The following is a 230,686-nucleotide window of genomic DNA, read 5'->3' on the forward strand; positions in this document are numbered from 1 at the left end:
CGAACAGAGCAGTTAAGCCCGCCAGCGCCGATGGTACTACGCAAGTGGGAGAGTAGGTCGCCGCCTTCTTTGAAACCCTCATCATGAAAATGATGGGGGTTTTTTGTTTTAAGACCCCTCCGTTCTGGCGCTCTCGCGCCAGAACACCTCCCCTTGAAAAGGGGAGGGTATTTCAAGGGCTTAGTTGGCAGTAGGCAGAAACTCTACGAAATGATTATTTGAATTCCTTGATACGCTCCCCTTTCCAAGGGGAGCTGGCCGAAGGCCTGAGGGGTTATGCTATGGCAGTAACTAAATTTTACTTAAGGGGAGCTGGCCAGCGCAAGCTGGACTGAGGGGTTGAGCCTAAGGGAGTACATACATTTCATGTTAAGGAGTAGGGTAAGTGAAGGCTTTAATGAATGTGCGATGTTGCTTTCTACTGGAGTTATTGCTATAACAAGCATAACCCCTCCGTTCTGTCGCTCTCGCGACAGAACACCTCCCCTTAAAAAGGGGAGGGTATTTCCTGTTTTAATTAGCATTCTGCATACCTCCTTGGAAATGATCCTAAGAAATCCCCGATACGCTCCCCTTACCAAGGGGAGCTGGCCAGCGTCAGCTGGACTGAGGGGTTTATTGTGAAATTTTAGTAGAATGCTTATTCTTCACCACCTGACCACCTGACCACCTGACCACCTGACCATCTGACCATTGATTTTATCCAACAATACCTAAGTCGCACTTCGACAAGCTCAGTGTGACATAGGATTTCGTTTCACTACCTCACTACCTCACTACCTCACTACCTCACTACCTGCCTACCTACCTGCCTACCTGCCTACCTGCCTACCTGACCACCTCACCAAAAAAACACTATCTTTAAAAAGACCAACCTGTAAGAAGTGAAACCTAAAATCCTGTTATTACCCGATAAATTCAAAGATGCGCTTTTAGCGACCGAAGTTATTGCAGCCCTGGAAGAAGGTATCTTACAGGTTTATCCTGAAGCAGAGATACACTCAGCCATACTCTCCGATGGGGGAGACGGCTTTCTGCAGGCTGTGTCAGGTACCCTGCCTCATGCTGAAAAAAGAGAGACCCTGGTTCAGGATCCCCTGGGGCGTTCCATAAATGCCGGTTATCTTTACGATTCTTCAACCGACACGGCTTATATAGAAATGGCCATGGCGTCAGGAATACAGCTTTTACAACCGAATGAAAGAGATGGCGCAAGAACCACCACTTATGGTACCGGCGAATTGATACTGCATGCAGAACGTTCGGGTGCCCGTAAGATCTATGTGGGGCTGGGAGGAAGTGCTACGAATGACGGGGGTATCGGACTGGCCGAGGCCATCGGTTATACTTTTATAGGGCAGGATGAGAAGCCGTTAAGAGCCGGAGGCAGAAACCTGAAAGAGCTTACCCGTATAATTCCACCAAAAAATAAGTTACAGGCAAAGGTTTATGCGGTACATGACGTTATGAATCCGCTGTTCGGACCTGATGGAGCGACCCGTGTTTACGGACCCCAAAAGGGATTGAAAAAGACGGATCTTGATCAGATCGATAACGGCATGAAACATTTGCATCAACAGGTCAAAAGCACCCTGGGTTATGATGAAGCCACCACACCCGGAAGTGGTGCTGCCGGAGGAACCGCATACGGTCTGAAGGTATTTGCCGATGCCTCGTTTCTTTCAGGCACGGCATTTATTCTGAATATAACCGGGATCAAAAGCTTACTTGAGACCCATGATTTTGATTTGATCATTACAGGAGAAGGTAGAATCGATTCTCAAACGATCTATGGGAAAATGATCTCCGGGGTATCACAGATCGGGAAGAAACATGCTATTCCCGTGGTTGTATTCTGCGGGGTATCCGATATATCGCAAAAAGACAGCGAAACATTAGGGCTCAAAGCGGTAATACCGGTTTCTGATCCGGATATGCCCCTGGCTCATAACCTTAACAACGCTTACAGATTGCTGCGGGAGAATGCACTCGAATACTTTAAAGCGAATCCTCTTTGAACATAATGCCATTATTTAATTTCTGACCTTGTTCCTTATAAATCGATTAAATCCTGTTATATGACCTCTCTGCTACTGATTTTTATAATTATCGTACTGATCATAGTTGCCACTGTAAAATTCAAAGTACATCCTGTTTTCTCGCTGATCATTGCCGCTCTCATCAGTGGACTTGCCACCGGCTTAGGTGGAAATGAAGTTATGGAACTGGTTACACGCGGTTTTGGAAATACTTTGTCAGGAATCGGACTGGTCATAGCTTTCGGAACCATTATTGGAATTTTTCTGGAAAAAAGCGGGGGAACAACGGTTCTTGCACAAAGGGTACTGCGGCTATTTTCCGCCGATAAATCTCCGGCTGCCATGAACCTTATCGGCTTTATCATTTCGATTCCTGTTTTCTGTGATTCGGGATTCATCATTCTGTCTTCCCTGAATAAAGCACTGAGCCGAAAAACAGGTATAGCTCTGGTCGCATTCGCTGTTTGTCTTTCCACCGGACTCTATGCAACCCATGTGTTTGTTCCTCCGACCCCGGGTCCGCTGGCTGCTGCATCCATCCTGGGAGCTGACCTGGGAAGGGTGATACTGTTGGGTATTTGTGTAGCTATTCCTGTAACGATAGCAGGAATGTTATGGGGTATGTTCCTGGGCCGCCGTCATGATAAGTTACCCGGAAAATCTTTGGAAGAACAGGAAAATTCCTTTCTCGGAACAGCAAATGCCGAGGGTAATATTTATTTGATACTGAGTCCGGTGCTGTTACCAATATTTTTGATAGCTCTGAGGTCTGTGGCTACTTACCCTTCTTTTCCATTAGGACAGGGCTGGTTCTATGAAATAATAACAGTGTTGGGAGAACCGGTACTGGCTTTGTTAACCGGTGTGGGAGCGGCCGTTGTGGTGACCTGGAAGGAAGCCTCGGGCAAGCGTGGTGAATGGACCGTAAAGGCCCTGAAAGAAGCCGGACTGATTATTCTGATAACTGGCGCCGGCGGGGCATTCGGGGAAGTCTTGCGTTCTGTGGGCATTGAGAAACTTTTTGATGTAGAGAGTATGAGCCCGACAGCGCTGCTCCTTTCAGCATTCGCGATCTCGGCCATTCTCAAAAGTGCTCAGGGATCTTCTACGGTGGCTATTATCACTGCAGCAGCCATCATGGCTCCGATCATTAACGTTACGGTTCAGCAGGAGCTGATGAGTGTATTGACAGTACTCAGCATAGGTGCCGGTGCCCTTACCGTATCACATATCAATGACAGTTATTTCTGGGTGGTATCACAGTTTTCAGACCTTAGCGTAAAAGAGGCACTGCGCTCTCATACCGTGGGAACCCTGATTCAGGGAGTAAGTGGAATACTAGTGATCGTATTCCTGTCATTTATTCTGCTTTAGTCCTTTCCGAAAAAAGAACGAATGATCAATTTAAGACTGTAAAAGCCCATTACGATGGCAGCAACCGCCAGTATTAATCCTATGATGAGCACGGGCCAGAAAAAGGGATGGCCCTGGTTTTTGAATGCCTGGTAGATTACGGCTGGTGCTGTAAACATGAGCACTACAGTGTAAGCGAAGAATTTTAAACTTTTAAAGAACAGATCTTTGTCGGTACCCATAATATTCATTGAAATGCTGAGTCACAAAAGTATCCAGAATTTCTCATCCCGTAAAACCCAGGCGTTTTATTTCTCCTGAACGATCAGTGAATCGCTAAATGTTTCTGAGACGATAAAATATCCAAACGCAAAATCTTCGGTGGTGTCCTGCTCACTCTGAATATTTCCTCTGAGGGCAGATACCGGGGTTGCGAAAGGGGTAAATCCATCACCTCCGCTTTGTTCGATCACCTGGTTCATATAGTTATAAAAAGCCTGGTCGATACCTAAAAGGTTCACCCTAATTACCTCACCGGGCTGCAGTTCCTCATAGAAATAGGAAAATTCAAATTGCTGCCCCTGGTAGAAATCATCCCGGGAGGTGAGATATTCTCCAAAGTCGAAATCGAAAAGGTAGAAATCATCTGTGGTACCATCATCGGTGAACCGCACCTTGACTTCAATATCTGTCTCTTCGAACAGGATATCATTACCCTGTTCAAGATTATCGATAGGTACAGAAGGGAAAAATGATGACGTAGCTGTATACGTTCTTCCTTTGTGTTCAGCCTGTAAAAGAAAATTTCCGTTTGTAATGAAATCTTTTGGCACGACCGCTTCATAAGCCGATGAACTTTCACCGCTTCGCTCGAGGCTGATTGCAGTACCCGAGTTCAGATTGGTGATGCTGATCGTGTTCAGCCGGGCGGGTTGCAATTCTTCAAAAAAAGATGCTGTCTCCAGGGCATTGACCCGGATCAGATTGTCCGGCTGAGATGTGTCAACCCGTATCAGGGCATCGATAACCAGCCTGCTTTCTGTTTTAGGTAAATCCACATCAACCACTTCTTCACAGGATTGAAAAAGCAGCCATACACCTAACAGGGAAAAGAAGATTTTTTTCATGATCCTTAAAATTTAAAATTATAGGTGACCGAGGGTACGATTCCGAAAATGGAAGTTTTTACGGCTTCATTGACCCCTGTATCCTGGTTCCTCCTGAAATTGATGGAGGCAGCATTCATACGGTTATAGGCATTATAAATACTGAATACCCACTCTGATTTCCATTTTTTGTTGCGGCTTTCAGCAGGCTTCAGAACCGCAGCTATATCAAGTCTGTGGTAGGAAGGCAGCCGCTGACTGTTTCTTGCACCGAAATAAGGAACGGTGACTCCCTGAAATTCGAACTGTCCTTCGGGATAATTGGTGGGTTGTCCCGTCTGAAAGATGAAGTTAGCGTTGAAACTCCATCGCTTGTTCAGTTCATAATTACCGTAGACCGCAATATCATGAGTTTTATCAAATGGGGTTAAATACCATTCTCCGTTATTTATTCCCGTCTCTTGGCGGAGGGTACCTGACTCGTCGGTAAAACTTCTTCCGGGTGTCCGTTGTTCCGAACGGGAAAGGGTGTAGGATAGCCAGCCGTTCAACCGACCGCTTTCCTTTCTCAAAAGAACCTCCAGGCCGTATGCCCGGGCTCTTCCGTTAAGAATAACCCTTTCAACTGCTTCATTCGCGATCAGATCGGCACCGTCGACATAATCGATGCGATTGCTGATATTTTTATAAAACACCTCTGTCTCCAGGCTGAAGTCATCAAAAATTCTTTTGAAATACCCCATCGCATATTGCGTTCCCAGCTGCGGTTTGATATAAGGCCCGCTTGGCGTCCATACATCAAGCGGAGTGGGGGAGTTGGTGTTTGATAACAAGTGCAGATACTGTGCCACCCGGGTTACGCTGGCCTTCACTGAGGTGTTGTCATCGAGTATATAAGAAAGTGAAAATCGTGGCTCGATATTCATAAACGACTTGAGGGACTCGCTTCTGGAGAGATTCAAGGTATCAACGGGCTCTGCTTCCCTGTAGATCTGCAGGTCTGCATCATAGATCAGCGGATTATCATTCTCATAAACGAAGAACTCTTCCTGTCCCAGTCGTGTAAAATGAGAGATCCTTATCCCGTACTGAAGGCTTAGCTTGTCGTTTATATCGTGCTCTGCTCCGATATAGGCGGCAAATTCGTTAGCATATTTTCTCGCGATCTGATCTTCGATGATACCTGAATCAGGGCGGTTCGGTTCGATCTTTCCAGGGTTAAAGGCATAATAGATATTGTTTACCCCATAGTTCAGCTGAAACCTGTCTGAAATGTAGTGTTTCAGGTCATACTTTATATTGGCATTTCGAATGCCTGAATCCCATTGAAATCCTACAAAATCCAGGATCAGGCCGTAATAATAATCTGAGTAGATCAGGGAGAGGTTGGAAAACAGCTTATTGGAGAAAAGATGATTCCATCGAAGATTGAAAACAGAATTACCATAGGTATTTACAAACCTTTCGTCTAAGCTGAATTTGTCCCTTCCGAAATACCCGGAAATAAACAGGCTGTTATTATTGTCTATCCTGTAGTTGAGCTTTGTATTAAGGTCGTAGAAATAGGCCGCATTATCGATATCCAGCAGCGGTAGAAAAAGATGGGCATATGAAGCCCTTCCTCCCAATAAAAAGGCACCCTTCTCTTTGACGATGGGCCCTTCAGCCAGTAATCTGCTCGCCACGGCACCTATCCCTCCGTTCATTTGAAACCTGTTGCTGTTCCCCTCTTTTTGGTAGATCTCCAGTACCGAAGATAGTCGACCTCCGTACCTGGCGGGGATACTTCCTTTATATAACCTGATGTCTTTAATAGCATCAGGATTAAACACTGAAAAGAAGCCGAACAAGTGTGACGAATTAAAGATGATGGCTTCGTCAAGCAATATAAGATTCTGATCTGCAGCCCCTCCTCTTACATTGAAGCCGGAGGCCGCCTCCCCACCACTTGATACTCCGGGAAGCAGCAGCAGTGATTTGATCACATCTGATTCTCCCAACACGACCGGGACTTCCTTGATCGTCTGAGATGACAGGGCGTTTACACTCATCTGCGGTGCCCTGAGATTGATTTTTTCAACATTTTCTGTCAGTACCACCTCTTCAAGCTCTTCGGTCATTTCTTCCAGCTTGAAATCGACCCTTCTGTCCTGATCGAGCACGACTTCACGTGTCTGTTGTCCCAGACCGATAGCGCTCACGGTTACCTCATAAGTTCCTTCGGGTAAGGTAAGGGAATAAAAACCATATTGATTGGTGGCTGTACCTCTGTTGAGAGAGGTAACTATGATCGAAACCCCGATCAGAGTCTCGTTGGTGTTGGCTTCGGTAACTGTACCGCTCAAAGTGTACCGTTCCTGAGCCCTGACCGTAGAAACAAAAAAAAGAATCACCATGATACCCATCACGGATCTGCAGAAATCCATAGCAAATTTTTCAGTAAAAGTAGGGGAATAGATACTTGTTTAAAACATTTTATGAAAATTTAAACAAAAAACCCTGTCTATTTCAGACAGGGTTTTACCAGAATTTATTCCGTACAGCGGCTTACAAAGCCTTAAGAATATTGTTGAAAATACCACTGGGTCTCATGGCCTTTTGAGTGAGCTCTTCATCAGGGAAGTAGTAACCTCCGATAGAGACCTCATGGCCCTGGGCATTGATAAGTTCTTCAAGAATAAGGGCTGATTTATCGTTTAATTCCCTTGCGATAGGGGTGAACTGTGCTTTCAGCTCTGTATCATCTTCTTGTTCGGCGAGAGCTTCTGCCCAGTAGAGAGCCATGTAGAAATGGCTACCCCGGGTATCAAGCTCATTAACCTTTCTGGAAGGAGAACGATCGTTTTCAAGGAATTTTTCGGTAGCTGTGTCAAGGGTCTTTCCGAGAACAACTGCTTTTTTGTTGTCGGTACTTTTCCCGAGGTGGTCCAGCGATACAGCGAGGGCCAGAAATTCACCCAGGGAATCCCATCTCAGGTGGCCTTCTTCCAGAAACTGCTGTACGTGTTTCGGAGCAGAACCTCCGGCGCCGGTTTCAAATAAACCTCCTCCGTTCATTAGGGGAACGATCGACAGCATTTTTGCACTGGTACCTACTTCCAGTATTGGGAACAGGTCGGTAAGGTAATCGCGAAGCACATTTCCTGTGACGGAGATCGTATCCTCTCCGGCGCGCATTCTCTTCAGGGTGAAAAGTGTCGCTTCTTCCGGTGACATGATATAAATCTCCAATCCTTCTGTATCGTGGTCTTCGAGATATTCGTTAACTTTTTTGATCAGTTCGGCGTCATGGGCACGATCTTCATCCAGCCAGAAAACAGCCGGGGTTTTGGTTTCGCTGGCGCGGTTTACAGCCAGTTTCACCCAATCCTGCACAGGCTCATCTTTCACCTGGCACATTCTCCAGATATCACCAGCTTCAACCTCATGCTCCAACAGTACGGTACCTTTACTGTCTGTGACACGAACGGTACCTGCCTCTTTCATCTCGAAGGTCTTGTCATGAGAGCCGTATTCTTCGGCCTTTTTCGCCATAAGACCTACATTAGGTACGGTTCCCATGGTTTTAGGATCGAAAGCTCCGTGTTTTTTACAGAAATCAATAGTGGTCTGATAAACGGCAGAATAACTGCTGTCAGGTATTACTGCTTTGGTATCCTGTGCCTCTCCTTTGGCATTCCACATTTTTCCGGAATTTCTGATCATGGCAGGCATGGAGGCATCTATGATCACATCGCTGGGAACATGAAGATTCGTGATGTCTTTATCTGAATTTACCATGGCCAGATCAGCCTGCTTATCTCTGATCGCCTGAATGCTGTCTTTGATCTCTTCACGTTTGTTCTGATCGAGCTCATCCAGTTTTTCCATCAGGTCACCAAGTCCGTTATTCGGATTGATACCCAGTTTGTCAAAGGTTTCGCCATAGGTATCAAAAAGCTCACTGAAATACGCTCTCACCGTGTGCCCGAAGATAATCGGGTCTGACACCTTCATCATGGTGGCTTTCAGGTGAACTGAGAATAAGACTCCTTTATCATGGGCATCTTTTACCTGCTTTTCCAAAAATTCGACCAGTGCCTTTTTACTCATGACAGTAGCGTCGATAATCTCTCCGTCTAATACAGGCAGATCTTTCTTAAGGAGGCTCTCTTCACCTTTTTCGTTGATGAATTTTATTTGTAAAAGATCACCTTTATACATGGTCATCGATTTCTCGTTGTGACGAAAATCCCCTTGTTCCATGGTGGCGACATGAGACTTGGAGTCTGAGCTCCATTCTCCCATGCTATGCGGATGCTTTTTTGCGTAATTTTTTACGGCCTGAGGTGCTCTCCTGTCTGAATTACCTTCTCGCAGAACCGGGTTTACAGCACTTCCTTTTACAGAATCGTATGTAGCCTTAATCTTTTTCTCTTCATCATCTTTAGGATCATGCGGGTAATCGGGCAGTTTATAACCTTGATTTTGCAGTTCCTGAATGGCATCTTCAAGTTGTGGTATGGAAGCACTGATATTGGGAAGTTTAATGATGTTGGCTTCTGGTTGTTTAGCCAGTTCTCCAAGGTATGCCAGGTCATTTTCGACTCGTTGTGATTCTGTAAGGTATTCAGGGAATACCGCCAGGATGCGTGCGGCCAGTGAAATATCTCGTGTTTCCATCTCGATATTCGAGGAGGCAGTGAATGCCCGAACTACCGGTAACCATGAATAGGTTGCCAATGCAGGTGCTTCATCTGTTTTCGTATAACGAATTTTTGAATATTGTGCCATATGGTAAAAGAACTGTTTTTTGAATTAAACTGCGCAAATATACAATTTTAAGAGGGTTTTCGATAATTTTCATCATCCTCCCCTTAAGAGGCTGGAAGCCAAATAAAAAAAGCCATATCATCACAAAATGAAATGATATGGCTTTCAGGAAAGGGGCCATACAACAAAAACCGTATGAATCCTTTCACTAATTTGAAACATCATCAAAATTCTGTGAAGAATTGTTATTTGATGCTTCGGAGAATTGCGTTGTCAATTTCCTACTTTGAATCCGTTCTTCCGATCAGATTCGATTCGGCACTGGACAATAGCAGAACTATTGACTCAAACTTTCTGTGGAATCCTTCACTACTTAACGTAGCAGAAATTCTTCGAGACTTAACTAACAAGCAATATACTTTTTTAAGAACGTTTACAATAGCTAATATAGTAACTATAAGCCTGAAAACCAAATATTTAGAGACTTAGTTATTCACCGGTTATCAAATTCAGGTATCCACAATTGTTCATAAAAAAAGCCCCGATAACGGGGCTTACAAATATTTCTTATGCTATGGTTAAGAACGCACTTCTTTGATACGTGCTTTCTTACCGGTAAGTCCTCTGAAGTAGAAAATTCTCGCTCTACGAACCTTACCTCTTTTGTTGATCTCAACTTTTTGAAGAGCGGGCATGTTGACAGGGAAAATTCTTTCCACACCTACAGTACCTGACATCTTGCGAATAGTAAAGGTTTCTGAAGCACCGGTACCTCTTCTTTGAATAACAACTCCTCTGAAGAACTGGGTACGGGTTTTTTCACCTTCTTTGATCTCATAATAAACGGTAATAGTGTCACCGGCTGAGAATTCAGGAAAGTCTTTTCTGGTTACAAACTCATCCTGAACAAATTTTACTAAAGCTTCCATTTTGTGATAACTGTTTACGTTCGTTCAAAACAACATACACGGACCTCGCCAGAGGTTGATCTGAAATCGGATGCAAAAATAATTATTAAAGAGGAATAATCAAGCAAATACAGCTTAATTTTTGATTTAGTCGTCAGAGAGCAGGTCAGGGCGTAATTCCTGAGTGCGTTCCAGCGCCTTCTGCTCCCTCCATTTTTCGATTTTCGGGAAGTTGCCGCTCAGCAGAATCTCCGGAACCTTGTGGCCCTTATATTCAGCCGGACGGGTGTATACCGGGGGAGCCAGAAGATTGTCCTGAAAGGTGTCGGTCAGGGCAGAGGTTTCATCATTGAGTACGCCGGGGATCAGCCGTATTACCGCATCACACAATACAGCGGCCCCGAGCTCTCCACCTGAAAGCACATAATCACCGATAGAGATCTCGCGGGTGATGAACAGATCCCGTACCCTTTGATCCACTCCCTTGTAATGTCCGCACAGGATGATCAGGTTCTCCTTCAGCGACAGTTCATTGGCGATCCCCTGATTCAGCCGTTCTCCGTCGGGTGTCATATAGATCACCTCATCATACTTCCGTTCGCTTTGCAGGGCAGTAATGCATTTATCAATGGGTTCGATCATCATAACCATTCCTGCCCCGCCCCCGAACTGGTAATCGTCTACGGTGCGATACTTGTTGGTGGTGTAATCTCGCAGGTTGTGAAAATGAACCTCAACCAGCCCCTTATTTATAGCTCTTTGCATAATGGAACCTTCAAAAGGACTTTTTATAAGGTCAGGCAATACGGTAATGATATCGATTCGCATCTTTCTTGGATTTTCGACGGACAAATTTACTTATAGTTCAGGGAATCTCAGCTCCCCTTAAAATAAAAAACTCCCTATATTATAAAGGGAGTCTTTCGGGTATCGTTTTTATGGCCTTACCTATTTGCTTTTAGCCATTTTCTGTTTGTTGATCTCATCCTGAAGTGCTCTTCTGGCTTTCTGTTCCCGTTCAAGAGCCTTTCTCCTGTGTTCCTCGTATTCAGATTCAAGTTCTGCCAGGTTCTGACGTGCCTCCCGTGTAATGGTATTGGCATTTTTAAACTTATAGATGAATAACAATAATACAAGAGTCAGCAGGGCAATCAGACCCCACATGATCGCTTTATAGGTGGGTTTATTGATCAGGGCTCCAAAAAACGAAATACTGTCTTTTTCGTTGGTTACCTGTGCCAGCTGATCGTTACTGCTGGCCAGATCCCTTTTCAACCCGTCAATCTCAGCATCCTGCTTGGCTGTTATAGCCGCCTCGGAAGCTAATTCCTTTTCAAGCCTGGCTACCGTATCGAGCACGTTTCGGCGCAACAGGTTTAAACTCTCGGTTTTAATAACCTTATAATTCTTGTACCGGTTCGATTTGTTGATAACGAATTCAAATTGATCGTCTATGTCTCCGGTCTGAAGCGTATTTTCATCGTCGGCTTCAGATTGAGCAAAAAGGCTTCCGGATGCCAATAACAACATCGTAAGTACAGTAAAAAGGTTCTTGATCGTCATCTTCATGTCCTAAAAATTTACTTGGGGTGCAAAGTTAAGTTTTTAGTTGGTAACGGCCACATTTATAAGTTATTGTTTTTCGACGGTAAAAATATGCCATTAATAGTAAGTAAAGCGTCTTACCTTCGAAATGTACTTGGCCAGACGTACTACCTGATGACTGTAACCGAACTCATTATCGTACCAGATATATAATACGGTGTTCTTTCCGTCTTCTGATACTATGGTGGCCTTGCTGTCGAATATGGCAGGAGCCGATGTGCCGACTATGTCAGACGAAACCAGCTCGTTATTCATCGAATACTTGATCTGTTCCACCAGGTCACCTTCCAGGGCTGCCTTGCGAAGCAGGCTGTTGATCGTATCCTTGTCAGCGCCCTTTTCGAGTTCCAGGTTCAGTACAACCAGTGAACCGTTTGGAACCGGAACCCTGATGGCGTTTGAAGTTAATTTACCCTCCAGGTCAGGCAGGGCCTTGGCAACAGCTTTTCCTGCTCCGGTCTCGGTGATCACCATATTCAGGGCAGCAGCTCTTCCACGACGATATTTTTTGTGCATGTTATCAACGAGGTTCTGATCGTTGGTATAGGCGTGTATGGTTTCCAGGTGGCCTTTTACGATTCCTATTCCATCATTAACCACTTTCAGAATAGGGGTGATGGCATTGGTGGTGCAGGAGGCCGCCGAAAATATATCGATCTTGTCAGGATTATAGGCTTTGTGATTTACCCCGTGTACAATGTTCGGAACGCCTTTACCCGGAGCAGTAAGCAATACCTTTGCCGCTCCTTTGGCTTTCAGGTGTCTTCCGAGTGCTTCATGATCACGAAAGGCACCGGTGTTGTCTATGATGAGCGCATTATCGATACCGTAAATAGTATAATCGATATCTTCAGGACGATCGGCGCTGATCATTTTAACCGTACTGCCGTTGATGATCAGGGACTGTGAGGAAGCATCGATGTCGACTGTTCCCGGAAAGTCGCCGTGAACCGAATCGTTTTCCAGCAGGGAGGCTCTTTTGAGCAGTACCTCTTCGTTGATCTCTCCACGGGTTACGATAGCTCTCAATCGCAATTGAGAGCCGCTTCCGGTTTTAAGCATCAATTCCCGGGCCAGCAACCTGCCGATTCTCCCGAAACCATAAAGTACCACATCTTTGGGTTCGATGTCTTTTGCATTCTTTGCGTCTCTGAGTTTGTGCATCACAAAGGCATTGGCATCTTCGTACCGGTTGTCGTCCATGTGAAATTCATAGGTCAGCTTACCGATATCGATCTTTGCCGGTGGCAGTTTCATGTCCTGAATAGCCTGGGCGATCTGAACCGAATCATAAATGGAGATCGGTTTACTCACGAAATCACCTGCGTATTTATGTAAATTCATAACCTCACTGATGCTCTTGTCGATCAGCTGATTCCTGAAAAGTACCAATTCGATGGAGCGGTCATACCAGAGATCACTTACGATTTTGATGAATTCGACGGTGGCCTTGCGGCGGTCTGACTGCAAAGCGAGTTCTCGATCATAGGAAGTAATAGAAGCCATTGCGTATGATATTGTTTAGAAATTTCGGGCAAAAGTATATATTTCAAACGTTTTCGTAAAATAAAATACAGGAAATAAAAAGGCCGCCTTTTGGCGACCCTTGATTCGATTATTCGATAAGTTGCAGCTGCTAATCCCGAAAGATCAGTCGTTCGCGTTCCCCGCTCTCATCCATGGTTACAATACTTACCACCCCATAACGCCGGGCTTCTTCCATAGCTTCTTTTACGTCATCAACGTCTTTAATAGCAGTATCATTGATCTGTATAAGCAGCTTGCCTGTAAAGGCCTGGTTTCTCAGATTCCAGCCTGCATCGACTATCTTTACACCATCCTGGCCTCCGAATCGCTTACGGTCGTTACGACTTTGTTCCTTAACAGAAAGATCGATGGCCTCTATTTTATAAGTGGTATCCTTTAAAAGTGTCACCGGCACTTCTAAGGTTTCATCGTCCCGCAGTATGGTAACCACCACTTCATCGTCAGGTCGTTTACTGCGCAGGTAGCCGGCAAGGTCAGAGAATTTTCTGATCTTCACCTGGTCGATCTCCTTGATAATATCACCTGATTGCAGTCCGGCACGGTCTGCCCCTGAGTCTTCGACCACGTCGGCAATATAGATACCCTGTGATTCAGTTACTCCAAGATTCTCCGGATTTACCACGCCGAGGTCAGATCCGTTGATCCCGAGTATTCCGGTCTGAACATTTCCGTATTCCATCAGATCTTCCACCACTTTCTTGGCAATGTTGCTGGGAACCGCGAAAGAATATCCCACGTAAGAGCCTGTAGAGGAGGTGATGGCCGTGTTGATCCCGATCAGCTCTCCGTTGATGTTAACCAGGGCTCCGCCACTGTTCCCGGGGTTTACCGCCGCATCGGTCTGTATGAAAGACTGAAATTTTGTGTCGTATTCATTCAGATCCCTCGCCTTGGCACTGATGATCCCTGCCGTTACGGTTGAAGTGAGGTTGAACGGATTTCCTACCGCCAGTACCCATTCTCCTATCTGGGTGTAGTTGGAATCTCCGAATACCAGGAAAGGAAGTTCTTCTTCCGCTTCCACCTTTAACAGGGCGATGTCGGTTTCAGCATCAGCTCCTATCAATTCGGCCTTATAGGTTTTGTTGTTATTAAGTGTGATCTGTAATTCGCTCGAGTTGGCGATTACATGATTATTGGTTACGATATAACCATCGGGAGATATAATCACCCCCGATCCTGTTCCCACCTGAGCTCTGCCACTTCCGCCATATCCGTAGATAAAGTCGCGAATACTGGAAGGACCTCTGTTTATGGTCAGGTTTTTAACGTGAACTACAGCGTTCACTGTTTCTTTTGCAGCCTCTGTAAAATTGATGTTATCAGGTGCCTTCAGGCTGTTGGGGTCGTATGATGCCGTTACAAATTTCGCTTCAGGTTCTTCTCTTTCGAGTATCACATCTTGCTTTCCGAAGAAGAAGATATAAGCGCCAAGAGTAAGCGCACCACTAAATAAAGACACCAAAAACAAACTTGAAATTCTTTTCATAGATTCTTCTTTATTTTTAGCAGTTCTACTTTAAAATTACTTTAATATTGGGGTCCGGGACCGTTTTTAACCGGACTTTAACAATGGCAAAACACTGAACATTATTGTATATTTGCCGCATTATGCCAATGGAAATAAAATTTTATAAATATCAGGGTACCGGTAATGATTTTGTCGTTATCGATAACCGACGTAACAACTTTCCCAAAAATAATACCAAACTCATTTCGGGGCTTTGCAATCGTCGCTTCGGAATCGGGGCAGACGGGTTGATCCTGCTCGAGGAATCGTCGCAGGCTGACTTTTGCATGGTCTATTACAATGCCGATGGCAGGCAGAGTAGTATGTGTGGTAACGGGGGGCGCTGTATCGTAGCTTTCGCAGCTGATCTCGGGCTTGTTGGTAAGAGCTGTAGTTTTATGGCGGTCGATGGGCTTCATGAGGCAAAAATAGCAGCAGATGGAACGGTTTCTCTGAAAATGATCGATGTAGATACGGTCGATGTTTTTGAGCATTATTCCTTTCTGGATACCGGATCGCCGCACCATGTTCAGGAAGTCAATGACCTGCATACCTTCGATGTGAATAAAGAGGGGAGCCGTTTGCGCTATGGTAAGTATGGCAAGAAAGGCAGCAATATCAATTTTGTATCTGAAGTCGATACTGACATTTTTGCAGTGAGAACCTATGAAAGGGGTGTTGAGAATGAAACCTATTCCTGCGGGACCGGTGTGACCGCCGTGGCACTGGCGATGCACAGAAAAGGAAAGACTTCATCTGAGCGTATCATTCTGAGAACCGAGGGAGGAGAGTTGGCGGTAAGTTTTATGCCACAGGATGATACATATACCGATATCTGGCTCAGCGGCCCGGCTGTTCAGGTTTTCGAAGGACGAATGACAATTGAAGGATGATCACTCTAAAGGGAAATACCATTTATTTAAGGGCGCTGGAGCCTGAAGACATCGATTTTCTCTATTACCTGGAGAATGATGAAAACGTCTGGGAAGTCAGTGAGACGGTGGCTCCCTATTCCAAATATGTGCTAAAGGAATATTTGGCCAACAGTCATCGCGATATCTACGAGGTAAAGCAGCTGAGACTGGCCATCGTTACCCTCGAACAAGAATTGGTGGGTTTTATCGATCTGTATGATTTTGATCCGCGTAACCGCAGGGCGGGAGTGGGGATCGTGGTATTGCGGGAAGGACACCGTAATAAGGGGATAGGAGGAGAGGCCCTTTCCCTCATTATAGATTATGCCTTTCAACACCTGAATCTTCATCAGTTATTCGCAAATATTGGTGAAGCGAACCAGGCCAGTATTCATCTCTTCTCGAAAATGGGTTTTGAGAAGGTAGGAGTCAAAAAAGACTGGAACCTGAATGCCGGAAAATTTACCAATGAATTGCTCTATCAAAAAATAAACCATGTACATTAGAAAGATCTTAGTTGCGGTAGCCCTGTTGGGGTTGGTGGCCGGAGGGGTATTCGTTTATCATATCTATACCTCCATTTTCACACCCAATACCGCTTTTCAGAATGAAGAGGCCTACATCTATGTGGGTACCGGGGATTCGTTTACCGACGTAAAAACACAACTGGCTCCTTTGCTTAAAAACCTGAGCTCATTCGAACAGATCGCCCGGAAAAAAGGATATGTGAGCAATATAAAGGCGGGGCGATTCGGTATCAGGAAAGGAATGAATAACAATGAGATCGTTAACTCAATACGCAGCAGAAATATTCCTCTTACGCTTACCTTCAACAACCAGGACCGGCTTGCTGATCTGGCAGGACGCATCAGTAATCAGATCGAGGCAGATAGTCTTGAACTGATTAAATCTTTTACAGATGGGGAGTTCCTGAAGGCCAATAATTTTGACGAGCATACCGCGCTTTCGATGTACATACCCAACAGTTACGAGTTTTTCTGGAATACTTCAGCTGATGAATTCAGAGATCGCATGCTCAAGGAATACAAGCGTTTCTGGAATGAAGAGCGTACAGAAAAGGCCCGATCCCTTGGTCTCAAGCCGAAGGAGGTGATCACCCTTGCCTCGATTGTTCAGAAGGAAACAGCCATGCCTGATGAAAGACCCCGTGTTGCAGGCGTTTATCTCAACCGGCTTAAAAAAGGAATGCCGCTGCAGGCCGACCCTACCGTCATTTATGCGGTAAAAAGACAGTCTGGTGATTTCGATCAGGTGATCAAAAGGGTGCTTAACCGGGACCTTGTGGTTGATTCACCTTACAATACTTACAGGTATTCAGGTCTGCCACCCGGACCTATCAGTATGCCGGATATTTCTTCCATTGATGGTGTTTTGAATGCCGAGAATCATGATTTTTACTACTTTGTTGCAGATGTGAACAATTACGGGTATCATAAGTTTGCCAAGACCCTGTCCCAGCATAATCGCAACGCCAATGAGTACCGTGATTGGATTAACAAGCAAGGAATTAACAGGTAGGTATTTACAGCTTACCGAAGGGTTTTTGCAGGTTAAATAATTTATAGTACTTTTGCGGGCTCAATTTCAGAATCTTGACTTTTAGGGAGTTGATATTCTGAAGAATTGTAAATATATGAGAAAACTCAGGTTAAAATTAAAGACAGGAATTGTCTTTTTAGTTTTAATTGCAAGTGTAGGATTTACTTTCGACAACGATTACTCCCCCGAATTGATTTTTAGCGCAACCGATGATCTGCTGGATTACACTGTGACCAGAGAGAACGACATGGCCATGGATTTGAAGAAACCTCCTTTCCTTGGTAAATCGTTCAACGGATTTAAGGAAGCACTTGCATACAATGAATCAAGAGGAAATTACTTTGTGGTAAATTCTCTGGGTTACATGGGGAAATATCAGTTTGGATCAGCAACTTTGAGAACCCTTGGGGTCGAAGACAGGATCGCATTTCTGAATGACCCGAGCTTGCAGGAAAAGGTATTTATTGCGAATCTGCAACGAAATAAATGGGTACTGCGTAAATATATCGACCTGTATGTAGGGAAAACCATAAGCGGAGTTCCTGTTACCGAATCCGGTATCCTGGCAGCAGCCCACCTGGCGGGCCCCGGAAACGTCAAGCGTTTTCTCAGAACCTGGGGATCCAACGGTTTTGAGGATGCTAACGGAACATCTATCAGGTATTATATGAAGCGTTTCGCCGGCTATGATGTGTCACATATTCAGGCAGATCGGGCAGCCAGGCTGTAACTAATCCCTGGCATACTAAAAATATACAAGCCTCTGAGAGATCAGGGGCTTTTTTTATCAGGCATGAATGATGAATATCGCAGGTCTCTTATGAAGACTCACCTCCTGCTTCTCCCACTCGGCTATCGTTTTGGTTTTGATGTATTGAGTGGAAAGCGTGATGTCTGCAGCAATGCATAATCGTGTGGTGGGTTTCAGATTCTTTACCAGGTCATACATGAGTTTATCATTCCGGTAGGGAGTCTCGATAAAGATTTGCGACTGCTCTGATTCTGCTGATCGCCTCTCGAGTTGTTTTATGCTATTGCGCCTTTCGTTTTTGTCGATGGGCAAATAACCATTGAAAGCAAAGTTTTGTCCGTTCATACCACTGGCCATCATAGCAAGCAAGATCGAAGAGGGACCAACCAAGGGTACAACCTCTATCTTTTTCTGATGAGCCAGGTCCACAACAGAGGCTCCCGGATCTGCCACGCCCGGACAGCCGGCTTCTGAAATAACCCCCATATCTTCACCTTGCAGGCAGGGATCCAGATAGGTAGGGATCTCAGTCGGATCGGTGAACTTGTTCAGCGGATATAGCTTTAATGAGGGCTGGGACTTTCTGGGGCTGACGTGTTTGATGAAATGGCGTGCCGTTTTTTCGTTTTCCACGATGTAGTGGTCTACCTGCTCGATGACTCGTTTTACAGAAATGGGTAATACTTCGAGGGGTTCTACCGCTCCCATGGTGGATGGAATAAGGTAAAGTTTTCCGGTTTTTCTGTCGTTTGACATCTGAATATTGCTTTGTTTAGCTCTGCCTTCCGGCCTCAGGATAGTGATTCCTCAGAAAGCCGTCGCATGCCCGGGTTAAAAGGTCATATACTTTCTCGAAGCCGTCTTTTCCACCGTAATAGGGATCAGGAACTTCCCTCGTCGAGGTGTCAGGGGCATATTCCAGTATCATTCGAACTTTTTTGCGGTCTTCTTCATCTCGGGCTTTAGCAATGACATCGTTGAAATTGCTTTGGTCCATGACCAGAATATGATCGAATTCGTCAAAATCTGATGTTTTGAATTGTCTGCCCCGCTGTGAGGTGATGTCGATCCCGTATTTGCGGGCTGTTTCTACCGAGCGTTTATCGGGAGATTCTCCAATGTGATAATCAGAGGTGCCTGCAGAATCAATGATGAAATCCTCGGGTGCGATACTGCTCATGATACCTTCTGCCAGGGGAGATCGGCAAATATTTCCCAGACAGACCATGAGTATCTTCTTTTTCATTACTGTGCGAATTTCTTGTTCAGGTCTTCGATATATTTTCTGAACTGCTTATCGGTTTCAGCCAGGTTGTCTACCGTTTTACAGGCGTGTAAAACTGTAGCGTGGTCACGTTTCCCTATTTGTGAACCAATGCTGGCCAGAGAGGCCTTGGTATATTTTTTTGCAAAGAACATGGCGAGTTGACGGGCCTGTACTATATGACGCTTACGGGTCTTTGATTGCAGGGTGGCAACATCCATTTGAAAATAATCAGAGATAACCTTCTGTATATAATCGATGGAAACCTCGCGTTTGGTATTCTTGACAAATTTCTCAACGATCTGACTTGCCAGGTCGAGTGTCACTTCTTTTTTGTTGAATGAAGACTGAGCGATCAGGGAGATTACCGCACCTTCCAGTTCCCTGACATTGGTCTTTATATTCTGAGCCACGTATTCGATGATTTCTTCAGGCATTTCAACTCCGTCACGATAGAGTCGGTTCTTCAGAATGGAAATACGGGTTTCGTAATCAGGACTCTGAAGTTCAGCCGAAAGACCCCATTTGAAACGGGAAAGCAGTCGTTGTTCAATATCCTGCATATCTACAGGAGCTTTGTCGGAGGTCAGTATTACCTGCTTGCCGTTCTGGTGGAGGTGATTGAAGATGTGAAAGAACACATCCTGGGTGCCTGATTTTCCCGAAAAGAACTGTACATCGTCGATGATCAGAACATCGATCAATTGATAGAAATGTATAAAGTCATTACGGGTGTTCTTTTTGACCGATTCGATATACTGCTGGGTGAATTTCTCAGCACTGATATATAATACGGTCTTCTCCGGATATTTATCTTTTATCTCAACCCCAATAGCGTGAGCGAGGTGTGTTTTTCCAAGCCCCACACCACCGAAAATCAACAGCGGATTGAAAGAGGTGCCTCCGGGTTTGTTGGCAACCGCCATTCCTGCCGACCGGGCCAAACGATTGGAGTCTCCTTCCAGGTAATTGTCGAAACTGTAATTCGGATTTAACTGAGATTCGATCTTTATATTTCGAATGCCGGGAATTACAAACGGATTCTTTAATTCAGGATTTTTATGTTTAACGGGAACATCGAGTTCCTGCGGCTGCATATTCGCTCGATTCGAACTGGGAATGCTTTCAGTAAACGGTTTTTTGTTTCCGTAGGTGTTCTCCATCCGGATCACATATACCAGCTTGGCATTTTCACCAAGCTCCCGGGTGAGCGCTACTTTAAGAAGTTTAACATAGTGCTCTTCCAGCCATTCGTAAAAAAATTTACTGGGTACCTGAATGCTCAATGCGTTATCAGTAAGCTTCACCGATTTGATCGGTTCGAACCAGGTTTTGTAAGCCTGGGGTTGGATATTATCTTTTATGAATTCCAGACAATTATTCCATACTGATTCGGCAGTCAAGTTCATTACCAGTTAAAATTTTTTATCAGTTAGTTTAGGATTGAAAGCTATGAGGAGATAGCTTTGTCTCACCGTTTAGGTTGAAACAAATATGTGAACAAAAAATTGAAAAAAAAAATACAAATCGGGTTGACTTACTGGTTTTTTTTTCGCATACCTGTTAACGCTAACTTAACACTTTTTTAAACTACGAAAATTTGCTCTTAATATGAAGAAATCAGACGAAATTAACATACGGGTGCGTTATGGAGAGACCGATCAGATGGGGGTGGTGTACCATGGTAATTATCCTGAATATCTGGAAGTTGGAAGAGTCGAATGGCTTCGAAAACTGGGGGTTTCATATAAGTCGATGGAAGAGAGTGGTATCATGTTGCCGGTCATCTCACTTTCCTTGAAATATCGTAGATCTGCGCGATATGACGACCTGATAAAAGTGGTTACCACCCTGGTGAAAACCCCCTCTGTCAAGATCGAATTTGATTATGTTATTTTAGACGAAAAGGGTGAAATTTTAGTTGAAGCGAATACCCAGTTGGCCTTCATAAATAAGGCCAGCGGACGCCCTGTGAAATGCCCGGATTATATACTGGAAAAATTGTAGTTATTAACAATCTGTCAGTCAGGTTGTTCGTTGTTGATGTAAGGTAATCCTGCATATATTGTAATCGCCTTCTTCTTTTTCTCCTGCCCGGCAAACAAGACTATCTCCATATTTCAAAGTGCTTTTAAAAACCTGTATAATCCTACAAATTCTGTTTATTTAGATGACTTTTCTTTAGAAGCGTAAGCAATGGTAGGATGAATGCAGAATGATTTCTCCTAATACTTACTTTAGTAAGCCAAAACCCTACATTCAATGAATCGTTCTCTGCAATTTTTCATCTTCTTTTTTTTGCTTATCAATCTTTGTACTGCTCAAACCGAATCGGCCATTCGGGTGAACCAGGTGGGTTACCGCCCGCATGATATAAAATCAGCCCTCCTCATCGCCTCTGCAACTTTTGATAAAGACAGCCTCGGGTTGTATGATCAACTTACCGATGCGCTCATCAGGAAGATCGCAGTTTCAGACGCCCCGGAGGCTTATTATGAGCTCGAGAGTGTTTACCAGGCAGATTTCAGTGATTTCAAGGAGCCGGGTGCGTACTACCTGGGAGCCGGGTCTCTGCGTAGTCCGGCCTTTTACATATCTGAAAATGTGTATGCGGGTACGGCAGATTACCTGTTGCATTATCTGCGCTCAAGAAGATGCGGGTATAATCCCTATTTCAAAAAGAGTTGCCACGTCGACGATGGTATAATTATCTACCATCCGGATCGGGAAGGGGAAAAGATCGACGTGAGTGGCGGCTGGCACGATGCTTCAGATTATCTGCAATATGTGACGACTTCGGCCAATGCGGTCTTTCAGTTGCTGTTCGCCTATGAGCAGAATCCGCATGCTTTTGACGACCGCTATCAGGCGTCGGGTTTGCCGGGGGCTAACGGTATTCCGGATATACTCGATGAAGCGAAGTGGGGGCTTGACTGGCTGGTGAAGATGAATCCCGAGCCCGGGCTGATGTTTCATCAGATAGCAGACGACCGGGATCACCGCAGTTTTGATCTCCCTTATAAAGACACTCTCGATTACGGGTATGGAAAAGGAAAGGAGAGGCCCGTTTATTATGTGACCGGTAAACCTCAGGGTTTGATGGAATACCAGAATAATTCTAACGGAAAAGCCAATATTGCCGGTAAGTTTGCTTCAAGCTTCGCCCTGGGATCAGAGCTGCTCAAGCCTTTTTACCCTGAATTTTCACAGCTGCTAATCGAGAAGGCCCGTTCAGCATATGTCACGGGAAAAGAATATCCCGGAGTTTGCCAGACGGCTCCCTGTCGTGCTCCTTATTTTTACGAGGAAGAGAATTGGGAAGATGATATGGAGCTGGCAGCCATGCAGCTCTATCAGCGAACCAAAGAGGTGAATTATCTGTCTGATGCCTTGAAGTTTGCTGCTCAGGAGCCGGTAACACCCTGGATGAAGCAAGACAGTGTCAGGCATTATCAGTATTATCCCTTTGTTAACCTCGGGCATTATTATATGAGTAGTGCAGGGGCGAAGGATGAAGGTCTTAAATATTACCGCCAGGGAATCGATCATTATAAAAAAAGATCGTCCAAAAATATCTTTCTTAACGGGTTGCCATTCGTTTGGTGCTCCAACAATCTGGCAGCAGCCATGCTGACCCAATTAAGTCTATCAGCCCGACTTCAGCCTGAAACTTCTTCAGTTGAAACGGAATCGGCTCTCAGAGACTGGCTTTTCGGAAGAAATCCCTGGGGAACCTCCATGGTGGTGGGCTTGCCTCAACATGGGGATTATCCCGAAGATACACATGCGGCCATTTCTCATTATACAGATGAAGAGCCCTGGGGCGGACTGGTCGACGGTCCTGTTTACGGTAGTATCTTTAAGAGCCTGAAGGGAGTGAAGCTGGCCGAGGAAGATGAGTATGCTGCCTTTCAGACCTCAAGGGTGGTGTATCACGACGATTGGGCAGATTATTCAACCAATGAGCCTACCATGGATGGAACGGCCAGCCTGACCTATTACCTGTCTTCGCTGGTGCCTGAAAACCGTACCGATAATAATACCTATTACAAAGATGCCCTGATCAGGGGTGATTCTACCAAAAAACAAATAGCCCTGATCTTTACGGGCCATGACCGGGCAGAAGGATTTGACAAAGTGAATAAAGCCCTGAAAAAACATAATGTGAAGGCCTCCTTTTTCCTTACGGGTGATTTTTACAGAAACCCGAAATTTAAGAATATCATCAGTACCCTAATCGATGAGGATCATTACCTGGGGGCCCATTCAGACAAGCACCTGTTGTATTGCAGCTGGGAAGATCGCGATTCACTACTTGTAGACAAAGCCCTCTTCCGTAAAGACCTGAAGGCTAATTATGCCGCTATGGCGAGTCATGGCATCAACAAGAGCGATGCTTTTTTTTATCTGCCACCCTACGAATGGTATAATGAGAAAATTTCCCTGTGGACGCGTGAAAACGGACTTAGGCTCATAAATCATTCACCCGGAACGAACAGCAATCAGGATTGGACCACCCCCGACCTGGGTGACAGGTACTATTCAAATGAAAGACTATGGAAGGGTATAACGGGATATGAAACCGAAAAGGGACTCGAAGGGTTCCATCTCCTGCTGCATTTCGGTACAGATGAAAAACGTCAGGAGAAATTCTATGATCGACTTGACCAACTGATAGAGGAATTAAAGAAGAGGGGTTACAGCTTTGTGCGTATCGACCAGATGCATGAAAAAAATCTTCAGCCTGTTTTTGTACCGGGCGGGGATGACCTATAGAAGTGTTACTTTAACTTCGTAAAAGGGCTTGAAAGCTTCCACGAGCTGATCAGCATCTTTTTTTCTTATGCTGACCTCTATCTGGCATGTCAGATGCATGTTCTGTTCAATGATGTTCAGGTTTTTTTCTTTGATCACACGCATCACATTGTTCATGTCTGCATATTTAAAGCTTAGTAAGAAATGCTGATCTATGGTCTTTTCGATAATGGTGCTGTTTTCGATGGCCGCCTGGGCTGCCGTTCGGTAGGCATTGATCAATCCGCCAACACCCAGTTTCACCCCTCCAAAGTAACGCACCACCACGATGAGTACATCAGTGAGGTTGAATGATTGGATTTGTCCGTAGATCGGCATACCGGCAGAATTTGCCGGCTCCCCGTCATCGTTGGCCCTGTATCTTTCACCATCTGCTCCCAGGCTCCATGCATAGCACCAGTGACGTGCAGAAGAATGAGCTGCTTTCACTTCTTCCAGTCGCTCTTTGATGTCGTCTTCGTCTGAGACGGGAAAAGCATAGCCGAAAAATTTACTGCCCCGGTCTTTAAACAATGATTCTGTACCCGCTTCCTTTAATGTGAGATAAGCATCGGTTTCCATGTCTGAGTCAAACTTTAGCGTAGGTTATTAATATAATGCTGATAATGGCCAGTACAACACCGATCCAGTTTTTTAATAACAGGCGTTCCCTGAAGAGCAGGATACCGAACAGGGTGGTAAGCATCACTATGGCAACATTGTTAATAGTGAATATAGAGGAGCTGTCGAGAACTGAATGGCGAAGCGCCTGTAGAATAAAGTAAATAGAAAAATAGTTCGGAATGCCAAGTACGAAGCCGGCGACGATATTTCTGGGTTTGATCGTCAGTGTTTTACTACTCACTGAACGATAAGTCATTACCAGGGTACCGATCCATGCAGCATTGAAAAAAATGGCAGAGGAGTAGAGGGGTATGTCCTGGTCATTCACAAAGTTCACCTCGAGGTATTTTAAAAGGGTGTCGATAATTCCGGAGCCCAGGAACAGCAGGCCCGGGTATAAAAGATTGTCTTTTGCCGTGAGCATGCCCTTTTGTCTGGCTGAAGCCAGGTAGACAGCCAGGAGTGCGAAAACAATTCCGAGAATCTTCATCCAGCCCGCTGATTCGCGGTAAACGATAAAGGCAAAGATCACCGGTATGACTACCGACATCTTCCCGGCAATGGAAGCCACCGATAAACCGTTTTTCTGTGCTGTGCGTGCCATGACCAGAAAAATTGAAATAAAGAGCACTCCCAGGATGATGGTACCCACAAACCACGGTTTAAAGAAGGTATCCATCAGTTTTCCCTCCGGTGGGAATAGCAGCAATCCGGAGATAAAGGCAACGAAATAATTAAAAACGATCGCCTGGAAATTATCTACCCGATACCGTTCAAATAGCTTGAAGATGACAAATAAAGAGCTGCTTACCAGTACGCTTAGGAAGAGATAGATCAAAACCGGTAATTCTTTTCGAACAGTTGTACAATATCTTCTTTCCCGGGTATGAGGTTCCAGGTTTGTAAGCCCGTTAGTGCTGCAGCCTCTGTATTTTCGGGGGTGTCATCGATGAACAGGGTGTTTGCCGCCTCGAGCTGGTTAGTATCGATAACGAATTCAAAGATCTCCTTGTCTGGTTTTCTCATGCCCATTTCGTGTGACAGGTAAAACACCTCAAAAAAAGACCTGAATTTCATGAACTGATCTTCTCCCATGCTTTTTCTGACCCATTCGATATGCATTTCATTGGTGTTACTTAGCAGAAAAAGCCTGTATTTCTCGCTTTTAGCGATCGATTCAAGAAATTCCATCCGGTAATCCGGAAAGTCTTTCAAAATGGCATTCCAGCAAAACCTTAAGTCTTTTTCGCTGAGTTCTCCGGTGTGAGTGCGGTAAAATGCTATAAATTCAGAGGTGGTTACCCTGCCTTTTTCATAGCGCTCATTCATGTCTGCCACCTCCGGGCTAAGGTTAAAATCAGGTAGCAGTTTGCAAATTTCTCTCAGGGAAGCCGGTTTATCCAGATTGATGAAGATGTCACCAAAATCAAAAATGATATTTTTTATTATGTTCATATTACCGGGGGGGTGTTATTCTTATTGAGGTATAACTGGTAAAGATCTCTGTCATAATGCTTTTCTTCCTTTAACTCACCATGAATTACAGGAGCCTTTACCCCATCTTTTATAATCGTTTCAGATCTGAAAATACGGGCTTCGTCCCAAAGGTTTTGATCGGAAAAGCGCTGAAGGGTTTTGGAGCCTCCCTCGACGATCAGACTTTGTATCGATTCTTGGTAGAGGAGGTCCATGATGGTTTCGAGTATATCTTTATCTCCCGGAACCTTTAAAACCGACAATTCATGATTTGCGATTCGCTGATTCATTTCCTGTTCCCTGACCACCCAAATTGTTTTGACCTGGTCGTGAAATATCTTCGAAGACAGGGGTATTCTCGCATTAGGATCGATAATTACCCGCATTGGGTTACTGCCATTCCAGTCTCTTGTGGTAAGGCCCGGATCGTCATCAATAACTGTTTGCGCTCCCACCAGTATGGCCTGTTCTTCGCTTCTCCATTTATGAACCAATTGCCTTGATGCAGGGCTGCTAAGCCAAACTGGCTTTTTTTCCTCTCTTATTAAAGGAGCAAGAAAACCATCCTGGCTTTGTGCCCATTTGAGTATCACATAGGGGCGTCTCTTTCGATGGAATGTGAAGAAACGTCGGTGTGACCAGTCACACACATTTTCGAGTATTCCGGTCATGACCTCACACCCGGCAGCTCTGAGTCTGGCGATACCTTTTCCAGAAACCAACTCATTGCTGTCAGTGCTGCCGATGACCACCCTGGGTATGCCATAGCGAATGATCAGGTCTGAACAGGGCGGTGTTTTGCCAAAGTGGGAGCAGGGTTCAAGACTCACATAAAGGGTGGATTCCTTAAGCAAGGATTTATCACTAACCGACTCTATAGCGTTTACCTCTGCATGATTACCTCCGGCAGGACTGGTGTACCCTTCTCCGATCACCTTATCATCGTGTACGATAATACAACCGACAAAGGGATTCGGATAAGTGTTCCCAAGACCATTTTTGGCAAGCTGAATACAGCGGTTTATGTAGAATTCGTGTATATTCACCTTGGCAAAAATACTATTTTAATTCAGCTCATTATAAAAATGACCATCAGAGAGATTAGACCTGAAGACGATCCCTTGTTAGCCAGGGCAATACGCGATGTATTGATAGAAATGAACGTTCCCAAGAAGGGGACTGCCTATGAAGATGCAGCCCTTGATCAGATGTATGAGACTTACCAAAGTCCGAAAAGCGTGTACTACGTGGTCAGTGATGAATCGGGAAGTATTTACGGCGGGGCTGGTATTGCTCCCCTGATGAATTATGAAGGGAATGTTTGTGAATTGCAAAAGATGTACTTTCTTCCGCAGGTTCGCGGAAAGGGAATAGGTCGTAAAATGATTGAAACCTGTCTGCAGGCTGCCCGTGAGTTCGGTTTTGATCAATGTTATATAGAAACCATGCCTAACATGAAAACCGCTCAGCAATTGTATCTGAACAATGGATTTCATTATATAGATCAACCGATGGGAGATACAGGTCACAGTTCCTGTCCGGTCTGGTTATTAAAAGATCTTTGAGATGACTCTTGGCGATCTAAGAAAGGAATTCGTTGACCTCCTCGAGCCGGTCTATGGCCAATCAGAAGCAATTAGTCTTTTTCGTATTACAGCCGGATACCTGTTGCATCTTAAGCCCTATCAGCTGAGTTTGGAGCATCAGCGCATGCTTACGCAAGAGCAGCAGAATCAGTTTCTGGATATCCTGGATCGCTTACGCGATGAAGAACCGGTTCAATACATCTTCGGAAAACAGGAATTTTTGGGAATGGAGCTTCAGGTCACGCCCGACACGCTTATTCCAAGGCCTGAAACAGAGGAGTTGGTGTATTGGGTCATCGATCAGGTGAAAGGAACGGGCACAGGAAGCATACTCGATATAGGAACCGGCAGCGGATGTATCGCTATTGGACTGAAAAAGCAACTTCCCGGCTTCGGTGTGACGGCAATTGACCGGTCTTCGAAGGCCCTGGATATAGCCCGGATGAACGCGAGGAATCAGGATGTGGACGTAATTTTTGTACAGGCCGATATACTGGAGGCAACAGAAACAGACCGCGAACTTGAAAAATTGTCTGTGCAGGGCTTCGATGTGATCGTATCGAATCCGCCATATGTAAGAGATCTGGAAAAGCAGGAAATCCGAAAGAATGTTTTGGAATTTGAACCCGACATCGCCTTATTTGTGCCTGATAATGACCCTTTGGTTTTTTACAGAAGAATTCTGGTAATGGCAGATAAGTGGCTGAGATCAGGAGGAAGTATCTATTTTGAGATCAACCAGTACCTGGGGGCAGAAATGACCGATTTATTGCATTCATTCGGGTATCAGGAGATCAGCTTACGGCAGGACCTGAATGCAAATGACCGTATGATCAGGGGAACTAAGCCCTGACAGGTCTGATTCTGAAGCCCTTGTTGTATATCGTCTGTCAGGGGAGGTCATTTGTTCTGCAAGCCTTACAGGAGTTTTTACCAGTGTTGTTGGTTTTGCTTACGGTATTTGATACTTTAGACCGGCCATTTTAACCGGCCCCGTAAGTAGCTGAAATCGCTACAGCTTTTTCTGCATTAAAGAATGAAAACATATGACCACAGCTGAAAAGATCAAAAACCTGAGGGAAGAATTAAGGGAGCATAATTACCGTTATTACGTATTGGATAAGCCGGTGATTTCAGATTACGACTTCGATATGAAGCTCAAGGAACTGGAGAAGCTGGAAAGGGAGCATCCTGAATTCGACGATCCGAATTCTCCGACTCGCAGGGTTGGGGGAGCGGTTACCAAGAATTTCGAAACGGTCAAACACGATCTTCCCATGTATTCTCTTGATAATTCTTATTCCAAGGAAGAATTGAGCGAATGGGAAAAGAGGGTGGAACGACTGTTGGGAAGCGATGATCTTTCATTTACCTGTGAGTTGAAATACGATGGCGCTTCGGTGAGTATTACCTACCAGGAAGGAAACCTGCTGAGGGCGGTAACCAGGGGTGACGGAATACAGGGTGATGACATTACCAATAATGTGCGAACCATACGTTCTGTGCCTTTAAAGTTACAGGGAGAATATCCGCCTTATTTTCATATAAGGGGAGAGATCATACTTCCTCTGGATGGTTTTGCCAAAATGAATCAGGAGCGAATAGAGAACGGGGAGGAGCCATATATGAATCCCAGGAATACTGCCAGCGGAAGTCTGAAGTTACAGGATAGCGCTGAGGTGGCCAGAAGGCCTCTTGATTGTTTTCTTTACAGTCTTGCCGGGGAGCGGCTTGGGGTTGAGACCCAGTACGAGAGTTTGCAGAAGGCAAACCAATGGGGCTTCAAAGTGCCTGAAACAGCCAGGCTATGCCAGTCACTGGATGAGGTGATGGCGTATGTGCAATACTGGGAAGAACACAGACACGATCTTCCCTATGAGATCGATGGGGTTGTGGTGAAGGTTAACTCCCTCTACCACCAGGAAGAGCTGGGCTTTACCTCCAAATCGCCCAGATGGGCCATCGCTTATAAGTTCAAAGCTGAACAGGCCAGAACCCGGCTCAATAACATCACGTATCAGGTGGGGAGAACAGGAGCCATTACCCCGGTGGCTAACCTCGAGCCCGTGCTTCTTGCCGGTACCACGGTGAAAAGAGCCTCATTGCATAATGCCGACCAGATAGCAAAACTGGATATCAGGGAAGGCGATATGGTCATGGTTGAAAAAGGTGGTGAGATTATACCAAAAATCACAGCGGTTGATTTTACGGCACGTGACCCGGAGTCTGAACCCACACGCTATATTACCGAATGTCCGGAATGCGGTACTGCGCTTGAGAGAAAAGAGGGCGAGGCACAGCATTATTGCCCCAATGTTTACGGTTGTCCGCCGCAGATCACCGGAAGAATTCAGCATTTCATTTCAAGAAAGGCCATGGATATCGAAGGTCTCGGTTCAGAGACGGTGGAGTTGCTTTTTAAGGAAGGACTTATCGATGACTATGCTGATCTTTATGAATTGAAAAAGGAAGATGTGCTTCCCCTGGAGCGCATGGCCGAAAAATCTGCAGAGAACCTGGTAAGGGGAATCGAAAAATCAAAGGAAATACCTTTTGAAAGAGTGCTGTTTGCATTAGGAATACGCTATGTAGGTGAGACAGTGGCCAAAAAACTTGCCCGTGAGTTTCAGTCAATCGATAAACTCAGAGCTGCCGGTAAAGAAGATCTCACGGCCGTGGATGAAATAGGCGAGCGTATCGCTGAGAGTGTCTCAGAATTTTTCGAAAACGAGAAAAATCAGGTCATTATTGAGCGTTTGAAAAATTACGGGCTTCAACTGGAAATTTCGGCAAAACAACTGGAAAATACTTCAGAGAAGTTGAAAGGATTTACTTTCGTTGTGTCAGGAATTTTTGAACAGCTGAGTCGTAACGAGATCAAAAAACTGATCGAAGACAATGGGGGGAAGGTTTCTTCCTCTATCTCAGGAAAGACTTCTTATGTGGTAGCCGGTGAGAATATGGGGCCCAGCAAGAAGGAGAAAGCTGATAAGCTGGGAGTTCCTGTTATTTCAGAATCAGACCTGCTCGATATGGTATGAGAGACAAACCCGTTTTATATGCATATTTGATTGCTTCTGCGATTTTCCTGGCAGGGGTGATATCAGGTATGCCCTGGGTTGAACATACCGGCAGGTTGTTATTAGTGCCTATAGCTTATTTGTATTACAGCCGGGCTGTGATTAAACGTCATTACCTTCCTTTGGTAATCATGGTTCTGTGCTGGCTTGGACTGTTCTTCGGTTATGTGCTGAGTCAAAAATGGCAGGTGGTTTCTTTTATCAGCTATTCGTTGGCCTATATAATACTAACGGTTATCTGTTTCAAGTCTATCAGGCTCCTTCGGGTCAAACGCCTCCTTTATTCGGCCCTTCCGGTAATTATCTTATGGTTCGTTTATTTTATCTATAGCATAAAAGATATCTTCGGAAACCAGATGGGCAAACTCTACCCTTACGTGATGGGATACAGCATCATACTCAGTCTGTTTATGATCGTAACCCTGGTAAGCTTTTTTAATAAGGAGACCAAGATTAAGCTGTTTGCTGTTATCATCGCTTTGTCATTTGTAGTGGGCGATATCATGATCGGTTTCTATAATTACCTGGAGGCAGATTTCCTTTTTAAGTTTGTCAACGCCGTGGCCACTGTGGCAGCTTATTTCTTCCTGGCGAGATTCATCACCGCCTTTAATTTCAGAAGGCTGGAAATAGCCTGACAGATTTGTTATATACGTAACAATTAGTTTTATTTTGTACACTCATACTTCTTTACCTTTGAATCGTTGAAGCTTTTAAAATCTTACCTTTGCGGGCAATAACAGTTATGGTATGATTTTTAACAGCCTCAGGGAGAAATCCATTAAAAAGATCATTGACAGGCATTTGGGTGAGCGCGAAACCCTGGTAAAACAGGGAAAAGAGGGTATTCGTTCCCTCGCAGTGATCATCAATTATGACGAGCTTGTAGATTACCGGCCTTTGATGAACCTGGCCGCAGCACTCGGAGTGAACAACGAAGAGGTTTACATACTTGGGTATGTGGACAAGGTGCACAGGGGAGTGAACTATATGATACCGGTGTTCTCCAGGGGAGATATCGGTCAGCGTGGAAAGTTGAAAAGCTTTGTTCTGAACGATTTTCTACAGCGGGAATATGACCTTCAGATCAATTATTTCACCGACCAGGCTGCTGTCGAAATGTTGCTTGTCGCAGCGCTCTGCAAAGCCGACTTTAAGGCAGGTATCAGCGGAGAGGTGGAAGAGCTTAACGATCTGGTGCTGCATTTGCCTGAAGGTGATTTCAGCGGATTTCAAAACGAATTGATCAGATATTTGAAAATTTTAAAAAAGATCTAATGACACAGTTTGTCGGAACCGGAGTAGCCCTGGTAACACCGTTTAAAAATGATTTAAGCGTCGATGTAAACGCATTGGAGCGATTGGTAAACCGCGTGATAGAAAAAGGGGTAGAGTATCTGGTGGTTCTCGGAACCACGGCAGAATCGGCTACCCTCGAACATGAAGAGAAGCAGTTGGTCATCGATACTGTTAAAAGGGTGAACCAAAACAGGCTACCCCTTGTTCTGGGTGTGGGAGGAAACAATACAGCTGCTGTAGTAAGAGAATTGCAATCGGGTATTACGGAAGGCTTTGATGCCATACTTTCTGTATCTCCTTATTATAACAAACCAACCCAGGAGGGTATTTACAGGCACTTTGGTGAAATTGCCAGGCATGCTGAGGTCCCTGTTATATTGTATAACGTTCCTGGGCGTACCGCCTCGAATATGCAGGCGGCCACCGTTTTAAGACTGGCTAAAGAGTTCGATAACATCATAGGGATAAAGGAAGCCTCAGGCGACCTTATGCAGGCCATGCATATTCTGAAAGACAAGCCTAAAGATTTTCTGGTGATATCAGGAGATGATGCTCTTACCCTGCCAATGGTACTTGCAGGGGGTGCAGGTGTTATTTCTGTGATCGCTCAGGGAGTGCCTGACAGATTTTCTTTTATGGTCAGGGAAGGTCTTCGTGGAAATCTTGATGTCGCTAATCACTGGCATTATCAGCTGCTTAATCTGATGGAGCTGATATTCGAAGAGGGTAACCCGGCCGGGATCAAGGCGGTGCTGGCCCAGCAGGGTATTTGCGAACCAGTGGTCAGATTGCCTCTTGTTGAAGCTTCGGAGGCGCTGCATCTCAAACTGGCAGACGCCCTTTCTCTGTTGACTCCTGAGAATAGTCAGCCATTATAACCCAATAGCATCTCAGTATTTCAGGTTCTGCCCGACAGGTTTTAAAAGGGCGGAACTTTTTCGTATTATGGCTTCCTGAAATCCGGGGTCTAAATTGTTTTTTTAAATCCCGGATAATTACCTAATTTTGCCCGATGATTATGAAATTCAGCAATTTTTTCGCGATTCTCATTTCAGCCCTGATCCTTACCTCCTGCAGCGAGTATCAAAAGGTGCTGAAAGAAAGTGATGTAAAAAAGAAATATGAATACGCAGAGAATCTGTACAATGAGGGGGAATACAAAAAAGCCATTCGCCTTTTTGAACAGATCGTACCGAGCTACATAGGTAAGCCTCAGGGTGAGCGTATCATTTATTTCTATGCAGATGCCTACTATCAAACGGGTCAGTATTATCTTTCTTCCTACCAGTTTGAAAGATTCTATAAGTCATATCCCCGAAGTGAGAAGGCTGAAGAAGCGGCCTTTTTAGGAGCCAAAAGCGAATATCTTACTTCTCCGCGCTACAGTCTCGATCAGACCGCGACCATGAGTGCATTGAACAAACTGCAGGTTTTTATCAATATGTATCCTGAATCTCAGTATGTTGATGAGGCTAACGCAATGATAGAAGACCTGAGGAGTAAAATAGAGAAGAAGGCTTTTGAGATCGCAAAACAGTATAATCGTATTTCAGACTATTTTGCTTCCATCAAAGCTTTTGAGCTCTTTCTGAAAGAATATCCGGGATCGGTCTATCGTGAAGATGCTTTGTATTACCAGTTTCTGGCATCTTATAACCTTGCGGTCAATAGCGTGTACTCCCGCAGGGAGGAGCGTCTTGAAACAGCTAAGGAAAATTATCTTACCTTAGTAGAGAATTATCCTGAATCAGAGTATCGTAAAGAAGCCGATGCCCTGGCCAGTGATATTGAATATCAATTAGAAAATTACAGTAAATAATAAGTTTAATATGAGCGATTTGAGAAACTCTAATGCCCCTGTTTCAACCGTTACCTATAACAGGAATGAAATAGATACTCCTACCGAAAATATCTATGAGGCGATCTCAGTTGTAGCCAAAAGAGCTAACCAGATTAATGCTGAGGTAAAAAAGGAGCTGATTGAAAAGTTAGAGGAATTTGCCACTTACACAGACAGTCTTGAAGAGATCTTCGAGAACAAGGAGCAGATCGAAGTTTCGAAGTTTTATGAAAAACTTCCAAAGCCTCATGCCATGGCTATTCAGGAGTGGCTTGAAGATAAAATCTATTACAGAAATACCGAAAAACAGCCCTAAGCTATGTCGGTACTGAGCGGCAAGAATATACTTTTAGGGGTCTCCGGAGGTATTGCCGCCTATAAAACCGCATTTTTGGTGCGGTTGCTCGTAAAAGCAAAAGCCAGCGTTAAAGTTGTAATGACTGAATCTGCTAAAGATTTCATTACTCCTTTAACCCTTTCTACGTTATCTAAAAATCCCGTTCTTTCTTCCTTCACCGATGATGAAGATGAAAATGCGGTCTGGAATAACCATGTGGAACTCGGGCTGTGGGCAGATCTGATGATCATAGCTCCTGCGACGGCCAATACGCTTTCAAAAATGTGTCATGGTACGGCCGATAACCTGCTGCTGGCTACCTATCTTTCTGCTAAATGTCCGGTTTTTTTTGCTCCTGCCATGGATCTGGATATGTATAAACATCCCAGCAGTCAGGAAAGTTTCAGAAAGCTGCAGGAATTTGGGAATATCATGATCCCTGCCGGCTCAGGAGAGTTGGCGAGTGGTTTGAGCGGACCGGGCCGTATGGCTGAACCCGAAGACATCGTTTCCTTTGTTTCTGAACATCTGCTCACGGGAATGCCGCTTTATGGAAAGCGCGTTCTGATCACGGCAGGTCCAACATATGAAGCGATCGATCCGGTTCGTTTCATAGGGAATCATTCCTCTGGCCGCATGGGTTTTGCCCTGGCCGGAGAAGCCGCAAAACTTGGAGCTCATGTGGTGCTGATCACGGGGCCCACTCATCTTCAGCTCGATCACGATCAGGTAAATATCATCAGGGTGGTTTCTGCAGCCGATATGTACGATGCTGTACATGATAATTTTGAATCGTCAGATATCGCGATCCTTTCAGCCGCCGTTTCAGATTACCGGCCTAAGCATGCGGCAGACAAGAAAATAAAGAAGAAGGCAGATGCTCTTCATATCGAACTGGAGCCAACAAAAGACATACTTGTATCGCTGGGAGAAGCCAAAAAGAACCAGTTCCTGGCGGGATTTGCCCTGGAAACAGATAATGCCCTGGAGAATGCGAAATCAAAACTCCGCCGGAAGAACCTCGATGCCATTGTTCTTAATACGCTGGAAGATGAGGGCGCGGGTTTTGGAAAATTGACAAATAAGATTACATTTATAGACAGGGAGATGCGGGAAAAGGCATTTGCCCTGAAGGCCAAGGAGGCCGTTGCTCAAGACATCTTCCATGAGATCAATCAACGTTTACTTTCAAAATAGCATTATCTGGTTTTTACTGCTTTCGGTAAGCTCGTTACTGTATGCACAAGAGCTGAATTGCACCATCATCGTCAACTCAGAACAGGTCGAACAAACCAATCAGCAGGTATTCAAAACCCTTGAGCGTTCCCTGAATGATTTTGTGAACAAATCGAAGTGGACCAACAGGAACCTGGAGCCTGACGAACGAATAGACTGCAGTATGCAGCTGACCATTACATCTTTTGATGCCAATACTTTTACGGCTAATTTGCAGATACAGTCAAACCGGCCGGTTTATAACTCGACCTATCAGAGTCCGGTGTTCAATTATCAGGACCGGCAATTTACCTTTAACTATCTCGAGTTTGAACCCTTATTCTTTAATCCGAATGTTTTTGAATCAAACCTGACGGCTGTTATCACCTATTACATCTATATTATTCTGGGGGTAGATGCAGATACGTTTGAAAGAGAAGGAGGAACTCCCTTTTTTAAAAGAGCCCAAAGCATTGTGAACCTGGCCCAGGGAAGTGGTTACAGCGGATGGCAGCAGACAGACGGGAACAGAACCCGGTGGGAGCTGGTCGATAACCTTTTGTCAAATACCTTTCGGGAATACCGTCTCGCTCTGTATAACTATCACCGCCTGGGGATGGATAATATGACTGATAATGCCATGCTGGCGAAGCAATCAATTGCAGGGTCTATGAAGCTGTTCGAGCGACTCAACAATACCAGGCCGAACTCCTTTGTATTGCAGACCTTTTTCGACGCCAAGGCTGAAGAAATAGCCGGGATTTTTTCCGGTGGTCCGAAAATGGATATCGTCAACCTGGTCAATACCCTGAACAAGGTGGCGCCACTTTACGGCGAGACCTGGTCGCGTATAGAATATTAAAGCCTTTGCAGGCATTTTCCATTAAATCTTATATTTGGACCCTAAAAATTCGTGAACATTGCTGAAGGTACTTTCCATTAAAAATTATGCCCTGATCGATCAACTGCATGTTGATTTTCATGATGGTTTTACCACTATCACCGGTGAAACAGGTGCGGGTAAATCCATATTGCTTGGAGGACTCTCGCTGGTGCTGGGAAACAGGGCCGACTTAAGTGTGCTCAGGGATGCCGAACGCAAGGCTGTCATAGAAGCTTCATTTGATATAAGTGCGTATGAACTGGAGCCGCTTTTTGACACGGAAGATCTCGATTACGAACCTGTGAGTATTCTGAGACGCGAAATACTTCCGGGGGGAAAATCAAGAGCTTTCATAAACGATACGCCGGTGACCCTGAACGTGCTGAAAACCCTGGGTGATCGCCTTATAGATATTCATTCGCAACATCAGACACTGAGACTTACCGATAATGACTTTCAATTTAAAGTGCTCGATGGCTATGCAGGAAATCAAACCCTTTTGACTGCATACCGAAAGGATCTGAAAGAATTTCAGCAACTGGGCAGGCGACTTGAGGCGCTCAGGAATAAACGTGATGAGATGCTTAAGGAGCAGGATTATCATGCGTTTCTTTTGAATGAATTACAGGAAGCAGATCTGCAGGCAGGTATGCAGGAAGAGCTGGAAGCCGACTATGAGAGATTGAGCAATATCGAATCGCTAAAGGAGGGTATGGGGCAGGCAGCTCAATACCTGGGTGAAGAACAGTACGGAGTCGTGCAGACTCTTGCCCAGCTCAAGGCTTTGCTCAATCGCAGCCGTGGTTACGGTGATGATTACTTGCAGATATATAACCGGGTGGAGGCTTCGTTTATCGAACTGGAAGATACCTACCAGGAGATCGTTCGCCTTGAGGAAGGCCTGGAAGCCGACCCTGCTGAACTGGAAAGGGTAAATGCCCGCTTGCAAAAGCTCTATGACCTCCAGAAAAAACACCAGGCAGTTGATGTGGAGGAGTTATTGGCGATAAAGGCAGACCTGGAACATAAAACCGGGATGAGTGAGGATCTTGAAAAGGAGATCAATCAATTGTCATCCAGGCTAACCGAACTGGAAAAGAAACTGAAGGAAGCCTCTGAAGAGCTCCGAGCCAAAAGACAACAAGCGATACCTGAACTTTGTTCGCAATTGGAAAACGTGATGGCCGAACTTGGAATGCCCAATGCCAGATTGCACTTAAACCTCGATGAGAGCAAGGAATTTCACGCTTATGGTATGGATGAACTTTCATTTGGTTTTTCGGCCAACAAGGGTTCAGATTTCAAAGACCTCAAAAAGGTGGCCTCAGGAGGGGAGCTGTCTCGTATCATGCTGGCGATCAAATCGATTATGGCAGGGTATACCAAACTTCCGACCATTATGTTCGATGAAATTGATACCGGTGTTTCAGGGGAGATCTCCAACAGAATGGGATTGATTATGAAGCGTATGGCCGGTAATATGCAGGTCTTTGCCATTACCCATTTACCTCAGATAGCCTCATTGGGCGATGCCCAGTTTAAAGTTTTTAAAGAAGACGCAGACGGAATCACCGTTTCCAGCATGCGGAAACTTTCTGAAGAAGAACGTATAAGTGAAATAGCGGAAATGCTGGGTGGAAAAGACCTTAGTGATTCGGCTCTTTCTCACGCCCGTGAGCTTCTCAGCCGACAGGAAGACTTACATTTGTAAGGAAAATGAAAGCCGTTCTGGATAAAATCAATATTTTTGAACTACGAATTCAAACCGACAATAAACTAACATTTCAAACATGTCATATAACTTATTAAAAGGAAAAAGAGGGATTATATTCGGTGCTTTGGATGAGAACTCCATCGCATGGAAAACTGCAGAAAGAGTTCATGAAGAAGGAGGAACCTTCGTGCTGACCAATGCACCCATTGCAATGAGAATGGGACAAATCAAGACCCTGGCTGAAAAGACCGGTTCAGAGATCATTCCCGCAGACGCCACCAATATCGATGATCTGAACAATCTCGTAGAAAAGTCTATGGAGATCCTGGGAGGAAAGATCGATTTTGTTCTTCACTCCATAGGGATGTCTGTAAACGTTCGTAAGGGACGTCATTATACAGACGAGAATTATGATTTTACCCAGAAGGGGTGGGATGTGTCAGCGCTTTCTTTTCATAAGGTGTGCCAGACCCTTTACAAGCAGGACGCTATGAATGAATGGGGCAGTATCGTTGCCCTTACCTACATGGCAGCCCAACGAGCATTTCCTGATTATAACGATATGGCAGACAATAAGGCTTACCTGGAGTCTATAGCACGTAGTTTCGGTTATTTCTACGGAAAGGAAAAGAAAGTTCGTGTAAACACTATATCGCAATCTCCTACACCTACAACGGCCGGTACCGGGGTGAAAGGTTTCGACGGATTTATCAATTATGCTGAACAGATGTCTCCTTTGGGGAATGCCAGTGCTCAGGACTGTGCAGATTATACGATCTCGCTTTTTTCAGATCTTACCCGAAAAGTGACCATGCAGAACCTGTTTCACGATGGCGGTTTCTCCAACACAGGGGTAAGTCAGGAAGTGATGGAAAAATTCATGCCCTGATAATATATAAAACTGAAGAAAAGCCACCTAAGGGGTGGCTTTTTTGATGGATTCAAAAGCAATATAAAATCCATGACAGATCTTGACTTTTCCTTTATCGTGCCCGTTTACAACAGACCTGAAGAGATCAGGGAACTGCTGCAGAGTCTGGCACTAATGCGGTATGATAAGCCCTTTGAAGTGGTCATCATCGAAGACGGTTCTGAAATAAGCAGTGCAGAGGTGATTTCAGCTTATCGGTCACAGCTTACTATAAGTTACCTTACTAAACCGAATACAGGCCCCGGAGACAGCCGGAATTTCGGCATGCTTCGCGCTAAAGGGAATTATTTTTTAATTCTGGATTCCGATTGTCTGCTGCCGCCCCATTATCTGGAAGAAGTGGAGCGGGAATTACAGGAGGCGTATGTCGATTGTTTTGGCGGTCCCGATGCAGCACATGCCGGTTTCACCGACCTGCAAAAGGCTATCAATTATGCCATGACTTCTGTGCTGACCACCGGAGGAATTCGCGGCGGAAAAAGGCAGGTAGGTAAATTTCAGCCCCGGAGTTTTAATATGGGGATCTCAAGGCAGGCGTTTGAACGCACAGGAGGTTTCGGCCGGATACATCCCGGAGAAGATCCCGACCTGACCATCAGAATCTGGAAGTCCGGATTTGATACCCGGCTTTTTCCTGAAGCCTATGTATATCACAAGCGGCGAATCGACTGGAAAAGCTTTAAATGGCAGGTGACTAAATTTGGTTTGACCCGGCCCATACTCAATCAATGGCATCCCGAGACTGCTAAGATCACCTACTGGTTTCCCACCTTGTTTACAGCAGGTCTTTGTTTAAGTATCGTTCTGGCTGTTTGGCGAATGCCTTTCTTTCTTCTGCTGTATGTCGTATATTTTACGGTGTTATGGTTGGATTCGTGGATAAAAACAGGAAAGCTTACCATCGCATTTAAAGCGCTGTATGCGGTACTTGTACAATTTTTTGGTTATGGGTGGGGATTTGCAAAATCTACCTTTTTTGTTACCTTTTTAAAGAGAAAGCCTGAGGAGGTCTTTCCGCAGTTATTTTTTAAAGATTAATGATCTGATACCGAATGAGTAATATTTTGAAACGATATATCAAGAAACCAAAAGCAGTGATCTTTTTGCTGTTTCTGATTATCTCTGCCTTTATTTGGGTGGTCATTACCCTCTCTGACCGGTATGATTCACGTATTGCTATGGACCTGGATTACATCAATATTCCGGAAGAAAAACTGCTTATAGGAAATCCCCCCGAACAGATCAATGTCAACATAGAGAGTTCCGGTTTTGGTATTTTGTACTATCGCCTCTTTCGTCAGACCCTGTTTTTGAATGCAGCCGATTTCAAGCCTGACAACAATGCTTATTACCTGCTGGGGGAAGAGGTGCAGGAGGTGATATCTGAACAATATAAATCTCTTGAGATCAACAGGGTGGTGAACGACTCTATAAAGATTCGCTTCGGTGAAAACCAGACCAGAGCGGTGCCGGTGAAAGCACGCATCGATCTGTCATTTGTCGAAGACTATGAACTGGTCGATAGTCTGGTGGTGGAGCCTGATTCAGTATGGATTCATGGTCCGGAAGACATCGTGAATTCGATCGATACCATACCTACTGAAATACTCAGTCTCAAAAATGTTCAGGCTGATTTTGAGCACAGAATGACACTTTCCATACCCGATACCATCCAAAAACTTTCATATGAACCAAGAGCCGTAACGGTGAGCGGGAAGGTGGAACGTTTTTCTGAAAAGATCGTAACCGTACCCGTGCAGGTGATCAATGCTCCTGAAGATGTGACTGTCAAAACCTTTCCCGGAGAGATCAGGGTATTGTGTAAAGCTGCCATATCTGACCTCAAGCGGGTAAATCCTGCTTCTTTCAAGGTGGTGTGCGATTTCAATGATACCAGAGAGAATGCTTCTTTTCTGATACCGAGAATTGCAGAGAAACCCTCGTTTATTATTTCGGCAAACCTGTTGGAAACGAAGGTTGAATATCTTATCAAACGCTTATGAAAACAGTGGGCCTGACCGGTGGAATAGGCAGCGGGAAATCGACGGTGGCGCGGATGTTCGAAGAACTGGGTGTGCCGGTGTATATAGCCGATACCGCAGGCAAACGCCTCATGGCTAAATCTTCTGATATTCGCAAAAAGGTGATCGATTTGCTGGGAGCGGAGGCTTATGAGGGAGAGCTTCCCGACAGGAAGCATATCGCATCTAAGGTTTTCGAAGACCGGGACCTTCTTCGGTCACTGAACGCGATCATTCATCCTGCAGTGGCAAAGGATTTTTCCAGGTGGAAGTCTGAGCAGGACGCTCCTTATGTGATCAAGGAAGCAGCCATTCTTTTTGAAACGGGAGGCGACAAAAATTGTGATTATGTAATTACAGTGACAACGCCGGAAAATATTCGTATCGAACGTGTAAGAAAGCGCGACAATGTTGCTTCTGAGGATGTTAAAGCACGGATGCAGCACCAGTGGGACGAAGATGAAAAAGTAAAAAGAGCAGACTTTGTTATAGAAAATACAGAAATCGATCAAACTTCCTTATTTGTTGAAAACATTCATGAAATTTTGCTTAATAAATGTAAGTAAAATTGGAATTTTAACATTTTTGTTAATGTAAGGTTAAATGGTTAACGTTCCTGATATCAATGCCTTAATTTTGAAAAAATGAGTAGACGCTTATTTGTTCTTCTGGTTATCCTGATGAGCTTATCCTTGATGGGTATCATTTTCGTTCAGGGTTACTGGATAAAAACAGCCGTAGAAGATAAGGAAGAGGTTTTTTCGAATACCATCTCGCAGGTTTTGCAGGATGTTTCAGAAACCATAGAGCAGAGGGAGATCAGATATTATCTGGATAAATCTCTGAACCTGATCGATAGCGTGGGAGACTTCAAAGGCGCAAACCTGAGCGAATACTTTTTTGTAGAGCGAAATCTTAATAATAATGAAACCTTTATATACCGGCATGGTATTCTGGAGGAAGATTACGGGATTCCCTCTTCGTTCTTTGATAGCAATTCTGACACCATTGTTAAAAATTTCAGCAGTCGGCGAACGACACAGATTTTTAAGGAGGAGGTCGGAATAGACGGTAAAGTGTATTCACCGGTAGAACGGTATGAGAAAATAGGCGGGTTCTCTCAATTGGAAAGAGCGGTGTTTGAAGATATGTTGCGGGAAAGGGCTAACAGGGTCCCCATCCATAAGCGTATTAGTCCGCAGGAGATCTCCCTGGCCTTACAGGAAGAATTACAAGACCGGAACATCGACCTGAGCTATGAGTTCGGGGTGTTCAGTAACGGTTTGCCTACCAGGGTGCGTTCAGGTGATTTTGAGCAGCTGGAAAGCGCGATGTACAAGATTCCTGTTTTCAAGAACAGCGACGGGAACAGCAGTTATGACCTCCTGGTCAGTTTTCCTAAGAAAAAGCGTTTCCTTATCTCCTCGATCCTGGAGATGGCGTTGTTAAGTGTTGTTTTTACCCTGATCATAATCGTGGCCTATTCCAGTGCCCTCTATCAGTTGATCAGGCAGAAACAGATCTCGGAAATCAAAACAGATTTCATCAACAATATGACCCACGAGTTCAAGACTCCTATTGCAACGATCAATCTGGCTCTTGACGCGATGAAAAACCCCAAGGCACGGGAAGACAATGAACGCCTGCAGCGGTATTTGCAGATGATCAGAGATGAGAACAAGCGAATGCATGCACAGGTTGAAAATGTGCTTCGTATCTCCAAACTCGAAAAGAACCAGCTCGATATCGCAAAAGACCGGGTAGATGTTCATGAGATTCTTGAAGAAGCTGTGGCGCATGTAGCGCTGATGGTAGAGAACCGGGGCGGGATCATCCACCAGGAACTGAATGCTCCGCGTTCAGAGATCCTGGGTAATGATTTCCATCTCACCAATATTTTCGTGAATATACTTGATAATGCTAATAAATATTCTCCCGAAGCACCTGATATCACCTTAACCACGGAAGTGGTCAAGAACAGTATCGTTGTAAAAATAGCCGATAAGGGAGCCGGGATGAGCAAGGCTGTGCTGAAACGGATTTTTGAAAAATTCTACAGGGAGTCAACCGGAAATATACATAATATCAAAGGACATGGTCTCGGACTGGCTTATGTGAAGAGCATAGTAGATGACCACCAGGGCGAAGTTTACGCCGAAAGTGAAAAAGATAAAGGAAGTACCTTTTTTATAAAGTTACCTTTAATATAAAAATATGGAAACTGTCAATAAGAAAATTTTACTCGTAGAAGATGATCCTAATTTCGGAACCGTTCTTAAGGATTACCTTACCATGAACGATTTTGATGTCACTCTTGCCAAGAATGGTATGGAGGGGTATGAGAAATTCAGGAAAGACAACTATGATCTCTGCATACTCGATGTGATGATGCCCTATAAAGACGGCTTCACACTGGCCAAAGAGATCAGGGAGAAGGATGAGAACGTCCCGATCATTTTCCTTACCGCCAAGACCATGAAGGAAGATGTGCTCAAGGGCTATAAGGTAGGAGCCGATGATTACCTGAATAAACCTTTCGATTCAGAAGTACTGCTTTTTAAGATCAAAGCCATCCTGCAGCGTAAATCGACCGAATCGCTGGCAGACAGTAAGCAGTTTGAATTTGAAATCGGTAATTTCCACCTCAATTCCAAGCTTCGCTTTTTGACTTATAAAGATGAAGAGCCTATAAAACTTTCACCAAAGGAAAACGAATTACTCCGCTTGCTGGCCCTGCATGAGAATGACCTTATGCCAAGGGAGCTCGCATTGACCAAGATATGGCGGGATGATAATTATTTCACTTCCAGAAGTATGGATGTGTATATCGCCAAGCTCCGTAAATACCTGAAAAAGGACGATGATGTTGAAATTCTCAACATTCATGGAGAAGGATTCAGATTGGTGGTAAAGAGTGAAGCTGAGAAATAAAAACCAGGATAAACTTTTCAACAAACCCGGGTAAAACCGGGTTTTTTTATGCAAAATTCTGAAAACCACCCTTTTGTTGATATGCAAGATGCGGCAGAAATAGGGAGTTATTAACTGATTTTTAGCAGTTTTTTTACAATTTAATTGCAGTAAACTGCAGTTTTTTTGTAGGAATATGTATCTTTTCGCCACAAATTTAAACTCAAACGTATGAAAAGACTGCTATTCACGATCCTCCTGCTGGGGGGTATTTCGTTGGGAATGGCTCAATCAGTTTCAGGAACTGTGAGCGACCAACAGGGAATACCGCTGGCCGGAGTGTCGGTATTGATCAAAGGTACCACAGAGGGTACCTCGACGAATTTTGACGGGGAGTACAGCATTGATGCTTCCGGCGATGATGTGTTAATTTTCTCCTATGTGGGGATGCAAACCCTGGAAGTGCCTGTGAACGACAGATCACAGATCAATGTAACCCTTCGTGAAGATGCCCAGGCTCTTGATGAAGTTGTGGTAACAGCCCTTGGTATCGAAAGAGAGAAAAAAGCACTGGGATATGCCTCCCAGGAATTACAGACCGAACAAATTCTTCAGGTTCCGGAAACCAACGTGGTAAGTGCCTTACAAGGAAAAGTGGCCGGTGCACAGGTCACCCGTAATGGTGGTGCTCCCGGACAAGGTTCGCGAATCGTTATTCGTGGTGTAAATTCACTTTCTCCCAACGCTCCCAACCAACCGCTTTTTGTAATTGACGGAATTCCGATCAGTAATGACACCTTTACCGCAGGCGGAGGAGGATTCAGAGGACTGACCAACAGGGCTGCTGATATCAACCTTAATGATGTAGAGAATATTTCTGTTCTAAAAGGAGGTGCGGCAACGGCTCTGTACGGAGTGCGTGGTGCCAACGGGGTGATCGTGATCACTACCCGTTCAGGCCGTGAAGGGCGTACCGAATTCAACCTGAGTGCTACTTCAGGGATCGATTATGTAAATAAGTTTCCTGTAGTACAACGTGAATATACTCAGGGTTATGCCGGTGCATATGATACCAACAGTTTCTGGCCTACATGGGGTCCCACGGTAGCAGAGGCGAGGGAGCTAGATCCTGAGCATCCTGATGAGATCTTTAACAACTTCAGAAATGCCTACCAGACCGGTTACAACACCAACCTGCACTTTGATGCTTCAGGTGGTAACGAAAAGGCAAGCTTCTATGCTTCAGTAGGGCATTTCAACCAGGAAGGGGTACTTCCTTTTGCAGATTTCACCAGAAATTCTGCTAAGATCAATGGTAAGATCAAAGTGGCTGATAACTTTACCATCAACGGTTCTGCCAACTATATCAATTCAGGAGGTAACCGTGTGGATGTGGATCTGTTCAATACACGACTGATCTACTGGGCTCCTGCCAAAGATGTGACCGACTTCGAATTTACCGAAGGACCACTTGCCGGGACCATGAAAGGGTACCGTTTTGACGGACAGGTTGGAAACAACCCGATTTACGGGGCTAAAACCAATCGTTTCGTTGATGATGTTGATCGTTTTATCGGAAACATCGGATTTGACTTTCAGCCTTTTGAGAAGGTGAACATTACTTACCGTTTTGGTATCGACAGTTATAACGACAGCCGTTCTGCCTTTGCTCCCGGGCCTACCGGAATTGAAGGAGAGGCTATTTTTGAAAACAACGGACTCGGTTATGTGAGGGAAACACGTATCAATAGTGAAGATCTTACATCAACCCTGATCGCTACATACCAGACCGATCTGGGCGAAGATTTCGACCTGACGATTCGTGGTGGACTTGATGTATTCCAGAGGGAATATAACAGGGTGACTACCAATGGTAATGAACTTGACGTATATAACTTTTTCGCGTTGCAGAATGCTTCGGTCATCACGGCTGACCAGTTCAGAAGCCTGAGAAGGCTTTATGGAATCTACGGGGAACTGAGTATGTCTTACCGCGATCTGCTTTACCTGACCATAACAGACCGTAATGACTGGTCTTCGACCCTGGGAGAAGACAACCGTTCTTTCAACTATCCTTCTGTGAGTGTAGGTTATATCTTCACTGAGCAATTCAATACACCTTCCTGGTTCCAGTATGGTAAACTGAGAGGTTCATGGTCTCAGGTAGGTAAAGATGCCTTCCAGGCTTACCTTACAGCAGACGGATATGCTCCTGCCAGTGGCTTCCCGATCGATGAAACTACAGGGTGGACCCGTTTCAACCAAAAAGGCGATCCTAACCTGGTGAACGAATTGACCACTGAGATCGAATTCGGTGGAGAGTTCAGAATGTTCGATAACAGACTGGGGCTCGATATTGCCTATTACAAATCGAATTCTGAAAACCAGATCTTAACCGTGCCGGTAGCACTTTCTTCAGGATACAGCGTTTTTGCCACCAATGCCGGGGAGATCCAGAACCAGGGTATCGAGATGATCTTTAATGCCGCTCCCATAAGAACCATGGATTTCGGCTGGGATGTGCTGGTGAACTTCTCTACCAACGATAACGAGGTGATCTCGATCAGAGAGGGATCAGAAAGCATTCCGCTTGGAAGTGACTTCGGGTATGCCGGTAGTACTGCTACTCAGGCCCTTTACCCGGGTCAGTCGTACGGAGCTATTCTCGGTACTTCATACGCCCGTTATTACGAGAACCCGGAAGATGAAGATCCGCTGGTATTGGATGAAGATCGTCCGATCCTGATAGGTGAAGATGGTTTCCCTGTGATAAACCGTGATCAGAAGATCCTGGGTACTTCAACTCCTGACTGGATCATGAATATTCAGAACACCTTCAGGTATAAGAATTTCTCTCTGAGCTTTGCCTTTGATTTCAGGGAAGGTTTCCAGAAGTTTAACAACTTAGATAACTTTATGTCTGCCTTCGGTATTTCTGATTATACGACCAACAGAAATGACGTGGTGGTTTTTGAAGGTGTGACTGCAGACGGACAACCTAATACCCAGGAGGTATTTCTTGGTCAGGCAAATGCTCCTGACGGATTTACTGCCCTGAATGGAGGTTTCTACAGAGCTAACTACAGAGCTGTGACCGAGAATTTCGTTCAGGATGCATCATGGGTGCGTCTTCAGAACCTGAGTCTGAGCTATAATGTTCCTACCAGCCTGATCGATAATATCGGACTGACGAGGGCTTCCCTGTCGTTATCTGGTACCAACCTGTTCCTATGGACCGATTACAACGGTTGGGATCCCGAAGTGTCGATAAATCCGGGTAATGTTGATGGATTTAACGGTCTGGCCGCTCACCCCGGTTTAAAGACCTATGCTGCGACCCTGAAACTATCATTCTAAAAAAATATGACTATGATCAAACGAATAGTATATACATTCATGTTGTCGGTGATCTTCTTCTCATGTGACGATTACCTTGACATTAACGAAAATCCCAACGGGGCTACCACGCCTCCGTTAGATGGATTACTGGCGAACACCACGCAGAAATCAGGTATCAATGTATACAATGTTGGGGGTACCACTTCATTTTACACCCAATATCTCGCTTCGCCAAATGAAGCCAGTGCCACCGATATTTACGAAAGGATCAATACCGATGGTGCCTGGGGAAGTATTTATGATATCCTTTCCGATCTTTACGATATGGAAAGATTCGCCGAGGAATCCAGCTCTGTTTATTATGTTGGAATTGCCAAAACCCTGACTGCGCTGAACCTCGGAATGGCTATTGATGTTTGGGGAGATGTGCCTTTTAATGCAGCTCTTTCATTTGAAAACGTAAGTCCGGCATATGACGATCAGGAAGCTCTCTACGGGCAGCTGATCACCATGCTGGATGAGGCGATAGTAGCCTTTAACCAGGAGAATACCGGAGCCATATTGAGCGGTGACAGTGATTTTATGCATGGCGGTGATGTGGCTGCCTGGATCAAAACAGCCAATGCACTTAAAGCCCGTTATCTGAATCATTTGAGCAACACAGCCTCATATGATCCTGCAGCGGTTAAGTCTGCTCTTGCCGGGGCATATGCGTCGAATGACGATGATGCACAAGTGGTGAGATTCCAGAACAGAAGCCCATGGGGGCAGGTAGCTGTTAATAACCAAAATCTGCTGTTAGGCGGATGGTTATCTGAACAGGTGATCGATGCCATGAACGGTACTACTTTTGGAGTGTTCGACCCGAGACTTCCGCTTATCACCAATCCGCTTCCCGACGGAACTACCTTCAGAGGTACTGTTAACGGAGAAGGACGTATTGGAGACGGAACTGTACAGCAGGAGTGTTACCTGGTGCCGGGTGGTTTTTATTCTTCGGAAGATTCGCCACTACTGGTAGCCACCTATGCAGAGATGAAATTCATCGAGGCTGAAGCCGAACTTCGTTCAGGAAATTCAGATGCCGCTTATGCTGCCTATCTGGAAGGAATTGCTGCCAATATGGATAAAGTGGGTGTAGATCCCGTTGAACGTGATGCATACCTCGCCAATCCCGTTGTAGCGGTTGGAGCAGCAGCTTTGACTCTTGACCTGATCTTCAAGGAGAAGTATGTTGCCATGTTCCTGCATCCGGAGTCATGGGTAGATGCAAGAAGGCATGATTATAACTATGCTGACTTCACGCTTCCCACCAACGCAGAATTAAACGATTTCATACTGAGATTTGATTATCCTGATACAGAATATCAAAGAAACAGATCAAATGTGCCTACTGTTGATCTGCTGACCAATATTTTCTGGGATGTTAATTAATTTGTATTGTAAGTAGAGCAAAAGGCCTTTCCTGTTGGGAAGGCCTTTTTTTATTTCTGCTTTTTTAAAAACTCTGCAAATGTTTATTCAAACTGTATCTTTTTGTCTGGAATAGCCTGAAATCTGAGACGAAAGAATAAGTCCTGTTACCACAAGGTGTGTTCAGGAATATCATCATAGCAATACCGGGGCTGAGCCGTGACTTAATTATCGGGTATCAATTACACTTTAAAAAGGAACAGGGATGCCTGTATGCTCATAGGGTCATTAGTATCCAATGGCTGTCAATGATTTATTTGTGCACAGATGCTAATAAAACAGGCCTCTCCCGATCGGAAAAGGCCTGTTTTTACGGTGTTTAAAATATTATAAAAGGTAATGTGTGGCTATGGTATGAAAACCGCAGAATCTTTCAGGCGAATGATGCCCTGACTGTTCTCATTAAGCAGTCGCTGACTTCTCAGATAGCGACCTGTATTGTACGCATCATAATTCGTTCGGGTGCTGTCGGTACTGCTTATGTGTACATCTCCTGAAGAATGGATGAACTGATTGTCTCCGATCCACATACCGACATGAACGATTTTCTCTGGAGTACTGTCAGTGGCTTTTCTTCCGAAGAATAAGAGGTCACCGGGTTTCAGACTTTCAAAATTACCGGTTGAATCGATTGTGATCCCCTCGTGTACCTGTTGTGAGGCGTCGCGGGGAATGATCATTCCGTTGGCGAAATAAATGGTTTTGGTAAACCCGCTGCAATCTACCCCTTTAGCCGATGTTCCACCCCAGAGATAGGGGAGTCCCATCAGTTTTTTTGCCGTGCTGACAAACGCTTCGCTGTTCTGAGAAGTACCTGCGATCCATTCATTGAAGGGTAAAGCCTCATTCTTTCTTATAAAAGCCTCACGCCCGTCGGGATAGTTAACATGGTAATAGGCATCAGTTTCATTTTTAAGAACCAGGACATCGCCGATAACAAGATCAGAAACCAGGGCTTCCTCCTGCTCATTTGCATAGGAGTGTCCATATTGTTGATTATATATGATCTTAGGAGCTTTCTTCCAGGTGGTAAAGTGCTCAGTTGTCATCAGGCTTATGCCTCCGTCATCTACCCACGCGATATATCGGTCAGGAGTTTGTACCAGGTACCAGCCGCCCACTTTCTTAAGCACCTTAACCGGCGTACCCAGGGTTGCCTGGGTAACAAGTTCAGCGGAATGACGCGGTTCACCTCTTAGGTTGGCCGCCGAAATCTTAATAACGGCCTGGTGTTTGCCTTGCAGTTCAGCTTCAGGGAGTTCTCTGATACTGTCTATAAAACTGACCTGTTCTTCATTTAGCTGCTTGAGAAGGTTGTTCTTGGCTCCGGGGAGATTCGTTTCTCCTTTTAACAGAATCCCGTTAGGTTGTTGTTCGGCGATCACGTGAAAGAGAGCCACTCTTTTATCGGGAGCTTCCGCCTGCTTTATGGAATCGATGATACGGGTTACAGCTTCGTTGCTTTTGTTTTCTTCGGTGCAGGACACTACCGACAATACCAGGGAAGCACCCAGAAGCATATATTTTAAATTTCTATTGATCATGGGTTATTTTTCTGTTTAATATAAGCGTTGAGTAATTTCGTCAGGTTTTTTATATCTGCTACCGTATGGGCGGCGCTGAGCACGATTCTGCACATTAGAGGAGAATCCGGGTCGGGATACCTGAAGTTGGTAATGATCACTCCATTGTCTTCAAGATAACGCGGAAGTTCTTCATCCTGGGTGGTAAAACAGGGATAATCGTCAACGTAGAGAAAACGGGATGGAGTGTTCAGTTCATTTAAAAATAAGCTTACGTTTCTGAACAGTTTACTTCGTTGTTCTCTGATTAGGGGATAGGCTTTCTGCACCGTTCTCAGGTTTCCCGGGTTTGCAGGACTGGCACCTCCTGTCCAGCCGTGAGCCATGATCTTTTCGATGCGCTCATGCTTTCCGGCGATAAAGCCTGCCTGGATACCAAAAGCCTTCCCCAGGGAACTGCAGCAGATCAATTCTGAAGGGCTCAGGGATAACAGTTTTTTGAAATTACCTCCGCCATCAGGGCCTGTAATTCCCAGACCATGAGAATCATCTGCAATCAGGAGAAGTTTTTCCACCGGAAACCTTGTGAGCCACGAAAAATCCATGGGCTTTTTTCCGGCAAAATCGATGGTGTCAAATACCACCGCGGTTCTTATGCCGCTTTCAAGGCTTCTGCTGACCCTGTTATATAATTCTTCCAGGTCATTAGCCGTGAATTCCTGAGTACCGTTCCAGGCGATATGTGTACCGGGTGCGCGATAAACAGCTATGTTCTCTTCCTCAAGTACCTGCAGTAGCAAACGGCAGGCCAGAAAGCCTGATGAAGTACTGATTCCGGCTTCGGAACCTGTGATACCAGCCAGGAATGCCTCGCTTTCTCTCAGGGCGGGAAACTGCACGTTGGCCTTCCTCGAAGCGGCATATACCGTACCATACCTTCGTATGGACTCTGTGTAAACTTCCAGAAATCCACCGTGGTGCTGGAGTCCGAGATAAGACGTTCCGCCGAAATAGAGAAACCTCCTTCCGCCGGAAACTATCTCCCTGCCGGGAAATTGATCGATCTCATGAATCATTATAACAAGTTTACTCCGCAGCCGGGCTCATCAGGAAACAATACCCTGGCATCTTTGGTGATTTTTACACCGGTTGCAATATCGGTCTTTAACAACATGGCGCCGTCCATATCGACATAATCGAGTTGTGGCAGCAATTGAGCAATGGCTGAGATACCCACTGTTGACTCGGTCATGCACCCCACCATGACCTTCATGTTCAGTTCTTTGGCTTTTTTTATCATTCGAAGAGCAGGGGTGAGGCCTCCGCATTTGGTCAGTTTGATGTTGATTCCATGAAAATGGCCGTGACATTTTTCGACATCTTCTTCAACGATACAGCTTTCATCAGCAATTACAGGAAGTACCGATTCTTGCATCAGTAATTTATATCCTTCCAGATCATCGGCTTTTAATGGTTGCTCCAGGAATTCGACTCCCAATTTTTTCAATTCTTTCGCATATCCTATGGTGTCTTCTGCGGTCCAGGCGCAATTGGCATCGATTCGAAAAACGGCATCAGAAGCTTTTCGCAATTCTCTGACAATGGCCACATCATCATCTGTTCCCAGTTTAATTTTATAGAGAGGCCATGGTTTAGCCTTCATTTTCGCTACCATTTTTTCAATGCTGTCGATTCCGATGGTATAATTGGTAAGAGGGTATTGGTCGTTATCGGTACCCCAGATCTGATAGAGGGGCTTACCTTTTAATTTTCCGTAGAGATCGTAAGCAGCCAGATCAAGAGCACAAATGGCAAAATTACTGAGGCCTTTTTCCTTGAGAAAGCTATGAAATACGGCAGGGTCATCAAGATCCCAGGCTTCGATCTGCGGACGAATAGCTTCGATTTCTTCTTTCATCGATTCGACCGTAATTTTATAATAGGGATTCGAAGTCGCCTCGCCGTAGCCCGTTTTACCCTCCTGGCTCAGAGCAACGATAAGGCTGTCCTGATAATCATGTGATTCCCGGGAAATACTGAAGGTGTACTCCAGCTCCAGCACATATTTTTTTAATTCTACGTTCATGAAGATAGTGTGATTAATTTAAAGTTTTTTATTTACCTGTTCAACAAAAGTAACGGATAAAATTTGCACTATCAGCGCCAAAACGCAAAAAAATATTGCAAAATATTGCAAAAGGAATCGTTGAAAAATCCGGCTGGTCTTTGTGAAATAAGCTTGATTCAGGCTTTTTGTATGATTACCGGCACAAGGGGCTTTAAGGAGTTGCTTCTATCCGAAAAGAAGAGATGTCCCGGAACGGTTTGACCTTAACTATCATGTTATCAGGAGGAATTATGAACTTAGAATTCTCTCCGGTCCCGCCAGTCATAATCACTTTTGATTCGTTCGTTTTTAAGATGAAGCCTTTGAAGCATCTGTTGAATTTCGTCATTCGACAGGTATTTACCATCGACAAATATACCTGCCATTTTTTGCAGGTTTTCCAGATTTTTCAAGGGGTTGGCTTCCAATATCAAAAGGTCTGCCAGCTTTCCTTCTTCAACGGTTCCGACCTTATGGTCTATTCCAAGCCACTCTGCAGGAAGTCTGGTCGCGGCAGCAAGTGTCTGTTCCGGGGATAATCCGGCCTGTTCTAACAGATGTAATTCGTCGTGAAGGGCATAACCCCATATCACTCCTGATGAGCCGGAATCGGTGCCGGCAACCATGGGTACACCGGCTTTATGAAATGCCCCGACGAGTACTTTATTAAATTCTGCCAGGTCTTCCAGGTGGTTAACGCGTTGGGGGCTGCTTCCGATGTAATTTTTATTGGAAACAATCCACTTGCTTTGCATGAGAGGGTGCACCAATTCGAAGCCTGCGAGGGATTTTGTTGTTTCAAGTGTGCGGGCCTGCTCTGCCATACGTTCCATTACGATCAGGGTAGTAGTAAGCCAGAGATCATGTTTTAAGGCCATTTCTGCAAATTCTTCTGCTTTCTCAAGGTTCAATGTGTCAGCCTGCTTGGCAAACTCTTCGGCATGAGCGACCATACTGATTCTGGAAACAGCTTCTTCGGTTCTGCCCTTAAAGGTGTCGGGGATGTGACCGATTACCTTCATGTTCAGCTCACGGGCTTCCTGAACGATGGCATTAAATGTACTTTCAGAAAGATGTGAATATACCTTTATAAATTCATATCCTTCTGCTTTAGCACTTCTTACAGCCTGTTTTCCGGCTTCGGGAGTATTTACCCTGTCGAAACCTCTTCCTCCGTCGAGGAGTTTGGCAAGAGCCATTCTCGGACCGATCGCTTTACCTCCGGCGATCTCATTTCGCTGAGCTATGTGTTCAGCCCGGGCATTCAGTTCAAATGTTGTGGTAATTCCGTTAGCGATATACAGCAACATGAAGTCCTGGGTGTCAAAAAATATGGTGGCCGGTTTAGTCGGATATTTTTCACCGAAGTCTATATCAGCCAATCCGTGTACATGCATGTCTATGAGACCGGGCATAACCCATTTTCCTGTTGCTTCGATAATCGTTGCGTTCTTCGGCACGGGTTTATTGATACCCGTGATAACGCCATTTTCGATAAGCAAGTTGACGTTTTGTATAATCTCATTCTTAGGTTTAAGGGTGATAATATTCACGTTTCTGATCACATATGCAGTAACTTCACTCTTCTTCATGCTGTCACTCTGATGGGTGGGATTATATATCGACTGGGCCTTTGAATTATGAAAGCCAAGAAACAGAAAAAGTATGCAGCCTGATATGTTTATATATAGATTCATTTTTGATTTTTTAGTTCAAGTACGAGTTTGTCGGTTGATTTTTGGGTGAGGCTATTCTGCAGTGCCGTTGATCTCTTTACCCAGGGAGAGATGTTGTTCTATCAGGTCGAAATAGAGTTGGTTTCCTGAATCGCTATTGGTGAAAATAACGATGCCTTCGCCGGTTTCCGGAAGCATCATCACCAGGGTATTGACTCCGATGTCTCCTCCGGTATGAAGAAGTGCAAATTGATCGTCTTTCAGACCTGGAAGCATTTCCCACCCGAGGGTCATGGCCACAGCTTCCTGAGAATTATTGGCCTGCTTTGCCATCTGGCTGTACAGGGAATCTCCCTCTGCTATTTTTCTCATGATATAGCTGGTGAAAAGTCCGTAGTCATAGATAGTGGTCAGCAGGTTGTCTGCAGCACTTGCCGTTGCATGTTTTTCGGTGGGGTAGGTGTCTGTTCCACCGGCTTTATGCCAGCGGGCAAATTTTTCATCATCTATTGATTCATTCCATACCAGGCTGCTGTTATGCATTCCCAAGGGTTTAAAAACCAGTGAATCAACCAGCTTTTCAAGAGGTTGATCAAATTTGGCTTCCAGGGCATGCTTGAGGTATTCGAACCCTTCTCCGGAATAACCGGTGTCAGTTCCCGGTTTGAAAATGAATTTCAGTTCGTTGTCTTCGTTTTCCCACCTCCAGTTTTGAAACCCTGATTGGTGGGTTAGAATATGACGTGTGGTCAGCAGTTCACTGCTGGGGTCATTTTTCACATCGGGATCGGTGTAATAGTCTGCCAATGGTTGATCGAGGGACCATGAACCATTTTCGACAAGCCTGAGGGTTGTGAGGGTGATTATTGGTTTGGTCAGCGAGGCTACATTGAATACGGCATCAACGGGGGCCTGTTCTCCCTTGTATATTTCTCCTGCCACCTGTACGCTTTTGAGCTCCCCGTCTTTTATCAAAGCCAAACCAAGAGTCGGAACCCCGTGTTTCTTTATTAATTCCTGAAGTGGCTCATTTTTACTGACAGGCACTTCTTTGGTTTTGTCGCCCGGGGAGAAGTGATCATAGCTGAGAACTGTTTGTAATACAAAATCTTCATCTTGTTTAAGCCACAGATGGGTGAAAAGAGCGGTGCTTGTGAGGTAGGTGTCGCCCGCACGCTCTCGGGCATAAAATTCATGAATCCCCTTTTGTATGGCTGCATATACCTTCCCGTTTCTTTTCAGGGCATAGACCTCGGTATATTCGGGCAGTAGTTTACGAAGGGGTCTGTACGAGATGCCGCATATGTTCTTGCGGGTGGTTTCCATAAAGGCATTTTTTCCTTGGGTGATGCCTGACTGATCATGATAAAAAGTGATGCTGTCAGACACTACACCTGAAAGTGCCTGTATATCGCAATTGTTAAAGCCTGCATCGAACAATAGGCTGTCGGCTTTCATGATTTGCTGAAATAAACCGGTATCGGATTTGACCTGGGTATGGGCAACCTGAACCGATATGAAAAGTATGAATGAAAGAGAGATATTTCTAAACATGATGATTGATGATGAAAAATATGAAAGTTGATGAAGCTCAGAGAGCCAAACGGGATCCTGCTCTCTGATTGTGATAAAAAAAAGGTATGTACTCCTGTGGGAATACATACCTTATTGGTTGGTTGTGCTTTAGTCTTTGGCAATTCGCCTTGCCTGTCCTGCATTTTTTACATCGCCACCTGAGCTGGTTTCGACTTCGAGGCTTTCAGAACTGTTGAGCAGGATGTCTGCTCCACTGCTGGCCTCGGCGCGGGCCGTTCGGGCCTGTAATTTATCAGCATTGATATCGCTGCCGCTGCTTGCCTCTGCTTCAATACGGTCTGTGGTGCCGTAGATAAAAATATCTGAACCACTGCTGGATTCTGCATGTACGTCTGTTGCTTCGACTTCTATTCTGATATCTGCACCGCTGGATGCTTCCAGATGCAAGCTGGAAACCTGAAGACTTCCCATACTCTCCACATCGGCTCCGCTGGTCGATACGACCCCTGTCAGATCAGGTAACTGTACATATACTTTTTTGGATAGCGCTTTTCCGATAGGTTTTTCGCAATGTATTTTCAGCTCCCCCTCTTTGACTTCGGTGATGATCAGGTCTGCGATGTTTTCATCGGCTTCAATACTTATGGCATGTTCATCTCCCTGAGAGATAAATACGTCCAGGCCTTCGTGGGCGCTTACTACAGAAAAGTCTGCTGAAGGCTGACGGTCTTCGGTTATTACATTTCCATTTCCTTTCACTCCGTTTGAGAAGGAGAAATCTGTGAGACAGGAGGTCGACAGGATCGACACTATCAGAACGGTTACTATTTTAATTAAGGTACTCATGATTTTTGATTTTTTGATGATGATTATTATTTACTTATGCGTTGGTTGTGTCTGTTTCGATCGCTAATGAATCGGATGGATTTTCTGTGCCTGATTCATCGGTATCAGGAATTCTGCTGCCCGGGCAATCGAGACATCTTAATTCTCCGTCTTTCTCAACTTTCCAGTAATGCCCGGCCATCCGGCGACCGTAATAGTCCATATTGTTCGGGGTGCTGACTATATGACCTCTAACAGATGGTTTCAGATAGATCACGGTGTTCACCGGCAGGTGAAGAGTGATGTTCACCTCTTGTTCCCTGAACTTGTTATCGATATCTGTGGTCCAGTGATCATCAAAGGTGAGCAGGTTCCCGCTGAAACTGTGGTTAAACTGAATTTTTTCCGCTCTTTCCGCAGCATCCTGGAAGTCTCCCCCCTGAGCCTCTTTTGTGATCTTCATATAGGCTGTGCTGTCTTCTGATGACCTGATTCGAAAATCGATGTCGTCTGAGTATATCATTTTCTGCTCCCCGTCGTAAACAATATCAAAATCAGAATCGTTAAAGATGCGATTGGTAAAGCGGTCTCTGGTATTCATACCAATTTCAAGGGTATCAACGGGAGCCGTGTACAAGGTCACTTCGTTGGTCGAGTTTCCGGAGAAACTGTGTTGTGTGGCACTTGTCACTCCTAAAACGATCAGGCCGATCAGTGAGAGCAACCAGATTCCCAGGAGGGAGAAGCGTGCGACATTCCCCATTGATTTAAGATTGTTTACAAGTATCTTCAGTCCCAGGTAGAACAGCACAAAAAAGGGAATCCCCACTGCGAACAGTGATAACAATGACACCAGCCATACCGGAGCATCTACCGAGGTATAGACCAGGTCTGTCCAGGGGCCGCCTCCGAAAACATCAAGGGTTCCCGCAGTGAAAAGACCGATAAACAAGGCTACCATGGCGGCACCTCCGATAATCAGCAGCAGGATTCCGATAAATTTACCGGCCACCTTCAGCAGAAAGAACAGGATGTCACCCAAGGAGTCGAAAAAATTCCTGGACCCCTTTTTTACGTTCTCGCCTACCTGATCGTAATCGACGCTTTTTACACGGTCGGTCACATTATCGATCCCTTCTTTAATTTTTTTTTCAATGTTCGTGATGTTCACCGGCTCTCCGGTCATGGCGATCTTCTCGGCCGTGGTGGTGGCTTCAGGTACCAGGATCCAGAATAAGATGTAGGCAAGAATTCCAAAACCTGAAGAGAATACGGCGAAAAGCAGGAAGAACAAGCGAACCCAGATAGCATCGATCCCCAGGTAGTGTCCCAGACCTGAACAAACACCTGCTATATATTTATGATCTGTATCGCGGTATAGTTTTTTTGCCGGCTGGGTGCTTTTGCTTCTGGTGGCCCGGGGCTGGTCGTCAAATATCTCATCATCGACCAGGTAATCTTCGGGCTGTCCCATGATCGTGATTATTTCGTCTACTTCCTTCACCGAAATCACCTGTCTTTCATGCTGCATTCTCTCGGAGAATAATTCAGCGATTCTGGCTTCGATATCGGCGATGATCTCATCTCTTCCCTGCGAATCTGTAAAGGAGCGTCTGATGGCATCCAGATAACGCTGCAACTTTAGATAGGCATTTTCATCTATGTGGAAGAAAGTGTTTGCCAGGTTGATATTTATAGTCTTATTCATCGTTGTTGTTTTTTTGTCGGGTTACGGTATTTACTGCGTTCTTCAGTTCTCCCCAGGTACTATCCAGTTCCCGGAGGAAGATCTTACCATTTTCGGTAAGTGCGTAATATTTGCGGGGTGGACCAGAGGAAGACTCTTCCCAGCGGTAATTAAGCAATCCCGCATTCTTTAATCTGGTAAGCAAGGGATAAATGGTTCCCTCTACGACCAGCATCTTGGCGTCTTTCAGCGTATCGAGAATCTCAGAGGCGTATTTATCTTCTCCTTCCAATATGGAAAGGATGCAATACTCCAGGACTCCTTTTCGCATTTGCGCCTTTGTGTTTTCTATATTCATGGTTTCATAATGCTTTAAATTAAACTGTTCGTTTTTTGATTGATAAATGACTCATTGGCTGAATCTGATTGATTGATTGATTGATGAATTTTAATGCTATTATCGTATAAAATTAATGGTCGCCGGATATCGGTAGGCTTCTCCTTCATTCGCCCTGATGGCGGCCAGAATACTGCAAACCACATCCAGCATGAGCAAGACCAGGCTTAGCAGGCCGGCGATTCCTACCGGAATGATCAGGAACCCGAGGTCGCTCAGATGGCGTAGCTGAAAATCAACCTCGTGTACGTTGTGATCCAGGATATCGAGGTGACCGATAAAATCCCAGGCTCCTGCTATAACGAAAGGAATGGTTACAAGCCCGAGTATAATGCTGTAAAGCAAAATGCTGATCTGGAAGTTCAGGGCCTGCTTTCCGTGATGATCGACAAAGGCTGCCTTATTCTTATTGGAAGTCCACAATATCAGGGGTATGATAAAGTTTCCAAAAGGGATGAAATATTTCGAGAAAGTTGAAATGTGAATGATGCTCGAGATATTACGTTCGTGTTTGTTGATTGCGGTGTCCATTTTTTGATTGATGATTATTAGGTTTTATAAGATTACTTGGTTTACCATGTAATTTCTTATACAAATATATATCTAAAAACAGGTATTATGCAAAACATAGTACCTAAATTTAACAAAATATTATGATTTGAGAAAAAACGGCGGGATCGGGATTAATTCCCTAATTTTGAAGGAAAGCGAAAGAAACACATGATAATTACAGCGTCTAAACTCAATAAATTCCTTATGATGAAATTGCCTGCTGCATGGATGTGCGGGGTACGGGTAAAACAGATGGATGAGAATGGTTGTACCACCGCAGTGCGATACAGATGGATCAATCAAAACCCCTTTGGATCCATGTTTTGGGCCGTGCAGGGCATGGCAGCCGAACTCGCAACCGGGGCACTGGTCATGGGAAAGATCAAAAGCAGTGGAAAGCGTATTTCCATGCTGGTGGCCAATAACAAGGCCAGCTTTTCTAAAAAGGCAAAGGGGCGTATTATTTTTAGTTGTCAGGAGGGCGGCAAGATCGATTATGCTATAGCCCGCACCATTGAGACCGGTGAAGGGCAAACGTTCTGGATGCAGGCCAGGGGAGTTGACGAGGCAGGTGATACCGTCTCGGTCTTTGATTTTGAATGGACCATAAAACTGAAATAATAATCAACTTATAAGATCACATGATGACATCACACGAAATAGATTATACAATCTACGGAGAAGAAATGCAGTTCGTTGAAATAGAGCTGGATCCTCAGGAGGCTGTAGTGGCTGAATCGGGTACCTTCCTGATGATGGATACGGGTATAAAAATGGATACCATCTTCGGAGACGGGTCCAACCAGGATAAGGGGGTACTCGGGAAACTCTTTTCTGCCGGTAAACGCTTGCTTACCGGTGAGAGTTTATTCATGACCGCATTTCTTAACCAGGACAATGGTAAGCGAAAGATCAGTTTTGCCTCGCCTTACCCGGGAAAGATCATTCCTTTAGATCTCTCAAAATACGGCGGCAAGATTATCTGCCAGAAAGATGCATTTCTTTGTGCAGCCAAGGGTGTTACTGTAGGCATTGAATTTTCCCGGAAACTCGGCCGCGGATTTTTCGGAGGGGAAGGTTTTATCATGCAAAAACTGGAGGGTGATGGAATGGCTTTCGTGCATGCAGGAGGAACTCTGGCGCGCAGAGAGCTAGCCGAAGGCGAGGTGCTGCGGGTAGATACCGGATGTATCGTTGGGTTTACGCAACATATCGATTATGACATCGAATTTGTGGGCGGGATAAGAAATACTGTTTTTGGGGGTGAAGGCATATTTTTTGCCACCCTGCGAGGTCCCGGAGTGGTATATATACAGTCCTTGCCTTTTAGCCGTCTGGCAGAAAGGATTTTTGCCTCCATTCCCAGCAAAGGCGGAAAGCAAAGGGGAGAGGGTAGTGTGTTAGGCGGATTGGGAGACCTGCTTGACGGTGATAACCGGTTTTAATGAGTCAACCGGTTGCATGCCTGGTCTTTGGTGGTGGATGCCACTGGTGTACTGAAGCGGTCTTCCAAAATGTCAAAGGTGTAATCAGCGTGATTCAGGGCTATGTTTCCCAGACGAGAAATCCCGATCATTACAGCGAGGCGGCCATGGTTTTTTTCAACAGGGAGCAGGTGTCCATGTCAGCTCTGATACTCATTCACTTATATTCCCATAGCAGTACTGCCCATCATAAATTGCGGGACAGGTACAGGTCTCAGGTAGTCTGTTTTGATCCTGAGGCGCAGAGGCAGGTAGAAATGTATCTGAAAAAGGCATCTGCCGAATATATGAAGAGTGTCATCACTATTCCGACCATCTTCCATCGATTCCGCCCCTCTGATGAGCAACTTCAGGGATATTATAAAAAGGATCCGGAGAAACCCTTCTGCCGTCGCTATATCAGTCCGAAATTACATGTGCTCAAAGAAAAATTCCCCGGGCTGATCGCTTAATAGGTCTTTTTGATATGATAAAGGATGGGTTCCATTTCCTTTTTTACAGGTATGCTTGAGCCCATATAGTGATTATTCATAAAGCTGAATATCAGTGTTTTTCCGCTATCGGTCAACAGGTATCCGCTCAGGCAGTAATTATTGCTCAGGGTTCCTGTTTTCGCATATACATAAGGCGCGCCATCACCTTTAAAATAATTCTTCAGTGTACCTGAAACGCCTCCTGCTGGAAACAATTGCAGCAAGCGTTCTTTTCCGTAGCATTTGTAAAGTTTGAACAGCACATGAACCAGTGCCTCGGGGGTTATCAGGTTATAGCGCGACAGGCCTGAGCCATCGACCCATCTGGGCTTTTGTGACAGATCAGATAGGGGCCCTTCAAGTATGTAATCCCTGGTCTTTGCTCCGCTGAGTGTGTCAGAAAGCATACCGGAAGCCTGGATAAGCAATTGTTCAGCAATAAAATTATCGCTTACCATCATCATTCTTTTATAGACCGAGTCTGCCTTGATCCCATAAAGTGTTCGCCATTCATCGGTTGTGGTATGTTTCATTTTCAGATGAACCTCACGCTGCAGAGCCTTTGAAAGTATATTTTTAACAGCAGTACTGTCTGTTATATAGGGTATCTCAAGGGTATCTCCGGCTTTGGCATTCAGATAAAAGATGTTCTGATGCCTGTCTCTTTGAAAACCTGAAGGATTAGCAGTGTTACGGTAGGTAAAATTCCTGGGAGATATCCAGCCCTCTCCCTGATCATCCAGTCCGCCGAGAACGATATTTCCGTGAAGAGGTAAGGCACTGCGCTCCGGAGAATAGTAGGCATCGAAATCACCCCATGACCAACCCGGTCCGAGGGGATTTTCGTCAAAATTGTTCCATACCAATGCCACCGGGTCAAAATTTCTCACAAATTCGAAGGGTGTCTTAAGCTCGAAATACGGATGTAACAGGGTAGGGTCTCCTGTGCCCCTGAGCAACAGGGTATCATTAATGTACTGATATTGAAGAGCAGGAAGCTTTTCGGGCAGCAGTTCCATGGCTGAGAAAAGTGTCAGTATCTTGGTATTGCTTGCAGGGGTGAAATACTTATCAGCGTTATGACTGTAGACGGTATCACCGGTCTCCGGATCGAAGACGAAAAATCCGGTGAACTGGTTTTTAAAAAATGGAGATGAAACCTGACGGTCGACCTCCTCCTTTAGTTTTTTATGCGGTTTAACACCGCAAGAGACAATAAATAAAAAGACCGAAAGCAGGAATAAGAGGTATTTGTTTAACATGATAATCGGAGGCTGGTTTTATAATACAGCCACTAAAATAAGTAAACCCGAAAAGCTGAAGAAATAAAATAGTTTGACAAATATGCAATAAATTCATGCTATTATGAGTTTTTGTTAAAAGATCATCAATTTTAAATTTTATGATTCCTGATTTGGCAAAAAATTAAAATTATTTATAAATTTAGACGTCGAATTTCGAAAGAGTTTTGACAATTTTATCCTAACCAAATTAATACAGTTATGCCCAGAGCTATGTATGAGTATACCAAAACGGTTCTTCAAAAAGTCAGTTTTGACGTGAAGCTCTTCAGAGTGGAATTGGAGAAGGCCATGAAAAGGTTATTGCCTCATGAGCTTGACGAATTAAGGATCTGGCTCACACAGTTTATTCAGGGTAAACCTGAACTTACTCAATGTTTAACGTATTTAAACCCATAATGAAAAAGCCCCTGAAAAGGGGCTTTTGATTTTTTAAGACTTCTTACTCTTACGAAACTCTTTTTATTTTCCGAGCGGACTGACGATCTTCACGTTGTGAAAGGCGATTGCCCCGCGTATCACCCCTGCGATGGTGTCTTTCAGGGCTTCGGTGATATGCATTTTTAATTCGCTTTTATGATAGATAATACTCACCTCTCTGGCTGGATTGGGCTCCTCAAAATATTTCAGATTCTTTTTCTGATCCTCACAAAGATCCAGGGTGTGAAGAAAGGGGAGTAAGGTCATTCCGAGGCCTTCATCGGCCAGTTTCAGCATGGTCTCAAAACTTCCGCTTTCGAGATTAAAACGTCTGCCCGCCATATCCCGATTCGCATTGCAAAGATTGATCACCCCGTCACGGAAACAATGCCCGTCTTCCAGTAAAAGAATATCGTCGAGGTCCAGGTCAGGAACGCTGATCTTATTCATATCTCTTAACCTGTGATCTGCGGGGATGTAGGCGACAAATGGCTCATAATACAAAACCTTTTCCCTGATGTTGTCTTTTTCAAGAGGAGTGGCTGCAATGGCGGCATCCAGGTGACCGTCTTCCAGCTTTTCAATGAGGGTTTCAGTGTTTTCTTCTTCCACCTTAAGATGGATCTTAGGGTACTTTTTGATAAAATTTTTCAAAAAGAGGGGTAACAGGGTAGGCATGATGGTTGGAATAACACCCAGACGGTATTCTCCGCCGATGTAGCCTTTCTCCTGGTCTACGATATCCTTAATACGAAATGATTCGTTTACGATATTTCGGGCCTGTTCAACTATTTTATGTCCTACCTCAGTAAGTTGAATGGGTTTTTTACTGCGATCAAATATCAGAATGTCAAGTTCATCTTCCAGCTTCTGAATTTGCATGCTAAGGGTTGGCTGGGTCACAAAACTCTTTTCTGCCGCCAGGGTGAAATTTTTGTACTCGGCAACAGCCAGAACATATTGCAATTGGGTAATGGTCATATACAGCTTACTTTTTCGGTCATCAAAATTAATAAAACTATCAGTATTTCTTATAGTAATATAAATTATTAATCAAATGAATCTATTGGATTGATAATCAGTAAATTGGGTGGTTAACTTGAAGATCTTCTTCTTTTCTCAGCCATCTCAGATACCTCAAATATAAGCTATGCCCAGGATAGCGATATGATTTACACATTTCTGCAGGCGAAAATTGCTTTTGCCTTATATTTAAACCCGTAAATTCTGAACACCTGAATTCATGCTATACTTTACCATTGAAATCCTGGGTACCATTGCCTTCACCTTATCCGGAGTATTGGCCGCCATGCATAAGAAGCTGGACCCCTTCGGAATCTTTATCATCGGTTTTGTGACCGCGCTGGGAGGGGGTACCCTGAGGGATCTCATACTGGGGGTGCAACCTGTATTCTGGCTGGTCGATCTCAGTTATATGTATGTGATCGTAATCTCGGTCCTTTTGGGTATGGTCTTCAGAAATCAGTTAAGATACCTGCGTAGTTCACTTTTTCTGTTCGACACGCTGGGAATAGGATTGTTCACCATGGTAGGACTTGAAAAAGGACTTGCCGCCGGCCTTGAACCGATCATGTGTGTGGCGATAGGTACTATTACGGCCTCCTTTGGAGGAGTGATCAGGGATATTTTGTGTAACGAGATACCCATCATTTTCAGAAAGGAGATCTACGCCACTGCCTGTATAGTGGGTGGAGTTAGTTATTTTTTACTGAAACTTACCCCCTTGAGGGAAGAATGGGTTTTTGCGATCCCGATTGTGATCGTTATCCTGATCAGGTTACTTGCCGTGAAATACCGCCTTTCGCTTCCTACTATTTACAAATCGGAAAAATAAACCGGTCAATCCAATATTTGAACCGAATCTATAATCACGTTCTTCATGGGCCATTCACCGTCGTCTGTAGGAACCTGGTTGATTTTATCAACTATGTCCATTCCTGATACCACCTTGCCGAAAGCTGTGTATTTTCCATCCAGATGATAGGCGCCCGGGTCTGAAACCACGATAAAGAATTCGTAGGGTGAGGCCAGTTTGTGCGGATTGTTCACATTATCACTGCTGGGCATTGATATGGTTCCCCGGTCATGCCTGTACCCCTTTTTAGTATCGGGAGGTAACAGGTAACTGCCTATATCCATACGCTTTTCTGCCGTAGACCTGAGGTCGGTATTTCCGCCCTGAATGATAAAATCAGGAACCACACGGTGAAAATAGGTATTGTCGAAATAGTTCTTTTTGGTCAGATAAATAAAATTGGAACGGTGATACGGGGTTTCGTCATAGAGCTGTATGACAAAGTCTCCAAGAGAGGTATGCACCTTTACCCGGTTCTCCTTATGTTTTTTTTGATATTCGAAGAAAAAGGGAATGGCGTTTTCGTCGGTCAGCTTAAAAGCTTCCTCCTCTTTTTTCGCCTCAGCTTCTTTCGCCTGTTTAATAGAATCTTCTTTTTTTGCAAGGGCCTGTGCTTCTTTTTCTTTTTTAGAAATCTTATTTTTGGAAGCGCTGTCATTGCAGGAAACAGTGAAAATCACTGCGAGCATAAGCAGGAAAATACAGATGATTCGATTCATGAAAATAGATGCTTTTTTCGAGTTGGTTCCAAAAATAAAAAATCTGCCCTTGCCCGGCCAGGATTCTCATTATAAAATGACTCCCTCTGAGCGCGTAGAAGCCCTTAAAAACAATCAGTACGCTATTGAAAAGGCCAGGAGAGCAGCTGTCTTAAGTCTTTTTTATCCTGACAACAACAAAGACACCCATCTGCTGCTCATCCTGAGAAAGACCTACAGGGGAGTTCACTCTAACCAGGTTGGCTTCCCCGGAGGCAAGGTAGAGCCTCAGGATAAGGACCTCAGGCAAACAGCCCTGCGGGAAACCGAGGAAGAGATCGGCGTACCCGAAAAAGTGGTCACGGTATTTAAAGAACTTTCAGACGTCTATATTCCTCCGAGTAACTTTATGGTCACCCCTTTTATGGGGTTTACTTCAGAGACACCACGGTTCATCAAACAGGAAGAAGAGGTGGAACAGATCATAGAAGTGCCTTTCCAGGCGATATTGCAGGAGAATAACCTGGCACACGCCACCCTGAACACTTCTTATGCCACCAATGTGAAAGTACCCTCTTTCAAATTAAATAACTACACCGTTTGGGGAGCGACAGCCATGATGCTCAATGAGGTCAGGGACCTGTTTCATAAAGTTTTGTAAAGCTTTTTATATACTACGCTGAAGGCTTATCTTGCAAGGGAATCAGATTTTTCACATAAATTTCAAAATTCATGATTATAAAGAAAGCTGTGCTGGCGGGACTGGCGTGTTTCCCATTGCTGACATGGGCACAAAAAAAGCCATTGACACCAAAAGATTTTGACAACTGGAGACGTATTGAAAACCGAACGATTTCATCAGACGGAAATTATCTGATGTATGAGTATAGTCCGGGTATGGGAGATGGTGACCTGATTATTTCTGATCTGAGTACCATGCGTACCGATACCGTGCGAAGGGGGCAAAAGGCCGGTTTTAGCGGGACTAACCGTTTTGCGGTGTTCAGTATAGGGGTTCCCCTGCAAACAAGGCGGATCGAGGAAACCTCAGGGGTATCTGCCAAAAAAAGACAGATGGATTCGTTAGGAATATATCTGTTTAGCAGCAGGGAGATCAGGAAGATACCCGATGTCACATCTTTTAAAATGCCTGAAAAGGGAACTGACTGGCTGGCTTATAAGACAGTGGTCGACGCAAAAGAGGGAGATAAAGGTAAAGAACAGACACCGGAAGATGAAAAGGCCGTAGATTCGGCTTCCTCTGCACAAAGTGCAGACACGCTTCTGGTGGCTTATAATCCCGTTACTCTTGACAGCGTGGCTTTCGAGAATATCGAAGACTATAAATGGGCAGGAGCAGCTGATGTTTTACTGATGTCTTCCAAAGAGAAGGATTCTGCTTATGAAGGCGCTCTTTTAATTCGTTTTGATGCCACTGAAAATAAAATTGACACCCTTTACCGGAGCGAGGGACAAATGAAACATCCTGTTATCACTGAAGATGGTGAGAAAGTGGCATTTATGTTCTCCAAAGACACAACGAAAATAAAGACGTATCACTTGTATAGTGTTATCGACGACCAGGTAAGGGAGATTCCGGTTGAAAAAACCGAGAGGAAGCCTGGGCTATGGACGCTGTCTGAACACCGGTCTCCGTTCTTTTCAGAGAATGGGAAACGCCTCTTTTTCGGAACCGCCTATCCTCAGCAAGAACCTGAAAAGGATACCTTACTAAATGTTGAAAGAGAAAAACTCGATATCTGGTCCTGGACCGACAAGCGGTTACAGCCGCAGCAAAAACTTAGTGTTAAGCAAGACCAGAATCGTTCATTCCTCGCCGTGTACCATCTGGATCAGGGTCGTTCGGTACAGTTGTCAGACAGTATTTTACCGGAGGTGCGAATACTCGATAAGGGTGACGGATCCTTTATTATCGGTACTTCTTCTGAAGCATATGAGAAAGCTCAGTCGTGGAGTGGTCTTTGGATTCATGATTTTTATCTTATCGACTTGCTGAGTGGTGAGCGCAGGCTCCTGATGGAAGGGCAAGGTGATATTTCGGTCGGCCCGGCACAGCGGTACGGGGTGTACTATGATCGCAATGACAGTATCTACTACAGCATTTCTCTGAAAAATCTAAAACGTACAGCACTTACAGAAACCATAGAAACCCCGTTTTATGATGAATTAAATGACAGGCCTATGGAGCCCAGGCCTTACGGTGTGATGGGATGGGCACAGGATGACGACTACATTTTCGTTTACGACCGGTATGATATCTGGCGACTGGATCCGGAAGGGAAAAGAGCCCCAAGGCGGGTGACCACCGACGGCAGGGAAACGAAGACCGAATACAGGTATATCAAACTCGATGACGAGCAACGCTTTATCAATACCAGGGAAGAGGTGCTTTTAAGGGTATTTGAAGAAAAATCAAAGCGTTCCGGACTGGCATGGGCTGATTTGCGAAGATCCGGTGACCTTACTAGACATTTAACAGATGATCACGGTATTTATTCCGTTTCCAAAGCTTCAGATGCCGATGTGCTGGTTTATCAAAAGCAAAGCTTTGCCGATTTTCCCGATATCTTTATCAGTGACATGGATTTTGAAAAGCGCATGCAGGTTTCCAACGGCGGCAGTCAGCTTGGTGAATTCAAATGGGGAGATGTACAGTTGGTACAATGGCAATCCTATGACGGTGACAGTCTTCAGGGACTTTTGTATACCCCTGAAAAAATGGTTCCCGGTAAGAAGTATCCCATGGTTACTTATTTCTATGAACGATCTTCAGACGGACTACACCGTTTTGTTCATCCAAGTCCGAGCAGGTCAACTGTAAACCGTAGCTTTTATGTGAGCAATGATTACATACTATTTGTTCCTGACATCGTTTATCGTGAGGGGAAACCCGGCCAGAGTGCTTACGATTGTATCGTAAGCGGGGTAGAAGAGATGGTAGCGGCTCATGACTTCATCGACGGGTCAAAGGTGGCTTTGCAGGGCCAGAGCTGGGGCGGATATCAGACTGCATATCTGATCACCCGGACCGATCGTTTTGCGGCAGCCATGGCAGGAGCTCCTGTAAGCAATATGACGAGTGCCTATGGGGGTATACGATGGGGATCAGGACTCAGCCGTATGTTCCAGTACGAAAAGACCCAAAGCAGACTGGGGGCTACCTTATGGGAAGATCCTGATGTCTATCTGGAGAATTCACCGCTTTTTTATGCCGATAAGATCGAGACGCCTTTACTGATGATGCACAATGACAATGATGGCGCTGTTCCCTGGTACCAGGGAATCGAATTCTTTGTTGCTCTCAGAAGACTGGATAAACCGGTATGGATGCTTACCTATAACGATGAGCCACACAATCTGAAAGGGAGCAGCTGGGGCAACCGTAAAGATCTCTCTATACGGATGAAACAGTTCTTTGATCATTTTCTCAAAGATGAGGCAGCGGCAGAATGGATTGAGAAGGGCCGCCCCGCGGTTGAAAAAGGAGTCAATCGTGCTTACTGATTAACAAGGCTGCCAGCAGGCAGCCTTTTTTATTACCGCTATTGGTGACAGGTATGTATTTGTCTTACCGCAACTTGAATCACATATGGCGTATAAACCGTCTCAAAAGCTTGGTTTTTCGGCCATATCGGCGATATTTTCTTATTTTTACATGCTGTTAATCCTTAAGTACAAAATGGGCATTTTTAAACGAAATCCTTTCGGGCATATACTGCTGTTCAAAAAATGGCTGATACGAACCGCCGGTTTGCTGACCCACCGTCGTTATCGGGGTTTTAATGAATTGCAGATAGAGGGTTCGGAAGTGATCAAGAACCTGCCCGACAGAGGTGTTCTTTTCGTTTCGAATCATCAAACCTATTTTGCCGATGTGGTGGCGATGTACCATGTTTTTAACGCCAGCCTGAGTCACAGGATCGATAGTATTAAAAACGTGGGATACCTGTGGAATCCTAAACTGAATATCTATTATGTGGCTGCCAAGGAAACGATGAAGGCAGGCCTGCTTCCGAAGATCATGGCTTATGCCGGTGCCATTACCGTTGAAAGAACATGGAGGGCGAAGGGCGAAGACGTGAAGAGGGAAGTAAACCCGAATGATACTGAAAACATCGGTATTGCGCTGGAAGACGGTTGGGTAATCACTTTTCCGCAGGGAACCACAAAACCATGGAAGCCCATTCGCAAGGGAACGGCTCATATCATTAAAGAGTACCGTCCGATAGTGGTTCCGGTTGTGATCGACGGATTCAGACGATCTTTTGACCGCAAGGGCCTTCGTATCAAAAAGAAGGGGATACTGCAGTCTATGGTGATCAAAGAACCACTTGAGATCGATTATGAGAATGAGTCGATCGAAGAGATTGTAGAGCAGATCGAATACGCCATAGAGCAACATCCTTCTTTTCTGAAAGTGTTACCTGAAGAGGCCATCTCAGAGATCGAAGAACTCAATGAAAGAAGGCGTTTCAGCTATAAGGAAAAGGAGGATCGTCGCTACTGAAAGGCTCCTTTCACCATTACTTCAAAATTTTTTCATGTCGGTTAAAGATCGAGATCTTCAAGTTCCCGGTAATTCTTATGTAGTCTTTTCAACAATATTCCATAGATCAATCTGTAAAATAACCAGATAAGTACTGAGAAGAACAACAGGGTCAAAACAATGGAAAGGATCAGTACCATGTAAAAGTTCAGACTTTCATTTCCGTTTAAATCGAAGAATGTTGGGTCGTACTTGAAGAGCAGCAGGTATAAGATTCCGCTGAAGAGGAAGAAAAAGATCAGGTTGAACCATACATATTGCTTCACTGTTTTTCGTGTTTTAATAATGCTGTTCATAAGACCTTTGACATTGTCGGTGGTGTTTATTCGGTTGTAGTTCTTGTAAAAGGAATAGATGAAATACAATATGACCGGATAGAATATGGCGTACATACTCCAGAGAAAGATATCAGAATTAGGGAAATCAAATTGCGGCCTGAAACCGGTCAGGGTGGCAACCAGGTCGAGCGAGATCCAGAACACGAACTCGATCAGACTGATGTAAAATATCCATTTTACGATCGAGGAGGATCTTTTCCAAAGCATTTTGTAGATCTCCTCATAGGAAAGCTTCGGGAGGTCTTCTCCCTTTTTTTGCCATTCCTTTTTAAATAGTTCTAGTTCATCCATCTTAAGGATTTATTATAGCTTTTAATTTTGTTTTTATTCGGTTCATCTTCACCCTTGCATTCACTTCTGTAATACCCAGGGTGTCGGCGACCTCCTTGTAACTTTTATCTTCGAGATACAGAAAAACCAAAGCCTTTTCGATATCGTTGAGTTCTTTGATGGCTCGGTACATGAGGTTGAGTTGTTTGTCTTGCGTATCATCGTAGGGATCAGATTTGATCCTGAACATGACCGAATCAAAATCCTGTGTCTTTACCTGCCTTTTTGATTTGCGGTACAGCGTAATCGCTGTATTAAGTGCTACCCGGTACATCCACGTACTGAACTTTGAATCTCCCCTGAAATTCGGATAAGCCTTCCAGAGCTGAATGGTGATTTCCTGAAACAGGTCATTGTGAGACTCCTGATCATGGGTATAGAGCCGGCAAATCTTATGTACTATATTCTGGTTTTTCTCAAGACTTGTGACGAAACTATGTTCCAGCTCTTTTTTCAACAGTGATTTTTGATTTTACAGATAAGTAGCTAAAATATCATTTATGTTACAGCTTTGGGAGGATATTTTTTCATGTTGGCTTTTAAAAGGGTTTCTGAAGTTGTAAATTTGAGACAGAACCGATTCTATGAATATACCCAAATCCAGTTTACCCCGAGTGATCATTATTGGTGGTGGCTTTGCCGGAATTTCCCTGGCAAAGAAATTAGCCCGCCAGAAGGCCCAGGTGATCATGTTAGACAAACATAACTATCATACCTTTCAGCCATTGCTTTATCAGGTCTCAACAGGTGGCCTTGAACCTGACTCCATTGCATATCCCATACGAAAGATACTTTCGAACTATTCCAATTTCTTTTTCAGACTTGCGGAAGTGAATGAGATCGATACCGAAAATCAACAGGTGATCAGCGATATCGGAAATCTTGAATATGATTATCTCGTACTGGCCACAGGATCTGTCACCAATTATTTCGGTAATAAAGAGGCTGAAGAGCATAGCATGGGAATGAAGACTATTCCTGAGGCTCTTGATCTCAGAAGTCTAATTCTTGAAAATTTTGAGCAGGCTTTGCTCGAAGACAGCAAGCAGAGACGGGATGCCCTTATGAATTTTGTGATCGTTGGAGCAGGGCCCACCGGTGTTGAGCTGGCCGGTGCTTTGGCGGAGATCAAAAAGGGGATCCTGCCACATGATTATCCTGACCTTGAGGTAAAGAACGTTCAGATCAACCTTTTACAGGCGACACCCCGGGTACTGGATGCCATGAGTGAGCATGCTTCCCGGAAGGCTGAGGCCTTTTTGACCGACCTTGGAGTCAACGTATTTGTCAATACTCCGGTGACATCATACGACGGAGAGATTGTGAAAACGAACTCTTCACTCACTTTCAGATCGGCTACGGTGATCTGGGCGGCAGGAGTAAAGGGTGCCACGGTAAAGGGACTGGATGCCGATGATTTTATCACCCGAATGAACCGGATCAAAGTCAACGAATACAATCTGGTCAAAGGGTTCGAAAATATTTTTGCGGTAGGAGATATAGCCTCCATGGAAACCGAAGATTTTCCTCAGGGTCATCCAATGATGGCTCAGCCCGCGATACAGCAGGGGCGTCACCTTGGAGATAATTTCGAAAGATTGTTATCAGGAAAAGCCATGGAGCCCTTTAAATACAACGATAAAGGCTCTATGGCCACCATTGGTCGGAACAAGGCTGTGGTTGATTTTAATCGCTATAAATTTCATGGAATGCTGGCCTGGTTCCTCTGGATGTTCGTACACTTATTTTTCCTGATCGGATTCAGGAACAGGCTGGTAGTCTTTGTGAATTGGGTGTATAACTACATACGTTTCGATAAGGAAGCCCGCCTGATTATCAGGCCCTACAGAAAGAACCGTGATCTAAAGATCTGAGCGTAATTTCTGGTTGAATTTCATTTGAGCGACTTCACGGCCTTCTGTCATAGCTCCGGTTACCAGGGCATACTGGGCTCCGGCATAGGTGATCATAATGACTGCAGTACCCCAGGAAAAACTCATATAGAAGAGGTCGAAGGCCAGAATGGAATCAGAGATCATAAAGAGAATTCCTCCTGATAGTGCTGTCACAAAACTATCATTTGATACATTTCCCTGTCGCATAAATAGTGTAATGACCAATGAGATCAGTACACCCATATAAATGACGATATAAGGCAACATTTCACCTGTGTGATCAGCTATTAAATTGTAAAAGATAATGGCATAAAGCATCAGTAATCCGAAAATGGGAAAAAATGCCTTTGTTTTAAAATGATCCTTTTTGAAAAAGAAGATCGTATAAAACACATGTGCAATCAAAAAGGAGAGAAGCCCTGATATGAAGAAACCTGATCCCTTTTCTAAATTGTATAAAAGCATATCTCCGGCAAGAGAGAAAATAAGAGCCAATACGACCAATATACCTTTGCCATTGCCTACTGTTTTCCGATTTACCAGAAAATAGATAAGCAGGGAGCCCGCAACCATGGGTTTGGAAAACCTTCTGATTTCATTCAGGTTTTCATGATAAGCAGCAAAAGACTCAATGGCGACGATCAGAATAAAGATCAGAGGGAAATATTTATTTATTTTCATATGGTATGATTGGCTTGCGGGCTAAACTAATAATATTTTTCATTAATGCAAACCACAAAACTCATAGCTGAAAGCTATACTTTTTTAAACGGCATTATTTTGAACCAGGTAAGACAACGCCATACATATTCAAAAGGACCGTAATAAAAATGTTCGAGCCACCACCGGCTCCACCACATCTGCAGAAATATCACCGCAAGGGCGATCAGAATCATCAGGCTGTTGCGTATGCTTCCTATGTAACCTAGACCCCATCCGTAAAGAATAAAGGTGCCTATGATGGTCTGCAGGAGATAATTGGTCAGGGCCATTCTTCCGTAGGGTGCAAAATAACCCAGAAAGCGTTTCCCTCGCGATTTATTCCATCCCAGGGTAAATAATCCAAGAATTATAAGTGTAAGGAAAAGGTTAGCCAAGTCATAAAAGGTGAGTCCCAGCATAGCCACCCATGATCTGAGATCAGCCTGCTCTCCCAGAAGCGAGAACATAACCCCTGTCATAACTAGTGAGAGAAGTAAGCCGCCGGAGGTGATTAACCAAAACTTCTTTTTTGGTACCAGCCCCTCTTCAACAGCATTAAAAAGATCTTTTCGTCCAAGCAAAAGCCCGATGAGAAAAAAGCCGTAGGTAAGAAATCCACGATAGAATATATTGAACTGAAATTCCAGTTTGAGAAGATGTCCTTCGGTGGCATTCGTCTTGAATACATCGGTAAGGCTTCCTTTGGAGAGGGTATTATAATAATCTGAAATCATTTCCTGATCCGGATCGATCACCGGCATTCCAAAGATAGTATCACCTCCTGTGAGGGCATAGACTGCATAGCGGAAAGTGCCGGCAAAAATAAGTGCGATCAGAATAATCAGGGTTTTGTCTGAGGCTCTGAATACAGGGATCAGTAAAAAGCCAAGCAGCGCATAGATCGTAAGTATATCACCCCTGTAGAACAGGTGATGCATAAGTCCGAATCCCAGCAGCAGCAAAAGTCTCCAGGCAAAACGGGCAGCATAAGACTCATCACGGCGTTCTGCATTCTTCATCTGAATGAAGAAGCTCAAGCCAAATAGCAGGGAGAACAGTGCAAAAAACTTCCCTCTCAAAAAAAATCCCGACAAGCCTTCAATGATTTGGTCAATGAGGGCAGGGTTGACTTGTTGATTGAAAAAGTCGGGTGCGGGACCAGCTATGTAATTTTCCAGCATATGAACGATTACGATCCCCGCCAGAGCGAAACCACGAAGTGCATCGATGCAGGCTACCCTCTTTTTTTGTATAACAGGCATTATTGGTTGGTTATCAGATATGTAGCTAAGATATGCGTTTCCTGGTAACAGTATCTATTTATCTCTAAAAACAATTGCATTGGTCGCGACTCCTAATACCTGCTTATAACAAGTTAGCCATGTCTGCAACACTGCCGATGGTGCTTACCGGTACAGCCTGTAGATCACAGCCTGGTAGGGAGACAATACGAATACAGGAGCCTTGATTTGTTTTTTCGCTTCATCATTACTGATTAGCAGATCACCACGGGTAAATGAAAGTTCTTTGCTGAGATCGATTGTTGACGACTTTTCAAAAAAGCTCAATAATACCAGTATTTTTTCATCGCCCAGGGTTCGCGTGTAGGCATAGATCTCTTCGTTATCAGGATCAAGCAGCCGGTAGGAGCCGTAAGTAAGCACCGGATTGTTTTTCCGCAATTTTACCATACTCCTGAAATAATTAAGAACCGAATGACTGTCTTTTTCCTGACTTTGAACATTGATTCCTTGGAGATAATTCTGATTGACCCTGATCCAGGGCTCACCACTGGTAAACCCGGCATGTTTTTGGGCATTCCATTGCATAGGAGTTCGCACATTGTCCCGGCTGGCCTCTTTTTCATTTTCAATAAAGGCCTCCAGATCATCACAGTTATGGGCTGCGATCTGGTAGGCAGTCAGCGTATTGATATCGCGATAATCTTCAATGGAATCGAACCGGGCATTGGTCATACCGATCTCTTCACCCTGGTAGAAGTAGGGGGTACCCCGCATGCTCAAAAGAAACGTCTGCAGCATGGTGGCAGAATGGTACCAGTGTTCCGGAGAATCATTACCCCACCGGCTTACGCTTCGCGGAAAATCATGATTGTTCAAAAAGAGACTACCCCATCCCTTTTCAGAAAAAACCTCATCCCATCGGGTGAAGATCTCTTTGAATTCTGTGAGTTTCCAATTGTCTTCGCGCATTTGAAATACCTTGCCGGGCGCCCGGTCAAGGGCGAGAAGATCAAAATGGAAGAACATATTGAGCTCGTTACGATGCTCATCGACAAAGTCCAGAGCATTTTCGATCTTAACTCCTGGCGCCTCTCCGACGGTCATGACATCATATTTGGAAAGAACCTCGCGGTTCATTTCCTGCAGATATTCATGCAGCCTTGGTCCATTGGCATAATATGCGATGAAATCCCCCTCGTATTCTTCAGGCAACTCAGGATATTCCGGATCTTTTGATATGAAGGGAATCACATCCATGCGGAACCCGTCGATACCTTTTTGAAACCAGAAGTGCATCATATCGTAGATCGCCCTTCGAAGTTCAGGGTTCTCCCATTTAAGGTCCGGTTGTTTTACCGAAAAGTAGTGCAGGTAATACGCATCTGTCTGTTCATCGTATTGCCAGGCATTGCCTTCAAGATCGAAATAACTCCAGCGTTTAGGGGGTTTTCCTTTTTCGGCCGGCCACCAATGATAGAAATCTCGGTAAGGGTTATCGCGTGATTTACGGGATTCCCGGAACCATTCGTGTTCGTCACTGCTGTGATTTACCACCAGATCTAAAATTACTTTTAGCCCGCGTTCATGTATCCCCTCCAGCAATGCGTCAAAATCATCCATAGTGCCGAATTCTTCCATAATGGCACGGTAATCACTGATATCGTAACCGTTATCATCGTTGGGAGATTTAAAAATCGGATTGAGCCAGATCACGTCTACTTCCAGGCTTTTGAGGTAATCCAGTTTTTCGATGATCCCTTTAAGATCGCCGATACCATCTGCGTTGCTGTCTTTAAAGCTTCTGGGGTAGATTTGGTATACCACAGCCTCTTTCCACCATTTTCTGTCGTTGATGTCGTGCATAAGTTTAAAGAAATAGGATAATTACTCGTCAAATACGTTTTTATACGAGTTCCCTTCCATCTCAAAGAACTTTCCATCAACAAAACGATAGCCTTCATTCATTTCTGAAATTTTCAGCATGTCTTCGTTGCTGAGGTTGATGTTCTGACTCTCCAGATTTTCTTTGATATGCTTTTTACTGGTAGACTTGGGAATTACGATATTCCCTCGGTTCACATGCCAGCTCAGCAGAATCTGCCCGGCCGTACAGTCGTGTTTATCTGCCAGTTCAGTTATTGCAGGGTGTTCTAAAAGGCTGGGTTCATCATCTTTTTTCATTTCCTGCTGCCGATCGGTCGATCCCAGAGGTGAGTACCCGGTTACTGCTATATGGTTGGAGGTACAAAAATCCAGCAATTCATTTTGCTGAAGGAAGGGGTGCAGTTCCACCTGATTCATCTCCGGCGGAATATTGGCTTCGTCCAGGAGGGACTTAAGTTTTTTAACACTGAAGTTGGAGACTCCGATGGTTTTGCTGAGCCCCTGTTCAACGGCCTCTTCCATCATGCTCCACGTTTCTGATATCGGCACCTGAGAAAGTGGGAGAAACTGGTCGGGACTCTCAGGAAATCCGACATCTTTTTTGAAAGCTACCGGCCAGTGTATGAGATAGAGGTCCAGGTAGTCCAGCTGAAGATCCTTTAAAGTCTTTTTAAGGGCCGGTAATACATCACCCTTCTGATGCGAATCGTTCCAAAGCTTTGAGGTGATCCACAGTTCATCTCTTTTCACCAGCTTATCTTTCATCGCTTTTTGAAGGGCTTCTCCGATTTCTCCTTCGTTTCCGTATATGGCAGCACAATCGATATGGCGGTACCCGCATTTGATCGCCTCAAGTACAGCATCACCTACTTTTCCGGGATCAGATTTCCAGGTTCCCAGTCCTATGGCAGGAACTTCATTCCTGCTTCTCAATTGTACAGTTTTCATGATTTTTTGAATTTTATGGTTCTTCCTTGAAGTTAATGATTTTTCAAGGATCGGCAAAAGGCAATCAGCCGTCTTTTCTGGGGTGAAAATTCATAATGCTGCGAGCCAGGTCAGAACGGTTCAAATGTACATATACCTCGGTAGTGGTAATGTTCTCATGGCCCATCATCTGCTGAATAGCGCGAAGATCTGCTCCTCCGGTCAAAAGGTGAGTGGCAAATGAATGGCGCAGGGTGTGGGGAGAGATCTTTTTTTTGACGCCTGCCTTTTCTGCAAGATTCCTGACAATGGTAAAAATCATGGCCCTGGTGAGTTGTCTGCCTCTGCGATTCAGAAATACGTAATCTTCATGCCCTTTTGCAATGTTGAGATGTACCCTGACCTCATAGCTGTAGGTGTTAATATATTTTTGGGCGACCCTTGTAATGGGCACAAATCGCTGTTTGCTGCCTTTTCCGCTAACCCTGATGAATCCTTCCTCGAAAAAAAGATCAGAGAATCTGAGCCCCGTAAGTTCAGAGACCCTTAGTCCGCAACTGTACAAAGTCTCGATCATGGCCCGGTTTCGCTCACCCTCCGGTGTCGAAAGGTCAATAGCCGCGATCATCTTATCGATTTCTTCTTCTGCCAGTACCTGTGGTAATTTGCGGCCCGTTTTAGGTGATTCGAGCAAGCTGGTCGGATCATCTTCCCGGTATCCTTCAAAAATGAGATATCCGAAAAACCCCCTGAGACCCGATAACACCCTGGCGCGAGAGTTTGCACTCAGGTGATCTGAGGCATCATAGATGAAATGCTGCAGATTTTCGGAACTTATCTTTTCGGGTTTGGTATGAATTTCTTTGGTCTCAAGAAAGGTGATAAGTTTTTCAAGATCCCTGCGGTAGCTTGCGATCGAATTTTCTGCAAGTCCGCGCTCGATACGAAGGTAATGCATATAATCTGTAAGGGCATCAGACCATTTCATATGATAAATGTATATAAAAGCTTGTTAGCTTCTCACATTTACCATAATTTTCTTCTCACGAATAGGAAGCTCACAAATTCACTTTAACATTTTCATGAAATTAATAATTATAAACGGTCCCAATCTGAACCTGCTGGGTAAAAGAGAACCTGAGATTTACGGCAGCCTTGGCTTCGATGAGGTGCTCGCCCGTCTCAGAGAAACGCATCCCGACACGGAAATCGAATATTACCAGTCGAATGTCGAGGGGGAGATTATCAACAAGTTGCATGAGACAGGTTTCAGTTATGATGGAATCATTTTAAATGCCGGAGCTTATACACATACTTCCATCGGTATAGGCGATGCGGTTAAGGGAATCGATACACCCGTTATAGAAGTGCATATTTCCAATACTTTCGGCAGAGAATCATTCAGGCATCAGTCATTTATCAGTGCCCATGCCAAAGGGGTTATCCTGGGCTTCGGAATACAAAGCTATGAGCTGGCCATCAGGGCTTTCAAAGATGCGGGATAAAAGAAGATTTCTTAACTGGAGTTCGGGAAAAGACAGCCTGCTGGCCTTACATGAGCTAAGGGTTTCTCAGGGTTTCGGGGTTGATCAGCTGGTTACAGTTCTTGCAGGCCATTCCCAGCGGGTATCCATGCATGGAGTGCCCAGGGAACTTGTGACCCGGCAACTCCAAGCAGTCAACCTGCCCTTTCGGTTTATTGAAATCCCGGTTGCGGCCGATCTTACCACATATAACAGGATCATGGAGGAGGAGTTTCGTTCGCTGAAAAGTGAAGGATTCGAACAAGCCGTATTCGGAGACATCTTTCTTGAAGATCTCAGAAGGTTCAGAGAAGATCAGTTAGAGAGGGTAGGGTTAGAAGCTGTTTTTCCACTCTGGAAACGAGATACAAAGGCCTTGTTGTCTTCTTTTATAGACCTTGGATATAAGGCGATCACGGTCGCGGTAAATGCCAGGATACTGGGTGCAGAATTTTGCGGGAGAATACTCGATCATGAATTTTTAAAGGATCTGCCCGAGGGTATTGATCCATGCGGTGAAAACGGCGAATTTCACACCTTTGTCTATGACGGTCCGATTTTCTCTGAACCGGTTCAGGTGCATAAAGGGAATGTTTTCAAACGAGACCTGGCAGGTGATGACAATACTTCCTGGGACACTTCTTTCTGGTACTGTGAGGTGTACTAATGCGGAATGATTTGGTAGGTTCAATTCTCCGTAATCGGAAGAAAAAAAACCATCCCGAAGGATGGTTTTCATGAAAGTATTTTTAGAAATCATTTACAGGTGAATAACCTCATCATAGGCATCTGCCACGGCTTCCATCACCGCCTCACTCATGGTAGGGTGGGGGTGAACCGCCTTCAATACCTCATGACCGGTGGTTTCCAGTTTTCTGGCTACCACGGCCTCTGCGATCATATCGGTAACTCCGGCTCCTATCATGTGGCATCCGAGCCATTCGCCATATTTCGCATCGAAGATCACTTTTACGAATCCATCAGAGCTTCCTGAAGCTTTGGCCTTTCCGCTGGCAGAGAAGGGGAATTTGCCTACCTTGATGTCATAGCCCGCCTCTTTCGCTGCTTTTTCGGTATATCCTACTGAAGCTACTTCAGGGATGCAATAGGTACAACCGGGAATGTTGTTGTAATCGATCGGGTCAACATGCATACCGGCGATTTTTTCCACACACAGTATACCTTCAGCAGAAGCTACGTGAGCAAGAGCTTGCCCGGGAGTAACATCACCGATGGCGTAATAACCGGGAATATTGGTTTCATAATAATCGTTTACTACGATCTTGTCTTTTTCGACAGTAATACCAACCTCTTCGAGTCCGATATTCTCTATATTGGTTTTAATCCCCACGGCAGACAGTACCACGTCGGCCTCGAGTACCTCTTCTCCCTTTTTGGTTTTAACGGTGGCTTTTACCCCGTCTCCTGAGGTATCCACCTTGGTCACCTCAGCAGAGGTCATGATCTTAACACCGGCCTTTTTAAAGGTGCGTTCCAGTTGCTTTGAAACATCCTCGTCTTCAACAGGCACGATATTAGGCATAAATTCAACCACGGTTACTTCTGTTCCCATGGCATTATAGAAATAGGCAAACTCGATACCAATGGCACCGCTTCCCACCACGATCATCTTTTTGGGTTGCTTGGGCAGGGTCATTGCCTTTCTGTAACCGATCACTTTTTCACCATCCTGTGGCAGACTCGGCAGTTCGCGGGAACGGGCTCCTGTTGCAATAATTATATGATCAGCACTGTACTCGGTGGTTTTACCGTTTTTATCTTCAACAGATACTTTTTTACCCGGCTTCAGTTTTCCGAAACCTTCAAGTACGTCTATTTTATTCTTTTTCATCAGGAACTGAACACCTTTGCTCATTCCTTCAGCCACTCCACGACTTCGTTTTACGACCTTATCAAAATCTTTGTCAAATTCCTTAACGGTTAGTCCGTAATCATCGGCATGTTTCAGGTATTCGAAAACCTGTGCAGACTTCAGCAGTGCCTTTGTAGGTATACATCCCCAGTTCAGGCAAACTCCTCCGAGACTTTCCTTTTCGATTACGGCTGTTTTGAAGCCTAACTGAGATGCGCGAATCGCTGTTACATAACCACCTGGACCACTCCCCAGAACGATAACATCGTATTTACTCATATCGTAGAATTTTAGTTTCTTTTTTAGCGGCTACGAAGTTACGCAATAACTTTGGAAAGCATAAATTTTTTTATACCCGCAAGTACGGGTATAAGCGGTGAGACTCATGTATTCTGACGGTCTTCCCTTCAGAATGTGACAGATGAATTTTTGATAAGCACAGATCGCAGCAGGTGCATCTTATTGGTCTTCTCCTTTCTCGAAATCGAGACTCAGAGAGTTCACACAATACCTGCGGCCTGTTTCGGTAGGTCCGTCATCAAAAACATGTCCGAGATGACTGCCGCAATTAGCACACAGAATTTCAGTTCTTATCATTCCGTGTGAGTTGTCCCTAACATATTCTACCGTGCCTTCGATGCTCTGGTCAAAGGAAGGCCAGCCACAGCCGCTCTCAAATTTTTGATCTGCCGTAAAAAGTGTGGTTCCACAGGCTTTACAGGAATAGGAACCATCTTCGAAGTGCATGTTGTATTGGCCGGTAAAGGGCCTTTCGGTGCCTTTTTTCCTGAGAACATAATAAGAATCCGGATCGAGTTTTTCTTTCCACTGTTCTTCACTCAAGGCATAAGGGTATTTCGATTCTTTCATTTCTGATCGGGTATAAAGTCAAGGGCGGCTCCATTTATGCAATGTCTCTTACCGGTGGTTTCAGGAGGCCCGTCGTTAAACACATGACCCAGGTGGCCACCGCAGCGGGCGCAATGTTCTTCGGTTCGGGTCATTCCGATTTTGTTATCTGTTGAATAGGCGACGTTACCTTCTATGGTTCTGTCGAATGAAGGCCATCCGGTACCCGAATCGAACTTATGTTCACTTTTGAAAAGCGGATTGCCGCATCCTGCACACACATAGGTTCCTTTTTCCTTTTTGTTTAACAGATCACTGGTGCCGGCTCTTTCAGTACCTTCCTCGCGAAGTACGTAATACTCCAAATCGGTAAGCTTTTCTTTCCATTCTTCTTCGCTCATACTAACAGGATAATTTTCGTTGCTTTTATCGGCTACGTAATTGGTTTTGTTTTGGGCCTTAGAGTTTTCATTACAGCCCACTACAACCAGAAGTAAGAGCATGAATGCCAGATTTTTCATAAAATGCAGTTTTTAGTTAAAGTTACAAGCATTCAGTCGTAATTCACGTTAAAGAATTTCAAAAAAATACCCGAAACCAGCGTTTCGGGTATTTATTGGTGATAATGGAGGTTTGAAAATTAGTCCACTTGAATTGTTTTGATATCCTGTGCCAGGTTCAAAATATTATTGATATCACTAGTGTCAACCCCCTGCAGCAGATCTGCCGGGATTATGGCTACCCTGAATACAACGCCGTCTGTGAATATCGGGTCAAGGGTAGACAGATCGATATTTCCATCCATAAAAAACTGGATATCGGCAAAGGTGTGATCAAATCCATACAGCAATATACCGTCATTATCAAAGAACAGAGTTTGCGGTAAGGGTTCCCAGATATCAACACCATTATCGACGTCATTCAGGATGTATGCCAATACCACATCAGACTCGAATACCTCTATTTCAGAAGGAAATTCGAAAATGGCGGCATAATTATTCGCAGCGTTAAAATCTACCTGGTACTCGAATACGGAACCCAAGAGAGCATCTCCAGGAGGTCCTTCAGGTCCGATTGGTCCCGGAGGTCCGGGGTCTCCTTCACATGATAGAAACAAAAGGGCTGTAAGGCTTAGTAGTGATAAAACTTTTTTCATAAGAGTCATTTTTAATGATTTCTGATAATTATGCAATTACTTTGCCAGAATTTTCAGAATCATTTAAAAAAATAATGAAAACTATGATAAATACCCACTTAAACAGTTGATTTTAAATATTTTACAACTAATTCTGATTTAAAGTCACCTCCGGGCTTCCACCGCTTAATTCAGGCATCAGCACCCATAATTCTCTGCTTGAGCCCTCTGTAAGGTCCATGAATTCTCCAAGATCGCGGTCGAAACTACCTTCTCCATGCATGGCATCGTATTTCTGTGGCCATTCAGGATTATCATTCCCCAGCTCTGCGAAATTATCGATAAAACCTACAAATGCGATATCGCGGCCTTCATTGGTAGAGGAGAATTGATTCGAGTACACCCCGTATGGCTGGTCTCCATAGTTCTCTTTGTTCATTTCCAGAACCTTTTTAAGAAAAGCCTGAACTTTTTCGAAATTCCCCATTCCTCTTTTGATGTCGAAAATTGAGATATCGAGTTTGTCAAGGGTCAGGGTCTCAGGCATGAGCGAGAGTTCGGGGTGAAACTTCCAGTAGGTGGCTGCAACGGCTCCCTTGGTATTGGGCATAACAGCCGTATCCCAATGCTCGTCATGTCCGTCTCCGGCAGCTGGTCGGCTATCGAACGCTTCCCATGGCAAGGCACCCATACTCCATACGACCTTACCCGCATTTTCTCCTGCCATGACACTGTAAATCCTGGCTTGGTAACTGTCATTGTGGAATTTCTTGTTATGCTCGGCCATATTCTTTTTAAAAGCGGCGAGCTTTTCAGGATTGGGGGTCAGGTACACATTTTCTACCACTACTGTGGAGCTCTGCTGTGCAAAACAGAATGATCCCAGAAGGAACAACGCAAATGCAAATGATTTCATGTTTTTGAAATTTTGGTTACTTACTTAGTTAATAACCATAAATAAAGGCAAGTAAGACCCAAAGGGTGGGATTTGAAAGCAGTTGACTAATATACGTTAAAAAATTGTTAACCAGAGGCTTAGGCGGTTTATTATTTAAGAAAGTCAATGATTTTGTCAATCACCCTTGAATCGCCCAGAATTTTGCGGTGCCCCAGTTCACTGGTAGTCATAAGTTCAGCCTGCGGCAGGTGTTTGGCTATATTCAATCCGGCACTCAGGGGAACATCTCGGTCGTCTTCATCGTGAATTACCAAAACGGGTATATCTACCGTTCTGGCGGCGATGCTGGCAGAGAGCTCATGGATGTTTACTCCTGATATTTCATTGAAACGATCGACCATCAATTCTGCAATGTCATGGTTTAAGCCTATTTTCAGGTTGAAATCCAGCACGATATCCCATACCTTATCCCCACTTCCAATGGTCACCAGTTTATCGACCCTGAGTCCCTGATTATAAGCATTTAAAAGGGTCATTCCTCCCAGGGAATGTCCTATTCCTGCCTTAAATCCGCCATATTTTTCATTGAGAAGAATGACGGTTTCAATGAATTCAAGCATTTGTGTCTGGCTGCCGGGGGCCTTTCCATGAGCCGGTGCATCAAAGCTCACCGTGCTGTATCCCTTTTCGATGAGCCGTTCGGCTATTTTCGAAAGTTGGGTTCCGCGACCGCTCCAACCGTGTACCAATAAGATACGGTCTTCGCTGCTCCCGTATTCATATACCACGAACTCCTTATCGGCAGATCGCAATTTCATACGATATTGATGGCTTTCCTGATCCATCTTCCGCTCGCGCTTCGGCATCTTGTGTTTAAAAGGAGTACCGAACAACCTGGCGGCGAACCGACTTGCCAAAACCGGAGAAATAAACTTCAGAACCTTGGCTGTAAAACTGATATAAACCGGGATCTCAATATTCTGCTGATGCTGTACCTCGGGTTTGTCGCTCATGTAAGACGTTTTGGCGCCCAAGTTACCGATTTTAATTCCTTTTTTATATTTTTAAAAGACTTAAGAACCTTCCCACATGCTAAATCAAAAACGCGTAATTATTGAAAATGTAATTCCTCAACTCAACAAGGGGAATTTTTTTATAAAGAAAGTTCCGGGCGAAACCATTCAGGTTGGTGCCGACCTGCTGGCCGATGGTCACGATATATTGGCCGGGGTGGTGAAATATAAACACGAGAAGGAGCGTCGCTGGTCTGAAGTACCCCTGAAACTGGTGGAGAACGATTACTGGACGGCCGGTTTCCGGGTAGAAAAACAGGGATACTATACCTATTTCGTCGAAGCATGGATAGATTATGCACTCACCTGGCAATACGGTATCGAACGCAAGATCAATGATAATCAGAACGTGCGGTCTGAGTTACTCGAAGGGGTGAGCTACCTTGAACCCATACTTAAAAAGACAAAAGGTGATCTTAGAAACTATGTAAAAACCCTGATCGCCTTATTTTCTGAAGAGCAACAATATCAGCAGGCGGTTAAGGAGGCGGTTTCTGAAGAACTCAAAGGGTTGCTGAAGGCATATCCTGAGCGCTTTCTGGCCAATACCAGTGACCCGCTTACTGTCTATGTCGATCGTCTGAAGGCTCGTTTCAGTACCTGGTATGAGTTCTTTCCAAGGTCTGCTTCCGCGCAGCCGGGACAACATGGTACCTTTAAAGATTGCGAACGCTTGCTTCCCCGAATAGCCGATATGGGATTCGATGTGTTATATTTCCCTCCCGTGCATCCCATAGGAGAGGTAAACCGTAAAGGGAAGAACAACAGTACCCATGCTGAAGAGGGCGATGTGGGTTCTCCATGGGGTATCGGTTCGGAAAAGGGCGGACATAAATCGTTACATCCCGAACTGGGCGATGAAAAAGATTTTAAGTCATTGATCAGTAAGGCTCAGGAACACGGGATCGAAATAGCGATGGATTTTGCGCTGCAATGCGCCCCTGACCATCCCTATGTGAAGGAACATCCCGAATGGTTCAAATGGCGACCCGACGGAACCGTACAATATGCAGAGAACCCTCCGAAGAAATACCAGGATATACTTCCTATTTATTTTGAAACCCCCGACTGGAAGAACCTCTGGAAAGAATTACTGAGTATCGCCATGTATTGGGTAGAAGAGTTCGGAATACGAATATTCAGGGTTGACAATCCTCATACCAAGCCTTTCCCTTTCTGGGGATGGCTTATCAGTGAAGTGAAAAAGAAATATCCCGATGTGCTCTTTCTCTCTGAAGCTTTTACCAAGCCAAAGGTAATGCACCAGCTGGCCAAGCAAGGGTTCACTCAGAGCTATACCTATTTCACCTGGCGTAATAACAAGTTCGAACTACAGGAGTACCTCACCGAACTTACCAGAACTGATCAACGTCATTTTTTCAGACCTAATTTCTGGCCTAACACCCCTGATATCAATCCTTACGGACTCCAGGGTGCCAATGAGGCCATGTTTTTACAGCGTTATTTTCTGGCAGCCACCCTGAGTTCCAATACCGGGGTATACGGGCCGGTTTACGAACAAATGGTGTCAGATGCCATTCCCGGAAAAGAGGAGTATCTGGATTCAGAGAAATATCAGATCAGGCACTGGAACTGGGAATTGGAGAATAAGCTTACCAGCGTTATGCGAAAGATCAATTGGGCACGGCGTGCCAACCCCTCGTTACAGCAAACCAACAACATACATTTCTGCGAGACAGATGATGATATGCTAATGGCCTATTATAAGTTCGATGACCTGAAAGAGAACGAAACCATCATGGTGGTCAACCTGGATCCGTATTACAGCAAACAAGGCTGGGTAAAATTACCGCTCGATATGCTGGGAATACATGAAGGGCATCAAATGCAGGTGAAAGACCAGATCACCGGAAGTACGTATGTCTGGGATAAACACTGGTGTTACGTAGAACTGCATCCTTCGCTTCCCTTTCATCTATTCGAACTAAATAAATAACCCTATGGCCAAGAAAAAAGAAAGCACCCGCATCCAGTTGTCATATGAGTTCAATACTGACTGGGAGGGGTTGATGGAACACCAGGAGTTCCGCAAGGTTTTCCTTTCTGACGTGCTTGAAAATTTTATCATTCAGCAACGTTGGTATGGCGGTAAGTCCAGTAAACTGAAATACATTGAACTCCAGGAATACTTCAGAATACAGCAGGCCGGTGAGGTATATTACGGACTTCTGCTGGAAGTGAATTTTTATGAGGCCTTTTATCAGCATTACTTTTTGCCCATTGCCTTTGTCACCGATGAGGATTTTGCGAAAGAAGGACGAATTCTGGAGATATCCCTGAACGGAAATCAAGGGTATCTTATCGATGCTGTACATCTTGAAGCCTTTACCCGTGTGGTTTACGAACGCATTCAGTCATCCACACCGGTTGATACGACTAAAGTGCAGTATCACAAAAGTGAGTTCCTGCCTGAAGATCTCTTTGAAACTTCCCGAAAGATGGGACTGGAGCAGAGCAATACCTCAGTTATCATCAACGGGCGTTACGTGATCAAATATTTCAGACGTATTTACGCCAGTAAGAATCCCGATTATGAGATGAGCCGGTTTCTATCAGAGAAGAAAGGCTATAAGAATACGCCGGCCTATATGGGTAATATGAGCTTCAGAGATCATGAAAATGTGAACATCACCATCGCCTTGATGAATGAAATGCTCGAGAATGAAGGAGATGCCTGGGATTTTATGATGAAAGAGATGCACAAGGTATTTTGCAATCTCGAGTATAAAGGCATACAAACGGGATCATTACCTCATATCGAGATGTTCACCAGGCTTAAGATCAGAGATGTGCCGCCTGAGATCATCGACTGGGCCGGACTCAATATCTTTCTGAAGCTACAACGCCTGGCACAGAGAACGGCTGAGATGCACATAGCATTGGGGTCTGAATTTGAAGATACGGCATTTACGCCCGAACATTATAATGGAGATTACGAGGTCTGGTTAAAGAACCGCTTGCTATACCAGTTGCAGAACAGACTAAACATGGTCGAGAATAACATGCATAAACTGGAGGGACGCGCCCTTGACCTTGCCAAAATTTTACTAGAGAGAAAGAACGATATCAGGAAACGCATCGTTAACTTTGACTGGACAAAATTAAAGGGTGAACGAATTCGCATACACGGAGACTATCACCTGGGTCAGGTATTGGTGCGTGATGATGATTTTTACCTGCTTGATTTTGAAGGGGAGCCTGAAAGTACCATCAGAGACCGAAAGGTGAAACAACCCCCTTTGAAAGATGTGGCAGGTATGTTCCGTTCATTTCATTATGCGGTCTATGCCACTATTTTCGGCCATTCGGAAGAATATCCCTATGACCAGGATTCGTTGTTCGAAGCCGGCGAATTGTTGTACCGCTATATGATCGGGGTTTTTCTGGATACCTATACCCAACTTATCCAGGATAATAATCTGAATATAGGCTACGTACAGGAAAGAAGATTCCTGCTTCAGTATTGCCTGCTTGAAAAAGCAGTCTATGAACTGGGTTATGAGATGAATTCCAGACCCGTATGGGCTGTGATCCCTCTTGAGGGAATAATGAGTATTTTAAAAAAGACCGACTAAATCTGCTTAAGCTTAATTTATGGAAAACGTACTACCGCATTCCCTGTTTACCGATTTCGACATCGAACTCTTCAAGGGAGGAAAACATTATAAATTATACGAGAAATTCGGCGCGCATCTGATCGAAAAAGATGGGGTCGAAGGCTGTTACTTTGCAGTTTGGGCGCCCAGTGCCAAGGCTGTTTCGGTAGTAGGTGACTTTAATTACTGGCTTGAGGGGGAGCATCCGCTGAACGTAAGATGGGACGCCTCGGGTATCTGGGAAGGCTTTATCCCCGGAATCAGTAAAGGCGATAAGTATAAATTCAAGATCCATTCGAATCACCGGGACATAAAAACAGAAAAGGCCGACCCGTATGCCTTTTATGCTGAACACCCACCGCAAACAGCCTCCATTGTATGGAATCATCCGCATGAGTGGAAGGATGAGCGCTGGATGAAGACTCGTAAATCGGTAAACGCCCTTGATAAGCCTTTCTCTGTTTACGAATTGCACCTGGGGTCGTGGAAACGCAATATGGAGGAAAATGGTCGGAGTCTTAACTACACGGAGCTGGCAGAAGAACTGACACGCTATGTAAAAGACATGAAATTCACCCATGTGGAGTTCATGCCTATTATGGAATATCCTTATGATCCTTCATGGGGGTACCAGCTAACAGGATATTTTGCACCAACATCCCGTTTTGGTAAGCCGGAAGATCTGATGGTACTCATCGATCGGTTACACCAGGAAGGAATAGGGGTGATCCTTGACTGGGTGCCTTCTCATTTTCCTGAAGATGCTCACGGTCTTGGATTTTTCGACGGAACACATCTTTATGAACATCCCGACCGGCGCAGAGGCTACCACCCCGACTGGAAGAGTCTCATCTTTAACTATGGAAGAAATGAAGTCAAATCGTTTCTGATCAGCAATGCGTTCTTTTGGTTTGATAAGTTTCATGCCGACGCTTTGCGTGTCGATGCAGTAGCATCCATGCTTTATCTTGATTATTCAAGAGAAGAGGGAGAATGGGAGCCCAATATTCACGGGGGCAGAGAGAACCTTGAGGCCATCGCTTTCCTAAAAGAGCTGAATGAGGCCGTGTACGGGACTTTTGAAGGAATTCAGACCATCGCAGAGGAGTCGACCTCTTTTCCCGGGGTGACCAAGCCGGTATATCTCGGCGGACTGGGCTTCGGAATGAAATGGATGATGGGCTGGATGCATGATACCCTTGAATACTTTAAGAAGGAATCCATACACCGTAAATATCATCATAACGAAATCACCTTCAGTCTGACCTATGCCTTTAGCGAAAATTTCATGCTGCCACTGAGCCACGATGAGGTTGTTTACGGCAAACGCAGTATTTTCGGGAGAATGACAGGTGATGAGTGGCAGCGATTTGCCAACCTCAGAACGCTCTTCTCGTACATGTTTACCCACCCGGGAACCAATTTGCTGTTTATGGGGGCAGAATTCGCCCAGTCTGAAGAATGGAACTTTCAAAACAGCCTGGACTGGCACCTGCTGCAATACGATTACCATAAAGGCATTCAAAAATTATTGACAGATCTGAACGGGTTCTACCGAAGTCAGCCGGCCTTGCACGAGCTGCAGTTCAGTGAACAGGGTTTTGAATGGATCAATTACGGAGATTCTGAAAATTCGGTAATGTCGTTTATTAGAAAAGGAAATGATCAGCAGGAAGATCTGTTCGTCATTTGTAATTTCACGCCTGTGGTTCGTGAACGTTATCGTATCGGGATGCCCCGGGCCGGAAAGATCAAACAGGTGTTTAACAGCGATTTCAAGAAGTATGGAGGTAGCGGCATAAGCAACTCTAAGGAGATAAGTGTTTCAGATACAGGCTGTAACGGCCGGGATCATTCGGCAGAAATCACAATACCGCCTTTATCAGTGATCATTTTTAAATATTTTTCATAATAACCGTTAAATGTTGAGGTGAATTTGTAGTATTTTGTGGCACTTTGAACAGATGAAGAAATGATAACGAATACAGAACTCGAATACAAAGGAAATTTATACCCTACCCATATAACCGAATATAAAAAAGATGTTGACAAGGTCACTTTCAGGACCGAGAACGATGTAAACCTTCAAATATCCATTCTCAGAGATAGCGTTTTGAGATTCCGGTATGCCACGCAGGAAGGTTTTGACTCAGACTTTTCATATGCCTTGTCAGACGATGCCACTTATGGCTATAACCATCTTTCGGTAGATGAAAAAGACCATTACTTTTCCATTCAAACCTCCAAACTTGAAGTGCGGGTAAATAAAAAGGATCTGCGTATTGCAGTTCTCGACCTGCAAGGAAATGTCATCAATGAAGATGAACTCGGCTTTCACTGGGAAGAGAGTTACGAATACGGTGGAAACATCGTCAAAATGAGTAAGCTTTCACAGGAATCTGAAAGTTTCTATGGCCTTGGCGATAAGCCTTCCCAGTCAAATTTGCGCGGGAAACGCTTAGAAAACTGGGGTACCGACCAATATGCTTTCGGAAAAGATCACAACCCTCTCTATAAGAGTGTGCCTTTTTACATCGGACTTCACCATAAAACGGCTTACGGAATCTTTTTTGACAATACGTTTAAAACGCATTTCGATTTTTGCATGGAGCGCAGGAACATCACCAGTTTCTGGGCCGATGGGGGAGAGATGAACTATTATTTTTTCTACGGTCCGAAAATGGCAGACGTGGTCACCGGTTACACCGATCTCACGGGAACACCTGACTTGCCACCTCTCTGGACACTTGGTTTCCACCAGTGTAAATGGAGTTACTACCCCGAAGCCAAAGTGAAGGAAGTAACTTCGAAATTCAGGGAGCTGTCGATACCTTGTGATGCAATCTACCTGGATATTGATTATATGGATGGTTTCAGGTGCTTTACCTGGAACAAGAATTATTTTCCCGATCCCAAGGGGATGGTAAAGGAGTTGCTGGATGATGGTTTTAAAACCGTTGCCATTATTGATCCGGGTATCAAAATCGATAAGGATTACTGGGTTTACCGCGAGGCCCTGGAAAAGGATTATTTCTGTAAAAGAGCAGACGGGCCATATATGAAAGGTAAAGTTTGGCCGGGAGAATGTAATTTTCCCGATTATACCAATCCTGAAGTGAGGGAATGGTGGGCCGGTCTGTTTAAAGACCTGATAGCTGATGTGGGAATCAGGGGTATCTGGAACGATATGAATGAGCCGGCTGTTATGGAGGTTCCCGGTAAAACCTTTCCCGATGATGTGAGGCATAATTATGATGGTCACCCATGTAGCCACCGAAAGGCCCATAATATTTACGGGATGCAAATGGCTCGGGCCACGCATGAAGGTGTAAGAAGGTTCATATTTCCCAAACGGCCTTTTGTGATCACCCGGTCGGCTTATTCAGGAGCTCAGCGTTATACCTCGAGCTGGACAGGTGATAACGTGGCGACCTGGGAGCACTTGTGGATCGCCAATCTGCAGGTACAGCGCATGTGTATGAGCGGTATGTCATTTACCGGATCAGATATCGGGGGATTTGCTGAACAACCCTCAGGTGAATTATTTGCCAGGTGGATACAACTCGGCGTTTTTCATCCGTTCTGCAGGGTGCATTCCAGCGGCGATCACGGTGATCAGGAACCCTGGTCTTTCGGCGATGAGGTAACCGACATCACGCGAAAATTCATCGAACTTCGTTACCAGTTGCTCCCGTATATCTATACCATGTTCTGGGAGTACATGAACGAGAATGTACCTATGCTTAAAACCCTGGTATATTACGATCAGGATGATCCGCATACGCATTATAGAAACGACGAGTTTATCTTCGGGAACCAGATCCTGGTATGCCCTATACTGGAGCCTAACTCCAAGGGAAGACGCATGTACATCCCGCGTGGGAAATGGTACAACTTCTGGACGGGTAAGCTGGTAAAAGGGGGAAAAGAGTGTTGGGTGGAAGCCGATATCGATACCATTCCGATCTTTATTAAAGCCGGTTCAATTATACCGAAATATCCCGTACAACAGTATGTTGGCGAGAAGAAGATCGACCAGCTTACCCTCGATGTATATTACACAGAAGGTGTGGAGGTTTCAAGGGTGTTCGAAGATGCCGGCGACGGATTTGATTATAAAAAAGGAAGGTATTGCCTGAGGAAATTTAAAATGACAGGTCGAAAAGATGAAATGGTGATCAGTCATTTTAAGGAAGGTAAGTACACCACTAATTATGAAAGCTTCAAATTCAACCTGCATGGTTTACCTTTTAAGGTGAAAGCCATTGAGATCGATAACCTGGAAATACCCTTCAGTGAAGTGAAGCTCAATGGTGATAACAGCATGATCATCGAAAAGGAATTCACCGAGCTGCATATTATCGGAGAATAATTTTTAGTAAATTCAGGGAAATAATAAGATCCATGAAGCATTTTCGAATATTTGCATTATTTATATTATTTGTAACAGCCTGTTCGACCAATCCCTTTACCGGGGAGTCAACCTTAAACTTTCAGTCGAATCAGGAGATCTTTCCGGTAGCTTTTCAGCAGTATGAGCAGTTTCTTGAACAAAACCAAGTTATCAGGGGTACTGAAGATGCTGAAATGATCAAAGACGTCGGACAACGAATTAAGAATGCCGCCGAGAAGTGGTTCCAGGCCAACGGTTACCCTAATTATCTCGATGGATATCAGTGGGAGTATAACCTGGTCAAAGACGATGCGGTGAACGCCTGGTGTATGCCGGGAGGTAAGATCGTTTTCTATACCGGGATCCTTCCCATTTGCCAGGACGAAACAGGTGTGGCTGTGGTAATGGGGCATGAAGTGGCCCATGCTTTGGCTAATCACGGAGCCCAGCGAATGAGTGCCGCTCAGTTGCAGCAATTAGGTGCCATCGCCGGAAATGTGGCTCTTTCAGGTAATGCTCAAACTGCAGAGATCTTCAACCAGGCGTATGGTCTGGGTACCCAGCTCGGAGTCATGCTGCCATTTTCCAGAGCGCATGAGAATGAGGCAGATATTATAGGACTACGGCTTATGGCTATAGCGGGCTACAATCCTGAGGCAGCTCCCGAATTGTGGAGACGCATGCAGGCCAGGGGAGGTGCTGAACCACCTGAATTCCTGAGCACGCACCCATCGAGTGTGACACGTATAGAAAACCTGCAGTCTAAAGTGGAGGAAGCCAAAGAGGAGGCCCGTAAGTACGGAGTTGAAAGCTTTCAATAATATACACTCACGTAGGAATAGCAGCTAAATATCTTTATATTCGAACCGTTCTTAAATTATGAACGGTTTTTTTATCCCCGCTTATGCCTGAACTTGAAAAAGGAAGTAAGAAACTGCTGAATGCCTGGGCGTTTTATGACTGGGCCAACTCGGTTTACAGTCTTACCATAGCCTCGGCTATTTTTCCGTTGTATTACGGAGCTCTCTTCAGAGATGCCGGAATCGAGAAGATCGAGATCTTCGGAGGGATGATCGCAAGGGGGCCGCTGATCACCTACGTCACCTCGGCAGCTTTTCTCCTGATCTCTTTAATTACGCCATTCTTATCGGGAATCGCAGACTACATAGGGAATAAGAAGGTATTTCTGAAGATTTTCTGTTACCTGGGGGCGCTATCCTCTATAGGTTTGTACTGGTTCAGTCTCGAGGCGATCTACAGTAGTTTGCTGATCTATTTTTTCGGTTTGGTGGGCTTTTGGGGAAGTCTTGTTTTCTACAATTCCTACCTGCCAGACCTTGCTTATCCTGAGCAGCAGGACCGCATCAGTGCCAAAGGCTATTCATGGGGATACGCAGGTAGTGTGCTATTGTTACTGGTGAACCTGGCCATGATCATGAAATATGAGTGGTTTGGTTTTGAAAGTGCCGGTGAGCCTACCAGGCTGGCTTTTGTCACAGTAGGGGTGTGGTGGATCGTATTCAGTCAATACAGTTTTTATTACCTGCCAAAAGGGAACGAGAACCGCGGCAAAATCACCCGTGACATTCTCTTTAACGGGTTCAGGGAATTGCGCCAGGTCTGGCGGCAACTGGGTAATAATATTCGTCTGAAACGTTATCTCGGAGCCTTTTTCGTTTACAGTATGGGAGTGCAAACAGTCATGCTGGTGGCGTCTTATTTTGCAGAGGAAGAACTGGCCTGGGAAAGTGCAGAACAACGAACCTCCGGTTTGATCATCAGTATACTGTTAATACAACTGGTCGCCATCCTGGGCGCCGAACTTACCTCAAGAGCCTCCGGGCGTTTCGGAAATCTCAGAACGCTTATAGGTATCAATATTATCTGGGTAATGATCTGTTGTTATGCCTATTTTGTGATCACCCCTTTTCAGTTCTATATCACCGCCGCCATAGTTGGTCTGGTGATGGGAGCCATACAGGCCCTGTCGCGATCGACCTATTCGAAGTTTTTACCACAAACACGGGATACAGCCTCGTTTTTCAGTTTTTACGATGTGGCTGAAAAGGTTGGTATCGTTATCGGTATGTTTCTGTATGGTTTGATGGCTCAGCTTACGGGCAGTATGCGGCAGGCTATTTTTGTGGTGGGTGCTATTTTTGTAGCTGGCGTGATCTTATTACTGCGGGTACCCGGAAAGAAAGAGGCCATAAAGCCATCTCAATTCTGAGCCACGATCTTTGCACCACTGGAGGTGCCCAGGCGATGGGCGCCGGCTTTAATGAATGCCTGAGCTGTTTTCGCGTCTTTGATCCCTCCTGAAGCCTTAATCTTAGCCTTTGAGCCGATGGCCTCCTTGATCAGTTCTATATCTTTGAGACTGGCTCCCCTGGGACCGAAACCCGTAGAGGTTTTTACAAAATCTGCCTTTGCTTCAACTGCCAGTGCAGCACCCTTTTTGATTTCTTCAGGTTCGAGTAAACCTGTTTCCAGTATCACTTTCAATACATGATCTTCACAAACTCGTTTTATCTCGCTAATCTCTTTGAGAACGGCGAGGTCACGTCCCTCCTTTAAATAAGCGATATTGATCACCATATCGATCTCATCGGCACCCTGTCTGATGGCCGTTCGTGCTTCTTCGATCTTTGCATCGGTAGCCATTGCTCCCAGAGGGAAACCGATCACGGTGCAGACATTTACCCCGGTATCGAGCAGTAAGGCTTTGGCGTAAGGAACATGGCAACCGTTCACACAAACCGCATGGAATTGTTGTTCTTTGGCCTCCCTGCAGAGCGCTTCCACGGCTTCGGTGGTGGCATCGGGCTTTAAAAGCGTATGATCGATATAAGATGCGAGCTTCATATTATTTAAATCTTTGGTTTATTGTATCGACGATGACTCCCATGCAGTCCTTGAGATAAAAGGTATAGTCGGTTACATAAGTCATATAAACCGCTCCTTGTATCAGGCTGAAAAATCGTCTTGAAAAGGTTTCCGGGCTTATACTGCGTCTTATCTGTCCCTGCTCACGTCCCTGTTCGATCAGGCGGTGAAGGGTACCCTGCAGGGTATCGATTCCTTCGCGTACCAATGCACATACCTCCTTGTTGTGATTTACAGAATCCACACCGAAGTTCAGCAGGGGGCACCCACCCCAGGGAGCGGCCAACTCGTAATAATTCTTATAGAACTCAGTGAACTGCATTAGTTTTCCCATAGGGTCAGATTCCTTTTCAAGGTAGTCATTAAGACGCCGGGTCATCTTCCCGAAAAGATAGCTGAATGATTCGATATAGAGCATGTCTTTATTTTCGAAATTGCCGTAAATGGCTCCTTTGGTAAGCCCCGTAGCACGGGTCATTTCACTCAGGCTGGTTCCCTCGTACCCCTGTCTGCAGAAAATAGGGGCTATGGTCTCTATGATAAAGCGGGAAGTGCGTTCGGCTTTGGTAATCATCGGTTTAGCAGTTTATTCAAATATAAGAATACTGACTGGTATTTTTAACGGTATGGGTAAAAAAACACCCGCAACATGAAATGCTGCGGGTGCTTAACTAACCAACCAACTTAAAACTAAATAATTCAAACATGAATTATCTACCTTTATCTTTATCTGACTCTCTGTAAATTAGTCGTTTAAATCTTGAAAAACTTACAGGTTTTCGTTCTCATTTTCAATAAGATCTTCCTGGTTTCTGAATACCAGCTGATCATCAAAAGCATCGAGCAGTATGATGCTGTCAGTATGGATATTACCGCTCAAAATTTCCTTCGACAATTGATTCAGCACTTCTTTCTGAATCACCCTTTTTACAGGTCTGGCTCCGTATTGCGGATCATAACCGGCTCGGGCCAGGTAATCGACAGCCTCTTCAGTTGCATCCAGGGTGATCTGTTGCTTGCTTACCATCTTTGAAACACCTTTCAGCTGTAGTTTTACGATCTTTCTGATATCTTCCCTGGTCAGCGGAGTGAACATAATGATATCGTCAATTCGGTTCAGAAACTCCGGTCTTACACTTTGTTTGAGCAGACCGAGCACCTCAACTTTAGCAGCTTCCATGGCGCTGTCTGTATCTGTGGCATTTTCAAACTTTTCCTGTATGATATGGCTTCCCATATTACTGGTCATGATGATAATGGTATTCTTGAAATTTGCCAGTCTGCCTTTATTATCGGTAAGTCTTCCTTCGTCCAGTACCTGCAGTAATATATTGAAGGTGTCAGGGTGTGCTTTTTCTATCTCATCGAGGAGTACCACTGAATACGGTCGTCTTCTCACAGCCTCGGTGAGCTGCCCGCCTTCATCATAACCCACGTATCCGGGAGGGGCACCCACCAGGCGGCTAACGGCATGACGCTCCTGGTATTCACTCATATCGATCCTGGTCATGGCGCTTTCGTCATCGAACAGATATTCTGCCAGTGCTTTCGCTAATTCGGTCTTACCCACACCCGTAGTACCGAGAAAAAGGAACGAGCCAATCGGTTTTTTACTGTCCTGCAAACCGGCACGACTTCTTCTGATAGCATCAGAAACCGATTGAATGGCCTCATTCTGGCCTACGACCCTTTGATGTAATTCATCTTCCAGGTTCAGTAATTTTTCCCTTTCGCTTTGCAGCATTTTTGTGACCGGTATTCCCGTCCATTTGGCTACTACCTCGGCGATATCTTCGTTAGTTACCTCTTCCTTAATAAGGCTTTTTCCTGAGCTTTGCTGTTCAGAAAGTTCCTTTTGAAGTTTTTCCAGCTTCTCCTGTTCTTCCTTGATTTTTCCGTATCTCAACTCAGCAACCTTGCCGTATTCCCCTTCACGTTCGGCTTTTTCGGCCTCCAGTTTAAAGTTTTCGATAGATTCTTTTGCAGACTGTATCTTATCAACCACATCTTTCTCTGCCTGCCATTTGGCGAACAGATCATTTCTGTCTTCCTTGAGATTTGCCAACTCGACATTCAGGGATTTAAGTTTCTCTTCGTCGTTCTCCTTTTTGATTGCCTCTATTTCGATCTCCAGTTGCATGATGCGTCGATCCAGAACATCGAGTTCCTCGGGTTTTGAATTGATCTCCATGCGGAGTTTTGAAGCGGCCTCATCCATCAGGTCGATCGCCTTATCGGGCAGGAACCGGTTGGTGATGTAGCGCTGCGAAAGCTCTACAGCAGCGATGATGGCTTCATCTTTTATACGTACTTTATGGTGTGTTTCATATTTTTCTTTTATACCCCTGAGAATCGAGATGGCACTGTCGGTGTCGGGCTCATCGACCATCACTTTCTGAAAGCGCCTTTCAAGGGCCTTGTCTTTTTCGAAATACTTTTGGTATTCATCCAGCGTGGTGGCACCAATAGCTCTCAATTCCCCGCGGGCAAGGGCCGGCTTAAGAATGTTGGCGGCATCCATGGCGCCTTGTCCGCCTCCGGCTCCCACCAGGGTATGGATCTCGTCAATAAACAGAACGATATTACCATCTGAAGAGGTTACTTCCTTGATAACTGCTTTCAGTCGTTCTTCAAATTCACCCTTGTATTTAGCACCGGCGATCAAGGCACCCATATCGAGCGAATAGATCTCTTTGTTTTTCAGGTTTTCGGGTACATCACCCTGAATGATGCGATGCGCCAGCCCTTCGGCAATGGCTGTTTTACCTACCCCTGGTTCACCCACCAGCATGGGATTGTTCTTGGTTCTTCTTGAAAGGATCTGTAATACCCTTCTGATCTCTTCATCTCTTCCGATCACCGGATCCAGTTTACCGTCGTTGGCAAGCTGATTCAGGTTCTTGGCGTACTTGTTCAGTGAATTGTAGGTTTCTTCAGCACTGGCAGAAGTAACCCTGTCGCCTTTTCTGAGTTCCTGTATGGCTGCGGTAAGCGACTTTTCGCTTACTCCCTGGTCTTTCAGAATTTGAGCGATCTTGCTTTTTGACTTGAAGATGGCCAAAATGAGATGTTCTACAGATACGAATTCATCATTCATTTTTTTGGCCACATTAACAGCCTCATTGAGCGTATTACCCGCATCTCTGGAAAGCATCAGGTCAGCCCCTTCAACTTTTGCGAAACTGGTCAGGGTGCTGTCGAGTACCTGCTGAAGCAGGCTTACGTTGACGTTTAGCTTTTTCAGCAGAAAGGGGAGTACATTTTCGTCTACCTCGAACAATGCCTTGAAGATATGTTCGTTCTCTATTTGCTGGTGACCGTACCCCTGAGCTATTTGCTGAGCTCGCTGAATGGCCTCCTGCGATTTAATGGTGAAATTATTTAAATTCATATTTTTAAGCTCTAAATGGTTTTCTTATTTACATGAAGACGTAGTCAAATTATATTCCAATACATTCGACAGGTCAAAATGTCTGCTAAACCATTAATTTACAGGACAAATTGTCTGCTAATCTTAAAAAAAGGAACATCTGATGGGAATATTCAGCTGGGGAAAGAAAGACTCGGAAGAATCAGGAAAGGGAAGCGTTAACTGGATACCTCTTACTGATAGATCGACCATAGAAAGCCTGAGGCAGCGCTCGTACGAAAAGCCCGTGGTTATTTTCAAGCATAGCAAACGATGCGGTATCAGCACTATGATGTTGAGCCGCTTTGAACGGGAAGTCACCGATGGTGATAGCCATGACTTCTACTTTCTGGACCTGGTCGCCAATCGTGAGGTATCGAACCAGGTTGCGGCTGCCCTGGATGTCAGGCATGAAAGTCCGCAGCTCATAGAACTTTGGCAAGGAGTGGTGAGGTATCATGCCTCGCACGGTGATATATCAGCATCAGCCCTTAAGGACTGATGCTGTTTCTGCTTAAAGCGTATTGAAACGTTGACGGGTAACTATGGCTTTGATTCTGGCTTTTATATCCTCGCCGGCATCATAGACCATTTGCTCATCGGAAGGGAAGGTAACAGGGCCGAGTTCCAGGAGCCTCCGGTCATCAAGACTCAAGGCACGAAGGTCTCCGTCTTCGGTGGCATAGATATGTTCGAAAATGAATTCGCTGCTCAGAGGGTATGACCCTAATTTTTGCTGGGTGTTCAGGTCGAGATAGGTGATAGCGCCTTGTACCTGAACCGCCTTGAATTGTCTGACCTCTCTGAAAACACAGGTAACATCGGTGAATTTATCTACCTTTATGTCATTGCCCAAACTGTCTTTTTTGACATTCCCGTTGCGGTCGTATTCGTAACGCCAGCCGTCTTTTACAGTTTTTTCCCTGATGATTTGTGTCTCCTTTACCTGTTCCGGACTCACTAAAATTTGAGTGAAGGCGATTTCCATTTCATAATCATAGGGATGCCCTTGCTGAGGCTCAGTGTGATAAATGGTCCATAACTCGTTTAGGCCGTAGGTGTTGAAATTGAGCAATTCCTGCTCGAGTCGCTTTGGAAGGATTGTTTCAGAATCGTTGTACAGGTTTACCATCACATAGTCGACTCCTTTTTGATGTGCGATATCCATCTGTAGGGGAACATCGCGGAAGGCAGGATTGATCGCATTGATGTAATCAAGGTCTTCATAGGCTGAGCGAAAATCACGCTTGGTGCGGGCGCTGCTCATTTTCTCCAGGGCCACTTCGTACAAATGATCAGAAAGATCATTTTTAAAACTGATGATCTCGGCAGAATAGTCCCTGAACCTGAAACGGGCATCCCGGTTTTCATCACGAATATATAAGGGGGTAAGCGGTTTGATCTGCCTTTGTCGTTCCTGCAGCCTGCTGTAGGTTTCGTATATCTCGGTTAGGTTGGCGGGATTGTTATCCTTTACCAAAAACTCTATACGTGAAAGATCTCTCTTTTCAGCCTTGGCATAGGCCTCTTCGAGGATCAGAATATATTCCTGGTTGCCTCTTTTGTCTTTATCCTTTCTGAGTTTCTCAATGGCATTGTTGATAGCCTGGTCGTAATTTCCTGAATTAAGGGCTACCTGAGTACGCTTTACGCCGCTGCAACCTATAAGTAATATGGTGAGCAGACCCAATAGCAGGTTTTTCATAGTAGTAAGAGATTGGTTTGCTGGACCAAAAATAAATAAAAACCCCGATAGGAGACTACCGGGGTGCTATTATTGTCGATTAACGGAAGTTATTTTCGCTTTTTCGGACTGAACGGAGGCATCAGGGTGGTTCGAACCTCCCCAAAACCTATTCGTTGTTTCCCGTTATCGCAGTAACCTCTCATGATGACGGTGTCACCATCGTTTATAAACTTTCGCTCGGTACCATCGTTGAGTTTGATGGGTTTTTCACCTCTCCAGGTAAGCTCCAGCATGGATCCGTATGAGTCAGGAGTAGGGCCAGAAATAGTTCCGCTTCCCATCATATCTCCCGAATTGACCTTACAACCGTTGACCGTATGGTGGGCCAGCTGTTGTGACATATTCCAGTACATATATTTGAAATTGCTTTTAGCTATGGTCTGTGGCTCACTTTCCGGGGCTTTCAAATCTACCTCCAGTTTTATGTCAAAACTTTTCTTTCCGGTATATCTCAGGTAGGGAAGAGGTTCTGGGTCCTGTTCGGGCGATTTCGTTCTGTAAGGCTCCAGGGCATCAAGGGTTACGATCCATGGCGAGATGGAAGATGCAAAGTTTTTTGCCAGGAAAGGGCCCAAAGGCACATATTCCCATTTCTGAATATCCCGGGCGCTCCAGTCATTGAAGAGCACCAGTCCGAAAATATAATCTTCTGCCTCATCCACGGGTATAGGTTCCCCTAATTGATTGGCATCAGTGGTTATGAAAGCCATTTCCAGTTCGAAATCGACCAGTTTAGACGGACCGAAAACCGGCTCGTCCTGACCCGCGGGAAGCGTTTGTCCCACCGGCCTGTGAATAGGGATTCCGCTGGGTATGATAGTGGAACTTCTGCCGTGGTATCCAACAGGAATATGAAGCCAGTTTGGTAACAGGGCGTTGTTCGGGTCTCTGAACATGCTGCCAACATTGGTGGCGTGCTCCTTGCTGCTGTAAAAATCAGTGTAGTCACCGATCTGTACAGGTAGCTGCATTTCGATCTCATCAAGATCAAACAACACTATAGAACGGTGTTCCTCGTGATCTCTCAGTTTAGCATTGTCGGCATCAAAGATCTCAGCGATACGGTTTCTTACCAGTCGCCAGGTCTTTTTTCCGTCTGAAATAAAGTCGTTCAGAGTATCCTGTAAAAAAATATCGTCTGTAAGAGGGATCCCTTCAAAATATCCGAGTTGGTGTAAAGCTCCAAGGTCGATCGCCTTGTCACCTATACGCGTACCGATGGTGATTACATCGTCGCGCGTTAGAAAAACCCCGAATGGTATATTTTGTATCGGAAAATCGGAATCTGCCGGGGTGTCGATCCATGATTTTCTTGAAGGGTCATTTGCGTATTGTGGCATAATAGAATTATGTTGATAGAAGGTTGATATTATTAAGATTTAAAGGTATTAATTTCTGTTAATTTACCGAATGTATTTGCTATTTTTGGGCATTCTTTAACGAAAAAAATCGAAATGAATAGAGACGAGCAAATATTCGATCTTATCGAGGCTGAAAAAGAGAGACAGCTTAACGGACTGGAGCTTATCGCTTCTGAGAATTTTGTAAGTAACCAGGTTATGGAAGCTGCAGGCTCCGTATTGACCAATAAATATGCTGAAGGGTATCCCGGGAAGCGCTATTATGGTGGTTGTGAGGTTGTCGATGAAGTAGAGACTATCGCCATCGAACGTGCCTGTGAACTTTTCGGTGCAGAATGGGCCAATGTGCAGCCTCATAGCGGGTCGCAGGCGAATACCGCTGTCTTTGCTGCCTGTCTGAAGCCCGGAGATAAAATATTAGGCTTTGATCTTTCTCACGGTGGACACCTTACGCACGGTTCTCCTGTGAATTTCTCAGGAAAACTCTACAGTCCTGTTTTCTACGGGGTTGAGAAGGAAACTGGTTTGCTGAATTATGACAAGATCGCAGAGATCGCCGAAAAAGAAAAACCCCAGCTGATCATTGCCGGTGCCTCGGCTTATTCAAGGGATATCGATTTTGCGAGATTCAGGGAGATAGCAGACAAAGTAGGGGCACTGCTCATGGCAGATATTTCTCACCCTTCCGGTCTTATTGCCAAAGGGGTGCTGAATGATCCTCTACCGCATTGTCATGTGGTAACCACCACTACACATAAGACCCTCAGAGGTCCGCGTGGAGGGTTAATCATGATGGGGAAGGACTTCGAAAATCCATTCGGACTGAAACTTAAGAACGGAAATCTTAAAATGATGTCAAGCCTTTTTGACAGTGCGGTTTTCCCGGGTAACCAGGGTGGTCCTCTCGAACATATCATAGCAGCAAAGGCCATCGCCTTTGGGGAAGCTCTTACAGATGAATTCCTCCACTATATTGTCCAGGTTAAGAAGAATGCTGCGGCCATGGCTAAAGCTTTTGTTGAAAAAGGCTATGATATTATTTCCGGAGGTACAGATAACCACATGATGCTCATCGATCTCAGAAATAAGAATATCACCGGTAAACTGGCTGAAGAGGTACTTGGTAAGGCACACATCACCGTGAACAAGAATATGGTTCCTTTTGATGATAAAAGTCCGTTTGTAACCAGCGGGATCAGGATTGGTACAGCTGCTATTACCACCAGGGGAATGAAAGAAGATGATATGGAAGCAGTGGTCAACATCATCGATGACGTATTGATGAATCATGAAAATGAAAGTAAACTCGACGCAGCAGCAAATCACGTATACAGGCTGATGCAGGATCGTCCGCTTTTCAAGGGATGATCTCGTTTTCATTATCTTAAACAAGATGCCCTGTAATTGGATACAGGGCATTTTTTATTTAGTCAAGCGTATGAAAAAACTTCTGATCATTGGTCATCGTTGGCCCGACCCGACCGCCTCTGCAGCCGGTAGCCGGATGCTGCAATTAATTAAGGCCTTGCAGCAGGGAGGGTACGAGATTACTTTTTCGACCACTGAAACAGACAGTCCTTTCAGGGAAAAACTCCTGAACGTGGGGGTGAAGAGTCAGACCATTTCGGTCAATGATGATGGTTTTGACGTCTGGGTTCGATCATTGAATCCGGATGTTGTGGTCTTTGACAGGTTTATGATGGAAGAGCAGTTTGGCTGGCGGGTGGCTGAACAAATTCCCGAAGCTATGAGAATACTGGATACGGAAGACCTCCATTTTCTAAGGGATCTCAGACGCAGGGAAGTGATGAATCTTCATCCGTACTCTCTGAAACCATTATCTGAATTAGCCAAAAGAGAACTCGCCAGTATTCTGCGGTGCGACCTGAGTCTGATCATTTCAGAAAAGGAAATGGAACTTTTGACCACCGAATTGAACATAGACGGGAAACATTTGCATTATATACCCATAGTTTTCGATAAGGCGAGGTCTCCCGGTAATATACCCGGATTTTCAGCCAGGTCAGATTTTATGTTTATAGGGAATTTTAAACATGCCCCGAATGTGGATGCCCTCCAACAATTGAAGACCATATGGCCGAAGATCAGGAAGCAACTACCAAAAGCCTCCCTGAATGTTTACGGAGCCTATGCGGGAGATAAGATCATGTCTTTGAATGACAATGCCGGAGGATTAAAGATCAGGGGCTACATTCCTGAAGCCTCTGAGGCCTTCCTTTCCCATAGGGTGTTACTGGCTCCCCTGCGATTTGGAGCGGGACTTAAGGGGAAATTGCTGGAATCGATGTATTTCGGTATACCTTCGGTCACCACCTCAGTAGGCTCAGAGGGAATTGCAGCTGCAAATGACTGGAGTGGTTTCACCCTCACTCCCGGAGATCATAATTTGTTTGTTGAGAAAGCCGTTAAGCTGTATTCAGAACCGGAAGACTGGAAACGGGCAGCAATAAAAGGGGAAGAGATCTTAGAGGGTCGTTTTCTGGAATCAGGACATCTAAACAGATTTTTAGGCCGACTGGAGGAGCGCCGAGAGACACTGGAGGCATACAGATCTTCTGATATTATAGGCAGTATTCTGAATACCAATCACCAACTGGCATACAGGTATCTTTCAAAATATATTACCCTCAAGAACCTTCAAAAAAATTAATTCTCAGAAATCTCGTATGCTCCCATTTCAGGTTCAGTTACCCGGTTAACTCCTCTGATATCGAGAGGAACCTGAAGAGAGATTTGTGCATCTGCAGTTCCCCGTGCCGGAGATTCAGCCTGTAAACTGAACTGCGCCTTCTGCGGATCGGTAAAAAGAGGGTCTGCGTTAAAAAGGCAATTCAGGTAAAAATCGGTGTTTGTGGTATCGTAATAAGGCAGGCTGTTTAAGTCTTCATCAGAGCTTTCAAAGCGTAATAGGGAATTTTGAAACAGCAGTTCGGAGGTATCAATATCAGTAAACTCTAATTGGTATTCCACTGCATTTCTTCCGTAAATGATACTGTTGGCAACAAACAGACTGAGTTGACTGCTGTTGCCCATCAGGTCATTGTCTGACACATAAAGAGCGGGAGTGCTTCTGAAAGAACGGTCCCAGTAATTGGCGAGCGTATTATGCAGCAGGGTGTAGTCACCTCCCCGGTCGATGTACATGGCGTATAAACCGGCATTGCCCACCACCAGATTTTGAGCAGTGAGATGTGCTCCCCTGGCAAGCAACCCGATACTGCTGCTGTTCAGGATTCGGGTGTTCTTTATGGTGCTTACAGACTGGCTTCCGGGTTCCTCTATGATGAGGCCGACGGTGGCATTTTTAATGGTAAGATTTTCGATTTGATGAGACCCGCTCCCGCCTCGCAGCCAGATAGTACCCCATTGCCCTGGAATGTCTGAGAATTCCGGCTCGGGGCGGTCTCCTTCGAATATGACCTCATTTTCGAGCAGTTCCGGATCGTTGCTCAGGCTACCGGAGACCAGCAGGGTGCCGCCGGGTTGTATAAGTATGCCGGATTCCCTGTGAAAATACAGCCTGCTGCCGGCCAAAATTCTAAGGGTGTCTTCCGGTTTTACCGTTGCATAGCCATAAATAACATAAGGTTTTTCATCGTTCATTATCAATTCATCAGAATCCAGTTCGAAACCCTCTATGCGCAACTCTTCTCCTGATTCATCCATGCCGAGAACAACACTTTCTTTGATGCCGTTACTGCGTTCTGGAAACAATAAATGTGCGTCTCTGACCAGGGTGATCAATTGCACGAACTGGTCATTCTCCGTACCGTAAAAGCGCACACGGTCTTCGTAAAGAAACTCTCCGCTGTTCTGACTGGTTGATTCTGCAGTGACCTCTACAAAGACAAAAATGCTGTCATTTGCTTCGATGATAATATCACTGACAGTGGGTCCTGTTTTTCCATTAACGTTGATTCTGAATCGTGAATTTTCCTGCTTTTCTAAAGAGACTGAAGGTATATTGATCGCTTCATTCTGCCGATTATAGACCTTAAAGCTATAGGTGGAAGAGCTGATATCTGAGAATATCGTATCGAGAAACAAGGTGTCTGCAGAAAAATGAAGCTGTCCGCTATTATCTGAATATTCAAAGTCATTCCGGCAGGAGAACATCACCATTGTCAACAGCAGGGTCAGTAATCCGGCAGTACGGAATGTGTATGTGTATAGCAAGGTTTTCAGAAGAGCTCTTTTATTTCCTGCGGAATACGCTGAGGCTTTCCGGTGTTTTTATTAATCAGGCACCATTCGGTTTTGGCACGAACAAGAAGGGCATCGTCTGATGAACGATACATTTCCACCACCCGGGTGGAGGTGACCCCTTCTGATTGTGTGACATAGGTTTTCAATCTGATGACATCACCCATTACCGCTTGTTTCCGATAGGAAATATGATGGGTAAGCACCATCCAGACAAAGTTGTTTTGCATTTCAGCGGTTGCCTTCATTTGCCAGTGTTCCCTGGCTATATCCTGCACCCACTCGACATAACGAACATTGTTGACATGGTTCAGTTCATCCAGGTCCTGAGCTGCTACTTCGACAAGGGCACTATGGTATTCCATTTTATTTTTCACTAATGGTGACCTCGAACATCTTATTCCAGTTCTTTCCGGTTACAAAGAAAGTTTTCCTTTCCGGGTGATAGGCAATCCCGTTCAGCACATCGAGATCGTCGTGCTGAGCCACCTTGTCTTTGAGTCCTCTAAAATCGATAACGCCGATAATCGCACCCGATCGGGCATCGATTATCATCGCACTGTCTTTTAACCAAACGTTGGCATAGATCAGACCGTCGACATATTCAAGTTCATTGGCTTTATTGAAAACCGAGGTGTTGGTAACCGATTGGATGAAGTCTGTTTCCTTTAGCGTTTCAGGATCAAGAATCCAGATTTTGTCAGAACCGTCACTCTTATAGATCTTTGTTCCGTCGTTTGTTAGTCCCCATCCTTCCTTACTTTGGCCATATTGAAAAGATCCCTTGCGTTCCAGGGTTTCAAGATCATAGATGAAACCTGTCTTTTTCTGCCAGGTAAGCTGATAGATCTTGCCGTTCATTATAGTGATGCCTTCTCCGAAGTACTGATCTTCCAAAGGGATCTCCTCGAGTACTTCCCCCGTTTTAAAATCGGTTTTACGCAGTGTCGACTGTCCTCTGCGACCCGTACTCTCAAATAACACCCCGTTGTGAAACTCAAGTCCCTGCGTATAGGCATTGCGGTCGTGAGGAAATTCATTTACGATGCTGTAGGTGTATACCTTAGGTGAATTTTTTGCAAGGATAGTGATGGGTTCAGCGATTCTGACCGTGTCTCCATCGGTAATTATTTCTGCTTCGAGGGTATGTTCTCCTAACTTTTCAGGGCTTAGCGATAATGAATCCTGTTCGGGCATTAGCTGTTGCCCCATAAAATAGTACGATATTTTTTCGACCGGTTTGTTTCCGGGATTCCCAAGAGATACTTTAAACGGTTCTCCTGATTGAATTCTGTTGTTTTTTAACCCTGTTTCAAGGGAAAAGAGATTTTTTTCTGACGAAGGCGCACCATTGCAGGATAGCAGCACTGACGCTATAAAACTGGCAATAAGGGGTTTATTCAAATGCATGTTCAAGCTAAAAATTTGCTCCAAGGTATTTAATTAATTTAAGATTGTAAAATCATTGTATGATCTCAAAAAGTTTGTAAATTTGCACCCGGCAAGTCCTACACGACCAGCTCCTGCAGAATCCCCCAGGGCGGGAACGCAGCAAGGGTATGTGGTTGAGCGGTGCGATGTAGGTAGCTTGCCGTTTTTTATTGACTTCAATTTTCCCGGATAAGGGAAGTCCATTTATAATAAAATGTCTAAGGTAGTTTTGATCACAGGAGGTTCTTCGGGAATAGGAAGGGCTGTATGTACATATCTCACCGACAAGGGTTACACTGTGTACGGTACCAGTCGAAATCCGGAAAAGCTCCCTTCTGAAAAATTTCACTATACCCTCGAAAGGTTGGATGTGACCGACCCCGGCCAGGTGCAGGATCTGGTCGGAAGGATAAAAGAGAAAGAAGGTCGAATCGATGTGCTTATCAACAATGCAGGCGTGGGTATTACGGGACCCGTTGAAGAAACACCGAGAGAAGAGATCGAAAAGGCCTTCGATACAAATTTTTACGGCCCCCTGAACCTGATAAACGCTGTTCTTCCCGTCATGAGGGAACAAAAAAGCGGATTGATCATCAATATAACCTCCATAGCCGGTTATATGGGGCTGCCCTATCGCGGTATTTACAGCGCTACCAAGGGTGCTCTTTCGTTGGTTTCTGAAAGTCTTCAGATGGAAGTGCATGAATTCAACATCGATATTTGTAATATAGCTCCGGGAGATTTCAATACCGATATTGCCAACAGGAGGTATCACGCTCCCATGCCTGCTTCGTCTCCTTATTCTCAGAACTACGAACAGGTTTTGGATATTGTAAATAAACAAGTGGCTGAAGCGGGAGAACCTCTTAAAATAGCTAAGACGGTTGAAAAGATTATAAGGAGCAAAAACAGGAAAATTCATTATAAGGTCGGGGCGTTCATGGAGAAATTCTCAGTGGTGCTGAAAAAGATTTTGCCCGACAAAGTGTTTAAGAAATTACTCTTAAACCATTATAAATTATAACTTTGCCCGCATTAGAGCAAAGGCTTTATTTTAATTAAAATCTCAATTTTTCATTCATGAAATTTTTTATTGACACCGCAAATCTCGATCAGATCAAAGAAGCTCAGGCTCTTGGTGTTCTCGACGGGGTAACCACCAATCCTTCGCTAATGGCCAAAGAGGGCATCAGCGGAAAAGAGAATATTCTCAAACATTACGAGGCGATTTGTGAACTGGTAGATGGTGATGTTTCTGCCGAGGTGATCGCGACCGACTTCGATGGAATCGTTAAGGAAGGGGAAGAGCTTGCCAAACTGCATGAGCAGATCGTGGTAAAAGTACCTATGATACAGGAAGGGGTGAAGGCTATCAAATATTTTTCAGATAAAGGAATTCGTACTAACTGTACCCTGGTATTTTCTTCAGGACAAGCTTTACTGGCTGCTAAGGCCGGAGCTACCTACGTTTCTCCCTTCATCGGAAGATTGGATGATATTTCAACCGATGGTCTGAATCTGATCGCCGAGATCAGGCTTATTTATGATAACTACGGTTTTGATACACAAATTCTGGCTGCTTCGGTAAGGCATACCATGCACGTGCTTGAATGTGCCAAGATTGGTGCTGATGTGATGACAGGACCCCTGAGTTCCATCACCGGACTGCTGAATCACCCGCTTACAGATATTGGTCTTGAAAAGTTCCTGGCTGATTATAAAAAAGGGAATCAGTAATATTTGAACAGAAACCATTAAAAAGCCCGCTTATTAAAAACAGCGGGCTTTTTTATTTCCAGGTATTATGATATGAAATACAGCTCTTGTGTTATTGGACGGATGTTGCCAGGGACTCCCTTTTATCCCGCAAGGGTTCTTCGTCAAAAATGTTTCCGAAGCCGTCGACAATTAAACCGTTTTCGCCAATAACGATCATTCTGTTGAGATATCGTATGTCTAAGAGTTTCACAAGTTGATTAAAATTTTCAACCCGGTAATGTTCGATGCCGGGGATGCCTTGTTCCCGGTGTACCATGGCTACCCAACGATCGTGATCATTGTCCAGGTTGATCCCGACAAAATTGTGATCAGGATATTGCTGCCTTAACTGATCGATTCGTTTGCGAAGAATATCGTTCCTTCTGTTCTGATGCAGTCTCCAAAAATAATAGACCGTATTTGTTTTGTAATCATCAGCTTCGATCTTGTGGGAATTGCCGACCAGGTCTATCAGGTGAAGGGTTGGTGCCGCTTTTCCTTCCTGTAAATTGCTGATGTTGGTGTGTATGCTTTCTGCGTATTCATGTACCTCGCTGTTATCGCTGTAGCTGTAAATGGCTTCCATGAAACGTTGATTGTTCTCCGGATCATGGTTCATCATAAAATAGGAGGTAGCCGTGTTTTTAAAAAGATGTTCTTCCAGATGCGTATTGTTGACCATGCTATCGATCACCTTCAGCTTGTGAATACCATAGTGAGAAGAATTGAAAAAACGCTCATGCGCATCGCAATGCTTCTTACAGTATTCAAGAGCTACATTGGTAAAATACATGGTGAGGTAATCCCTGTAAGGCACATAGTGAGCAAGCAAGGAGTCATTGACATCAATGTTATCGTGGTAGGTATAGAAGTCTTTGGGAATCTCTGAGAACTCTTCCGGCGCCTTGTTAAACTTGTATTTTTTATACTTGTAGGGATATTTTTCCAGGTAGAGATAATGAGGGAAGTCTATGGAGGCTTTGGTAAGCCGCTCTGCTTTATCAGAAAGACTGTTTTCGTTTATCAGATCTGTGTACTGATCGAGCTTCATCTGATGGAGGGAATCGATTTTCTTTCTGAATTCGGCAGGATTCAGCTTGTAGAAGGATTCCCTGAGAGAGGCTTCATCTTCACTTAGAAGCCACATATCGATCAGGAAATTATTCTTCGTAGCGCCAATTCCTGAAAAAATCAGGGATTCGTCAAAATCCATGGTGTTCAGTCGCATCATCACGCTGTCTCCTTTTTCCAGAAGGACATGCTGATACTCAGGATTATGCTCGAAGGTATACACCCCGTTCTTAGGGTCTTTGATGGTAAACAAAAAACGACCTTGCTCATTGAGAAGGGCCGAATCGATCCTTTCTTCCCCATATGAAAGGTAAACATAAGGAGCTCGGGGGTTGACGATTTCACCCCCAAAATACGCCTCATCTCTACTTTTCGTACAGCTAAGGGTAAGTATTACCAAGAAGGTTATTAAATATTTACTCATTTATTACGGGCAAATATGCTTTTAAATGATAGAGATCGATTCATTTTCAATTAAACAAATCTAAAAAAGCACCCTCAGGTAGATTGTTAAGGCCGCGTTAAATAAGACTTTTTAACGTTTGATTCCCGGCCTGTTATGTGGTTTTATTTTGTTACTTTTGCAGCTCAAAATTAAAAAGAGAGGATTTTAATGTTATCAGTATCAAATCTTTCGGTTCAATTTGGCAAACGCGTTCTTTTCGACGAAGTGAACGTTAACTTCACCCATGGTAACTGTTATGGTATCATCGGGGCCAACGGGGCCGGTAAATCTACTTTCCTGAAGATCATTTCCGGGAAACAGGAAGCCACCAGTGGGCATGTTCACCTGGAACCGGGTAAACGAATGTCTGTTCTTGAGCAGAATCACTATGCCTATGATGAGCATGCTGTGCTCGAAACGGTACTAATGGGGAACAAACCTCTTTTTGCCATTAAAAAAGAGATCGATGAGCTTTATGCTGATTATTCTGACGAAAACGCAGAAAGAATCGGGGAGCTCCAGGTAACCTTCGAGGAGATGAATGGGTGGAACGCCGAGAGTGACGCCGCAGCCATGCTTTCAAACCTAGGAATATCTGAAGAGCATCACTATACCCTCATGAAAGACCTTGACGGAAAACAAAAGGTTCGTGTGTTGCTGGCGCAGGCCTTGTTTGGCAATCCTGATGTACTGATTATGGATGAGCCTACTAACGACCTTGATTATGATACCATAAGCTGGCTTGAGAATTTCCTTGCCAACTATGACAATACAGTAATTGTTGTGTCTCACGACCGTCACTTTCTTGATGCCGTATGTACCCATATTGCTGATATAGACTTTGGTAAGATCAATCTTTACAGCGGAAATTATTCATTCTGGTATGAAAGCAGTCAGTTAGCTGCCAGACAACGGGCACAACAGAACAAAAAGGCAGAAGAGAAAGCCAAAGAACTCCAGGAATTTATTCAGCGTTTCAGTGCAAACGTAGCCAAGAGTAAGCAGGCCACCTCGAGAAAGAAGATGCTTGAAAAATTAAAGGTCGACGATATCAAGCCGAGCAGCAGAAGATACCCGGCCATTATATTTGACCGTGAAAGAGAGGCGGGTGATCAAATACTTAATGTGGAGAAGCTGACCAGTAGTTTAGATGGCGATATGCTTTTTGACAATGTGTCGATTAACCTGGCAAAAGGAGATAAGGTTGTGGTATTTTCACGTGACTCCAGAGCTACCACCGCTTTCTACGAGATCATAAACGGTAACATGAAAGCCGATAAAGGAGAATACAAATGGGGAGTGACCACCACTCAGGCCTACCTTCCTCTGGATAACGCCTCATTCTTTGATAACGATCTCAGCCTGGTTGACTGGTTGCGCCAGTGGGCAAAGACTGAAGAAGAAAGAGAAGAGGTCTATTTGAGAGGTTTTCTCGGAAAGATGTTGTTCAGTGGAGAGGAAGCTCTTAAAACGGGAAGAGTACTTTCAGGTGGTGAGAAAGTTCGATGTATGTTAAGTCGAATGATGATGATTAAAGGAAATGTGCTGATGCTCGATGAACCTACGAATCACCTTGACCTTGAAAGTATCACGGCCTTCAACAATTCGTTAAAGAAATTCCCGGGAACGGTATTATTCACCACTCATGATCATGAGTTCGCACAAACAGTGGCCAACCGGGTTATCGAACTAACCCCTGCAGGGGCTATCGACCGATACCTGAGTTTTGATGACTATATGAGCGATCCGGCTATTCGTGAGCAGCGTGAGAAAATGTATGCTGTAACAGCCTGATCAAGAGTGACAGAAGTATAAATTAAAAATCCCGTTCGTTGTATCGAACGGGATTTTTTTTATTTGTGTTGCGAATGTCTTTTAATCATTGTCGTTGATCTCCTTTTCAAGCTCTTCCAGCACGGGTATTGCTTTGCTGTGTTCATCTTTATGCACATAAACCCGTACCTGGTTAAAAACCGGAGGGGCGAAACCGGCCAGTCTGCCTGATTCACCTTCATTCTTGATGATCGGGGTGATATCCAGATTTTCCAGTTTTTCTTTAAGTCGCCCGGCATCGATTTCGGTGCCTGTAAATATTCTTATGTACTGATCGTCATTCATAGTCAGGTTTGGTTTTAAGATTGGTTGTTATTTGATAACTGGGTCATGCATTGAAATATTTGCTGTTCCAGATAGCGGTATTAAAGTTTTTCCCGAGGGCAAAACCATAAAAGATCACAATACTCGCCACCATTTTAAAAACAAAGAAATACAAGAGCCAGAATGAGGCTGCACTTTCATCTCTGGTAAAAATTTCAAGTGGCATCACAGCTGTGATCAGGTAGCTCAGCAATATGATGAGTAATATAAGGTTTCCCATGCTTTTGAACGGCAGCACCAGTAGTTTTCTTAACGGATGCAGATCGTTACCCCATTTGTGTACAAGGTAGAAATAATCATTACCGATGGGAGCAAAGAGCAGCGGGTCGTCGGCATTTTCCAACTTAAAAAGTTTTGAGGGGGCCATTATTTTGAAGCCTTTAAGCTGGGTATCATGATTCTTTTCCAGCTCCTTGATCTGTTCTAATGCTTCTTTAGGAAACTTTCCTTTAAAATACTTGGTTGATAAGAATCGAAGCCTGTAATCGATACAGATCTGCTTTATCTGATCTATGTGATAGATCCTGTCGGTTTCCAGCAGTTCTGCATTAAAATCATTAAAGTGGGAGGGATGTGGCTTTTCCAGTTTCTCCTGAATGAGGGAATCACTTGTTCTGTGATTTTGCAGTATGTCTTTGACCTGTTCTAGTACCGACTCCTCCAGGCTACCCTTATTTCTGTAACGACGTAACTTATCCTCTACATTGACCTTCTTGAACATTTTTCTTTTCTTTAAGCAATTACAATCCTCTCAAATTTAATGAATTACTCGTATGGTTACAAGGGGCGCACACTGGTTTTTAGCAGTGTAATTGTTAAAAAACCTGTAATATCTTAAAATATCAGGAACCTATTCAGGGGTAAGAAAAGAAAAAGCCCGGTGTGTTCCGGGCTTTTAAACTATCGCAGTTCAGCTTGTATTTTGGTCTGCAGGCTTTGTTGCAGCTTTTGCATTACCTTGTCGATCTGCTTATCGGTAAGGGTCTTCTGATCATCTCTGAGAATGAAACTTACCGCATATGATTTTTTGCTATCGGGTAATTTTTCGCCCTCGTAGACATCGAATAGATTTACCGATTTCAGGAGTTTTCTCTCTGTCTGAAATGCTATCTCACGAATTTCGTCGAAGCCAACTCCTTTATCGACCAATAAGGCCAGGTCTCTTTTTACCTCCGGGAACCTTGGTATATCGCTGAAAGTGATCTTCTTGTTTTGAACCAGGTCAAGAATTCGATCCCACTTCAGATCGGCATATAGAACAGTTTGTTTCAGGTCTGCCAGTTTAAGGATCTCCGACCTGACTGATCCGAATTCAGCGATGGTTGTTTTACCCGCCGAGTAGGTCAGGCCTTCACTGAAGAATTCAGATTTAAGGGGTTTATTCTTCACCTGCTCAATACCGAGGCGTTCCAGAATGCCATCTATTACACCTTTGAGGTAGAAGAAATCTGCCTCCTGAGACTCCTGAATCCAGCTTTCACGATGCCGTTTCCCGCTCATGAAAATTCCCAGGTGCTGATTCTCTATCCACTTATCATTGATGTTTTGGTACGATTTACCAAACTCGAAGAACTTCAGGTTGTCGTTTCTGCGGTTGATATTATAAGATAAGGCTTCCAGGCCACCGAAAAGCAGGGTTTGTCTCATCACAGATAAGTCCCCGCTAAGTGGATTGAGTATTTCAACATTTCGTTCGCTCTCCAGTTGTGTTGAAGCCTTGCTGTAGGCGGGAGTAGTCAGGGAATTGGTCATGATCTCAGAGAAGCCCTGAGCCACCAACTGATTACCTGCTATATTCTCAACCTTATGGGCTTCATAAGGAGATGAGGGTGCGATCGAGGCGCTTATTTTAGAACTGAATTCTATATTGTTATAGCCGTAGACCCTCAGGATCTCTTCGATTACATCTGCCTCCCTCTTTACATCTACCCGGTATGAAGGTATGGTTAACCCCAGACCTGTTTCTGTAACATTATTGATCTTGATCTCGAGGGAGCTCAGGATGCGTTTTATAATGTCGGTAGGTATCTCCTGGCCGATAAGGCTGTAGATTTTTTCGAAGGTCAGAAATACCTGAAAGTCTTCGAACTTCACAGGGTAGAACTCTTCGATCTCGCTTGAGATCTCGCCGCCTGCCAGTTCTTTGATCAGCAGGGCGGCACGCTGAAGGGCGTATCTTGTAATATCGATATCGATACCTCTTTCATAGCGAAAAGATGCATCGGTATTCAATGCGTGGCGCTTGGCGGTTTTGCGAATACTTACCGGATCGAAATAGGCACTTTCGAGAAATACCTGCGTGGTATTTTGAGTAACTCCAGAATGCAAGCCGCCGAATACCCCGGCGATACATAAGGGCTTCTCTGTATCACAGATCATCAGATCGTCTTCGTGTAATTCCCTCTCGACCTCGTCCAGGGTTGTGAATTTCGTTCCTGCAGTAAGGGTCTTTACTTCAATTTTGTTGCCGGTGATCTTTGCAGCATCGAAGGCGTGAAGAGGTTGTCCCAGTTCATGCATCACATAATTGGTGATGTCAACCACATTATTCTTAGGGGTAAGTCCAATCGATTTTAATCGGTTCTTAAGCCATTCAGGTGATTCCTGCACCTTAATCCCGTTAAGGGTCACTCCGCAGTATCTCGGACAAGCATTTTTATCTTTTACATCAACTTCAATACGCAGGGTTCTGTTGTCTACATGAAAACTGCTTACAGAAGGGGTGATGAGTTCAGGCTGTTGACCTTGTTGAATGAGCCCGGCTCTGAGATCTCTCGCCACTCCGTAGTGAGACATGGCGTCAGCACGGTTTGGGGTGAGTCCGATTTCAAAAACCTCATCCTTCTCGATTTCAAAAATTTCTGCACAGGGGATTCCCGGTTCGATATCTTCAGACAACACCATGATCCCGTCATGATCGTCACCGAGTCCCAGTTCATCTTCGGCACAGATCATCCCTTCAGAAACCTCTCCGCGTATCTTTCCTTTTTTGATTTGCCAGGCTTCTCCTTTATCATCATAAAGGGTGGTGCCTATGGTAGCTACGGGAACGATCTGCCCTTCGGCAACATTAGGGGCCCCGCATACAATCTGCAGGGGGGTGCCATTTCCAATATCGACCCTGGTTAGTTTTAACTTATCAGCATTGGGGTGCTTAGTACATTCGATGACCTTTCCTGTCACGATACCTTCCAGGCTGCCTTTGACCGATTCGAACTTCTGTATTCCCTCTACTTCAAGGCCAAGGTCTGTGAGTAATTCTCCCGCCTTTTCTGCTTCCCAGTCTATTTTAATAAATTGCTTTAACCAGCGATATGAAATTTTCATGCTTAAGAATTATTGAAGCGCAAAGATAGTAATACCCTTAAAAAATAATAAGAATTCCACGGTTACTTTCAGGGTGTTTTCTGCAGGGTTACTTCGCCCGCTTGTCAGGCGTCAGGAAATATAATTCCAGATATTCTTTTTCTTCATGAGGCGGGCATAAACCCATCTCAACACGCTGTTCTTTTCCATCTGCAGTCCGGGGTCTTCTCTGAGCACCTTCATGGCATAATAGCGGGCAGTCTTCAGGATCTCGTTATCTTTTACCAGGTCAGCAATCTTTAAGGAAAGAACACCGCTTTGCTGGGTGCCCATGAGATCTCCGGGTCCGCGTAGCTTGAGATCGACCTCCGCTATCTCGAAGCCGTCATTGGTTCTGACCATGGTTTCCATACGGGTTTTTGAATCATCTGAAAGTTTATGTCCGGTCATAAGAATACAATAACTTTGTTCAGCGCCTCGTCCCACCCGGCCGCGTAACTGATGAAGCTGAGACAAACCGAACCTTTCGGCACTCTCGATAATCATCACCGAAGCGTTTGGCACATTCACCCCAACCTCGATCACAGTGGTAGCTACCATGATTTGTGTTTCACCCTTTACGAACCGGGCCATCTCATAGTCTTTATCGGCGGGTTTCATCTTTCCGTGAACGATAGAAATCTGATATTGGGGCTTGGGAAACTCACGTTCGATACTTGCATAACCGTCCATCAGGTCTTTATAATCCAGCTTTTCAGATTCTTCGATCAGGGGATAGACTATATAAACTTGTCTGCCCAGGGCGATCTCATCCTTCAGAAACCTGAAGACTTTCAGGCGATTAGTATCAAAGCGATGCACCGTTTTGATGGGTTTTCTTCCGGGTGGTAACTCATCGATCACTGAGATGTCAAGATCGCCGTAAAGACTCATGGCCAGGGTTCTGGGGATGGGAGTTGCTGTCATCACGAGTATGTGTGGCGGACTCACATTTTTATGCCAGAGTTTTGATCGTTGGGCCACGCCAAACCGGTGCTGTTCGTCGATAATGGCAAGGCCCAGGTTATTGAATATAACCTTGTCTTCCAGCACGGCATGGGTACCAACCAGGATGTGCAGGTCGCCTGATGAGAGGTCTTCGTGGATCACTCTTCTCTCACTGTTGGGAGTGCTGCCGGTTAGCAGTCTTATACCTATATTCATTTCGCTCAATAACTCCTGCAGTCCGGTGAAGTGTTGCTGAGCAAGTATTTCTGTCGGTGCTACCAGGCAGGCCTGATACCCGTTATCGATCGCCAACAGCATGCTCATCAGGGCCACAATCGTCTTTCCTGAACCGACGTCTCCCTGCAGTAATCGATTCATCTGTGCATTGCTGCCCAGGTCGTTCCTGATCTCTTTCAAGACCTTTTTCTGAGCCCCGGTAAGCGAAAAAGGTAAGTGGTTCTCGTAAAAGGAGGTGAAGTTCTCACCGACCTTTTCAAAGGGAAACCCTTTTATTTTATGCTTGCGAATGATATTTTTTGAGATCAGCTGCAACTGAACAAAAAACAGTTCCTCGAATTTAAGTCGATACTGAGCCCTGGCCAGTATGGCAGGATCTTTCGGGAAGTGAATTTTAAATAAAGATTCGGTTTTAGAAAGCAGCTTGAGCTCATTGAGCAGGTCGCTGTTCAGGGTTTCCTGAAATCTTCCACCGGTTTCAGTAAAGAGTTGCTGTTGTAATTTGATGATAACCCGGTTGGTAATTCCTTTATTGCTCAGTTTTTCTGTAGAAGGATATACGGGCTGCATTCCGTTACTGAGACTTTTTTGATGATCTTCAAGAAATTCCATTTCCGGATGCGGCATGGAAAAGCCATTATACCAGTTCACTTTTCCGAAGATCACATAGGTTCGGTTCAGACGCAGGCTTTCACGAATCCACTTATGCCCCCTGAACCAGACGAGTTCCATTTCTCCGGTTTCATCTCTGAATATGGCTACCAGCCGTTTCCCCCGCTTTTGTTCCACGGTTTTCAGATGCACGATCTTTCCCACCAGCTGCACCTCGGCATTATTGCGCTGCAGTTCGGCTATCTTGTAGTATCGTGAACGATCAATGTACCGGTGAGGAAAAAAATTAACCAGGTCACCATAGGTATGAATGCCCAATTCACTGCCCAGCAGATCGGCACGGTTGGGGCCCACACCCTTGAGATAGGTAACAGGAGTTTGCCAGATATTGGAACTTGCCATAGCACGAATATAAATATTTAATCAAAAGAATTCCGGGGTCAGCTATTTTTCTAAGCTCAGTTAAAAACGCTATTTTGGTAATAGAAAGCCGGAAACCTATGAAACACATACTGGGCGCCCTATGCCTTATTCTTTATTTTCAGCTAAACTCTCAGTCAGTACCCGTGCCTGATGTGCAGAATGGCCGGGCAAGTATCACTGTCATACCCGACAGTTCACTGGTGAGGGGAGAGGTCGAATATTTAATCGATAATGCGGCTCAGACAGACAGTTTCTATATCGACGCCCGGAATATGACCATTAAAAAGGTTCTGGTCGACAACAAGGTTGTTCCCTTCATTTACGACAGTTTGCGAATATCAGTTCCTGTTGAGAAAACGCAAAAGGAAACGAAGGTCTCTGTATGGTACGAGACGCAACCTGAAAAGGCGATGTATTTTATCAACTGGAAAGATGATAAGCATCAAGCGGTCTTTGATTACCCGCCGGTGCGAGGAGGTGCGCAGGTATGGACCCAGGGCCAGGGAAAATACAGTTCACACTGGATCCCCTCTTTTGATAATATGAGTGAAAAGCTCATTTTTGATCTTTCTGTCATGTTTCCTGCAGACTATACTGTGGTGGCGAACGGCACTCTGAAAAAGGTGCAAAAAGAAGGTGGCCAAAGGGCATGGCATTATGATATGGATCTTCCCATGAGCAGTTATCTGCTGGCTATCGCAGCGGGGAAGTATCGAAAATCGGAAACCCGATCAGACTCCGGAATACCGTTGATGAATTATTATTATCCTGAAGACAGCCTGCGTGTCGAGCCAACGTACCGGTATACAAAAACCATTTTTAATTTTCTTGAAAAGGAGATCGGGGTGCCGTTTCCTTGGCAAAACTACAAACAGGTGCCGGTTAAAGATTTTCTCTATGCAGGTATGGAGAACACCTCGCTTACGATTTTCTCTGATATGTATGTGACAGATTCTGTCGCGTTTAACGATCAGAACTATATCAATGTGAATGCACATGAAATGGCGCATCAGTGGTTTGGGAACCTGGTGACCGAAACCGATGCGGCCCAGCACTGGTTACATGAAGGTTTTGCGACCTATTATGCCTGGCTGGCAGAACGCCGGATCTTTGGGGAAGATCATTACTATTGGAAACTGCTGGAAGCTACTGGCCGATTGCAGCGCCTTAGTGATCAGGGGGAAGGGGAGTCCCTGACCGATCCCAAAGCTTCAAGTCTTACATTTTACGAAAAAGGAGCTATTGCATTGCACATGCTCCGTGAAAGGCTGGGTGACGATGCCTTTAAAGCAGCTGTTCGTTCCTTTTTGAATAAATTCAGCTACAGAAATGCCACGGTTGATGATTTTTTAAGAATAGCTGAAGGTACTTCCGGAGCCCGTTTGCAGGATTTTCAGCAACGTTGGCTCACAGATTCCGTATTTCCGGTGGAGGAGGTCATGACGAGTCTTATAGCCAACGATTTTGTCAAAGCCTACAAGCAGGTACAGCAGGAAGCTGAATCTGTGAGGAAAGGTAGTGCCCCGGAGCAAACCGCCAGGATTGCTGCTTCCTGGAAAACAAAACTGAGAGATGACTCCCTGTATCACCCTGTAAAACAACTGATTGTAAGCTCTGCGGGGATACTCCCGCAGGTGCAACAAAAAGATCTGTTAGAAACCGCTTTAAAGGGAGGACTATATACACGGCAGGCAATAGCGCTGAGCCTGAATGAAGTGCCTCAGGATCTGAGAAAGCCATTTGAATCGCTTCTAACGGATGCGAGCTATTTGACTATCGAGCAGGCCTTACTAAAGTTATGGATCAGCTTTCCGGAGTTCAGAGAGACCTATCTTGAACAAACTGCCGGGGTATTCGGTTTTAACTCTGCAAACATTCGTACGCTTTGGCTCGCCTTATCCCTTGTTACTGAAGGGGTCGGGGAAAAGGAAAAGGAAAAGCGCTATGCAGATCTTGTTCACTATACAGATGATCGGTACCATTTTATGATCAGGCAGAATGCCTATGGTTATCTCAAAGAATTATCAGCCTTTGATAAGTCAAGTGTCAGAAGCCTCATCAGAGCAACCAGGCATCCGGTTTGGCAGTTCTCCAGGTTTTCAAGAGACATGCTTCGGGATTTGATGGAACAGGACGAGTTCAGGTTCTTTCTTCAGCAGTTCAGGGACGAGTTGTCAACCGATGAATTGCAGGCCCTTAACGAGGTGCTGAACAAAGACAGTCAATAACTACTATGAAAGCACTTGTTATTTCGGGAGGAGGCAGCAAAGGCGCTTTTGCAGGCGGGGTTGCCCAGTTTCTGATAGAAGACGGAAAAAGAGATTATGAGTTGTTTCTTGGCACTTCTACCGGCAGCCTTCTGGTCAATCACCTGGCATTGCATGAAGTGGGAAAGATCAGGGAGGTATATACCTCGGTTACCACCGACGATATTTTTAACGTAAGGCCTTTTGTTTTTAAAGAGATACACGGGTCTGACCAGATCGCTATTGATCACCTGAACGTGCTGAGAAACTTTTTGAGAGGAAGCAAAACCTTCGGAGAAAGCGAGAATCTGCGAAAACTCATAAGGAATACGTTCACGAAGGAAGAATTTCATCGCCTCCGCGAATCCGGAAAAGAGGTCGTGGTTACCGTAGCGAATCTCTCGCTGAACCAGGTCGAATATAAGTCTGTAAAAGATTATAGTTATGACGAATATTGCGATTGGGTATGGATATCCTGTAATTACACCCCTTTTATGTCACTGGTACGCCGGCAGGGCTGTGAATATGCCGATGGAGGCCTCGGAGTTATGGTGCCGGTTGAAGAAGCATTGAAGCTGGGGGCAACTGAAATAGATGCGATAGTTTTGCAGACCGAGGTTACCCAGCTTAACAGGATGCCTTCCCGAAATCCCTTTTCCCTGCTTACCAATATGTTCGCCTTTATGGTCGACAGAATTGAAAAACAGAATATCAGGATAGGGAAATTTGTGGCCTCGCATAAAGGGGCTATCATCAATTTTTATTACACACCAACGGTGCTGACGACCAATTCCCTGATATTTAATTCTGAAAAAATGAAAAAATGGTGGCAATCGGGTTACGATTTTGCTAAATTTAAAAGCCAGGAAACGAGTCAAATCGAATAAGTATGCGCGCATTAGTGATTAGTGGTGGAGGAAGCAAAGGAGCTTTCGCCGGAGGAGTAGCTCAATACCTCATCCAAAATCAAAAAAAAGAATACGACCTGTTCCTTGGAACTTCAACAGGAAGCTTGCTGATTCCGCACCTGGCGGCCGGACATATTGAGAAAGTTTATAAGATGTATACTTCGGTGAATCAGCGCAGTATTTTCAGCAACAATCCCTTTGTCACACGAAAGCGTGGCGATAAGGAATATGTTGCCATCAATTACCTGAACGTCTTGTGGCAATTGATCAAACGAAAACGAACCTTCGGCGAATCTAAGAACCTTCGTAAAAATATAAGAAGACACTTGTCACCCGGCGACTTTAAAGGCCTGAAGGAGCGGTCCCTAGATATTATCGTTACGGTTTCCAATCTCTCAAAGAACCGGGTGGAGTACAAGTCGATCAAAGATTTTGGTTATGATGACTTCTGTGACTGGATATGGATGTCTTGTAATTATGTTCCCTTTATGTCTTTGGCTCAGAAGAACGGTTGTGAATATGCCGATGGCGGCTTAGGCTGTGTGATCCCCATCAGGGAAGCCATTCGGCGCGGTGCAACCGAAGTCGATGCTATCATACTGGAAGCCGAAGATATGGATCATAATAAGGTGCTCGGTAAGAACCCCTTCTCGCTGATGGTGAATCTTTACAGTTTTGTATTAGACCAGCTTGAGTCTCATGATATTGTCGAAGGCCGCCTTGCTGCCATCAATAAGGATGTAAGACTCAACACTTTTTTCACACCTACCAGACTTACTGAGAATTCTCTTTATTTCAATAAGAAACTGATGAGATCCTGGTGGAAGCAGGGTATCGGATATGCCGAAGAACGGGTAGAATTCCTGAAAAATCAGAGAGCCAAACATGTTGATCTGGCCGGCTGATAAATTTACCAGAGCTCGCCTACTTCTTTTTTAATATACGATAAGGCTGCATATGAAGGGGGCTGCTTATCAAGCAAGTCGTTCAGAACACCTTCTCTTAATTTATCTGCGGTTTCTGCATTCATGGCTGCCTTCCTGATAAGTTGAATGGTAGCGTTTTTAGAAGCTTTTATCACATTCCAGCACTCATCGCTCAAATAGATCTGCTGGGCGAGGTTATGATCGAATTCGCTCTCCACAGCATGGATTAACTGACTCTCATAATGTTCCTTGTCGGCATCGACCGGGGCAACACGTAACAGGAGTTTGGAAGGGTTGATTCTCTCCAGAAAAAGAGCCATACGTTCATACGCCTGTAACCTGATAGGCAAGGTGCTTTTTTGCGATTCCCTGTGAACGAGGTAGCGTCTGCGGCCCTCTTCGTTTTGGGTATGAAGCCTGAAAAAATAATAGGCGATCAGACCGGTGATCAGTGCAGGTAAAATGTAAAACAGGAGCTCAATGAATTTTGATTCTTCCATAAGGTAAGTGGGTTAATATCTGATTTTTGATTTATCCGGTTCTTTTCTTGCTTTCTTGCGTTTATAACCGACACCAATATACTGACATTTGCTTAAATTCTTCATATCGGTTAAGGGAACTTCTTCATTATCGTAGCCATAAACTAATGAAAGGGTCTTTGTCAGGCTGTTATCTCCCGGGCTTATAACGATTTCCCTCATGGTCTGCTGGCAGGGATGTACGTATCCCCAGACATGGGAGTTCTCAGAAAGCTCCTTGTTGAAATTTTTACAACAGGTACAAGTATCCAAAGTCGCCAGGGCAGATCTGCGAGCCATTCGAAGATTCTTTCCTTTACGACCTGTTAGATGTATCAAGATAATCGAATACCAGTTGTGAAAAAGCTTTCACCCCCAACAGCATTCCGTTGTCATCTACATAAAAATCAGGAGTGTGATGAGGGAAATAGGCATCTTCAGGTGCATCAGCGGGTTTTCCTCCTAGAAAGAAATAGAGTGCTGGTATTTCACGAGCGAAAAAGGAAAAATCTTCTGCACCTGTGGTGGCATTCATCTCGATGACCTTTTCTTCACCGGCAGCTCTTTTCAGCGATGGCACCATTTGTTTGGTAAGTTCCGGATCGTTATAGGTGATAGGCACTCCTTCAGCGATTTCTACAGTCGCCTCTGCCCGATAAGCAGCAGCTATGGCAGGTACGAGTTCTTTCATCCGCTGGTTTAGTTTTGACTGCATGTCGTAGTCGAGCGTTCTGATGGTCCCGATCATTTCCACAGATTCTGGAATGATGTTGTTGCGAACCCCTCCGCTAATTTTACCTACAGAGATCACCGCTGCTTCTTTGGTCAGTTCCATTTCCCGGCTAATTATCGACTGTAAGCCGTCGATGATCTGGGCAGCCGTAAAGATCGGGTCAACTCCGCCCCAGGGAGCGGAGCCATGGGTTTGTTTTCCTTTTACGTTGATCACGAAACGTTGAGCAGCGGCCATGGTACCTCCGGGTTTGTAGGCGATGGTACCTACGGGCAGGTATGAGGCTATATGGAGCCCGAATATGGCATCGACATCCGGATTCTTAAGTACTCCTTCGCTGACCATAAGTTTAGCGCCTCCTTCTTCTCCGGGAGGCGGACCTTCTTCTGCCGGTTGAAATATGAATTTGACCGTTCCGGCAAAATCATTGTTTTGAGAAAGAACTTCTGCCACTCCCATAAGAATGGCGATGTGGGTGTCATGGCCACAAGCATGCATCACCCCGGTTTCTTCGCCCAGAAAAGTCGTTGTCACTTCAGACTTAAAGGGTACGTCGGTGCGTTCGGTTACAGGAAGGGCATCAATGTCTGCACGCAGGGCCAGTACCTTTCCGGGGCGCCTGCCTTTCAGGGTGGCAACCACCCCTGTCTTGGCGACTCCCGTGGTCACCTCCATACCCAGCGATCTGAGATGGTCTGCGATCTTGCGGGCTGTTTCGAACTCACGATTTGAAAGCTCCGGGTTCTGATGAAAATCATGACGCCAGGAAATGACCTTCTCTTCGATGGCAGCGATGTCTTTTTCAAGGTTTTCCTGGGCCTGTACAACCGTTGTCAGGCAGAGAATCAAGGCCGGGAACAGTTTTCTTACTATCATATGTCAAAATTTTATGGGTCGGTAATCTTCGTTTTGAAATTTCACTAAAGCCATCATGGCAGAGGGCGCAAATTCCACCTCGGGAACAAGCATTTCCCTTGACAATTTGCGTTTTGCCACCGACTGACCGCAAACGACAATTCGAACGTTCTTTTCACTGAGGCTTTTGATCAAATCGGTATTGGGATTGCTGATCCCGAATTTCCGGCTATATGCCGTATTGTTCATCAGATCGAAAACAGCGGTACCGTGAATCACCAGTATCAGCGACTGCCGGTCTTGAGAAATACCGCTCTGAGCATTGATGTTTAAAAAGCGGGCCCCTGATTCGATCCTTCTGTTGACCGTACCGGGGGTTTCTGCCGAATCACTGATTTCGAAAATGGCCTTTAGTTCTTCCTTTTCCGAGAGGGCGATCTCGGGCTCAGGTATCTTATATACGGCTCCGAAATCATCGATCACGGGTCCGGTCTCAGCATGCTGAGCTGTAAGGCTCATGGTTGCTCCAAGCAGGGTATAGGCGAGTATGTGTTTTAGCTGCATCATCAGAATTTAATAAGCCGGTATTGATCATTTTGAAATTTCACCAGCGCTGTCATGGCCGAAAGTGCAAATTCAACCTCAGGTAAAGCGACAGCTTTGGTCAGGTTCCTGTTGGCGGCCGATTGGCCGCAGACCACCACCCGAACTCCCAGGTCATGCAGTTCTGCGATAAGTTCGGCATTCGGGTTGGAGATCCCGTATTTTTTGCGATATGCATCATTATTCAGAAGATCGTAGACCCCGCCGCCATGAATAATCAGCACTACCGCCTGCTGAGAGGTGGGAATATTATTCTGGGCGTGCAGGTTCAGATAACGGGCCGCCGATTCTATTAATGGATTTGGCTTATCTCTGTCATCGAATTGTCTGTTGATTTCGAACAAAGCCTTCAATTTTTCATTCTTGCCAATGGTTACATCCAGTTCAGGAACCGGAAAGACCGCTCCGTAATCATCTAAGACAGGTCCGGTCTTGGTGCGCTGGGCAGAAGTGGCTAAAAAGGTCAGGGTAAAAAGTAAGGTGAATAGGTAAGCTCTCATATAGATTTATGGTTAATACGTGTTAAATATACCATTTTCTGTTATCCCTGATTAAATTTTAAAATCGATCTTTACAGATCGCTCACATTTGGTTAAATTCACGCAGAATTTTTAACGGCGTTCTTGATCATCGAATTTCCGGATATTTTCAGGACAAATTCCGCCTCAAAACCTAGCACAGCATTGGAAAATTATATCGCAGAACTCAATGAAGCACAACAGGCACCCGTTTTACACAAAGACGGAGCCCTTATGGTCATAGCCGGAGCCGGTTCGGGCAAGACCCGGGTGCTTACCTATCGCATCGCATACCTGATGAATCAGGGAATAGACCCGTTTAATATTCTTGCTCTTACCTTTACCAATAAGGCGGCCAGGGAAATGAAAAAGCGAATTGCCGATATCGTGGGTGATAGCGAGGCCAAGAACCTTTGGATGGGAACCTTTCACTCGGTATTCGCCAAAATTCTGCGTATTGAGGCTGATAAACTGGGCTACCCGTCTAATTTCACGATTTACGACACCCAGGACTCCCAGCGATTGATCAATTCGATCATCAAGGAAATGGGTCTTGATAAAGACGTCTATAAGTACAAACAGGTACAAAACCGTATTTCATCGTATAAGAATAACCTGATCACCGTTAAAGCCTATTTTAACAACCCTGAGCTAATGGAAGCCGATGCCATGGCAAAAAGGCCGAGGCTGGGGGAGATCTATAACGAATATTGTGAGCGTTGCTTTAAGGCGGGAGCGATGGATTTTGATGATCTCCTGCTGAAGACCAATGAACTGCTGAATCGGTTTCCGGATGTACTGGCCAAATACCAGGAACGTTTCCGCTACATCCTGGTCGATGAGTACCAGGATACGAATCACTCTCAGTACCTTATCGTTAAGGCATTGTCAGACCGGTATCAGAATATTTGCGTGGTAGGTGACGATGCCCAGAGTATCTATGCTTTTCGTGGTGCGAACATCAATAATATCCTGAATTTTCAGAGGGATTATGACGATGTGGCTATGTATCGTCTGGAACAGAATTACCGTTCGACCAGAAACATAGTTAACGCTGCCAATTCGGTGATCGAAAAGAACAAGACCAGGCTGGAGAAAGTGGTTTGGACCGACAATGAAGACGGAAACCCGATTAAAGTACACCGATCGTCTACCGATGCCGAAGAGGGCCGCTTTGTGGCTTCCTCCATATTTGAGCATATGATGCAGCAGCAATTAAGTGAAAGCAATTTTGCTGTTTTGTACCGAACCAATTCTCAGTCGCGTGCCATAGAAGATGCCCTCAGAAGGAAAGACATCCCTTATCGTATCTATGGCGGTTTATCGTTCTATCAGAGGAAAGAGATTAAAGATGTACTGGCCTATCTCAGACTGGTATTGAATCCGAAAGACGAAGAGGCATTGGTAAGGGTGATCAATTACCCGGCTCGTGGAATCGGGCAGACCACCCTTGAAAAACTTACCGTTGCTGCCAACCACTACAAGCGATCGATCTTTGAGGTGATGTCTAATCTCGATAAGATCAATCTGAAGATAAATAGTGGTACACGGCGTAAGCTGGAAGATTTCGTCACCATGATCGAAAGTTTCAGGGTTACGAATCAATCGGCAGATGCCTTTGTACTGGCTGAACACGTGGCTAAAAAAACCGGATTGCTTCAGGAGTTTAAAAAAGACGGGACTCCCGAAGGAATTGCCCGAATGGAAAACGTTGAGGAACTGCTGAACGGTATACAGGATTTTGTCGAGGGGCAAAAGGAAGTGGCCGATGCCGAGGGCAGCCTGTCTGAATTCCTGGAAGATGTGGCCCTGGCAACCGACCTTGATAACGAAACGGGAGATGAAGATCGCGTGGCATTGATGACTATTCACCTGGCGAAAGGCCTTGAATTCCCTTATGTTTATATCGTGGGTATGGAAGAAGATCTTTTTCCATCAGCTATGAGTATGAATACCCGTAGCGAACTGGAGGAAGAACGCAGGTTGTTCTATGTGGCGTTGACCCGTGCCGAGAAACAGGCATATCTCACATATACCCAGAGCCGGTACCGTTGGGGAAAGCTCATCGATGCAGAACCCAGTCGTTTTATCGAGGAGATAGAAGAGAAATACCTCGAACACCTGACTCCTCCGGTTGACAGCAGTTACCGGTATAAACCACTGATGAACACCGATATTTTTGGCGATGTTGACAAAAGCAAACTCCGGCAGACAAAGCCGGTTTCTGGCACGCCGCCACAAAAGCCGAAACCTTCCGAAGAGAAGCTCAGAAAACTTCGCAAAGTGAAGCCTGATCTGGGCAATCCGAAACCTTCTAACAACAAAATTCCGGAGAACCTGGTGGAAGGAGCCCGCATAGAGCACACCCGTTTTGGAAGGGGAGAGGTATTGAAGCTTGAAGGCGTTGGCAACGATAAAAAGGCAGAGATTCGTTTTGATAATGGAGATGTGAAAAAGCTGCTGCTAAGGTTTGCAAAACTGGAGGTGATCAGTTAAACTTATTTGACTGGGTTTGAGTATCTTTACCATAAGCATTTTTACTTATGGCAGAACTTATACGCATCTACGAAGAGAACCCCAACCCGAAAGAGATCAAGAAGGTGGTCGACGTTTTGAGAAAAGGCGGACTCATCATCTATCCGACAGATACGGTTTATGGTCTGGGTTGTGATATCACCAATTCAAAGGCTTTAGAAAGGATCGCCTGGATCAAGGGTGTAAAATTGGAAAAAGCCAATTTCTCATTTATATGTGCAGACCTGAGCAACCTCTCTGATTATGCCAGGCAGCTGGATACGCCTACTTTTAAAATTCTCAAAAGAGCCCTCCCGGGACCTTATACCTTTATCCTGCCCGGGAATAATAACCTTCCTAAAGACTTCAGAAAAAAGAAAACAGTGGGTATTCGTGTACCTGATAACAATATTGCCCGTACCCTGGTAACCCAGTTGGGAAATCCGATTGTATCGACTTCCATCAGGGACGAAGATGAAGTGATCGAGTATACCACAGATCCCGAGTTGATACACGAAAAATGGGATAAGCTTGTCGATATAGTGATCGATGGGGGCTATGGAGATAATGCACCTTCTACCGTGATCGACCTTTCAGGAGATGTTCCTGAGATCGTCAGGGAAGGGAAGGGAGATGTCAGTGTGATCAGCTGATCACCGGTTGAATATAGACAAGACAACCCTTCTGCTTAGTTGATGAAAATAGCATAGAATAAAAAAAGCTGCCCGAAGGCAGCTTTTAATATATTATCTCAACAACTGTGATTAGTTGATGTTAGGATCTTTCATTCCTTCTTCGATCATGCTGTAGAACTGATCGATTTTTGGAAGAACAACGATTCTGGTTCTTCTGTTCTTAGCTTTACCTTCTCTGGTAGAGTTATCAGCTACCGGGATGTACTCTCCGCGACCTGCTGCGGTCATTCTGGCAGGAGATACCCCAAAGTCATCCTGAAGAATTCTTACTACGGCAGTAGCACGAAGTACAGACAGATCCCAGTTATCTTTGATAGCAGCTGTGCTGATAGGATCGGTGTCGGTGTGTCCTTCAACCATGAATTCGAAATCAGGCTTGTTTTTAACTACGGTAGCAACTTTACCAAGTACTTCTTTAGCTCTTGGAGTTACAACGGTACTACCACTTCTGAATAACAGCTTATCTGAAATATTTACATAAACCACTCCTTTTTCTACGCTGATGTTGATGTCTTCGTCATCAAGATTTCCAAGCACTCCTTTCAGGCTCTGTACCAACGCAAGATTCACAGAATCTCTGCGGGTTACGGCATCTTGTAGTTTTCTTATGGTAAGGTCTTTTTCTCTTAAGCTTTCCAGTGATTTTTCAAGGTTTTCTGCTCCTTTGGTAGTAAGGGTGGTCAGATTACCCATATTGTTGATAAGTTCCTGATTGTTTGCTTTCAACAGGTCGTTTTGCTGCTTCAGGCTTTCCATTTCAGCCATAGCAGAAGCTTTTTCTTCAAGACAGGTGTTCAACTTTACAGTAGCAGAATTAAGTAGGTCCTGTGATTCTTTGTATTTGCTCTCAAGTTCAGAGTATTTCTTAGAAGACACACAAGATGTTAGGATTACCGCACTTAGGGCACCTAATAATAGAATTCTTTTCATAATTGTGATTTTACTTATTTATAGGGTTTACTGATATTAACGCAAAAATATGTAAAAAGCAAGAGGGCCTTCCGGCAAATTAGTTAATTTTTTATTAATTGCATTGTGCTCACTGGGGTGAACGGGGATCGGACGAAACCACCTGCTTGTACAACTTCCTTCTATATACGAAATAGCTTAGCACTATGGATGTGCATTTGTAATATTTTATGTCCTTATTGACGAAGTCTCTTTTTTTCAACATTTTACCGAGGTTGCGGTAGAAACTCAGATGAGCTTTGAAAACAGCAGCGAAGTGTCTGACTTTCAGCTGAAAGAGAAAACGCGCAGCCGCAATTCCATCGAGAAGTAACCTGGCGATGAGAAGAGGTAATACTTTTCTGCGCGGAAGATTTTTAGTGATCGAAAACAACGAGTTTCTGAAATTCAGAAACGTTTTTTGCGGATTCATGGCATTCAGAGTGGCTCCCCCCACATGATACACCACTGAGCTCCCTATATATCTGATCTGATAGCCTCTGTTGATGGTTTTCCAGCAGAAGTCGATCTCTTCCTGGTGGGCAAAATAATCCTCATCAAACCCACCGTTGGAAACGAATACTTCCTTCCTTACAAACATACAGGCACCGCTGGCCCAGAATATCCCGAAGTGATCGTTGTATTGTCCGTTATCCTTCTCAAGTGACTGAAAGATCCTTCCCCTGCAGAAAGGATAACCGAGACGGTCTATGAACCCACCCGCAGCACCGGCGTACTCGAAAAACTCAGGATTTTTATAATCGAGAATTTTGGGCTGAGCAACGGCCAGGTGTTGGTCCTTTTCAAAGGCTTCAATGATCGGTGTAAGCCAGCCCTGCGTTACTTCGACATCAGAATTTAAAAGGCAGAACAGATCTGCCTCAATATGTTGAAGGGCGTCGTTGTAGCCCTTGGCATAACCACCGTTTACCGAATTCTGAACAAGTTTTACTTCTGGGTAATTTTCCCTTACAAAGGCAACAGAATCATCGGAAGAGGCATTATCTGCAACCCAGACGGTCGCTTCCTTACTGTGATTCACGACTGAAGGGAGGAACTTTTCAAGCAGTTCCTTGCCGTTCCAGTTCAATATGACTATTGCGATCTTCATGCTTATGGGGCTTGGCCGCGTGCGGGCCGGACGTACTTTTAGGGTGATGCAAATTAACGCATATATGGCGGAATAGCCTTAAGGAAAACATATTTTTCTTTCTCGTAATCCATCTGTGCATAGATATGTTTTAATCCATTGGTAACCATGAGGTAACGACCGTTCAGCACACGGTTATAACGGGCGATTTGATCAAATACTTTCTGATCTACCGCCACATCCGGCTGTTTACATTCGACAAGCACCTCGATATCTCCCCGTGTATTAAAAACCACCACATCGTATCTTCTGGATAGTCCGTTAACCTTTAGTTCCTTTTCAACATTGATCAGTGACATGGGGTAACCGAGCTCCTGGTTCAAAAACTGTATCACGTGCTGCCGAACCCATTCTTCAGGCTGTAGCACGATAAATTTTTTGCGTACCGGGTCGAAAATGTGGATTTTATTTTCCCTATTTTTGAATCGAAAGTGGTAGGGCGGAAAGTTTAGATCTTGCATATGGCAAATATGTAAAACGGCCGTCGCTTTTAAAACAATATACCCTTAAATTTTCAAATTCGACTTTAACCTTTCTCCATGGATCAGGTAAAAAAAATCGTTTCAGATATCAAAAAGGGGCAGATCAGCCCCGTATATTTTTTATTTGGTGAAGAACCTTATTACATAGATCGTATTTCAGACTTTATCGAAGATAATGTCCTGTCGGAAGAAGAAAAGGGCTTCAATCAGGTGATTCTTTATGGTAAGGAGGTTACGGTAGATGATATCGTGGCTAATGCCAAGCGTTATCCAATGATGGCCGAAAGGCAGGTCGTGATTGTAAAGGAAGCGCAGCATCTCGCCCGGAGCATCGAAAAGCTCGAACCATATATTAACGATCCGCAACCCACTACGGTTCTGGTGTTTTGCTATAAGCACAAAAAACCGGATGGAAGGCTGAAGGTGTTTAAGACCTTAAAGAAAAAAGGGGTCTACTTCGAAAGTAAAAAGCTTTACGAGAATCAGGTAGCCGACTGGATCAGGAAGGTATTGGCCGGGAACGATTACAGCATCACGCCGAAGGCGGCACAAATGCTCGTTGAATTTCTGGGCACAGACCTGAGTAAGGTGCATAATGAACTTGAAAAACTGAAGGTGGTGCTGCCAAAAGGAAGTAATATAACTCCTGAAGTGATAGAGCAGAATATCGGTATCAGTAAAGACTATAACAATTTTGAATTGCGAAATGCCATAGGAGGCAGGGATTTTAAGAAAGCGATACAGATCGTTACTTATTTCTCACAAAACCCAAAAGACAACCCGGTGGTGGTCACACTGGCATTGTTATTCTCTTACTTTTCTACCCTGATGCAATATCATGCGCTGGATGATCACTCGAATAAACATGTGGCCTCAGTTCTGAAAATACCTCCCTATTTCGTAAAGGATTATCAGCAGGCGGCTCATAATTACCCTATGAAGAAAGTGAGTCGGGTGATCAATTATATAAGGGAGGCAGATATGAAGTTTAAGGGAGTAGGGGCTCACAGAATATCACAGGAAGATCTGCTGAAAGAGCTAATGGTGAAAATAATGGCATAAAAAAACCCCGGAGATGCCGGGGTTTTGTTTTATCTGTGATCTTTACTTAGGTGAGTTCCGGATATTTTTCCGGGTTTGTTTCATGCATGATCGCGTACACTTTTTCGAAGATATCTTCTGCATTAGGTTTGGAGAAATAGTCTCCGTCACTGGCGTAAGCCGGTCTGTGAGCTTTGGCTGTAAGTGTTTGCGGTGCACTGTCGAGGTAACGGTAACCACCCTGGTTCTCAACAATCTCCTGCAGCAGGTAAGCTGATGCTCCTCCTGGAACATCTTCGTCAACAACCAGCAGGCGATTGGTTTTGGCCAGGCTCTTTACCGTATCATGATTGATGTCAAATGGCAACAGGGTCTGGGCATCGATCACTTCAGCATCGATTCCTACTTCCAGTAATTCCTGTGCCACCTGCTCGACGATTCTCAGTGTGGATCCGTATGATACAATGGTGATGTCTTTACCTTCCCTGATCGTTTCAATTACTCCTATAGGCGTTTTAAGCTCTCCAAGATTGGAGGGCAGCTGTTCTTTCAGTCGGTATCCGTTGAGACTTTCGACCACCAGAGCAGGTTCATCGCTTTCCATCAGGGTGTTATAGAAACCGGCAGCTTTTGTCATGTTTCTGGGCGTGAGTATGTACATACCTCTTAAAAGGTGGATAAGTCCACCCATTGGTGATCCGGCATGCCAGATTCCCTCCAGACGATGACCGCGCGTTCTGACGATCAGCGGAGCCTTTTGCTTACCGGCGCTTCGGTAGAGGAGGGTAGCCAGGTCATCGCTCAATACGTGCATCGCATAGAGTATATAGTCCAGGTACTGAATTTCTGCGATGGGTCGCAGACCTCTCATAGCCATTCCTATACCTTGTCCGATTATAGTGGCTTCCCGTATTCCGGTATCTGAGATACGTGTTTCACCGTATTTATCCTGCAGGCCTTCAAGCCCCTGGTTTACGTCTCCGATATTACCGCTGTCTTCTCCAAAGATCAGGGCGTTCTTATGTTTTTCGAAAAGCTTATCGAAGTTATCTCTCAATACAATACGACCATCGACCGTTTTGGGCTCGGCGTCATACTTCGGCAGCACTTCTCTTACGTTGGTCGCGTTGAGTTTTGTCTCGCTGTAAAGGTGAGAACTGTAATCAGGCTGGGTGCGGGCATAATAGTTCTTGATCCATCGCTTCAGTGCCGTCTTCGCAGGACCTTCTTCCGTACGAACATACCGAAGGGCTCTTCTGGCCGTTGTGATCACATGACGCTTGACCGGTTCATCTTTGGCGATCAGATCGTTCTTTAAGCGGTCGATAAAATTCTTGTTGGCACTTTCCCTGGAAAGGTTGGTCAACAGGTTGACCACTTCTTCCTTTGAGGCTTTTATGGGTGCCAGGAACTCTGACCAGGCTTCTTTTTTCTTTTCCCGTACTTCTTTTTTAATGCTTTTTTCAAGGGAGCTGAGCTCTTCTTCAGTGGCGAGATTGTTTTCGATCATCCACTGTCTCATTTTCAGATTGCAATCGTGCTCTTGTTCCCATTCAAGGCGATCCTCAGATTTATAACGCTCATGTGAGCCTGAAGTTGAGTGCCCCTGGGGTTGCGTAAGCTCTGTCACGTGTATCATCACCGGGACATGTTCCTCTCGGGCGATCTTACCGGCTCTTTCGTAGGCCTCGATTAAAGCAGGGTAGTCCCAGCCTTGAACCACGATGATCTCATAACCTTCATCACTCTTGGTACGCTGAAACCCCTTTAAGATCTCTGATATGTTTTCTTTGGTGGTCTGATGTTTTGCATGAACCGATATCCCGTATTCATCATCCCAGATGCTGATAACCATTGGGACCTGCATGACCCCGGCCGCGTTGAATGTCTCAAAGAAAAGGCCTTCACTGGTACTGGCGTTTCCGATGGTACCCCAGGCGACTTCGTTTCCGTTAACTGAAAACTTATCTGATGGAATATCCTTCTCGTTGCGGTAAACCTTAGAAGCCTGAGCCAGACCTAAAAGCCTCGGCATTTGTCCGCCGGTCGGTGATATATCTGAACTGCTGTTTTTTTGCTTGGTCAGATCCTCCCAGCTACCATCAGGTCGTATGCTTTGCGTAAGAAAATGCCCTCCCATCTGGCGCCCTGCACTCATGGGTTCCTTTTCGATATCGGTATGTGCATATAAGCCGGCAAAGAAATTTTTGATATTCAGTTCGCCGATAGCCATCATGAAGGTTTGATCACGGTAGTAACCGCTTCTGAAATCACCATTGCGAAAAGCTCGGGCCATCGCCAGTTGCGGAACCTCTTTCCCGTCACCGAAAATACCGAACTTCGCTTTACCCGTAAGCACTTCCCGGCGCCCGAGTAAACTGCATTCGCGGCTTGTCACGGCTATTTGATAATCGTTAAGTACCTGTTCTTTGAAGGTGTCGAAAGATATATCTTCCTGTGTTTGGGCTTTTGTCTGCATAGCATATTCTTGTGAGCTCAGCAAAAATAGCGAAAAACATCAAGTTTTGCAACGGCCGGGTTTATGGGTTACTAACAATTATTCAATAATTTGCTCCGATTGTTTAAAATCATGCATAATTTTCAGCATATGGAATATTTTGTTGAATTATTCATAAATTTTAGAAGATTGCTGCGCTGTATGGCAAAATAAATTTAGCAGCAAATTAACGAGTATGGTACTCAGAACCATTTTCGGGTGAACAGCCCGATCAGGGTCTTGGGACTCAGGGTGATAATGAAACGAATTCGCGAACTGTAGTTCTCGGCTGAAAGTTCCCAGCCGTTATTGGAGTACACAGGGAAGTACAATTCGAAATAATCGGTTACCAGGTTCGCTCTGATGCCCGAGTCGTAGACAAAACGACCTTCCTGATCAAGGTCTTTTATCCAACCTACATCACCGTATACTTCCACCCACCGCCAAAGGTTCACGCTGGCATTGGCCGTGACCATAAGGTCACTGGCGAAGGGGTTTGTAAGCCTTGATTTGAAACCTCCCTCAGCAATGATTATCTGCTGGCTGGAAAGACCTGTGTCTTCTGATCGTCCGAGATAGTTATAGTCAAAGAGATAATCGGTAGGGCGGTCAAGAGCAAAACTGAAAAAGTCTGAATTGGTCTGGTTGTAGATAAACTTACCGGCGAAAAGGCGCAGGTTAAACTGCCGGTTGTTTTCGTAAAGCTTTCTGAACTCCCAGTTGAAACTGATTTTGGCAAACTCATTCGAAACCTGAAGGTCAGCGAACCATGATTTATAATCAATGATACCGTTGTTGGAATAAACATATCTCGCGTTGAATACACTGTAATCAGGGTCGGTGTCGATTATGGGAGATTCCTGTCGCAGTACGTTGACAAACCTCAGGTTCAAAAACTCACGTTCGTTAGACCTGAGGTCTTTCCCCCTGAATCCCATGGTCAGGGCAGGGGTGATAGTGCTGTACCTCGCATTGGGGGCATAATGAAATGAGGATCCCTGTAACGAGGCGGTTACCACATACATGCTTCCTTCTTCGAGATATTTTCTGTATCGCAGGGAGCCTGAGCCAACCAGGCTCTGTTCTCTGATAGCATACGAGGGCTCGAGATCATAGATAAATGGTCTTTCGAGAAAGGTCTTATTGTAGAGTCTCAGTCCGGGGGTGAAACCATCATAGATATTATACCTGAAGACCGGGACATAAAGCACCTGATAGTAAAAAGGATCTTCGAGATCTTTGAAGAATCTGAATTGAAAACTCTTATTGGTGCTGAAAAAGCCTTGGGTGGTTCGCCAGTTATCCCTTTCGTTGAATTCGGGTATGACCCGGTCATAATTCAAAGCCAGCCGGTCAATGCTGTCACGGGGAATGGCGACCGTTTTTTCATCGATTATGTCGTCATACCATTGTTTGAAAACCACTGAATCCCGGTTATCGATTCCAAATAGGGTTATGGGGGCATTGGTCTTGCGTTTATTCTTCAACGTGACAAAAAGGGAATCGTCGGTTTTCTGTAGCTTTTTAATGTTGAAGTCTATTTTTTTCCGGGTAGCGATATAGGTGTCAAAGAACCAGTCGAGTGGTTTATTGCTGTTTTGTCTCAGGATCGCCTCAAAATCCTTCGGATAGGATCTATTACCTTTGAAATTTTCATAGAAGGTTTTAATGCTGGTATCGACTACATCTTCCCCCAGGTAACTGTCGAGATAAGAAAGCCCAACACCCACCTTGTATTTATTTGCGATCTTTTCGTTAAACTTGATCAGTGAGTCCCGCGGCTGACCGAGTGGTTGATCCAGGTTTCTTCGGGCCATAAGTGTATACAACAGCGGATATTGATCGTTGAAATCAAGTTTTGCGAAATTAAAGCCTCTTACAAGAAGGTTATCAGACAGGTTTCCAAGAAGCTTCATGTCGGGATAGAATGTTTCGACATATTTCATCATAAGAAAGGTCTGTATACCATCTGCCACCCAGTTGTTTTTTCGGTAATCCAGGAAGAGACTGTTCTCCAGGAAATTGTTCAGGGTGGTTTTCAGCAGCTTAAGCTCGTATTGAAAAGACTCGGGAAAGGGTCTGATAAAGGAGGGCAGCTGATTGAGACCGTAGAGAGGGTTCTTGTCATAGTCAATCTGGGTTACCAGCAGCTTTTCATGCGGATAGGCGCCTAAATTTTCAGTGATGAACCGAACGATCTGGTCTGCCGCAACTGCCTTACCCACATCACTCATATCTTTGGCAGCAAGATCGGTTATAAGGGTAAGTTGTTCATTTCTGAATGCCTCGAAATTGCTTTCCTGTCTTAGAAACAGTCTGGCGTCTGAACGATCTTCCCCGTAAAGCACGGTTCTGGTATTCAGGTTTTCGGTATTCCGGGTCACGATTTCGAGATCTGTAATTAGCGTGTACTTTTCAGGATAAACAAATCGTATTTCCAGAGATTTGGTATGCGGGGCCAGGTCATCCAGATCTTTGTTGCTGTAGATTTTCCATTCCCCCTCGTCATAAATCCCGGGTATCAGATACCAGTACCTAAGGTTGTAGTTTCCTTCAGACGTAAAGCCGTACCCGGTAAAAGAGGCATTGGGCAGATCGTTGATATAGGAAAGGCGTAAGAGGAACTGTTGATCAGGATAGACGGGGAATTTTAATTGTATCCTGATGATATCTGCCTCCGTTCGTTCCCAATCCAAAAAATTGTAGTTCCGGTCGGTGATGGTGTTGATTCTTGTTGATCCGCGGTCTTCCTTTTTGGCAAGATGCAGGCTTTTGTTGAACTCCTCCCCGAAACGAGCTGCCAGAGCGGTATTCTTGTTGGAATAGGAGTGGTTCCAGTCGTAGAGATAAATCGAATTTAGCGTATCTTTACTGGTATTATGAAACAGGATTTCCTGTTGAATCTGCAAACTTCTTGAATTCGGAAGTAAATGTGCTTCAATGCTGTGGCTGCTCTGTGAAAAACCGGTATGCAGGATCATGAGTACCAATCCTGCGATCAATCTTTTCAGAAAAGAGTTGTTGACATAGACGAATCGGCCGCCATTGTTGGGTCTTTCGGGCATAAAAAGGAAAAGTTGTTGATTCAAGTGCCTTTGTTGCAATATTATTGAAAAAAAAGAATGTAAATAAGTAATTACCTAAAAGAAAACAGCCAAAATAATTTCTCATATCATGTATCTCTCCAGTGTAAAACCTAACGAATATTCTGATTTTTATAAGAATTACATCAGAAGCCTTGATGAAGTCGATCTTGTGGAGGAGCTCAGGGCCAGAAAGAAAGTCTTTAACGATTTATTGAAGGAGGTGCCGGCGCAAAAATTTCTTTTTGCATACGCTGAAAACAAATGGACTCTGGCAGAATTAATCCTTCATATTACCGATGCTGAACGTGTGTTTCTATACAGGGCCCTGCGCTTTGCCAGAAATGACAATACCGATCTGCCCGGATTCGACCAGGATGATTATGTTTTGACCGGTCGTGCCAATACGCGCTCTCCTGAGCATCTTCTCAAAGAGTTCAACAGCGTTAGAGACAGTTCAATAACCCTGTTCGAATCTTTTGATGAAGAAATGCTGAAGCGAATGGGTAATGCTAACGGATTTCCCATGTCGGTAAGGGCTATCGGTTTCGTGATAAGCGGGCACCAAAAGCATCATGAAAAGTATATCAGGGAACGTTATCTTGCAGATGAATAAAAAAAAGAGCCCTTTTAATCAGGGCTCTTTACTTTTAATCTTCGTCGTCGTCATCGTCATCATCAGGGATCTGGACCTCGTCATCTCCGAGATCAGTTTCCTCTGAAGAGAACATGTCATCGTCGTCGTCTTCGTCAAAATTCTCCATAGTATTGGCCAGTTTCGTACTGACCTTGACAAGGTATACGGTATCGTCGGTTCGTACCTCAACGGCCTCTACCGATTCATTGTTCGCGTTTCTGAACCGAATGATATCATCGTCACCGTAACCGTCAGGATACTTCTCTACCAACATTGACAATATGTCGTTGGTAAGTTTCTTATAGTCAACAATTACACGTCTCATAGATTGATTTTTAGAGCTGGTTTCACGTGTGCTTACAGGTTTTCAATATAGCAATGTTTTTTAATTTACATATCTAAAAGATACGCAAATATAAGTGGGGCTACTATGGTCGCATCTGACTCGATAATGAACTTTGGTGTATCGATATCCAGCTTCCCCCAGGTGATCTTTTCGTTAGGAACCGCACCCGAGTAGGAACCGAAACTGGTGGTTGAGTCTGATATCTGGCAAAAGTAGCTCCAGAAAGGAATCTTCTCCATTTCCATATCCTGATAGAGCATGGGAACCACGCAGATAGGAAAGTCTCCGGCGATTCCTCCTCCGATCTGGAAGAAGCCAACTCCATTATCAGAGTTTTTGATGTACCAGTCTGACAGATAGGTCATATATTCGATCCCGCTTTTCACCGTTGAAGCTTTTAATTCGCCCTTAAGCACATACGAAGCGAATATATTACCCATGGTGCTGTCTTCCCATCCGGGTACAACGATCGGAAGATTTTTTTCTGCTGCTGCGTACATCCATGAATCTTTGAGGTCGATCTCATAATACTCTTCCAGTACACCTGACAACAGAAGTTTATACATGTATTCATGAGGCAGGTAACGCTCTCCGGCATCATCTGCATCCTTCCATATACGGTGTATGTGTTTTTGTAATCTTCTGAAAGCCTCTTCCTCGGGGATACAGGTGTCTGTAACCCTGTTCAGGCCTTTTTCCAGTAATTCCCATTCGTCCTGAGGAGTCAGATCCCTGTAATTAGGAACCCTTTTATAGTGAGAATGCGCTACCAGGTTCATGATGTCTTCTTCCAGGTTTGCACCTGTACAGGAAATAATTTGCACTTTATCCTGCCTGATCATTTCAGCCAGTATTTTTCCAAGCTCTCCTGTACTCATGGCTCCTGCCAGTGTGATCATCATCTTGGCACCACTATCCAGTTGCTGCTCATAAGCTTTGGCGGCATCGACCACCGTAGCGGCATTAAAATGGAGGAAGTATTTTTGAATGAACTCTGAGATAGCCCCTTTGTTATTCTTCTTCATCTTCTTGATTTTTTGCGTTTTGGTATTTGAATTTATAGGCGAGCATCTTATAATACAATTTAGCAGCCAGGAAGTCTGATGACTTGTCGATCTCATTAGGACAGAGCTCAACGATATCAAATCCGACTACCTGCTTCTTTTTGAATACCTTCTTCAGGTAATCCAGCATTTCGTACCACAACAAACCACCCGGCTCCGGGGTTCCGGTGGAGGGCAGAACAGAAGGGTCGAAGGCGTCAAGGTCGATCGTAATGAATACCTTGTCTGTCATCTGACTCAGGGAATCTTCCATCCATTCGTCATCTGTGGCAATATCGTGTGCAAAATAGGTCTGATCCTCGACCATATGTTCCAGTTCAGAGATATCCATGCTTCGAATACCCACCTGTATCAGTTTGGTTTTCTTACTCGCCTCATGAACTGCACAGGCATGGTTACAGCTGCTTCCTTCATATGATTCCCTCAGGTCTGCATGAGCATCGATCTGAAGAACGGTCAGGTCTTCAAAGCATTCATTGAAAGCTCTTATACTTCCTATGGAAATAGAATGTTCGCCTCCGAAAAGGGTGACAAACTTATCTTGCTTGATATAGTTTTTGGTGGTTTTATAAACCGCTTCGACCATTTTTTCCGGGCTGGAGTTCTCGGTAATGGCCGGTGCCAGGTAAACACCTTTACGGTAGGGTTCACTTCTGGTTTCTATATCGAAAAGCTCCATGTTTTCAGAAGCATCAAGAAAGGCCTGAGGACCTTTGTCAGAACCTTTTTGCCAGGTACTGGTTCCGTCGTACGGAACGGGTATAAGAACTACGTTAGCGTCGTCCAGGCGTGCATATTTCTCCGGTATGCCCGCATAGGTTGATTTATTCATTGTATCCTAAAATTTTTAAAAAGTCTTGAGCCGATTGTTGTTCGGCAAATAATTCGGTTGTCATATTTCCTTCTTCATCGCGATCGATCAGCACGTGTTTCGGCGAAGGTATCAGGCAGTGTTGAAGACCGCCAAAACCACCAATGGTTTCCTGGTAAGCGCCTGTATTGAAAAAGCCTATGTACAGAGGTTTGGTCTTTGAAAATCTGGGCAGGTAAATGGCGTTCATATTCTGCTCAGAGTTATAATAATCATCACTGTCGCAAGTCAAGCCTCCCAACAGAACCCTTTCGTATTCATCATTCCAGCGGTTTACGGCCAGCATGATGAATCTTTTGCTAATGGCCCAGCTGTCGGGCAGGGTGGTAATGAATGAAGAGTTTATCATATTCCATTTCTCACGGTCATTTTGCTGTTTCTGATAGAGCACCTGGTAGATGGCTCCTCCGCTTTCTCCCACGGTGAAGCTTCCGAATTCTGTAAAGATATTCGGCACATCCACGTCTGCCTCTTCACAGGCCACCTTGATCTGGTTGATGATCTCATCGATCATGTATTCGTAATCGTACTCGAAAGCCAGGGAATTCTTGATGGGAAAACCGCCTCCGATATTCAGTGAATCTAATGAAGGACTGACCTTTTTTAGTTGAATATAGACTTTAAGGCATTTCAATAATTCATTCCAGTAGTAGGCGGTGTCGCGAATCCCGGTATTTATGAAGAAATGCAGCATTTTCAGGTTTACCTTCTTGTTGTCTTTGATCTCTCTGTTGTAGAAGGGAACGATGTTTTTGTAACCTATGCCTAGTCTGCTGGTGTAGAATTCAAATTTTGGCTCTTCCTCTGAAGCGATTCTGATACCTATATTGTATTCTCCGTCTATGGCTTCGTTTAAAAGCGACAGTTCTTCGAAATTGTCGATAACCGGAATACAATTCTTGTGTGAGTTGTTGATAAGGTCGGCTATGTTCTGAATGTACTGATCGCGTTTGAATCCGTTACAGATGACATAATTATCCTTTGAAAGCTTGCCCTTGGCTATAAGGTGCTTTACGATGTCAATGTCAAAAGCAGAGGAAGTCTCTATATGGATGTCATTTTTTAAGGCTTCATTCAGCACATGTTCAAAATGAGAGCTCTTGGTACAATAGCAATAATGATATTCTCCCTTGTAATCATGTTTTTCCCTGGCATTCTTAAACCAGAATTTGGCACGCTTAATATTGTCTGAAATTTTAGGAAGATAGGTGAATTTCAGGGGAGCTCCGTATGTTTCTATAAGTTCCATAAGATCAATGCCATGAAAAGACAGGTTTTGATCTTTGAGGGTGAACTCCTCCTGAGGGAAATAATAGGTCTGATCGATCAGGTCGATATATTTGGTTTTCATCTAGGCGTTTTGTCTGTAATTAATTATTTAAGGCTTTATCTGTTACTTAAAGATTATAAAACCAGATTCAAATACGCAAATTTGATTGCAGCAGGATAGTATTCGGGCGGTATTTATTTAATAATTCAGAAGAAATATTTGGTAATCTCCGGTTTTCCGAATACGGAACAGAACACAGATACTTCTTCCAGATATAGGTGCTCCCGGACAATATGTTGAGGTTCACTTAGTCGAACAATGGAGTACAAAAATGAACAAAAAAAGAAATTTACCAAACAAAAAAATCAATTATTATAATATTCTAATGATTTAATTATCAGGTCTTTATCTGCAGTCCTGTCCAGAACGGGTTTTCCGATTTCCTCCAAAAGCACAAAATTTATTTTTCCCTTTTCATTCTTTTTATCAAAACGAAGAAGATTCAGGATCTCAGGGTAGGCAGCTTCGGGTATTTCGGTTTTACCGAAATAATCAGTTATCACGCGGGTAATTTCTTCAAGTCGGGCTTGGGGAAGGCCGCAGATTTCGTTTGAAAGAAAGGCTTCTGTTATCATTCCGATAGCCACTGCTTCGCCATGGAGCAGGGTGTTGAGATCTTTAGACTCGAGAAAATAGGTTTCAATGGCATGCCCAAGGGTGTGCCCGAAATTAAGGATTTTACGAAGGCCTGATTCTCTGGGATCTTCTTTTACCACCTCATTCTTCAGTGTAACTGAATGATGTATAAGGCCGGCCAGATCATCTGTGGTGAGTTTATTCATTTGGCAGAGTGTCTCCCAGTAGGCAGGGTCTTTGATCAGTCCGTGCTTCAACATTTCAGCCAGTCCGCTTCTCAGTTGTTCCTGCGGAAGGGTTTCCAGGTAATTCACATCGACAAGTACGCTCAGAGGGTCCAGAATCACACCTACCTGATTCTTCAGTCCTCCCAGATCGACTCCGGTCTTTCCCCCCACAGAGGCATCAACCATGGCCAGAAGACTGGTAGGGATGTTAATAAAGTCGATTCCTCTCATATAAGTGGCTGCCACAAACCCCCCAAGATCGGTTACTACCCCGCCACCGAGATTGATCATGACCGATTTGCGGTCTGCACCCAGATCTGAAAGGCTTTGCCATACACCTGCGCAGGTTTCAAGTTGCTTGTTTTCTTCTCCCGCAGGTATTTCGATAACCTCGACGGGCAGCTCAGTCTGCAGCCTGGCCAGAAAATAAGACAAGCAGTGTTCATGAGTGTTTTCATCAACCAGAACAAACAGGCCTGAATACCTCTTAGCCGATAGTAAGCTGCTTAATTCAGCATAGATATCTTCGTTGAAAAATACGTGATAAGTCCCGGCATCGATTGGCTTCAGCATAAGAAACGGCTTGTTAATATTAAAAGCAAAATAACGGGAAATTGAATTAAAAAAACAGTTTTTCAAATACTATATTTGCGAAACATTTGAAGTTGACTATGGAAAAGATCTTTAATAACACCAAGGTCGCTTTCGAGTTGAAAAGCGACTCTGAACTGGAAAGAGCCTACTTTTTATTTCGCATGATCGCCAACCAGCCTCTGGTGCGAATCGGTACGGCTATGACCAATTTTGCCATCAAAGCGAATCTTCCCGTAGAGGGATTGATCAGGGCTACCGTTTTCGATCATTTCTGCGGAGGGGTCAATGAAAAGGATTGTATGACCGTAGTCGACAAAATGTACGATACCGGCGTTTGTTCTGTGTTGGACTATTCTGTGGAAGGAAAGGAAACCGATGAGCAGTTCGATAAGGTTACCGAAAGATCCCTGAAAATACTTGATTTCGTTAAGGAGAAGAACGCCATACCTTTTGCGGTGTTCAAGCCTACTGCAGTAGGAAGATTCAAGCTTTATCAGAAGGTGGGAGACGGGGTGAACCTGACTGCTGAAGAGCAGGCAGAGTGGCAGCGCATCATCAACCGTTTTGACAGGATTTGTAAAAAGGCACACGATCTGGACCTGGCCCTGCTGATCGATTCAGAAGAGAGCTGGATGCAGGATGCCGCCGATATGGTGGTGGAGCAGATGATGCGTATTTACAATAAAAAGAAGGCCGTGGTGTGGAATACCCTGCAGTTATACCGTTGGGATCGTCTGGACTATTTCAAGGAGTTATTGGAGCGGGCTAAAAAAGATGACTTTTACGTCGGAATGAAGCTGGTACGCGGGGCTTATATGGAAAAGGAGATCGCCAGGGCAGAGGAGAAGGGGTATCCCAGTCCTATTTGTGCCTCAAAGCAGGATACAGACAGAAACTTCAACAGCACCATATTATATTTAATGGATAATCTCGACCGTGTTCGGGTTTTTCTGGGTACACATAACGAAGACAGTACCTATTATATGATGGAGCTTATGGAGCAAAAGGGGATCGCCAAGAACGATGACCGTATCTGGTTCGGACAGCTCTATGGAATGAGCGATCATATCACCTTCAACCTGGCAGCACAGGGCTATAATGTTTCAAAATATCTTCCCTTCGGGCCGGTGAAAGACGTTATGCCATATCTGATTCGCAGGGCTGAGGAAAATACATCTGTTGCAGGTCAGACCAGCAGGGAGCTCAGTTTGCTCACTGAGGAAAGACGAAGAAGAAAACTCCCCTGAAAACAGGGAGAATTACTTTTCTTTCGGGATAAGTTGAAGGGTTTTAAGAACTGATACCGAGTCGCAGCGATCAACAGTAATGGCCACTTCGGCTTCATCGAGATTTCCTTCGATATAATATTCTTTACAGGGTTTGTCTTCGGTATTGCTTTTAGAGAAATCAACCGTACCATTTTGGAGTATGGCTTGTATATCTTCTTTGCTCACACGACTCAGCTGCATCAGTTTCTCGAATTCATCTGAATAGGTCAACTCGTTGGCGCGAATATCTTTTAATACCCGACAATTCGGGAAATAGCAGAATTCTGTATTCTTTCCTTTAAAAAAATAAGCAAGGAAGATAATTCCCAGGGAAAGTCCGATTAAATAGAAACCGATTTTTTTGAGTAATGGCATTTTAAAAGATCAATAGGTTGATATCCCGGTATGAAAGACTGAACCAGTCTGCTACCGATTTACTGGTTAGTATCCCGTGGTAAAAGTAGAGGCCGTTGCGCAAGCCTTTATCAAATCTGAGGGAATGTTCCAGGCCACCGTCTTCTCCGATTTTCAGAAGGTAAGGGGTGAAAATATTGCTGATAGATACAGAGGCTGAACGGGCATAACGGGCAGGAATGTTGGGTACACAGTAATGAATGACCCCGCTCTTCACGAATGTAGGATTGTCGTGGGTTGTTATCTCGCTCGTTTCAATACAGCCACCCATATCGATACTTACATCGATGAGAACGGCCCCTTTCTTCATGTGGTCGACCATGGCCTCTGTGACGATAACAGGAGCTCTTTCGATCCCTCTTACGGCTCCGATAAGAACATCGCAGCGTTTGAGAGCTTTGAGTAATACTTTTGGCTGAAGGGTTGAAGTATAAAGTATTCTGTTCAGGTTGGCTTGCAGCTTACGTAGGCGTGTGATCGAATTATCAAAAACCTTCACGCTGGCTCCAAGACCGATGGCAGAGCGGGCAGCAAATTCGCCCACGGTGCCTGCGCCCAGAATCACGACATCGACTGGAGGAACCCCTGTAATGTTTCCAAACATCAGTCCGTTACCGCTGTTGGCATTGGTCATCAGCTCGGCTGCGATAAGAACCGATGCGGTTCCGGCGATCTCGCTCAGGGCTCTTACGGCTGGGTAGTTCCCGTCGTCGTCTTTTATAAACTCGAAAGCAAGCGCGGTAATGCGCTTATTGGCGAGCATTTCGAAATATTTTTTGCTGCGTGTCTTTATCTGCAGGGCAGAGATCAGGATTGATTGCGGATTGATCAGTTCAAGTTCCTGCAGGGAAGGGGGTTCAACCTTCAAAATGATCGGACAGGAAAATACTTTTTTGGTATCGGAGGTGATCTCGGCGCCGGCTTCGCTATAGTCTGAATCGCTGTAATTCGCACCTTCTCCGGCTTTTGATTCTACGATAACTCTGTGGCCGTGTGCGGTCAGAGCGTTGACCGCATCAGGAGTGAGGCAGACGCGGCTCTCCTGGAAAGATATCTCCTTCGGAAGGCCGATGAATAGTTCACCCTTTTGTTTGAGTACCTCGAGGGTTTCTTCCTGGGGAATTAATTCCTGTTTGGTGAACGGTGAATTCGGGTATGACATGGAATTCGGTTAAAAACCCTAAAGGTAGCGAAAGTTTTAAGAATTGTAAAGACTAGCTTCTTGCTTGAGTTCTTTTTCCTTCTCTTCATATTCTTCCAGCTCTCGTTCGATCTTCTTAAGGTCGATCCCGTGAACTACTTTGTCAAACAATTTTATTCGTATGAAGTAGACAATAGGTATTACCACCATCATTATAGGTATGATGTAATAGAGTTCCACCTCATCAACATAATCTATATCCTCATTTATAACCGAGATTGTTTGAAAAATATACATAGCAATTGGTATAAGTAGAACATGATACCACCAATGTTTACAGGTTACAAACCATATTATAAGAAGGTATAGTGGGACAAACTTCCCAAGAAAAACCCACATAAAAACCAGTACACTTCCATTATAATTACTTGTAATAGAAAAAAAAGGGGTTTCCCAAGTTTTTGAATTAGGGAAACTTTCGTAAGCGTAAAAGAGATAGGGAGAAAGGGCAATTAGAAGGGCAACTATACTTCCCAGCCATAAGGACTTATAGCCCTGTTCTCTCAAATTGAAAGGTAGGTGATTCATTTGTCTAAAATTTGGGCGCTGCTATTATACAAATAAATGTATTATTTAGTTTCTAAATATACTTTTATTCAGTTTAAAAACCAAAAAATCGGACAAATGGTCAAAATAGCCATTAGTCCGATTATAAACGTTATTCGGATGTATCTAGAAGGTTATCCGTTAGTCGGAACTTTTATTTGACTTCTATCTATTCCAGTTGGATTGATATATAAACTATCTTCATCAGCTACGCTGTTGGGAGAACAAGAAGTTACAGTTAATCCAAGAGTGAAAACTGCGGCTAAGGCGATAAAGATTTTTTTAGTAGACATGATAGTATTAGTTTTTTGGTTTTCAGTTGATCAAACATAAGCCAAAAAAAAATACGGACAATAAAAACCTTTGTCGTATATTAGTAAGTTTTTTAATACACAACGATTTGAGGCACTAGTCTAACGGTTCCCAAAGTACCGATTCAATCGATCTTCAATTCTCTTTTACCGTTTAACTGCTTATTTATTTCGACAAAGGTAACATTTTCCGGTAAAACTTCCATAATCCGTTCCGGCCACTCGATCAGGCACCAGGCGCCACTATCGAGATACTCATCTAACCCTATAGCATATGCTTCCTCGATATCTTCCAGTCGGTAGAGGTCAAAATGATAGATCGGACCATCTTTTCCGGCATATTCATTCACCAGGGAAAAAGTAGGGCTCGAAACCACGTCATCACTGCCTAAGTTTTTAACGATTGCCTTGATCAGAGTGGTTTTACCCGCGCCAAGGTTTCCCTTAAAAGCGATTAATTTGTTTTCTGACTTATTAAGGATGTGTTTAGCGACTTTTTCCGTTTCGTTCAAATCGTATTTCATAACTATAAAAATAATGTACAATGTTTTAGCGATGTTTTCTTTGACCGATTTAAATCATCCATTGGATAATTCTTTTTGGCTAAAGGTGGTGTTATTTGGGTTAATTCTCCGAAAAAATGATTATTAATATCGAAAGTTTCCTTGACTCTATTTTATTTAATAGAACGCAAAATTGCTTAGCTTTTTTAAAATCTTCAATTGGGAATATGATATTCCACCGATGTTTTTCTGACCAATTTAGGAATGAAGCAAAAATCATTGACTTGTTTTTTCACTGCATAAATTCTCTATTTACTTATTATCTTCTATGTTAGCCAACTTCATAAAACATTTTTATGAGAATTATGGAAAATTATTAAAATGGAGGCTTATTTTTGAAAATATTAAAAGTGTAGTCCCAAGCTATATTGTATTCCATGAGTAATAATTTCACTAGCCGTAAAAAGATATGGTTTTTTGACCTGCTGATCGTATTCTCCATCCTATTTCTGTCTTATCTTCCGTATTTACATGTATATGTGCCAGATGTTCCTGAGTTGGAAATTTTTGGTCTTGATGTGAAGATTTACTTTTGGGAAACTTTCCTCGTCTGGGCCTACGTAGCATCGGTCAGGCTTGTCTTAATGCTTCTTTCTTCTATCTGGTTTATTACCAACAACCGTTGGTGGGGGTATGGATTATTGGTTCCCGTTTCAGTACTTGCCTATCAGTTTTGTACGGTGATTTCAGAAGGGTTCAATTTGAAAATCACTAACATGGAATTAGTTCTTAGTTCGCTGGCATATTCTGCTGTATTGATATTTATACGATACAAGTTAAAATATAATTCGAAAAGCGTGATGCAAAAGTTTTATATACACGCAGATAATATTTTTCATATTCCTTTTCAAAAACTATCTTGGGTTACAAGAGGTGGTGAGAAGGAATCAGATAAAGATCTTAATGTCCTAGTGGCGGAATTGGAAGATATTAATGCACGATTTGATAAAAATAGAGAGTACAACGGTAATGCTTTCGTAAAGAACAAAAGAAATTATCGCATTGTACTCTTTGTCCTACTTATAACATCTCCTTTATTCCTCTACGTCTTTCGCTTGTTTCCTGAAGAAGGAAATACAGTTCAAATATTTGGATACGATTTTACAGCTGAAAGTTACCTGTTTGTGCAGGCATTCGTATGGCTTTTATTCCAGAAACTTTATTTAGTATTTTTTTTAAGTGCATGGTTTTTGGTCGAGAGGCATTGGTGGAAATATGCCATATTACTTCCGATAAGTTTTGGGGTTTTTGAAGCGATTGAGATTGCGTTTCCTTCCCCAGATGGTAGAATCAATGAAGATGAATATTTATTAGCATTCCCAGTAATCATATTAGTAATTGTCATTCTGATCTTTACCTCTTATAAATTAAAAGGCTATTTTGAGATAGGGAATTATAAAGAGCTGATCGAAAGTCGTATTACCAAGTTGATTGCTAAAATTTCCGGTTTTAAAAAAATGCATGGTTTTAAAATGGAATTTGAAACCATCAAAAGGCTAAAATCTGAATTAAATGAGGATGAATATCTTGCAGCCCTACATCTTTTTAAAAAGAAGCTTTTAAAAGCTGCAAAAGAATAAAGAATAAAAAGGCAGCCAGTTAGGCTGCCTGTATATTTTTGTTGGGGAAACTGCCTGCATCGATAGTAATAAACACAGGTCTTTGGCATTAATTCATAAAGATTAGCAACGCTGCTAGCTGTCCTTTTCAGTATCGTCGATCTCGTTCTGAATTTTACGTATCAGCGCCTTGAGCTCCTCATCTTTGTGAGCTTTGATCTTTTCATCTATCATCGCCTCGATCTCTTTTAAAGAATAGTCTTTCGGACTTTTTTCTGCTTCGTCGACGCCAAACATGTTACCGCGTCCGGTGACGATCCAGTTGATATTCACAAAAGGATATTTTTCCACGATCCGTTCAAGAATATCACTCCCGACTGAAGCATTATTCTTTTTCATGCGCAGGGTATAACCGTTTGAAGCGCCTATCGACATATCGAACTGACGGGCACTCATTCCAAGAGATTTGATAATAGAGAAAATTCGGTCAATTGCTTTAGCCATATTAATTTTTTAAAAAGTTTTTTTCAAAAATAGAAAAAAATCTATATACTTGTAAAGCCAAATCTATTTTATTTTTAAACTAATTAACCTACTTATGCCAATCTTACATCTTGATTTAGAAAACTTCAACGGAAAGAAGCTGCTTTTCGTGCTGACTCTGGAAGAGTATCACGAGCAGGATTACATCACTTTTTTTATCGACAATAGCGATGATCTCTGGTTTCAGGACCGTACCGGACTGCAACCCATCGAAGAATTATCGGCCATTGGGATAATAGCCCTTTACGAGGCGCTTCCTGAAGAGGTGAAGACCACCCCGCAATATGTACACGTGCCCATGCTGGACCTGGTCGAAGATTACCTGAAGATCACCTTCGGTAAGGGAATCACTCACAAGCGATAGGGCAATAACTTATCGCGGCTCCAGTACCGCAAAAGGAATGATCATTTCCTCCAGTGAAATACCACCATGCTGATAGGTATTCTTGTAATAGCTTACATAGTGGTTGTAATTATTGGGATAAGCGAAAAAGAACTCGTTCCTGGCAAAAATATAGGAACTGCTCACATTGATAGTGGGGAGGTAGATGTCTTTTGGCCTTTTTACTGCATAGACCTCTTTTTCCTCAAATGTCAGACTACGCCCTGTCTTATATCTCAGGTTCAGGCTGGTATCGCGGTCTCCGACTACTTTTGAAGGGTTTTTTACATTGATGGTTCCATGATCTGTGGTGATCAACAAACGGAAACCGAGCCGCTGCGCTTGCTGTATGATCTCCAGTAAGGGTGAATTTTTGAACCAGCTCAGGGTTAAAGAACGGTAGGCCTTATCATTCGAAGCCAATTCTTTTACCACCTCCATTTCGGTCTTGCTGTGTGATAGCATATCTACAAAATTATAGACCAAAACAGTCAGATCATTGTTTTGCTGAGAAGCGAAATTCGAGGCAAGATGCCTGCCGGATTTGAGGCTCGATATTTTATGATATTCCCATTTGAGATCAAGCCCGAGTCTTCTGATCTGATTCCTTAAAAAGGCTTCTTCATTCAGGTTTTTTCCTCCTTCATCGGTATCATTCTTCCAGAGCTCAGGATATAATCGTTCCATTTCCGAAGGCATCAGTCCTGAAAAAATGGCGTTTCTGGCATATTGGGTCGCTGTAGGCAGAATACTGTAATACGGCGCCTCCTTGGTCTTTCGATAATAGGTGCCCACGGTCTTTTCAAGAACTCTCCATTGATCGAAGCGAAGGTTGTCTATGACCACCAGCAACACGGGGCCCTCCTTTTTGACTTCAGGCAGTATCAGGTCTTTAAAAAGGGTATGAGACATGGTCGGTGGCTCGTCACTATCGAACCAGTCCTTATAGTTCTTCTCGATGAATTTCCCGAACTGCGAGTTCGCCTCGGTTTTTTGAGATTCCAAGATTTCCATCATGCCTGCATCTTCAATTTCCTCTAACGCGATCTCCCAGTAGATCAACTTTTGATAGAGGTCAGCCCACTCATCGTAAGTGTTTACCATAGCGAGATCCATGGCGATCTTTCTGAATTCCTGCTGGTAGCTGGAGGTGGTTTTTTCTGAGATCAGCCTGGAATGGTCCAGGTTCTTTTTAAGGCTTAAAAGAATCTGGTGCGGATTTACGGGTTTGATCAGGTAGTCAGCGATCTTCGATCCGATGGCCTCTTCCATGATATATTCTTCCTCGCTTTTGGTGATCATTACCACGGGAAGGTTGGGCTTTTTTGTCTTGATCTCAGACAAGGCTTCCAGCCCGCTGATCCCCGGCATATTCTCGTCGAGAAATACGATGTCGTAATTCTTGTCATCGACGGCTTCGATTGCTTCCGTGCCGCTTTTGCAGGTGTCGACCGCGTATTGCTTCTTTTCCAGAAAGAGTATGTGTGGTTTCAGTAAGTCGATTTCGTCGTCTACCCAAAGTATCTTAATCTCATTCATTCGATTGCTTTATATTTGTATACCTTATTATAATTTAATCGAAGCGCTTGAAGTCTACCAATAAATTAAAAATATTTAACGATCCAATTTACGGTTTTATTACCATTCCCAACTCTTTAATCTTTGACCTGATCGAGCATCCTTATTTCCAGAGATTGCGAAGAATCTCGCAGATGGGGTTGTCTTACATGGTCTATCCGGGAGCTCACCATACCAGGTTTCATCATGCACTCGGTTGTATGCATCTGATGCAGAAGGCCATACAGGTGCTTCGTTTTAAGAGAGTTCCTATTTCTGCGGAAGAGGAAAACGGATTACTGATCGCTATCTTGCTTCATGACATCGGGCATGGTCCGTTCTCACACGCGATGGAGCACAGTATTGTGGAAGGGATCTCCCATGAAGATATTTCCCTGAAGTTCATGGAAAGCCTGAACAAGGAATTCGATGGCGCCTTATCGATGGCAATAACCATTTTTAAAGGTGAACATCCGCGTAACTTCTTCAGGCAGCTTATCTCAGGTCAGCTGGATATGGATCGTATCGATTACCTGAAAAGAGATAGTTTTTATACAGGTGTTTCAGAAGGAAACATCAACAGTGAGCGTATCATCACCATGTTAAATGTAGTCGATGATGAACTGGTGGTGGAAGAAAAAGGTATTTATTCGGTAGAGAAGTTTCTTGTTGCCCGAAGATTGATGTATTGGCAGGTTTACCTGCATAAGACCGGACTGGTGGCAGAGCAGCTGCTTATAAGGATGTTGAAGAGAGCGAAAGAACTGCATCAGAATGATCAACGACTCAGCGCTGGAAGGGCGCTTACGTACTTCATGGATCACCGTATTGATCCTGACCATTTCGATGAAAATACCCTTAACCGCTTTGCTCAACTCGATGACATAGATATTATTTCAGCTATGAAAGAGTGGCAGTACGATGACGATTTCATATTATCACATCTCAGCAAAATGCTTTTAAACAGAGACCTGCTGAAGATACAGATCAAGAAAAAGCCTGTTTCAGATAAGAAGATCGAAAAGCATGTGAAAGAATTCATGGATAAACACGGGGTAGACGAGCAAACAGCCCGCTATTTCGTTTTTGAGGGTGAAATCGCCAACCAGGCCTATAGCATTGAAAAACAGAATATTCATATACTTACCAAGAATCGCAAAATGATCGACGTTGCCAAAGCTTCAGACCAATTTAATCTGGAAGCGCTCTCACGGCCGGTAACGAAATATTACATTTGCCATCCCAAATAATATGGTGAGTTTTTATACTTTTGCGAGGAAATGAAATTTACAGCAGCACAAATAGCAGGAATTCTGGAGGGTGAGGTAGTCGGTGATCCCGACGTAGAGGTTTCAAAACTGGCCAAGATCGAAGAGGGGAGTGAAGGTACTCTTACCTTTCTGGCCAACCCGAAATATACACCTCATATCTACTCAACCAGGGCTTCCATCACGATAGTTAATAAAGACTTTGATCCTGAACAAAAGGTAAAAACCACACTTATAAAGGTGGAAGATGCCTATAAGTCATTTTCAAAACTCCTGGAGTATTACAACCAGGTAAAACTGAATAAGACGGGCGTTGAGAAGCCGGTTTTTATATCAGAGACTGTCAGTCATGGTGAAAACATATATATCGGTGCCTTTTCTTATATAGGTGAAAATGTGAAGATCGGAGATAATGTAAAGATCTTCCCCAATGTTCATATTGGTGATAATGTGACTTTGGGCGACAATGTGATCGTTTATTCAGGAGCTAAGATCTATTCAGAATCGATAGTAGGTAATTATTGTGTTATTCACAGCAACGCAGTGATCGGTGCCGACGGTTTTGGTTTTTCTCCTGATGAGAAAGGAGAGTATCAAAAGGTTCCTCAGACCGGGAATGTCATTCTTGAAGATCATGTAGATATCGGAGCTGCCACGACCATTGATCGTGCAACGCTTGGCTCTACGGTTATTAAAAGAGGAGTGAAGCTTGACAACCAGATACAGATCGCCCATAACGTCGAAATAGGTGAAAATACCGTGATTGCCGCTCAGACAGGTATTGCAGGTTCTACCAAGATCGGGAAGAACTGTATGATAGGAGGGCAGGTCGGTATTGTTGGCCATATCACCATAGGTGACAGGGTACGCATACAGGCCCAGTCAGGTATAAACCGAAACGTAAAAGACGATGAAGTACTGCAGGGTTCTCCTGCATTACCATATAATAATTTCAGTAAATCGTTCATCCATTTTAAGAATCTGTCTAAAATGGCAGACAAACTGCACCAATTAGAAAAAACGAAAAATCAATGAGTAAAGAGGCGGTTAAACAAAAGACCATCGCTAAAGAGGTTACTCTGAAGGGGGTGGGACTGCATACCGGTAACCAGGTTACCATGACCTTTAAGCCTGCTCCGGAGAATCATGGTTTTGCATTCAAACGGGTGGATCTGGAAGGAAAACCCGTTATCGAAGCAGATGCCACCTATGTGGTTAATACCCAAAGAGGAACCAATCTCGAGAAAAAGGGAGTGATGATTCAGACCTCAGAGCATGTGCTGGCTGCACTTGTCGGGATGGACCTTGATAATGTGTTGATCGAACTGAACGCTTCTGAGCCTCCCATTATGGATGGTTCTTCCAAATACTTCGTAGAAGCCATTGAAGAAGCCGGAGTGGTGGAGCAGGAGGCTGAAAGAGAAGAATTCGTGGTAAGCGAGGTTATTTCTTATACCGACGAAGATTCAGGAAGTGAGATAACAGTGATTCCCTCCGATGAATACCAGGTGACCACCATGGTCGATTTTGGTACCAAGGTGCTGGGAACTCAAAACGCTACCCTGAAACACCTTGATGAGTTCAAGACAGAGATAGCCGATTCAAGAACGTTTAGCTTTCTGCATGAACTCGAAACCTTGCTTGAGCACGGACTTATCAAAGGAGGTGATCTCAATAATGCCATCGTTTATGTAGATAAGGAGCTTTCTCAGGAGACCATGGAGAAGCTGAAGGTGGTATTTAAAAAAGATAATATATCGGTTAAGCCAAACGGCATACTTGATAACTTAACGCTGCATCATCCCAACGAAGCTGCCAGACATAAACTGCTGGATGTGATCGGGGATCTGGCTCTGGTCGGAACCCGTATTAAAGGGAAGATCATCGCTAATAAGCCCGGGCATTATGTGAATACCCAATTCGCAAAAAAGCTCAACAAAGTCATCAAAGCGGAGAAACGCAATAAGGTGCCCAAGTTCGATCTGAGTCAACCTCCATTGATGGATACGGTTCAGATCATGAATATGTTACCGCATCGCTCTCCCTTTCTGCTGGTAGATAAGATCATTGAATTATCAGATACCCATGTGGTCGGGTTAAAGAACGTGACTATGAACGAGCCGTTCTTCGCGGGTCACTTTCCGGGAGCTCCGGTTATGCCCGGAGTTCTCCAGGTGGAGGCTATGGCGCAGACCGGAGGGATACTGGTGCTGAGCACGGTGCCCGATCCTGAAAACTATCTGACCTACTTCATGAAAATAGATAACGTGAAGTTCAAACAACAGGTACACCCGGGTGACACCCTTATTTTTAAACTGGAGTTACTCTCTCCGATCAGAAGGGGTATATGCCACATGCAGGCCTATGCTTATTCGAACGGGAGGCTGGTAACGGAGGCCGAGTTAATGGCCCAAATTGTAAAAGTTAAAGACACATAACATTATGAATCAACCCCTGGCATACGTCCATCCGGGCGCTAAAATAGCCAAGAACGTGGTTATTGAACCGTTTGCCACCATCCATAACAATGTGGTTATCGGTGAAGGTACCTGGATCGGCAGTAACGTGACTATCATGGAGGGAGCCCGAATCGGAAAAAATTGTAATATTTTTCCGGGAGCCGTTATTTCAGCTGTTCCTCAGGACCTTAAATATGACGAAGAAGACACAACCGCTGAGATCGGTGATAATACAACCATCAGAGAGTGTGTGACCATTAATAAAGGTACCAGTGACAGAATGAAAACCGTGATAGGCAAGAACTGCTGGATCATGGCTTACAGTCACATCGCACACGATTGTGTGGTGGGTGATCACTGCATTTTTTCTAATAACAGTACTCTGGCCGGGCATATTACCGTTGGTGACCATGTGGTGCTGGCAGGAATGACCGCCGTGCACCAGTTTTGTTCGATAGGAAATCACGCGTTTGTGACGGGAGGATCTTTGGTTCGTAAAGATGTTCCTCCTTATACCAAAGCGGCCCGGGAACCACTTTCATATGTGGGGATCAATTCGGTAGGTCTGAGAAGACGAGGGTATACCACGGAGAAGATTCGTGAGATCCAGGATATTTACCGCATACTTTATCAGAAAAATTATAACAATTCCCAGGCTGTAGAGATCATCGAAGCCGAAATGGAGGCTACCCCTGAAAGGGATGAGATACTCCAGTTCATCAAAGATTCGCAACGCGGAATCATGAAGGGATATTTTAGTTCAGGTTCTAATTAAAATTTACCATGGCAAATACTTCAGACATCAGAAAAGGATTGTGTATTCGATATAACAATGATATCTACAAGATCATTGAGTTTCTTCATGTAAAACCGGGAAAGGGTCCTGCTTTTGTTCGTACAAAACTGAAGAGTGTAACCACAGGAAAAGTTCTGGATAACACCTTCTCTGCCGGTCACAAGATCGAAGATGTGCGTGTAGAAACCAGAAACTACCAGTACCTGTATCCTGAAGGTGAAGTTTTTCACTTTATGAATACAGATGATTACACTCAGATTCCGATCCAGAAAGATGCGATCGATACGCCCGACCTGCTTAAGGAAGGAGAGGTTGTGACCATAATTTTTAACGCCGAAGATAATATGCCGCTTTCTGTTGAAATGCCTGCTTCTGTCATACTGGAGGTAACGCATACAGAGCCGGGTGTAAAGGGAAATACTGCTACCAACGCTACCAAACCCGCAACCCTGGAAACGGGAGCCACTGTTATGGTACCTCTCTTTATTAACGAAGGAGATAAGATCAAGGTCGAGACCGAAAAAGGTACCTATCAGGAACGCATGAAAGAATAGCGCCTGACTGATGAAATTCGACAAAACATATCCCCTGGAGGCCATAGCCGCTATTATCGGTTGCGAATATGTAGGGCCTGCTGATTTTCCGGTTAGCGGAATGAATGAGATCCATGTGGTGGAAAACGGCGATATCGTTTTTGTAGACCACCCGAAATATTACGACAAGGCTCTTTCTTCCGAAGCAACCATTGTACTGATCAATAAGGAGGTGCCCTGTCCGGAAGGAAAGGCCTTGCTTCTGTCTGATGACCCGTTCAGAGATTTCAATAAACTTACCGCGTATTTTAAGCCATTTAAGGCAGCAGAAAGTTATATCGCGCCTTCTGCCCGCATCGGCAAAGGGAGTATTATCCAGCCGGGTTGTTTTATAGGCAATAATGTGGAGATCGGTGAGAACTGTCTTATACATGCCAATGTGACCATCAATGATAATTGCATCGTTGGTAACGAAGTAATCATACATTCAGGAACCGTATTAGGCTCAGATGCCTTTTATTACAAGAAAAGGCCTGAGGGCTTTGATAAATTGCTTTCCGGAGGCAGGGTCGTTTTACGCGATAAGGTAGAGTTGGGAGCTGGCTGTACCCTTGACAGAGGGGTTACGGCAGATACGACCATCGGTACCGGTTCTAAGCTTGATAACCAGGTGCATGTAGGTCATGATACGGTTATCGGTTCAAATTGCCTTATCGCCTCACAAACAGGAATTGCCGGTTGTGTTGTGATCGAAGATGATGTGACCCTGTGGGGGCAGGTTGGTATTGCCAGCGGTTTAACAATTGGTAAAAAAGCTGTAGTTTTGGCACAGTCAGGAATCAGCAAATCCCTTATGGGAGATAAGACCTATTTCGGTTATCCTGCTGAAGAAGCCCGAAAAAAATATAAGGAGCTTGCGGGGATCAGGCAGATTCCTAAAATCATTGAAAAACTAAGTTAACTCAATTATGTCGTCTGAAAATAAAAATATCGTAAAGCGATTCTATGATGCCGATAATCTGAAAAAACCGGAAGTGCTTCAGTCTTTGCTTCACGATGATTGTCAGCTTTTCTGGAACAGCTCTAAAGGATTTCTTAATCTGGGAAGAACAGAGCTTCTTGAAATGGCTGAACGACTAAACGCTTCTTACCACAGTATACGTGCTGAGATCAGCCATATCATCGCTGAGGGTAATGAGGTGTCGCTGCGCTTTACCTATTACGTGACGCCCATCGAAGATCCGGAAGAAGAAACAGCCCTGGCTCACTTCATCACTATTTGGGAGATCAAAGATGAAAAGCTCTATCGGGGCTATGAGATCAGTCAGCTTGCTGATGATCATCCGGTTAACCTGAACTCCTTTTTGCGTTTCAACCTTGAGAGCAACGAATAACAGGAATTAACTGATGGCATCGTTTCGTCAATCCCGATCAAAAAACTATTTTTGTCTAGCTTAAAAAATTACATACATGAGTGTTCTAGTAAATAAGGATTCTAAAATAATTGTTCAAGGGTTTACCGGAAGTGAGGGGACCTTTCACGCTGAACAAATGATCGACTATGGTACCAATGTCGTCGGGGGTGTTACTCCGGGTAAAGGCGGGCAGGAGCATTTGGGGAAACCCGTGTTCAATACCGTTTCTGAGGCTGTTGAAAAGGCCGGTGCCGATGTGTCTATCATCTTTGTTCCTCCAGCTTTTGCAGCAGACGCTATCATGGAAGCTGCAGATGCAGGTATCAAGGTCATCATCACCATCACAGAGGGTATCCCTGTGGCTGATATGATCAAAGCGAATAATTATGTTAAAGGAAAAGATTGCAGGCTGATCGGACCAAACTGTCCGGGTGTTATCACCCCTGGAGAGGCGAAGGTTGGGATCATGCCGGGCTTTGTTTTCAAAAAGGGTAATGTAGGTATCGTATCAAAGTCAGGTACTTTGACCTATGAAGCTGCTGATCAGGTTGTAAAGCAAGGGTTGGGAATTACCACAGCCATTGGAATCGGGGGTGACCCGATCATCGGAACCACCACCAAAGAAGCGGTTGAGTTGTTGATGAACGATGATGAAACCGAATGTATCGTAATGATCGGTGAGATTGGAGGTCAGCTGGAAGCTGATGCCGCCAGATGGGTAAAGGAGAACGGAAATAAAAAGCCTGTGGTTGGATTCATAGCAGGGGAAACCGCTCCTAAAGGAAGAACCATGGGACATGCCGGGGCTATCGTCGGTGGAGCCGATGATACTGCTGAGGCGAAAAAACGCATCATGAAAGAATGTGGAATACACGTGGTAAATTCACCTGCAGAGATCGGAAAGACCGTGGCTGAAGTACTCGGTTAATCCATAACTATACAGAATATTTGAACCCGCCATCAGGCGGGTTTTTTTATGTGCCGGAAGTATCACTAAATTAAAGAAGACAGGTAGTGAACATAGGTAGTTTTTTTATCTTTGAACCAGACTAATCCAATTAACAATAATCTCAATGCAATTATTAGAAGGAAAAACCGCCATTATAACCGGAGCAAGCCGGGGAATAGGAATGGGAATTGCCAAAGTGTTCGCCGACCACGGTGCAAACGTCGCTTTTACCTACAGCTCATCTGAGAAGCCTGCTCTGGAACTCGAAAAGGAGCTTGAGGAAAAAGGAGTGAAGGCAAAAGCTTATAAGAGTAATGCTGCCAGTTTCCAGGAAGCTCAGGATCTTGTAGATGCAGTTTTGAATGATTTCGGTGCAATCGATATCCTCATCAATAATGCCGGTATCACCAAAGATAATCTTCTGATGCGTATGACGGAAGAAGACTTTGACAAGGTGATCGAGGTCAACCTTAAATCGGTTTTTAATATGACAAAAGCGGTACAGCGTACCATGCTGAAACAGCGCAAAGGCTCTATTATAAACATGAGTTCGGTTGTAGGAGTGAAAGGTAATGCCGGACAGGCTAATTATGCAGCCTCAAAGGCCGGTATCATCGGCTTTTCAAAGTCAGTAGCCCTCGAACTGGGATCCCGCAATATCAGAAGTAACGTGATTGCTCCGGGCTTCATCGAGACCGAAATGACAGCCTCTCTTGATGATAAGGTAGTAGAAGGGTGGAGGAATGCTATTCCTTTGAAAAGAGGCGGCTCTCCCGAAGATATCGCCAATGCATGCGTTTTTCTTGCATCAGACCTTTCGGCATATGTCACCGGTCAGGTGCTTAACGTCGATGGCGGAATGCTTACCTGATAGACCGATATGTTATTTGTTACCACACCCGAAATTGTCGGCTTCGAGATCACGGAAACCCTGACAACAGTTAGAGGGAGTACTGTCAGGGCCCGTAATTTCGGGCGTGATTTCTTCGCAGGCCTCAAAAACCTGGTAGGAGGTGAGATCAGTGAGTATACCAAATTATTGGCACATGCCCGGGAAGAAGCCATACAGCGAATGATCGATGATGCCCGTGAACAGGGTGCAGATGCTGTTGTGAATGTACGTTTTACCACCTCACAGGTGGCTCAGGGGGCCGCTGAGATCATGGCCTATGGAACAGCCGTCAGAGTTAAAAAAACGTGAAGGCTGAAACCTTTGTAATAATATTCAGTATACTTATAGCAATCTTCGTACTGCGATACCTTATCGGTTTCATCTATGTAGTGATCAAACGCATAATCGATCGCCGTCACGAAGATTTCGATAAACGCGACCATTAATGAAAGAAACCACCCTGTTGCTGGTAATACTTGCTGCCTTAATATCTATAGCGGTGGCGTATGCCTATTACCGCGATAAAAAAAATCAGGGCTCATTCAGGTGGTTGTTCACCGGGCTTCGTGCGCTCAGCATCTTCTGCCTTTTATTATTGCTCATCAATCCGTTGATAAGTAATACCTCTTACATCAGCGAAAAGCCTGAGCTCGCCATACTCGCAGATAATACGATTTCGATCAGAGCTCTTGACGCGGGTGTTACCGAGCTCTCAATTCTAGAAGAATTTAATAATCACCCCGAGCTGTCAGAAAAGTTTGATCTGAAGCGCTACCGGTTTTCTGAATCCCTGGAAACTTTAGATACTCTGGACTTCTCCGGAAATCAGACTGATATCGGATCGGTACTGAAACAATGGGGAGAATTATCTCAAAATGAAAGGGGAGTGGTGATGCTCCTGACAGATGGTAATCAGACCTTCGGAAAGGATTATCAGTTCTTTAAAGATAACTTCAGGATATATCCCGTGGTGTTGGGTGATACCACAGCCTACAGTGATCTCCGCATCGAACAGGTGAATGTCAACCGGTATTCCTACCTCGGGAATGATTTTCCCGTCGAGATCTTTGTGGGGTATTCAGGTGACCGCACGATAAACAAGACCCTTTCGGTTTACTCCGGAACCAAAAGGCTTTTTAGTAAATCGTTGAATTTTTCACCTGACAAGCGGGGAGAAAGAGTCGAAGTCATTTTGCCGGCATTTGAAAAGGGCATCATAAAATACAGGGCTCTGGTTGAGGAAGTTGACGGAGAAGCTAATACAGACAATAACAGCCGGAGATTTGCAGTTGAAGTAATAGATACCCGAAATAAGATCGCTTTAATAAGTGCGATCTCCCATCCAGACCTGGGAGCCCTGAGGCAAGTTCTCGAGAGTAACGAAAGGAGGGAGGTTGTTTTCCTTTCCCCTGGCGAGACCTTCGAAGTAGCAGATTTTAGTCTGTTTATCGTCTATCAACCCGATAATCGATTCGATAAAGTCCTGGATGTCATTCAAAACAGCCGTTCGAATTTCTGGGTATTCGGCGGTAAAACAACCGACTGGAACTTTCTTAACAATAAATTGTCAGGATTCGATTTCTCTTTCGGGTATCAGTCTGAAGAAGTTCAGGCGATCAGAAACCCCGACTTCAACGAATTGCAACTGGAAGGTCTGGATTTTACCGATTATGCTCCGGTTGAAAAGCCTATTGGAGACCTGATTCTTCCGCCGGGCTCTCAAACTCTTTTATATCAATATATTGCAGGGGTTCAGACCTTTCAGCCTTTGTTGTTTTACAAGGAGGAACAGCAACTGAAGCAGGCCTTTTTCGTGGGCGAAGGGATATGGAAATGGCGGGTTAACCATTACGCGGAACACGGAAATTTCCAGCGGTTCGACAATTTCTTTTTACAGCTTACCCGCTACCTCTCATCAGATTCCAACCGTTCCAGATTAACAGTCGATTTTGAACCTTTTTATTATGGTGGTTCCAATATCACATTGAAGGCTTCCTACTATGATAAGTCCTATACCTTTGATCCTAATGCCACTCTCAGATTGGAGCTGAATAACCGGGAAACGGGAAGGAAGCTGTCATATCCTTTCCTTATTCGCGGAAATACCTATGAGGTAGGTATCAGCGATCTTTCGCCCGGGGAATATGATTTCCGTGTAAACGTGGAAGGAGAATCCCTGGCTGAGAATGGTTCTTTTACCGTTATCGACTACCAGGTGGAACGTCAGTTTGTTTCTCCTGATATCGAGCGGCTGAGACGATTGGCAGAGAACACCGGAGGATCCCTGATCTTCCCCGAACAGGCCGACAGTTTGCTGACTGCTCTTCAAACGAATGATACGTATCGTCCCGTTCAAAAAAGCCGTACCGAGTTAAGCCCGTTGATCGATTTCAGGTTGCTGCTGCTGCTTATGGTGCTTAGTCTGGCTGCAGAATGGTTTTTGCGGAAATACCGGGGTTTGATATGATTCCTGTTACTCAATAATGTATATTTGAGTGAACTTTAAAAATCATATGTTACACTATGGATAAATTACCTAAAATTGGAATTCCGGTAATCATCATTATTATTTCCCTGATCATTTTTGTATCGAAATCAACCATCACTATAGATTCAGGAGAAGCCGGAGTGCTTTATAAAAGATTCGGCGGAGGTGTTGTTACCGAAGAGCCTCCTCTTTCAGAAGGGTTTCACCTGGTGGCACCCTGGAACAAAGTTTTCGTTTACGAGGTGCGTCAGCAGGAAGTTTTTGAAAAGATGCAGGTGCTTTCGTCTAACGGTCTGGAGATCAAACTCGATGCCTCTGCCTGGTATCAGCCGGAGTACGAGAACCTGGGGAAACTTCACCGGGAAAAAGGAGAAAGCTATGTTTCAAGAGTCTTACAACCGGCTATCAGGTCAGCCGCAAGAAGTGTGGTAGGAAGGTATACTCCTGAACAACTCTATTCCAGTAAGCGTGATGCCATTCAGAGCGAGATCTATACAGAAACCAGAAACATCATCGACGATCAGTATATACAACTCAACGAGATTCTTGTTCGCGATATTACGCTTCCTCCGACCATAAAGGAGGCTATCGAGCGTAAACTGCGACAGGAGCAGGAGTCACTGGAGTATGAGTTCAGACTGGAAAAGGCTGAAAAGGAAGCTGAGAAACAGCGAATTGAAGCTCAGGGTAAAGCCGATGCCAATAAGATTCTGAGTGCATCTCTCACCGATAAGATTCTGCAGGAAAAGGGAATAGAAGCTACTCTGAAACTATCACAGTCTTCCAATACAAAGATCATTGTGGTCGGTGGTGGTGAATCAGGCTTGCCTATCATTCTTGGAAATCAGTAATACAGGGTTCAGAGCCCTTTCAAACCTCCGGAAACCCCGGAGGTTTTTTTATTCCTTATTTTCTTCTACAGAAGGGAGGGGTTCCGGTTTTTCAACCTGCATCATCTTGCCGCTTCTTCCCCGGGTCTGAACCGCTCTGACAGAATTCTGGGTGTATTCTATGCATTCCTCATTTTTAAGCGTATTCAGCAACATGCTTTTTTCGACCAGACACTTGTCTAATTGTTGTCTGTAACGATTCTTCATAAAGACTCTTCCGGCAACATAGCCAATGAGAAAAGCGAAACCTAAAAACAGAACGAAGGTGGTGAGACTGATCGGTAATGACGGATCACCTGGCATCATGGATAAGGGTAGCATAACGATTGGTTAGTAAGAATTATAGTATTAAAAGTATATATTTTCTGACAAATAACCATTTTTTTATGACTGATCCTTTTTAACAAAAAAATAATTAGGGGTTTGGTTATTCTGATTTTTATACATTAAATTTGTGCTGACAAAATCAAAAATGAGAAACAACAACGTACATCATCATCATATTCATTACTCCGCTCAGGCGAGGTGAGATGATTATGTATTTGATCATATTGAAAACCCGTTTGAGCAATCAGGCGGGTTTTTTTATTTTTCAGCTGCCTGACCTCAAACCAAACTAAATCAAAAACCAGATGAAAGAAAAAAAATTAAAAATTGCTATTCAAAAATCAGGCAGACTATTCGAAGACTCGATAAGGATACTCAAAGACTGTGGGATCTCTATCGATAACGGAAAAGATCAGTTAAAGGCTTCGGCCCGCAATTTTCCTCTTGAAGTCATGTATCTCAGAAACGGAGACATCCCACAGTATCTTACCGACGGGGTGGCAGACATCGGAATTATCGGTGAAAACCTGATCGTAGAGAAAGGAGAAGACCTGGAGGTGATGCAGAAACTGGGTTTTTCAAAATGCCGGGTGTCTCTGGCAGTTCCCAAAAAAGAGGCTTTTGACGGATTGGAATCGCTCAGGGGTAAAAAAATTGCCACTTCCTATCCAAATACCGTTCGACAATTCCTGGACCAGAATAAAATAGAAGCCGATTTGCACATCATTAGCGGTTCGGTTGAAATAGCGCCCAGTATCGGGCTCGCCGATGCCATAGTAGATATAGTTTCGAGTGGGAGCACCCTTTTTAAGAACAATCTGAAAGAGGTAGCTACGATCATCAAAAGTGAGGCGGTTCTGGCTGCTTCTCCCAAGATGGATGATGATGTCAGGAAGATTGCCTCCAAGCTGCAGTTCAGGCTTCAGTCTGTATTAAGGGCCCGGGAATCGAAATATGTGTTGCTCAATGCTCCGAATGAAAAGGTCGATGAGATCATTAAGGTGCTTCCCGGGATGCGAAGTCCTACTGTACTCCCTTTGGCTCAGGAGGGATGGAGTTCTCTCCATACAGTTATCGAGCAGGAGAAATTCTGGGAGATCATTGACGAATTAAAAGCCATAGGAGCAGAGGGTATCCTGGTATGTCCAATCGAAAAAATGGTATTGTAAAAGATGAAGAAGTATATAAATCCACCAGCAAAAGAACTCAGTGATATATTACGCAGGCCTACTCAGACGGTCACCGATCTGGAACCCCTGGTAAAACAGGTTTTTGAAGAGATTCAGGAAAAGGGAGATGAGGCATTGTATAAATACACCAGCTTATTTGACGGGGTGACACCCGACTCACTCGAGCTGTCTGCCGAACAGATCAGCTCAGCAGCCGAAAAAGTTCCTGAATCTTTGAAAACGGCTATTAAAAGAGCCTACGATAATATTTCAGCCTTTCACAGGGCTCAGCGCACAGAACGGGTAGAGGTAGAAACCGCTCCCGGCGTGAGTTGCTGGCAGGAAAAGAGACCCATCGAAAAGGTAGGTCTGTATATTCCGGGAGGTTCAGCACCGCTGTTTTCCACGGTTTTGATGCTTGCCATACCCGCACAACTGGCGGGTTGCCGTGAAATAGTTTTGTGCTCTCCTCCAGACAAGGAAGGAAAGATTCATCCCGCCATACTTTATACTGCAAATCTTTGCGGGGTGACCAGAATCTTTACTTTAGGGGGTATTCAGGCGATAGGAGCTATGACCTTCGGTACAACAACTGTTCCGCCGGTATATAAAATATTTGGTCCCGGAAATCAGTACGTGACCGTAGCCAAGCAGCTGGCCACCCGTTTCGGTATAGCCATTGATATGCCGGCCGGTCCTTCAGAGCTGATGGTGGTAGCCGATGACTCGGCCAGGCCTGAATATGTGGCTGCAGATTTGTTGTCTCAGGCAGAACACGGCCCCGATTCTCAGGTGATCCTGGTTTCAACCTCCTCGAAGCTGATAGGAAGTACCCGGGAAGCTTTGGATGCCCAGATAACTTCCCTTCCACGCCGGGATATCGCCGAACAGGCTATTTCGAATTCAGTGGCCATACATGTAGGTTCACAGGAAGAATGTCTGAAGATCGCCAATCTGTACGGACCAGAGCACTTGATCGTTTGCCTGGAAGATGATACTGACTTTGTAAAAGAGATAAGTAATGCCGGTTCGGTTTTCCTGGGTAACTATACTCCTGAAAGTGCAGGTGATTATGCCTCGGGTACCAATCATACCCTTCCCACCAACGGCTATGCCCGTCAATACAGCGGGGTGAACCTTGACAGCTTTCTGAAAAGCGTAACCTTTCAAAAGATCAGTAAATCAGGTATCAGAGATCTGGGGCCGGCCATAGAAACCATGGCCGAGGCTGAAGGACTGAAGGCGCACAGCCTCGCTGTAAGCGTACGATTAAAAGATCTGCAGTCATGACGAACAAGACCATTTTTGATCCCCTGGCTGTTTGCAGGGAAAACGTAAAGAAGCTCAGCCCATACAGTTCAGCACGTGATGAATTCAGTGAACATAAGCAGGGACTTACTTTTATCGACGCTAACGAGAATCCGTATGGCGACGGATTAAACAGGTATCCCGATCCCTATCACGGAGAACTGAAAGAGAAGTTAAGTGTTGTCAAGGAGGTGCCTGCCGGGAAGATATTTTTCGGTAACGGGAGTGATGAAGTGCTGGATCTTCTTTTCAGAGCATTTGCCGAGCCGGGTTCCGATAATGTGATCACCCTGCCTCCGACATACGGAATGTATAAGGTTCTGGCCGGTATTAATAACGTTGAAAACCGGGAAGTACAGCTTTTGGATGGTTTTCAGATCGACACCGAAAAGGTTTTGAAAAGTATCGATGAACATACCAAAATGATATTCATCTGCTCTCCCAATAATCCCTCAGGGAACCTGATGAGCGAGAATAGCGTTAAAACCCTCCTGGAGAATTTTAACGGCCTGGTAGTGATCGATGAGGCATATATCGATTTTACTCCTGCCGACAGTTGGAGTAAAGCTTTAAGTGAATATGCAAATCTCGTGGTTACACAGACCTTTTCCAAAGCTTACGGGTTGGCAGGAATTCGCTTAGGGATATTGTATGCCTCACCGGAGATCATCGGTATCCTGAATAAGATCAAACCCCCGTATAACGTCAATTCCCTTTCAGCAAATACGGCCATGACCCGACTGGAGAACATCAGAGTTGTTCAAGATCAAATCACTGAAATAGTAGCGAATAGGGAACAGTTAATTAAAGCTTTACTTGAAGTTGATTTCGTTACAGAGGTCTTTCCTTCCGATGCGAATTTCATCTTAGCCAGAGTTGATGATGCGACACTTCGGTACCGGCAACTTCTGGATAAAGGTATCGTCGTAAGAGACCGCTCTTCTCAGGTATTATGTGAAGAAACACTGCGTTTTACTGTGGGAACCACCGAGGAAAACCAAAAATTACTCAAAGCCTTACAAGAACTGAAAACAACATGAAAAAGATTTTATTTATAGACCGGGACGGAACCATTATCAAGGAGCCCGGTGATGAACAGATAGATTCATTCGAGAAACTGGAATTTTATCCGGGGGCTTTGCAATATCTTCCCCGTATCGCTAAGGAGCTTGACTACGAGCTGGTGATGGTGACCAACCAGGACGGACTGGGAACCGATTCATTTCCGGAAGAAGATTTTTGGCCTGTTCAGAACTTTATGATGAAAACCCTCGAAAATGAAGGTGTAAAATTCACTGAAGTATTGATCGATCGTACTTTTCCGAAAGATAATGCTCCCACACGTAAACCCGGCACGGGTATGCTGACCTCTTACCTGAACGGGACATACGATATGGCAGCATCATTCGTAATCGGTGATCGTTATACCGATATGGAGTTGGCCAGGAATCTGGGGGCTTATGGTATTTTTCTTGACGACCATCCCGAATTAGGTGATGGTGAGACCTCCCTTCCTTCTGATGCCCTCTCTGAAAATATCGCATTGCGGGCAAGGGACTGGAAATCGATCTTCGAATATCTGAAGATTGGGCAACGCAAGGCAAAACTCGAAAGGAAAACCCACGAAACCGACATCAGTATATCTCTTAATCTCGATGGGGAGGGATCGCATAAAAATGAGACCGGCATACCCTTCTTTGATCATATGCTGGACCAGCTGGCTCGTCATGGAGGCATGGATCTGCAGATACGTGCCATTGGTGATCTGCACATTGATGAACACCATACCATTGAAGATACAGCTATTGCCCTGGGCGAGGTGTTCGCTAAGGCCCTCGGAGATAAAAGAGGAATCGAACGCTATGGCTTTACCCTTCCGATGGATGACTGTCTGGCTCAGGTTGCTATTGATTTCGGAGGAAGAAGCTGGTTGGTTTGGGAAGCAACATTCAATAGGGAAAAGATCGGTGAGATGCCCACAGAGATGTTCTATCACTTTTTCAAGTCTTTTGCCGATGGTGCCCGGGCCAATATCAATATCAAGGCAGAAGGAGCCAATGAACACCACAAGATAGAGGCTATTTTCAAAGCCTTTGCCAAGGCGATCAAGGCTGCGGTGAAGAGAGACTCAGAGAAGATGGTATTGCCCACCACCAAAGGAATGCTATAAGATGAAGGTAGTTATTATTGATTATGGAGCAGGGAACATTCAGAGCCTGAAGTTCGCCTTTCAACGATTCGGGATCGAGGCTGAGCTCAGTAAGAATCCTGAAGTGGTCAGCAGTGCAGACCGGGTCATTTTTCCCGGGGTGGGTGAAGCCAGCAGTGCCATGCTGAAGCTTAAGGAGACAGGCCTTGACCGGCTGATACCTGAACTGACCCAGCCTGTGCTGGGCATCTGTCTGGGAATGCAACTCATGTGTGAACATTCTGATGAAGGAAATACCAGGGGGCTGGCAATCTTCAAGGACCCCGTGGTGCGTTTCGATAATGCCCTTAAAGTGCCTCAGATAGGGTGGAACCAGATAGAGGAACTGCAATCACCGCTGTTCAGGGGGGTGCCCGAAAAGTCTTATATGTATTTGGTACACAGCTATTATGTGCCGGTTTCTGACCACGCAATAGCCCGCTGTCTGTATGGTGACTGGTATGCCTCAGCACTGAGGTACAAGAATTTTTACGGCACTCAGTTTCACCCGGAGAAGAGCGGAGAAACCGGACAACTGATACTTGAAAACTTTATTCGAACGAAAACAGAAGAACTTATCTATGAGAATAATACCGGCAATTGACCTGATCGATGGAAAATGCGTGCGTCTTGAAAAAGGAGACTACGATAAGAAAAAGGTATATAACGAAGATCCGCTTGAAGTGGCCAGATCATTTGAAGACCACGGAATCGAATACCTCCACCTTGTCGATCTTGACGGGGCCCGGAGCCAGCAGATCGTGAACTATCGTATTCTTGAAAAGATCGCTACCAAAACCGCTTTAAAGATCGATTTCGGAGGTGGCCTCAAGAAAAGTGAAGATCTTCGAATCGCCTTTGAAAGCGGTGCCTCACAAGTAACCGGTGGAAGTATAGCCGTGAAAGACAAAGAGGTTTTTACCGGATGGCTTGACAGGTATGGGGCTGATAAGATCATTTTAGGGGCTGATGCCCGTGATGGTAAGATCGCTGTTTCAGGGTGGCAGGAAGCCACAGATCTCGAACTCTTTGATTTCGTGCAATCTTATTATGAAGAAGGAATTCGATATGTGATCTGTACAGATATCAGCAAAGACGGTATGTTGGGTGGTCCTGCCTTTGACCTGTATGCAGAGCTGCTGCAACGCACCGGGAACGAAGAAAAAGAAGACCTGAAACTGGTAGCTTCAGGTGGGATATCTGATATCTCAGAGCTTCCGAAGCTCGCAGCTATAGGGTGTGAGGGAACCATCGTGGGCAAGGCTTTATATGAAGGTCGTATCGGCCTGAAAGAGCTTGAGAGTTATATCCTGGGAAATCGCCCTGAGTGAACTTAACCGCTGCCGGTATGCGCTGAATGGCTTATTAAAACAAAAGGATTCAGTGTTTATAACAGCATTTTTTAAAATCAAATAAACAGATGCTTACAAAGCGAATCATACCCTGTCTTGATATAAAAGACGGAAGAACAGTAAAAGGAGTAAATTTCGTCGGTTTACGCGATGCAGGAGATCCGGTTGAGCTGGCCAGTCGGTACGCAAAGGAGGGAGCTGATGAACTGGTGTTTCTCGATATATCTGCAACTGAAGAAAAGCGACGAACCCTGGCAGACATGGTGCTGAGAGTAGCTGAAGCTATCAATATTCCCTTTACCGTTGGTGGGGGAGTAAGCTCAGTAAAGGATGTGGAATTATTGCTGCACAGCGGAGCTGATAAGGTAGCGGTAAATTCTGCCGCAGTCAGAAAACCGGAGCTGATCAACGAATTGTCAGCTAAGTTTGGCAGCCAGTGTATCGTGGTGGCTATCGATGCCAAATATATTGATGAACGGTGGGTTGTACACCTGGTAGGAGGGAAAAAGCCAACCGATGTGGAATTATTCTCATGGGCACGGGAAGTGCAGGAACGCGGTGCCGGAGAAATACTGTTTACCTCCATGGACCATGACGGAACTAAGAACGGTTTTGCCAATGAAGCCCTGAAAAGGCTTAGTGAGGAGTTGCATATACCTGTGATCGCCTCGGGCGGCGCAGGCAAGCCTGTCCATTTTAAGGATGCATTTGAAGAAGGACATGCCGATGCAGCCCTTGCAGCCAGTGTTTTTCACTACAAGGAGATTCCGATCCCTGAATTAAAAAGCTATTTAAAACAAAACGGCATAGCCGTGAGAATCTGATACCTATGGAAATAGACTTCAACAAGAATAATGACGGCCTGGTCCCGGCAGTGATACAGGATTCAGTAACCGATAAGGTACTCATGCTGGGTTATATGAATCAGGAAGCTCTGGATAAGACCCTGGAAACGAAAAAAGTAACCTTTTACAGCCGTTCTAAAAAGCGCTTGTGGACCAAAGGTGAAGAAAGTGGAAATTTTCTGCACCTCAATGAGATCACGACCGATTGTGACCGCGACACCCTGCTGGTGAAGGTACGTCCTGAAGGCCCGGTATGTCACAAGGGCACCGATACCTGCTGGGAGGAAACCAACGAAAGTTCGTTTGGGTTCATCGGTTACCTGGAAAACGTGATCACCCAGAGAAAAGATCAGGACGATGATCAAAAAAGCTATGTTAAAAGTCTGTTTAACTCCGGGATCAATAAAATAGCCCAGAAAGTAGGCGAGGAGGCTGTAGAGACCGTTATAGAAGCCAAAGATGATAATGATGAGCTTTTCCTGAATGAAAGTGCCGATCTGCTCTTCCATTACCTGATATTGTTGCAGGCAAAGGGCTTTACCTTGAAAGATATCGAAGGGGTTCTGAAAGAAAGGCATCGGTAGTATAAGCATTACAAGGCTTTTAACATTTCTGAATTAAATGTAACTTAAGCCCTAAATAGTCTGAAGTGAAGAAAAAAATCAACCTGCGGAAAGTGATCACCAAGACCTTCCGGGCAGATAGCAAGATCGGAAAGGCCCCGGGAACGGTCATCTATCAGGGGATGAAGGGAGACGGAAAATATTCCGTCGAGATCATTACCTACTCAGAAGATAGTTACGAGGAAAAGATTATCGATAACTTTAATAACGGCATACCGAAGACCAACGGTGATAAAGTTTGCTGGATCAATGTGCGCGGGTTAAGCAAGGAAAAGGAGATCGAGAAGCTGGGTAAATCCTATAATCTGATCCCTTTGACCATGGAAGACATCGTTAATACCAATTCACGGCCCAAGGTTGATGAATATCCCGATTATATATTCTGTATCATGAAAATGTTCTACCTCGACGAGGATTATAACGAGGTTATGGAGCACGTGAGCCTGGTGCTTACAGGGAATACGGTTTTGCTGTTTCAGGAGGCAGAGCATGACGTATTCGAGGGGGTAAGAGACCGGCTGAGAAACAGTTACGGTAGAATCAGAACCAGGGGAGCAGATTACCTGCTTTTTGCCCTGATCGATGCGATCATCGACCAGTACTTTCTGATCTCTGAAAATCTGCTTATGAAGATCGAGTCGCTGGAAGACAAGATCTACAGGGAGGCGAATCAGGATACTGCCATCGAGATCCAACGCCTGAAGAAAGAGGTGCTCACAGTTCGGAAACCGATCGCGCCGGTCAAGGAGATGATCAAAAGACTTTATAATACCAATAACAGCCTGGTTACCGAAGACACCAAGGTATTTTTAACCGATGCAATGGATCACAGCATTCAGATTCATGAGAACATCGAATTGTACCGTGAGATGTCTGTGCACCTTATGGAAACTTATATGAGTCATATGAGTAACCGGATGAACGAGGTGATGAAAGTTCTGACGATCATGGCAACGATCTTTATTCCTTTAACCTTTATCGTGGGGGTCTATGGTATGAATTTCGAGTATATGCCCGAGCTGGATGAACGCTACGCCTATTTCGTGGTATGGGGAGTGATGTTGTTTATTTTCTTTGCCCTGCTGATATATTTCAAGCGTAAAAGATGGCTGTAGTCATTCAGATTTCTTCAAAAGGGAAAAGGTCTGAAGACAGATAACGGTCACCCCGGTCACAAACGATCACCACGACCACACCTTTTTCGATTTTTTCGCATACTCGCAAAGCCGCTGTTACCGCACCGCCACTGCTCATTCCGGAGAAGACACCCTCTTCAGATGCCAGTCTTCTGGCCATAACCACCGCCTCTTCTTCACTGACTTCGAGTATCTCATCAACCTTTTCTGCATTGAAGATGGAAGGCAGGTAGGCTTCAGGCCATTTTCGTATCCCGGGAATTCTTGCATTATCAGTGGGTTGTACCCCGATGATCTGTATATCCGGATTCCTTTCTTTCAGGTAGGTGGATGTTCCCATGATGGTGCCCGTAGTGCCCATGGAAGAAACAAAATGAGTGACCTCACCATCGGTATCCCGCCATATCTCAGGTCCTGTAGTCTTATAATGAGCCTTCCAGTTATCGTCGTTTCCGAATTGATTCAGCATATAATACCCCTCCTCCTTTACTTTGCGTTCGGCATAATCTCTGGACCCCTCGATGCCTTCATCTGCAGGGGTCAGTATTACCTTGGCGCCATAGGCCCGCATGGTCTGTACCCGTTCCCTGGTAGAGTTCTCAGGCATGATCAATTCAAGGTTCAGGTCGTAGAGACTGGCAATCATGGCCAGGGCAATGCCCGTATTTCCGCTGGTAGCCTCGATCAGCTTTGTATTCCGATCGATTTCACCTCTCTCCAGCGCACTTTTGATCATATTGAAGGCAGGTCTGTCTTTAACACTGCCTCCCGGATTATGACCCTCTAATTTAAACAACAGGGTTACATCTTTGTTTTTGATCAGTTTCTCAGAAGCTATCAAAGGGGTGTTTCCGATCTGTTCAAGCACAGAGCTATGATTCATGGGCAGTCGTTTTGATTTTTATATCAGGCGTATGGGTTACGATTGAATTTGCCGCCACCGATGATGTAAGCCAGACGTTACCACCTATGATACTGTTGGCTCCTACGACCGTTTCTCCTCCTAGAATGGTGGCGTTGGCATAAACCGTAACGTTATTTTCCAGGGTTGGATGGCGTTTGGTGTTTTTGAGTTCCTTTTCAACATACAGGGCTCCAAGGGTGACTCCCTGGTATAACCTGACTTCGTCTTTGATAACCGCGGTCTCTCCGATCACAACTCCTGTGGCATGGTCAATAAAGAATGATTTTCCTATTTTGGCCCCCGGATTGATGTCAACGCCTGTTAGTTTGTGAGCGTATTCAGTCATCAATCTCGGAACAAGCGGAAAGCCATAAAGGTAAAGCTCATGGGCCAGGCGGTACATCGCGATGGCGCAGAACCCGGGGTAGCTCATATAAACTTCTTCCACGGAATTGGCCGCAGGATCATTTCTGTATATGGCATGTGCATCCTGATTGAGCAGGTCGAGTATGCCCGGCAGCATGTCACAATATTTCTCCCAAACCTGTCGACACGGATTATTTGTTTCCCAGCATGCGAGGTCAACCAGTTCAGAGAACAGATCTCCAAGCTTTTTCAGATTCGGTTCCACCGGGGTTTCGGCATCGAAAAGCGTGAGAAAAAGTGAACGGGTGAATTCTTCGGTACGATCCTTTAAACGAAACCTTAGATTAGGATTCCTTTTATTTGCCTCGATCTGTTGTATGATACTCTTATTCATAACAGGATTACTCTCTCAAAAGTAATGATAATTCAAGCTCACTCCTTGTTTTTATACTAACTTTAATACCGCTTTAAATATCATTCTTTATGAGTAAAATTCCCGATTCAGCCATACAATTCCTTCAGGACTTGAGAAAAAACAACAACAGGGACTGGTTTAACGATCACAAAGATCGTTTCAGGCAGGAACAAAAACAGGTAAAAGGATTTTTCCAGGAACTGCTGAACGAATTACGCAAACATGACGAGATCGATACCATGAAAATGTTTCGGATCTACAGAGATGTGAGATTTTCTAATGACAAAACCCCTTACAAGTCCCATTTTTCCGGAGCTTTTCACCGCTTGAAACCCCGTTTGAGGGGAGGGTATTACCTGCATATCGAACCGGGAAGCAGTTTTATCGGCGCCGGTTTCTGGGCTCCTGAAAAGGAAGACCTGTACCGCATTCGAAAGGAATTTGAAACCGATGACCAGGAGATCAGAAAAATTCTGAACGACAAAATGTTCATCAAGTATTTTGGTGAACTCACAGGCGATGAACTGAAAACCGCGCCAAAAGGATTTGACAGGGAGCATCCGGCCATAGATCTGATCAGAAAAAAGCAGTTTATCGTTACCCGGAAGTTTACAGACGCAGAGATCACTGCCAACAACTTTCTTTCAGAGGCTGATGAAACTTTTCGTGCGATCAGGCCTTTCTTTGACTATATGAGCGATGTACTCACCACCGACCTGAACGGGGTCTCCCTGATTGAGTGATCATGCCACGCAGTCACGGTCGATCAGCTGAATCTGGTCTTTTAATCTCTCGATAACGATCTTCATCATACGTTTATTAAGCGCAGAAGAATTCTCTATATAATGCAGGTATTCCTCCTGGGTGAATTGACCGATTACCATACCTTTGAGAGAGTTCCTGAACTTGATGTCTTTTTGAATCGCGTTGTCAATGTATCGCAACTGTTTTTCAAGTGAAAGGGTGTAAAAGACTCCCTTGTGCTTATTCGCATAGTTGCGAAATACCTCTAACAGCAGGTCATTCTGGAGTTTGATAACGGGTCTTAAAGTCTCATTCTGGAATCGCTCCTCCTGGCTCATCGAATCGTAAACTAAGGCGTTGGCAATGGTAGGACGAAGTTGGAGAAGGTCCTTTGTTCTGCTTTCCATGATAACGAAGTTTTCTTAAAGATACTAAATAGCAGAGGTGCTTAATTGGGTAAAACGTTAACTTTTCAACGGGGTTATAAACATTTGGTTAACTTTGAATGACTAACCTGAATAATCAAGAAATGATCAAGTCTGTTAACCCTTATAACGGTAAAGAATTATATGAATTTGAAGAATTCTCTTCTGGGCAGATCGCGGCTGCTGTAGATCAGGCACATAAGGCCCATTTAGAGTGGAGAAATTCTTCTTTTGATCACCGCCGGAAGCATCTTAAACGCGTGGCTGAACTGCTTCGTGAAGGAAAAGAGAACTATGCCCGTACGATGAGCGTGGAAATGGGAAAACCCATCACCCAGGCTATCGCTGAAGTTGAGAAATGTGCATGGGTATGCGATTATTATGCCGACCATGCCCAAACCTTTCTGGCTTCAGAACTAAAAGAAACCGATGCGGGCGAAAGCTATGTATCCTATGAGCCCCTGGGTGTGGTACTTGCCGTAATGCCTTGGAATTATCCGTATTGGCAGGTGTTTCGCTTTGCAGCTCCCGCTGTGATGGCCGGTAATACAGGCTTGCTGAAACATGCGTCAAACGTGATGAAGTGTGCCCAGAATATCGAGAAAATTTTTCTTGATGCCGGATTTCCTGAAGGTGTATTCAGTCAGCTGCCTATCGGAAGTAAAAAGGTAAAGGAGGTCATAGAAAACGATAAGGTCAGGGCAGTAACTCTTACCGGGAGCGAACCCGCCGGAAGATCAGTAGCGGCAGATGCCGGAAATCAAATTAAAAAAACCGTTCTGGAACTGGGAGGCAGTAATGCCTTTATTGTGATGAAGGATGCAGATATTGAAAAAGCTGCTGAAACGGCATTACAGGCACGATTTCAGAACACCGGTCAGAGCTGTATTGCCGCCAAGCGATTATTGCTACATGAAGATATAGCAGAAGCCTTTATCGATAAATTTAAAAAAGGTATGCTTAAAATGAAGAGTGGTGACCCTCTGGAGGAAGATACTTATATCGGGGTGATGGCAAGGGAAGATCTGGCAGAAGAACTGGAAGATCAGCTGAAAAGGACACTTGATATGGGAGCTGAACTGATCCTGGGAGGAAAGCGTGAAAAGGCATGGTTTGAGCCTACCCTGGTAGATAAGGTTACTCCGGAAATGCCTTTATTCAGGGAAGAAACCTTCGGACCGGTTATCGGAGTTACCCGTTTCTCAACCGCAGATGAGGCGATTAACTTATCGAACGACAGTAAATTCGGACTGGGCGTAAATATCTTCACGAATGATATTCAGCAAATAAAGAAAATGGTTCCCCGTTTTGAAGAAGGCGCCGTTTTTATAAATGAAATGGTCAAGTCTGATCCCAGATTGCCTTTTGGCGGAGTGAAAGCTTCAGGCTACGGAAGGGAACTCAGCGAACACGGAATCAGGGAATTCGTAAATATCAAAACGGTATATATCAATTATTAACCGTAAATACAGGTTTTTGATTCTTTAGGAATACAGGGTTTCTCCTGTATTTGTATGTGATCTGTCTGCTCAGCCACTGCTTTTTCACCGCATTGACCTATGGTAAGAATGAAGTTCACCGAACTGGATACAATAAGGAGAACCAGGTAAATGATTGTTTTCATGATGCTGTAATTGGTTAAAGGTTACCTGAAGGTATGATTTAACTGTAATACAGCTGTTTACGTTAAGATAAAATTATCATCAATTTAACCTTACCATAAGATAATGTCGTATGATATCTTAAATTATTTTAAATCTCTGTATCTATTCTTCTGATTCTTTCGGACTGTCTTCATACCAGTTATCGAAGGTCTTATCGGTGGTATATGTATCTGTGAGTACTTTCCAGGTCATAAAAATGACCAGCAATTGACCGACGATCATCATATAAAAGAGAAATCCGAAATCCAGGTTCATCTGGATCAGGCTAACAAACAGAACCAGGAAACCGGTAACTCCGATCACCAGGGGTATGGTATACGATTTCATCTTTCTTTTTACTAAAAGATAAGAAGATCGCAGGATGAGAGCTCTTAATGAAAAGCTAATTTTATGGCTTTAAGCTCTTTACATCGGTTCCTGAAGGAGTCTCGAACAACTCGAGATCGAAATAAGGTACAGCCGCAATTATGTGTTCAAAGATATCGGCCATAATTCGTTCATAGTTCTCCCACCGTTTGTCACTGCTGAAAGCGTAGACCTCCAGAGGAATACCCTGTGGGGTCGGTGCGAGGTGGCGGGTCATGAACATCAGATCTTTGTTAATGGCCGGATGGTTTTGAAGATAGAGATCGCAATATTTTCTGAAGACACCGAGGTTTGTCTGGTTTCTTCCGTTCACGATCAGGCTCTTATCGATATCATTCGCCTTGTTGTAGGCATCTATATCGTCTTGCCGGTGTTTGATATACGGTGCTATCGATTGTATCCTGGAAAATTTTTTCAGGTCATCTTCCGTTAAGAAGCGAACGCTTCCCGACTTCAATATGATGGCACGCTTGATTCGTCTGCCGCCGCTTACCTGCATGCCCCTCCAGTTTCTGAATGAGTCAGAAATCAGGGCATAGGTAGGTATGGTGGTTATAGTATTATCGAAGTTTTGAACCTTTACAGTAGTGAGCGTGATTGCGGTCACATCACCATCAGCTCCATATTTATCCATGCTGATCCAGTCACCCACACGAACCATATCGTTAACAGATACCTGAATGCTGGCCACGAACCCCAGTATAGTATCTCTGAATATGAGCAGGATCACAGCCGAAGCGGCACCCAGTGTAGCCAGAAATCCGGTAACAGATTCATTAGTGATCTCTGAATAAATGAACAGCAGGGCGATGATCCATACGATGATCATGACTACCTGTGCATAAGAGTCGATTGGCTTGTCTTTGAAATAAGGCTTTGTTTTTGCGTATTCCCTGCTTGATCTCACAAAGCTTCTGAAGATCCATACCAGTACGAAAATTAGATAGATATCGGTAACCAGTAAGGTGAATTTGGCATAACCGGGATACCCCGTGAAGATATAGGGTATGAGTTGCTCAAATAATATCAGGGGTACGATATGAGCAGTATACTTCGGAAACTTACTCTGCGCGAGGAAATCATCGTACGTGGTCTTTGTCTTGTTAGAAAAGATCTGAAAAGCCTTGATGATCAGTTTTCTGAGCAGCCGGTCAAGCAGCCAAACCACCGTTACAACAATAATAACATTGAATATGAGGTTTAAAGGCCGGGCTGTGGCTTCGGCATAGCCATGATCGATCAATAAGCGGTAGAGGGTGTTTCCCAGTGATTCCAGAAGATCTTTGTTTTCCAAAGCAAGCAGTTTAATTTCCCTGCAAAATAACTCAAATTTTAACGATCAGAAAAACGCTTTACTGTGCGTCGCCTTTTCTCCTGAACTTTTTCTTTTTGATCTTATCGGGATTGCTGAAAAGTCTTTTGAAAAAACCATCCTTTTTAGTAGGCTCGCAAGCCAGGCTTTCCAGAATCTCATCAGGAACTTCTTCAAATGTAGCCCGGGTGACCTCCGGAGCTGTCCCCGTATTGATCAGGGAAGAGAACCATCCTGCAAAATAGGGAAGGGCAGAGTGGGCGCCCTGACCGGTACGGGTATCTTTAAATCCAATTCTGTGATCGTCGTTTCCCACCCAGGTGACGCTGATCATTTGAGGGTTCATCCCGATAAACCAACCGTCTTTATTGTTCTGTGTGGTTCCTGTTTTTCCTGCCAGTACCTGTTTGATCCCATAAACACTTCTTAGTCTTGAAGCGGTACCATCTTGTGTGACTTTCTTCAGCATCTCGAGCATCAGCAGGCGGGTCGATTCTGAGAAAGCGGTTTCATATTCCTTTTTTTCATGGCGGTAGATCTCATTGCCTTCCGCATCGGTAATATGGCTGATGACATAAGGTTCAACTGCCTTCCCTTCATTGATGAAACTACTGTATGCCCTGCCCATATCTATAAGGCTGAGCTCAGCGGTACCCAGGGCAAGAGAGGGTACTGCAGGCAAATCAGAACTGATGCCCATTTTGCCGGCCGTTTCGATTACATTGCTGATACCGGCATCCTCTAGAACTTTGACCGCTACGGTATTTACCGAATTACTCAGGGCGTGTGCAAGAGAATAATTGATATAATCTTCGGATTTCTTTTCACCGGCATTTTTAGGAGTCCAATCTTCCATGTTCTCGTAAGTTACCGGCTTCAGCGAATAGTAGGAGCAAGGCTCGATGCCTTGCTCAAGCGCCGTTGCGTACACCAGTGGTTTAAAAACCGATCCGGTTTGTCTTTTGCTCTGACTTACGTGATCAAATTTATAATGATCGAAATCAATTCCTCCGATCCAGGTGGTGACCGCTCCCGAACCCGGATGTATCGATACCGAACCGAAGTTCAGCATTTTTCTGTAGTGGGCCAGGCTGTCGAGCGTACTCATCATCCGGGTGCTGTGGTCGTTCCAGTCAAAAGTCGTTACCGGTTTTGGGGTTGAAAGGCTGTCGATGATCTCCTTATGTGTAAATCCGCTTTTGCTGAGTTTCTTATAAACGGGCAGCTTTTGAACTTCTCCCTGCAAATACTTTTCAGACAACCATAGTGCTTTTTTTCCGTGGCTTTTTTCAAATTCGTTCTGCAGAGACTTCATATGTTTCCGCATGGCTGCCTCGGCCAGCAATTGCATCTCAAGATCAAGAGTGGTGTGAATTTTCAATCCGTCGCTATAGAGATTGTAGTTTGTACCATGCTGCGAATTGTAGGCCATTAAAATGGTTTGTGCCTCTCTGCGTACCCGCTCTCTGAAGTAGGGGGCGATACCCTCTGACCCTGATAGCGGCGTAAGGCTAAGGCTAAGGTCTTCAGCCATGAGCGTTTCCAGACTGTCGGCCGATAGTTTTCCATACCTTTCCATCTGGGCCAGGACCACATTTCGGCGTTCCCTGCTTTTTTCCGGAAACAGTCGGGGATTATAGGTGTAGGTCGCCTTGAGGCTACCGATAAGGGTGGCAGCTTCAACCAAAGTAAGTTGAGCGGCAGGCTTCCCAAAAAAATGTCGAGAGGCGCTTTCTATTCCGAACTTATTGTCTCCGAAAGAAACGGTATTGAGATAGGTTTCCAGTATTTCTTCCTTAGTGAAGGCTTTTTCAAGCCTGCTGGCGATGATCGACTCCCTGAGTTTATGAATCACGATCCCTGCAGACCCTAGGTCCTCGCGCGGATACAGGTTTTTGGCCAGCTGCTGTGAGAGGGTACTTCCCCCTCCGGACGAACGGTCCTGTAAAAGAAGGGTTTTAAAAAACACCCTGAAAATACTGCGGGTGTCCACTCCGTCATGCTCGTAAAACCTGGCATCTTCGGTAGCGATAAGGGCATCTGTGATATAAGGAGGAAGGCTGTCTAAAGAAACGGGCAACCGATCATGTATGTATAGTTTTCCAACCAATTCGCCCTCGTTATCTAAAATCAGGGTCGAGCGGTCAAGCTCTCCTGCACGTAATTCCTCAGATGATGGAATTTTACCCCAATATCCAAGGTACACCGAAGCAAAAAGAGAAATAAGTGCCAAAAAAATAACCCCTGCAAAGAGTAGTAAGGGCTTTTTAAACCGCTTGAGTTTGTCAAACATAGTGTTGCATTAGTTTCCAATGATATACGAGCAGACAGGTGATCGTGGTTGTTAAAGTTTTACGAATAAAAAAGCCGGCAAAATGAGCCGGCTTTTTTATTTATCTGTATGGAGATTACCCCAGGTACATCTTTAAGATCTTGCTTCTCGAATTGTGTCTCAGTCTTCTTATCCCTTTTTCACGTATCTGTCTTACACGTTCGCGGGTGAGGTCAAAGATCTCTCCGATCTCTTCTAAAGTCATGGGCTGTTGTTCGCCTATACCATAGTTAAGCTTGATCACATCGGCCTCCCGGGTGGTAAGCGTATCAAGCGCTCGGGTTATTTCGATATTTAATGAATCATGCAATAACTTTTTGTCAGGATTGGGAGATTCACCATGACTAACCACATCATAGAGGTTAGAGGTTTCTCCTTCTTTAAGTGGCGCATCCATTGAGATGTGGCGACCTGAATTTTTAATAGATTGCTTCACATCATTCACGGTCATATCCAGCTCTTTGGCTATCTCTTCGGCAGAAGGCGGACGTTCGTGAGCCTGTTCGAGAAAAGAATAGGCTTTGTTGATCTTATTGATAGATCCGATCTTATTCAGCGGAAGTCTTACAATTCTTGACTGTTCTGCCAGAGCTTGTAGTATAGACTGTCGAATCCACCACACGGCGTATGAAATGAATTTGAATCCGCGGGTTTCATCAAATCGTTTTGCTGCCTTGACCAGCCCCATGTTTCCTTCGTTGATAAGGTCAGGCAGTTTTAATCCCTGATTCTGGTACTGCTTGGCTACCGATACAACGAATCTCAGATTAGCTTTTGTAAGTTTCTCCAAAGCCAACTGGTCTCCCTTTTTGATACGCTGAGCGAGCTCGACCTCTTCTTCCGGGGTGATCATGTCGATCTTGCTGATGTCTTGTAGGTATTTGTCCAGGGATTTAGATTCGCGGTTTGTAACCTGCTTTATAATTTTGAGTTGTCTCATCAAGTACTTATTAAGGATTAGATTACCTTAATAACATTTTTTTTTCTAAAAAGCAACTTTAACCCCCTTAAAAATCAAATGACTAGCATATTTTATGAAATATTTAAGAAAAATGACGTTTTTTATGATTAATCGCCTCTATCAAGTAAGGCTTTCAGTTATTCAACTGTTAAATTTCCCTTTTATCAGGTTATAATTTCGGGGTCGGTTTAAAACTCATTATTTTTGCTCGTTTAACGCCGTTACAAAGCTATGCTAGCAACTGAGGAAGTAGACAAGAAAGAACTTTATGCCTATCAGAAAGATGCTATTGATCAGATCTTCGATCGTATTGTCAATAAGCCGTCGAACTACCATCTGCTGTACCAATTACCGACAGGAGGGGGGAAGACTGTTATTTTCTCAGAGATCGTAAGGCGTTATATACTTGAAACCCAAAAAAAAGTGGTGGTGCTGACACACCGTATCGAACTGAGTAAGCAGACCTCAAGAATGCTCAGAGGGTTCAATGTAAAGAACAAGGTCATCAACAGCAAGGTGAAGGAATTACCTGATCAGGATGAATACATGTGCTTTGTGGCTATGGTCGAAACCCTGAAAAACAGGCTCAATGATGAGAAGCTGGAGATCAAGGATGTGGGGCTGGTTATCATTGATGAAGCGCATTACAACTCATTCCGAAAGCTCTTCTCCTTTTTTAAGAACAGCTTCATTCTGGGGGTGACAGCCACGCCGTTGAGTTCCAACATCAAACTGCCGATGAAAGACAATTACAATGAATTGATCATCGGGGAGGCCATCAGAACACTTATTGATAAAGGTTTTCTGGCCAAAGCAAATATTTACAGTTATGATGTGGGGCTGACTTCACTGAAGATCGGTATCAATGGTGATTATACGGTCAAATCTTCAGAGGCCCTTTATTCCAACATGGATATGCAGGAGAAACTGCTAACGGCCTATGAGGAAAAATCGAAGGGAAAGAAGACCCTTATATTCAATAATGGTATAAACACCTCCTGGTACGTTTATGAATTGTTCAGAGAGGCAGGATATCCTGTTCGCCACCTGGATAATACACACAGCTCGAAGGACCGGAAGGAGATCCTGAGATGGTTCAGGGATACACCTGATGCCATTCTTTCTTCTGTGAGTATCCTCACGACCGGTTTCGACGAACCCTCGGTAGAAAGCATTATACTGAATCGTGCCACCCGTTCCCTGACGCTTTATTTCCAAATGATAGGGCGAGGGTCCCGTATCTGGAAAGATAAGGATGAGTTCACCGTTATCGACCTGGGTAATAATGTGGCTCGTTTCGGGCATTGGAGCGAACCAATAGACTGGCAGCACATCTTTAAGTTTCCTGATTATTACCTGGAGAACCTTAAAGATGATGAAGAGATAGAAAGGAATTTCGTTTATGAAATGCCAAAGCGTCTCCGTGAGAAGTTCGCCAATACCGAAGATGTAAGTTTTGATATAGAAGCCGAATACGACAAGGTGCTTAAGCAGGGGTTGCGATCAAAAGCAATACTTGAGAAATCGCTAAAACAGCACACCGAGATGTGTGTCGACAACAGTGAAGATGCCTATGAGGCCCGCATGCTTGCCATAGAGCTGAAGGATGATATCGATAGCCGTATCAGACGATATGCTCAGTGTATCAGCAAGAGTACCAAGAACTACAGAGAATGGCTCGCAGAAGACTATCTGCGGAAGCTGAGGATCAATATTGTAAAAAAATACCAAAACTGAAAAAGGCACCCTCGGGTGCCTTTTTTTATGAGATATGGTTGCAGAAATTTTACTGACAACCCGCTGTGAAACCGGTAGCATCAAACTGAGTCTGAACCGCTCCCTGGCGGTCACCATCGATCGCCTGTATCACCAACTGATTGATTCCGCTGCCGTCTCTTTTCGGACTGCAATATTCAAACAGGTAGAAGCTGTTGGCTTGTCCTTTTACCTCTTCAGAGATTTCCACGAAAATATCTTCCAATTCTTCCTTGTTACTGGCAAAAGCACTATTGGTGGTTCCTATGTTGTTGAGAACCGCCTGGTCGATCTCAGCTCCCAGTCCGATGGTAAACCAGCTTACATTATCGTCAGAATTACGCACCACTTCAAGCGCCTGATTTTGGGAATAACGGGAAGCCTGGTCGGTACCGTCTGTAAAAACCACCACCGAGGCTGCCGAAATTATATCTTCCCCCGCTCCGGCAGCTACGATCTGCTGTGCTACTTCTCCGGCCTTGATCACCGCTCCGTAAAGATCGGTAGAGGGGTCATTGCTGATATTTTCATCGATACCCTGTACTGCGTTAACCAGTGCAGCTGCGTCTGACGTAAGTTCCTGTAAGAGGTGAAGCTCATCTTCGCCATCGAACCAGTAGATAGCCATATTATAAGAATCGCTGGGCACGGCCGGCATTACATTATTTATAAAACTGACAGAAGCATCTTTAAGTTCTTGAAGACTGTTGCTCAAAACACTGTTACTGAGATCCAAAAGGAGTATAGTGTTGCTGTTGAATACCTGGGCTTTCGGTGAAATACGAGCTGCAGACTCCGAAGCAGAGATCGTATTGAAACAATTGTCGTTACGTCCGCTTTCATAAATGGTGAAATCAGAGGCTGTAAGTCCTGAAACAGGCTTTCCCTGCAGATCATTCACCTTGAAAAAAACAGAAACCTTACCGGGTAAGGTAGTAAACTGGTCCTGGATGCTAAGTCGCAACTGTGCAGCTCCCAGATCCAGACAACCATCGACCCCGCCGGGGTTATTGAAGTCGTCATCGGCATTGCCACAAGCGGCAAAAGCAAGTAGTATACCTATTAAGCCTAAGCAGATTTTTATAGTACGCATAATAATGGGTTAAGGGTTTGTCGAAATAACGAATAAAAAACCAAATAAGTATCCGGGGTAGAGCAGGCTTATAAACAAATTGCTGTTCATAAGCATTTTAGGTAAGAAGTTACTCTAAAAATTTCGCTTTTAATTCAGGAGTAGGAATCATACAACTGTCTTTTTTTCCAAACCAGCGATACCTGTTCCTGGCCACAAAGTCGTACAGGGCATCCCTGACACTTTCAGGCAGGATGTATTTGAATACGGTAAAAATCTTCCACGCACCACCGAATTCCCTGGCGATTTCGATGGCAGCTGTTGAGCGGGTATAGTATGCAACACCGGGTTCTATCAAAATGATAGAGTCGGTTTTTTCTGTATCTATACCTCTTTCAGCTATGAGCTCCTGTCCAACCTCACTTTGCAGGGCAGCGTATCGAAAAACATCTTTATCATCTCTTCTGATGATGAAGGTTACGGCGCCATTACACAGGTTGCAAACACCGTCGAACAGGATGATCTTTTTCTCTTTCTCTTTCATATTGCTTACGTGAAACTAAAAGTACGAATTATTTCGACGCTTCAACAAGGTCCAGCTTGTCGGTACTGACTTCGGTGGTGAACATGCCATAGTTTACAATAGCCTTATTCTTTTCAAGCGTGTCGATGGTACCAATAGCCCTGCCATCAATAAGCCTGACCCGGTCACCAACCTTGAATACCGGACGAGGTTTGGCCGCAGGTTGCTTTTTGGCTGTTTCCTTTTCCTTTTTCTTTCGCTGCCTGATCTCCTTGATCTCCCTGCTCACTTCTTTCTGGGCGATTTCCTGTTCTTTTTTACGCGCTTTTCGCTCTTCGCTCTTCTCTTTCTTTCTTTTCGAATTCTCGGTTTCGACAATTCTTAAAAACTCAGAGATCAACGGTCTTTTTTTCTTATTGATAAAATACTTTTCGGCAATATCATTGATCTTATTCCCCAGGTAGATCATACGCTGGTTATGATCATAGAGTTCCTGGTAACTTTCCAGTTTAGACCTGATACGGGTATTCAGCTCTTCGAGGCGCTTGTTTTCTTCACGTGTTTTCGCTTCTTCTTCGCGCAGGGAAGAGGAGGTTTGTCGTACCTGGCTTCGTTCCTTTTGCAGCTTGGCTATGGTCGCATCGAAACGAACCTTTCCTCTTTCTATTTTCTTTTTGGCTTTATTGATCAGACCGTAGGGAATACCGTTTTTTTGAGCCACTTCGAACGTAAATGAACTTCCTGCTTCCCCCAGTATAAGTTTGAATACCGGCTGAAGGGTCTTACTGTCAAATAGCATATTGGCATTGATGGCGTAAGGCAGGTCGTTCGCCAGCATTTTTAGGTTGGCGTAATGCGTGGTGATAATGCCAAAGGCTTCCCTTTCATAAAAAACCTCGAGAAAGGTTTCGGCAAGTGCTCCCCCCAGTTCAGGATCACTTCCCGTTCCGAACTCATCGATCAGAAACAGGGTCTTTTCGTTGCATTTGCGCAAAAAGTAATTCATGTTCTTCAGCCGGTAGCTGTAGGTGCTCAGGTGGTTTTCGATCGACTGATTGTCACCTATATCGGTAAGGATCCGATCGAACAGGCAGGTGACACTTCGTTCATGCACCGGGATCAGGATTCCTGACTGCAGCATGAGTTGTAACAGACCAACTGTTTTCAGGGTGATACTTTTTCCCCCGGCGTTCGGTCCTGAAATAACGATGATTCTTTTTTCAGGTTCCAGTTCCACGGTTTGCGGGTAGGTGATCTCACCTTTTTCTTTGTTGGTCAGGTATAACAGTGGGTGAAAAGCCTCTATAAAGTGCATTTTACGCTCAGAGGTTATTTCCGGAAGCAATCCGTTGATGTCCTGGGCATAGCGGGCCTTGGCCGAAAACACATCCATATCGGTCAGAAATACCTGGTATTGTGCGATCAGATTTTTAAAGGGTCGCAAAATATTGGTCAGTTCCTTCAGGATTCGTTGAATCTCTTCCTTTTCCTCCAGTTCCAGTTCCTGGTATTCACGGGTATACATCTGAGTCACTTCCGGCTCTATGTAAACGATACTCCCCGTTTTGGATTGCCCCAGTGGGGCTCCCTTTACCTTTTTGCGGTACATAGCCTTTACGGCCAGCACTCTTTTATTGTCTATAACGGTTTCCCTGATATCATCGAGGTAGCCGGCCGATGCGTAAGAACTGAGCGCTGAACTGAAGCTCTGGTTGATCCTCGTTCTCACCACGGCTATACGCTTTCTGATCTCTGCCAACTCATCAGAGGCGTTATCTTTAACCTCTCCGAAACGGTCGATCACCTTGTCGACCGCCTCTATAATCTCACGCGTATAGTAGATGCGTTCGGCCTTCTTAAAAAGAGTGGGGTAATACTCTGTAAATTTCCTGAAGAAATCAATATGTCCGTTTACCGAAGATGAAAGTGCAGCAACTGATCTGAGTCCTTCGATACTCAGAACTGCATTCTCGATACCCAACATTCTCAGTTCGTTGTCTACCGCTTCAAAATAGTGATTGGGTATACGGTTGTTGTTCTCGAACGATGCGAGGTATTCATTCGTCTGAGACAGGTTCGTCATCAAAGTATCTTCCTTGCTGAAAGGGCTGATTTTCAAGGCAGCTTCCTTGCCGTGATCAGTGGTGCAGTGTGCCGAAATCTGCTGTAATACCTTTTGCAGTTCAAGGTCTTGTATGGTCTTCTGGTGTATTTTGTTCATAGCTTTTTAAAGCCCTAAATTTGAGCATTGCAAAGGTACAAAGTTAATAAGATCTTGTGCTGTGTATGTCCAAAGCTGTTTAAACATGAATTTCGAACTGCATCCCGACTGGGAAGACTTTCTGAAAGGTTCCCTTGATAAGGAAAATATGGCCCGGCTTAAGGCTTCCCTCAAAAAAGAATACAGGGATCACAACTGTTTTCCCCCCGAAAATAAAATTTTCGCTGCGTTTGATTATTTCCCTCCGGAAGAGGTGAAAGTTGTTATACTCGGCCAGGATCCGTATCATGGCCGGGGACAGGCTCACGGACTGGCATTCTCGGTAAATGAAGGGGTGACGAATCCTCCTTCCTTGCGCAACATATTGAAGGAAGTACATGCCCAGGAAGGAGAAATTCATGCTCAAAGCGGTTGTCTTATCCCCTGGTCGAAGCAGGGGGTGCTATTGCTCAATACGATACTGACCGTTCGCGAAGGCCAGCCCGGTTCTCATGAGAAGCTGGGATGGCAACAATTTACAGATACTGTTATTCAAAGAGTAAATGATGCCGCTGAGGGAGTGATCTTCATGCTATGGGGAGGGCATGCACGAAAAAAGAAAAAGCTTATCGATTCAGACAGGCATAATATACTGGAAAGCGGGCATCCATCACCCCTGAGCGCCAACAGGGGGCTGTGGTTTGGAAATGATCATTTCAGTCAGGCCAATGAACTCCTGAAAGCCCGGGGAAAGGTTCCTATAGATTGGTGACAAAAAGTTCGTGAGGATTCCTGTTTTCTATCATATTCAAACGCATCAGTTCATCCTGCACGGTTTTAACGGTCATTGGAGCTATCTGTTTCTGGCTCCATCGGGTAATCGATAACCATTCCCTGATATCATCCAGCTTTTGGCCGTATCGATTGGCAAGCATCCGATCGATACTTGGTATGTTCTTGAATTCTTCTGTAAATACATTCAGAACCTGTAAAACATGCTTCAAGGCACCGGCATTTTCTGAGAGTCCTTTTTCAGAAGCTGCGATCACAAAACAGGGCCATGGGGTAGGGCAGTCTGATATTCTTCTGAATATACCCTTATCTACCAGGGGTTTTGTGGTAAAATGCTCCCACATGAAATAATCGGCCTCCCCGGCGGAAAGCGCTTCGACCGCTCCCTCGATATTATTAACCACTTTAAACTTGAGATGCTGATGATGCCAGCCTTCTTCGCTTGCATTGATGTAGGCCATGAGATGGCTGCCGCTCCCGTACCGTGAAATAGCTGCTGTTTTCCCCTCGAGTTCAGGCAGCAGGCGATAAGGGGAGTGGGTACTCACATGTATTCCCCAATACAAAGGTGACTCCACATATACCTGAATGATCTTTGAGGGATTTCCGGCAGAGATATCCTTGATGATCCCTTCGGTTAATATGACTGCGAGATCGGTTTCATTATCCCTTAACATCTGGCACATCCTTCCGGTTCCTTCAGGGATATCTTCCCATTCAACATTAATGCCCCGCTCTTCAAACGCACCTTCGTCAACCGCCAGATGCCAGGGCAGGTTAAAATGCTCAGGAACGCCTATCACTTTGATGTTCTTCAATATCTTTCTCTTAAGTTCTTATAAATGTAGCGCCAGTTTTTTAGTTGTACAACTATGGCAAAGAAAATTGTTATGCTATCTATAATCGGCTTAAAATATATGTGATCAGTCGATCAACGGCATTTCCGGGCTTTTCAGAGAAGGTACCGAGTGGTCTATTGGCCAGAATGACATTGGCCGATAGCGCCCTGTGGTTCAGCATGGCAGACATGCCATAAATACCTGCGGTTTCCATTTCCATGTTGGTGATACGTAATCCTGAGGCTTCGAAGCGGCTCATAAGATCAGGCAGATCTGATACAGAGGAATCCAGCCTGAGTTTGCGTCCCTGAGGCCCATAAAAGCCACAATTGGTCGCGGTACACCCGATATGTGTTTCTGAAGAGGCAAATTGATCCCTCAGATCCCTGTCGCCTTCGACGGCATAGGGTTCAAGGCAGGAAGGCAGCTTAAGTTGTTCCTTCACAGCCGATTCAAGATTCAGATCCCTGACCTTTTCGCTTTTGTAAAAATGTAACAGGTTATCAAATCCAAGTCCGAATTGACTCAGCAGGAATTCATCAACACCGATATCCTTTTGTAAAGATCCGGAAGTACCAATGCGAATAAGGTCGAGCTGTCTGAGCTGTTTCCGGTTGGTGCGGGTATCAAAATCGATATTTGCCAAAGCATCCAGTTCATTGATAACGATGTCGATATTATCGGTGCCTATGCCTGTGGAGATAACTGAAACACGCTTCTTCCCGACAAAACCCGTATGGGTGACAAATTCTCTTTTTTGCTTTTTTATCTCACAGGAATCGAAACGATCTGAGACTCTTTTAACCCTTCCGGGGTCTCCGACCAGAATAATAGTGTCGCCGATATCTTCCGGGAGTAGGTTCAGGTGATAGATACTGCCATCGGGATTCAGGATCAACTCAGATGCTTTTAGATTCATATCACATTTTTAGCAGTCTGGAGGTTTCGTTGATAAACAAAAACGAATATTTAGGAGTGCCACCAAAATATTCGTTGTCGTTCTTAAGTTGAGAATATACATTGAGATTATCTTCCATCACACTTTTCCCCATCCTGGTAAGTTTAACGGGATTAAAAGTACGGAAAAGCGGGCGTAGTTTCTTTGACATGTGTTCAAATTGCACATCTCCGAATCCATAGATGCCCTGGTTGTTCAGCATAGAGGTGATCAGTTGATTTCTGCTTTTATGCTTTTCCTGATAAGCCGATTGTAACATGGAGTATTCAAGTTCATTCATACCCGTGTTCACAGAAGGAAACCTTCTCAGATGTGCCTCCATGGCTTTAGACAGGTAATGAAGTTTGCTCTTATTCAGTTTGATGGCCTGTTGTAACTGAAAGGGGTTATTCTCACAATACAACTGCCAGATATAATCGGCATATTCAATATCATCCCGTTCCAGACTGATGCGGTCATCGTACAGTTCTTTAAGTTGTTCACCGCTGAGAGAAGATAATTGGAAGAACTTTTCAGCACCATCTTCTTTTACCGCATTCACAACGCTTATATGAAGGTCTTTACGGTGATTTTTAATCCAGCTTAATACAGCTATCTGGTTGATCTGGCAAAAAAGATCCGGCTCGAACCATAAAATGATCTCATTTTGTGATTTGTGATTACAAAGCTTTCGATATTCTTTCAGGGTAAAATCGATAAAGGTATTCTTGGTTACCTTATATGATTGACTCAGAAATTCATAACGTTGTCTCCAGAACTTCTCAGAACCTACATGGTTTAGGGTTTTCCCTTCACACAGCATCTCCCTCCAAGTGATGATTTCGCCTGCTATATCAAGCTCTCTGAGCTTTGATGTGAGGCTGTCTCCATTGGTAATGTGCAGCGTATAAGACATGATGTTTAGTTAGTTAGGTTTACTTGTAAATGTAAAAAGAAACCTTTAAATAACAATAATTTAACTTAATTAACCACCTACCCGTTTAACCTTGAATCCTTTTTCTTTCAGAAAATCCATGATCTTGTCACGGTAGTCACCTTGTATGATAATGGTTTCATTTTTAGCGCTTCCACCTACGCCTAATAAAGTTTTCAGCTCTTTCGATAACTTTTTAAAGTCTTCTGCCGCTCCGTTGTAACCGTCGATAATGGTAACAGGCTTTCCCTTGCGTTTTTCATATTTGCAGAGAAGTGGCTCATCCTGTATCCAAAATTCAGGTTCAGGTTTGGTTTCCTTTTCCTCTTTAAATTCATGATCGGGAAACATCGACCTTAATTGATCCTGCAGATCCATATAAGTGTATTTATTCTTTATTTCTTAACCAGTCCGAGTTCGATCAAACGTTCATGAAGAAATTCCCCGGCGGTAATATCGGGATACAGCTTTGGATTTTCTTCATCGATACAGCTGTCGAGTACATCCAGGGGCATATCGCTTACGGGGTGCATAAAGAATGGGATGGAATAGCGCGAGGTGCCCCAGGCTTCTTTTGGTGGATTCACCACCCGGTGTATGGTCGATTTTAATTTATTGTTGGTATGCCTTGAAAGCATATCACCCACATTGATCATCAGTTCATCGGGTTCAGCTATGGCATCGATCCATTCTCCTTCGTGATTCTGAACCTGAAGACCCTTGCCCTGAGCTCCCATCAGCAAAGTGATCAGGTTGATGTCACCGTGAGCGGCTGCCCTTACAGCTGCCTTGGGTTCTTCAGTGATTGGCGGGTAATGAATGGGCCTCAAAATAGAATTACCGTTCCTGATGTATTTATCGAAGTATTCTTCCTCTAAACCAAGATGAAGCGCAAGTGCACGTAGTACATATTTCGCGGTTTTCTCGAGCATTTGATAGGCCTCTTTACCCACCGCATTGAATTCAGGTACTTCACTGACAATCACATTGGCGGGATATTCTTTTTCCAGTTTGGGATCATCTTCAACGTATTGACCGAAATGCCAGAACTCCTTAAGATCTCCTTCTGTACGACCTTTAGCATGTTCCTTTCCGAAGGAGGTATATCCTCTTTGTCCGCCGATTCCTTCAATCTCATATTTCTTTTTTACATTTTCGGGAAGATCAAAGAACTTCTTAACTTCGGCATAAAGCTTATCAACCAGCTCATCAGATAAAAAATGTCCCTTCAGGGCTACAAATCCAATATCTTCATAAGCTTTTCCGATCTCATCGATAAATTTCTGTTTTTCTTTAGGATTTTCTGAAAGAAATTCTTTCAGATCTACACTGGGTATACGGTTCATTTTCTTATAATTTTCAAGAGAACACAAAGTTAACGAATTATTACAGCAATTTGCAGAAATTACAATGGCAAGACTTCTGTTCCCAATACAGTTTTGATGTAATATTTTTTCTACTTTTGATTTAGTCCTTCAATGAAACCAAAAATGAACCGTACAGATTTAGACATACCCTTTACCTTCGACAACCGGGAGGTATCAGATAAAATGCAACTGGAGCTTTACCGCCAAATGTTATTGTCGCGTATGATCGAGGAGAAAATGCTCGTTCTGCTGCGACAGGGAAAGATCTCAAAATGGTTTTCCGGCATAGGTCAGGAAGCCATAGCAGTGGGGGTGACCCATGCGCTTCAGTCTGATGAATATATTTTACCCATGCACAGAAACCTCGGGGTATTTACCAGCCGTGGAATTCCCCTGCACAGACTTTTTTCACAATGGCAGGGAAAGGCAAATGGATTTACCAAAGGAAGGGATCGCAGTTTTCATTTCGGAACGCAGGAATACAAGATCATTGGTATGATCTCTCACCTCGGACCACAGATGGGGGTAGCCGACGGAATTGCACTGGCGCATAAACTGAAAGAAGAGAAAAAGGTGACCGCTGTCTTTACCGGGGAAGGAGGTACCAGTGAAGGAGATTTTCATGAAGCACTGAATTTGGCAGCTGTATGGGATCTTCCCGTTCTGTTTTGTGTTGAAAACAATGGCTACGGACTCTCTACGCCGACCAGCGAGCAATTTAGGTGTGAGCACATTGCTGACCGTGGAGCGGGATATGGCATGGAGTCTTATATAATTGATGGCAATAATATTTTGGAGGTTTATACCAAAGTTTCAGAACTCGCAGCTTCGCTGCGTGAGAAACCCAGGCCTGTATTGCTGGAATTCAAGACCTTCCGGATAAGGGGTCATGAAGAAGCCAGTGGAACTGCTTACGTGCCTGATGAACTTATAGCCAGCTGGCAGGAAAAAGATCCGGTGATCAATTTTGAAAAGTTTTTGCTTGAGGAGGCCATACTTTCTGAAGAGCTGAAAACTTCCCTGGCAGATCAGCACCGGGCCCTTATCGATGAAAACCTTCAGATGGCTTTCGCCGAGAAGAAGATAGAGTCGACAACCGATAAAGAATTGGAAGACGTGTATTTTCCTTCCGAAGTCAAACCTGTAGCACCGGGAAAAACAGAAAAGGAGCTCCGATTCGTTGACGCTGTTTCTGAAGGTCTCAGACAAGCGATGGAACGGTTTCCTGAGTTGGTCCTCATGGGGCAGGACGTCGCTGAATACGGCGGGGTCTTTAAAGTGAGCCAGGGTTTTACTGAGCTATTCGGTAAAGAAAGGATTCGCAATACCCCGATATGTGAATCGGCCGTGGTCTCATGTGCGATGGGCTTGTCGATTAACGGTATGAAAGCCGTGATGGAAATGCAATTCTCTGATTTTGTCACTTCAGGCTTTAACCCAATTGTTAATTATCTCGCCAAGACACATTATCGCTGGGGAGAAAAGGCCGACGTGGTTATTCGTATGCCTTGTGGTGCAGGAGTAGGGGCCGGACCCTTTCATTCTCAGACCAACGAGGCCTGGTTCACAAAAGTACCGGGGCTTAAGGTGGTCTATCCCGCTTTTCCTTTTGATGCCAAGGGTTTGCTTATCGCAGCAATAGAAGAGCCTAATCCTGTACTTTATTTTGAGCACAAGGCTCTGTATCGAAGCCTTAGACAAATGGTTCCGGAAAGCTACTATAATCTGCCCCTTGGAAAGGCAGCAGTTCTCAGTGAAGGCAGAGACCTGGCAATTATTACCTATGGAGCGGGAGTTCACTGGGCACTGGAGGCTACGGAGCATTATAAGGATACAGACATCACTCTTGTTGATTTGAGAAGTTTGCAACCCCTTGATACGGAAACCATTTTTAAGGTGGTTAGGGATACAGGAAAGGTACTGGTATTACATGAAGACACTCTCTTTGGCGGACTTGGCGGAGAGATTTCAGCGCTGATTAGCGAAAACTGTTTTGAATACCTTGACGCCCCCGTCAAAAGAGTGGGAAGTTTAGATACGCCCGTTCCCTTTTCGCGCTCCCTGGAAGAAAACTTTCTTGCGAATCATCGCCTCTATGATGCCATAGATGATCTCTTGAGATATTAAGATACAGTCATTTTTGAGGCATCCTTTTTGCCAGAATTCGCGAATGCCTTAAATTTATGAAATTGATAATCAAATATTTATGAAAATTATATCAAAACTAATTGTAATCACCCTGGGTTTCATCACCTTATCATCATGTGGTTCATTGAGCAAGGAAAACAGAAGCAGCCGTGATCTGCTTGATGGTACCTGGGAACTCACTGAGGTTTCCTATGGAGGTGAGGGATATTTTAAGTCAACGATGTTCAATGATGTGGATGCCAAATGTTTTGAAGGAAGCGAATGGTTTTTTCGCTCGAACAACAGCACGGGGTATTACAACATTATGGACCCTGAATGTCAGACCGGACAACGTTTTATACGGTGGTCTATTCAGGATGCGAACGGAGTTCCCACAAAATTCACCTTTAAATTTACCGACGAAGACAGAAAGGATCTCTACGGAGGGGTCGGATTTGCGATGGATATCGTGAGCCTGGATCCCAGCTCGATGGTCTTGAAAACTACTGTCAATGTAGAAGACAGTCCTGTCGATCTTATTTACCAATTTAATAAAACAGCAGCTTTAGAATGAAAAAGATACACCTTAGAAAGATACGATTAATAGCCATGTTAGGTGCGACACTTGCCTTTGCCGGATGTGACGCCATACAGAATGCCAACAATCAGCAAAAAGGAACCGCCATTGGTGCCAGTAGTGGTGCTGTTCTGGGGGGAGTAATCGGTAACCAGATCGGGGATGGAAATTCTGTCCTGGGTGCCATAATAGGAGCCGGTGTCGGTGGCCTTGTCGGAAACAAGATCGGGGATAAAATGGACCGGCAGGCCGAAGCCATTACCGAAACCGTTCCGGGAGCCGAGGTTACCCGAATCGGTGAGGGGATAAATGTGACCTTCGATGAGAACAGCGGGGTTAAATTTGAACTGAATTCTTCGGCGCTCACCAACAGCGGAAAGGAAACATTGAGCAAAATGGCTGAAGTTTTTACCGAATACGACGACACTAGAATTCTGATCGAAGGACATACCGACAGTTCAGGACGAGAGGAATACAATATGAGTCTTTCAGAGAAAAGAGCCAAGTCGGTCGCCGATTATCTGAAGCAGGCGGGGGTCGATGCATCCCGACTTACCATAAAATGGTACGGAGAAACCCAACCGAAGTATGACAACAGCACAGAAGAGGGAAGAAGCAAGAACCGAAGAGTGGAGTTAGGTATTGTAGCCGGAGAGGAGATGATTCAAGACGCCCGTGAAGAGGTGAAGCAGTAATCACTTTTTTTAACATTAACATAAAATTAAAGCCCGAATTTTCGGGCTTTTTGTATTTTCATATATCCTTAAAACAAATATGATCAATGAGTTATCTTAAACGCAGTTCCGCCATATTATTTCTTCTGACAATTTTTTTTACATCCTGTAAAGAGCAACCTAAAAATGAAAGTGAAGGCGATATGAATGCCCAAACCAAGGAGGTATCAGTCATAGGTGAAGACCTGACCTACAGAGCAGACACCACCCAGTTAAAGGGATATATAGCCTTTGATGAGAATGCGACCGGAAAAGCACCGGGTATACTGGTTGTACATGAATGGTGGGGGCACAATGAGTACGCAAGGGAAAGGGCTGAAATGTTAGCAGAACTTGGGTATGTAGCACTTGCCGTTGATATGTACGGTAACGGGAAAACGGCAGATCATCCGGAGAAGGCCCAGGAGTTCTCAGGGATGGTTATGCAAAATATTGATGTCGGCAGACAAAGGTTCGAGGCTGCCATGGAAGCGCTGAAACAACATCCCCGTGTAAACGGAGAAAAAATTGCTGCCATAGGTTATTGTTTCGGAGGAAGTGTGGTCTTAACCATGGCAAATGCCGGTTATGACCTTGATGCAGTGGCCGCCTTTCACAGTGGGGTACAATTACCTATCATGCCTACTGATTCTCTGACCGCAAAAGTACTCATCTGCAACGGTGCAGAAGATCCTTTCGTAACTCCTGAGTCTGTGGCTGCTTATACCAGAGCCATGGATAGCCTGGGGGCTGACTACAAATATGTGGCTTACGAAAATGCACAACACTCTTTCACCAGTAAGGCAGCAGATTCGCTGGGTAAAAAATTTGAACTTCCGCTGAGTTATAATGCAGAGGCAGATGAAAAATCACGGAGTGAATTGAAAGAATTGCTAAATCGATCCTTTTAATAGTTTGTCCTGAATCACCTGCCTGAACAAACACCTTTTTTACTGAGAAAGATTTACGATTTATGACTTCATGTGATATCGTCATCGTTGGTGGCGGACTGGCAGGGCTGACCGCAGCCATTGAACTGTCAAAAAATTATAGCGTAACGCTGATAGAAAAGAACGATTATCCCTCTCACAAAGTATGTGGCGAATATATCTCAAGGGAGGTTGAGCCCTATTTGAAAACTCTGGGAATCGACCTTAATGAAATGGGCTTGCCCATGATCAGCAAGTTCAGCTTGTCTACTGTAGATGGAGAGGCGGCTAAATTTGATCTTCCGTTAGGTGGATTCGGCATAAGCCGTTACCTGCTTGATCTGCGTCTTTTTCAGGAAGCGGGATCGAACGGGTGTCATATTGTAAAAGACTCTGTGGAGCGTATCAATTTTGAGAATAACTCCTTTACGATTCATACCAAGGCAGGAAAATCTTTTCATTCTGCCGTATGTCTGGGAGCCTATGGGAAACGCAGCAACCTCGACCACGAACTGGAGCGGGATTTCATTTCCGATCGCAGTTCCTGGCTGGCGGTCAAAGGGCATTACCGGCTTGCTCACTTTCCCGATAACCTGGTGGCATTGCATAATTTCAGAGGTGGTTACGCAGGTATTTCCAAGGTTGAGAACGGCAGGGTGAATTTCTGCTACCTGGCCGACTACCAGAGCTTTAAGCAGGAGAGAAACGTGAATAATTTCAACAGGTACGTGCTGCGACAAAATCCCTTTTTGGCCAATTTTCTGGATCAGGCCACTCCCATTTTTGAAAAAAGCCTCACCATAGCACAGATATCATTTCAGAGAAAGGAGTTGATCAAGGATCATGTAATGATGTGTGGAGACAGTGCCGGACTGATTCATCCTCTCTGCGGAAATGGGATGGCCATGGCGGTTCATGCAGCAAAAATCGCATCAGAAGCTATTAAATCATATCTTACCGATGCCAAAAGGGATCGCAGTAAAATGGAAAGGGAATACTCTTATCGCTGGAATCATACCTTCAGGTCACGACTCACCTGGAGCAGAAGGCTTCAAAGCGTCATGCTCAATCGCAGGCTGGCTTCTGCCGGAATGAAAATGCTTGCTGCTTACCCTTTTCTGGCCACCAATCTGATTAAAACCACCCATGGAAAACCGGTTGTATGCTGATAGATCTTGAAAAAAGACAACACGGCCCTGAAGAAATGGACAACCCCGATCTGGCTGAAGCCGATATAAAGGCAGTTCTGGAAGACATCAACAAGGTGAACAGACTTTTGAACGGGCATGCACCCCTGGTAAAATGGCTCATAAGAGATATAACCGAAAAGAACCTTCAAAATGTCACCATACTTGATGCCGGATGCGGCGACGGTGAATTGCTCAGAATTCTTTCCCGAAGACTTGTTGCTGCGGGGATCCGGGCACGGTTGCTTGGGGTTGATCTGAATGCCAAATCGCTGAAGCTCGCCAGGCATCGTTCAAAAGAATCACAGATTACCTATATAGAACACGATCTGAATCATGAATTTCCCGACACGTGGTCACCGCATTATGTCATTTCAAATTTAACACTGCATCACTTTAAAGACAATGATCTCGAATCGGTTACCGCAAATTTCTTAAGAAGTGCTTCAGAGGCCGTAGTAATATTCGATCTGCACCGGTGCAGAAGGTCCTATTATTTATTTAAAATATTTAGTGCTATTTTTATTAAGACAAAAATTGCTGTTCATGACGGTTTGGTATCGATCAGATCAGGCTTTAATAAGCCTGAATTAAGAAAGCTCTCTGAGCGATTCACCCAGGCCGATTGTGAACTGAGATGGAAATGGGCCTTCAGGTTCCTGATGGTGCTGAGGCCTACTAAGAACTAAAACCAGTTACTATGCCCGAAGTGCGCATTGCCGCAGTCGATACTCTTCTGCCTCCCTTTAGCCGTAATACTCCTGAAATCCTCCCTTATGTAGATGAATGGCTCAGTGAAGAGGATGATCGTTTCAGGAGAAAGGTGCTTAAAATATTTCAGAATGCTGCTGTAGACAGGCGTTATGGTATTATGGACATAGCCGATGTGTTTACCCACACTTCCATGGAAGAAAAAAACCAGATATATGTCAGTGAGGGGAAAAAGCTGGGTTCAGGAGTACTGAAAAAAGCACTGGATAAGGCAGGATGGCTTCCCGATGAGCTTGATGTGATTATCACAGTCAGTTGTACCGGGATCATGATACCTTCCCTGGATGCCTATATCATTAATGACCTGCAGTTGAGACAAGATGTGTTGCGACTACCGGTAACTGAAATGGGGTGTGCTGCCGGCGTGTCAGGGCTTATCTATGCCATGAATTTTTTGCGTGCCAATCCCGGAAAGCGTGCGGCGGTTATCGCATACGAAAGCCCCACCGCCACATTCCAGCATACTGACTTCTCCATGGCTAATATGGTAAGTGCAGCCATCTTCGGTGACGGGGCTGCATGTGTGCTTCTCAGTTCAGAGGAAGAAAGTGACGGACCTGCTATGATAGGAGGGGAGATGTATCATTACCCTGATAGTACACACCTTATGGGTTTCGACCTGACTAATGAAGGGTTACGAATGATCCTTGATCCGGAGGTACCCAATGCAATCGCTTCGCATTTTGAGCAGGTATTACTGCCATTTTTGGAACGCTATGGAAGCAGCCTGCATAAGGTGGATCATCTTATCTTTCATCCCGGAGGCAAAAAGATCGTACAAACCACAGAGGAGCTTTTCGGAAATATGGGCAAGCAAATAGACGATACCAAGGCCGTATTAAAAAATTATGGTAATATGAGCAGTGCCACGGTCTTATATGTGCTTAACAGATTCATGAACCGGAATATCCCCAAAGGCGAGCAGGGACTGATATTAAGCTTTGGTCCCGGATTTTCAGCCCAGCGAATACTAATCGAATGGTAATGGATAGAGATAACAAGCAAAGAAAACTTGCACTGATCATCGGTGGCAGTACCGGCCTCGGATATGCTTCTGCCAGGAAGCTGGCGATGAATGGGTTCGACCTCTTTATCGTACATCGAACTCGAAGAAATGAAAGGGAGGAGGTAAATGAACGTTTTGCTGAACTCGAGGCTGCAGGTGCCGAAGTTCGACAATTCAATGCCGATGCTGTGAATCGTGATAAGCGCAGGGAAATTCTGAGATCCCTTAAGGAAGAATGTACGTCAGAGCGAAAGGTGTCCTTGTTACTTCATAGCCTGGCAAAGGGAAATCTTAAAAAAATGACCGATTCAAACGAACAGTTATTATCGGGAGACGATTTTAAGGTTACGGTCGAGGCTATGGGGATCAATCTTTATGAATGGGCCCGTTCCCTCTTCGATATGGAGCTTTTTGATTCAGACAGTCGTATCATTTCATTTACCAGCGAAGGCAATCAGAAGGCCTGGCCCTATTACGGGGCGGTATCTGCTGCAAAAGCAGCGCTTGAAGCGATCACAAGGAACCTGGCTCTGGAATTCGCGCCCTATGGAATAACCTCCAATTGCATTCAGGCCGGTATAACCGATACCGCTTCCCTGAGAAGAATTCCCGGTCATACCGAACTGATCGAAGCTGCCAGGAAAAGAAACCCCATGAAACGGCTAACCAGGCCTGAAGACGTGGCAAATGTGGTATATCTGCTAACACGGCCTGAAGCCCGGTGGATCAATGGAAGTATTTTAAAAGCCGATGGAGGAGAGAGCCTGCAATAACTATAGCGATATTTTGGAGCTCTTGCCCTATGCAAGCCCTTTCCATTTTGTCGACGAGATCGAAAGCCTCAGTGCAAATTCAGCGAAAGGGTCTTATACCTTTCCGGAAGATGCCTTTTATTACCGGGGGCATTTTCCGGGTAACCCGGTCACTCCCGGAGTGATACTCACCGAATGCTGTGCACAGATCGGATTGGTCACATTGGGGATCTATCTGATAAAAAAAGATCATGATTCACTGGGTAAGGATGATTTTCGGCTGGCTTTCACTCAGGCAGACATACAATTCCTTTCACCGGCATATCCCGGGCAAAAGGTGCATGTGGTCTCTGAAAAAGAATATTTTCGGTTTCATAAATTAAAGGCGGCTGTAAAAATGTTTGATGAATCAGGTACTATAATCTGTAAAGGTGTTCTGTCTGGCATGCTAAAATTAAAGGATGAGAAATAGAGTCGTTATTACCGGAATGGGAGTATGCGCGCCGAATGGTGTCGGACTTAAAGCCTTTGATGAAGCGCTGGCCGAAGGTCAAAGTGGCATTCGTTTCAGCGAGGAGTTGGAGAAACTGAATTTCGGTTGCCAGATAGGAGGGACCCCCCAGGTAAACCAGGAGCTTACTGACCGGTATTTCAGCCAGCTGGAACAAAAAGGACTGAATTCCACCGGAATGATTTACGGCGTGATCGCAGCCACCGATGCGTGGGAAGATGCCGGCCTTCCCCCGGCCAATGATGAACCGCTATGGAATACCGGAATTATTTTTGGTACCGGAATACTGGGGGTTGATAAATTCAGGGAATCGATCTACCGCGTAGACGAAGGCAATGTGAGACGACTGGGTAGCACTGCTGTTATTCAGACCATGGCCAGTGGTATCAGTGCATTTCTTGGAGGGAGATTCGGTTGCGGAAACCAGGTGACTACCAATTCTTCAGCCTGTATCACCGGCACCGAAGCCATCATTATGGGGGCAGAGAGAATCAGAAATGGTTTGGCCGACAGTATGCTTGTCGGCAGTACCAGTGAAGGAGGACCCTATGTCTGGGGTGGTTTTGATGCCATGCGGATACTTCCTCGAAATTACAACGATTCACCGGAGCAGGCCAGCAGACCGATGAGCGCAGAGGCAGCGGGATTCGTTCCCGGAAGCGGTGCCGGTGCCTTCCTGATCGAGTCTTTGGAAAGCGCCCTGAGCCGAAATGCGGTTATTTACGCTGAAATAGCAGGTGGACACATTAATAACGGCGGACAAAGAGAGGGGGGAAGCATGACCGCTCCCAACAGCAACGCCGTACAACGTTGTATTAGAATGGCGCTTGAAGATGCCGGGGTCAATGGGTCTCAGATTTCTGCCATCAACGGGCACCTTACCGCCACTGCAAAAGACAGCACGGAGATCAGCAACTGGAAACAAGCCCTGGAATTGGAGGGCGGTGACTTTCCTCTTATCAATTCATTTAAAGGCAGCATAGGCCACTGTCTTGCAGCTGCCGGAAGTATTGAGTCTGTCGGGACCGTTCTACAGTTGCACCATGGCCGGATTTATAAGAATGTAAATGCTGAACCCCTGCATCCCGAAATAAAGGAATTGATAGACACAACTAAAGTGCCTGTCGAAACCCGGTACGTTCAACCGGAAATTATTGCCAAAGCCAGTTTTGGTTTTGGTGATGTCAATGCATGTGTTATTTTTAAGAAATACAACCCGTAATTGCTACTCATGGACCAACAACATTTAGACCGCCTTAAAAAGATTATTGCCGTATACCTTCCCGAAGATGTGGATCAGGGTGCCATTACCCTTACAAGTGACCTCACCTCTGAGCTGAATATCAATTCCTCTCACCTTGTCGATATCATACTCGATGTGGAAGATGCTTTTGATATCACCCTGGAAAACGATGATATGGATAATATGAAAACAGTGGAAGATGCCCTGCGAATTATCAAAAAAAAACGGGCTGAGAGTACAGAATAATTCGAATAATTGAGTGCGTAATTTCCTGTTAAAATTTTAATAAGTACGCGTTAAAATACCTTAATGTCTGGTGCAATTCCTTAGGGGGTTGTAACTTATAGGGATGAGCCGATATTGGCTTTAGATTCTTCATAGGTACTTATTAAAAGATGGAAAAACCTTTAAACGCAGCACAGAAACTTATTCAATCCCATTTACTGGAAGGAAGCATGACTCCGGGGAAAGAGATCGGTTTAAAGATCGACCAGGCCTTGCTTCAGGATGCGACCGGAACCATGGTACAGCTCGAACTGGAAGCCATGGGGCTTAAAAAAGCCAAAACAGAAGTTGCCGTACAATACGTCGATCACAACCTGTTGCAAACCGACTTCAAGAATGCAGATGACCATTTATTTCTTCAGACTGCAGCCGCCCGTTTCGGGATGTGGTTCAGCCGACCGGGTAACGGGGTAAGTCACCCGGTGCATATGGAACGTTTCGGGATACCCGGAAAGTCTCTGCTCGGTTCAGACAGTCATACTCCTGCTGCCGGCTCCCTGGGGATGCTGGCCATAGGTACCGGCGGACTGGACGTTGCTGCAGCCATAGCAGGTGAGCCATATTATGTTAAAATGCCTGAGATCATGGGAGTGAAGCTTACCGGCCGTCTTCCGGACTGGGTAAGTGCCAAAGACATTATTCTTGAGATGCTTCGCCGATATGATGTTAAGGGTGGAGTAGGGAAGATTATTGAGTATTATGGTGACGGTCTCAAACAACTCAGCGCGATGGATCGGCATGTGATCGCTAACATGGGTGCCGAGCTGGGAGCAACGACTACAGTTTTTCCCAGTGATGAGATCACCCGTGAGTTTTTAAGATCACAAAAAAGAGAAGATGACTGGGTGGAACTCAAAGCAGATGAAGGGGCCGAATATGATCATCATGCAGAAATTGTATTAGATGAACTCGTGCCTTTGATCGCTACGCCATCAAGCCCCGGTAATGTGGTTCCGGTTAGTGAAGTATCGGGCAAGGAAATCAGCCAGGTAGTTATCGGTTCTTCGGCAAACCCCGGTTTAAGAGATTTCTGGATAGCAGGGGCCATTGTCAGCGGAAAAACAGTGGATTCTGAGGTGTCTTTTGATGTGAATCCGACTTCCCGGCAGATCATACAAAACATGATAAAGAACCGGGCTTTTGCCAATCTGATTCAGGCGGGTGCCCGTTTTCATCAGTCCGGTTGCATGGGATGCATAGGAATGGGGCAGGCACCGGCAAGCGGAACGATTAGTTTGCGAACCATGCCGCGAAACTTTCCTGACAGATCAGGTACCAAAGATGACCAGGTGTACCTGTGCAGTCCTGAAACAGCAGCAGCTTCGGCCTTGACAGGAAAGATCACAGATCCCAGAGAGCTGGAGTCTCTTTTCGATATGTCATATCCGAAATACGAAGCCCCTGAAGAGATCATTATCAATACTGAAATGCTGGTAGCCCCACCTGATTCCGGAAAAGAGATCAGCTTGAAAAAGGGTCCGAATATCCAGTCATTGCCAGAATTTGAAAAGCTGTTGGATGAATATGACTTACCGGTTATACTGAAAATGGGCGATAATATTTCGACCGATGAGATTCTGAAAGCCGGTGCAGAGGTGCTTCCATACCGGAGTAATATCCCGGAGATCAGTAAATACGCCTTTATCGTGGTTGATGAGGGATATCACGAGAAGGCCCTGCAGGCCAAAAACAGTAAAGGAGGGCATGTGGTTGTTGCGGGTGAAAACTATGCACAGGGTTCCAGCCGGGAACACGCTGCCATAGCCCCCAGATATTTAGGTCAGGTGGCCGTGTTAGCCAAAAGTTATGCCCGGATAGCCTGGCAGAACATGGTTAATTTCGGCATACTCCCCTTACATTTTAAAGATCACGCTGATTATGAACGAATTCCGGAGGGAGCCAATATCATTCTCAGTGATATGCGCAAACAGGTGCAGGAACAAAATGAGATCACGGTTAAAGTGGAGACAGAAGATCAGAGCTTTACGATTCAAACCAAGCATCAGCTGAGTCCGCGTCAACGAGAGATGATACTAAATGGAGGTTACATCAATACCTTTAAGAAAGAAAAAGTTTAATTTAAATACAGAAGAATAATGGACGATTTAGAACAGTTAAATCTTGATAAGATACCCAATACCGATCATGAAATTTATCCTTTACTCAAACAACGGTGGAGTCCCAGAGCTTTCAGCGATGACGAGGTGGAGGAAAAGGAATTGCAACGATTATTCGAGGCCGTACGCTGGTCTGCCAGTTCCTATAACATACAACCCTGGAGGTTTATTTATGCACATAAAGACAGTGAAGGCTATGATAAGATCAAAAGTTGCCTGACCGATTTTAATAAGAGCTGGGTGGTAAATGCTCCGGTCTTAATGCTGACCTTCTATAAAACAGATAATGACAAGGGAGATGATAACCGCGTAGCCATGCATGATCTCGGGTTGGCAATGGGATCGATGACCATACAGGCGCAATATATGAATATTGCCCTGCATATGATGGCCGGAATAGAGATTGATAAAATAAAGGAAACCTTTGATATACCTGAAGGTTTTGAACCGGCTACCGGGGTTGCTATCGGTTACTACGGAGGCGATCTTGACCAGCTCAACGATGAATTGAAAGAGCGTGAAAAAAAAGAGAGGCAACGAATGCCTCAGGAAGAATTTGCTTTTAAGAACAGCTGGAACAGCTGAACCTGATGATCATGGAATGGGAACTTCTCCCGTATCCGGATCGATCAGATCCAGTATGTCAGCAAAACTTTTTGCCCGTACGGCCCTGTCACCACGCAGGGCAATCGGGTAAACAATACATTGAGGATTCTTGTCCAGTATCTTGAAGGCATGTTCCTCATCCAGTTTAACATTTTCGCCGTAAATGGTGGTGAAGGTGGGATGATCGGTTGCAATCAGGTCTGTTACTTTCATTCCAAGCCTGTCTGCTATATCAGCCCATTCGGTATCGGCTATTTTGGTTTTATTTACATCGATGGTCTGGATCCTTGCCTGGGCAGATTCGGCGTAGGCACGACATTCTCTGCCAAGTTTGGTCGACGGGTCGAAAATCAGTGTTATTTGTTTCTTGTCTGTAGCGATAATTCCCATATTTTAATGATTAATAAAAGCGGCTAAATACAAAGGGGCTTTTTTTCTCTATCTGGATCTCATCTTTTCCTTGCGTTTGCGTAATTGATTTTCCAGTTCATCCACACTTTCTGCAATAGAGGTTTCAAAATTCTTGCTGGAAGATTGGGCAAACAACCTGGGTCCGGGTGCACTCAATCTGATGTTACATATCATTCCGGTTTCCGGGGACGAGGTATTCTCTTTTTTAAAGAAGACATCGGCTCTTACTAAAAAATCATATTTGTCAACCAGTTTATTGATGCGTTTTGTGGTCATTTCTTCTAATCGGCTGCTCGCCGTTACCCCATCATACTCGAAATTAATTTGCATAGTGAAATATTTAGTTGATTAAATTATTAAAACGTAATTCTGATCTGTCTTAAAATTAAGAAGCATAGCAGGATAATCCTTCTTTTATACGTTAAAATATGCAAAAAAATAGTGGCTAACAAGATATTTGGTATATTAATGAAAAGTGATAAATCAAAAGACCAATACGTATGAATTACCTTAGAATTCTGGTACTATTACTATTAATTTCCGTGCCGGTTACCGCTCAGGATGTCTATGAAAGAACTCCTGACCAAAGCACGGAGGAGAGAGCCAAAACTCTCACCCGCATGTATGATAACGAATTGGGTATTACCGATGATCTGCAGGGGGTCTTTGAACAAACTGTTCTTGAGTACCTCTTAAAAAGGCAGGAAGTAATGGAGATGGATCTCCCTGCTGAAGAGAAAATTTCATTATTACAGGCCCTTAGTGAAAAGGAAACCGGTGAAATGGGCAATATACTTACCTTACCTCAGTTGCGATACTACAGCGATCTTAAGAAAGAATACCAGCCTGTTGTGATACAAACCAAACAGGAATAAAAAAACCGCTGTTTCCAGCGGCCTTTTGCTTTACTGCGATTCAATGAATCAGGAGTCCTGACCCTGCAATTCCCGGGCTACATTCTCTACCTCGCGAAGTACCCGCATCAGGTTCTCACCCCATAGCTTTTTGATCTCTTCTTCGGTGTATCCTCTTCGGAAGAGCTCCAGGGTAACATTGAATGTTTCAGAGGCATCGCTCCATTTGTAGACACCACCTCCGCCGTCGAAATCTGAACTGATCCCTACATGGTCGATACCCAGTTTTTCAACCAGGTAATCGATGTGGTCGACAAAATCTGAAACATCGACGGGATCAGCCACTTTTCTCAGGGAGTCTATTTTGGGTGCCGCCTCGGTTCTTATGGCCATATACCTGTTATAGTATTCGGTTCGCTGCTCAGCCGGTAAGGCTCTGGCGTTATCACGTGAAAGTATTTCAAAACCCGATGCAGAAGCCGCATTCCTGTAGATCTCGTCGGCTTTTTCCTGAAAAGCCTCATGCTTTTTACCGTCTACATATGCGCTGAAAGCAACCGTCTGTACCACTCCTCCGTTTTGACTGATCCATTCCAGCTGTTCGTCATCCAGATTTCTGCTGTGATCGTTCAGTCCCCTCGCAGATGAATGAGAGGCTATCACCGGAGCTTTACTCAGTTCGATCATCTGTCTGATGGCTTCCTTAGAAGGATGAGAGACATCGATCATCATCCCGTAATAGTTCATTTCCTTAATGACCTCTTTACCCAGCTCACTGAGTCCGTTATGCAGCCATTCGTCATTTTCTTCGCCGGTATTTGAATCGCTCAACTGGCTGTGCCCCTGATGGGCCAGCGACATATAGCGTCCGCCTTTTTCATAGAATTCCTTTACCCTCGAGATGTCTTCTCCCACAGGGTAACCGTTCTCGATTCCGATCATGGCCACTTTTTTACCTTCCTTCAGGATACTGTCGACATCATTTGCGGTATAGGCGAGAGCAATTTTATCGGGTGCTATCTCTTCACAAAGCCTGTGAATGGCTTCAAATTTCGAAATTGCATTTTCGTAAGCTTTATCATAGCCTTTTTGGTTTAGCTCCTCCTGACCGGTATAGACGATGAACCAGGCCACATCAAGACCTCCTGTATCCATTTTGGGAAGGGTTACCTGTGTGTCCAGGTTCTGTGTGTAGTTTACAGAATCGGTGAAGTTCTTAACATTGATATCACAATGCGTATCGATAGTAACCGCTTCTTTGTGGATTCTTTTGGCAATGGTCAGGGTGTCATTTATTGTGCCGTTAGCGGCTGTATCACGGCTATCGGTTTTACAGCTTATAACGGCTAAAGCACCCATTAGAAGGAAATAGTAGTGTTTCATAGTTTCATAATTTCAGCTCAAAATAGCAGATTTCCTACAATTCACAAAGAAAGAGAAAACCGGGGAAAGGGTGTTATCTTGTATATAATTGATTAACAGATTATTACTCAGGTGTAACAAAGTGTACCAGATCTTATCTTTATCAGAGAAGTTTCATTTTAAAAAATTATTTATCATGTTCATAAATGCATTACGCGTCTTTATCCTGTTACTTCCCGGTTTTTTGCTTTCTCAGAAGAGCGAACAATTATATGACAATGCCTTTGACAGCCTGAAATCTGAACAGGCTGAGTTGCTCATATTGGGAACCTTTCATTTCAAAGATGCCGGACTGGATAGCTATAAACCACAATTCGATATCGATATATTTTCAGAGCAACGGCAAAAAGAGCTCAATGAGGTATTGCAGGATCTTTCTGCCTGGGCTCCCACCAAAATTGCTGTAGAGATAGATGCCTCAAGGCAACCGTATCTCGACTCTTTGTATCAAGCCTATCTCAATGGCAACTTTGAGCTTAAAGCGAATGAAATTTTCCAGATAGCTTTTCGCCTTGGTAAAATCATGGGACATGATAAACTTTATGCTGTCGATGCAGGTGCAAGGGGGTACGAAAAAGAATCAGATCCTGATTATGCGAAAAAAAAGATAGCCGCCTTCAGGGCTGAGGCCTCTCCGGAGCAGATTACCTATGAAACAAGGCTGGATAGTGCTTTCTACGATTTATACGCCCTGGAAGATAAATGGAAGGCAACAACAGATCTAAAAACAATTTTCAGGTATAAGAATTCTGAAAAAAGGCTTTCTATTGGTCATGGTCACTATCTCACCGGATATTTTAAGATGGGAGGGGAGCAGGATTATTTTGGCCCTGATGCCGGGATATGGTGGTATAACAGGAATCTGAGAATATTTCATAACCTTTTAAAGCTCAAAGAACCCGGAGATCGTGTATTTCTCCTGATAGGGTCTGGTCATGTTCCGATCATTGATTTTTTGGCTGAAGCCTCTTTTGATTATGTGAAAAATACAGTGGATCAGGTTCTGAAATGATCATCAGGCATAATCAGGGTTCGGTTTCGAGCTTAAACGGTTGATCCAGAATAGAATCAGCAACGATAATGACCCGCAAATCATAAATCCTGCGAACAATGGGAGAGCGGTGTCATCAGCGACATATCTTCCTATAAAGGTGCTGATGGGAACGGCCATTAAGGTAGAGATCAAACCGGTTATAGCGGCGGCGATTCCGGCGATATGACCCACCGGCTCCATAGCCAGCGCCCTCAGGTTTCCGAAAAGGAACCCAACAGAAAAGAATTGAACGGCAAAAAACGCGATAAGGATCTGTACGGGTGGATTGGAACTTCCTAAAAAGAAAAGCAAGTACAAGGCAGAGGTCAGAAAATAAACCCAAAGCGCATAGGTGACCAGTCTTTTCATGCCTAATTTGACCACAAGGGTTCCGTTGGTAAAGGTTGCAATACCTACCGAAATGGCAAGACCTGCAAAAATGAACGGAAATTCATCGACCAGGCCGTACTGAGTTTGAAAGATATATTGAGATGCACTGAGGTAGACCAGGAAAGACCCGGTGATAAAACCTGATATCAAGGTATATAAGATGGTTCTCTTGTAGCGTAACAGCTCCCTGACTCCATCTTTGAAAAGGTGGGAACTCAGAGTGATGCGGTTTTCAACAGCAAGGGTTTCAGGTTGTCTTTTATAAAACCAGAAACAGACGATAACAGTGAACAATAGCTGTGCGTAAAATATAGCCTGCCAGTCGTAAAGATCAAGGATCAGTTTTCCGAAGGCCGGAGCAATAATGGGTACCAACAGGAATACCACGGTTATGAAAGACATGATGCGAGCCATATAATCACCACTATAGGAATCACGTACCATGGCAATACTGATGGTTCTGGGAGCCGACAGACCGATTCCCTGTAATATACGGCCTGCAACCATCACTTCAAGTGTGTGAGCATAAACGCATATAATACTGGCGATTATGAAAATAATAAACCCCATATATACAATGGGTTTTCTGCCGAGGCTATCTGAAACGGGTCCGAATAATATCGGACCAATACCAAGCCCGAGAAAGATCATGGTAATAAGGAGTTGATTGTTGGCAGCATCCTGTACGCCAATATCCAGCCCGATCAATTCTAAAGCAGGAAGCAAGGCATCGATGGCAAGAGCCACAACCGACATCAGGGACGCCATCAATGCGATGAATTCGAATTGGGAGGGAGCGGTGGAGGTTTTGATCATGAGACAAAAATACACCGATTATCATGTACTTAGAAGTTCATCTGTTTATTTTACGTAATCAAATAAAGCTCTCGTCGGATAAATATTTGGTTTGAAGAGATTTATTGATGCCTGACTCTCGGCTGTTGTATTTTTAATAAAACATGATCTCAACAGTTAGACAGGATGTATGATGTATTGAAAGCCAGGTTGATTATTCTGATAATTATTTTAATGAACAGTAAAAATTCACTGTATGGTCAGGATATAACCGAAAAAAGAGTGGATTTGAAGCAAAATAAAGTAGAAATTATCCAAGATCAGCTAAAAGGCTATAAAATCAGGGACTATCTGTTTAATGCAAGAGCAGGCCAGCTCCTCGAAGTGGAAATGACAACCGATAATTTGGCGAATTATTTCAATATCATGGAGCCACAGGAAGAGTTTGTAGCTGTTTTTAACAGTTCGATCGATGGAAATGAATTCCGGGGGACTCTTAATGGCACTGGTGAGTATAGAATCAGAGTGTATCTTATGCGCAGTGCCGCCAGGCGCGATGAAAATGCTCAGTACGAGTTGCGTCTGAAGCTGGAGGATTCTGTAGTTTTTAAACGTTCATCAGATGTTAGGGTACCTGGAACAGAATTTCACGCCATAGGTCAAATACCTTGTAGCAACAACGGGATATCGGTTCTGGGCTCATGTGAATTCGGTGTTATTCGCGAAGGGAATGGTAATGCAAAGGTTTATATTACAAAGGATGATGGATCGATGCGGCTCATCATATTTAAAAATGGAATGGTTGATTTGAAGGAATCAGCTGAAACACCAGAAGAAAACTGGAAGGTCTCAAAAAGATCAGGTACCTTTAATATCGTTGTAGGGGAAGAGCGCTATGAGATACCAGAGGCCGTGATCTACGGAGGATAGGGTTGGGTTTGATGGAAATGTTAAGGGGCTTTCCCAAATATTCTATTTTACATAATATAAATTATAGAGCATTTATAGCACACATCGTACAGCTTGGTTATGTAGCATAAGATCAGTTCTGAGGTGCAGTCTCCATAACGACACCGATCTTATGTCAAAGATATTTGCGTAGTACAGATCATTATTATTATCCGGCGTGTTTATAGAGCAAGTGCCAAAGCAAATATCAAATAACATAGCCATACTGAGGGGCATTTTCATATGCCGTATTTGTGGAGAAAAAAATTAAACCAGACCTATATTCACGTATAGGCCTGGTAATAATGAAACCTATTTCTGATTAACCAACTGCGTGTCAACCGGTTTTTCAAAAGCTATGAACAGCACGCAGGGTTCGTCGCCTATACATTCAGCTTTGTGTGGCTTTTGTGCGGGTCCGTAGGCATATGTACCTGAAGTCATCGTTTTAGTTTCTTCCCCCTCATAGGTCACAGCCATCTTGCCCGAGATGAGCACCATACGTTCGGCTGAATTATGCCAGTGTTCAGGCGCGGTGGTACCGGGTTGCATTCTGAAAAGTATATCGGAATTCGCCTTTGCCGGATCACCGTTCAGTACCGTGATATGACATCCCTCGAAATCGAGTGGTGACGGACAAGGTGACCATTCCAGGTTTTTAAAGTTCTGGGAGTCTACCTTCTTAGACATTTCTTCCTGGGCTTGTACTCCCATAATAAACATTGTCATTGCCAGGCAACAAAGCATTTGGCGTAAACTGATTCTTGAAATTTCCATGATTTCCTGTATTTATTGGTGATTAATTGATTTTACCAAAACACAAGAAGCTGAACCATAAAAAAATCCGGGTTCGGTTTGGAAGGAACGATCTAAGTTACGAAATATTTATTTAAAGCATTGTTAATCAGATCTTTGTCGTAAGTATCGAGACTGCCTGATAGGCATCTGTTTTGTTTTTATAAAGGCCAATCCTGCAAAGGCAGACTATTTTCCCTGCTTAAGATTATCGAGGGCTTCCTTTGCTTTCGCCTTGATTTTAGTGTCTCCGAATTGTATGGATTGCTGGAAGCATTTTTCAGATGATTCAGTATCACCGAGCTCATTCAGTGCGGTCCCTAAACCGAACCATCCTTCTGCGTTATCAGGATAATGTTCAGTGATCAGTCCGAACACGAAGGTCGCTTCCTTAAAACGATTATCCTGCAGCAAATTGTTCCCTGCCCTGTTAAATTGACCCTCGAAGTCTGTGTAGGCGTAACGGGGATCATCTATAAATCTCTTGGTTTCTGAACGAACCAAGTCAACCTCGCCCCTCATGAATAGTTCTGTGAGATAGTCCATAGGGTCAAGAATAAAACTTTCATCATTAAAACTAAGGGCTGTCTCAAGCACCGGATCTCTGTTATTTCTGAAATCTTCAAAACTGACCTCTTCAGAAAGATGTGGTGCCATCCATGGTCCATTTTCCCATTGCGGCTTGTCCTGCCACCAGGCGAATGAAAGATAGGCTTTCAGCTGACTGTTGGGAAGAGAGACTTCACGGTTGTCTCCGTAAAAATTGATATTCTCTCCAGTGGGTTCCCCTACAAAAACCACATTGGTATAATTATCGAATTCATTTACCAGGTTCTGACAGGCAGAAAAGGTTCTCCGACCCAGGATGACAAAAAGGGCGCCTATTTTATCGATTTGTTTATTTCTGATGATCTCTTTAATGACATCTTTATTTTTATAGTTATTACCCCCTCCGTTTAGCCTCACGTCTATGATTAACCGCTCCAATTCAAGGGCAGTTACCGTATCCATGACTTCCATATAAAATTCAGAAAGCACTTGAAGTGAATCATCCTGAACTTCATTTTGCTGGACATAGAGCGCTTTTTGATCAGGTAAAATGGTATACGAATATTTTTTATCCAGGTTAGCCAGGTATAACGGCACCTCCGGTCCCGATGGCCGTACCGAAAACCAATCGTCTTTCTCCCGGGTCCACCCGTAATCGAGGGGTGGCCTCTCCCCTTTCTTCATAGGTTTGAAGTATCGCTGATAGGTTTTATCATCTTTCTCCAGAGTGAGCTGAATGCTGTCTTTGAGGTCTTTGGTGATGCCCGCCGCAGCCAGGATTTCCGGGGTAATCAGATAGTGAAGTCCGTATCCCTTGAAGAACTGTGAATTCTCTGCGGGAAAATAAGGATATACCCCTCGAACAACCTCTTCAACGGGAACCTCCTCAATGGCCTTTAAGCGCGCCCCCAGATCCTGTTCATAAGGAGCGCGAATTCCTTCGATATATATGTCATCACCAAACTGATATAGATTCATTGGTAATTGGCGAAACGCGAAAGAACCCTTACCGGCACTGAGGGCTGTATGACCGTATTCAAATGAGGCTATCAGCTTTTTCAATGCCGCCACAATTTCAAAGTCCTCCAATTGCGGAATGTCATCAGCTAAACGGCTTACTTCGGCATCAAAGATCTCTTTATCGGTTTTCCTGAAAAGAAAACCATAGTCGTTATGAATGGTCTCAGAGAGAAACTGAAGGTCTTCCTTCCATTTTCCAGAGGTCATTTGCTGGGCACAGGTATAGCCGGTACTGCAAATAATGAGTATAAAAGCAACTAAGGTTTTCATAATAATAGAAGTTGTGGTGTAAACCATTGGTAGCAGTATTCAGCAAATTGTTACAAAATGCATCATGAGCTTACTGATTACCAGACAAAAGTGTGGCCAAGCACCTGGTGTAAAATCGGTTTATAAGTATTGCTTTGACAGTTCATTTTTCATGATGCACTGTGCGCCTTCAAACAGAAATTAACAGCTTGTATAATGAACGGGTCATGGCAATATGATTTCCCCGGTCCAGTCGTGATCGGTAATATTGCTGTCGCTGTCTACCTCGGCAAGTATATCAAAGAAGCCGGAAGCGTTATTATATATGCCTGAACCTCCGGTAATATCCCAGGTTTCAAAATATTCGAGTTCATAGAAATCATCTTCGAACGTATAGATCTCCCCCTCTCCTTCAAAATAGATTTCGTTACCATCTGCATCGATAATGATCCCTTCTACATTTCTGAATTCCATGGTACCCGGATCAAAGCAAAAAGACAGAATAATTTCAAACTCTCCCACCTCTCCGTCAAATCCGCTACCCTCTTCCACATTTAAAAACCGAAAAGGAACACTACAGGAGCCTCCTTCGAAGAATTCAATTCGTTCAGTTGAAAATTCAGAGGAAAATTCAAGAGTTTCAAACGAACCACTGTCATCATCGCTGTCGCAGGAAAGCAGACAGCTAATTAAGGCTATGCACAAAAAATAAATACCTGAAGTTCTCATCTATGCTGATTTAATATTTTATTAAAAATACAAATTTATATCATTGTATATCAGATGATTAAACCTGTATCGACATACTCCTTTCAAAATATTGGGGATTTTTATCTTATGGTTGACCTTATCAATGTCGTCTTTGAGTTTTTGCTTTAGAAGGAAACGGGTCTTGTAGAAAGTTCCTTCATAATTTTAAACTGATATCATCACGCAACATTATGTATCAGAAAATATTATAGTCATAACAACCGGCATCGATTTAATTTATTTATGCTGAATATCAGTTTCTTATAAGAAATAAAATCATTTCACTTTAGTTGTTTTTAAGATAAAAGGAGTGATTTTGCCGACATACTGCATTGTCTTCTAATTTTAGAAATCTATTTGCCAGAATTGCCCGTAAGTATTACAAACAATTTTAACACACATTATGAAAAGAACATTTGTTACCTTATTAACAGTAGCCCTTTTAACCTCTTGTGTTTCAAAAAAGAAATATGTGGCCTTGCAGGATGAGAACAGTCAATTGCAGAGTCAGCTGACCAAGACTGCCGTTGAGAAGGAAGAGCTCGAGGCTAAATTTGCCGCTATTCAGGAGAGAGTCGATGAGTACAACTCTAAGATCAACACCCTGACAGAGGAAAACAACTCAAGATATGTTTCTGTTGGAGATGATGCGGCTGTTATTTCGAATGACGCCAAGGAAAAGATGCGTGCAACCCTTCAAAAGGTAGATCCTTCAGTACTGGCCGGAGCTACCACCCTTAAAGACTCGATGGATATTGCTATCGCCTACAACCTTCAGCAGAAGATGGAAAACAGCAATTTCAATGAAGATGAAGATATTTCAGTAAATATCGATGAGACCGTGGTGATGATCTCAATTTCAGATAAATTGTTGTTTAACACAGCCAGTTATCGCGTAAAAAATGCTGCTGATGATATCTTAAAGAAAATCGCAGATGTTGTGAACTCAGAAGAAAGCCTGGAGATCATGGTAGAGGGTCATACCGATGACGTTACCATTCACAATGAACAAGTCGAAGACAACTGGGATCTTTCAGTACTGAGAGCGACTTCTGTGGTTAGAAAGCTTCAGGATGAATTTGGTGTAGCACCCGGAAAGCTGATCGCTGCCGGAAGAAGTGCCTACCACCCTGTGGTACCTAACGATTCTAAAGAGAACCGTGCCAAGAACAGAAGAACAAGAATTGTTATTCTTCCCAACATCGATAAGTTCTTTGCACTGATGGATTCAAATAATTAATTTTCCATTCAATTTCAGGAAAGGAGAAAAGTCACCCAAACGGGTGACTTTTTTTATACCAGATTTTTTCTGAAACTCTTTTTAACCGCATCGAGTATTCGCTCCACTCTTACAATCTCTACATTCTTAACTTTTGCTATCTCTTCAGTACTCATCTTACCGAACATATAAAGATCCAGTACATTTGATGAATGAAAAGGCAGCCAGTGATAAATTTTATTAAGTACCAGACGTTTATTTTTATCGAGTTTGTGTTGAATATCCTGAAGACCTAAAGATTGTATGATATTCTGCTCTGCATCTTCATAGACAAAGGCTGTTTTTTTGAAGTCATCCTGATGATAGGAGATGTCATCCAGTTCATCAAGCATGACAAGGTCTTCATCGAGTTCTGACGCAAAGCGTTCCTCAAGCAGATCCAGTTCGTTTTCAAGAATCCTGGAAGTACTCATACTATCACGGTGGAAAGATTCCTTTTCATACAAATCATCCAGCTCCTTGTCAACATAGGAGAATAATCTAAGTCTCAGTCTGCTGCTGTCAAGTTCGCGTGTTGATGCATCTTCATATAGTTTCACTATGGCATCATCGATCACTCCGTTCGATTTATACATATTCCTTGGAATGATGCCTGTGGCCTCGGCCCGGTAAATACGATGTTTTACATAAGGAACCACATGAGGGATGGCCGACAGCACTTTTTTCTCAAAGGCCTTCTGATCTGAGTTTTCAATTGATTTGTCCATAATCCAGTCGTTAAAGGTCTGTTATTCAAATATATAGCAACTACAATATAACGAATACTCCTCTTATTTCCATCGATAAGAATAAAAAACCCGGTTGATGATCAACCGGGTTCTTAATAAAACAATAAATCTTTTGTTTAACTGTTTGGATCGAGCGTCTCATCGATACGGTCTCTGAGATCTCTCAGGTGATATTTGCTCATCGTATCATTGGTTCGATTGATAGCATTGCTCACCAGTGAACGTAAGGTATTCAGTTCAGCTCTTGAGATCGCTCTGATATCAGACTGGCTGGCATCGATCTCGCTGGCTGTTCTCCGGCTCTGCTCCTGCTCTTCCTGTAAAAGATATCCGAGTCGTTCCACGTAGGCGCGTTGCAGATTTCTGCGATAGGTATCTATGGTCTCTCCCCTTCTCAGTTCACTGAACAGACCTCCTCTGAGTTCACTCATCATCTCCTCCAGGCTGTATGCTTCATCGCCGTACAAGGCTTCATTTTCAATAATTCTTGCTAGTCTTCCGAAGTCTAACAGATTATTAAGGGTTCTGGTCTGCAGCCTGCGCATACGCTCCACACTACCGTCGTGCTCGATTTTATTCACGATCTCATTTTCCAACATCCAGGTGGGGGTGGCAAATAGTTGTCTTTGCAGGAAATCCATACATTTTTGCTGATGATCCTTAGATACGTGGGTGTAAACGGCACCATCCTGATCGTAGGTCTTGTAATATTCATAAACCCCGCCGATATTATTGCTCACATGCCCCATATACCTGTTGAATTGTGAAAATACTTGTCCGTACATTTGGTCCAGCTTCTCATAATTCTCGCCCTTCTCATAGGTCCATTTGATAAGGTTAGGCACGATACGCTTGAGATTTTCTATTCCGTAATCACTCGCTTTTACCGCATCGTCACCAAGATCTTCTGTTTGAGAGCTCGGGTCAACCACCACTCGTTGCTGGCTTCCGAATCGATACATAGGGTCCCCGGCGTGTTCAAGTATCCAGCTGTCAAGAATCTCTTTTTCTTCTTTTGCCGATTTATCGGGAATGGGCTTGTATCCCCATTTGATAGCATATTTATCATAAACCCCGATACCGGGCATCAGTGCTACGCCTTTATCTTCAGGTTGGGCCACGTAATTAAATCGCGCATAGTCCATGATAGAAGGGGCTGTTCCGTATTTCTGGGTGAATTCAGCCGATCTGAGAGAGTCTACAGGATAGGCTACGCTACTACCCATATTATGGGGTAAACCAAGGGTGTGACCTACCTCATGAGAAGAGACAAAACGAATCAATCTGCCCATGATCTCGTCATCGAATTCAACTTTTTGCGCATCGGGGTTGATGGCTGCTGTTTGTACAAAGTACCAGTTTTTAAGAAGGGTCATCACATTGTGATACCAGTTGATATCAGATTCCAGAATCTCACCACTTCGGGGATCGCTTACGTGAGGTCCGTTAGCATTCGGTATCGGAGACGCCAGGTAACGTACCACCGAATAACGTACATCTTCAGGAGACCAATCCGGGTCTTCTTCCTCAGAAGGCGGGTCTTTAGCGATGATGGCGTTTTTAAATCCGGCCTCTTCGAAAGCCACCTGCCAGTCTTCGATACCCTCTTTGATATATTTTCTCCATTTTACAGGGGTTGCTCTGTCAATATAGTAGACAATTGGCTTTTTAGGCTCCACCAATTCCCCGTTCCTGAATTTCTCCAGATCTTCTTCTTTTACTTCCAGTCTCCATCGATCCAGGTATCGTATGGTTTTACTTTCCTGCACATCCAGACCGTAATCTGTCTGCCCTCTGGCAAACCACCCTACCCTTTGATCGAAGTACCGTCTCTTCATAGGTTCCTTTGGTAGCAGGACCATCGAATTATTCATCTCAACGGTAATAGATCCAAGGCTTTCGTTCGAGGGTGGATTTTTGGAATTATAGGTTTTTACATGTCTCGCCTCAATATTGAGCGGATAACTTCTGAGGTTTTCGATATATGTACGGTCTCTGTCAACATTGGTCACCTTAAAACGGTCACGATAGTATTCTGGAAGCCCTAGAGGTTTGACATCGTTCTCAAAAAGATCGTTCACCTGTATCACTACAGAGGTAGAATCTTTCCCGAGGGCTTTAATATCAAAACTATGTAGTATGGGTTCCAGGTTAGAATTAACCACCGCTTCGTGAATCGGCAGGGAGTCGGCAGCATAGATCTCGTGAGATACCACTCTCAGCAACACTTTTTTGGGCTTTTTTTCCCAACGCAGAACCTGGGTATTGGCTTTTCCTCCACCAAACCCGATATTAGTTGCGGTTTTGGCAATTCGGGTAACCATGAGCATTTCCCTGCCAAAAAGACTGTCGGGTATCTCATAGTACATCTTATCATTGTCGGTGTAGACCGTAAACAGGCCTTCGTCTTTTTGAGCATCAGCAGGAATTACCTTTGAAAAAGGTTTGATTCCGTTCTTATCTTCTTTTTTGGTTTCTGCCTGCCCTTCTTTCTTGTCTTTCTTCTTAAACAACTGAGCTTCAGCTGAACAGGAAGAACCAAGAAAACAGGCAGCCATAAGCAGGGAGATGCCTAATCTTGATTTCATAGATTTTAGTTTAATTTTTTCCAAATAACCTGATTATTTGCCAAAATACTTGTTAAATACTTCTTAAGGTTACTGCCTATGAAATGGTTATTGCGGGAAATCAAAAAAAGGACAGGAATCTTCCGGGATGTTTAATTCTTAGGAATGAAAATCAGGACTAATATTTTCAGCCCTTTGAAGTATCAGTTATAAATGATTATAGGAATTCGTCTGAACTGTCGGAGGTACTATTCCCCTTCTTTGACCACTATCATGGTGGCTTTGACTCCTGTGGCAAGATTCCACATATTGGATGAAAGAACTAAGTTGTTTTCATCATAAACAGCAAAAGCCGCGGTGTTCGGACCGGAGGTACCCTGGTTAAGCGCCTGAAAATCGATTTTGTTAAAACCCGGTTCGAGCTCCACATAAAAAGCCTTGAAATTACTGTCGAGTAATATATTGGGTTGAATAATCCTGTCATTGATGAATACGCGAACCCGGTCACCATCTACATACTGGTGATCCCGGCAAACGATCTTCACCAGTTTACTGTCGGTTTTAAAGTCTCCTAAGTATTGGGTACTGGTGGCTCCTGCAGTTCTGTCTTCATCTTTTGTAAGTTCCCGGTTTGCCTTCTTTTTATAACGGGTTCCGGGATCGAGAAATTTTTCGTTTTGCATCATATCGACCTCTTTATTGGCCATATCGAGCAGACTTTTGGCGGAAGACCCTTCTGTATTCAGGTCGGGAAGCTTCATAATGTCGGGAGTCATCAGGGGGTTATTATTCTTATCTGCCTCCGGTTTAGGCGCAGATTCCATTCCCTCGATCTTTCTCGGGGTTTTGGGCAGATCGCCCTGAGCCTGAAGGGTTCCCAGGCTGAAAAACACAGTGATGATGGCCAGATATAGTCTCATTCCTTATTTCTCTGATTTCAAAGGTACAGCCAAAAGTGTACCAAACCATGTAATCATTTGTTAATTCTTACTTCTCCATATATTCTAGTCATTCCTTATTTCCCGTTGTATCTTATCAATAGCCGATTCGATCGATTTATCGGGCTCAATCACATTATAGGCTCCCCAGAAATCAGGATCTGAAAACCCCGAAATCTCATCAGCGATGATAACCGAGGGTCTTAGCTGATCCCTTCTTCTGATAATATCTTCATCATCAACAGGAGCCCAGTCTGTCACGGCCATTTCACTGCTGACGTAATATTTCGAATTGAACAATTTACCTTTCTCATCGACCACGAAGGCCAGCTGTACGTTTCCATAGCCATAATACCACAGGCCTTCCTTGATTCTGTAATCGACCCTGTAGGCAGCTTCTGTTGGCCAGACCTCATAGTTCGCCGGCTTTTTACGTACCATGAAACTGGCGGCTTCCTCCCGGTTTTCAAGATTCAGGTTGTAAACGGCACTGATGAGGGCGTAACTCTGCGCATCGATGAAGAGCTTGCCGTAATGCAAGGGTTCTTCGATACCCGGCCGTTGCTCAAACTCTACAACATAGGCATTACGGCCGTTTATAACAGAGGGATTGCCATAAGTGAACAGGTAATTATTGATGAGATTCTGATCGAAGATATACTGAGGGTATTTCATCATATCGGTGTACAGAGGTGTATAGGGTCCGCCCTGAAGTTTTAGGGCTATTGTATCCAAGCGGTCATAATTGGTACTCTTCCTGGACTTATAGAGTTCTATGGCATCGTTTCTTCCTCTTTCATTGGGTTGTTTGTAAATGAATACCACCGCTTCGGCTAAGGAAGCATCTCTTCTTCTTTTCTTGATGGTTTCTCTGTAAAATGCAGTCATTTTAACAGGTTGATCGATATAATTGGTGGCTTTTCGTTTGAGCATTTCCAGGACGAGGTCCCTGGCACTTCCGGCTCCGGAAAGACTTACCTCTTCCAATTCGATGGCCGCCGGCCTCAGGGAGATCTCATTTCCTGCAGGGCTGAGTTCGGTCACCGGCATACTTTCCTTATAATAGCCTAAAAAGGAAAAAATAACATTTTCATCTTTCAGCTCATCAGGAATCTTCAGCAGAAATTCTCCGTCTGCATTGGTAATGGTGCTCAGATTTGAATTGGTGACAGCAATAGTGGCAAATATCAGTTCATTGCCGGTTTCTGCATCTCTTACCACCCCCTGATACTCGGTGAAGCTATTCTGGGCAGCCGAAGATAAAGCCAACAGGAAGCATATTGCCAGGAAGAAGAATTCAAAGCATTTACGAATGGATAAAGTATGGATATTGATCATCTTTTTATAGCTTTTTTACTATGAAAAGATACAAAAAAAGGACGTTAATATTCGTTAAATAAAAGGTGATGTAGTTGATTAATTATCGATGAAACCACGCTCATGCAGTGAGATATCACTGAAATGAGGCTCTCAGATTTCTAAGAAGAAAGGGATATTGATCAATAAAGATGTTAAATAACCTGATGATCTGCCCCATGTTGGAGCGGGTGCGGCTAAGAAACACCATTTCGCTCATCAGTTCATTGATACCATCTAAACGGAAAAAGCAAATATCTTCCAGCAATGAACGGGCCGATGATCCTATTCCCTGAAAATCGTTACGGTAAATATAATCTGAAGTTTTATGTATGAAACGCTGAATGTTTTGCTCTATTAAAGGAAGAAATTCTTTAAGGTATTCGTTCTCCCCGCTGCTTCCTTCCGGAGAACTAAGTAGATCCGGAAGGCGGCAGGAAGACAAGTAGGATTCAGGTAAGACTTGAAGGTCTCTCATAACATTTGAATTAGTCTGCAAGTTTGGGGCTTGCTTCTCAAATACATGGTAAACTTATATAAACCAGTCGGTTATGAAAAATTAATGTTGCGTATCACGGATATTTGTATGTTAACATCACCATAGCATACATAAGATGATTTAACCGCCCAGAAATACCTTTTTGGCAAGCAGCATTTCCTCTATTTCAGAAATGAGCAGTGCGGGGGTTACGGGTTTCAGCATATAAGCATCGGCACCCATTTCCATCAGGTCGGTTATCCTGTTCTGTTGAGCCCTCTCTCCTATTATAAGGAATTGGGGAAATTGTGACCGGGAATCTTTAAGGGAGAAGAGATGATCGAAATCCTTAGTGTTTCCCAACTGTGAATTACAAACGATCAGGTCTGCCGAACTTTCCTTTAAATGATCTTTCAGACTATTCAAATCCCTGCATAAAATGACCTTAAATCCTGAATTTCGTAGCCTGTAAGCCATCAGGCTGGACAGCATCCTGTCTTGATCGGCCAGCAGCACTGTTGCGTTCTTATCCATGTATTTTATTGATTTGCCTGTTAAGGTCACTGTGTACCAGCAGGTATTCATTTTTAAAATCTTCCAGCAGTTTCTCGACATAATTCAGGGTGTCGAGGTGCTGGCACTCCCTCTCGATGACATCCAGGTAATCAAGAAGCCCGTAAGCCTCGATCATTGAAAGCAGGTTCTTTAGTTTATTACCGGCACGAACGATAGAAAAACGATCATTGGCCTTCAGGTACATTTTTGTAGACGTGAGGAAGTCTTCGATGTTGGTGTGCAGCATTCGAATGAGCTCCTCCAGTTGATTTCGGCTGTTCAAAAATTCTCCGGAGAGATTATAGATGCTAGCCCTGTATGAAGTCGGTTTTGTGCTCAAACTAAAAAATTCTTTCAATGTTATTCTTTTGAATACGTACGATTAACAGTTAGGTTACCGGGGTTGACCTTTACCCATAAAAAAAGCTTCCAGTGTTTACCATAGCATGGAAGCTTTCTTCGGTTAAGCAGGGTTCAGGTAAGATTTGCAGGCCATATTTGGGAAATGGAACCTGTGGTTCACTTTACTGTTTCTCGATTAAATTCATTTTAAAACTACAGAGCATTTTCAGCATTATGAATTTTATGTTGTGTAGGGGGTGAATTTTGTGGTAAAAAAAGCCAGCTGCGATGTTTGAATTTTAAAGTTCTTGTGTGTATGCAACAACCTGTTATTTCGTCCGAAAAAACCTCACTTTTACCGATAAAAAAAGCCCGGGTGTTATTCCCGGGCTTTGATATCAATGTCTTTATTTATGTTCAGATTTCTACTGTCTCACGTTCTACCTTCTTAGGTTTGTAATTGAACATGCCTTCACTTTTCGCGATCAGGGAAGATACGGTAGCATCTCCTGTAACATTGACCACTGTTCGGCACATATCCAGAATACGGTCTACGGGCAGGATGATTCCGATCCAGGCCGGATTCAGATTCACAGACTGAAGAACGATAATAAGCATCACCAGGCCGGCACTTGGTACGGCTGCAGAACCTATAGAAGCCAGGGTGGCGGTGAGTACAATGGTAAGCTGTTGAGCCAGGGTCAGGTCGATCATGTGCATTTGAGCCAGAAAGACCACTGCAACAGCCTGGTAGAGACAGGTTCCATCCATATTTACGGTCGCACCTATCGGCAGAACAAAACTCGTGATTTTCTTATCTACCCCAAGGTTATCCTCCACACACTCCATGGTAACGGGCAGTGTGGCAGCGCTGCTCGAAGTTGAAAAGGCCAGGGTTTGCGCAGGGCTCATGGCTTTGAAAAATCCGCCGTAAGACACTTTCCTTATGAATATTTTAAATATGGCCGGGTAAACGACAAATATCATGAGAACCAAGCCAACGAAAACGGTAACCGAATACCAGCTTAACCCTTTGAATATTTCAATGACCTTACCCAGGTTATCTCCCGCCATCTTGCTCACAACTCCGGCCAACAGGGCAAATACGAAGAAAGGGGCCGCTTTCATAACCAGATCGACCATCTTGAGGAATACTTCCATGGTGCCATCCATAAAATTCTTCACGGGTCTGGCCTTTGCTTCCGGAATAAGCAACAGGCTGATACCGAAGAACAGGGCGAAAAATATCACCTGTAACATCAGTCCGTTGTCTCCAAGGGAGAGAAAAATGTTTTCAGGTACCAGATCTACCAAGGGCTGAAGCGGGCCGGCTTCCTTGGTTTGATTAGCCGTTTGCATTTTTTCGCTTACCGAAGCGTCCTGCAGTTGCTGTTTACTGAGGTTTGAAATTTCCCGGGCTCTTTCCATAAAAGCCGGGTCCTGCAGGTAGTTAATACCGTCTTTTATCTGATAATTATTTTCACTGGCCCACAACTCGTAACTGATACGGTTGTCGATGCGGCTTTGCTCATCGATGAGTTTCCCCGGATTCACAAGATTAACCAGGGTGAGTCCTACTGCCACCGCGAGAACAGTGGTAAGCAGGTAGGCTAAAAGGGTTTTTCCACCCATACGTCCCAGGCTGGAAGGATCTCCTATATTGGCCACTCCCGTAATGATAGAAAACAGCACCAGTGGAACGGCGATCAGCTTAAGCAGGTTGATGAAAATGGTACCAAAAGGGGCTATCCAGTTATTGGTGAACTCGCTCCACCCCAGTTTACTGGATAGTATCGCCCACACGATACCTAAAATGAGTCCGATTATAATTTGCCAGTGTAATGCTATTTTCTTCATTCGATACTTCGTTTAGTTAACGTTTGTTTGATCTCGCCAGCAACAGATGATCGGCCAGCACCAGAGCGGTCATCGCTTCAACTATAGGCACGGCACGCGGTACCACGCAGGGGTCATGCCTGCCTTTCCCTGTCATGGTGACCTCCTTCCCTTCCTTATCGATGGTTTCCTGGTCTTGCATAATGGTCGCAACCGGCTTAAAAGCCGTTCTGAAATAGATATCCATCCCGTTGCTGATACCTCCCTGAATTCCTCCTGAAAAGTTGGTTTGGGTGGTTCCGTCTTTATTGATCCTATCGTTGTGTTCGCTTCCGCGCATGGCAGCTCCGCCGAAACCGCTTCCGTATTCAAAACCTTTAACAGCATTGATCGAAAGCATGGCTTTGCCCAATTCAGCATGCAGCTTGTCAAAAACAGGTTCTCCAAGCCCGACAGGCAGATTTTTGACCACGCAGCTAACCACGCCGCCAACCGTATCGCCTTCTTTCCGGATTTGTTTGATATACTCCTGCATTTTTTCTGCAGTTTCAGGATCAGGACATCTTACGATATTCTTTTCGGCCTGCTCCAGGTTATAATCCATATAGTTTCCCGGCAATGCCAGGTCACCCACAGCAGAAACATACGCCTGTATCTGCACTTCTCCAAGCAACTGCTTGGCAACAGCTCCGGCTACTACTCGACAGGCGGTTTCACGGGCAGAACTCCTTCCGCCCCCGCGATAATCCCTGAAACCGTATTTCTGATCATAGACGTAATCGGCGTGAGAGGGTCGGTAAGCATCCTTGATATGGGAATAATCCTTTGACTTTTGATTGGTGTTCTCTATGATAAAACCAATGGGCGTGCCGGTGGTTTTACCTTCGAATATTCCGGAAAGGAATCGCACCTGATCAGGTTCCTTCCTTTGGGTTACGATTGCAGATTGCCCGGGTCTTCTTCGGTCAAGATCGTATTGAACCTTGCTTAAATCGATACTGATTCCTGCAGGACAGCCGTCAATGACACCGCCCAGAGCCTCGCCATGTGATTCTCCGAAAGTGGTTAAGTTAAATAGTTTTCCTATGGTATTCCCAGGCATAGATCTGATTTTGAACAAATGTAATTTTTTACCTCACAGAATCAAAAAATAAATTCTTCGTAATCCTTTGGTAATATCAGGCGATACGGCTGATGTAAATTTAACGAAGGTTTTAGCAAAGGTTAATCTGCACGTAATGATAGGGTTACATAGTTGCCGTTATTTCGTAAAAAACATTTCTCTCTTGCGAAAACGAAAAGTAGAACTGGTTGTGATTTCCGATGTACACCTGGGTACCTATGGCTGTCATGCCGGTGAGCTCCTCTCCTATTTGAACAGTATCAATCCTGAAAAGCTGGTGCTTAACGGTGATATCATCGATATCTGGCAGTTCCGTAAACGATATTTCCCCAAAGCTCACCTGCAGGTCATCAAAAAAATCATAGACCTGTCGACCAAAGGAACCGAGGTGTATTACATAACGGGAAATCATGATGAAATGCTCCGCAAATTCACCGATGTGACCATGGGTAATATACATGTGCTGAATAAATTAGTACTGAAGCTGGATGGGAAGAAAGCCTGGTTTTTTCATGGCGATGTCTTCGACGCCTCTATTCAACATACCAAATGGATCGCAAAACTCGGAGGTTGGGGATATGATCTGCTGATTCTTATCAATCGGGTGATCAACTGGTTTTTGGAACGCTTCGGAAAAGAACGCTTTTCGCTTTCCAAAAAGATCAAGGCCAGTGTGAAAAAAGCTGTGAAATATATAGGTGATTTCGAACGGGTCGCAGCTGATCTTGCCATCGAGAACGGCTATAAATACGTGATTTGCGGTCATATTCACCAGCCACAGATGTTGCGCAAGGTCAATAAGCATGGTACCTGTCTGTATCTGAATTCAGGAGATTGGATAGAAAATCTCACCGCGCTGGAATACCACAACAAGCGCTGGGAGCTGTATCATTTTCAAAATGACAAACTCAGTCCGTTCTACTCAGATGACGATATCAAAACAATGGATTATAAAGATTTGTTGGCCGCTATAACGATTACCGGGAAACGTTAGAGGCAAATTACTTACCTTTAGTCAAAAGACTGATTATGAAACGATTGATGCTTTTCCTGGGCTTTGTTATCAGCCTGTTGCTTCCCTCCTGCTCTAACGACGATGATACCGGAAACACCCCTTCTGTTGATGAGAACGCCAACTACTTTCCCGGCAACCCGGGTAATTACTGGATCTATGATGTGATGGCTGCTGAACCGGGAACTGACAGCCTTTATGTTGAGAAAGATACCGTGGTAGATGGTCTTAGCCTTACAAAGCTTAATGCCAGAATACCACGCTATGGCGTTTTTACCCAACTGGCATCAGGATCACTCATCCGGATCGATAATGACCGGCTACTGCTTACCGGATTGCTGGAAGATCTCGGTCTTGGTACCGATCAGATCGTTTTACCATTTTCCAATGTGGTCTTGTACGATACCAATGCTGCTGCGGGCACTGTTCTTTTCCAGGATGACGGAATGCAGACGGCCGATATTGAAGGCCTGGAATTGAATTTTGAATACCAGGTGGTAACTTCTCAAAACAATATCCTTTCAGAATACGAGGTGAACGGAACGCTCTACAATAATGTGATCGAAACAGCACTGACTGTAAGGGCACAGGCTGCAGTCACAGGTGATCTGGAGGGATTGCCGGTAACCGTTCCCATACTGATAGACCAGGAACTGATCAACGGGTTTCTTTACTTTGCACCTGACGTCGGACTCATTCGATCTGAGATACTGCTACAGTATGAACTGAGCAACGCTGCGGAACTTCAGGAGTTCATCACCCTTCCGGCTCCTACCGAATTCTCTGAAGTCAATATTCAGGAGCTGGTCGATTACAGGGTTACTTTACAGGCTCCCTGAGGGCTTCCTTTAAAATACTCACAGGGTGCAGCGCTTTTCTGCCTGTTCCATCTGAGATCTGGTGCCGGCAGCTGGTGCCATTGGCAGCTATAATGGTTTCAAACGGTGCTTTTCTTACGGCCGGAAATAACCGTTGCTCCCCGATCTTCATACTTACATCATAGTGCTCCTTTTCATACCCGAAAGACCCTGCCATACCACAACACCCGGAATTGATGATGGTTACTTTATAATTTTCAGGAAGACTCAACAAATCGAAAGTGGGCTTCAGATTACTCTGTGACTTCTGATGACAATGTCCGTGAAATTTGATCGTTTTGGCCTGATCGGTAAAAGCATCGGGAGATAATTTACCGCCTTGCAGCTCTTTTGACAAAAATTCTTCAATAAGAAAGGCGTGCTCTCCTACTTTCCTGGCTTTTTCGGGATCTTCGACAAGGCGATAATACTCATCTCTGAAAGACAAAACAGCAGAGGGTTCTATTCCTAGCAGAGGTGTGTCTGCCGACACTTTGCCCGAAAGTGCTTTGATATTTCCCTCAGCGATCTCACGGGCTTGTTTTAAGAACCCCTTTGAAATGAAGGTTCGTCCACTTTCACCCATAAACAATTCTATTTCATACCCCAGGCTGCTTAAGAGATCTATGGCATCTTTGGCTATGTCAATATCCATATACTGACTGAACTCGTCGACCATCAGTATCACCTTTCCTTTATCGCCTGAAACATTCCTGGAATTCAAATAATTCTTAAAATCGAACGCACCTAGTTCGGGTAATTTGCGCTGCGGTGCTATACCCAAAACAGTTTTGGTCAAACCCATTCGCAGCATCATATTGGATATACCGGAAAAACGACTCCCCAACTTGTTTAAGCTGGTGTTGTACGCAAAGATGCGATCTCTCAGTCCGGGAGGATTTTCCTTATGATACTGATACAGGAATTCTGCTTTCATCGTCGCTACATCTACATTGCTGGGGCATTCACTGCTGCATCCCTTGCAGCTGATACACAGGTCGAAAGCCTGCTTTAAGGCCTGGCTGTTGAAACGGTTGCTTTCGGTGCTCTGCGTCAGCACTTCCCTCAAAACATTGGCTCTTCCTCGCGTGGTATCTTTTTCATTTTTGGTGGCATGATAGCTCGGGCACATAACTCCGCCAGACTTGTGAGTCTTCCGACAGTCGCCGCTTCCGTTGCATTTCTCGGCCAGCCTGAGGATTCCTTCAGAATCAGAAAAATCCATGAGGGTACTGATAAGCGGTTCCTTCCGGTCTTTTTCATACCTGAGGGAGGTATCCATGGGCACAGGGTCGATGATCTTTCCCGGATTAAAAATATTTTGCGGGTCGAAGATCTTTTTGATACCTCTGAGAAGCTGGTAGTTTTCAGACCCGATCATCATTTCTATAAACTCAGAGCGGACCCTGCCGTCTCCGTGCTCCCCAGACATGGCCCCATTGTATTTTTTCACAAGGTTTGCCACTTCGGTGGTGATATCCCGAAACATACCTACATCGCTCCCCTTTTTAAGGTCGAGTATTGGCCTTAAATGCAACTCCCCTGCCCCGGCATGAGCGTAATACACAGCTTTTTGACCATAGCGGCTCATAATGGCACTGAATTCCTTTATGTAAGCGCTCAGATCTTCAATTGCCACAGCGGTGTCTTCAATACAGGCCACTGCTTTCTTATCACCCACCATATTTCCGAGCAGACCGAGTCCGGCCTTTCTCAATTCGAGAGCCTTGTCGGTATCTGTGCCATATAATGAAGGAAAGGCATAGGCCAGTTCCTGCTTCTCAAGGGTTCGTAAAAGTTCTGACCTTTTATTCTCCAGGCCTTCCTCACTTTTATCCCTTAATTCGAGTAACAATATCGCCTCAGGATCTCCTTCGATAAAGAAGCGGTTAGGAAGCTGTGATTTATTGTTCTTTGTACAATCCAATATAACCTTATCCATCATCTCACAAGTGAACAGGTCGTGTTGCATCAGATCATACACCGCATCGCAGGCATCGGTTACCGAACGAAAATGCGCTGCGATCATAACATTATGTTCAGGAGGCAGGGCATCAAGCTTTAATTTCATGGAAGTGATCAAGCCCAGTGTTCCCTCACTCCCGGCGATCAGCTTGGCCATATTGAAAGTATCTCCCTTCGCGTTAAAAGGCTGTTGCTCTATAAGGGCATCTATGGCATAACCATTATTTCTTCTGTGAATTTCAGGCCGCGGAAAGCCTTCCCTGATCTGATCCTGAGTTTTTTCAGGAGACAGGGTCTGTATGATATGCCGGTAGATATCTCCTTCCAGGCTGTCCAGGGTTAATTTTGCCTTAAGTGTTTTTTCATCCACAGGACCGAAGCTTACTTCACTGCCGTCGCTGAGTATCATTTCAAGCTCGATTACCTTATCTCTGGTCACCCCGTATTTGATTGAAGTGGAACCTGAAGAATTATTACCCACCATTCCGCCAAGCATACAACGGTTACTGGTGGAAGTATTAGGGCCAAAGAACCATCCATCGGGCAAAAGTTCCGTATTGAGTTCATCTCTGATCACTCCCGGTTCCAGTCTCACCCAGCCTTCCTCTTTATCAACCTCAAGAATACGGGTGAATTGTTTGGAAACGTCAACTACGATGCCTTTTCCAA

At 44.4% G+C, this 230,686-nt stretch carries 214 protein-coding genes, 1 other RNA gene and 1 pseudogene (1 of these 216 cut by a window edge); 106 read left to right on the forward strand and 110 right to left on the reverse strand.

Annotated features, from left to right (window positions below; genetic code table 11):
* Window positions 1–884 precede the first annotated feature (884 nt).
* The gene (locus K7R10_RS00005) at window positions 885–2,018 is read left to right on the forward strand and encodes a glycerate kinase (RefSeq protein WP_224482566.1); all 1,134 of its coding nucleotides are present in this window, start codon (window positions 885–887) and stop codon (window positions 2,016–2,018) included.
* A gap of 60 nt (window positions 2,019–2,078) precedes the next feature.
* Window positions 2,079–3,413 (forward strand): GntP family permease, encoded by a 1,335-nt coding sequence (locus K7R10_RS00010; RefSeq protein WP_224482567.1) that lies wholly within the window; start codon window positions 2,079–2,081, stop codon window positions 3,411–3,413.
* On the opposite strand, the gene K7R10_RS00015 is transcribed toward K7R10_RS00010, so the two are convergent.
* The 9 genes and pseudogenes from K7R10_RS00015 to K7R10_RS00055 all read right to left on the reverse strand — a co-directional run.
* On the reverse strand, window positions 3,410–3,643 hold the full coding sequence (locus tag K7R10_RS00015) for a DUF6095 family protein (RefSeq protein ID WP_370631288.1): 234 nt from the start codon (window positions 3,641–3,643) through the stop codon (window positions 3,410–3,412). The two genes, K7R10_RS00010 and K7R10_RS00015, sit on opposite strands and share 4 nt — an antisense overlap.
* 57 nt (window positions 3,644–3,700) lie before the next feature.
* Complete coding sequence (locus tag K7R10_RS00020) at window positions 3,701–4,519, reverse strand: DUF4249 family protein (RefSeq protein WP_224482569.1); 819 nt, start codon at window positions 4,517–4,519, stop codon at window positions 3,701–3,703.
* 5 nt (window positions 4,520–4,524) lie between these two features.
* The gene (locus K7R10_RS00025; protein WP_224482571.1) at window positions 4,525–6,924 is read right to left on the reverse strand and encodes a TonB-dependent receptor; all 2,400 of its coding nucleotides are present in this window, start codon (window positions 6,922–6,924) and stop codon (window positions 4,525–4,527) included.
* A 121-nt stretch (window positions 6,925–7,045) separates the two neighbouring features.
* Window positions 7,046–9,271 carry an NADP-dependent isocitrate dehydrogenase gene (locus K7R10_RS00030; protein WP_224482573.1) on the reverse strand — a complete coding sequence of 742 codons (2,226 nt, stop codon included), beginning with the start codon at window positions 9,269–9,271 and terminating at the stop codon, window positions 7,046–7,048.
* Window positions 9,272–9,828: 557 nt separating this feature from the next.
* Complete coding sequence (rplS, locus tag K7R10_RS00035; RefSeq protein WP_224482575.1) at window positions 9,829–10,179, reverse strand: 50S ribosomal protein L19; 351 nt, start codon at window positions 10,177–10,179, stop codon at window positions 9,829–9,831.
* Window positions 10,180–10,305: 126 nt separating this feature from the next.
* Window positions 10,306–10,986, reverse strand: a complete 681-nt coding sequence (trmD, locus tag K7R10_RS00040; protein ID WP_224482577.1) for a tRNA (guanosine(37)-N1)-methyltransferase TrmD — start codon at window positions 10,984–10,986, stop codon at window positions 10,306–10,308.
* A 120-nt stretch (window positions 10,987–11,106) separates the two neighbouring features.
* Window positions 11,107–11,727: a tRNA (guanine-N1)-methyltransferase gene (locus K7R10_RS00045; RefSeq protein WP_224482579.1), complete on the reverse strand. Its 621-nt coding sequence runs from the start codon at window positions 11,725–11,727 to the stop codon at window positions 11,107–11,109.
* Between the two features lie 93 nt (window positions 11,728–11,820).
* Window positions 11,821–13,269: a glyceraldehyde-3-phosphate dehydrogenase gene (locus K7R10_RS00050; protein ID WP_224482581.1), complete on the reverse strand. Its 1,449-nt coding sequence runs from the start codon at window positions 13,267–13,269 to the stop codon at window positions 11,821–11,823.
* A gap of 433 nt (window positions 13,270–13,702) precedes the next feature.
* A pseudogene (locus K7R10_RS00055) lies at window positions 13,703–14,800 on the reverse strand (S1C family serine protease); the annotation flags it as partial.
* Between the two features lie 128 nt (window positions 14,801–14,928).
* Here K7R10_RS00055 and dapF point away from each other — a divergent pair.
* The 4 genes from dapF (at window position 14,929) to K7R10_RS00075 (ending at window position 18,025) form a co-directional block, all read left to right on the forward strand.
* Window positions 14,929–15,714 carry a diaminopimelate epimerase gene (gene dapF, locus K7R10_RS00060; RefSeq protein WP_224482587.1) on the forward strand — a complete coding sequence of 262 codons (786 nt, stop codon included), beginning with the start codon at window positions 14,929–14,931 and terminating at the stop codon, window positions 15,712–15,714.
* Window positions 15,711–16,241: a GNAT family N-acetyltransferase gene (locus K7R10_RS00065; protein WP_224482589.1), complete on the forward strand. Its 531-nt coding sequence runs from the start codon at window positions 15,711–15,713 to the stop codon at window positions 16,239–16,241. The genes dapF and K7R10_RS00065 overlap by 4 nt, the downstream gene beginning before the upstream one ends.
* Window positions 16,231–17,274, forward strand: a complete 1,044-nt coding sequence (gene mltG / locus K7R10_RS00070; protein ID WP_224482591.1) for an endolytic transglycosylase MltG — start codon at window positions 16,231–16,233, stop codon at window positions 17,272–17,274. Before K7R10_RS00065 ends, mltG begins: the two co-directional genes overlap by 11 nt.
* 115 nt (window positions 17,275–17,389) lie before the next feature.
* The gene (locus K7R10_RS00075) at window positions 17,390–18,025 is read left to right on the forward strand and encodes a lysozyme family protein (RefSeq protein ID WP_224482593.1); all 636 of its coding nucleotides are present in this window, start codon (window positions 17,390–17,392) and stop codon (window positions 18,023–18,025) included.
* 57 nt (window positions 18,026–18,082) lie between these two features.
* Here the strand turns inward: K7R10_RS00075 and K7R10_RS00080 are convergent, their stop codons facing one another.
* The 3 genes from K7R10_RS00080 to dnaA are packed head-to-tail and all read right to left on the reverse strand — an operon-like array spanning window position 18,083 to window position 20,719.
* Window positions 18,083–18,802, reverse strand: coding sequence for an SAM-dependent methyltransferase (locus tag K7R10_RS00080; RefSeq protein ID WP_224482595.1), 720 nt, complete (start codon window positions 18,800–18,802; stop codon window positions 18,083–18,085).
* A 16-nt stretch (window positions 18,803–18,818) separates the two neighbouring features.
* A complete protein-coding gene (locus K7R10_RS00085) occupies window positions 18,819–19,292 on the reverse strand; it encodes a low molecular weight protein-tyrosine-phosphatase (RefSeq protein WP_224482596.1) in 474 nt (157 codons plus the stop codon).
* Window positions 19,292–20,719 (reverse strand): chromosomal replication initiator protein DnaA, encoded by a 1,428-nt coding sequence (gene dnaA / locus K7R10_RS00090; protein ID WP_224482598.1) that lies wholly within the window; start codon window positions 20,717–20,719, stop codon window positions 19,292–19,294. The genes K7R10_RS00085 and dnaA overlap by 1 nt, the downstream gene beginning before the upstream one ends.
* A gap of 202 nt (window positions 20,720–20,921) precedes the next feature.
* Between dnaA and K7R10_RS00095 the strand changes: the two genes are divergently transcribed.
* Window positions 20,922–21,317, forward strand: coding sequence for an acyl-CoA thioesterase (locus tag K7R10_RS00095; protein WP_224482600.1), 396 nt, complete (start codon window positions 20,922–20,924; stop codon window positions 21,315–21,317).
* Window positions 21,318–21,572: 255 nt separating this feature from the next.
* On the forward strand, window positions 21,573–24,086 hold the full coding sequence (locus K7R10_RS00100) for a glycoside hydrolase family 9 protein (protein WP_224482601.1): 2,514 nt from the start codon (window positions 21,573–21,575) through the stop codon (window positions 24,084–24,086).
* Here K7R10_RS00100 and K7R10_RS00105 read toward each other — a convergent pair.
* The 4 genes from K7R10_RS00105 to ribD are packed head-to-tail and all read right to left on the reverse strand — an operon-like array spanning window position 24,081 to window position 27,250.
* Window positions 24,081–24,686, reverse strand: coding sequence for an IMPACT family protein (locus K7R10_RS00105; RefSeq protein ID WP_224482603.1), 606 nt, complete (start codon window positions 24,684–24,686; stop codon window positions 24,081–24,083). The genes K7R10_RS00100 and K7R10_RS00105 overlap by 6 nt on opposite strands.
* A 7-nt stretch (window positions 24,687–24,693) precedes the next feature.
* Entirely contained in the window at window positions 24,694–25,566 is an 873-nt protein-coding gene (locus K7R10_RS00110; RefSeq protein WP_224482605.1) for an EamA family transporter, read from the reverse strand.
* A complete protein-coding gene (locus tag K7R10_RS00115; protein WP_255610438.1) occupies window positions 25,563–26,183 on the reverse strand; it encodes an HAD family hydrolase in 621 nt (206 codons plus the stop codon). Before K7R10_RS00115 ends, K7R10_RS00110 begins: the two co-directional genes overlap by 4 nt.
* The gene (gene ribD, locus K7R10_RS00120) at window positions 26,180–27,250 is read right to left on the reverse strand and encodes a bifunctional diaminohydroxyphosphoribosylaminopyrimidine deaminase/5-amino-6-(5-phosphoribosylamino)uracil reductase RibD (protein ID WP_224482607.1); all 1,071 of its coding nucleotides are present in this window, start codon (window positions 27,248–27,250) and stop codon (window positions 26,180–26,182) included. The genes K7R10_RS00115 and ribD overlap by 4 nt, the downstream gene beginning before the upstream one ends.
* Window positions 27,251–27,289: 39 nt before the next feature.
* Between ribD and K7R10_RS00125 the strand changes: the two genes are divergently transcribed.
* From K7R10_RS00125 to K7R10_RS00215, 19 genes are all read left to right on the forward strand, one after another.
* Complete coding sequence (locus K7R10_RS00125; protein WP_224482610.1) at window positions 27,290–27,769, forward strand: GNAT family N-acetyltransferase; 480 nt, start codon at window positions 27,290–27,292, stop codon at window positions 27,767–27,769.
* Window position 27,770: 1 nt separating this feature from the next.
* A complete protein-coding gene (prmC, locus tag K7R10_RS00130) occupies window positions 27,771–28,643 on the forward strand; it encodes a peptide chain release factor N(5)-glutamine methyltransferase (protein ID WP_224482613.1) in 873 nt (290 codons plus the stop codon).
* Window positions 28,644–28,836: 193 nt separating this feature from the next.
* A complete protein-coding gene (gene ligA / locus K7R10_RS00135) occupies window positions 28,837–30,831 on the forward strand; it encodes an NAD-dependent DNA ligase LigA (RefSeq protein WP_224482615.1) in 1,995 nt (664 codons plus the stop codon).
* A complete protein-coding gene (locus tag K7R10_RS00140; protein ID WP_224482616.1) occupies window positions 30,828–31,508 on the forward strand; it encodes a hypothetical protein in 681 nt (226 codons plus the stop codon). The genes ligA and K7R10_RS00140 overlap by 4 nt, the downstream gene beginning before the upstream one ends.
* 112 nt (window positions 31,509–31,620) lie before the next feature.
* Complete coding sequence (locus K7R10_RS00145) at window positions 31,621–32,148, forward strand: DUF6913 domain-containing protein (protein WP_224482623.1); 528 nt, start codon at window positions 31,621–31,623, stop codon at window positions 32,146–32,148.
* The gene (dapA, locus tag K7R10_RS00150; protein ID WP_224482625.1) at window positions 32,148–33,047 is read left to right on the forward strand and encodes a 4-hydroxy-tetrahydrodipicolinate synthase; all 900 of its coding nucleotides are present in this window, start codon (window positions 32,148–32,150) and stop codon (window positions 33,045–33,047) included. The genes K7R10_RS00145 and dapA overlap by 1 nt, the downstream gene beginning before the upstream one ends.
* A 140-nt stretch (window positions 33,048–33,187) precedes the next feature.
* On the forward strand, window positions 33,188–33,988 hold the full coding sequence (locus K7R10_RS00155; protein WP_224482627.1) for an outer membrane protein assembly factor BamD: 801 nt from the start codon (window positions 33,188–33,190) through the stop codon (window positions 33,986–33,988).
* A gap of 10 nt (window positions 33,989–33,998) precedes the next feature.
* The gene (locus K7R10_RS00160) at window positions 33,999–34,325 is read left to right on the forward strand and encodes a DNA-directed RNA polymerase subunit omega (RefSeq protein ID WP_224482628.1); all 327 of its coding nucleotides are present in this window, start codon (window positions 33,999–34,001) and stop codon (window positions 34,323–34,325) included.
* A gap of 3 nt (window positions 34,326–34,328) precedes the next feature.
* Window positions 34,329–35,543, forward strand: coding sequence for a bifunctional phosphopantothenoylcysteine decarboxylase/phosphopantothenate--cysteine ligase CoaBC (gene coaBC / locus K7R10_RS00165; RefSeq protein ID WP_224482630.1), 1,215 nt, complete (start codon window positions 34,329–34,331; stop codon window positions 35,541–35,543).
* On the forward strand, window positions 35,512–36,423 hold the full coding sequence (gene porD / locus K7R10_RS00170; protein WP_224482632.1) for a type IX secretion system protein PorD: 912 nt from the start codon (window positions 35,512–35,514) through the stop codon (window positions 36,421–36,423). Before coaBC ends, porD begins: the two co-directional genes overlap by 32 nt.
* Window positions 36,424–36,481: 58 nt before the next feature.
* The gene (gene recN / locus K7R10_RS00175) at window positions 36,482–38,155 is read left to right on the forward strand and encodes a DNA repair protein RecN (RefSeq protein ID WP_224482633.1); all 1,674 of its coding nucleotides are present in this window, start codon (window positions 36,482–36,484) and stop codon (window positions 38,153–38,155) included.
* Between the two features lie 79 nt (window positions 38,156–38,234).
* Window positions 38,235–39,047: an enoyl-ACP reductase FabI gene (locus K7R10_RS00180; protein WP_224482634.1), complete on the forward strand. Its 813-nt coding sequence runs from the start codon at window positions 38,235–38,237 to the stop codon at window positions 39,045–39,047.
* A 72-nt stretch (window positions 39,048–39,119) separates the two neighbouring features.
* Complete coding sequence (locus K7R10_RS00185) at window positions 39,120–40,127, forward strand: glycosyltransferase family 2 protein (RefSeq protein ID WP_224482635.1); 1,008 nt, start codon at window positions 39,120–39,122, stop codon at window positions 40,125–40,127.
* A gap of 14 nt (window positions 40,128–40,141) precedes the next feature.
* On the forward strand, window positions 40,142–41,092 hold the full coding sequence (locus tag K7R10_RS00190; RefSeq protein WP_224482636.1) for a CdaR family protein: 951 nt from the start codon (window positions 40,142–40,144) through the stop codon (window positions 41,090–41,092).
* The gene (coaE, locus tag K7R10_RS00195; RefSeq protein ID WP_224482637.1) at window positions 41,089–41,676 is read left to right on the forward strand and encodes a dephospho-CoA kinase; all 588 of its coding nucleotides are present in this window, start codon (window positions 41,089–41,091) and stop codon (window positions 41,674–41,676) included. Before K7R10_RS00190 ends, coaE begins: the two co-directional genes overlap by 4 nt.
* A gap of 78 nt (window positions 41,677–41,754) precedes the next feature.
* Entirely contained in the window at window positions 41,755–43,320 is a 1,566-nt protein-coding gene (locus tag K7R10_RS00200) for a sensor histidine kinase (RefSeq protein ID WP_224482638.1), read from the forward strand.
* A gap of 4 nt (window positions 43,321–43,324) precedes the next feature.
* Complete coding sequence (locus K7R10_RS00205) at window positions 43,325–44,041, forward strand: response regulator transcription factor (RefSeq protein ID WP_224482639.1); 717 nt, start codon at window positions 43,325–43,327, stop codon at window positions 44,039–44,041.
* 210 nt (window positions 44,042–44,251) lie between these two features.
* Window positions 44,252–47,377 (forward strand): SusC/RagA family TonB-linked outer membrane protein, encoded by a 3,126-nt coding sequence (locus K7R10_RS00210; protein ID WP_224482641.1) that lies wholly within the window; start codon window positions 44,252–44,254, stop codon window positions 47,375–47,377.
* A gap of 12 nt (window positions 47,378–47,389) precedes the next feature.
* Window positions 47,390–48,793 carry a SusD/RagB family nutrient-binding outer membrane lipoprotein gene (locus tag K7R10_RS00215; RefSeq protein WP_224482642.1) on the forward strand — a complete coding sequence of 468 codons (1,404 nt, stop codon included), beginning with the start codon at window positions 47,390–47,392 and terminating at the stop codon, window positions 48,791–48,793.
* Window positions 48,794–49,179: 386 nt separating this feature from the next.
* Here the strand turns inward: K7R10_RS00215 and K7R10_RS00220 are convergent, their stop codons facing one another.
* The 9 genes from K7R10_RS00220 to K7R10_RS00260 form a co-directional block, all read right to left on the reverse strand.
* Window positions 49,180–50,376, reverse strand: coding sequence for a C40 family peptidase (locus K7R10_RS00220; protein ID WP_224482643.1), 1,197 nt, complete (start codon window positions 50,374–50,376; stop codon window positions 49,180–49,182).
* Window positions 50,373–51,431, reverse strand: coding sequence for an aminotransferase class I/II-fold pyridoxal phosphate-dependent enzyme (locus K7R10_RS00225; protein ID WP_224482645.1), 1,059 nt, complete (start codon window positions 51,429–51,431; stop codon window positions 50,373–50,375). The genes K7R10_RS00220 and K7R10_RS00225 overlap by 4 nt, the downstream gene beginning before the upstream one ends.
* Window positions 51,431–52,441: a dipeptide epimerase gene (locus tag K7R10_RS00230; RefSeq protein WP_224482647.1), complete on the reverse strand. Its 1,011-nt coding sequence runs from the start codon at window positions 52,439–52,441 to the stop codon at window positions 51,431–51,433. The genes K7R10_RS00225 and K7R10_RS00230 overlap by 1 nt, the downstream gene beginning before the upstream one ends.
* A gap of 278 nt (window positions 52,442–52,719) precedes the next feature.
* The gene (locus tag K7R10_RS00235) at window positions 52,720–54,159 is read right to left on the reverse strand and encodes an amidohydrolase family protein (RefSeq protein WP_224482648.1); all 1,440 of its coding nucleotides are present in this window, start codon (window positions 54,157–54,159) and stop codon (window positions 52,720–52,722) included.
* A 51-nt stretch (window positions 54,160–54,210) separates the two neighbouring features.
* Window positions 54,211–55,692 (reverse strand): serine hydrolase, encoded by a 1,482-nt coding sequence (locus tag K7R10_RS00240; RefSeq protein ID WP_224482649.1) that lies wholly within the window; start codon window positions 55,690–55,692, stop codon window positions 54,211–54,213.
* Between the two features lie 129 nt (window positions 55,693–55,821).
* Window positions 55,822–56,520 (reverse strand): head GIN domain-containing protein, encoded by a 699-nt coding sequence (locus tag K7R10_RS00245; RefSeq protein ID WP_224482650.1) that lies wholly within the window; start codon window positions 56,518–56,520, stop codon window positions 55,822–55,824.
* 34 nt (window positions 56,521–56,554) lie between these two features.
* Window positions 56,555–58,207, reverse strand: coding sequence for a PspC domain-containing protein (locus tag K7R10_RS00250; protein WP_224482651.1), 1,653 nt, complete (start codon window positions 58,205–58,207; stop codon window positions 56,555–56,557).
* Complete coding sequence (locus K7R10_RS00255; RefSeq protein ID WP_224482652.1) at window positions 58,200–58,544, reverse strand: PadR family transcriptional regulator; 345 nt, start codon at window positions 58,542–58,544, stop codon at window positions 58,200–58,202. The genes K7R10_RS00250 and K7R10_RS00255 overlap by 8 nt, the downstream gene beginning before the upstream one ends.
* A 99-nt stretch (window positions 58,545–58,643) precedes the next feature.
* Window positions 58,644–59,114 carry a DUF4870 domain-containing protein gene (locus K7R10_RS00260; protein ID WP_224482653.1) on the reverse strand — a complete coding sequence of 157 codons (471 nt, stop codon included), beginning with the start codon at window positions 59,112–59,114 and terminating at the stop codon, window positions 58,644–58,646.
* A gap of 189 nt (window positions 59,115–59,303) precedes the next feature.
* On the opposite strand from K7R10_RS00260, the gene K7R10_RS00265 reads away from it, so the two are divergent.
* The 3 genes from K7R10_RS00265 to K7R10_RS00275 are packed head-to-tail and all read left to right on the forward strand — an operon-like array spanning window position 59,304 to window position 61,071.
* Window positions 59,304–59,756, forward strand: coding sequence for a DUF4442 domain-containing protein (locus tag K7R10_RS00265; RefSeq protein ID WP_224482654.1), 453 nt, complete (start codon window positions 59,304–59,306; stop codon window positions 59,754–59,756).
* Between the two features lie 23 nt (window positions 59,757–59,779).
* Window positions 59,780–60,580 (forward strand): TIGR00266 family protein, encoded by an 801-nt coding sequence (locus K7R10_RS00270; protein WP_224483106.1) that lies wholly within the window; start codon window positions 59,780–59,782, stop codon window positions 60,578–60,580.
* Window positions 60,580–61,071 carry a peptide-methionine (S)-S-oxide reductase gene (locus tag K7R10_RS00275; protein WP_224482656.1) on the forward strand — a complete coding sequence of 164 codons (492 nt, stop codon included), beginning with the start codon at window positions 60,580–60,582 and terminating at the stop codon, window positions 61,069–61,071. The genes K7R10_RS00270 and K7R10_RS00275 overlap by 1 nt, the downstream gene beginning before the upstream one ends.
* Here K7R10_RS00275 and K7R10_RS00280 read toward each other — a convergent pair.
* The gene (locus K7R10_RS00280; RefSeq protein WP_224482657.1) at window positions 61,068–62,354 is read right to left on the reverse strand and encodes a D-alanyl-D-alanine carboxypeptidase/D-alanyl-D-alanine-endopeptidase; all 1,287 of its coding nucleotides are present in this window, start codon (window positions 62,352–62,354) and stop codon (window positions 61,068–61,070) included. The two genes, K7R10_RS00275 and K7R10_RS00280, sit on opposite strands and share 4 nt — an antisense overlap.
* Window positions 62,355–62,594: 240 nt before the next feature.
* Here K7R10_RS00280 and K7R10_RS00285 point away from each other — a divergent pair, with 240 nt between their 5' ends.
* The gene (locus K7R10_RS00285) at window positions 62,595–62,792 is read left to right on the forward strand and encodes a hypothetical protein (protein ID WP_224482658.1); all 198 of its coding nucleotides are present in this window, start codon (window positions 62,595–62,597) and stop codon (window positions 62,790–62,792) included.
* A gap of 63 nt (window positions 62,793–62,855) precedes the next feature.
* Here the strand turns inward: K7R10_RS00285 and K7R10_RS00290 are convergent, their stop codons facing one another.
* Window positions 62,856–63,794 carry a LysR family transcriptional regulator gene (locus K7R10_RS00290; RefSeq protein ID WP_224482660.1) on the reverse strand — a complete coding sequence of 313 codons (939 nt, stop codon included), beginning with the start codon at window positions 63,792–63,794 and terminating at the stop codon, window positions 62,856–62,858.
* A gap of 262 nt (window positions 63,795–64,056) precedes the next feature.
* Between K7R10_RS00290 and K7R10_RS00295 the strand changes: the two genes are divergently transcribed.
* Window positions 64,057–64,668 (forward strand): trimeric intracellular cation channel family protein, encoded by a 612-nt coding sequence (locus K7R10_RS00295; protein WP_224482662.1) that lies wholly within the window; start codon window positions 64,057–64,059, stop codon window positions 64,666–64,668.
* Between the two features lie 5 nt (window positions 64,669–64,673).
* On the opposite strand, the gene K7R10_RS00300 is transcribed toward K7R10_RS00295, so the two are convergent.
* Complete coding sequence (locus tag K7R10_RS00300; RefSeq protein WP_224482664.1) at window positions 64,674–65,408, reverse strand: peptidylprolyl isomerase; 735 nt, start codon at window positions 65,406–65,408, stop codon at window positions 64,674–64,676.
* On the opposite strand from K7R10_RS00300, the gene K7R10_RS00305 reads away from it, so the two are divergent.
* The 3 genes from K7R10_RS00305 to K7R10_RS00315 all read left to right on the forward strand — a co-directional run bounded on the left by K7R10_RS00305 (window position 65,407) and on the right by K7R10_RS00315 (window position 69,915).
* Entirely contained in the window at window positions 65,407–66,048 is a 642-nt protein-coding gene (locus K7R10_RS00305) for an NUDIX hydrolase (protein ID WP_224482665.1), read from the forward strand. The genes K7R10_RS00300 and K7R10_RS00305 overlap by 2 nt on opposite strands.
* 71 nt (window positions 66,049–66,119) lie before the next feature.
* Window positions 66,120–68,912 (forward strand): alpha/beta hydrolase family protein, encoded by a 2,793-nt coding sequence (locus tag K7R10_RS00310; protein WP_224482666.1) that lies wholly within the window; start codon window positions 66,120–66,122, stop codon window positions 68,910–68,912.
* Window positions 68,913–69,087: 175 nt separating this feature from the next.
* Entirely contained in the window at window positions 69,088–69,915 is an 828-nt protein-coding gene (locus tag K7R10_RS00315) for a lysophospholipid acyltransferase family protein (protein ID WP_224482667.1), read from the forward strand.
* A 41-nt stretch (window positions 69,916–69,956) separates the two neighbouring features.
* On the opposite strand, the gene K7R10_RS00320 is transcribed toward K7R10_RS00315, so the two are convergent.
* Window positions 69,957–70,583, reverse strand: coding sequence for a DUF8845 family protein (locus tag K7R10_RS00320; RefSeq protein ID WP_224482668.1), 627 nt, complete (start codon window positions 70,581–70,583; stop codon window positions 69,957–69,959).
* Window position 70,584: 1 nt separating this feature from the next.
* Window positions 70,585–71,079, reverse strand: coding sequence for an RNA polymerase sigma factor (locus K7R10_RS00325; protein ID WP_224482669.1), 495 nt, complete (start codon window positions 71,077–71,079; stop codon window positions 70,585–70,587).
* A gap of 127 nt (window positions 71,080–71,206) precedes the next feature.
* On the opposite strand from K7R10_RS00325, the gene K7R10_RS00330 reads away from it, so the two are divergent.
* Window positions 71,207–72,496, forward strand: a complete 1,290-nt coding sequence (locus tag K7R10_RS00330; protein ID WP_224482670.1) for an NAD(P)/FAD-dependent oxidoreductase — start codon at window positions 71,207–71,209, stop codon at window positions 72,494–72,496.
* Here K7R10_RS00330 and K7R10_RS00335 read toward each other — a convergent pair.
* The 5 genes from K7R10_RS00335 to xerD form a co-directional block, all read right to left on the reverse strand.
* Window positions 72,485–73,198 carry a lysoplasmalogenase gene (locus K7R10_RS00335; RefSeq protein WP_224482671.1) on the reverse strand — a complete coding sequence of 238 codons (714 nt, stop codon included), beginning with the start codon at window positions 73,196–73,198 and terminating at the stop codon, window positions 72,485–72,487. The two genes, K7R10_RS00330 and K7R10_RS00335, sit on opposite strands and share 12 nt — an antisense overlap.
* Window positions 73,199–73,272: 74 nt before the next feature.
* Window positions 73,273–74,481 carry a DUF418 domain-containing protein gene (locus tag K7R10_RS00340; protein ID WP_224482673.1) on the reverse strand — a complete coding sequence of 403 codons (1,209 nt, stop codon included), beginning with the start codon at window positions 74,479–74,481 and terminating at the stop codon, window positions 73,273–73,275.
* Window positions 74,482–74,625: 144 nt separating this feature from the next.
* Window positions 74,626–76,326 carry a glycoside hydrolase family 13 protein gene (locus K7R10_RS00345; RefSeq protein ID WP_224482675.1) on the reverse strand — a complete coding sequence of 567 codons (1,701 nt, stop codon included), beginning with the start codon at window positions 76,324–76,326 and terminating at the stop codon, window positions 74,626–74,628.
* Window positions 76,327–76,347: 21 nt separating this feature from the next.
* Window positions 76,348–77,295: an aldo/keto reductase gene (locus tag K7R10_RS00350; protein ID WP_224482677.1), complete on the reverse strand. Its 948-nt coding sequence runs from the start codon at window positions 77,293–77,295 to the stop codon at window positions 76,348–76,350.
* A gap of 64 nt (window positions 77,296–77,359) precedes the next feature.
* On the reverse strand, window positions 77,360–78,262 hold the full coding sequence (xerD, locus tag K7R10_RS00355; protein ID WP_224482679.1) for a site-specific tyrosine recombinase XerD: 903 nt from the start codon (window positions 78,260–78,262) through the stop codon (window positions 77,360–77,362).
* Window positions 78,263–78,356: 94 nt separating this feature from the next.
* Between xerD and aroQ the strand changes: the two genes are divergently transcribed.
* Complete coding sequence (gene aroQ, locus K7R10_RS00360) at window positions 78,357–78,779, forward strand: type II 3-dehydroquinate dehydratase (RefSeq protein ID WP_224482680.1); 423 nt, start codon at window positions 78,357–78,359, stop codon at window positions 78,777–78,779.
* Complete coding sequence (locus K7R10_RS00365; protein WP_224482682.1) at window positions 78,742–79,464, forward strand: Dph6-related ATP pyrophosphatase; 723 nt, start codon at window positions 78,742–78,744, stop codon at window positions 79,462–79,464. Before aroQ ends, K7R10_RS00365 begins: the two co-directional genes overlap by 38 nt.
* Before the next feature lie 93 nt (window positions 79,465–79,557).
* Here the strand turns inward: K7R10_RS00365 and lpdA are convergent, their stop codons facing one another.
* From lpdA to K7R10_RS00395, 6 genes are all read right to left on the reverse strand, one after another.
* Window positions 79,558–80,949 (reverse strand): dihydrolipoyl dehydrogenase, encoded by a 1,392-nt coding sequence (gene lpdA, locus K7R10_RS00370; protein WP_224482690.1) that lies wholly within the window; start codon window positions 80,947–80,949, stop codon window positions 79,558–79,560.
* 180 nt (window positions 80,950–81,129) lie between these two features.
* Window positions 81,130–81,540 carry a peptide-methionine (R)-S-oxide reductase MsrB gene (gene msrB, locus K7R10_RS00375; protein WP_224482691.1) on the reverse strand — a complete coding sequence of 137 codons (411 nt, stop codon included), beginning with the start codon at window positions 81,538–81,540 and terminating at the stop codon, window positions 81,130–81,132.
* On the reverse strand, window positions 81,537–82,040 hold the full coding sequence (gene msrB / locus K7R10_RS00380; RefSeq protein ID WP_224482692.1) for a peptide-methionine (R)-S-oxide reductase MsrB: 504 nt from the start codon (window positions 82,038–82,040) through the stop codon (window positions 81,537–81,539). The genes msrB (K7R10_RS00375) and msrB (K7R10_RS00380) overlap by 4 nt, the downstream gene beginning before the upstream one ends.
* A gap of 119 nt (window positions 82,041–82,159) precedes the next feature.
* Window positions 82,160–82,675: a hypothetical protein gene (locus K7R10_RS00385; RefSeq protein WP_224482693.1), complete on the reverse strand. Its 516-nt coding sequence runs from the start codon at window positions 82,673–82,675 to the stop codon at window positions 82,160–82,162.
* 127 nt (window positions 82,676–82,802) lie between these two features.
* The gene (locus K7R10_RS00390; protein WP_224482694.1) at window positions 82,803–83,570 is read right to left on the reverse strand and encodes a hypothetical protein; all 768 of its coding nucleotides are present in this window, start codon (window positions 83,568–83,570) and stop codon (window positions 82,803–82,805) included.
* Window positions 83,571–83,701: 131 nt separating this feature from the next.
* Entirely contained in the window at window positions 83,702–84,565 is an 864-nt protein-coding gene (locus K7R10_RS00395) for an alpha/beta fold hydrolase (RefSeq protein ID WP_224482695.1), read from the reverse strand.
* A gap of 76 nt (window positions 84,566–84,641) precedes the next feature.
* Here K7R10_RS00395 and K7R10_RS00400 point away from each other — a divergent pair, with 76 nt between their 5' ends.
* The 6 genes from K7R10_RS00400 to K7R10_RS00425 all read left to right on the forward strand — a co-directional run bounded on the left by K7R10_RS00400 (window position 84,642) and on the right by K7R10_RS00425 (window position 94,865).
* Window positions 84,642–86,582, forward strand: coding sequence for an alpha-1,4-glucan--maltose-1-phosphate maltosyltransferase (locus K7R10_RS00400; RefSeq protein ID WP_224482696.1), 1,941 nt, complete (start codon window positions 84,642–84,644; stop codon window positions 86,580–86,582).
* Between the two features lie 4 nt (window positions 86,583–86,586).
* Window positions 86,587–88,221, forward strand: a complete 1,635-nt coding sequence (locus K7R10_RS00405; protein WP_224482697.1) for a trehalose synthase — start codon at window positions 86,587–86,589, stop codon at window positions 88,219–88,221.
* A gap of 19 nt (window positions 88,222–88,240) precedes the next feature.
* Entirely contained in the window at window positions 88,241–90,154 is a 1,914-nt protein-coding gene (gene glgB / locus K7R10_RS00410; protein WP_224482698.1) for a 1,4-alpha-glucan branching protein GlgB, read from the forward strand.
* A 60-nt stretch (window positions 90,155–90,214) separates the two neighbouring features.
* Window positions 90,215–92,614: a glycoside hydrolase family 31 protein gene (locus K7R10_RS00415; RefSeq protein WP_224482699.1), complete on the forward strand. Its 2,400-nt coding sequence runs from the start codon at window positions 90,215–90,217 to the stop codon at window positions 92,612–92,614.
* Between the two features lie 32 nt (window positions 92,615–92,646).
* Window positions 92,647–93,456, forward strand: a complete 810-nt coding sequence (locus tag K7R10_RS00420) for a M48 family metallopeptidase (RefSeq protein WP_224482700.1) — start codon at window positions 92,647–92,649, stop codon at window positions 93,454–93,456.
* Between the two features lie 83 nt (window positions 93,457–93,539).
* Complete coding sequence (locus tag K7R10_RS00425; protein WP_224482701.1) at window positions 93,540–94,865, forward strand: MFS transporter; 1,326 nt, start codon at window positions 93,540–93,542, stop codon at window positions 94,863–94,865.
* Here K7R10_RS00425 and deoC read toward each other — a convergent pair.
* From deoC to clpB, 3 genes are all read right to left on the reverse strand, one after another.
* Window positions 94,856–95,500: a deoxyribose-phosphate aldolase gene (gene deoC / locus K7R10_RS00430; protein ID WP_224482702.1), complete on the reverse strand. Its 645-nt coding sequence runs from the start codon at window positions 95,498–95,500 to the stop codon at window positions 94,856–94,858. The two genes, K7R10_RS00425 and deoC, sit on opposite strands and share 10 nt — an antisense overlap.
* 1 nt (window position 95,501) lies before the next feature.
* On the reverse strand, window positions 95,502–96,095 hold the full coding sequence (locus K7R10_RS00435) for a TetR/AcrR family transcriptional regulator (RefSeq protein WP_224482703.1): 594 nt from the start codon (window positions 96,093–96,095) through the stop codon (window positions 95,502–95,504).
* Between the two features lie 195 nt (window positions 96,096–96,290).
* Window positions 96,291–98,912, reverse strand: a complete 2,622-nt coding sequence (gene clpB / locus K7R10_RS00440) for an ATP-dependent chaperone ClpB (protein ID WP_224482704.1) — start codon at window positions 98,910–98,912, stop codon at window positions 96,291–96,293.
* 142 nt (window positions 98,913–99,054) lie between these two features.
* Here clpB and ytxJ point away from each other — a divergent pair, with 142 nt between their 5' ends.
* The gene (gene ytxJ, locus K7R10_RS00445) at window positions 99,055–99,432 is read left to right on the forward strand and encodes a bacillithiol system redox-active protein YtxJ (protein WP_224482705.1); all 378 of its coding nucleotides are present in this window, start codon (window positions 99,055–99,057) and stop codon (window positions 99,430–99,432) included.
* 12 nt (window positions 99,433–99,444) lie between these two features.
* On the opposite strand, the gene K7R10_RS00450 is transcribed toward ytxJ, so the two are convergent.
* Both K7R10_RS00450 and fahA read right to left on the reverse strand, forming a co-directional pair.
* A complete protein-coding gene (locus K7R10_RS00450; RefSeq protein WP_224482706.1) occupies window positions 99,445–100,635 on the reverse strand; it encodes a hypothetical protein in 1,191 nt (396 codons plus the stop codon).
* 89 nt (window positions 100,636–100,724) lie between these two features.
* Window positions 100,725–102,017 (reverse strand): fumarylacetoacetase, encoded by a 1,293-nt coding sequence (fahA, locus tag K7R10_RS00455; protein ID WP_224482707.1) that lies wholly within the window; start codon window positions 102,015–102,017, stop codon window positions 100,725–100,727.
* 114 nt (window positions 102,018–102,131) lie between these two features.
* Here fahA and glyA point away from each other — a divergent pair, with 114 nt between their 5' ends.
* Together glyA and K7R10_RS00465 are read left to right on the forward strand one after the other, a co-directional pair.
* Entirely contained in the window at window positions 102,132–103,406 is a 1,275-nt protein-coding gene (gene glyA / locus K7R10_RS00460) for a serine hydroxymethyltransferase (RefSeq protein WP_224482708.1), read from the forward strand.
* 70 nt (window positions 103,407–103,476) lie between these two features.
* Window positions 103,477–104,709: a glycosyltransferase family 4 protein gene (locus tag K7R10_RS00465; RefSeq protein ID WP_224482709.1), complete on the forward strand. Its 1,233-nt coding sequence runs from the start codon at window positions 103,477–103,479 to the stop codon at window positions 104,707–104,709.
* On the opposite strand, the gene K7R10_RS00470 is transcribed toward K7R10_RS00465, so the two are convergent.
* The 3 genes from K7R10_RS00470 to K7R10_RS00480 are packed head-to-tail and all read right to left on the reverse strand — an operon-like array spanning window position 104,706 to window position 107,672.
* On the reverse strand, window positions 104,706–106,235 hold the full coding sequence (locus tag K7R10_RS00470) for a hypothetical protein (RefSeq protein WP_224482710.1): 1,530 nt from the start codon (window positions 106,233–106,235) through the stop codon (window positions 104,706–104,708). The two genes, K7R10_RS00465 and K7R10_RS00470, sit on opposite strands and share 4 nt — an antisense overlap.
* Window positions 106,236–106,240: 5 nt before the next feature.
* Entirely contained in the window at window positions 106,241–106,627 is a 387-nt protein-coding gene (locus K7R10_RS00475; RefSeq protein WP_224482711.1) for an acyl-CoA thioesterase, read from the reverse strand.
* A 1-nt stretch (window position 106,628) separates the two neighbouring features.
* Window positions 106,629–107,672 carry a glutaminyl-peptide cyclotransferase gene (locus K7R10_RS00480; protein ID WP_224482712.1) on the reverse strand — a complete coding sequence of 348 codons (1,044 nt, stop codon included), beginning with the start codon at window positions 107,670–107,672 and terminating at the stop codon, window positions 106,629–106,631.
* An 89-nt stretch (window positions 107,673–107,761) separates the two neighbouring features.
* On the opposite strand from K7R10_RS00480, the gene ffs reads away from it, so the two are divergent.
* The 3 genes from ffs to fsa all read left to right on the forward strand — a co-directional run bounded on the left by ffs (window position 107,762) and on the right by fsa (window position 109,430).
* An RNA gene (gene ffs, locus K7R10_RS00485) (signal recognition particle sRNA small type) lies at window positions 107,762–107,859 on the forward strand.
* Between the two features lie 48 nt (window positions 107,860–107,907).
* A complete protein-coding gene (locus K7R10_RS00490) occupies window positions 107,908–108,717 on the forward strand; it encodes an SDR family oxidoreductase (protein ID WP_224482713.1) in 810 nt (269 codons plus the stop codon).
* Between the two features lie 56 nt (window positions 108,718–108,773).
* Entirely contained in the window at window positions 108,774–109,430 is a 657-nt protein-coding gene (fsa, locus tag K7R10_RS00495; protein ID WP_224482714.1) for a fructose-6-phosphate aldolase, read from the forward strand.
* Between the two features lie 91 nt (window positions 109,431–109,521).
* Here fsa and K7R10_RS00500 read toward each other — a convergent pair whose 3' ends face one another.
* Complete coding sequence (locus tag K7R10_RS00500; RefSeq protein ID WP_224482715.1) at window positions 109,522–110,946, reverse strand: TlpA family protein disulfide reductase; 1,425 nt, start codon at window positions 110,944–110,946, stop codon at window positions 109,522–109,524.
* A 189-nt stretch (window positions 110,947–111,135) separates the two neighbouring features.
* Here K7R10_RS00500 and K7R10_RS00505 point away from each other — a divergent pair, with 189 nt between their 5' ends.
* Window positions 111,136–112,761, forward strand: coding sequence for an ABC-F family ATP-binding cassette domain-containing protein (locus K7R10_RS00505; protein WP_224482716.1), 1,626 nt, complete (start codon window positions 111,136–111,138; stop codon window positions 112,759–112,761).
* A gap of 81 nt (window positions 112,762–112,842) precedes the next feature.
* On the opposite strand, the gene K7R10_RS00510 is transcribed toward K7R10_RS00505, so the two are convergent.
* The 4 genes from K7R10_RS00510 to recG form a co-directional block, all read right to left on the reverse strand.
* Window positions 112,843–113,085 carry a putative signal transducing protein gene (locus K7R10_RS00510; protein WP_224482717.1) on the reverse strand — a complete coding sequence of 81 codons (243 nt, stop codon included), beginning with the start codon at window positions 113,083–113,085 and terminating at the stop codon, window positions 112,843–112,845.
* 43 nt (window positions 113,086–113,128) lie between these two features.
* Entirely contained in the window at window positions 113,129–113,845 is a 717-nt protein-coding gene (locus K7R10_RS00515) for a hypothetical protein (protein WP_224482718.1), read from the reverse strand.
* A 179-nt stretch (window positions 113,846–114,024) separates the two neighbouring features.
* Window positions 114,025–116,451: a phenylalanine--tRNA ligase subunit beta gene (gene pheT / locus K7R10_RS00520; RefSeq protein WP_224482719.1), complete on the reverse strand. Its 2,427-nt coding sequence runs from the start codon at window positions 116,449–116,451 to the stop codon at window positions 114,025–114,027.
* Between the two features lie 111 nt (window positions 116,452–116,562).
* Window positions 116,563–118,668 (reverse strand): ATP-dependent DNA helicase RecG, encoded by a 2,106-nt coding sequence (gene recG, locus K7R10_RS00525; RefSeq protein ID WP_224482720.1) that lies wholly within the window; start codon window positions 118,666–118,668, stop codon window positions 116,563–116,565.
* Between the two features lie 98 nt (window positions 118,669–118,766).
* On the opposite strand from recG, the gene K7R10_RS00530 reads away from it, so the two are divergent.
* From K7R10_RS00530 to K7R10_RS00540, 3 genes are read left to right on the forward strand one after another with little or no spacing between them, the layout of a single operon-like run.
* Entirely contained in the window at window positions 118,767–120,917 is a 2,151-nt protein-coding gene (locus K7R10_RS00530; protein ID WP_224482721.1) for a M1 family metallopeptidase, read from the forward strand.
* 5 nt (window positions 120,918–120,922) lie between these two features.
* Window positions 120,923–121,822 (forward strand): patatin-like phospholipase family protein, encoded by a 900-nt coding sequence (locus K7R10_RS00535; protein WP_224482722.1) that lies wholly within the window; start codon window positions 120,923–120,925, stop codon window positions 121,820–121,822.
* Window positions 121,823–121,824: 2 nt separating this feature from the next.
* Window positions 121,825–122,748: a patatin-like phospholipase family protein gene (locus K7R10_RS00540; protein WP_224482723.1), complete on the forward strand. Its 924-nt coding sequence runs from the start codon at window positions 121,825–121,827 to the stop codon at window positions 122,746–122,748.
* 5 nt (window positions 122,749–122,753) lie between these two features.
* Here the strand turns inward: K7R10_RS00540 and K7R10_RS00545 are convergent, their stop codons facing one another.
* From K7R10_RS00545 to K7R10_RS00565, 5 genes are read right to left on the reverse strand one after another with little or no spacing between them, the layout of a single operon-like run.
* Window positions 122,754–123,269, reverse strand: coding sequence for a DUF7935 family protein (locus K7R10_RS00545; RefSeq protein WP_224482724.1), 516 nt, complete (start codon window positions 123,267–123,269; stop codon window positions 122,754–122,756).
* A gap of 12 nt (window positions 123,270–123,281) precedes the next feature.
* On the reverse strand, window positions 123,282–123,587 hold the full coding sequence (locus tag K7R10_RS00550; protein WP_224482725.1) for a hypothetical protein: 306 nt from the start codon (window positions 123,585–123,587) through the stop codon (window positions 123,282–123,284).
* Window positions 123,588–123,603: 16 nt separating this feature from the next.
* Window positions 123,604–124,896 carry an amidohydrolase gene (locus K7R10_RS00555; RefSeq protein ID WP_224482726.1) on the reverse strand — a complete coding sequence of 431 codons (1,293 nt, stop codon included), beginning with the start codon at window positions 124,894–124,896 and terminating at the stop codon, window positions 123,604–123,606.
* A 3-nt stretch (window positions 124,897–124,899) separates the two neighbouring features.
* Window positions 124,900–125,442, reverse strand: a complete 543-nt coding sequence (locus K7R10_RS00560) for a DsrE family protein (RefSeq protein ID WP_224482727.1) — start codon at window positions 125,440–125,442, stop codon at window positions 124,900–124,902.
* Entirely contained in the window at window positions 125,442–125,978 is a 537-nt protein-coding gene (locus K7R10_RS00565) for a DsrE family protein (protein ID WP_224482728.1), read from the reverse strand. Before K7R10_RS00565 ends, K7R10_RS00560 begins: the two co-directional genes overlap by 1 nt.
* A 183-nt stretch (window positions 125,979–126,161) precedes the next feature.
* On the opposite strand from K7R10_RS00565, the gene K7R10_RS00570 reads away from it, so the two are divergent.
* Complete coding sequence (locus K7R10_RS00570; protein WP_224482729.1) at window positions 126,162–128,492, forward strand: ATP-dependent helicase; 2,331 nt, start codon at window positions 126,162–126,164, stop codon at window positions 128,490–128,492.
* A gap of 47 nt (window positions 128,493–128,539) precedes the next feature.
* Window positions 128,540–129,163 carry an L-threonylcarbamoyladenylate synthase gene (locus K7R10_RS00575; protein ID WP_224482730.1) on the forward strand — a complete coding sequence of 208 codons (624 nt, stop codon included), beginning with the start codon at window positions 128,540–128,542 and terminating at the stop codon, window positions 129,161–129,163.
* A gap of 111 nt (window positions 129,164–129,274) precedes the next feature.
* Here K7R10_RS00575 and K7R10_RS00580 read toward each other — a convergent pair whose 3' ends face one another.
* The 3 genes from K7R10_RS00580 to K7R10_RS00590 all read right to left on the reverse strand — a co-directional run bounded on the left by K7R10_RS00580 (window position 129,275) and on the right by K7R10_RS00590 (window position 131,764).
* Entirely contained in the window at window positions 129,275–130,135 is an 861-nt protein-coding gene (locus tag K7R10_RS00580; protein ID WP_224482731.1) for an OmpA/MotB family protein, read from the reverse strand.
* A 109-nt stretch (window positions 130,136–130,244) separates the two neighbouring features.
* The gene (locus K7R10_RS00585; protein ID WP_224482732.1) at window positions 130,245–131,264 is read right to left on the reverse strand and encodes a glycosyltransferase family 2 protein; all 1,020 of its coding nucleotides are present in this window, start codon (window positions 131,262–131,264) and stop codon (window positions 130,245–130,247) included.
* Window positions 131,265–131,317: 53 nt separating this feature from the next.
* Window positions 131,318–131,764, reverse strand: coding sequence for a type I restriction enzyme HsdR N-terminal domain-containing protein (locus tag K7R10_RS00590; RefSeq protein WP_224482733.1), 447 nt, complete (start codon window positions 131,762–131,764; stop codon window positions 131,318–131,320).
* A gap of 78 nt (window positions 131,765–131,842) precedes the next feature.
* On the opposite strand from K7R10_RS00590, the gene holA reads away from it, so the two are divergent.
* Entirely contained in the window at window positions 131,843–132,847 is a 1,005-nt protein-coding gene (gene holA / locus K7R10_RS00595; RefSeq protein WP_224482734.1) for a DNA polymerase III subunit delta, read from the forward strand.
* Between the two features lie 46 nt (window positions 132,848–132,893).
* On the opposite strand, the gene K7R10_RS00600 is transcribed toward holA, so the two are convergent.
* Together K7R10_RS00600 and K7R10_RS00605 are read right to left on the reverse strand one after the other, a co-directional pair.
* The gene (locus tag K7R10_RS00600; protein ID WP_224482735.1) at window positions 132,894–135,305 is read right to left on the reverse strand and encodes an alpha-ketoacid dehydrogenase subunit alpha/beta; all 2,412 of its coding nucleotides are present in this window, start codon (window positions 135,303–135,305) and stop codon (window positions 132,894–132,896) included.
* Between the two features lie 221 nt (window positions 135,306–135,526).
* Window positions 135,527–138,388, reverse strand: coding sequence for a gluzincin family metallopeptidase (locus K7R10_RS00605; protein ID WP_224482736.1), 2,862 nt, complete (start codon window positions 138,386–138,388; stop codon window positions 135,527–135,529).
* Window positions 138,389–138,497: 109 nt separating this feature from the next.
* On the opposite strand from K7R10_RS00605, the gene K7R10_RS00610 reads away from it, so the two are divergent.
* Window positions 138,498–139,022, forward strand: coding sequence for a DinB family protein (locus tag K7R10_RS00610; protein WP_224482737.1), 525 nt, complete (start codon window positions 138,498–138,500; stop codon window positions 139,020–139,022).
* A 34-nt stretch (window positions 139,023–139,056) separates the two neighbouring features.
* Here K7R10_RS00610 and K7R10_RS00615 read toward each other — a convergent pair whose 3' ends face one another.
* The 5 genes from K7R10_RS00615 to aroB form a co-directional block, all read right to left on the reverse strand.
* Window positions 139,057–139,368 (reverse strand): hypothetical protein, encoded by a 312-nt coding sequence (locus K7R10_RS00615; protein WP_224482738.1) that lies wholly within the window; start codon window positions 139,366–139,368, stop codon window positions 139,057–139,059.
* A gap of 65 nt (window positions 139,369–139,433) precedes the next feature.
* Window positions 139,434–140,414 (reverse strand): deoxyhypusine synthase family protein, encoded by a 981-nt coding sequence (locus K7R10_RS00620; RefSeq protein ID WP_224482739.1) that lies wholly within the window; start codon window positions 140,412–140,414, stop codon window positions 139,434–139,436.
* Entirely contained in the window at window positions 140,401–141,285 is an 885-nt protein-coding gene (gene speB / locus K7R10_RS00625; protein ID WP_224482740.1) for an agmatinase, read from the reverse strand. Before speB ends, K7R10_RS00620 begins: the two co-directional genes overlap by 14 nt.
* Entirely contained in the window at window positions 141,278–142,675 is a 1,398-nt protein-coding gene (locus K7R10_RS00630) for a type III PLP-dependent enzyme domain-containing protein (protein WP_224482741.1), read from the reverse strand. Before K7R10_RS00630 ends, speB begins: the two co-directional genes overlap by 8 nt.
* 284 nt (window positions 142,676–142,959) lie before the next feature.
* Window positions 142,960–144,030 carry a 3-dehydroquinate synthase gene (gene aroB / locus K7R10_RS00635; protein ID WP_224482742.1) on the reverse strand — a complete coding sequence of 357 codons (1,071 nt, stop codon included), beginning with the start codon at window positions 144,028–144,030 and terminating at the stop codon, window positions 142,960–142,962.
* A gap of 98 nt (window positions 144,031–144,128) precedes the next feature.
* Between aroB and K7R10_RS00640 the strand changes: the two genes are divergently transcribed.
* Window positions 144,129–145,298, forward strand: a complete 1,170-nt coding sequence (locus K7R10_RS00640; RefSeq protein ID WP_224482743.1) for a proline dehydrogenase family protein — start codon at window positions 144,129–144,131, stop codon at window positions 145,296–145,298.
* Between the two features lie 12 nt (window positions 145,299–145,310).
* Here K7R10_RS00640 and K7R10_RS00645 read toward each other — a convergent pair whose 3' ends face one another.
* The 5 genes from K7R10_RS00645 to tsaE all read right to left on the reverse strand — a co-directional run bounded on the left by K7R10_RS00645 (window position 145,311) and on the right by tsaE (window position 148,315).
* Window positions 145,311–145,694 (reverse strand): DUF4258 domain-containing protein, encoded by a 384-nt coding sequence (locus tag K7R10_RS00645; protein ID WP_224482744.1) that lies wholly within the window; start codon window positions 145,692–145,694, stop codon window positions 145,311–145,313.
* A 1-nt stretch (window position 145,695) separates the two neighbouring features.
* Window positions 145,696–146,895, reverse strand: coding sequence for an alanine dehydrogenase (locus K7R10_RS00650; protein ID WP_224482745.1), 1,200 nt, complete (start codon window positions 146,893–146,895; stop codon window positions 145,696–145,698).
* Between the two features lie 36 nt (window positions 146,896–146,931).
* Window positions 146,932–147,462 carry a hypothetical protein gene (locus K7R10_RS00655; protein WP_224482746.1) on the reverse strand — a complete coding sequence of 177 codons (531 nt, stop codon included), beginning with the start codon at window positions 147,460–147,462 and terminating at the stop codon, window positions 146,932–146,934.
* Window positions 147,463–147,614: 152 nt separating this feature from the next.
* On the reverse strand, window positions 147,615–147,773 hold the full coding sequence (locus K7R10_RS00660; RefSeq protein WP_224482747.1) for a hypothetical protein: 159 nt from the start codon (window positions 147,771–147,773) through the stop codon (window positions 147,615–147,617).
* A 143-nt stretch (window positions 147,774–147,916) separates the two neighbouring features.
* Window positions 147,917–148,315 carry a tRNA (adenosine(37)-N6)-threonylcarbamoyltransferase complex ATPase subunit type 1 TsaE gene (tsaE, locus tag K7R10_RS00665; protein WP_224482748.1) on the reverse strand — a complete coding sequence of 133 codons (399 nt, stop codon included), beginning with the start codon at window positions 148,313–148,315 and terminating at the stop codon, window positions 147,917–147,919.
* A gap of 416 nt (window positions 148,316–148,731) precedes the next feature.
* On the opposite strand from tsaE, the gene K7R10_RS00670 reads away from it, so the two are divergent.
* The gene (locus tag K7R10_RS00670; protein WP_224482749.1) at window positions 148,732–149,934 is read left to right on the forward strand and encodes a hypothetical protein; all 1,203 of its coding nucleotides are present in this window, start codon (window positions 148,732–148,734) and stop codon (window positions 149,932–149,934) included.
* 114 nt (window positions 149,935–150,048) lie between these two features.
* Here the strand turns inward: K7R10_RS00670 and K7R10_RS00675 are convergent, their stop codons facing one another.
* On the reverse strand, window positions 150,049–150,417 hold the full coding sequence (locus K7R10_RS00675; RefSeq protein WP_224482750.1) for a hypothetical protein: 369 nt from the start codon (window positions 150,415–150,417) through the stop codon (window positions 150,049–150,051).
* Between the two features lie 94 nt (window positions 150,418–150,511).
* Between K7R10_RS00675 and K7R10_RS00680 the strand changes: the two genes are divergently transcribed.
* Entirely contained in the window at window positions 150,512–150,820 is a 309-nt protein-coding gene (locus K7R10_RS00680) for a hypothetical protein (protein ID WP_224482751.1), read from the forward strand.
* A 9-nt stretch (window positions 150,821–150,829) separates the two neighbouring features.
* Here the strand turns inward: K7R10_RS00680 and porX are convergent, their stop codons facing one another.
* Window positions 150,830–152,377: a T9SS response regulator signal transducer PorX gene (gene porX, locus K7R10_RS00685; RefSeq protein ID WP_224482752.1), complete on the reverse strand. Its 1,548-nt coding sequence runs from the start codon at window positions 152,375–152,377 to the stop codon at window positions 150,830–150,832.
* Window positions 152,378–152,424: 47 nt separating this feature from the next.
* Here porX and K7R10_RS00690 point away from each other — a divergent pair, with 47 nt between their 5' ends.
* From K7R10_RS00690 to K7R10_RS00750, 13 genes are all read left to right on the forward strand, one after another.
* Window positions 152,425–153,645: an HD domain-containing protein gene (locus K7R10_RS00690; RefSeq protein WP_224482753.1), complete on the forward strand. Its 1,221-nt coding sequence runs from the start codon at window positions 152,425–152,427 to the stop codon at window positions 153,643–153,645.
* 30 nt (window positions 153,646–153,675) lie between these two features.
* Complete coding sequence (gene lpxD / locus K7R10_RS00695; protein WP_224482754.1) at window positions 153,676–154,698, forward strand: UDP-3-O-(3-hydroxymyristoyl)glucosamine N-acyltransferase; 1,023 nt, start codon at window positions 153,676–153,678, stop codon at window positions 154,696–154,698.
* Complete coding sequence (locus K7R10_RS00700; protein WP_224482755.1) at window positions 154,695–156,101, forward strand: bifunctional UDP-3-O-[3-hydroxymyristoyl] N-acetylglucosamine deacetylase/3-hydroxyacyl-ACP dehydratase; 1,407 nt, start codon at window positions 154,695–154,697, stop codon at window positions 156,099–156,101. The genes lpxD and K7R10_RS00700 overlap by 4 nt, the downstream gene beginning before the upstream one ends.
* Before the next feature lie 4 nt (window positions 156,102–156,105).
* Window positions 156,106–156,897: an acyl-ACP--UDP-N-acetylglucosamine O-acyltransferase gene (gene lpxA, locus K7R10_RS00705; protein WP_224482756.1), complete on the forward strand. Its 792-nt coding sequence runs from the start codon at window positions 156,106–156,108 to the stop codon at window positions 156,895–156,897.
* Between the two features lie 8 nt (window positions 156,898–156,905).
* Window positions 156,906–157,472 carry an elongation factor P gene (gene efp / locus K7R10_RS00710; RefSeq protein WP_224482757.1) on the forward strand — a complete coding sequence of 189 codons (567 nt, stop codon included), beginning with the start codon at window positions 156,906–156,908 and terminating at the stop codon, window positions 157,470–157,472.
* A gap of 10 nt (window positions 157,473–157,482) precedes the next feature.
* A complete protein-coding gene (locus K7R10_RS00715) occupies window positions 157,483–158,412 on the forward strand; it encodes a UDP-3-O-(3-hydroxymyristoyl)glucosamine N-acyltransferase (RefSeq protein ID WP_224482758.1) in 930 nt (309 codons plus the stop codon).
* Window positions 158,413–158,419: 7 nt separating this feature from the next.
* Entirely contained in the window at window positions 158,420–158,845 is a 426-nt protein-coding gene (locus K7R10_RS00720) for a nuclear transport factor 2 family protein (protein ID WP_224482759.1), read from the forward strand.
* 76 nt (window positions 158,846–158,921) lie between these two features.
* Window positions 158,922–159,794 (forward strand): succinate--CoA ligase subunit alpha, encoded by an 873-nt coding sequence (gene sucD / locus K7R10_RS00725; RefSeq protein ID WP_224482760.1) that lies wholly within the window; start codon window positions 158,922–158,924, stop codon window positions 159,792–159,794.
* Between the two features lie 145 nt (window positions 159,795–159,939).
* Window positions 159,940–160,686, forward strand: a complete 747-nt coding sequence (gene fabG / locus K7R10_RS00730) for a 3-oxoacyl-[acyl-carrier-protein] reductase (protein ID WP_224482761.1) — start codon at window positions 159,940–159,942, stop codon at window positions 160,684–160,686.
* Window positions 160,687–160,695: 9 nt separating this feature from the next.
* Window positions 160,696–161,016, forward strand: coding sequence for a YbjQ family protein (locus tag K7R10_RS00735; RefSeq protein ID WP_224482762.1), 321 nt, complete (start codon window positions 160,696–160,698; stop codon window positions 161,014–161,016).
* Entirely contained in the window at window positions 161,013–161,153 is a 141-nt protein-coding gene (locus K7R10_RS00740) for a hypothetical protein (RefSeq protein WP_224482763.1), read from the forward strand. The genes K7R10_RS00735 and K7R10_RS00740 overlap by 4 nt, the downstream gene beginning before the upstream one ends.
* On the forward strand, window positions 161,153–163,174 hold the full coding sequence (locus tag K7R10_RS00745) for a VWA domain-containing protein (RefSeq protein WP_224482764.1): 2,022 nt from the start codon (window positions 161,153–161,155) through the stop codon (window positions 163,172–163,174). The genes K7R10_RS00740 and K7R10_RS00745 overlap by 1 nt, the downstream gene beginning before the upstream one ends.
* Window positions 163,175–163,230: 56 nt before the next feature.
* The gene (locus tag K7R10_RS00750) at window positions 163,231–164,046 is read left to right on the forward strand and encodes a prohibitin family protein (protein WP_224482765.1); all 816 of its coding nucleotides are present in this window, start codon (window positions 163,231–163,233) and stop codon (window positions 164,044–164,046) included.
* 48 nt (window positions 164,047–164,094) lie between these two features.
* Here K7R10_RS00750 and K7R10_RS00755 read toward each other — a convergent pair whose 3' ends face one another.
* Window positions 164,095–164,406 carry a hypothetical protein gene (locus K7R10_RS00755; RefSeq protein ID WP_224482766.1) on the reverse strand — a complete coding sequence of 104 codons (312 nt, stop codon included), beginning with the start codon at window positions 164,404–164,406 and terminating at the stop codon, window positions 164,095–164,097.
* A gap of 311 nt (window positions 164,407–164,717) precedes the next feature.
* Here K7R10_RS00755 and hisG point away from each other — a divergent pair, with 311 nt between their 5' ends.
* The 9 genes from hisG to corA all read left to right on the forward strand — a co-directional run bounded on the left by hisG (window position 164,718) and on the right by corA (window position 173,012).
* Entirely contained in the window at window positions 164,718–165,581 is an 864-nt protein-coding gene (hisG, locus tag K7R10_RS00760) for an ATP phosphoribosyltransferase (protein WP_224482767.1), read from the forward strand.
* Window positions 165,582–165,584: 3 nt separating this feature from the next.
* Complete coding sequence (gene hisD / locus K7R10_RS00765; protein ID WP_224482768.1) at window positions 165,585–166,871, forward strand: histidinol dehydrogenase; 1,287 nt, start codon at window positions 165,585–165,587, stop codon at window positions 166,869–166,871.
* Window positions 166,868–167,929, forward strand: coding sequence for a histidinol-phosphate transaminase (gene hisC / locus K7R10_RS00770; RefSeq protein ID WP_224482769.1), 1,062 nt, complete (start codon window positions 166,868–166,870; stop codon window positions 167,927–167,929). Before hisD ends, hisC begins: the two co-directional genes overlap by 4 nt.
* On the forward strand, window positions 167,926–169,059 hold the full coding sequence (gene hisB / locus K7R10_RS00775; RefSeq protein ID WP_224482770.1) for a bifunctional histidinol-phosphatase/imidazoleglycerol-phosphate dehydratase HisB: 1,134 nt from the start codon (window positions 167,926–167,928) through the stop codon (window positions 169,057–169,059). The genes hisC and hisB overlap by 4 nt, the downstream gene beginning before the upstream one ends.
* 1 nt (window position 169,060) lies before the next feature.
* Window positions 169,061–169,681, forward strand: coding sequence for an imidazole glycerol phosphate synthase subunit HisH (gene hisH, locus K7R10_RS00780; protein ID WP_224482771.1), 621 nt, complete (start codon window positions 169,061–169,063; stop codon window positions 169,679–169,681).
* Entirely contained in the window at window positions 169,659–170,408 is a 750-nt protein-coding gene (gene hisA, locus K7R10_RS00785; protein WP_224482772.1) for a 1-(5-phosphoribosyl)-5-[(5-phosphoribosylamino)methylideneamino]imidazole-4-carboxamide isomerase, read from the forward strand. Before hisH ends, hisA begins: the two co-directional genes overlap by 23 nt.
* An 89-nt stretch (window positions 170,409–170,497) precedes the next feature.
* Window positions 170,498–171,253: an imidazole glycerol phosphate synthase subunit HisF gene (gene hisF, locus K7R10_RS00790; RefSeq protein ID WP_224482773.1), complete on the forward strand. Its 756-nt coding sequence runs from the start codon at window positions 170,498–170,500 to the stop codon at window positions 171,251–171,253.
* 5 nt (window positions 171,254–171,258) lie between these two features.
* Window positions 171,259–171,858 carry a bifunctional phosphoribosyl-AMP cyclohydrolase/phosphoribosyl-ATP diphosphatase HisIE gene (hisIE, locus tag K7R10_RS00795; RefSeq protein ID WP_224482774.1) on the forward strand — a complete coding sequence of 200 codons (600 nt, stop codon included), beginning with the start codon at window positions 171,259–171,261 and terminating at the stop codon, window positions 171,856–171,858.
* Between the two features lie 65 nt (window positions 171,859–171,923).
* Window positions 171,924–173,012 carry a magnesium/cobalt transporter CorA gene (gene corA, locus K7R10_RS00800; RefSeq protein WP_224482775.1) on the forward strand — a complete coding sequence of 363 codons (1,089 nt, stop codon included), beginning with the start codon at window positions 171,924–171,926 and terminating at the stop codon, window positions 173,010–173,012.
* A gap of 4 nt (window positions 173,013–173,016) precedes the next feature.
* Here the strand turns inward: corA and cysM are convergent, their stop codons facing one another.
* Together cysM and epsC are read right to left on the reverse strand one after the other, a co-directional pair.
* Entirely contained in the window at window positions 173,017–173,916 is a 900-nt protein-coding gene (gene cysM, locus K7R10_RS00805; RefSeq protein WP_224482776.1) for a cysteine synthase CysM, read from the reverse strand.
* Window positions 173,906–174,697, reverse strand: coding sequence for a serine O-acetyltransferase EpsC (gene epsC, locus K7R10_RS00810; protein WP_224482777.1), 792 nt, complete (start codon window positions 174,695–174,697; stop codon window positions 173,906–173,908). Before epsC ends, cysM begins: the two co-directional genes overlap by 11 nt.
* Window positions 174,698–174,786: 89 nt before the next feature.
* Here epsC and K7R10_RS00815 point away from each other — a divergent pair, with 89 nt between their 5' ends.
* Window positions 174,787–175,461: a DUF2461 domain-containing protein gene (locus K7R10_RS00815; protein WP_224482778.1), complete on the forward strand. Its 675-nt coding sequence runs from the start codon at window positions 174,787–174,789 to the stop codon at window positions 175,459–175,461.
* Here K7R10_RS00815 and K7R10_RS00820 read toward each other — a convergent pair whose 3' ends face one another.
* Complete coding sequence (locus tag K7R10_RS00820) at window positions 175,462–175,869, reverse strand: glyoxalase (RefSeq protein WP_224482779.1); 408 nt, start codon at window positions 175,867–175,869, stop codon at window positions 175,462–175,464.
* A gap of 122 nt (window positions 175,870–175,991) precedes the next feature.
* On the opposite strand from K7R10_RS00820, the gene K7R10_RS00825 reads away from it, so the two are divergent.
* On the forward strand, window positions 175,992–177,347 hold the full coding sequence (locus K7R10_RS00825; protein ID WP_224482780.1) for an NAD-dependent succinate-semialdehyde dehydrogenase: 1,356 nt from the start codon (window positions 175,992–175,994) through the stop codon (window positions 177,345–177,347).
* Here K7R10_RS00825 and K7R10_RS00830 read toward each other — a convergent pair.
* The 5 genes from K7R10_RS00830 to K7R10_RS00850 all read right to left on the reverse strand — a co-directional run bounded on the left by K7R10_RS00830 (window position 177,344) and on the right by K7R10_RS00850 (window position 182,501).
* A complete protein-coding gene (locus K7R10_RS00830; protein ID WP_224482781.1) occupies window positions 177,344–177,511 on the reverse strand; it encodes a hypothetical protein in 168 nt (55 codons plus the stop codon). The genes K7R10_RS00825 and K7R10_RS00830 overlap by 4 nt on opposite strands.
* Window positions 177,512–177,653: 142 nt before the next feature.
* Window positions 177,654–177,878, reverse strand: coding sequence for a hypothetical protein (locus K7R10_RS00835; RefSeq protein ID WP_224482782.1), 225 nt, complete (start codon window positions 177,876–177,878; stop codon window positions 177,654–177,656).
* 61 nt (window positions 177,879–177,939) lie between these two features.
* Window positions 177,940–179,211 carry a mechanosensitive ion channel family protein gene (locus tag K7R10_RS00840; RefSeq protein ID WP_224482783.1) on the reverse strand — a complete coding sequence of 424 codons (1,272 nt, stop codon included), beginning with the start codon at window positions 179,209–179,211 and terminating at the stop codon, window positions 177,940–177,942.
* 58 nt (window positions 179,212–179,269) lie between these two features.
* Complete coding sequence (locus K7R10_RS00845; RefSeq protein WP_224482784.1) at window positions 179,270–181,522, reverse strand: transglycosylase domain-containing protein; 2,253 nt, start codon at window positions 181,520–181,522, stop codon at window positions 179,270–179,272.
* Window positions 181,523–181,637: 115 nt separating this feature from the next.
* Window positions 181,638–182,501: a sigma-70 family RNA polymerase sigma factor gene (locus tag K7R10_RS00850; protein WP_224482785.1), complete on the reverse strand. Its 864-nt coding sequence runs from the start codon at window positions 182,499–182,501 to the stop codon at window positions 181,638–181,640.
* Window positions 182,502–182,753: 252 nt separating this feature from the next.
* Between K7R10_RS00850 and K7R10_RS00855 the strand changes: the two genes are divergently transcribed.
* Window positions 182,754–184,259 (forward strand): DEAD/DEAH box helicase, encoded by a 1,506-nt coding sequence (locus K7R10_RS00855; protein WP_224482786.1) that lies wholly within the window; start codon window positions 182,754–182,756, stop codon window positions 184,257–184,259.
* A 49-nt stretch (window positions 184,260–184,308) separates the two neighbouring features.
* On the opposite strand, the gene K7R10_RS00860 is transcribed toward K7R10_RS00855, so the two are convergent.
* From K7R10_RS00860 to K7R10_RS00870, 3 genes are all read right to left on the reverse strand, one after another.
* The gene (locus tag K7R10_RS00860) at window positions 184,309–185,370 is read right to left on the reverse strand and encodes a VWA domain-containing protein (protein WP_224482787.1); all 1,062 of its coding nucleotides are present in this window, start codon (window positions 185,368–185,370) and stop codon (window positions 184,309–184,311) included.
* Window positions 185,371–185,479: 109 nt separating this feature from the next.
* Window positions 185,480–185,893: a thiol-disulfide oxidoreductase DCC family protein gene (locus tag K7R10_RS00865; protein WP_224482788.1), complete on the reverse strand. Its 414-nt coding sequence runs from the start codon at window positions 185,891–185,893 to the stop codon at window positions 185,480–185,482.
* 28 nt (window positions 185,894–185,921) lie between these two features.
* Window positions 185,922–188,093, reverse strand: a complete 2,172-nt coding sequence (locus tag K7R10_RS00870) for an endonuclease MutS2 (protein WP_224482789.1) — start codon at window positions 188,091–188,093, stop codon at window positions 185,922–185,924.
* 85 nt (window positions 188,094–188,178) lie between these two features.
* On the opposite strand from K7R10_RS00870, the gene ung reads away from it, so the two are divergent.
* A complete protein-coding gene (gene ung, locus K7R10_RS00875; RefSeq protein ID WP_224482790.1) occupies window positions 188,179–188,844 on the forward strand; it encodes a uracil-DNA glycosylase in 666 nt (221 codons plus the stop codon).
* On the opposite strand, the gene K7R10_RS00880 is transcribed toward ung, so the two are convergent.
* The 5 genes from K7R10_RS00880 to K7R10_RS00900 form a co-directional block, all read right to left on the reverse strand.
* Window positions 188,831–189,682 carry a substrate-binding domain-containing protein gene (locus tag K7R10_RS00880; RefSeq protein ID WP_224482791.1) on the reverse strand — a complete coding sequence of 284 codons (852 nt, stop codon included), beginning with the start codon at window positions 189,680–189,682 and terminating at the stop codon, window positions 188,831–188,833. The two genes, ung and K7R10_RS00880, sit on opposite strands and share 14 nt — an antisense overlap.
* A gap of 79 nt (window positions 189,683–189,761) precedes the next feature.
* Window positions 189,762–190,622: a nucleoside phosphorylase gene (locus tag K7R10_RS00885; protein WP_224482792.1), complete on the reverse strand. Its 861-nt coding sequence runs from the start codon at window positions 190,620–190,622 to the stop codon at window positions 189,762–189,764.
* Between the two features lies 1 nt (window position 190,623).
* The gene (locus K7R10_RS00890) at window positions 190,624–191,556 is read right to left on the reverse strand and encodes a DUF1835 domain-containing protein (RefSeq protein ID WP_224482793.1); all 933 of its coding nucleotides are present in this window, start codon (window positions 191,554–191,556) and stop codon (window positions 190,624–190,626) included.
* 69 nt (window positions 191,557–191,625) lie between these two features.
* Entirely contained in the window at window positions 191,626–191,952 is a 327-nt protein-coding gene (locus tag K7R10_RS00895) for a translation initiation factor (protein ID WP_224482794.1), read from the reverse strand.
* Window positions 191,953–191,969: 17 nt separating this feature from the next.
* Window positions 191,970–192,920: an isopenicillin N synthase family dioxygenase gene (locus K7R10_RS00900; protein WP_224482795.1), complete on the reverse strand. Its 951-nt coding sequence runs from the start codon at window positions 192,918–192,920 to the stop codon at window positions 191,970–191,972.
* Window positions 192,921–193,064: 144 nt separating this feature from the next.
* On the opposite strand from K7R10_RS00900, the gene K7R10_RS00905 reads away from it, so the two are divergent.
* The 13 genes from K7R10_RS00905 (at window position 193,065) to K7R10_RS00965 (ending at window position 205,744) form a co-directional block, all read left to right on the forward strand.
* On the forward strand, window positions 193,065–195,068 hold the full coding sequence (locus tag K7R10_RS00905) for an alpha-ketoacid dehydrogenase subunit alpha/beta (protein ID WP_224482796.1): 2,004 nt from the start codon (window positions 193,065–193,067) through the stop codon (window positions 195,066–195,068).
* A gap of 79 nt (window positions 195,069–195,147) precedes the next feature.
* Entirely contained in the window at window positions 195,148–195,642 is a 495-nt protein-coding gene (locus K7R10_RS00910; RefSeq protein WP_224482797.1) for a lipocalin family protein, read from the forward strand.
* Entirely contained in the window at window positions 195,639–196,340 is a 702-nt protein-coding gene (locus K7R10_RS00915) for a YiaD family glycine zipper/OmpA-like lipoprotein (RefSeq protein WP_224482798.1), read from the forward strand. Before K7R10_RS00910 ends, K7R10_RS00915 begins: the two co-directional genes overlap by 4 nt.
* 86 nt (window positions 196,341–196,426) lie before the next feature.
* Window positions 196,427–197,269 (forward strand): dienelactone hydrolase family protein, encoded by an 843-nt coding sequence (locus tag K7R10_RS00920; protein ID WP_224482799.1) that lies wholly within the window; start codon window positions 196,427–196,429, stop codon window positions 197,267–197,269.
* A 62-nt stretch (window positions 197,270–197,331) separates the two neighbouring features.
* Window positions 197,332–198,456: an NAD(P)/FAD-dependent oxidoreductase gene (locus tag K7R10_RS00925; RefSeq protein WP_224482800.1), complete on the forward strand. Its 1,125-nt coding sequence runs from the start codon at window positions 197,332–197,334 to the stop codon at window positions 198,454–198,456.
* Complete coding sequence (locus K7R10_RS00930; protein WP_224482801.1) at window positions 198,450–199,163, forward strand: methyltransferase domain-containing protein; 714 nt, start codon at window positions 198,450–198,452, stop codon at window positions 199,161–199,163. Before K7R10_RS00925 ends, K7R10_RS00930 begins: the two co-directional genes overlap by 7 nt.
* An 11-nt stretch (window positions 199,164–199,174) precedes the next feature.
* Window positions 199,175–200,230 carry a type III polyketide synthase gene (locus tag K7R10_RS00935; RefSeq protein ID WP_224482802.1) on the forward strand — a complete coding sequence of 352 codons (1,056 nt, stop codon included), beginning with the start codon at window positions 199,175–199,177 and terminating at the stop codon, window positions 200,228–200,230.
* Entirely contained in the window at window positions 200,230–201,024 is a 795-nt protein-coding gene (locus tag K7R10_RS00940; RefSeq protein WP_224482803.1) for an SDR family oxidoreductase, read from the forward strand. The genes K7R10_RS00935 and K7R10_RS00940 overlap by 1 nt, the downstream gene beginning before the upstream one ends.
* Window positions 201,002–201,475: a 3-hydroxyacyl-ACP dehydratase FabZ family protein gene (locus tag K7R10_RS00945; RefSeq protein WP_224482804.1), complete on the forward strand. Its 474-nt coding sequence runs from the start codon at window positions 201,002–201,004 to the stop codon at window positions 201,473–201,475. Before K7R10_RS00940 ends, K7R10_RS00945 begins: the two co-directional genes overlap by 23 nt.
* A complete protein-coding gene (locus tag K7R10_RS00950) occupies window positions 201,465–202,736 on the forward strand; it encodes a beta-ketoacyl-[acyl-carrier-protein] synthase family protein (protein WP_224482805.1) in 1,272 nt (423 codons plus the stop codon). The genes K7R10_RS00945 and K7R10_RS00950 overlap by 11 nt, the downstream gene beginning before the upstream one ends.
* 9 nt (window positions 202,737–202,745) lie before the next feature.
* Entirely contained in the window at window positions 202,746–203,003 is a 258-nt protein-coding gene (locus K7R10_RS00955; protein ID WP_224482806.1) for an acyl carrier protein, read from the forward strand.
* Window positions 203,004–203,152: 149 nt separating this feature from the next.
* Window positions 203,153–205,120: an aconitate hydratase gene (locus tag K7R10_RS00960; RefSeq protein WP_224482807.1), complete on the forward strand. Its 1,968-nt coding sequence runs from the start codon at window positions 203,153–203,155 to the stop codon at window positions 205,118–205,120.
* An 18-nt stretch (window positions 205,121–205,138) separates the two neighbouring features.
* Window positions 205,139–205,744 (forward strand): nitroreductase family protein, encoded by a 606-nt coding sequence (locus tag K7R10_RS00965; RefSeq protein WP_224482808.1) that lies wholly within the window; start codon window positions 205,139–205,141, stop codon window positions 205,742–205,744.
* Window positions 205,745–205,753: 9 nt separating this feature from the next.
* On the opposite strand, the gene K7R10_RS00970 is transcribed toward K7R10_RS00965, so the two are convergent.
* Together K7R10_RS00970 and hpf are read right to left on the reverse strand one after the other, a co-directional pair.
* Window positions 205,754–206,155, reverse strand: coding sequence for an arsenate reductase family protein (locus tag K7R10_RS00970; protein ID WP_224482809.1), 402 nt, complete (start codon window positions 206,153–206,155; stop codon window positions 205,754–205,756).
* Window positions 206,156–206,203: 48 nt separating this feature from the next.
* Window positions 206,204–206,506, reverse strand: a complete 303-nt coding sequence (gene hpf, locus K7R10_RS00975) for a ribosome hibernation-promoting factor, HPF/YfiA family (protein ID WP_224482810.1) — start codon at window positions 206,504–206,506, stop codon at window positions 206,204–206,206.
* 170 nt (window positions 206,507–206,676) lie between these two features.
* Between hpf and K7R10_RS00980 the strand changes: the two genes are divergently transcribed.
* A complete protein-coding gene (locus tag K7R10_RS00980) occupies window positions 206,677–207,051 on the forward strand; it encodes a hypothetical protein (RefSeq protein ID WP_224482811.1) in 375 nt (124 codons plus the stop codon).
* 48 nt (window positions 207,052–207,099) lie between these two features.
* Here the strand turns inward: K7R10_RS00980 and K7R10_RS00985 are convergent, their stop codons facing one another.
* Entirely contained in the window at window positions 207,100–208,413 is a 1,314-nt protein-coding gene (locus tag K7R10_RS00985; protein WP_224482812.1) for a dipeptidase, read from the reverse strand.
* Window positions 208,414–208,588: 175 nt separating this feature from the next.
* Between K7R10_RS00985 and K7R10_RS00990 the strand changes: the two genes are divergently transcribed.
* The gene (locus K7R10_RS00990) at window positions 208,589–209,464 is read left to right on the forward strand and encodes a DUF5694 domain-containing protein (RefSeq protein WP_224482813.1); all 876 of its coding nucleotides are present in this window, start codon (window positions 208,589–208,591) and stop codon (window positions 209,462–209,464) included.
* A gap of 3 nt (window positions 209,465–209,467) precedes the next feature.
* Here K7R10_RS00990 and K7R10_RS00995 read toward each other — a convergent pair whose 3' ends face one another.
* Window positions 209,468–210,691 (reverse strand): multidrug effflux MFS transporter, encoded by a 1,224-nt coding sequence (locus K7R10_RS00995; protein WP_224482814.1) that lies wholly within the window; start codon window positions 210,689–210,691, stop codon window positions 209,468–209,470.
* A gap of 213 nt (window positions 210,692–210,904) precedes the next feature.
* Between K7R10_RS00995 and K7R10_RS01000 the strand changes: the two genes are divergently transcribed.
* On the forward strand, window positions 210,905–211,600 hold the full coding sequence (locus tag K7R10_RS01000; RefSeq protein ID WP_224482815.1) for a hypothetical protein: 696 nt from the start codon (window positions 210,905–210,907) through the stop codon (window positions 211,598–211,600).
* Window positions 211,601–211,930: 330 nt separating this feature from the next.
* On the opposite strand, the gene K7R10_RS01005 is transcribed toward K7R10_RS01000, so the two are convergent.
* The 3 genes from K7R10_RS01005 to K7R10_RS01015 form a co-directional block, all read right to left on the reverse strand.
* The gene (locus tag K7R10_RS01005) at window positions 211,931–212,395 is read right to left on the reverse strand and encodes a cupin domain-containing protein (protein ID WP_224482816.1); all 465 of its coding nucleotides are present in this window, start codon (window positions 212,393–212,395) and stop codon (window positions 211,931–211,933) included.
* 207 nt (window positions 212,396–212,602) lie between these two features.
* Window positions 212,603–214,252 carry a tetratricopeptide repeat protein gene (locus K7R10_RS01010; protein ID WP_224482817.1) on the reverse strand — a complete coding sequence of 550 codons (1,650 nt, stop codon included), beginning with the start codon at window positions 214,250–214,252 and terminating at the stop codon, window positions 212,603–212,605.
* A gap of 204 nt (window positions 214,253–214,456) precedes the next feature.
* Window positions 214,457–214,960: a hypothetical protein gene (locus K7R10_RS01015; RefSeq protein WP_224482818.1), complete on the reverse strand. Its 504-nt coding sequence runs from the start codon at window positions 214,958–214,960 to the stop codon at window positions 214,457–214,459.
* A gap of 424 nt (window positions 214,961–215,384) precedes the next feature.
* Here K7R10_RS01015 and K7R10_RS01020 point away from each other — a divergent pair, with 424 nt between their 5' ends.
* Window positions 215,385–216,221, forward strand: coding sequence for an OmpA/MotB family protein (locus tag K7R10_RS01020; protein WP_224482819.1), 837 nt, complete (start codon window positions 215,385–215,387; stop codon window positions 216,219–216,221).
* Window positions 216,222–216,274: 53 nt separating this feature from the next.
* On the opposite strand, the gene K7R10_RS01025 is transcribed toward K7R10_RS01020, so the two are convergent.
* From K7R10_RS01025 to aroC, 9 genes are all read right to left on the reverse strand, one after another.
* Window positions 216,275–216,967, reverse strand: a complete 693-nt coding sequence (locus K7R10_RS01025) for a hypothetical protein (protein WP_224482820.1) — start codon at window positions 216,965–216,967, stop codon at window positions 216,275–216,277.
* Window positions 216,968–217,104: 137 nt separating this feature from the next.
* The gene (locus K7R10_RS01030) at window positions 217,105–219,576 is read right to left on the reverse strand and encodes a zinc-dependent metalloprotease (protein ID WP_224482821.1); all 2,472 of its coding nucleotides are present in this window, start codon (window positions 219,574–219,576) and stop codon (window positions 217,105–217,107) included.
* 227 nt (window positions 219,577–219,803) lie between these two features.
* Window positions 219,804–220,475, reverse strand: a complete 672-nt coding sequence (locus tag K7R10_RS01035; protein WP_224482822.1) for a hypothetical protein — start codon at window positions 220,473–220,475, stop codon at window positions 219,804–219,806.
* Between the two features lie 84 nt (window positions 220,476–220,559).
* A complete protein-coding gene (locus tag K7R10_RS01040; RefSeq protein WP_224482823.1) occupies window positions 220,560–221,831 on the reverse strand; it encodes a carboxypeptidase-like regulatory domain-containing protein in 1,272 nt (423 codons plus the stop codon).
* 115 nt (window positions 221,832–221,946) lie between these two features.
* Entirely contained in the window at window positions 221,947–222,327 is a 381-nt protein-coding gene (locus K7R10_RS01045; protein WP_224482824.1) for a hypothetical protein, read from the reverse strand.
* Window positions 222,328–222,468: 141 nt separating this feature from the next.
* Entirely contained in the window at window positions 222,469–222,861 is a 393-nt protein-coding gene (locus K7R10_RS01050; RefSeq protein ID WP_224482825.1) for a response regulator, read from the reverse strand.
* Entirely contained in the window at window positions 222,854–223,222 is a 369-nt protein-coding gene (locus K7R10_RS01055; RefSeq protein WP_224482826.1) for a hypothetical protein, read from the reverse strand. The genes K7R10_RS01050 and K7R10_RS01055 overlap by 8 nt, the downstream gene beginning before the upstream one ends.
* Before the next feature lie 419 nt (window positions 223,223–223,641).
* Entirely contained in the window at window positions 223,642–225,081 is a 1,440-nt protein-coding gene (locus K7R10_RS01060) for a dicarboxylate/amino acid:cation symporter (protein WP_224482827.1), read from the reverse strand.
* Between the two features lie 16 nt (window positions 225,082–225,097).
* The gene (aroC, locus tag K7R10_RS01065; protein ID WP_224482828.1) at window positions 225,098–226,162 is read right to left on the reverse strand and encodes a chorismate synthase; all 1,065 of its coding nucleotides are present in this window, start codon (window positions 226,160–226,162) and stop codon (window positions 225,098–225,100) included.
* Window positions 226,163–226,346: 184 nt separating this feature from the next.
* Here aroC and K7R10_RS01070 point away from each other — a divergent pair, with 184 nt between their 5' ends.
* Together K7R10_RS01070 and K7R10_RS01075 are read left to right on the forward strand one after the other, a co-directional pair.
* Entirely contained in the window at window positions 226,347–227,177 is an 831-nt protein-coding gene (locus K7R10_RS01070) for a UDP-2,3-diacylglucosamine diphosphatase (RefSeq protein ID WP_224482829.1), read from the forward strand.
* Window positions 227,178–227,212: 35 nt separating this feature from the next.
* Entirely contained in the window at window positions 227,213–228,034 is an 822-nt protein-coding gene (locus tag K7R10_RS01075; RefSeq protein WP_224482830.1) for a hypothetical protein, read from the forward strand.
* On the opposite strand, the gene K7R10_RS01080 is transcribed toward K7R10_RS01075, so the two are convergent.
* Window positions 228,015–230,686: the 3' portion of an FAD-binding and (Fe-S)-binding domain-containing protein gene (locus tag K7R10_RS01080; protein ID WP_224482831.1), read on the reverse strand. It continues 235 nt past the right edge of the window; 2,672 of the gene's 2,907 nt are visible here — the last part of the coding sequence; its start codon lies off the right edge, out of view; it ends in the stop codon at window positions 228,015–228,017. The two genes, K7R10_RS01075 and K7R10_RS01080, sit on opposite strands and share 20 nt — an antisense overlap.

Source organism: Robertkochia aurantiaca (assembly GCF_020166495.1).
Classification (GTDB): domain Bacteria; phylum Bacteroidota; class Bacteroidia; order Flavobacteriales; family Flavobacteriaceae; genus Robertkochia; species Robertkochia aurantiaca.

What these genes read in the sequence shown, in the direction of transcription:
- K7R10_RS00010 (WP_224482567.1), top strand. Translation starts at nt 2,079, where the DNA reads ATGACCTCTCTGCTACTGATTTTTATAATTATCGTACTGATCATAGTT.
- K7R10_RS00015 (WP_370631288.1), bottom strand. Translation starts at nt 3,643, where the DNA reads ATGAATATTATGGGTACCGACAAAGATCTGTTCTTTAAAAGTTTAAAA.
- K7R10_RS00020 (WP_224482569.1), bottom strand. Translation starts at nt 4,519, where the DNA reads ATGAAAAAAATCTTCTTTTCCCTGTTAGGTGTATGGCTGCTTTTTCAA.
- K7R10_RS00025 (WP_224482571.1), bottom strand. Translation starts at nt 6,924, where the DNA reads ATGGATTTCTGCAGATCCGTGATGGGTATCATGGTGATTCTTTTTTTT.
- K7R10_RS00030 (WP_224482573.1), bottom strand. Translation starts at nt 9,271, where the DNA reads ATGGCACAATATTCAAAAATTCGTTATACGAAAACAGATGAAGCACCT.
- rplS (WP_224482575.1), bottom strand. Translation starts at nt 10,179, where the DNA reads ATGGAAGCTTTAGTAAAATTTGTTCAGGATGAGTTTGTAACCAGAAAA.
- trmD (WP_224482577.1), bottom strand. Translation starts at nt 10,986, where the DNA reads ATGCGAATCGATATCATTACCGTATTGCCTGACCTTATAAAAAGTCCT.
- K7R10_RS00045 (WP_224482579.1), bottom strand. Translation starts at nt 11,727, where the DNA reads ATGAAGATGACGATCAAGAACCTTTTTACTGTACTTACGATGTTGTTA.
- K7R10_RS00050 (WP_224482581.1), bottom strand. Translation starts at nt 13,269, where the DNA reads ATGGCTTCTATTACTTCCTATGATCGAGAACTCGCTTTGCAGTCAGAC.
- dapF (WP_224482587.1), top strand. Translation starts at nt 14,929, where the DNA reads ATGGAAATAAAATTTTATAAATATCAGGGTACCGGTAATGATTTTGTC.
- K7R10_RS00065 (WP_224482589.1), top strand. Translation starts at nt 15,711, where the DNA reads ATGATCACTCTAAAGGGAAATACCATTTATTTAAGGGCGCTGGAGCCT.
- mltG (WP_224482591.1), top strand. Translation starts at nt 16,231, where the DNA reads ATGTACATTAGAAAGATCTTAGTTGCGGTAGCCCTGTTGGGGTTGGTG.
- K7R10_RS00075 (WP_224482593.1), top strand. Translation starts at nt 17,390, where the DNA reads ATGAGAAAACTCAGGTTAAAATTAAAGACAGGAATTGTCTTTTTAGTT.
- K7R10_RS00080 (WP_224482595.1), bottom strand. Translation starts at nt 18,802, where the DNA reads ATGTCAAACGACAGAAAAACCGGAAAACTTTACCTTATTCCATCCACC.
- K7R10_RS00085 (WP_224482596.1), bottom strand. Translation starts at nt 19,292, where the DNA reads ATGAAAAAGAAGATACTCATGGTCTGTCTGGGAAATATTTGCCGATCT.
- dnaA (WP_224482598.1), bottom strand. Translation starts at nt 20,719, where the DNA reads ATGAACTTGACTGCCGAATCAGTATGGAATAATTGTCTGGAATTCATA.
- K7R10_RS00095 (WP_224482600.1), top strand. Translation starts at nt 20,922, where the DNA reads ATGAAGAAATCAGACGAAATTAACATACGGGTGCGTTATGGAGAGACC.
- K7R10_RS00100 (WP_224482601.1), top strand. Translation starts at nt 21,573, where the DNA reads ATGAATCGTTCTCTGCAATTTTTCATCTTCTTTTTTTTGCTTATCAAT.
- K7R10_RS00105 (WP_224482603.1), bottom strand. Translation starts at nt 24,686, where the DNA reads ATGGAAACCGATGCTTATCTCACATTAAAGGAAGCGGGTACAGAATCA.
- K7R10_RS00115 (WP_255610438.1), bottom strand. Translation starts at nt 26,183, where the DNA reads ATGAACATAATAAAAAATATCATTTTTGATTTTGGTGACATCTTCATC.
- K7R10_RS00125 (WP_224482610.1), top strand. Translation starts at nt 27,290, where the DNA reads ATGACCATCAGAGAGATTAGACCTGAAGACGATCCCTTGTTAGCCAGG.
- prmC (WP_224482613.1), top strand. Translation starts at nt 27,771, where the DNA reads ATGACTCTTGGCGATCTAAGAAAGGAATTCGTTGACCTCCTCGAGCCG.
- ligA (WP_224482615.1), top strand. Translation starts at nt 28,837, where the DNA reads ATGACCACAGCTGAAAAGATCAAAAACCTGAGGGAAGAATTAAGGGAG.
- K7R10_RS00140 (WP_224482616.1), top strand. Translation starts at nt 30,828, where the DNA reads ATGAGAGACAAACCCGTTTTATATGCATATTTGATTGCTTCTGCGATT.
- K7R10_RS00145 (WP_224482623.1), top strand. Translation starts at nt 31,621, where the DNA reads ATGATTTTTAACAGCCTCAGGGAGAAATCCATTAAAAAGATCATTGAC.
- dapA (WP_224482625.1), top strand. Translation starts at nt 32,148, where the DNA reads ATGACACAGTTTGTCGGAACCGGAGTAGCCCTGGTAACACCGTTTAAA.
- K7R10_RS00155 (WP_224482627.1), top strand. Translation starts at nt 33,188, where the DNA reads ATGAAATTCAGCAATTTTTTCGCGATTCTCATTTCAGCCCTGATCCTT.
- K7R10_RS00160 (WP_224482628.1), top strand. Translation starts at nt 33,999, where the DNA reads ATGAGCGATTTGAGAAACTCTAATGCCCCTGTTTCAACCGTTACCTAT.
- coaBC (WP_224482630.1), top strand. Translation starts at nt 34,329, where the DNA reads ATGTCGGTACTGAGCGGCAAGAATATACTTTTAGGGGTCTCCGGAGGT.
- porD (WP_224482632.1), top strand. Translation starts at nt 35,512, where the DNA reads ATGAGATCAATCAACGTTTACTTTCAAAATAGCATTATCTGGTTTTTA.
- K7R10_RS00180 (WP_224482634.1), top strand. Translation starts at nt 38,235, where the DNA reads ATGTCATATAACTTATTAAAAGGAAAAAGAGGGATTATATTCGGTGCT.
- K7R10_RS00185 (WP_224482635.1), top strand. Translation starts at nt 39,120, where the DNA reads ATGACAGATCTTGACTTTTCCTTTATCGTGCCCGTTTACAACAGACCT.
- K7R10_RS00190 (WP_224482636.1), top strand. Translation starts at nt 40,142, where the DNA reads ATGAGTAATATTTTGAAACGATATATCAAGAAACCAAAAGCAGTGATC.
- coaE (WP_224482637.1), top strand. Translation starts at nt 41,089, where the DNA reads ATGAAAACAGTGGGCCTGACCGGTGGAATAGGCAGCGGGAAATCGACG.
- K7R10_RS00200 (WP_224482638.1), top strand. Translation starts at nt 41,755, where the DNA reads ATGAGTAGACGCTTATTTGTTCTTCTGGTTATCCTGATGAGCTTATCC.
- K7R10_RS00205 (WP_224482639.1), top strand. Translation starts at nt 43,325, where the DNA reads ATGGAAACTGTCAATAAGAAAATTTTACTCGTAGAAGATGATCCTAAT.
- K7R10_RS00210 (WP_224482641.1), top strand. Translation starts at nt 44,252, where the DNA reads ATGAAAAGACTGCTATTCACGATCCTCCTGCTGGGGGGTATTTCGTTG.
- K7R10_RS00215 (WP_224482642.1), top strand. Translation starts at nt 47,390, where the DNA reads ATGATCAAACGAATAGTATATACATTCATGTTGTCGGTGATCTTCTTC.
- K7R10_RS00220 (WP_224482643.1), bottom strand. Translation starts at nt 50,376, where the DNA reads ATGATCAATAGAAATTTAAAATATATGCTTCTGGGTGCTTCCCTGGTA.
- K7R10_RS00225 (WP_224482645.1), bottom strand. Translation starts at nt 51,431, where the DNA reads ATGATTCATGAGATCGATCAATTTCCCGGCAGGGAGATAGTTTCCGGC.
- K7R10_RS00230 (WP_224482647.1), bottom strand. Translation starts at nt 52,441, where the DNA reads ATGAACGTAGAATTAAAAAAATATGTGCTGGAGCTGGAGTACACCTTC.
- K7R10_RS00235 (WP_224482648.1), bottom strand. Translation starts at nt 54,159, where the DNA reads ATGAATCTATATATAAACATATCAGGCTGCATACTTTTTCTGTTTCTT.
- K7R10_RS00240 (WP_224482649.1), bottom strand. Translation starts at nt 55,692, where the DNA reads ATGTTTAGAAATATCTCTCTTTCATTCATACTTTTCATATCGGTTCAG.
- K7R10_RS00245 (WP_224482650.1), bottom strand. Translation starts at nt 56,520, where the DNA reads ATGAGTACCTTAATTAAAATAGTAACCGTTCTGATAGTGTCGATCCTG.
- K7R10_RS00250 (WP_224482651.1), bottom strand. Translation starts at nt 58,207, where the DNA reads ATGAATAAGACTATAAATATCAACCTGGCAAACACTTTCTTCCACATA.
- K7R10_RS00255 (WP_224482652.1), bottom strand. Translation starts at nt 58,544, where the DNA reads ATGAATATAGAAAACACAAAGGCGCAAATGCGAAAAGGAGTCCTGGAG.
- K7R10_RS00260 (WP_224482653.1), bottom strand. Translation starts at nt 59,114, where the DNA reads ATGGACACCGCAATCAACAAACACGAACGTAATATCTCGAGCATCATT.
- K7R10_RS00265 (WP_224482654.1), top strand. Translation starts at nt 59,304, where the DNA reads ATGATAATTACAGCGTCTAAACTCAATAAATTCCTTATGATGAAATTG.
- K7R10_RS00270 (WP_224483106.1), top strand. Translation starts at nt 59,780, where the DNA reads ATGACATCACACGAAATAGATTATACAATCTACGGAGAAGAAATGCAG.
- K7R10_RS00275 (WP_224482656.1), top strand. Translation starts at nt 60,580, where the DNA reads ATGAGTCAACCGGTTGCATGCCTGGTCTTTGGTGGTGGATGCCACTGG.
- K7R10_RS00280 (WP_224482657.1), bottom strand. Translation starts at nt 62,354, where the DNA reads ATGTTAAACAAATACCTCTTATTCCTGCTTTCGGTCTTTTTATTTATT.
- K7R10_RS00285 (WP_224482658.1), top strand. Translation starts at nt 62,595, where the DNA reads ATGCCCAGAGCTATGTATGAGTATACCAAAACGGTTCTTCAAAAAGTC.
- K7R10_RS00290 (WP_224482660.1), bottom strand. Translation starts at nt 63,794, where the DNA reads ATGACCATTACCCAATTGCAATATGTTCTGGCTGTTGCCGAGTACAAA.
- K7R10_RS00295 (WP_224482662.1), top strand. Translation starts at nt 64,057, where the DNA reads ATGCTATACTTTACCATTGAAATCCTGGGTACCATTGCCTTCACCTTA.
- K7R10_RS00305 (WP_224482665.1), top strand. Translation starts at nt 65,407, where the DNA reads ATGAAAATAGATGCTTTTTTCGAGTTGGTTCCAAAAATAAAAAATCTG.
- K7R10_RS00300 (WP_224482664.1), bottom strand. Translation starts at nt 65,408, where the DNA reads ATGAATCGAATCATCTGTATTTTCCTGCTTATGCTCGCAGTGATTTTC.
- K7R10_RS00310 (WP_224482666.1), top strand. Translation starts at nt 66,120, where the DNA reads ATGATTATAAAGAAAGCTGTGCTGGCGGGACTGGCGTGTTTCCCATTG.
- K7R10_RS00315 (WP_224482667.1), top strand. Translation starts at nt 69,088, where the DNA reads ATGGGCATTTTTAAACGAAATCCTTTCGGGCATATACTGCTGTTCAAA.
- K7R10_RS00320 (WP_224482668.1), bottom strand. Translation starts at nt 70,583, where the DNA reads ATGGATGAACTAGAACTATTTAAAAAGGAATGGCAAAAAAAGGGAGAA.
- K7R10_RS00330 (WP_224482670.1), top strand. Translation starts at nt 71,207, where the DNA reads ATGAATATACCCAAATCCAGTTTACCCCGAGTGATCATTATTGGTGGT.
- K7R10_RS00335 (WP_224482671.1), bottom strand. Translation starts at nt 73,198, where the DNA reads ATGAAAATAAATAAATATTTCCCTCTGATCTTTATTCTGATCGTCGCC.
- K7R10_RS00340 (WP_224482673.1), bottom strand. Translation starts at nt 74,481, where the DNA reads ATGCCTGTTATACAAAAAAAGAGGGTAGCCTGCATCGATGCACTTCGT.
- K7R10_RS00345 (WP_224482675.1), bottom strand. Translation starts at nt 76,326, where the DNA reads ATGCACGACATCAACGACAGAAAATGGTGGAAAGAGGCTGTGGTATAC.
- K7R10_RS00350 (WP_224482677.1), bottom strand. Translation starts at nt 77,295, where the DNA reads ATGAAAACTGTACAATTGAGAAGCAGGAATGAAGTTCCTGCCATAGGA.
- xerD (WP_224482679.1), bottom strand. Translation starts at nt 78,262, where the DNA reads ATGAAATGGTCTGATGCCCTTACAGATTATATGCATTACCTTCGTATC.
- aroQ (WP_224482680.1), top strand. Translation starts at nt 78,357, where the DNA reads ATGAAATTAATAATTATAAACGGTCCCAATCTGAACCTGCTGGGTAAA.
- K7R10_RS00365 (WP_224482682.1), top strand. Translation starts at nt 78,742, where the DNA reads ATGAGCTGGCCATCAGGGCTTTCAAAGATGCGGGATAAAAGAAGATTT.
- lpdA (WP_224482690.1), bottom strand. Translation starts at nt 80,949, where the DNA reads ATGAGTAAATACGATGTTATCGTTCTGGGGAGTGGTCCAGGTGGTTAT.
- msrB (WP_224482691.1), bottom strand. Translation starts at nt 81,540, where the DNA reads ATGAAAGAATCGAAATACCCTTATGCCTTGAGTGAAGAACAGTGGAAA.
- msrB (WP_224482692.1), bottom strand. Translation starts at nt 82,040, where the DNA reads ATGAAAAATCTGGCATTCATGCTCTTACTTCTGGTTGTAGTGGGCTGT.
- K7R10_RS00385 (WP_224482693.1), bottom strand. Translation starts at nt 82,675, where the DNA reads ATGAAAAAAGTTTTATCACTACTAAGCCTTACAGCCCTTTTGTTTCTA.
- K7R10_RS00390 (WP_224482694.1), bottom strand. Translation starts at nt 83,570, where the DNA reads ATGAAATCATTTGCATTTGCGTTGTTCCTTCTGGGATCATTCTGTTTT.
- K7R10_RS00395 (WP_224482695.1), bottom strand. Translation starts at nt 84,565, where the DNA reads ATGAGCGACAAACCCGAGGTACAGCATCAGCAGAATATTGAGATCCCG.
- K7R10_RS00400 (WP_224482696.1), top strand. Translation starts at nt 84,642, where the DNA reads ATGCTAAATCAAAAACGCGTAATTATTGAAAATGTAATTCCTCAACTC.
- K7R10_RS00405 (WP_224482697.1), top strand. Translation starts at nt 86,587, where the DNA reads ATGGCCAAGAAAAAAGAAAGCACCCGCATCCAGTTGTCATATGAGTTC.
- glgB (WP_224482698.1), top strand. Translation starts at nt 88,241, where the DNA reads ATGGAAAACGTACTACCGCATTCCCTGTTTACCGATTTCGACATCGAA.
- K7R10_RS00415 (WP_224482699.1), top strand. Translation starts at nt 90,215, where the DNA reads ATGATAACGAATACAGAACTCGAATACAAAGGAAATTTATACCCTACC.
- K7R10_RS00420 (WP_224482700.1), top strand. Translation starts at nt 92,647, where the DNA reads ATGAAGCATTTTCGAATATTTGCATTATTTATATTATTTGTAACAGCC.
- K7R10_RS00425 (WP_224482701.1), top strand. Translation starts at nt 93,540, where the DNA reads ATGCCTGAACTTGAAAAAGGAAGTAAGAAACTGCTGAATGCCTGGGCG.
- deoC (WP_224482702.1), bottom strand. Translation starts at nt 95,500, where the DNA reads ATGAAGCTCGCATCTTATATCGATCATACGCTTTTAAAGCCCGATGCC.
- K7R10_RS00435 (WP_224482703.1), bottom strand. Translation starts at nt 96,095, where the DNA reads ATGATTACCAAAGCCGAACGCACTTCCCGCTTTATCATAGAGACCATA.
- clpB (WP_224482704.1), bottom strand. Translation starts at nt 98,912, where the DNA reads ATGAATTTAAATAATTTCACCATTAAATCGCAGGAGGCCATTCAGCGA.
- ytxJ (WP_224482705.1), top strand. Translation starts at nt 99,055, where the DNA reads ATGGGAATATTCAGCTGGGGAAAGAAAGACTCGGAAGAATCAGGAAAG.
- K7R10_RS00450 (WP_224482706.1), bottom strand. Translation starts at nt 100,635, where the DNA reads ATGAAAAACCTGCTATTGGGTCTGCTCACCATATTACTTATAGGTTGC.
- fahA (WP_224482707.1), bottom strand. Translation starts at nt 102,017, where the DNA reads ATGCCACAATACGCAAATGACCCTTCAAGAAAATCATGGATCGACACC.
- glyA (WP_224482708.1), top strand. Translation starts at nt 102,132, where the DNA reads ATGAATAGAGACGAGCAAATATTCGATCTTATCGAGGCTGAAAAAGAG.
- K7R10_RS00465 (WP_224482709.1), top strand. Translation starts at nt 103,477, where the DNA reads ATGAAAAAACTTCTGATCATTGGTCATCGTTGGCCCGACCCGACCGCC.
- K7R10_RS00475 (WP_224482711.1), bottom strand. Translation starts at nt 106,627, where the DNA reads ATGGAATACCATAGTGCCCTTGTCGAAGTAGCAGCTCAGGACCTGGAT.
- K7R10_RS00480 (WP_224482712.1), bottom strand. Translation starts at nt 107,672, where the DNA reads ATGCATTTGAATAAACCCCTTATTGCCAGTTTTATAGCGTCAGTGCTG.
- K7R10_RS00490 (WP_224482713.1), top strand. Translation starts at nt 107,908, where the DNA reads ATGTCTAAGGTAGTTTTGATCACAGGAGGTTCTTCGGGAATAGGAAGG.
- fsa (WP_224482714.1), top strand. Translation starts at nt 108,774, where the DNA reads ATGAAATTTTTTATTGACACCGCAAATCTCGATCAGATCAAAGAAGCT.
- K7R10_RS00500 (WP_224482715.1), bottom strand. Translation starts at nt 110,946, where the DNA reads ATGAGTAAATATTTAATAACCTTCTTGGTAATACTTACCCTTAGCTGT.
- K7R10_RS00505 (WP_224482716.1), top strand. Translation starts at nt 111,136, where the DNA reads ATGTTATCAGTATCAAATCTTTCGGTTCAATTTGGCAAACGCGTTCTT.
- K7R10_RS00510 (WP_224482717.1), bottom strand. Translation starts at nt 113,085, where the DNA reads ATGAATGACGATCAGTACATAAGAATATTTACAGGCACCGAAATCGAT.
- K7R10_RS00515 (WP_224482718.1), bottom strand. Translation starts at nt 113,845, where the DNA reads ATGTTCAAGAAGGTCAATGTAGAGGATAAGTTACGTCGTTACAGAAAT.
- pheT (WP_224482719.1), bottom strand. Translation starts at nt 116,451, where the DNA reads ATGAAAATTTCATATCGCTGGTTAAAGCAATTTATTAAAATAGACTGG.
- recG (WP_224482720.1), bottom strand. Translation starts at nt 118,668, where the DNA reads ATGGCAAGTTCCAATATCTGGCAAACTCCTGTTACCTATCTCAAGGGT.
- K7R10_RS00530 (WP_224482721.1), top strand. Translation starts at nt 118,767, where the DNA reads ATGAAACACATACTGGGCGCCCTATGCCTTATTCTTTATTTTCAGCTA.
- K7R10_RS00535 (WP_224482722.1), top strand. Translation starts at nt 120,923, where the DNA reads ATGAAAGCACTTGTTATTTCGGGAGGAGGCAGCAAAGGCGCTTTTGCA.
- K7R10_RS00540 (WP_224482723.1), top strand. Translation starts at nt 121,825, where the DNA reads ATGCGCGCATTAGTGATTAGTGGTGGAGGAAGCAAAGGAGCTTTCGCC.
- K7R10_RS00545 (WP_224482724.1), bottom strand. Translation starts at nt 123,269, where the DNA reads ATGGAAGAATCAAAATTCATTGAGCTCCTGTTTTACATTTTACCTGCA.
- K7R10_RS00550 (WP_224482725.1), bottom strand. Translation starts at nt 123,587, where the DNA reads ATGGCTCGCAGATCTGCCCTGGCGACTTTGGATACTTGTACCTGTTGT.
- K7R10_RS00555 (WP_224482726.1), bottom strand. Translation starts at nt 124,896, where the DNA reads ATGATAGTAAGAAAACTGTTCCCGGCCTTGATTCTCTGCCTGACAACG.
- K7R10_RS00560 (WP_224482727.1), bottom strand. Translation starts at nt 125,442, where the DNA reads ATGATGCAGCTAAAACACATACTCGCCTATACCCTGCTTGGAGCAACC.
- K7R10_RS00565 (WP_224482728.1), bottom strand. Translation starts at nt 125,978, where the DNA reads ATGAGAGCTTACCTATTCACCTTACTTTTTACCCTGACCTTTTTAGCC.
- K7R10_RS00575 (WP_224482730.1), top strand. Translation starts at nt 128,540, where the DNA reads ATGGCAGAACTTATACGCATCTACGAAGAGAACCCCAACCCGAAAGAG.
- K7R10_RS00580 (WP_224482731.1), bottom strand. Translation starts at nt 130,135, where the DNA reads ATGAAAAGAATTCTATTATTAGGTGCCCTAAGTGCGGTAATCCTAACA.
- K7R10_RS00585 (WP_224482732.1), bottom strand. Translation starts at nt 131,264, where the DNA reads ATGAAGATCGCAATAGTCATATTGAACTGGAACGGCAAGGAACTGCTT.
- K7R10_RS00590 (WP_224482733.1), bottom strand. Translation starts at nt 131,764, where the DNA reads ATGCAAGATCTAAACTTTCCGCCCTACCACTTTCGATTCAAAAATAGG.
- holA (WP_224482734.1), top strand. Translation starts at nt 131,843, where the DNA reads ATGGATCAGGTAAAAAAAATCGTTTCAGATATCAAAAAGGGGCAGATC.
- K7R10_RS00600 (WP_224482735.1), bottom strand. Translation starts at nt 135,305, where the DNA reads ATGCAGACAAAAGCCCAAACACAGGAAGATATATCTTTCGACACCTTC.
- K7R10_RS00605 (WP_224482736.1), bottom strand. Translation starts at nt 138,388, where the DNA reads ATGCCCGAAAGACCCAACAATGGCGGCCGATTCGTCTATGTCAACAAC.
- K7R10_RS00610 (WP_224482737.1), top strand. Translation starts at nt 138,498, where the DNA reads ATGTATCTCTCCAGTGTAAAACCTAACGAATATTCTGATTTTTATAAG.
- K7R10_RS00615 (WP_224482738.1), bottom strand. Translation starts at nt 139,368, where the DNA reads ATGAGACGTGTAATTGTTGACTATAAGAAACTTACCAACGACATATTG.
- K7R10_RS00620 (WP_224482739.1), bottom strand. Translation starts at nt 140,414, where the DNA reads ATGAAGAAGAATAACAAAGGGGCTATCTCAGAGTTCATTCAAAAATAC.
- speB (WP_224482740.1), bottom strand. Translation starts at nt 141,285, where the DNA reads ATGAATAAATCAACCTATGCGGGCATACCGGAGAAATATGCACGCCTG.
- K7R10_RS00630 (WP_224482741.1), bottom strand. Translation starts at nt 142,675, where the DNA reads ATGAAAACCAAATATATCGACCTGATCGATCAGACCTATTATTTCCCT.
- aroB (WP_224482742.1), bottom strand. Translation starts at nt 144,030, where the DNA reads ATGCTGAAGCCAATCGATGCCGGGACTTATCACGTATTTTTCAACGAA.
- K7R10_RS00640 (WP_224482743.1), top strand. Translation starts at nt 144,129, where the DNA reads ATGGAAAAGATCTTTAATAACACCAAGGTCGCTTTCGAGTTGAAAAGC.
- K7R10_RS00645 (WP_224482744.1), bottom strand. Translation starts at nt 145,694, where the DNA reads ATGCCATTACTCAAAAAAATCGGTTTCTATTTAATCGGACTTTCCCTG.
- K7R10_RS00650 (WP_224482745.1), bottom strand. Translation starts at nt 146,895, where the DNA reads ATGTCATACCCGAATTCACCGTTCACCAAACAGGAATTAATTCCCCAG.
- K7R10_RS00655 (WP_224482746.1), bottom strand. Translation starts at nt 147,462, where the DNA reads ATGAATCACCTACCTTTCAATTTGAGAGAACAGGGCTATAAGTCCTTA.
- K7R10_RS00660 (WP_224482747.1), bottom strand. Translation starts at nt 147,773, where the DNA reads ATGTCTACTAAAAAAATCTTTATCGCCTTAGCCGCAGTTTTCACTCTT.
- tsaE (WP_224482748.1), bottom strand. Translation starts at nt 148,315, where the DNA reads ATGAAATACGATTTGAACGAAACGGAAAAAGTCGCTAAACACATCCTT.
- K7R10_RS00670 (WP_224482749.1), top strand. Translation starts at nt 148,732, where the DNA reads ATGAGTAATAATTTCACTAGCCGTAAAAAGATATGGTTTTTTGACCTG.
- K7R10_RS00675 (WP_224482750.1), bottom strand. Translation starts at nt 150,417, where the DNA reads ATGGCTAAAGCAATTGACCGAATTTTCTCTATTATCAAATCTCTTGGA.
- K7R10_RS00680 (WP_224482751.1), top strand. Translation starts at nt 150,512, where the DNA reads ATGCCAATCTTACATCTTGATTTAGAAAACTTCAACGGAAAGAAGCTG.
- porX (WP_224482752.1), bottom strand. Translation starts at nt 152,377, where the DNA reads ATGAATGAGATTAAGATACTTTGGGTAGACGACGAAATCGACTTACTG.
- lpxD (WP_224482754.1), top strand. Translation starts at nt 153,676, where the DNA reads ATGAAATTTACAGCAGCACAAATAGCAGGAATTCTGGAGGGTGAGGTA.
- K7R10_RS00700 (WP_224482755.1), top strand. Translation starts at nt 154,695, where the DNA reads ATGAGTAAAGAGGCGGTTAAACAAAAGACCATCGCTAAAGAGGTTACT.
- lpxA (WP_224482756.1), top strand. Translation starts at nt 156,106, where the DNA reads ATGAATCAACCCCTGGCATACGTCCATCCGGGCGCTAAAATAGCCAAG.
- efp (WP_224482757.1), top strand. Translation starts at nt 156,906, where the DNA reads ATGGCAAATACTTCAGACATCAGAAAAGGATTGTGTATTCGATATAAC.
- K7R10_RS00715 (WP_224482758.1), top strand. Translation starts at nt 157,483, where the DNA reads ATGAAATTCGACAAAACATATCCCCTGGAGGCCATAGCCGCTATTATC.
- K7R10_RS00720 (WP_224482759.1), top strand. Translation starts at nt 158,420, where the DNA reads ATGTCGTCTGAAAATAAAAATATCGTAAAGCGATTCTATGATGCCGAT.
- sucD (WP_224482760.1), top strand. Translation starts at nt 158,922, where the DNA reads ATGAGTGTTCTAGTAAATAAGGATTCTAAAATAATTGTTCAAGGGTTT.
- fabG (WP_224482761.1), top strand. Translation starts at nt 159,940, where the DNA reads ATGCAATTATTAGAAGGAAAAACCGCCATTATAACCGGAGCAAGCCGG.
- K7R10_RS00735 (WP_224482762.1), top strand. Translation starts at nt 160,696, where the DNA reads ATGTTATTTGTTACCACACCCGAAATTGTCGGCTTCGAGATCACGGAA.
- K7R10_RS00745 (WP_224482764.1), top strand. Translation starts at nt 161,153, where the DNA reads ATGAAAGAAACCACCCTGTTGCTGGTAATACTTGCTGCCTTAATATCT.
- K7R10_RS00750 (WP_224482765.1), top strand. Translation starts at nt 163,231, where the DNA reads ATGGATAAATTACCTAAAATTGGAATTCCGGTAATCATCATTATTATT.
- K7R10_RS00755 (WP_224482766.1), bottom strand. Translation starts at nt 164,406, where the DNA reads ATGCTACCCTTATCCATGATGCCAGGTGATCCGTCATTACCGATCAGT.
- hisG (WP_224482767.1), top strand. Translation starts at nt 164,718, where the DNA reads ATGAAAGAAAAAAAATTAAAAATTGCTATTCAAAAATCAGGCAGACTA.
- hisD (WP_224482768.1), top strand. Translation starts at nt 165,585, where the DNA reads ATGAAGAAGTATATAAATCCACCAGCAAAAGAACTCAGTGATATATTA.
- hisC (WP_224482769.1), top strand. Translation starts at nt 166,868, where the DNA reads ATGACGAACAAGACCATTTTTGATCCCCTGGCTGTTTGCAGGGAAAAC.
- hisB (WP_224482770.1), top strand. Translation starts at nt 167,926, where the DNA reads ATGAAAAAGATTTTATTTATAGACCGGGACGGAACCATTATCAAGGAG.
- hisH (WP_224482771.1), top strand. Translation starts at nt 169,061, where the DNA reads ATGAAGGTAGTTATTATTGATTATGGAGCAGGGAACATTCAGAGCCTG.
- hisA (WP_224482772.1), top strand. Translation starts at nt 169,659, where the DNA reads ATGAGAATAATACCGGCAATTGACCTGATCGATGGAAAATGCGTGCGT.
- hisF (WP_224482773.1), top strand. Translation starts at nt 170,498, where the DNA reads ATGCTTACAAAGCGAATCATACCCTGTCTTGATATAAAAGACGGAAGA.
- hisIE (WP_224482774.1), top strand. Translation starts at nt 171,259, where the DNA reads ATGGAAATAGACTTCAACAAGAATAATGACGGCCTGGTCCCGGCAGTG.
- cysM (WP_224482776.1), bottom strand. Translation starts at nt 173,916, where the DNA reads ATGAATCATAGCTCTGTGCTTGAACAGATCGGAAACACCCCTTTGATA.
- epsC (WP_224482777.1), bottom strand. Translation starts at nt 174,697, where the DNA reads ATGAATAAGAGTATCATACAACAGATCGAGGCAAATAAAAGGAATCCT.
- K7R10_RS00815 (WP_224482778.1), top strand. Translation starts at nt 174,787, where the DNA reads ATGAGTAAAATTCCCGATTCAGCCATACAATTCCTTCAGGACTTGAGA.
- K7R10_RS00820 (WP_224482779.1), bottom strand. Translation starts at nt 175,869, where the DNA reads ATGGAAAGCAGAACAAAGGACCTTCTCCAACTTCGTCCTACCATTGCC.
- K7R10_RS00825 (WP_224482780.1), top strand. Translation starts at nt 175,992, where the DNA reads ATGATCAAGTCTGTTAACCCTTATAACGGTAAAGAATTATATGAATTT.
- K7R10_RS00830 (WP_224482781.1), bottom strand. Translation starts at nt 177,511, where the DNA reads ATGAAAACAATCATTTACCTGGTTCTCCTTATTGTATCCAGTTCGGTG.
- K7R10_RS00835 (WP_224482782.1), bottom strand. Translation starts at nt 177,878, where the DNA reads ATGAAATCGTATACCATACCCCTGGTGATCGGAGTTACCGGTTTCCTG.
- K7R10_RS00845 (WP_224482784.1), bottom strand. Translation starts at nt 181,522, where the DNA reads ATGTTTGACAAACTCAAGCGGTTTAAAAAGCCCTTACTACTCTTTGCA.
- K7R10_RS00850 (WP_224482785.1), bottom strand. Translation starts at nt 182,501, where the DNA reads ATGAGACAACTCAAAATTATAAAGCAGGTTACAAACCGCGAATCTAAA.
- K7R10_RS00855 (WP_224482786.1), top strand. Translation starts at nt 182,754, where the DNA reads ATGCTAGCAACTGAGGAAGTAGACAAGAAAGAACTTTATGCCTATCAG.
- K7R10_RS00860 (WP_224482787.1), bottom strand. Translation starts at nt 185,370, where the DNA reads ATGCGTACTATAAAAATCTGCTTAGGCTTAATAGGTATACTACTTGCT.
- K7R10_RS00865 (WP_224482788.1), bottom strand. Translation starts at nt 185,893, where the DNA reads ATGAAAGAGAAAGAGAAAAAGATCATCCTGTTCGACGGTGTTTGCAAC.
- K7R10_RS00870 (WP_224482789.1), bottom strand. Translation starts at nt 188,093, where the DNA reads ATGAACAAAATACACCAGAAGACCATACAAGACCTTGAACTGCAAAAG.
- ung (WP_224482790.1), top strand. Translation starts at nt 188,179, where the DNA reads ATGAATTTCGAACTGCATCCCGACTGGGAAGACTTTCTGAAAGGTTCC.
- K7R10_RS00885 (WP_224482792.1), bottom strand. Translation starts at nt 190,622, where the DNA reads ATGAATCTAAAAGCATCTGAGTTGATCCTGAATCCCGATGGCAGTATC.
- K7R10_RS00890 (WP_224482793.1), bottom strand. Translation starts at nt 191,556, where the DNA reads ATGTCTTATACGCTGCACATTACCAATGGAGACAGCCTCACATCAAAG.
- K7R10_RS00895 (WP_224482794.1), bottom strand. Translation starts at nt 191,952, where the DNA reads ATGGATCTGCAGGATCAATTAAGGTCGATGTTTCCCGATCATGAATTT.
- K7R10_RS00900 (WP_224482795.1), bottom strand. Translation starts at nt 192,920, where the DNA reads ATGAACCGTATACCCAGTGTAGATCTGAAAGAATTTCTTTCAGAAAAT.
- K7R10_RS00905 (WP_224482796.1), top strand. Translation starts at nt 193,065, where the DNA reads ATGAACCGTACAGATTTAGACATACCCTTTACCTTCGACAACCGGGAG.
- K7R10_RS00910 (WP_224482797.1), top strand. Translation starts at nt 195,148, where the DNA reads ATGAAAATTATATCAAAACTAATTGTAATCACCCTGGGTTTCATCACC.
- K7R10_RS00915 (WP_224482798.1), top strand. Translation starts at nt 195,639, where the DNA reads ATGAAAAAGATACACCTTAGAAAGATACGATTAATAGCCATGTTAGGT.
- K7R10_RS00920 (WP_224482799.1), top strand. Translation starts at nt 196,427, where the DNA reads ATGAGTTATCTTAAACGCAGTTCCGCCATATTATTTCTTCTGACAATT.
- K7R10_RS00925 (WP_224482800.1), top strand. Translation starts at nt 197,332, where the DNA reads ATGACTTCATGTGATATCGTCATCGTTGGTGGCGGACTGGCAGGGCTG.
- K7R10_RS00930 (WP_224482801.1), top strand. Translation starts at nt 198,450, where the DNA reads ATGCTGATAGATCTTGAAAAAAGACAACACGGCCCTGAAGAAATGGAC.
- K7R10_RS00935 (WP_224482802.1), top strand. Translation starts at nt 199,175, where the DNA reads ATGCCCGAAGTGCGCATTGCCGCAGTCGATACTCTTCTGCCTCCCTTT.
- K7R10_RS00940 (WP_224482803.1), top strand. Translation starts at nt 200,230, where the DNA reads ATGGATAGAGATAACAAGCAAAGAAAACTTGCACTGATCATCGGTGGC.
- K7R10_RS00945 (WP_224482804.1), top strand. Translation starts at nt 201,002, where the DNA reads ATGGAGGAGAGAGCCTGCAATAACTATAGCGATATTTTGGAGCTCTTG.
- K7R10_RS00950 (WP_224482805.1), top strand. Translation starts at nt 201,465, where the DNA reads ATGAGAAATAGAGTCGTTATTACCGGAATGGGAGTATGCGCGCCGAAT.
- K7R10_RS00955 (WP_224482806.1), top strand. Translation starts at nt 202,746, where the DNA reads ATGGACCAACAACATTTAGACCGCCTTAAAAAGATTATTGCCGTATAC.
- K7R10_RS00960 (WP_224482807.1), top strand. Translation starts at nt 203,153, where the DNA reads ATGGAAAAACCTTTAAACGCAGCACAGAAACTTATTCAATCCCATTTA.
- K7R10_RS00965 (WP_224482808.1), top strand. Translation starts at nt 205,139, where the DNA reads ATGGACGATTTAGAACAGTTAAATCTTGATAAGATACCCAATACCGAT.
- K7R10_RS00970 (WP_224482809.1), bottom strand. Translation starts at nt 206,155, where the DNA reads ATGGGAATTATCGCTACAGACAAGAAACAAATAACACTGATTTTCGAC.
- hpf (WP_224482810.1), bottom strand. Translation starts at nt 206,506, where the DNA reads ATGCAAATTAATTTCGAGTATGATGGGGTAACGGCGAGCAGCCGATTA.
- K7R10_RS00980 (WP_224482811.1), top strand. Translation starts at nt 206,677, where the DNA reads ATGAATTACCTTAGAATTCTGGTACTATTACTATTAATTTCCGTGCCG.
- K7R10_RS00985 (WP_224482812.1), bottom strand. Translation starts at nt 208,413, where the DNA reads ATGAAACACTACTATTTCCTTCTAATGGGTGCTTTAGCCGTTATAAGC.
- K7R10_RS00990 (WP_224482813.1), top strand. Translation starts at nt 208,589, where the DNA reads ATGTTCATAAATGCATTACGCGTCTTTATCCTGTTACTTCCCGGTTTT.
- K7R10_RS00995 (WP_224482814.1), bottom strand. Translation starts at nt 210,691, where the DNA reads ATGATCAAAACCTCCACCGCTCCCTCCCAATTCGAATTCATCGCATTG.
- K7R10_RS01000 (WP_224482815.1), top strand. Translation starts at nt 210,905, where the DNA reads ATGAACAGTAAAAATTCACTGTATGGTCAGGATATAACCGAAAAAAGA.
- K7R10_RS01005 (WP_224482816.1), bottom strand. Translation starts at nt 212,395, where the DNA reads ATGGAAATTTCAAGAATCAGTTTACGCCAAATGCTTTGTTGCCTGGCA.
- K7R10_RS01010 (WP_224482817.1), bottom strand. Translation starts at nt 214,252, where the DNA reads ATGAAAACCTTAGTTGCTTTTATACTCATTATTTGCAGTACCGGCTAT.
- K7R10_RS01015 (WP_224482818.1), bottom strand. Translation starts at nt 214,960, where the DNA reads ATGAGAACTTCAGGTATTTATTTTTTGTGCATAGCCTTAATTAGCTGT.
- K7R10_RS01020 (WP_224482819.1), top strand. Translation starts at nt 215,385, where the DNA reads ATGAAAAGAACATTTGTTACCTTATTAACAGTAGCCCTTTTAACCTCT.
- K7R10_RS01025 (WP_224482820.1), bottom strand. Translation starts at nt 216,967, where the DNA reads ATGGACAAATCAATTGAAAACTCAGATCAGAAGGCCTTTGAGAAAAAA.
- K7R10_RS01030 (WP_224482821.1), bottom strand. Translation starts at nt 219,576, where the DNA reads ATGAAATCAAGATTAGGCATCTCCCTGCTTATGGCTGCCTGTTTTCTT.
- K7R10_RS01035 (WP_224482822.1), bottom strand. Translation starts at nt 220,475, where the DNA reads ATGAGACTATATCTGGCCATCATCACTGTGTTTTTCAGCCTGGGAACC.
- K7R10_RS01040 (WP_224482823.1), bottom strand. Translation starts at nt 221,831, where the DNA reads ATGATCAATATCCATACTTTATCCATTCGTAAATGCTTTGAATTCTTC.
- K7R10_RS01045 (WP_224482824.1), bottom strand. Translation starts at nt 222,327, where the DNA reads ATGAGAGACCTTCAAGTCTTACCTGAATCCTACTTGTCTTCCTGCCGC.
- K7R10_RS01050 (WP_224482825.1), bottom strand. Translation starts at nt 222,861, where the DNA reads ATGGATAAGAACGCAACAGTGCTGCTGGCCGATCAAGACAGGATGCTG.
- K7R10_RS01060 (WP_224482827.1), bottom strand. Translation starts at nt 225,081, where the DNA reads ATGAAGAAAATAGCATTACACTGGCAAATTATAATCGGACTCATTTTA.
- aroC (WP_224482828.1), bottom strand. Translation starts at nt 226,162, where the DNA reads ATGCCTGGGAATACCATAGGAAAACTATTTAACTTAACCACTTTCGGA.
- K7R10_RS01075 (WP_224482830.1), top strand. Translation starts at nt 227,213, where the DNA reads ATGAAACGATTGATGCTTTTCCTGGGCTTTGTTATCAGCCTGTTGCTT.